General features: G+C 61.3%; 214 protein-coding genes and 3 tRNA genes (2 of these 217 running past the window's edge). 123 read left to right on the forward strand and 94 right to left on the reverse strand.

The window, feature by feature from the left end; all coding sequences use genetic code 11:
• From AC13F2_RS12025 to AC13F2_RS12040, 4 genes are all read left to right on the forward strand, one after another.
• A protein-coding gene (locus tag AC13F2_RS12025) for a hypothetical protein (RefSeq protein ID WP_482965331.1) crosses the window boundary here: on the forward strand, positions 1–324 show its 3' portion. The gene continues 798 nt to the left of window position 1, outside the view; only the last 324 of its 1122 coding nucleotides appear in the window; the start codon falls outside the window, past its left edge; its stop codon occupies positions 322–324.
• A 46-nt stretch (positions 325–370) separates the two neighbouring features.
• Entirely contained in the window at positions 371–1276 is a 906-nt protein-coding gene (locus AC13F2_RS12030; RefSeq protein WP_196846745.1) for a sulfite exporter TauE/SafE family protein, read from the forward strand.
• A complete protein-coding gene (locus tag AC13F2_RS12035; protein ID WP_375245302.1) occupies positions 1273–2025 on the forward strand; it encodes a TIGR02186 family protein in 753 nt (250 codons plus the stop codon). Before AC13F2_RS12030 ends, AC13F2_RS12035 begins: the two co-directional genes overlap by 4 nt.
• A 98-nt stretch (positions 2026–2123) precedes the next feature.
• Positions 2124–4055: an ATP-binding protein gene (locus AC13F2_RS12040; protein ID WP_482965332.1), complete on the forward strand. Its 1932-nt coding sequence runs from the start codon at positions 2124–2126 to the stop codon at positions 4053–4055.
• Positions 4056–4070: 15 nt separating this feature from the next.
• On the opposite strand, the gene AC13F2_RS12045 is transcribed toward AC13F2_RS12040, so the two are convergent.
• The 3 genes from AC13F2_RS12045 to AC13F2_RS12055 form a co-directional block, all read right to left on the reverse strand.
• Positions 4071–5519 carry an MATE family efflux transporter gene (locus AC13F2_RS12045; RefSeq protein WP_248284290.1) on the reverse strand — a complete coding sequence of 483 codons (1449 nt, stop codon included), beginning with the start codon at positions 5517–5519 and terminating at the stop codon, positions 4071–4073.
• Entirely contained in the window at positions 5516–6250 is a 735-nt protein-coding gene (locus AC13F2_RS12050) for a 7-carboxy-7-deazaguanine synthase QueE (RefSeq protein ID WP_482965333.1), read from the reverse strand. The genes AC13F2_RS12045 and AC13F2_RS12050 overlap by 4 nt, the downstream gene beginning before the upstream one ends.
• A gap of 238 nt (positions 6251–6488) precedes the next feature.
• The gene (locus AC13F2_RS12055) at positions 6489–9206 is read right to left on the reverse strand and encodes a valine--tRNA ligase (protein WP_482965334.1); all 2718 of its coding nucleotides are present in this window, start codon (positions 9204–9206) and stop codon (positions 6489–6491) included.
• 102 nt (positions 9207–9308) lie between these two features.
• On the opposite strand from AC13F2_RS12055, the gene AC13F2_RS12060 reads away from it, so the two are divergent.
• Genes AC13F2_RS12060 through AC13F2_RS12075 form a run of 4 tightly spaced genes read left to right on the forward strand, consistent with a single transcriptional unit; the run spans position 9309 to position 12889 of the window.
• Positions 9309–10421 (forward strand): MlaE family ABC transporter permease, encoded by a 1113-nt coding sequence (locus AC13F2_RS12060; protein WP_103022519.1) that lies wholly within the window; start codon positions 9309–9311, stop codon positions 10419–10421.
• Entirely contained in the window at positions 10421–11323 is a 903-nt protein-coding gene (locus AC13F2_RS12065; RefSeq protein WP_103022725.1) for an ABC transporter ATP-binding protein, read from the forward strand. Before AC13F2_RS12060 ends, AC13F2_RS12065 begins: the two co-directional genes overlap by 1 nt.
• Positions 11324–11333: 10 nt before the next feature.
• Entirely contained in the window at positions 11334–12284 is a 951-nt protein-coding gene (locus tag AC13F2_RS12070; RefSeq protein ID WP_103022520.1) for an MlaD family protein, read from the forward strand.
• An 11-nt stretch (positions 12285–12295) separates the two neighbouring features.
• A complete protein-coding gene (locus AC13F2_RS12075; protein ID WP_482965335.1) occupies positions 12296–12889 on the forward strand; it encodes an ABC-type transport auxiliary lipoprotein family protein in 594 nt (197 codons plus the stop codon).
• Here the strand turns inward: AC13F2_RS12075 and AC13F2_RS12080 are convergent.
• The 6 genes from AC13F2_RS12080 to crcB are packed head-to-tail and all read right to left on the reverse strand — an operon-like array spanning position 12886 to position 16566.
• The gene (locus AC13F2_RS12080) at positions 12886–13590 is read right to left on the reverse strand and encodes an ATP12 family chaperone protein (RefSeq protein ID WP_482965336.1); all 705 of its coding nucleotides are present in this window, start codon (positions 13588–13590) and stop codon (positions 12886–12888) included. The genes AC13F2_RS12075 and AC13F2_RS12080 overlap by 4 nt on opposite strands.
• The gene (locus AC13F2_RS12085; protein WP_103022523.1) at positions 13587–13796 is read right to left on the reverse strand and encodes a hypothetical protein; all 210 of its coding nucleotides are present in this window, start codon (positions 13794–13796) and stop codon (positions 13587–13589) included. The genes AC13F2_RS12080 and AC13F2_RS12085 overlap by 4 nt, the downstream gene beginning before the upstream one ends.
• Positions 13783–14442, reverse strand: coding sequence for an HAD-IA family hydrolase (locus tag AC13F2_RS12090; protein ID WP_103022524.1), 660 nt, complete (start codon positions 14440–14442; stop codon positions 13783–13785). Before AC13F2_RS12090 ends, AC13F2_RS12085 begins: the two co-directional genes overlap by 14 nt.
• Complete coding sequence (locus AC13F2_RS12095) at positions 14439–15038, reverse strand: FMN-binding negative transcriptional regulator (protein ID WP_482965337.1); 600 nt, start codon at positions 15036–15038, stop codon at positions 14439–14441. The genes AC13F2_RS12090 and AC13F2_RS12095 overlap by 4 nt, the downstream gene beginning before the upstream one ends.
• On the reverse strand, positions 15038–16159 hold the full coding sequence (locus AC13F2_RS12100) for an RluA family pseudouridine synthase (RefSeq protein WP_103022526.1): 1122 nt from the start codon (positions 16157–16159) through the stop codon (positions 15038–15040). The genes AC13F2_RS12095 and AC13F2_RS12100 overlap by 1 nt, the downstream gene beginning before the upstream one ends.
• Positions 16156–16566 (reverse strand): fluoride efflux transporter CrcB, encoded by a 411-nt coding sequence (gene crcB / locus AC13F2_RS12105; protein ID WP_103022527.1) that lies wholly within the window; start codon positions 16564–16566, stop codon positions 16156–16158. Before crcB ends, AC13F2_RS12100 begins: the two co-directional genes overlap by 4 nt.
• A gap of 227 nt (positions 16567–16793) precedes the next feature.
• On the opposite strand from crcB, the gene rpsU reads away from it, so the two are divergent.
• From rpsU to gatB, 7 genes are all read left to right on the forward strand, one after another.
• Complete coding sequence (gene rpsU / locus AC13F2_RS12110) at positions 16794–17000, forward strand: 30S ribosomal protein S21 (RefSeq protein ID WP_011413239.1); 207 nt, start codon at positions 16794–16796, stop codon at positions 16998–17000.
• Positions 17001–17080: 80 nt separating this feature from the next.
• Positions 17081–17656, forward strand: coding sequence for an FKBP-type peptidyl-prolyl cis-trans isomerase (locus tag AC13F2_RS12115; protein WP_103022528.1), 576 nt, complete (start codon positions 17081–17083; stop codon positions 17654–17656).
• 19 nt (positions 17657–17675) lie between these two features.
• On the forward strand, positions 17676–19346 hold the full coding sequence (locus AC13F2_RS12120; protein ID WP_482965338.1) for a DUF4153 domain-containing protein: 1671 nt from the start codon (positions 17676–17678) through the stop codon (positions 19344–19346).
• Between the two features lie 49 nt (positions 19347–19395).
• Positions 19396–19698 (forward strand): Asp-tRNA(Asn)/Glu-tRNA(Gln) amidotransferase subunit GatC, encoded by a 303-nt coding sequence (gatC, locus tag AC13F2_RS12125; protein WP_196846737.1) that lies wholly within the window; start codon positions 19396–19398, stop codon positions 19696–19698.
• Complete coding sequence (gatA, locus tag AC13F2_RS12130) at positions 19698–21179, forward strand: Asp-tRNA(Asn)/Glu-tRNA(Gln) amidotransferase subunit GatA (RefSeq protein WP_397490075.1); 1482 nt, start codon at positions 19698–19700, stop codon at positions 21177–21179. Before gatC ends, gatA begins: the two co-directional genes overlap by 1 nt.
• On the forward strand, positions 21176–21316 hold the full coding sequence (locus AC13F2_RS12135; RefSeq protein ID WP_158246564.1) for a hypothetical protein: 141 nt from the start codon (positions 21176–21178) through the stop codon (positions 21314–21316). The genes gatA and AC13F2_RS12135 overlap by 4 nt, the downstream gene beginning before the upstream one ends.
• Positions 21309–22805 carry an Asp-tRNA(Asn)/Glu-tRNA(Gln) amidotransferase subunit GatB gene (gatB, locus tag AC13F2_RS12140; RefSeq protein WP_482965339.1) on the forward strand — a complete coding sequence of 499 codons (1497 nt, stop codon included), beginning with the start codon at positions 21309–21311 and terminating at the stop codon, positions 22803–22805. Before AC13F2_RS12135 ends, gatB begins: the two co-directional genes overlap by 8 nt.
• Before the next feature lie 32 nt (positions 22806–22837).
• Here gatB and AC13F2_RS12145 read toward each other — a convergent pair whose 3' ends face one another.
• Complete coding sequence (locus AC13F2_RS12145; RefSeq protein ID WP_222827555.1) at positions 22838–23110, reverse strand: hypothetical protein; 273 nt, start codon at positions 23108–23110, stop codon at positions 22838–22840.
• A 209-nt stretch (positions 23111–23319) separates the two neighbouring features.
• Here AC13F2_RS12145 and AC13F2_RS12150 point away from each other — a divergent pair, with 209 nt between their 5' ends.
• Together AC13F2_RS12150 and AC13F2_RS12155 are read left to right on the forward strand one after the other, a co-directional pair.
• A complete protein-coding gene (locus AC13F2_RS12150) occupies positions 23320–25500 on the forward strand; it encodes a S46 family peptidase (RefSeq protein ID WP_482965340.1) in 2181 nt (726 codons plus the stop codon).
• Positions 25501–25596: 96 nt separating this feature from the next.
• On the forward strand, positions 25597–26445 hold the full coding sequence (locus AC13F2_RS12155; protein WP_482965341.1) for a hypothetical protein: 849 nt from the start codon (positions 25597–25599) through the stop codon (positions 26443–26445).
• 87 nt (positions 26446–26532) lie between these two features.
• On the opposite strand, the gene AC13F2_RS12160 is transcribed toward AC13F2_RS12155, so the two are convergent.
• The 3 genes from AC13F2_RS12160 to AC13F2_RS12170 form a co-directional block, all read right to left on the reverse strand.
• Positions 26533–26838: a hypothetical protein gene (locus tag AC13F2_RS12160; RefSeq protein WP_103022534.1), complete on the reverse strand. Its 306-nt coding sequence runs from the start codon at positions 26836–26838 to the stop codon at positions 26533–26535.
• Between the two features lie 89 nt (positions 26839–26927).
• Positions 26928–29792: a M16 family metallopeptidase gene (locus AC13F2_RS12165; protein ID WP_482965513.1), complete on the reverse strand. Its 2865-nt coding sequence runs from the start codon at positions 29790–29792 to the stop codon at positions 26928–26930.
• A 73-nt stretch (positions 29793–29865) separates the two neighbouring features.
• Complete coding sequence (locus tag AC13F2_RS12170) at positions 29866–32094, reverse strand: acylase (protein WP_482965342.1); 2229 nt, start codon at positions 32092–32094, stop codon at positions 29866–29868.
• 119 nt (positions 32095–32213) lie between these two features.
• Between AC13F2_RS12170 and AC13F2_RS12175 the strand changes: the two genes are divergently transcribed.
• From AC13F2_RS12175 to clpB, 4 genes are all read left to right on the forward strand, one after another.
• On the forward strand, positions 32214–33659 hold the full coding sequence (locus tag AC13F2_RS12175) for an ATP-binding protein (protein WP_482965343.1): 1446 nt from the start codon (positions 32214–32216) through the stop codon (positions 33657–33659).
• Between the two features lie 31 nt (positions 33660–33690).
• The gene (locus AC13F2_RS12180; RefSeq protein ID WP_482965344.1) at positions 33691–34029 is read left to right on the forward strand and encodes a tRNA-binding protein; all 339 of its coding nucleotides are present in this window, start codon (positions 33691–33693) and stop codon (positions 34027–34029) included.
• Between the two features lie 174 nt (positions 34030–34203).
• Positions 34204–35700: a hypothetical protein gene (locus AC13F2_RS12185; RefSeq protein ID WP_482965345.1), complete on the forward strand. Its 1497-nt coding sequence runs from the start codon at positions 34204–34206 to the stop codon at positions 35698–35700.
• Positions 35701–35780: 80 nt separating this feature from the next.
• The gene (clpB, locus tag AC13F2_RS12190; protein WP_482965346.1) at positions 35781–38357 is read left to right on the forward strand and encodes an ATP-dependent chaperone ClpB; all 2577 of its coding nucleotides are present in this window, start codon (positions 35781–35783) and stop codon (positions 38355–38357) included.
• A gap of 79 nt (positions 38358–38436) precedes the next feature.
• Here the strand turns inward: clpB and AC13F2_RS12195 are convergent, their stop codons facing one another.
• From AC13F2_RS12195 to AC13F2_RS12215, 5 genes are all read right to left on the reverse strand, one after another.
• Entirely contained in the window at positions 38437–41622 is a 3186-nt protein-coding gene (locus AC13F2_RS12195; protein ID WP_482965347.1) for a TonB-dependent receptor domain-containing protein, read from the reverse strand.
• Between the two features lie 155 nt (positions 41623–41777).
• A complete protein-coding gene (locus tag AC13F2_RS12200; protein ID WP_482965348.1) occupies positions 41778–42644 on the reverse strand; it encodes a hypothetical protein in 867 nt (288 codons plus the stop codon).
• A gap of 114 nt (positions 42645–42758) precedes the next feature.
• Positions 42759–44489 (reverse strand): tetratricopeptide repeat-containing sulfotransferase family protein, encoded by a 1731-nt coding sequence (locus AC13F2_RS12205; protein WP_482965349.1) that lies wholly within the window; start codon positions 44487–44489, stop codon positions 42759–42761.
• A 143-nt stretch (positions 44490–44632) separates the two neighbouring features.
• Positions 44633–46153 carry a putative 2OG-Fe(II) oxygenase gene (locus tag AC13F2_RS12210; protein ID WP_482965350.1) on the reverse strand — a complete coding sequence of 507 codons (1521 nt, stop codon included), beginning with the start codon at positions 46151–46153 and terminating at the stop codon, positions 44633–44635.
• A 75-nt stretch (positions 46154–46228) separates the two neighbouring features.
• Positions 46229–49282 carry a TonB-dependent receptor domain-containing protein gene (locus AC13F2_RS12215; RefSeq protein WP_482965351.1) on the reverse strand — a complete coding sequence of 1018 codons (3054 nt, stop codon included), beginning with the start codon at positions 49280–49282 and terminating at the stop codon, positions 46229–46231.
• 376 nt (positions 49283–49658) lie between these two features.
• Between AC13F2_RS12215 and AC13F2_RS12220 the strand changes: the two genes are divergently transcribed.
• The 4 genes from AC13F2_RS12220 (at position 49659) to AC13F2_RS12235 (ending at position 53320) form a co-directional block, all read left to right on the forward strand.
• Positions 49659–50831 (forward strand): acetyl-CoA C-acetyltransferase, encoded by a 1173-nt coding sequence (locus AC13F2_RS12220; RefSeq protein ID WP_196848147.1) that lies wholly within the window; start codon positions 49659–49661, stop codon positions 50829–50831.
• A 109-nt stretch (positions 50832–50940) separates the two neighbouring features.
• Positions 50941–51726, forward strand: a complete 786-nt coding sequence (locus AC13F2_RS12225; RefSeq protein WP_482965352.1) for an SDR family NAD(P)-dependent oxidoreductase — start codon at positions 50941–50943, stop codon at positions 51724–51726.
• A gap of 179 nt (positions 51727–51905) precedes the next feature.
• On the forward strand, positions 51906–52781 hold the full coding sequence (locus AC13F2_RS12230; RefSeq protein WP_482965353.1) for a crotonase/enoyl-CoA hydratase family protein: 876 nt from the start codon (positions 51906–51908) through the stop codon (positions 52779–52781).
• Between the two features lie 68 nt (positions 52782–52849).
• Positions 52850–53320: a MarR family winged helix-turn-helix transcriptional regulator gene (locus AC13F2_RS12235; protein ID WP_103022542.1), complete on the forward strand. Its 471-nt coding sequence runs from the start codon at positions 52850–52852 to the stop codon at positions 53318–53320.
• A gap of 41 nt (positions 53321–53361) precedes the next feature.
• On the opposite strand, the gene AC13F2_RS12240 is transcribed toward AC13F2_RS12235, so the two are convergent.
• From AC13F2_RS12240 to AC13F2_RS12270, 7 genes are all read right to left on the reverse strand, one after another.
• Entirely contained in the window at positions 53362–54360 is a 999-nt protein-coding gene (locus AC13F2_RS12240) for a type II secretion system F family protein (RefSeq protein WP_103022543.1), read from the reverse strand.
• A 20-nt stretch (positions 54361–54380) separates the two neighbouring features.
• A complete protein-coding gene (locus tag AC13F2_RS12245) occupies positions 54381–55352 on the reverse strand; it encodes a type II secretion system F family protein (protein WP_221597865.1) in 972 nt (323 codons plus the stop codon).
• Positions 55353–55401: 49 nt separating this feature from the next.
• On the reverse strand, positions 55402–56694 hold the full coding sequence (locus tag AC13F2_RS12250; protein WP_221597864.1) for a pilus assembly protein CpaE: 1293 nt from the start codon (positions 56692–56694) through the stop codon (positions 55402–55404).
• Positions 56695–56700: 6 nt separating this feature from the next.
• Entirely contained in the window at positions 56701–57354 is a 654-nt protein-coding gene (locus tag AC13F2_RS12255) for a CpaD family pilus assembly protein (RefSeq protein WP_397490095.1), read from the reverse strand.
• 14 nt (positions 57355–57368) lie between these two features.
• The gene (locus AC13F2_RS12260) at positions 57369–58952 is read right to left on the reverse strand and encodes a type II and III secretion system protein family protein (RefSeq protein WP_482965354.1); all 1584 of its coding nucleotides are present in this window, start codon (positions 58950–58952) and stop codon (positions 57369–57371) included.
• A 41-nt stretch (positions 58953–58993) separates the two neighbouring features.
• Positions 58994–60061: a Flp pilus assembly protein CpaB gene (cpaB, locus tag AC13F2_RS12265; protein WP_103022548.1), complete on the reverse strand. Its 1068-nt coding sequence runs from the start codon at positions 60059–60061 to the stop codon at positions 58994–58996.
• A gap of 91 nt (positions 60062–60152) precedes the next feature.
• On the reverse strand, positions 60153–60869 hold the full coding sequence (locus tag AC13F2_RS12270; RefSeq protein WP_103022549.1) for an A24 family peptidase: 717 nt from the start codon (positions 60867–60869) through the stop codon (positions 60153–60155).
• An 85-nt stretch (positions 60870–60954) separates the two neighbouring features.
• On the opposite strand from AC13F2_RS12270, the gene AC13F2_RS12275 reads away from it, so the two are divergent.
• Both AC13F2_RS12275 and AC13F2_RS12280 read left to right on the forward strand, forming a co-directional pair.
• Entirely contained in the window at positions 60955–61920 is a 966-nt protein-coding gene (locus AC13F2_RS12275) for an alpha/beta fold hydrolase (RefSeq protein WP_482965355.1), read from the forward strand.
• Entirely contained in the window at positions 61917–63017 is a 1101-nt protein-coding gene (locus AC13F2_RS12280; protein ID WP_482965356.1) for an NAD(P)/FAD-dependent oxidoreductase, read from the forward strand. Before AC13F2_RS12275 ends, AC13F2_RS12280 begins: the two co-directional genes overlap by 4 nt.
• 13 nt (positions 63018–63030) lie before the next feature.
• Here AC13F2_RS12280 and rnhA read toward each other — a convergent pair whose 3' ends face one another.
• The 3 genes from rnhA to ispH are packed head-to-tail and all read right to left on the reverse strand — an operon-like array spanning position 63031 to position 65411.
• Entirely contained in the window at positions 63031–63474 is a 444-nt protein-coding gene (gene rnhA, locus AC13F2_RS12285; RefSeq protein WP_103022552.1) for a ribonuclease HI, read from the reverse strand.
• Positions 63471–64427 (reverse strand): homoserine kinase, encoded by a 957-nt coding sequence (gene thrB, locus AC13F2_RS12290; protein ID WP_482965357.1) that lies wholly within the window; start codon positions 64425–64427, stop codon positions 63471–63473. The genes rnhA and thrB overlap by 4 nt, the downstream gene beginning before the upstream one ends.
• Positions 64428–65411 carry a 4-hydroxy-3-methylbut-2-enyl diphosphate reductase gene (gene ispH / locus AC13F2_RS12295; RefSeq protein ID WP_222827563.1) on the reverse strand — a complete coding sequence of 328 codons (984 nt, stop codon included), beginning with the start codon at positions 65409–65411 and terminating at the stop codon, positions 64428–64430.
• Between the two features lie 96 nt (positions 65412–65507).
• Between ispH and AC13F2_RS12300 the strand changes: the two genes are divergently transcribed.
• The 9 genes from AC13F2_RS12300 (at position 65508) to tatC (ending at position 72712) form a co-directional block, all read left to right on the forward strand.
• On the forward strand, positions 65508–66161 hold the full coding sequence (locus tag AC13F2_RS12300; protein WP_301642374.1) for a hypothetical protein: 654 nt from the start codon (positions 65508–65510) through the stop codon (positions 66159–66161).
• 45 nt (positions 66162–66206) lie between these two features.
• Positions 66207–67946, forward strand: a complete 1740-nt coding sequence (gene argS / locus AC13F2_RS12305) for an arginine--tRNA ligase (protein WP_482965358.1) — start codon at positions 66207–66209, stop codon at positions 67944–67946.
• Positions 67947–67948: 2 nt separating this feature from the next.
• Positions 67949–68644 carry an SPOR domain-containing protein gene (locus AC13F2_RS12310; RefSeq protein ID WP_482965359.1) on the forward strand — a complete coding sequence of 232 codons (696 nt, stop codon included), beginning with the start codon at positions 67949–67951 and terminating at the stop codon, positions 68642–68644.
• A gap of 80 nt (positions 68645–68724) precedes the next feature.
• Entirely contained in the window at positions 68725–69747 is a 1023-nt protein-coding gene (nagZ, locus tag AC13F2_RS12315; RefSeq protein ID WP_482965360.1) for a beta-N-acetylhexosaminidase, read from the forward strand.
• Positions 69744–70553, forward strand: coding sequence for a segregation and condensation protein A (locus AC13F2_RS12320; protein ID WP_482965361.1), 810 nt, complete (start codon positions 69744–69746; stop codon positions 70551–70553). Before nagZ ends, AC13F2_RS12320 begins: the two co-directional genes overlap by 4 nt.
• The gene (gene scpB / locus AC13F2_RS12325) at positions 70553–71170 is read left to right on the forward strand and encodes an SMC-Scp complex subunit ScpB (RefSeq protein ID WP_482965362.1); all 618 of its coding nucleotides are present in this window, start codon (positions 70553–70555) and stop codon (positions 71168–71170) included. The genes AC13F2_RS12320 and scpB overlap by 1 nt, the downstream gene beginning before the upstream one ends.
• A 60-nt stretch (positions 71171–71230) precedes the next feature.
• A complete protein-coding gene (gene tatA / locus AC13F2_RS12330) occupies positions 71231–71458 on the forward strand; it encodes a twin-arginine translocase TatA/TatE family subunit (RefSeq protein WP_103022561.1) in 228 nt (75 codons plus the stop codon).
• A 23-nt stretch (positions 71459–71481) separates the two neighbouring features.
• Entirely contained in the window at positions 71482–71916 is a 435-nt protein-coding gene (tatB, locus tag AC13F2_RS12335) for a Sec-independent protein translocase protein TatB (RefSeq protein WP_482965363.1), read from the forward strand.
• A gap of 1 nt (position 71917) precedes the next feature.
• The gene (gene tatC, locus AC13F2_RS12340) at positions 71918–72712 is read left to right on the forward strand and encodes a twin-arginine translocase subunit TatC (RefSeq protein ID WP_173829939.1); all 795 of its coding nucleotides are present in this window, start codon (positions 71918–71920) and stop codon (positions 72710–72712) included.
• On the opposite strand, the gene AC13F2_RS12345 is transcribed toward tatC, so the two are convergent.
• Positions 72697–74346 carry an amidohydrolase gene (locus tag AC13F2_RS12345; RefSeq protein WP_482965364.1) on the reverse strand — a complete coding sequence of 550 codons (1650 nt, stop codon included), beginning with the start codon at positions 74344–74346 and terminating at the stop codon, positions 72697–72699. The genes tatC and AC13F2_RS12345 overlap by 16 nt on opposite strands.
• A 110-nt stretch (positions 74347–74456) precedes the next feature.
• On the opposite strand from AC13F2_RS12345, the gene AC13F2_RS12350 reads away from it, so the two are divergent.
• The 4 genes from AC13F2_RS12350 to AC13F2_RS12365 all read left to right on the forward strand — a co-directional run bounded on the left by AC13F2_RS12350 (position 74457) and on the right by AC13F2_RS12365 (position 83077).
• Positions 74457–75710, forward strand: a complete 1254-nt coding sequence (locus AC13F2_RS12350) for a threonine ammonia-lyase (RefSeq protein WP_482965365.1) — start codon at positions 74457–74459, stop codon at positions 75708–75710.
• 173 nt (positions 75711–75883) lie between these two features.
• Positions 75884–76726, forward strand: coding sequence for an arginyltransferase (locus tag AC13F2_RS12355; RefSeq protein ID WP_103022735.1), 843 nt, complete (start codon positions 75884–75886; stop codon positions 76724–76726).
• On the forward strand, positions 76641–78866 hold the full coding sequence (locus AC13F2_RS12360; protein WP_482965366.1) for an autotransporter assembly complex protein TamA: 2226 nt from the start codon (positions 76641–76643) through the stop codon (positions 78864–78866). Before AC13F2_RS12355 ends, AC13F2_RS12360 begins: the two co-directional genes overlap by 86 nt.
• Positions 78866–83077, forward strand: coding sequence for a translocation/assembly module TamB domain-containing protein (locus tag AC13F2_RS12365; protein WP_482965367.1), 4212 nt, complete (start codon positions 78866–78868; stop codon positions 83075–83077). Before AC13F2_RS12360 ends, AC13F2_RS12365 begins: the two co-directional genes overlap by 1 nt.
• Positions 83078–83086: 9 nt before the next feature.
• Here the strand turns inward: AC13F2_RS12365 and AC13F2_RS12370 are convergent, their stop codons facing one another.
• The 8 genes from AC13F2_RS12370 to AC13F2_RS12405 all read right to left on the reverse strand — a co-directional run bounded on the left by AC13F2_RS12370 (position 83087) and on the right by AC13F2_RS12405 (position 90309).
• A complete protein-coding gene (locus tag AC13F2_RS12370) occupies positions 83087–83653 on the reverse strand; it encodes a fasciclin domain-containing protein (RefSeq protein WP_482965368.1) in 567 nt (188 codons plus the stop codon).
• 11 nt (positions 83654–83664) lie between these two features.
• On the reverse strand, positions 83665–84750 hold the full coding sequence (locus tag AC13F2_RS12375; RefSeq protein WP_482965369.1) for a hypothetical protein: 1086 nt from the start codon (positions 84748–84750) through the stop codon (positions 83665–83667).
• An 89-nt stretch (positions 84751–84839) separates the two neighbouring features.
• The gene (locus tag AC13F2_RS12380; RefSeq protein WP_482965370.1) at positions 84840–85418 is read right to left on the reverse strand and encodes a lysozyme; all 579 of its coding nucleotides are present in this window, start codon (positions 85416–85418) and stop codon (positions 84840–84842) included.
• Between the two features lie 134 nt (positions 85419–85552).
• A complete protein-coding gene (gene glnA, locus AC13F2_RS12385; protein ID WP_103022569.1) occupies positions 85553–86962 on the reverse strand; it encodes a type I glutamate--ammonia ligase in 1410 nt (469 codons plus the stop codon).
• 52 nt (positions 86963–87014) lie between these two features.
• Positions 87015–87353, reverse strand: a complete 339-nt coding sequence (locus AC13F2_RS12390; RefSeq protein ID WP_103022570.1) for a P-II family nitrogen regulator — start codon at positions 87351–87353, stop codon at positions 87015–87017.
• A gap of 210 nt (positions 87354–87563) precedes the next feature.
• Positions 87564–88502, reverse strand: coding sequence for an N-acetyl-gamma-glutamyl-phosphate reductase (argC, locus tag AC13F2_RS12395; RefSeq protein ID WP_482965371.1), 939 nt, complete (start codon positions 88500–88502; stop codon positions 87564–87566).
• On the reverse strand, positions 88499–88846 hold the full coding sequence (locus AC13F2_RS12400) for an SH3 domain-containing protein (protein WP_103022572.1): 348 nt from the start codon (positions 88844–88846) through the stop codon (positions 88499–88501). The genes argC and AC13F2_RS12400 overlap by 4 nt, the downstream gene beginning before the upstream one ends.
• 74 nt (positions 88847–88920) lie before the next feature.
• Positions 88921–90309, reverse strand: a complete 1389-nt coding sequence (locus tag AC13F2_RS12405) for a leucyl aminopeptidase family protein (RefSeq protein WP_482965372.1) — start codon at positions 90307–90309, stop codon at positions 88921–88923.
• A gap of 45 nt (positions 90310–90354) precedes the next feature.
• On the opposite strand from AC13F2_RS12405, the gene AC13F2_RS12410 reads away from it, so the two are divergent.
• Together AC13F2_RS12410 and map are read left to right on the forward strand one after the other, a co-directional pair.
• Positions 90355–91182 carry a PdaC/SigV domain-containing protein gene (locus AC13F2_RS12410; protein WP_482965373.1) on the forward strand — a complete coding sequence of 276 codons (828 nt, stop codon included), beginning with the start codon at positions 90355–90357 and terminating at the stop codon, positions 91180–91182.
• Between the two features lie 40 nt (positions 91183–91222).
• A complete protein-coding gene (gene map, locus AC13F2_RS12415; RefSeq protein ID WP_221597838.1) occupies positions 91223–92050 on the forward strand; it encodes a type I methionyl aminopeptidase in 828 nt (275 codons plus the stop codon).
• On the opposite strand, the gene AC13F2_RS12420 is transcribed toward map, so the two are convergent.
• The gene (locus tag AC13F2_RS12420; protein WP_482965374.1) at positions 92047–92700 is read right to left on the reverse strand and encodes a heme exporter protein CcmB; all 654 of its coding nucleotides are present in this window, start codon (positions 92698–92700) and stop codon (positions 92047–92049) included. The two genes, map and AC13F2_RS12420, sit on opposite strands and share 4 nt — an antisense overlap.
• Positions 92697–93278, reverse strand: coding sequence for a heme ABC exporter ATP-binding protein CcmA (ccmA, locus tag AC13F2_RS12425; protein ID WP_482965375.1), 582 nt, complete (start codon positions 93276–93278; stop codon positions 92697–92699). The genes AC13F2_RS12420 and ccmA overlap by 4 nt, the downstream gene beginning before the upstream one ends.
• 58 nt (positions 93279–93336) lie before the next feature.
• Here ccmA and AC13F2_RS12430 point away from each other — a divergent pair, with 58 nt between their 5' ends.
• Positions 93337–93630, forward strand: a complete 294-nt coding sequence (locus AC13F2_RS12430; protein ID WP_103022578.1) for a 4a-hydroxytetrahydrobiopterin dehydratase — start codon at positions 93337–93339, stop codon at positions 93628–93630.
• A 6-nt stretch (positions 93631–93636) separates the two neighbouring features.
• On the opposite strand, the gene AC13F2_RS12435 is transcribed toward AC13F2_RS12430, so the two are convergent.
• Positions 93637–94443: an SDR family oxidoreductase gene (locus tag AC13F2_RS12435; RefSeq protein ID WP_482965376.1), complete on the reverse strand. Its 807-nt coding sequence runs from the start codon at positions 94441–94443 to the stop codon at positions 93637–93639.
• Positions 94444–94465: 22 nt separating this feature from the next.
• Positions 94466–95083: a DNA-3-methyladenine glycosylase family protein gene (locus tag AC13F2_RS12440; protein ID WP_482965377.1), complete on the reverse strand. Its 618-nt coding sequence runs from the start codon at positions 95081–95083 to the stop codon at positions 94466–94468.
• A gap of 92 nt (positions 95084–95175) precedes the next feature.
• On the opposite strand from AC13F2_RS12440, the gene AC13F2_RS12445 reads away from it, so the two are divergent.
• The 25 genes from AC13F2_RS12445 to AC13F2_RS12565 all read left to right on the forward strand — a co-directional run bounded on the left by AC13F2_RS12445 (position 95176) and on the right by AC13F2_RS12565 (position 121350).
• On the forward strand, positions 95176–95493 hold the full coding sequence (locus AC13F2_RS12445; protein ID WP_196846691.1) for a 2Fe-2S iron-sulfur cluster-binding protein: 318 nt from the start codon (positions 95176–95178) through the stop codon (positions 95491–95493).
• A gap of 42 nt (positions 95494–95535) precedes the next feature.
• Positions 95536–96552 (forward strand): cysteine synthase A, encoded by a 1017-nt coding sequence (locus tag AC13F2_RS12450; RefSeq protein ID WP_482965514.1) that lies wholly within the window; start codon positions 95536–95538, stop codon positions 96550–96552.
• Between the two features lie 31 nt (positions 96553–96583).
• Positions 96584–96949, forward strand: a complete 366-nt coding sequence (locus AC13F2_RS12455; protein ID WP_196846689.1) for a hypothetical protein — start codon at positions 96584–96586, stop codon at positions 96947–96949.
• A 22-nt stretch (positions 96950–96971) separates the two neighbouring features.
• Complete coding sequence (locus AC13F2_RS12460; RefSeq protein WP_482965515.1) at positions 96972–97661, forward strand: DUF4350 domain-containing protein; 690 nt, start codon at positions 96972–96974, stop codon at positions 97659–97661.
• Positions 97662–98008: 347 nt separating this feature from the next.
• Entirely contained in the window at positions 98009–98512 is a 504-nt protein-coding gene (locus AC13F2_RS12465; RefSeq protein ID WP_482965378.1) for a division/cell wall cluster transcriptional repressor MraZ, read from the forward strand.
• Positions 98509–99447, forward strand: coding sequence for a 16S rRNA (cytosine(1402)-N(4))-methyltransferase RsmH (gene rsmH / locus AC13F2_RS12470; RefSeq protein WP_482965379.1), 939 nt, complete (start codon positions 98509–98511; stop codon positions 99445–99447). Before AC13F2_RS12465 ends, rsmH begins: the two co-directional genes overlap by 4 nt.
• Complete coding sequence (locus tag AC13F2_RS12475) at positions 99447–99956, forward strand: hypothetical protein (RefSeq protein ID WP_103022587.1); 510 nt, start codon at positions 99447–99449, stop codon at positions 99954–99956. The genes rsmH and AC13F2_RS12475 overlap by 1 nt, the downstream gene beginning before the upstream one ends.
• Positions 99957–100018: 62 nt before the next feature.
• Complete coding sequence (locus AC13F2_RS12480) at positions 100019–101722, forward strand: peptidoglycan D,D-transpeptidase FtsI family protein (protein ID WP_103022588.1); 1704 nt, start codon at positions 100019–100021, stop codon at positions 101720–101722.
• Positions 101719–103191, forward strand: coding sequence for a UDP-N-acetylmuramoyl-L-alanyl-D-glutamate--2,6-diaminopimelate ligase (locus tag AC13F2_RS12485; RefSeq protein ID WP_482965380.1), 1473 nt, complete (start codon positions 101719–101721; stop codon positions 103189–103191). Before AC13F2_RS12480 ends, AC13F2_RS12485 begins: the two co-directional genes overlap by 4 nt.
• Positions 103188–104654 carry a UDP-N-acetylmuramoyl-tripeptide--D-alanyl-D-alanine ligase gene (locus AC13F2_RS12490; protein WP_397490129.1) on the forward strand — a complete coding sequence of 489 codons (1467 nt, stop codon included), beginning with the start codon at positions 103188–103190 and terminating at the stop codon, positions 104652–104654. Before AC13F2_RS12485 ends, AC13F2_RS12490 begins: the two co-directional genes overlap by 4 nt.
• Positions 104655–104672: 18 nt before the next feature.
• Positions 104673–105743 carry a phospho-N-acetylmuramoyl-pentapeptide-transferase gene (gene mraY / locus AC13F2_RS12495; RefSeq protein ID WP_103022591.1) on the forward strand — a complete coding sequence of 357 codons (1071 nt, stop codon included), beginning with the start codon at positions 104673–104675 and terminating at the stop codon, positions 105741–105743.
• Positions 105740–107032, forward strand: coding sequence for a UDP-N-acetylmuramoyl-L-alanine--D-glutamate ligase (murD, locus tag AC13F2_RS12500; RefSeq protein WP_482965381.1), 1293 nt, complete (start codon positions 105740–105742; stop codon positions 107030–107032). Before mraY ends, murD begins: the two co-directional genes overlap by 4 nt.
• 5 nt (positions 107033–107037) lie before the next feature.
• Positions 107038–108315 (forward strand): FtsW/RodA/SpoVE family cell cycle protein, encoded by a 1278-nt coding sequence (locus AC13F2_RS12505; protein WP_234003058.1) that lies wholly within the window; start codon positions 107038–107040, stop codon positions 108313–108315.
• A complete protein-coding gene (gene murG / locus AC13F2_RS12510; RefSeq protein WP_103022594.1) occupies positions 108312–109532 on the forward strand; it encodes an undecaprenyldiphospho-muramoylpentapeptide beta-N-acetylglucosaminyltransferase in 1221 nt (406 codons plus the stop codon). Before AC13F2_RS12505 ends, murG begins: the two co-directional genes overlap by 4 nt.
• Positions 109529–110953, forward strand: a complete 1425-nt coding sequence (gene murC, locus AC13F2_RS12515; RefSeq protein ID WP_221597821.1) for a UDP-N-acetylmuramate--L-alanine ligase — start codon at positions 109529–109531, stop codon at positions 110951–110953. Before murG ends, murC begins: the two co-directional genes overlap by 4 nt.
• Before the next feature lie 44 nt (positions 110954–110997).
• Positions 110998–111924 (forward strand): UDP-N-acetylmuramate dehydrogenase, encoded by a 927-nt coding sequence (gene murB, locus AC13F2_RS12520; protein ID WP_482599721.1) that lies wholly within the window; start codon positions 110998–111000, stop codon positions 111922–111924.
• Positions 111925–111933: 9 nt separating this feature from the next.
• Positions 111934–112908, forward strand: a complete 975-nt coding sequence (locus AC13F2_RS12525; protein WP_482965382.1) for a D-alanine--D-alanine ligase — start codon at positions 111934–111936, stop codon at positions 112906–112908.
• Positions 112901–113809 carry a cell division protein FtsQ/DivIB gene (locus AC13F2_RS12530; protein WP_221597819.1) on the forward strand — a complete coding sequence of 303 codons (909 nt, stop codon included), beginning with the start codon at positions 112901–112903 and terminating at the stop codon, positions 113807–113809. The genes AC13F2_RS12525 and AC13F2_RS12530 overlap by 8 nt, the downstream gene beginning before the upstream one ends.
• Entirely contained in the window at positions 113809–115095 is a 1287-nt protein-coding gene (gene ftsA, locus AC13F2_RS12535; protein WP_103022598.1) for a cell division protein FtsA, read from the forward strand. Before AC13F2_RS12530 ends, ftsA begins: the two co-directional genes overlap by 1 nt.
• A 134-nt stretch (positions 115096–115229) precedes the next feature.
• Positions 115230–116945 (forward strand): cell division protein FtsZ, encoded by a 1716-nt coding sequence (ftsZ, locus tag AC13F2_RS12540; RefSeq protein ID WP_103022599.1) that lies wholly within the window; start codon positions 115230–115232, stop codon positions 116943–116945.
• A 49-nt stretch (positions 116946–116994) separates the two neighbouring features.
• Positions 116995–118590 (forward strand): tetratricopeptide repeat protein, encoded by a 1596-nt coding sequence (locus AC13F2_RS12545; protein ID WP_482965383.1) that lies wholly within the window; start codon positions 116995–116997, stop codon positions 118588–118590.
• A 147-nt stretch (positions 118591–118737) separates the two neighbouring features.
• Positions 118738–119241, forward strand: coding sequence for a type III secretion system chaperone family protein (locus tag AC13F2_RS12550; RefSeq protein ID WP_103022601.1), 504 nt, complete (start codon positions 118738–118740; stop codon positions 119239–119241).
• Positions 119242–119375: 134 nt separating this feature from the next.
• On the forward strand, positions 119376–120116 hold the full coding sequence (locus tag AC13F2_RS12555) for a Bax inhibitor-1/YccA family protein (RefSeq protein ID WP_103022602.1): 741 nt from the start codon (positions 119376–119378) through the stop codon (positions 120114–120116).
• A 172-nt stretch (positions 120117–120288) separates the two neighbouring features.
• Positions 120289–121188 (forward strand): hypothetical protein, encoded by a 900-nt coding sequence (locus AC13F2_RS12560; protein WP_482965384.1) that lies wholly within the window; start codon positions 120289–120291, stop codon positions 121186–121188.
• Positions 121189–121274: 86 nt separating this feature from the next.
• Positions 121275–121350: transfer RNA gene (locus AC13F2_RS12565), tRNA-Ala, on the forward strand.
• Between the two features lie 17 nt (positions 121351–121367).
• On the opposite strand, the gene AC13F2_RS12570 is transcribed toward AC13F2_RS12565, so the two are convergent.
• Positions 121368–122246, reverse strand: coding sequence for a hypothetical protein (locus AC13F2_RS12570; protein WP_482965385.1), 879 nt, complete (start codon positions 122244–122246; stop codon positions 121368–121370).
• Positions 122233–123555 (reverse strand): replication-associated recombination protein A, encoded by a 1323-nt coding sequence (locus AC13F2_RS12575; RefSeq protein WP_482965386.1) that lies wholly within the window; start codon positions 123553–123555, stop codon positions 122233–122235. Before AC13F2_RS12575 ends, AC13F2_RS12570 begins: the two co-directional genes overlap by 14 nt.
• A 97-nt stretch (positions 123556–123652) precedes the next feature.
• Between AC13F2_RS12575 and AC13F2_RS12580 the strand changes: the two genes are divergently transcribed.
• Both AC13F2_RS12580 and AC13F2_RS12585 read left to right on the forward strand, forming a co-directional pair.
• Positions 123653–124411 (forward strand): PadR family transcriptional regulator, encoded by a 759-nt coding sequence (locus AC13F2_RS12580; protein ID WP_482965387.1) that lies wholly within the window; start codon positions 123653–123655, stop codon positions 124409–124411.
• Between the two features lie 73 nt (positions 124412–124484).
• Complete coding sequence (locus AC13F2_RS12585; RefSeq protein ID WP_301642409.1) at positions 124485–124907, forward strand: hypothetical protein; 423 nt, start codon at positions 124485–124487, stop codon at positions 124905–124907.
• 1 nt (position 124908) lies between these two features.
• On the opposite strand, the gene AC13F2_RS12590 is transcribed toward AC13F2_RS12585, so the two are convergent.
• On the reverse strand, positions 124909–126075 hold the full coding sequence (locus tag AC13F2_RS12590) for a glycosyltransferase family 4 protein (RefSeq protein ID WP_301642410.1): 1167 nt from the start codon (positions 126073–126075) through the stop codon (positions 124909–124911).
• Positions 126076–126249: 174 nt separating this feature from the next.
• Between AC13F2_RS12590 and AC13F2_RS12595 the strand changes: the two genes are divergently transcribed.
• The 3 genes from AC13F2_RS12595 (at position 126250) to AC13F2_RS12605 (ending at position 130226) form a co-directional block, all read left to right on the forward strand.
• Positions 126250–127407 (forward strand): phosphoserine transaminase, encoded by a 1158-nt coding sequence (locus AC13F2_RS12595; RefSeq protein ID WP_301642411.1) that lies wholly within the window; start codon positions 126250–126252, stop codon positions 127405–127407.
• Positions 127408–127501: 94 nt separating this feature from the next.
• Complete coding sequence (gene serA, locus AC13F2_RS12600; RefSeq protein WP_103022610.1) at positions 127502–129085, forward strand: phosphoglycerate dehydrogenase; 1584 nt, start codon at positions 127502–127504, stop codon at positions 129083–129085.
• 28 nt (positions 129086–129113) lie between these two features.
• Positions 129114–130226 (forward strand): ATP phosphoribosyltransferase regulatory subunit, encoded by a 1113-nt coding sequence (locus AC13F2_RS12605; protein ID WP_301642413.1) that lies wholly within the window; start codon positions 129114–129116, stop codon positions 130224–130226.
• On the opposite strand, the gene AC13F2_RS12610 is transcribed toward AC13F2_RS12605, so the two are convergent.
• The 3 genes from AC13F2_RS12610 to AC13F2_RS12620 are packed head-to-tail and all read right to left on the reverse strand — an operon-like array spanning position 130223 to position 132659.
• Positions 130223–130831, reverse strand: a complete 609-nt coding sequence (locus AC13F2_RS12610; protein ID WP_482965388.1) for a glutathione S-transferase — start codon at positions 130829–130831, stop codon at positions 130223–130225. The genes AC13F2_RS12605 and AC13F2_RS12610 overlap by 4 nt on opposite strands.
• Positions 130824–131786 (reverse strand): oxygen-dependent tRNA uridine(34) hydroxylase TrhO, encoded by a 963-nt coding sequence (gene trhO / locus AC13F2_RS12615; RefSeq protein WP_482965389.1) that lies wholly within the window; start codon positions 131784–131786, stop codon positions 130824–130826. The genes AC13F2_RS12610 and trhO overlap by 8 nt, the downstream gene beginning before the upstream one ends.
• 54 nt (positions 131787–131840) lie before the next feature.
• Positions 131841–132659: an aldo/keto reductase gene (locus tag AC13F2_RS12620; protein ID WP_482965390.1), complete on the reverse strand. Its 819-nt coding sequence runs from the start codon at positions 132657–132659 to the stop codon at positions 131841–131843.
• A gap of 182 nt (positions 132660–132841) precedes the next feature.
• On the opposite strand from AC13F2_RS12620, the gene AC13F2_RS12625 reads away from it, so the two are divergent.
• From AC13F2_RS12625 to AC13F2_RS12635, 3 genes are all read left to right on the forward strand, one after another.
• Positions 132842–134131: an adenylosuccinate synthase gene (locus tag AC13F2_RS12625; protein ID WP_103022615.1), complete on the forward strand. Its 1290-nt coding sequence runs from the start codon at positions 132842–132844 to the stop codon at positions 134129–134131.
• A gap of 8 nt (positions 134132–134139) precedes the next feature.
• Positions 134140–134673 carry a L,D-transpeptidase family protein gene (locus AC13F2_RS12630; protein WP_301642417.1) on the forward strand — a complete coding sequence of 178 codons (534 nt, stop codon included), beginning with the start codon at positions 134140–134142 and terminating at the stop codon, positions 134671–134673.
• Positions 134674–134803: 130 nt separating this feature from the next.
• Complete coding sequence (locus AC13F2_RS12635) at positions 134804–135775, forward strand: MarR family transcriptional regulator (protein WP_482965391.1); 972 nt, start codon at positions 134804–134806, stop codon at positions 135773–135775.
• Here AC13F2_RS12635 and AC13F2_RS12640 read toward each other — a convergent pair.
• The 4 genes from AC13F2_RS12640 to argH form a co-directional block, all read right to left on the reverse strand.
• Positions 135772–136476: a precorrin-2 dehydrogenase/sirohydrochlorin ferrochelatase family protein gene (locus AC13F2_RS12640; protein ID WP_482965392.1), complete on the reverse strand. Its 705-nt coding sequence runs from the start codon at positions 136474–136476 to the stop codon at positions 135772–135774. The two genes, AC13F2_RS12635 and AC13F2_RS12640, sit on opposite strands and share 4 nt — an antisense overlap.
• 65 nt (positions 136477–136541) lie before the next feature.
• Positions 136542–137804, reverse strand: a complete 1263-nt coding sequence (gene lysA, locus AC13F2_RS12645) for a diaminopimelate decarboxylase (protein WP_482965393.1) — start codon at positions 137802–137804, stop codon at positions 136542–136544.
• Positions 137805–137866: 62 nt separating this feature from the next.
• Positions 137867–138103, reverse strand: coding sequence for a lipoprotein (locus AC13F2_RS12650; protein ID WP_301642421.1), 237 nt, complete (start codon positions 138101–138103; stop codon positions 137867–137869).
• Complete coding sequence (gene argH / locus AC13F2_RS12655) at positions 138103–139479, reverse strand: argininosuccinate lyase (RefSeq protein WP_482965516.1); 1377 nt, start codon at positions 139477–139479, stop codon at positions 138103–138105. Before argH ends, AC13F2_RS12650 begins: the two co-directional genes overlap by 1 nt.
• Before the next feature lie 16 nt (positions 139480–139495).
• On the opposite strand from argH, the gene AC13F2_RS12660 reads away from it, so the two are divergent.
• Entirely contained in the window at positions 139496–140053 is a 558-nt protein-coding gene (locus AC13F2_RS12660) for a TlpA family protein disulfide reductase (RefSeq protein ID WP_482965394.1), read from the forward strand.
• Here AC13F2_RS12660 and AC13F2_RS12665 read toward each other — a convergent pair.
• Both AC13F2_RS12665 and AC13F2_RS12670 read right to left on the reverse strand, forming a co-directional pair.
• Positions 139996–141261 (reverse strand): FAD-dependent oxidoreductase, encoded by a 1266-nt coding sequence (locus AC13F2_RS12665; protein ID WP_482965517.1) that lies wholly within the window; start codon positions 141259–141261, stop codon positions 139996–139998. The genes AC13F2_RS12660 and AC13F2_RS12665 overlap by 58 nt on opposite strands.
• A gap of 42 nt (positions 141262–141303) precedes the next feature.
• A tRNA-Val gene (locus AC13F2_RS12670) sits at positions 141304–141379 on the reverse strand.
• 86 nt (positions 141380–141465) lie between these two features.
• Between AC13F2_RS12670 and AC13F2_RS12675 the strand changes: the two genes are divergently transcribed.
• Complete coding sequence (locus tag AC13F2_RS12675) at positions 141466–142443, forward strand: asparaginase (RefSeq protein WP_482965395.1); 978 nt, start codon at positions 141466–141468, stop codon at positions 142441–142443.
• 1 nt (position 142444) lies between these two features.
• On the opposite strand, the gene AC13F2_RS12680 is transcribed toward AC13F2_RS12675, so the two are convergent.
• The 3 genes from AC13F2_RS12680 to fmt form a co-directional block, all read right to left on the reverse strand.
• Positions 142445–143557, reverse strand: a complete 1113-nt coding sequence (locus tag AC13F2_RS12680) for a zinc-binding dehydrogenase (RefSeq protein WP_482965396.1) — start codon at positions 143555–143557, stop codon at positions 142445–142447.
• Between the two features lie 83 nt (positions 143558–143640).
• Entirely contained in the window at positions 143641–144390 is a 750-nt protein-coding gene (truA, locus tag AC13F2_RS12685) for a tRNA pseudouridine(38-40) synthase TruA (RefSeq protein ID WP_482965397.1), read from the reverse strand.
• Entirely contained in the window at positions 144387–145295 is a 909-nt protein-coding gene (fmt, locus tag AC13F2_RS12690) for a methionyl-tRNA formyltransferase (RefSeq protein ID WP_482965398.1), read from the reverse strand. Before fmt ends, truA begins: the two co-directional genes overlap by 4 nt.
• A gap of 53 nt (positions 145296–145348) precedes the next feature.
• On the opposite strand from fmt, the gene recR reads away from it, so the two are divergent.
• The 5 genes from recR to AC13F2_RS12715 all read left to right on the forward strand — a co-directional run bounded on the left by recR (position 145349) and on the right by AC13F2_RS12715 (position 149787).
• On the forward strand, positions 145349–145945 hold the full coding sequence (gene recR, locus AC13F2_RS12695) for a recombination mediator RecR (protein WP_221597798.1): 597 nt from the start codon (positions 145349–145351) through the stop codon (positions 145943–145945).
• A 62-nt stretch (positions 145946–146007) separates the two neighbouring features.
• A complete protein-coding gene (locus AC13F2_RS12700; protein WP_196846607.1) occupies positions 146008–146574 on the forward strand; it encodes a peptide deformylase in 567 nt (188 codons plus the stop codon).
• A 220-nt stretch (positions 146575–146794) separates the two neighbouring features.
• Positions 146795–148246 (forward strand): DNA recombination protein RmuC, encoded by a 1452-nt coding sequence (locus AC13F2_RS12705; RefSeq protein WP_482965399.1) that lies wholly within the window; start codon positions 146795–146797, stop codon positions 148244–148246.
• Positions 148247–148354: 108 nt separating this feature from the next.
• Positions 148355–149428 carry a PAS domain-containing protein gene (locus AC13F2_RS12710; protein ID WP_301642427.1) on the forward strand — a complete coding sequence of 358 codons (1074 nt, stop codon included), beginning with the start codon at positions 148355–148357 and terminating at the stop codon, positions 149426–149428.
• Complete coding sequence (locus AC13F2_RS12715) at positions 149425–149787, forward strand: response regulator (protein ID WP_103022629.1); 363 nt, start codon at positions 149425–149427, stop codon at positions 149785–149787. The genes AC13F2_RS12710 and AC13F2_RS12715 overlap by 4 nt, the downstream gene beginning before the upstream one ends.
• Before the next feature lie 13 nt (positions 149788–149800).
• On the opposite strand, the gene AC13F2_RS12720 is transcribed toward AC13F2_RS12715, so the two are convergent.
• The 7 genes from AC13F2_RS12720 to AC13F2_RS12750 all read right to left on the reverse strand — a co-directional run bounded on the left by AC13F2_RS12720 (position 149801) and on the right by AC13F2_RS12750 (position 155052).
• Positions 149801–150604 (reverse strand): TrmH family RNA methyltransferase, encoded by an 804-nt coding sequence (locus tag AC13F2_RS12720; protein ID WP_482965518.1) that lies wholly within the window; start codon positions 150602–150604, stop codon positions 149801–149803.
• Positions 150605–150623: 19 nt separating this feature from the next.
• A complete protein-coding gene (locus tag AC13F2_RS12725) occupies positions 150624–150902 on the reverse strand; it encodes an HPr family phosphocarrier protein (RefSeq protein WP_103022630.1) in 279 nt (92 codons plus the stop codon).
• Positions 150899–151324, reverse strand: coding sequence for a PTS sugar transporter subunit IIA (locus AC13F2_RS12730; RefSeq protein WP_103022631.1), 426 nt, complete (start codon positions 151322–151324; stop codon positions 150899–150901). The genes AC13F2_RS12725 and AC13F2_RS12730 overlap by 4 nt, the downstream gene beginning before the upstream one ends.
• A 71-nt stretch (positions 151325–151395) precedes the next feature.
• Positions 151396–152292 carry an RNase adapter RapZ gene (rapZ, locus tag AC13F2_RS12735; RefSeq protein WP_103022742.1) on the reverse strand — a complete coding sequence of 299 codons (897 nt, stop codon included), beginning with the start codon at positions 152290–152292 and terminating at the stop codon, positions 151396–151398.
• Between the two features lie 11 nt (positions 152293–152303).
• Entirely contained in the window at positions 152304–152744 is a 441-nt protein-coding gene (locus AC13F2_RS12740) for an HPr kinase/phosphorylase (RefSeq protein ID WP_482965400.1), read from the reverse strand.
• Entirely contained in the window at positions 152741–154306 is a 1566-nt protein-coding gene (locus AC13F2_RS12745; RefSeq protein WP_482965401.1) for a sensor histidine kinase, read from the reverse strand. Before AC13F2_RS12745 ends, AC13F2_RS12740 begins: the two co-directional genes overlap by 4 nt.
• Positions 154306–155052, reverse strand: a complete 747-nt coding sequence (locus tag AC13F2_RS12750) for a response regulator transcription factor (protein WP_103022743.1) — start codon at positions 155050–155052, stop codon at positions 154306–154308. Before AC13F2_RS12750 ends, AC13F2_RS12745 begins: the two co-directional genes overlap by 1 nt.
• A gap of 189 nt (positions 155053–155241) precedes the next feature.
• Between AC13F2_RS12750 and AC13F2_RS12755 the strand changes: the two genes are divergently transcribed.
• Positions 155242–156840: a phosphoenolpyruvate carboxykinase gene (locus AC13F2_RS12755; protein WP_482965402.1), complete on the forward strand. Its 1599-nt coding sequence runs from the start codon at positions 155242–155244 to the stop codon at positions 156838–156840.
• Positions 156841–156980: 140 nt separating this feature from the next.
• Positions 156981–157826 (forward strand): glutaminyl-peptide cyclotransferase, encoded by an 846-nt coding sequence (locus tag AC13F2_RS12760; protein ID WP_482965403.1) that lies wholly within the window; start codon positions 156981–156983, stop codon positions 157824–157826.
• A gap of 31 nt (positions 157827–157857) precedes the next feature.
• Here the strand turns inward: AC13F2_RS12760 and AC13F2_RS12765 are convergent, their stop codons facing one another.
• The 3 genes from AC13F2_RS12765 to AC13F2_RS12775 all read right to left on the reverse strand — a co-directional run bounded on the left by AC13F2_RS12765 (position 157858) and on the right by AC13F2_RS12775 (position 161782).
• Positions 157858–159417: a DUF1570 domain-containing protein gene (locus AC13F2_RS12765; protein WP_482965404.1), complete on the reverse strand. Its 1560-nt coding sequence runs from the start codon at positions 159415–159417 to the stop codon at positions 157858–157860.
• A gap of 72 nt (positions 159418–159489) precedes the next feature.
• Positions 159490–161343 carry a DUF885 domain-containing protein gene (locus tag AC13F2_RS12770; protein ID WP_482965405.1) on the reverse strand — a complete coding sequence of 618 codons (1854 nt, stop codon included), beginning with the start codon at positions 161341–161343 and terminating at the stop codon, positions 159490–159492.
• A gap of 37 nt (positions 161344–161380) precedes the next feature.
• Positions 161381–161782, reverse strand: coding sequence for a DUF3597 domain-containing protein (locus tag AC13F2_RS12775; RefSeq protein WP_482965406.1), 402 nt, complete (start codon positions 161780–161782; stop codon positions 161381–161383).
• A gap of 52 nt (positions 161783–161834) precedes the next feature.
• Between AC13F2_RS12775 and AC13F2_RS12780 the strand changes: the two genes are divergently transcribed.
• Positions 161835–162083, forward strand: coding sequence for a hypothetical protein (locus AC13F2_RS12780; protein ID WP_272019903.1), 249 nt, complete (start codon positions 161835–161837; stop codon positions 162081–162083).
• 2 nt (positions 162084–162085) lie between these two features.
• On the opposite strand, the gene AC13F2_RS12785 is transcribed toward AC13F2_RS12780, so the two are convergent.
• Positions 162086–162745, reverse strand: coding sequence for an energy transducer TonB (locus AC13F2_RS12785; protein WP_482965407.1), 660 nt, complete (start codon positions 162743–162745; stop codon positions 162086–162088).
• 150 nt (positions 162746–162895) lie between these two features.
• Entirely contained in the window at positions 162896–163552 is a 657-nt protein-coding gene (locus tag AC13F2_RS12790; protein WP_103022639.1) for an alpha/beta hydrolase, read from the reverse strand.
• 179 nt (positions 163553–163731) lie between these two features.
• Between AC13F2_RS12790 and AC13F2_RS12795 the strand changes: the two genes are divergently transcribed.
• From AC13F2_RS12795 to AC13F2_RS12815, 5 genes are all read left to right on the forward strand, one after another.
• Complete coding sequence (locus tag AC13F2_RS12795) at positions 163732–164724, forward strand: cysteine desulfurase family protein (protein WP_482965519.1); 993 nt, start codon at positions 163732–163734, stop codon at positions 164722–164724.
• An 86-nt stretch (positions 164725–164810) separates the two neighbouring features.
• The gene (locus AC13F2_RS12800) at positions 164811–165887 is read left to right on the forward strand and encodes a cysteine desulfurase family protein (RefSeq protein ID WP_482965408.1); all 1077 of its coding nucleotides are present in this window, start codon (positions 164811–164813) and stop codon (positions 165885–165887) included.
• Positions 165884–166210: a 2Fe-2S iron-sulfur cluster-binding protein gene (locus tag AC13F2_RS12805; protein WP_482965409.1), complete on the forward strand. Its 327-nt coding sequence runs from the start codon at positions 165884–165886 to the stop codon at positions 166208–166210. Before AC13F2_RS12800 ends, AC13F2_RS12805 begins: the two co-directional genes overlap by 4 nt.
• Positions 166211–166314: 104 nt before the next feature.
• Positions 166315–168171: a DUF885 domain-containing protein gene (locus AC13F2_RS12810; RefSeq protein ID WP_482965410.1), complete on the forward strand. Its 1857-nt coding sequence runs from the start codon at positions 166315–166317 to the stop codon at positions 168169–168171.
• Positions 168172–168268: 97 nt separating this feature from the next.
• Positions 168269–169135 (forward strand): hypothetical protein, encoded by an 867-nt coding sequence (locus tag AC13F2_RS12815; RefSeq protein WP_482965411.1) that lies wholly within the window; start codon positions 168269–168271, stop codon positions 169133–169135.
• A gap of 97 nt (positions 169136–169232) precedes the next feature.
• On the opposite strand, the gene AC13F2_RS12820 is transcribed toward AC13F2_RS12815, so the two are convergent.
• Positions 169233–169790 (reverse strand): type 1 glutamine amidotransferase domain-containing protein, encoded by a 558-nt coding sequence (locus AC13F2_RS12820; protein ID WP_482965412.1) that lies wholly within the window; start codon positions 169788–169790, stop codon positions 169233–169235.
• Positions 169791–169887: 97 nt separating this feature from the next.
• Between AC13F2_RS12820 and parC the strand changes: the two genes are divergently transcribed.
• Positions 169888–172188, forward strand: a complete 2301-nt coding sequence (gene parC, locus AC13F2_RS12825) for a DNA topoisomerase IV subunit A (RefSeq protein ID WP_103022645.1) — start codon at positions 169888–169890, stop codon at positions 172186–172188.
• 125 nt (positions 172189–172313) lie between these two features.
• Here parC and AC13F2_RS12830 read toward each other — a convergent pair whose 3' ends face one another.
• The 6 genes from AC13F2_RS12830 to AC13F2_RS12855 all read right to left on the reverse strand — a co-directional run bounded on the left by AC13F2_RS12830 (position 172314) and on the right by AC13F2_RS12855 (position 177220).
• On the reverse strand, positions 172314–172874 hold the full coding sequence (locus AC13F2_RS12830) for a hypothetical protein (protein ID WP_196846591.1): 561 nt from the start codon (positions 172872–172874) through the stop codon (positions 172314–172316).
• A gap of 230 nt (positions 172875–173104) precedes the next feature.
• Positions 173105–174283 (reverse strand): CCA tRNA nucleotidyltransferase, encoded by a 1179-nt coding sequence (locus AC13F2_RS12835; protein ID WP_482965413.1) that lies wholly within the window; start codon positions 174281–174283, stop codon positions 173105–173107.
• Positions 174283–174882: a CoA pyrophosphatase gene (locus tag AC13F2_RS12840; RefSeq protein ID WP_482965414.1), complete on the reverse strand. Its 600-nt coding sequence runs from the start codon at positions 174880–174882 to the stop codon at positions 174283–174285. Before AC13F2_RS12840 ends, AC13F2_RS12835 begins: the two co-directional genes overlap by 1 nt.
• Positions 174879–175427, reverse strand: coding sequence for a DUF1285 domain-containing protein (locus AC13F2_RS12845; protein WP_482965415.1), 549 nt, complete (start codon positions 175425–175427; stop codon positions 174879–174881). The genes AC13F2_RS12840 and AC13F2_RS12845 overlap by 4 nt, the downstream gene beginning before the upstream one ends.
• A gap of 27 nt (positions 175428–175454) precedes the next feature.
• Positions 175455–175982 carry a GNAT family N-acetyltransferase gene (locus AC13F2_RS12850; RefSeq protein WP_103022650.1) on the reverse strand — a complete coding sequence of 176 codons (528 nt, stop codon included), beginning with the start codon at positions 175980–175982 and terminating at the stop codon, positions 175455–175457.
• 50 nt (positions 175983–176032) lie between these two features.
• Positions 176033–177220 carry a PQQ-dependent sugar dehydrogenase gene (locus AC13F2_RS12855; protein ID WP_482965416.1) on the reverse strand — a complete coding sequence of 396 codons (1188 nt, stop codon included), beginning with the start codon at positions 177218–177220 and terminating at the stop codon, positions 176033–176035.
• On the opposite strand from AC13F2_RS12855, the gene AC13F2_RS12860 reads away from it, so the two are divergent.
• The 4 genes from AC13F2_RS12860 (at position 177219) to AC13F2_RS12875 (ending at position 181740) form a co-directional block, all read left to right on the forward strand.
• Entirely contained in the window at positions 177219–177845 is a 627-nt protein-coding gene (locus AC13F2_RS12860; protein WP_103022652.1) for a ribonuclease HII, read from the forward strand. The two genes, AC13F2_RS12855 and AC13F2_RS12860, sit on opposite strands and share 2 nt — an antisense overlap.
• A 210-nt stretch (positions 177846–178055) precedes the next feature.
• Entirely contained in the window at positions 178056–179195 is a 1140-nt protein-coding gene (locus AC13F2_RS12865; protein WP_103022653.1) for a site-specific DNA-methyltransferase, read from the forward strand.
• A 99-nt stretch (positions 179196–179294) separates the two neighbouring features.
• The gene (locus tag AC13F2_RS12870) at positions 179295–180284 is read left to right on the forward strand and encodes a GGDEF domain-containing protein (protein WP_103022654.1); all 990 of its coding nucleotides are present in this window, start codon (positions 179295–179297) and stop codon (positions 180282–180284) included.
• Between the two features lie 133 nt (positions 180285–180417).
• A complete protein-coding gene (locus AC13F2_RS12875; protein ID WP_482965417.1) occupies positions 180418–181740 on the forward strand; it encodes a chloride channel protein in 1323 nt (440 codons plus the stop codon).
• Between the two features lie 138 nt (positions 181741–181878).
• On the opposite strand, the gene AC13F2_RS12880 is transcribed toward AC13F2_RS12875, so the two are convergent.
• Positions 181879–182214: a hypothetical protein gene (locus AC13F2_RS12880; protein WP_482965418.1), complete on the reverse strand. Its 336-nt coding sequence runs from the start codon at positions 182212–182214 to the stop codon at positions 181879–181881.
• A 135-nt stretch (positions 182215–182349) separates the two neighbouring features.
• Here AC13F2_RS12880 and AC13F2_RS12885 point away from each other — a divergent pair, with 135 nt between their 5' ends.
• From AC13F2_RS12885 to folP, 3 genes are all read left to right on the forward strand, one after another.
• Positions 182350–183534 (forward strand): PPC domain-containing protein, encoded by a 1185-nt coding sequence (locus AC13F2_RS12885; protein WP_482965419.1) that lies wholly within the window; start codon positions 182350–182352, stop codon positions 183532–183534.
• 38 nt (positions 183535–183572) lie between these two features.
• Positions 183573–184766 (forward strand): calcium-binding protein, encoded by a 1194-nt coding sequence (locus AC13F2_RS12890; RefSeq protein WP_482965420.1) that lies wholly within the window; start codon positions 183573–183575, stop codon positions 184764–184766.
• 386 nt (positions 184767–185152) lie between these two features.
• A complete protein-coding gene (gene folP / locus AC13F2_RS12895) occupies positions 185153–186268 on the forward strand; it encodes a dihydropteroate synthase (protein ID WP_482965421.1) in 1116 nt (371 codons plus the stop codon).
• Between the two features lie 20 nt (positions 186269–186288).
• On the opposite strand, the gene AC13F2_RS12900 is transcribed toward folP, so the two are convergent.
• A complete protein-coding gene (locus AC13F2_RS12900; protein ID WP_103022658.1) occupies positions 186289–187707 on the reverse strand; it encodes a sigma-54-dependent transcriptional regulator in 1419 nt (472 codons plus the stop codon).
• Positions 187708–187893: 186 nt separating this feature from the next.
• Here AC13F2_RS12900 and AC13F2_RS12905 point away from each other — a divergent pair, with 186 nt between their 5' ends.
• The 14 genes from AC13F2_RS12905 (at position 187894) to AC13F2_RS12970 (ending at position 199946) form a co-directional block, all read left to right on the forward strand.
• Positions 187894–188019 carry an aa3-type cytochrome c oxidase subunit IV gene (locus tag AC13F2_RS12905; protein WP_196846581.1) on the forward strand — a complete coding sequence of 42 codons (126 nt, stop codon included), beginning with the start codon at positions 187894–187896 and terminating at the stop codon, positions 188017–188019.
• Between the two features lie 4 nt (positions 188020–188023).
• The gene (locus AC13F2_RS12910; protein ID WP_482965422.1) at positions 188024–189151 is read left to right on the forward strand and encodes an NAD(P) transhydrogenase subunit alpha; all 1128 of its coding nucleotides are present in this window, start codon (positions 188024–188026) and stop codon (positions 189149–189151) included.
• Between the two features lie 86 nt (positions 189152–189237).
• Positions 189238–189822 carry a fasciclin domain-containing protein gene (locus AC13F2_RS12915; protein ID WP_482965423.1) on the forward strand — a complete coding sequence of 195 codons (585 nt, stop codon included), beginning with the start codon at positions 189238–189240 and terminating at the stop codon, positions 189820–189822.
• Positions 189823–189947: 125 nt separating this feature from the next.
• Positions 189948–190232, forward strand: coding sequence for an NAD(P) transhydrogenase subunit alpha part 2 (locus AC13F2_RS12920; protein WP_006833497.1), 285 nt, complete (start codon positions 189948–189950; stop codon positions 190230–190232).
• A complete protein-coding gene (locus AC13F2_RS12925; protein ID WP_482965424.1) occupies positions 190232–191806 on the forward strand; it encodes an NAD(P)(+) transhydrogenase (Re/Si-specific) subunit beta in 1575 nt (524 codons plus the stop codon). Before AC13F2_RS12920 ends, AC13F2_RS12925 begins: the two co-directional genes overlap by 1 nt.
• Position 191807: 1 nt before the next feature.
• Positions 191808–192152: a hypothetical protein gene (locus AC13F2_RS12930; protein ID WP_221597771.1), complete on the forward strand. Its 345-nt coding sequence runs from the start codon at positions 191808–191810 to the stop codon at positions 192150–192152.
• A gap of 53 nt (positions 192153–192205) precedes the next feature.
• On the forward strand, positions 192206–193399 hold the full coding sequence (locus AC13F2_RS12935) for a parallel beta-helix domain-containing protein (RefSeq protein WP_103022662.1): 1194 nt from the start codon (positions 192206–192208) through the stop codon (positions 193397–193399).
• Complete coding sequence (locus AC13F2_RS12940) at positions 193396–194424, forward strand: SO2930 family diheme c-type cytochrome (RefSeq protein WP_482965425.1); 1029 nt, start codon at positions 193396–193398, stop codon at positions 194422–194424. Before AC13F2_RS12935 ends, AC13F2_RS12940 begins: the two co-directional genes overlap by 4 nt.
• Positions 194425–194595: 171 nt before the next feature.
• Entirely contained in the window at positions 194596–195285 is a 690-nt protein-coding gene (locus tag AC13F2_RS12945) for an aspartate/glutamate racemase family protein (RefSeq protein WP_103022664.1), read from the forward strand.
• A 114-nt stretch (positions 195286–195399) separates the two neighbouring features.
• Positions 195400–196560 (forward strand): deoxyguanosinetriphosphate triphosphohydrolase, encoded by a 1161-nt coding sequence (locus AC13F2_RS12950; protein ID WP_301642456.1) that lies wholly within the window; start codon positions 195400–195402, stop codon positions 196558–196560.
• Positions 196553–197254 (forward strand): NAD(P)H-binding protein, encoded by a 702-nt coding sequence (locus AC13F2_RS12955; protein WP_482965426.1) that lies wholly within the window; start codon positions 196553–196555, stop codon positions 197252–197254. The genes AC13F2_RS12950 and AC13F2_RS12955 overlap by 8 nt, the downstream gene beginning before the upstream one ends.
• 18 nt (positions 197255–197272) lie before the next feature.
• Positions 197273–197722, forward strand: a complete 450-nt coding sequence (locus AC13F2_RS12960) for an ABA4-like family protein (RefSeq protein ID WP_482965427.1) — start codon at positions 197273–197275, stop codon at positions 197720–197722.
• Between the two features lie 71 nt (positions 197723–197793).
• Positions 197794–199344, forward strand: coding sequence for a fatty acid--CoA ligase (locus AC13F2_RS12965; protein ID WP_482965428.1), 1551 nt, complete (start codon positions 197794–197796; stop codon positions 199342–199344).
• Complete coding sequence (locus AC13F2_RS12970) at positions 199341–199946, forward strand: DUF938 domain-containing protein (protein ID WP_482965429.1); 606 nt, start codon at positions 199341–199343, stop codon at positions 199944–199946. The genes AC13F2_RS12965 and AC13F2_RS12970 overlap by 4 nt, the downstream gene beginning before the upstream one ends.
• Before the next feature lie 47 nt (positions 199947–199993).
• Here the strand turns inward: AC13F2_RS12970 and AC13F2_RS12975 are convergent, their stop codons facing one another.
• Positions 199994–200122, reverse strand: coding sequence for a hypothetical protein (locus tag AC13F2_RS12975; RefSeq protein ID WP_255407954.1), 129 nt, complete (start codon positions 200120–200122; stop codon positions 199994–199996).
• Between the two features lie 116 nt (positions 200123–200238).
• Between AC13F2_RS12975 and AC13F2_RS12980 the strand changes: the two genes are divergently transcribed.
• Positions 200239–200469: a hypothetical protein gene (locus tag AC13F2_RS12980; RefSeq protein WP_482965430.1), complete on the forward strand. Its 231-nt coding sequence runs from the start codon at positions 200239–200241 to the stop codon at positions 200467–200469.
• Between the two features lie 13 nt (positions 200470–200482).
• On the opposite strand, the gene AC13F2_RS12985 is transcribed toward AC13F2_RS12980, so the two are convergent.
• Positions 200483–202009 (reverse strand): TadA family conjugal transfer-associated ATPase, encoded by a 1527-nt coding sequence (locus AC13F2_RS12985; RefSeq protein ID WP_196846568.1) that lies wholly within the window; start codon positions 202007–202009, stop codon positions 200483–200485.
• Between the two features lie 246 nt (positions 202010–202255).
• Here AC13F2_RS12985 and glmS point away from each other — a divergent pair, with 246 nt between their 5' ends.
• Both glmS and AC13F2_RS12995 read left to right on the forward strand, forming a co-directional pair.
• Positions 202256–204079: a glutamine--fructose-6-phosphate transaminase (isomerizing) gene (glmS, locus tag AC13F2_RS12990; protein ID WP_482965431.1), complete on the forward strand. Its 1824-nt coding sequence runs from the start codon at positions 202256–202258 to the stop codon at positions 204077–204079.
• 70 nt (positions 204080–204149) lie between these two features.
• Entirely contained in the window at positions 204150–206513 is a 2364-nt protein-coding gene (locus tag AC13F2_RS12995; RefSeq protein ID WP_482965432.1) for a putative bifunctional diguanylate cyclase/phosphodiesterase, read from the forward strand.
• Positions 206514–206545: 32 nt separating this feature from the next.
• On the opposite strand, the gene purQ is transcribed toward AC13F2_RS12995, so the two are convergent.
• Complete coding sequence (purQ, locus tag AC13F2_RS13000; protein WP_301642464.1) at positions 206546–207223, reverse strand: phosphoribosylformylglycinamidine synthase subunit PurQ; 678 nt, start codon at positions 207221–207223, stop codon at positions 206546–206548.
• Positions 207223–207456 (reverse strand): phosphoribosylformylglycinamidine synthase subunit PurS, encoded by a 234-nt coding sequence (gene purS / locus AC13F2_RS13005; RefSeq protein ID WP_103024892.1) that lies wholly within the window; start codon positions 207454–207456, stop codon positions 207223–207225. The genes purQ and purS overlap by 1 nt, the downstream gene beginning before the upstream one ends.
• A 271-nt stretch (positions 207457–207727) precedes the next feature.
• Between purS and AC13F2_RS13010 the strand changes: the two genes are divergently transcribed.
• On the forward strand, positions 207728–209938 hold the full coding sequence (locus tag AC13F2_RS13010; RefSeq protein WP_482965433.1) for a TonB-dependent receptor: 2211 nt from the start codon (positions 207728–207730) through the stop codon (positions 209936–209938).
• Between the two features lie 56 nt (positions 209939–209994).
• Here the strand turns inward: AC13F2_RS13010 and AC13F2_RS13015 are convergent, their stop codons facing one another.
• Entirely contained in the window at positions 209995–212871 is a 2877-nt protein-coding gene (locus tag AC13F2_RS13015; RefSeq protein WP_482965434.1) for a M16 family metallopeptidase, read from the reverse strand.
• Between the two features lie 124 nt (positions 212872–212995).
• On the opposite strand from AC13F2_RS13015, the gene AC13F2_RS13020 reads away from it, so the two are divergent.
• Positions 212996–213877, forward strand: coding sequence for a diacylglycerol/lipid kinase family protein (locus AC13F2_RS13020; RefSeq protein ID WP_482965435.1), 882 nt, complete (start codon positions 212996–212998; stop codon positions 213875–213877).
• On the opposite strand, the gene purC is transcribed toward AC13F2_RS13020, so the two are convergent.
• The 8 genes from purC to infA all read right to left on the reverse strand — a co-directional run bounded on the left by purC (position 213878) and on the right by infA (position 219833).
• Positions 213878–214681: a phosphoribosylaminoimidazolesuccinocarboxamide synthase gene (gene purC / locus AC13F2_RS13025; RefSeq protein ID WP_103024888.1), complete on the reverse strand. Its 804-nt coding sequence runs from the start codon at positions 214679–214681 to the stop codon at positions 213878–213880.
• 114 nt (positions 214682–214795) lie between these two features.
• Positions 214796–216103, reverse strand: coding sequence for a cation:proton antiporter (locus tag AC13F2_RS13030; RefSeq protein ID WP_196846562.1), 1308 nt, complete (start codon positions 216101–216103; stop codon positions 214796–214798).
• A 130-nt stretch (positions 216104–216233) separates the two neighbouring features.
• Complete coding sequence (locus tag AC13F2_RS13035) at positions 216234–217352, reverse strand: DUF2279 domain-containing protein (protein ID WP_482965436.1); 1119 nt, start codon at positions 217350–217352, stop codon at positions 216234–216236.
• Positions 217353–217714: 362 nt separating this feature from the next.
• Positions 217715–217789, reverse strand: a tRNA-Phe gene (locus tag AC13F2_RS13040).
• A 92-nt stretch (positions 217790–217881) separates the two neighbouring features.
• Positions 217882–218070, reverse strand: a complete 189-nt coding sequence (locus AC13F2_RS13045) for a DNA gyrase inhibitor YacG (RefSeq protein ID WP_482965437.1) — start codon at positions 218068–218070, stop codon at positions 217882–217884.
• Positions 218060–219052, reverse strand: coding sequence for a ribonuclease E/G (locus AC13F2_RS13050; RefSeq protein ID WP_482965438.1), 993 nt, complete (start codon positions 219050–219052; stop codon positions 218060–218062). The genes AC13F2_RS13045 and AC13F2_RS13050 overlap by 11 nt, the downstream gene beginning before the upstream one ends.
• On the reverse strand, positions 219006–219581 hold the full coding sequence (locus tag AC13F2_RS13055; RefSeq protein WP_482965439.1) for a Maf family protein: 576 nt from the start codon (positions 219579–219581) through the stop codon (positions 219006–219008). The genes AC13F2_RS13050 and AC13F2_RS13055 overlap by 47 nt, the downstream gene beginning before the upstream one ends.
• Positions 219582–219587: 6 nt before the next feature.
• Positions 219588–219833: a translation initiation factor IF-1 gene (infA, locus tag AC13F2_RS13060; protein WP_007163491.1), complete on the reverse strand. Its 246-nt coding sequence runs from the start codon at positions 219831–219833 to the stop codon at positions 219588–219590.
• Positions 219834–220037: 204 nt separating this feature from the next.
• On the opposite strand from infA, the gene AC13F2_RS13065 reads away from it, so the two are divergent.
• On the forward strand, positions 220038–222986 hold the full coding sequence (locus tag AC13F2_RS13065; protein ID WP_482965440.1) for a TonB-dependent receptor domain-containing protein: 2949 nt from the start codon (positions 220038–220040) through the stop codon (positions 222984–222986).
• 28 nt (positions 222987–223014) lie between these two features.
• Here AC13F2_RS13065 and AC13F2_RS13070 read toward each other — a convergent pair whose 3' ends face one another.
• Entirely contained in the window at positions 223015–224199 is a 1185-nt protein-coding gene (locus tag AC13F2_RS13070) for a BaiN/RdsA family NAD(P)/FAD-dependent oxidoreductase (protein ID WP_482965441.1), read from the reverse strand.
• A gap of 1 nt (position 224200) precedes the next feature.
• Positions 224201–225523, reverse strand: coding sequence for an APC family permease (locus AC13F2_RS13075; protein WP_482600602.1), 1323 nt, complete (start codon positions 225521–225523; stop codon positions 224201–224203).
• Between the two features lie 28 nt (positions 225524–225551).
• Between AC13F2_RS13075 and uvrC the strand changes: the two genes are divergently transcribed.
• Entirely contained in the window at positions 225552–227510 is a 1959-nt protein-coding gene (gene uvrC, locus AC13F2_RS13080; RefSeq protein WP_482965442.1) for an excinuclease ABC subunit UvrC, read from the forward strand.
• 78 nt (positions 227511–227588) lie between these two features.
• Positions 227589–228104, forward strand: a complete 516-nt coding sequence (locus AC13F2_RS13085) for a hypothetical protein (RefSeq protein WP_482965443.1) — start codon at positions 227589–227591, stop codon at positions 228102–228104.
• A 118-nt stretch (positions 228105–228222) separates the two neighbouring features.
• Here the strand turns inward: AC13F2_RS13085 and AC13F2_RS13090 are convergent, their stop codons facing one another.
• Positions 228223–228840, reverse strand: coding sequence for a hypothetical protein (locus AC13F2_RS13090; RefSeq protein WP_482965444.1), 618 nt, complete (start codon positions 228838–228840; stop codon positions 228223–228225).
• Between the two features lie 136 nt (positions 228841–228976).
• Here AC13F2_RS13090 and AC13F2_RS13095 point away from each other — a divergent pair, with 136 nt between their 5' ends.
• The gene (locus AC13F2_RS13095; RefSeq protein ID WP_103024879.1) at positions 228977–229291 is read left to right on the forward strand and encodes a hypothetical protein; all 315 of its coding nucleotides are present in this window, start codon (positions 228977–228979) and stop codon (positions 229289–229291) included.
• Positions 229292–229440: 149 nt separating this feature from the next.
• On the forward strand, positions 229441–229938 hold the full coding sequence (locus AC13F2_RS13100) for a hypothetical protein (RefSeq protein ID WP_482965445.1): 498 nt from the start codon (positions 229441–229443) through the stop codon (positions 229936–229938).
• A 72-nt stretch (positions 229939–230010) separates the two neighbouring features.
• Here the strand turns inward: AC13F2_RS13100 and AC13F2_RS13105 are convergent, their stop codons facing one another.
• On the reverse strand, positions 230011–230060 hold the final stretch of the coding sequence (locus AC13F2_RS13105) for a M28 family metallopeptidase (RefSeq protein WP_482965446.1). 1627 nt of this gene lie beyond the right edge of the window; only the last 50 of its 1677 coding nucleotides appear in the window; the start codon falls outside the window, past its right edge — the gene reads right to left on this strand; it ends in the stop codon at positions 230011–230013.

A 230060-nucleotide genomic window follows, 5' to 3' on the forward strand; every position in this document is an offset into this window, starting at 1 on the left:
GGCAGGCTGCCGATGGAAGCGACGGCGCGAGCTTATGGGCAGGCTGGCTATGTCGGCGGCGATTTCGCAACCCCATTCGCAGATGGCGCTCTGGTCGCGGAACGCCGGGCGGTGACTTTCGATTCGGGTGGTCTGTCGCTTGGAGCGGGGGCCTGGGGCGGCGCCCAGAAAGGGGCGTCCCGGGTCGATGTGGGACCCGCAGTGACCCTCAATCTCTCCGCCGGGGGGGCGCCCGTGCGTCTGGAAGCAGGCTACCGCGTGCGTGTTGCTGGCAATGCAGCGCCGGGAAATGGTGGCGTGCTGACGCTTTCGACCGGGTTCTGACATAGTCCGGCTTCCAACCGTCCGCCCGCTGCGATAGGGCGAAGCCATGGATGTCTATCTCCCAATCGCGAACCTGTCCGTAAATGGACTTTGGATCGTCGCGTTGGGAGCTTTGACGGGCATTCTTTCCGGATTGTTCGGTGTGGGCGGCGGGTTCCTGACCACTCCCTTGCTGATCTTCTATGGCATCCCACCGACCGTGGCGGCTGCATCGGCATCGACGCAGGTCACCGGCGCGAGTGTCACCGGCGTGCTGGCGCATGGCGGGCGCGGCGGTGTCGATTATCGCATGGGGATGGTAATGGTGGCCGGAGGTATCGTCGGATCCGGTTTCGGCGCGCTCCTGTTCCGTTTTCTGCGCTCGATCGGCCAGATCGACGTGGTCATCAGTGCGCTATACGTCATCCTGCTCGGCACGATTGGCATGCTGATGGCACGCGAAGCGGTGCAGACGCTGCGTGGCACCGGCAGTTCGCAGGCGGCTCGAAGGCGGCACCACCCCATTATCGCGAGCCTGCCAATGCGCTGGCGTTTTTACCGTTCGGGCCTCTACATTTCCCCGATCGCGCCACTGGTTGTGGGCGTGGCGGTCGGTGTTCTGACCATGCTGATGGGCGTGGGTGGCGGGTTCATCCTTGTTCCTGCCATGCTCTATATTCTGGGCATGAGCGCAAATGTCGTCGTCGGCACCTCGCTCTACAATATTCTGTTCGTGACCATGGCCACCACCCTGATGCACTCGCTGACCACCAAGGCAGTCGATATCGTGCTGGTGTTCCTGCTGCTGGTGGGCTCGGTCACGGGCGCGCAGATCGGCTCGCAGATCGCGGTCAAGGCGAAGCCCGAGATATTGCGCCTCATCCTCGCTGCGATCGTCCTGCTTGTGGCGTTCCGCATGTTCCTCGGCCTGTTCTATCAGCCGGACGAAATCTACACGCTGTATCCGTTGTGAGGGCGCTTCTTCTCATTCTCTTCGCTTTTGCGCTGATGGGACAGCGGGATCCCATCCTCGTGCCCGAAGTGAGTCAGCATGAAGTGCGCGTACGGCAAGGCTTTACCGGAACCGAGCTGCTGCTTTTCGGCGCGGTGCTCGATCCGCTGGGCAGGGCGGCCGGCAGCGACTACGATATCGTAGTCGTTCTCAAGGGCCCGTCCGAACCGGTTCGACTGCGCGAGAAGGAGCGTTTCGTCGGCGTGTGGGTCAACGCGGCGAGCAGCGATTTCCGCTCTGTCCCGTCCTTCTTCGCCGTCGCTTCTTCGCGCCCTGTATCGGAGATCGTCGACGAGAAGACCGCAGCGATCTACGAGTTCGGAACAGACTACATCCAGTTGTCACCGAGCGGCGTGATCGATCCGGAAGAACAGGCGCGCTTCAAGGCCGGGCTAGTCGATCTCAAGACGCGCCAGCAGCTCTACAAGCAGGATTTCGAGGGCGTTCAGATCAGCGAACAGGTGCTCTACCAGTCGCGCATTTCGCTGCCATCCAGCGTGTCTACCGGGACGTATACGGCGGAAACATTCGCTGTTCGCGATGGGCGGGTCATTGCATCGGCTCAGGCGGAAGTCGAAGTGAAGAAGGTCGGCTTCGAACGGCTCGTAGCGGAATATTCTCAGGAATGGTCGCTGGCCTACGGCCTGATGGCGGTCGCTCTTGCCGTGGGGATGGGCTGGGCAGCAGGCCGGTTGTTCGCGTTGATGTGATCCTTTCTTGCGCGGCGGCGTTGACCACATCTTAAGCAGTTTCGGGCAGGCGATACGCTGGCGCAAATGGGGCGTCATACGTGGGGCACAGCTGACCGATGACCGAAATGGGCAATTCCAACTACCGTACCTTCGATCCGGCGATGGAAGATGGCGCAGAGCCGCCGCAGCCGCGCAGCAATTCGCTACGGGACCGAATCAGGCGCAGCGCCGAACAATCCGCTCCATATGTGTCCCCTTCGGGATATGTTCACCAGCCGCAGCCTTGCGCGGATGTGACATCTGACCAACCGGTATCTGTCGAACCGATTGCGCCTGCCGAACGCTTTACACCAACGCTGGGAGACGCACCGCCGCGCCCGTCGGACCTTGCGCCGCAGCGCGAGCCTGCGAATGCGGTCGAAGGCCCCGCAGAAGAAGAACCGGTCAGCGAGAATGCCACCCAACCCATTGGCGTGGTGCTGGAGATCGCCGGCTCGGGTTCGATGATTGCCATCGACCTGCAACGCCTCAACGAGTGCACCGAAGATGACGATCCATCGATCGCGATGGCCGGACAGGTCGGTTCGCAGGTCAAGATCCGCGTCGGCAACAGCTGGCTTCTCGCCAGCGTGCGCAATCAGCGCCAGGATCGCAAGGCAGGTTCCATCCTCGCCAATATCGATTTTCTCGGCGAAGGGATCGAAGAGAAGCTGACCGGAAAGCTCCATGGCTTCCGCCGCGGTGTGACGCGCTATCCCGTTCCGGGCGGAATGGTCTATCCCGCGTCGACGCAGGACCTCAAGCAGGTCTATGCGAGCGACGGACGCAGCGCGGTAACGATCGGCAAGGTCTATCCCACGAAGGACATCCGTGCGGGCATCTACATCGATGCCATGCTCGGGAAGCACTTTGCGCTGCTGGGGTCGACCGGCACCGGCAAATCGACCAGCGCGGCCCTGTTGCTGCACCGTATCTGCGAGGCGGCGCCCGAGGGGCATATCGTCATGATCGATCCGCACGGCGAATATTCGGCGGCGTTCCGCCATACCGGTGTGATCCTCGACGTCTCGAACCTCCAGATGCCGTACTGGATCATGAATTTCGAGGAGCATTGCGAAGTGCTGCTCACCAGCAACGGGAATGAGCGCCAGGTCGATGCCGACATTCTGGCGCGCTGTCTGCTCAAGGCCCGGCAGAAAAGCCGCCTTGCCGAAAGCATGGGCAAGATCACGGTCGATTCCCCCATTCCCTATCTCCTGTCCGACCTCTCGAACGAGATTCAGGACGGGATGGGCAAGCTCGACAAATCGACCAACTCCGCCCCTTACATGCGGATCAAGAACAAGCTCGACGAGATCAAGGGCGACCCGCGGTACCAGTTCATGTTCTCCGGCATGCTGGTGGCCGACACGATGGCCGATTTCATCGCCAAGATCTTCCGCATGCCATCCAACGGCAAGCCGATTTCGATCATCGATGTGTCGGGCGTCCCCTCGGACATTACCGCGACGGTGGTTGCCGTGCTCAGCCGCCTGGTCTTCGACTTCGCCATCTGGGGCCGCGAGGAGCGTACATCGCCGATCCTGCTCGTGTGCGAGGAAGCCCATCGCTACGTTCCGAACGAGAAGAATGCCGATGGCAATTCGGTCGGCACCATCCTTAGCCGCATCGCCAAGGAGGGCCGCAAATACGGCATCTCGCTCGGCCTGATCACGCAGCGGCCGTCCGACCTTGCCGAAGGCGTGCTGTCGCAGTGCGGTACCATCATTTCGATGCGCCTCAACAACGACCGCGATCAGGAATTCGTGCGGGCCGCCATGCCGGAAGGTGCGCGCGGGTTCCTCGATGCGATCCCGGCCCTGCGCAATCGCGAATGCATCATCTGCGGCGAGGGCGTGGCCATCCCCATGCGCGTCAGCTTCGACAATCTCGAGGAATCGCGGCGCCCGGCATCGGAAGACCCGAGCTTCGTCGAGCTGTGGAACAAGACCGGCGGCGAAGAGGAAACCGTCCAGCGCACCGTGTTGCGCTGGCGTTCGCAGGGCTGATCCGACCTCGCGGCGTTACATGTCGGGCTTGAACCGCCCGACCGCTTCGCCATTCGTATTGACCTCCTCCGCCGCGCGTTCGGGCGAGATGGCGCGTGCCTTGAGGCGCCAGCCCTTGCGGCGATAGGCAACGATCGCCAGCGCGACGCCGACGAAGGAGCCGAAGGGGAAGCTCAGCCACAGGGCATCCTGTCCCAGCGTGCCGACCAGAGCGTAGTAGAAGCCGAGCCGCGCCGGGAACAGGGCGATCCCCAGCACGATCAGCGGCGCATAGACGACGCCGCCAGCGCGCATGGTGCCGAACAGTACGATCGTCACCCCGAAGATGATGAAGCTCCAGCTCGCCAGGAACTGGATGTGGCGGGCCAGGGCCACGGCAGGACTTTCGGGACCAAGGAACAGGACCAGCGCCGCGCGGTCGAACAGCAGCAGCAGCGCGGTCATGACGCCGGTCAGTACAAGGTTCGTGCTCACCCCGGCGCGGCTGATCTGGTCCAGCCGGTCCAGCTTACCCGCCCCGATGGCCTGCGCCGCCATGGCACTGGCACCGGCACCGATCGCCATCGCGGGCATCTGGAGATAGGTCCATAATTGCAGCGACGCGCTGTAGGCGGCGGCCGCAAGCAGCCCTTCGCGGTTGACGAGGCCGATGAAGACGATCCCCGCCGAAGACACCAGCAGCATCTGCGCCCCCATCGGCAGACCCTTGCCGAGGATATAGCCCATTTCGGCCCGCCGCGGGATGAGATAGCCGATTTCCCTGCCACGCAGACGCAGCGGCAGATCGCGCCAGTAGACATAGGCGACCAGCCCGGCGAGCGAGACATAGCCCGCGATCGCGGTGGACAGCGCCGACCCGGCAATCCCAAGCTGCGGGAAGGGGCCAATCCCGGCAATCAGAAGCGGGTTGAGCACGATATCGAGCACGACCGTCAGCGCCATGAAGATGAAGGGCGTTCGCGCATCCCCCGAACCGCGCAGGCCCATGGCGATCATCACCGTGGCCATGGAACCGGGGATGGCGATGAAGATGACGCGCAGATATGACAAAGCGAGCGTGTAGGCCTGTTCCGGTGTGCCCAACGCCTGCAGCAGGGCGGGCGATGCCAGCCAGCCTGCAATCGCCACGATCAGCGCGAGCGTAAGGCAGAACCCCATGGCGGTGCCGAATGTCCGCCGCGCCTGATCGGTATCGGATGCACCGAACGCCTGCCCCATCTTGACCGTCGCCGCCATGCCGAAACCGAAGACGGCGGCGAAGGTGAGGAACATGATGATATTGGCATTGGCGGTTGCAGCCAGTGCCGCTTCACCCAGCAGCCGCCCGACCCAGATCGAATTGACCGAGCCGTTGAGTGACTGGAGCAGATTGGATGCGAGCGTGGGCAGGCTGAACAGGACCAGTGTCTTGAGAACCGGTCCGCTGGTCAGATCGCGCGGCTTGGCTGGCGTCGGCGGTCTCATGTGGCCCGCGTGTCTCCGAACAGGTGGATGTGCAGGCGGTCGCTCAACCGGAAACCATGGCGCACGCAAAGCGGTGCGAGCCATTTCTCGCGCTCGCGCAAGGTCTCGCTATCGGTGCCTTCGGCCATCAGGAACACATGGCCGGGCCTGAAACGGTACCGGTCGCGCAGCGCCAGGACCTCGTCGACGTCTGCGGGTTCAGCGATCACGAATTTGAACCATGCGCGCGGATCGGTGGCATAGGCATCGAGCCGTTCGGGCAGCAGCGCCAGTTCGGCGGGATTGCCGCTATGCGCGAGCTTGGGGCTGACGTTGAACTGGTCGATGCGGATATCGAGCGGGGCGGGGGCCTTGGTCGTCCCGTTGGTTTCGATCTCGACCGACACATCGGGCAGCAGCTCGAGCAGGCGAGCAAGGGCAGGGGCCTGCAGCAAGGGTTCGCCCCCGGTGATGACGAGGCGGCTTTGCCCCAGCGCCATGATGCGCGCGGCGACTTCATCTTCCGGCAGCGAGAGCTGGTTGGCCTTGCGGTCGTATTCCACGCCGCCGCGATGCGGGCGTTCGTCGCCCTGGAAATGCCAGGTATAGGCGGTGTCGCACCACACGCAGGCAAGGTTGCAGCGCGACAGGCGCATGAAGGCGACCGGCATGCCCATGCTCGGCCCTTCGCCCTGAACCGACGCGAAAATTTCCGGCCCGCCTTCATCGTCGGTCGCGAGTATCAGCGCCATGCCAGTCCTGACGGGTTTACACCGACCCCATGCAAAATAGAAACTCCGGCAGGCCGCGACGCTGCGGTCAAACTATTGTGAGAAAACAGGAAAGTTGGCTTTCCCCAATTCGAAGGTGTCACCTTTCGCGCAGGCCCCGTCACGATGATTTCCCACATGCGTTTCGCGCAGATACGGATGGGCCGGGGATTCATATCCCCGGCATAGGCAAAATGTCCCCGTGTAGGAAAGAGCTACCTTACCCCAGCCGCGCCAGCGCAGCAGTCAGGCGTTCGACCTCTGCGGTGTGATGGGCGTGATCGGCACGGGCCTTTTCGACCGCTTCGGGCTTGGCGCGATCGACGAAGTTCGCGTTGGACAGACGCCCTTCGAGCGACTTGGCTTCCTTGGTGGACGCTTCGAGCGCCTTGGAAAGGCGGGCTTTCTCGGACGCAATGTCGATCACACCTTCAAGCGGGATCACGAAGGCATCCTCGCCGGCTGCGATCTGCATGGCGGCACCGGCGGGGGCATCGACCATGTGGATCGGGGTCAGGCGGGCAAGCCGCTCGATCGCTGCGCCATTGGCCTCGACCACCGATTTCGCCAGCGCGCTGGGCGTCGGGCAGAAAGCTTCGAGCTTGGCGCCCGGCGGAATGCCCAATTCGTTCTTGGCGGTCCGCACCGCGCTGGTCAGCGCGATCAGCCAGTCGATTTCCGCCTTGGCCGCCGCATCGATCTCGGCCTGCGGATCGGGCCATTGCGCGGTGATCAGCGGGTAATCGGGACGCGCGGCCTGCTTGGACCAGAGCTCTTCGGTGATGAAGGGCATGAAGGGGTGCAGCATGACCAGGATCTGGTCGAGCGCCCAGCCGGCTACCGCCTTCGTCTCGTCATCGAAATTGCCCTTGATCAGTTCGATATACCAGTCGCAGAACCGGTCCCATACGAAGTGGTAGATGGTATTCGCAGCCGCATCGAAACGCAGTTCGGCCAGCGCCCTGTCGAGCGCGTCCCTGGTTTCGATGACTTCGCCGATGATCCAGCGATTGACCGCCAGCTTGGGGGCAAGGCCGGGGCCGGTATGATCGCCGATGCCGCCGACGATCCCGTTGGACTGGCAGAAGCGCGTGGCATTCCACAGCTTGGTCGCGAAATTGCGGTATCCCTCGATCCGCTTGTCATCCATCTTGATGTCGCGGCCCTGGCTTTCCATCGCCGCCATGAAGAAGCGCAGCGCATCGGCACCGTACTGGTCGATCAGGCCCAGCGGATCGACGACATTGCCCTTGGACTTGGACATCTTCTGCCCGTCGGCAGCGCGGACAAGACCGTGGAGATAGAGCCTAGGCCAGGGGTTCTGGCCGGTGTTGTACTGCCCCATCATCATCATCCGGGCATCCCAGAAGAACAGGATGTCGAACCCGGAAATCAGCAGGCTGTTGGGGTAATGTTTATCGACGAGATCGGTCTTGTCCGGCCAGCCGAGGGTGGCGGACGGCCACAGCGCGGAAGAGAACCAGGTGTCGAGGACGTCTTCGTCGCGGGTCAGCGCGACGCCGTCGCCAGCCTGTGCCTGCGCCTCTTCTTGCGTCATCGCGACATAGGCTTTGCCGTCGGCGTCATACCACGCCGGGATGCGGTGACCCCACCAGAGCTGGCGGCTGACGCACCAGGGCTGGATGTTTTCCATCCAGTTGAAGAAGGTCTTCTCCCAGCTCTTCGGCACGATTTCGACTGCGCCGCTCTTCACGGCCTCGATCGGCTTCTTCGCCAGCGTTTCGGCATCGACATACCACTGGTCGGTCAGCCAGGGTTCGATCACCACGCCGCCGCGGTCGCCGAACGGTGTCGCGATGGTGCGCGGTTCGGCATCGTGCTCGACAGCGTTGCCTTCCTTGTCCTTCGTGACATGCGGAATGAGGCAATCCAGTTCCTTCAGTCGCCGCACGACCAGTTCGCGGGCGCCGTCCACGCCGTCGCGCTTGAAGCGGTGAAGGCCGAGGAATTCCTCCGGCACCAGCCCGTCCGCTGTCTGGCAGACATTGGCTTCGCCATCGAGCATGTTGAGCATGTCGGCCGGCTTGAACCAGGCGCGCTTGCCGACTTCGAAATCGTTGAAGTCGTGGCCCGGCGTGATCTTGACCGCGCCAGACCCGAGTTCGGGATCGGCATGTTCGTCCGCGACGATGGGCACGCGGCGGCCGGTGATGGGCAGCACGACATGCTTGCCCACGACCGATGCGTAACGCGCATCATCGGGATGCACGGCAACCGCCATGTCGGCCAGCATGGTTTCCGGCCGCGTGGTGGCGACTTCGATGTAATCGCGACCGTCGGCCAGCGTCACACCGTCTTCGAGCGGATATCTGAAGTGCCAGAAACTGCCCTTCACATCCTGCGTCTCGACCTCGAGATCGGAAATCGCGGTCTTCAGCTTGGGATCCCAGTTCACCAGCCGCTTGTCGCGATAGATGAGCCCGTCATTATGCAGGTCGACGAAGGTCTTGAGCACGGCCTGCGAAAAATGATCGTCCATCGTGAACTGTTCGCGGCTCCAGTCCATCGAACAACCCAGACGGCGCAGCTGGCGGGTGATCGTGCCGCCGCTTTCTTCCTTCCATTCCCACACCTTCGCGATGAAATCCTCGCGCGAATAATTGGTGCGTTTGTCCTGACTGGCCTCGAGCTGGCGTTCCACCACCATCTGCGTGGCGATGCCTGCGTGATCGGTGCCGACCACCCACAATGCATCCTTGCCGCGCAGCCGTTCGTAACGGATCATCACGTCCTGCAGGGTGTTGTCGAGCGCGTGGCCGATATGCAGGCTGCCGGTCACATTGGGCGGCGGATTGACGATAGTATAGGGTTCGGCCTGCGGACGGTCGGGGCGGAACAGGCCCTCTCCCTCCCAATGCGCGTACCAGCGCGCCTCGATTTCGGCGGGATCGAATGTTTTCGGTAGCTCGGTGCTCATGGGCTCGCCTTTGCCAGCGCCCTTGTTGCGATGCAACGCTGCAGGTGATGTGCGGCGATAGTCGCTTGGCAAGCGACTCATTTCCCCTCATACCCGCCCGCAATGGGTGGTATTGCCGAATATGAGCTGGTCGAAGGGGATGACGGGGGCAATGTGCTCGTCCTGTCGGGACCCTTCCTGGTGTCCACGATCGGCCAGGTCGATCACGATCTGCGCGCGCTGGACGGCCAGATAACCAAGGTCGACCTGTCCGCAATCAGCGAAATCGACACGGTCGGCGCCTGGGTCGCCTGCAGCATTTCCAGAGAGTTCAACGCCGACCTGACCGGGGCGAGCCCGCGGGCGGAACGCCTGATCGAAGCGCTGAAAGACACTGGCTCGAAGGAAGAAATCGGCGCTCCGCGCCTGCCGGTGTTCGAACGCGTACCCGAAGCGATCGGCCAGAAGATGCTCAATGCCCGCAAGGGCGTTTACGGCGTGGTCGGCTTTCTGGGCGCGCTGCTGCTGTCCATCGGCAGCCTGATCCGCCATCCCAAGCGGTTCCGCTGGCTGGCGCTGGTCCGCCAGCTGGAACTGGTGGGTATTTCGGCCCTGCCGATCGTGGGGCTGATGAGCTTCCTGATCGGGATCGTCATCGCGCAGCAGGGGGCAGTGCAGCTGGCGCAGTTCGGGGCGGAAACGCTAACCGTGAACCTCGTCGGCAGGATTACCCTGCGCGAACTGGGCGTGCTGATGACCGCGATCATGGTCGCGGGCCGTTCGGGCAGCGCCTTTGCCGCGCAGATCGGCACCATGCGCCTGACCGAGGAAGTCGACGCCATGCAGACCATCGGCATATCCCCGATGGAAGCGCTGGTCGTGCCGCGAATCATGGCAGCGGTGCTGATGATGCCGCTGCTGGGCTTCTACGCCGCAGCCGTCGCCATCATCGGCGGCGCCGTGGTCGGCCAGTTCATGCTGGGCATACCGTTCTGGACCTTCCTGAGCCGCATTCAGGATGTCGTCCCGATCTACGATTTGTGGGTCGGCCTGCTCAAGGCGCCGGTCTTCGGCCTGATCGTGGCGCTGGCCGGTTGCTATCACGGCATGCAGGTGAAGGGGAATTCCGAAGACGTCGGCCTGCGCACCACCATGGCGGTGGTTACCGGCATCTTTGCCGTGATCGTGATCGACGCCTTCTTCGCGGTGTTCTTCACCAAGGTCGGGTGGGCTTGATGGCACAGGACGAAACCGGCCGGCAGCTCGAGCGCCACGAGCGTTTTCGCGGCGAATATCCGATCGAAGTGGAAGGGCTGACCAACCGCTTCGGCGATCAGGTCATTCACCAGGATCTCGATCTCAAGGTCAGGCGGGGGGAAATCCTCGGCGTGGTCGGCGGCTCGGGTACGGGCAAGTCGGTGCTGATGCGCTCTATCATCGGGTTGCAGCACCCTGCGGAAGGGGACATTCGCGTGTTCGGTCGTTCCGTGGTCGGCACCGATCCCGAACAGGATATCGGCATCCGCAACCGCTGGGGCGTGCTGTTCCAGGGCGGGGCGCTGTTCAGCACGCTGACCGTGGGCGAAAACGTCGAAGTGCCGCTGAAGCAGTTCTATCCCGAAATCGATGCCGAGCTGCGCCATGAAATCGCGCGCTACAAGACGATCCTGTCGGGCCTGCCGGAAGAAGCGGTGAGCAAATATCCCAGCGAACTGTCGGGCGGGATGAAGAAGCGCGCCGGTCTGGCCCGCGCGCTGGCGCTCGATCCCGAACTGCTGTTCCTGGATGAACCCACTGCGGGGCTCGACCCCATCGGCGCGGCGGCGTTCGACAACCTTACGCGCGAGCTGAAGGAAACGCTGGGTCTCACCGTTTTCCTCATCACCCACGATCTCGATACGCTGCACGAAATCTGCGACCGCGTGGCGGTGCTGGCGGACAAGAAGGTGATCGCGGTCGATACTGTTCCCAATCTGATGGAACTGGACCACCCCTGGATACAGGAATATTTCAACGGGCCACGCGGCCGCGCGGCGCTGACGGCGCAGGCGCTCGACGAACTGCGCAGTCACATGGACAAGCCGCTCGCGGCGAACGTGGTCAAAGCGTTGGACAAACCGCCTGCGGGCAAGGCATAGGGCGAAACCAATGGAAACGCGGGCAAATCACGTTTGGGTGGGGGCGGTGTCGCTGCTGATCCTCGGCGCGCTCGCGCTGTTCATCGTCTGGCTCGCCAGGCTGGGCGGCGGCGCGCAGGACGAATACGACATCTTCTTCAAGCAGTCGGTATCGGGGCTGGCCAATGGCAGCGGCGTCGATTTTTCGGGCGTGCCGGTCGGCCAGGTCACCCAGATCGAACTGTGGGACAAGGACCCCGAATTCGTCCGCGTCCGCATCAAGGTGAAGGACACCGTGCCCATTCTCGTCGGCACCACCGCCACGATCCAGGGCAGCTTCACCGGCGTATCGACCATCACGCTCGACGGCGCGCGCACCGGTGCGCCGCCGATTTCGTGCGAGACGACCGCCTGCACCGAAGGCGTGCCGATCATCCCGCCCACGGCCGGCGGTGGCTTCGGCGCCGTGCTTGCCAGCGCGCCGCTGCTGCTGGAACGGCTGGCCACTCTGACCGAGCGGCTGACCGTCCTGCTGAGCGATCGCAACCAGGAACAGATTTCGCAGATTCTCGCCAATGCCAATGCCGCCAGCGCCGGTTTCGCCGATGCGGCCCCGCAGATGGAACGCACGATGGCGGAACTCCAGGTGACGCTGCGCGAGGCGGCGGAAGCGCTCGACCAGTTCGAAACGGTCACCCGTTCGACCGATCGCATCATCAACCAGGAAGGCGAAGCCATCGCCCGCGATCTTCGCTCGACGCTGGAATCCGCCAGCGGTGCGGCCAAGGCGCTGGAAGACACGCTGAACGATGCCCGCCCAGCGACCAAGCAGCTGACCGAAAGCACGCTGCCCGCGGCAGAGGCGACGCTGCGCGACCTGCGCGCCACCAGCAAGGCGCTGCGCGACGTGACCGAGAAGATCGACGAAAAGGGTGCAGGTTCGCTGCTGTCGAGCCAGCCATTGCCTGATTACAAGCCGTGAGGGGCCTGAGCATGAAAAGCACCATTAAACTTGCCGCGCTGGCTCCGGCGCTGCTGCTGGGCGGCTGCCTCAGCTTCGGCGGCGAAGCGCCCGACAGCCTGCTGACGCTGACGCCCACCGCTATGGTTCCGGCCGGGGCAGGCGCGCCCATGTCGCAAAGCAACGCCATCGCGCTGGTCGAATTCGGATCGACCAAGGCGATCGACGTTACCCGCGTTCCGGTCCAGGTGACCGACACCGAACTGGCCTATCTGCAGGATGCCGTGTGGGTCGATCGGCCCGCGCGCCTGTTCGGTCAGCTGGTTGCCGAAACCATCCGTTCGCGTACCGGCCGCATGGTCGTCGATGGTGACGATCCGGGCGTCGGCGCGATCGACCGGCTGCACGGCACGCTGCGCAGCTTCGGCTATGACGCGCGCAGCAGGGATGTGGTGGTCGTGTTCGATGCGGTCCGCAACGGCGCTTCGTCCAGCGTGACGACGCGGCGGTTCGAATCGCGCGTTCCCGTTGCAGCGCCGGAAACGGCCTTCGTCGGTCCGGCGCTCAATCAGGCGGCCAATGATGTCGCGGGCCAGATCGCCGACTGGGTCGGCCAGGGCGCTTAACGGGTTGCGGCCAGCGTCGTGAAAACCTGCGCGGCCGAGAAATCGTCGGCCCGGCGTTTGCGGACGGCTTCCGCTTCCTCGTCCCGGCCCCACCTGTCGGCCTGCCATTCTTCCTCGAGGTTGGCGTCCCGCCACAAACTCATGGGATCGTTGACGGCTTCGTCGCTCGCCAGCAGCGCAATGCACAGCGACGCGGCAAGCGAGGCCATGGCCGTCACGCCGGCCAGCGCGAAATCGTCCAGCGTTTCCAGATGATGGCGCAGCGCCGCCAGCGTTTCTTCCGCTTGCGGACGATGGACGATCCCGCTTACGCGCTGGAACCGCATGCCGAACCGGTTTTCCAGATGTTCGACCAGCGGCTCCCACCGGTCCTGCTGATGGCGATACAGCGCATCTTCGGGATCGGCGCGGTAACACAGCGTGTCGGTCTCGGCATAACCGATCAGCTTGTCGATCGCCGCGTCCCGGTCCGCCCGGACGATGTCGATCGCAAAATCCGCGTGATCGCGAAACAGGAACAGCCCGGGGTCGATCTTGTCGCCCTGATCCTGCCATTCGCTCGCCAGCGCATTCGCCAGAACGCGGCTCGGCACGATCTGCGGCTGCTTGCTGCCCTGCGTTCGGATGGCCCGGCCATCCAGCGAAACCTGCCAGCCGCCATCCACTTCGTCGACGGAAACGTCCTTGTAGAACCGCTTCACTTGCGGCTGCTCCACCGCTTGGCGAGCGTGGTCGGCACGATGAACACGCCCACCAGCCCCAGCGCCATGAACAGGTAACCGAGCATTTCGGGGAACGGCAGGACTTCGCCCAGGATCAGCGCCCCGACCACGCCCAGCAACAGGCCGGACAGGCGCATGGCCTGAATCGCAAGGAACCGGGTTTTGGCGGGATCATGCTGGTCCACGGATCATCTCTCCTAATTGCGCTGCCGTATCGGCCACCGCGCTGGCCCCGGTGTCGAGCAGTTCCTGCGCTTCGTGATAGCCCCACGAAACGCCGATCGCCCGCACGCCCGCGGCCACTGCCATTTCCATGTCGAAACTCGTATCGCCGATCATCACGGCCTCGCCCGGCGCCACTCCCGCTTCGACCAGGGCGGCTTCCAGCATCGCCGGGTGGGGCTTGGATGGATGGCGGTCGGCCGTCTGCAATGAAATGAAGCGATGGCGGATGCCATGCGTGTCGAGGCATGAATGCAGGCCGCGATCGCTCTTGCCCGTCGCCACTGCCAGCAGCCAGTCTTCGGCCGCCAGTTCCTCGATCAGTTCGGCAATTCCGGCAAACAGCGGTTCGCGCAGTCCGCCCGACTGGCGCAGGTCGCGAAAGCCGGTCTTGTATGCTTCCACCACCGCATGGCGCTGTTCGTCGCTGACGTCCGGCGCCAGTTCGCGCAGCGCATAAGGCAGGCTCAGTCCGACCATCCGGCGCACATGGTGCCGGTCGGGTGCGGCCAGTCCATTGCTGGTAAAGGCCAGTTCCATCGTCTCGCAGATCGCCGCCTGGCCATCCACCAGCGTCCCGTCGCAATCGAACACCACCAGCCTGCTCATACGGCAGTCCCGCCAATGGCTGCGGCCAGCGCTTCATTACCGTTCCCGGCAAGACCGGCGACGATCGTCTCGCGCTCTGCCGGGATGCGCTTCTGCGATAGCTTGAAGGTCGGGCGCCATTCGCGCACCTCCATTTCGAAACCGACGATGGCTTTGAACAGCCCGTTCCACATCGGCTCGCTCGCCTCCCCGGCGCTCCAGCGTTCGCCTTCGATGCGGTGTTCGTGCGTGTCGATCAGATCATAAAGCAGCGTGTCGAGTTCGTCGTCCGCGATGCGCTGCACCGGGCCTTCCATCTCGATCGCGACATAATCCCAGGTCGGCACCGTGTCGCGGTTGTCGTACCATCGCGGCGAAACATACCCGTCTGGCCCGTTGACCAGGGCGAGGGCGGTTGCTCCCTCCAGCGAACGCGTCAGGTCATTGCCCCGGGCAAGGTGAAACTGCAGCCGGTTCTCGTCGCGCATGATGAAGGGGGTGTGGGCAACCCGCGGCCCTTCGGGTGTGGTCAGAAACACCATGCCGAACGCCGCCCGGCCGATCCATTCGCGCATCAGCGCCTGATCCTCGCTTCTGAAAAGCGGGTTGGGATGCATCAGCGCTTGCCCTTGGGCTTCGGCTTGCCGCTGGCTGCACCACGTGCGCGCCGCGGCGAACGCTGCGATTTGCGGAAGTTTTTCGCGTGCTGGCGCGCCTGCTGCTTCTTTTCCTCGCGGCTCTTGGGCGGCGGATCGTCGCGCATGGGGGTGGCGTCGCTGGCGTTCACATCGAAACCCAGCTGTTCGAGCGATGCGGCGAAATGTTCGGGCAGTTCGGCCGTTACGTCCAGCTTGCCGCCATCGGGACTGTCGATGATCAGGCGCCGCGCATGCAGGTGCATCTTGCGGCTGATGGTCCCGGTAAGAAACGCATCCTTGCCGCCGTATTTCCCGTCGCCCACGATCGGATGGCCCATGGCCGCGCAATGGACGCGCAACTGGTGGGTTCGCCCGGTCATCGGCTGCAGTTCCAGCCAGGCGGCTTTCTTGCCCGCGCTGTCGACCACGCGATATTTGGTCTTTGCAGCCTGCCCGTCTTCGTGGTCGACATGCATCTTCTCGCCGCCCGAACCGGGTTGCTTGGCCAGCGGGGCCTCGATCACGCCTTCGCGGATATCGGGCACGCCGATCACCAGTGCCCAATAGACCTTCTTGGCGGAACGGCCCGAAAACCGCTTGGAAAAGAACGATGCGCTGCCCGGTGTGCGCGCCACCAGCAGGACGCCGCTGGTATCCTTGTCCAGCCGGTGGACCAGCCGCGGGCGCACCTCGTCCTCACCCGGCGCATAGGCATCGAGCAGGCCATCGACGTGGTTGAACGTGTTGGTTCCGCCCTGCGTTGCAAGGCCCGGCGGCTTGTTTAGTACCAGCGCGCCCTTGGTCTTGGTGATGACCATGCCTTCGGCCTGCTCGATTTCGGCAGGCTTCAGCTCGCGCTTGGTCTTTTCCTTCTTGTGCGGCGCATCGCCGCCCGGGGGCACGCGGATCTGCTGGCCCTGTTCCAGCCGGTCGTCGGGCTTCACCCGCTTGCCGTCGACGCGCACCTGACCGGTGCGGGCCCATTTGCTGACCGTCCCGAAGCCGACCTGCGGCAGGTGGCGCTTGAACCAGCGGTCCACCCGGATGCCATCGTCATCGGCCTCGACCGTGAAACTGCGCACTTCGTCGGAAGTCTTCATCCTGCCATCCTCATTACACCAAGGCCTACCATCAGTCCGGTGATGCCAAGCGCGATCGACAGGAAGGCGTAAAGCAGGGCGAACAGGTACTGACCGCGTTCGATCAGCAGCACCATTTCAAGGCTGAAGGCGCTGAAAGTCGTGAAGCCGCCCAGCAGGCCCACGCCCAACAGCAGGCGCAGCTGTTCGCTCCCGCCCGATCCGTGACGCGCCAGCCATCCGGCCAGCAGGCCCATGAACAGGCTGCCCGCGGCATTGGCGGCAAGCGTTGCGAACGGGAAAACGCTGATGATCGGGGCGCCCAGCCAACTAGTCATGGCACGGCCAAGCTGCCAGCGGAGCACCGCACCGACCCCGCCGCCCAGAAAGACGTGCAGCGCTGCGACGAAGGGAGAAAAGGAGGACATCGCCGGTGCCCTTAGCCGCCATTTGCGCGTTCGTCATCCCGATGCACGCGCCCGCATCTGCGATTGCTACAAAGACTTGCCATTTACGGAGCGAATCCGTATGTGCGCACCCGTTCGAGCCGATCCGGAACGGATTCGGCGCGTATTTCGTTCTATTGGCGAAACCGTTTCAAGGAGGCAAAACCCGCTGCGCGGGCTCTGGCCCGCAAGTTGAGGTATTGAAGTTTATGCAGATCATGGTTCGCGATAACAATGTCGACCAAGCTCTCCGTGCGCTCAAGAAGAAGCTGCAGCGTGAAGGCGTATATCGCGAAATGAAGCTGCGCCGCCACTACGAAAAGCCCAGCGAAAAGCGCGCCCGTGAAAAGGCTGCTGCCGTTCGCCGCGCCCGCAAGATGGAACGTAAGCGCATGGAACGCGACGGCATCAAGTAAGTCGCTATTGCGGCTGCCACGAAGCTAAGCCATGAGGGCGCGGAGAAATCCGCGCCCTTTGCGTATCAGGACACTTTTTCATGACCGAGATTACCCGCGTTCCTCTCCAGCCCATCAAGAAAGGCTCGCTGACCAAGCTCTGGCTCGGCGTCGCGGTGGCCGTTTTGCTGGGTGCCGGCCTTGCCTGGGCCGCCATTCCCAAGGGGCTGGATGTCGAAACGGTAACCGCTGGCACGGGCGATTCGCCGAAAATGGGCGACGTGGTGTTCGTGAAATATGTCGGCAAGCTCGCCGACGGGACCGAATTCGATCGCTCGCAGCCGCTCCCAATCCCGCCCGGCCTGTTTCCGGAAGGTAATCCGCTTCTGCTCGAAGAAGGGGCGATCATCGATGGCTTCATCGAAGGGCTGACGCAGATGCAGAAGGGCGGCAGCTACGTCCTCACCATTCCGGCGGAACAGGCCTATGGCGCCGAACCGCCTCCCGGTTCGCCGATCCCGCCCAATGCCGATCTGACCTTCGATGTCGAAGTCGTCGATTTCATGAGCCGGGACGATTTCCAGGCCCGTGCCAATGCGCTCCAGCAGATGATGGGCCAGCAGCAGCAGGGCCAGCCGGGCGAACCCGGCCAGCCGGTGCCGCCGCCCGCCGAATAACCGATACGGGGGAGGTCGCATGAGCCAGCCCCGCGATCCGCATACGTCCTCCCTCCATTCCGACTGGCCGCTTCGCCCGTGGGGCCTTGCCGCCCTCCTGGGGCTGGCGGGCGTCGGCGTGTATTTCCTCGCCGAATGGAATGCGGATGTGTGGGCGCCGTGGCGTGCCGCGCTGACCGCTGCTTTGGCTTCCGGGTCGCTCGCTCTCGCTTTCACCGTCGATCGCGGCCGCTGGAAACAGCCGCTCGCCTTTGCCGCCGTCGTGGCGCTGATCATGGGCGGGATCGCCTGGCGCGTCGCACTAGCCAGCGAAACCCATGTCGATGCGCCGTTCTGGTTCGCTGCCGGGATCGTCGCCATCGCGCTTGCGCTGCCGCTGTTCCAGGCCGGTTTCCATCGCCGGCGCTGGCGCACCTCCTACGATGAAGCGCATTTCCACGTCTGGACCGATGCCATTTGCGTGGCAGGGGCTCTCGCCTTCGTTGGCCTATCTTGGCTGCTGCTGTTTCTCCTCGCGCAGCTCTTTGCCGCCATCAAGATCGATGTTCTGAAGACGCTCGTCGATCAGGGGTGGTTCGGCTGGATGTTTTCGGGCGCTGCATTCGGCGCCGCGCTCGGCGTTCTGCGCAATCAGCTCAGGATCATCGGCACGCTGCAATCGGTCGTGATGCTGGTCTTCTCGATCATCGCCGTGCCGCTGGCGGTCGCACTCGTCATATTCCTGCTGGCCGTCGTGGCCAGCGGCATTTCGGTGCTGTGGAATGCGACCGAAAGCCCCACGCCGCTTCTGCTCTCATTCGCCGCGGCCTGCTTCGTGCTGGTCAATGCCGTGGTCCGCAACGGCGATGCCGAAGCGAGCGGCAACCGCGTGCTGCGCTGGGCGGCGCTGGTCCTCGCGCTGGCGATCCTTCCGCTGGCGCTGCTCGCCGCGATCTCCACCGGCACGCGTATCTCCGAATACGGCCTCAGCCCGGAACGGCTGTGGGGCGTCGTCGCGGTGGCGGTGGCGGTGGCTTACGGTGTCGCCTATTTCATCGCTCCGATCCGCGGCCGGATGGCGGGGTCCTTGGCGGGATGGATGGACGGCGTGCGAACCGCCAATATGCACCTTGCGGTCGGTACTTGCGTGCTCGCCTTCCTCCTTGCCCTGCCGCTGTTCGATTTCGGCGCGATCTCCACGCGCAACCAGCTCGCCCGGCTCGAATCGGGGGCGGTCGCCGTAGAAGACTTCGATTTCGCTGCCTTGCGCTGGGATTTCGGCGATGCCGGGCGGCAGGCGCTGGCTCGCCTTGCCAAACGCAGCGGGCAGGTGGGGGAACTGGCGCAGGCTGCTGCCGCTCGCCAGACCCGTTATTACGGGCGGGCCGATCCCGATCCGGAACTTCGCATGACTTTCGACGATCCAGCGCTTGAGTCGCGCCTCGAAGCGTATGTTCGGGACCATTCATACAGTTGTTTTGACATGTGTATCGGTGTCGATTTGGGCGAAATCGGCGGTGCGCGGCAGGTCGCCCTGCTGCAGGGCTCCACCTATACCCGCCTCAATGTGCCCGCATCCGGCCCTCTCGCCGAGGCGCCGTCTCCCGCGCCAACGCCCCCGATTTCCGCCGATTCCGCCGTGGAAGTGCGCCCGGTCGAGCGCCGCTACATCGTCGTCGACGGCCAGCCTTTCGGCCCGCCGCTGGACTGATGCGCGATGCCGCTTGAAGCAGGCCCCCCGCACCGCTAACGCGCGCGGTATGTCAGTTACACGCGAAGAAGTGGCCAAGATCGCCTCACTCGCCCGCATCAAGATGGGCGAGGATGAACTCGAACGCATGGTGCCCGAACTCAACGGGATCCTTGCCTGGGTCGAACAGCTGGGCGAGGTCGATTGCTCCGGCGTCGAACCGATGACCGCGGTCATCCCCAATACGTTGCGCCTGCGCGACGATGTGGTCGATGCCGACCCGAAGACCGCCGGCGGGCGTCGCGACGATGTGCTCGCCAACGCCCCTGCTGCGGAACACGGCTTCTTCGGCGTGCCCAAGGTGATCGAATAATGAGCGATATTCTCGACTTAGGCGTCAAGGACATCCGCGACGGGGTGGCCAAGGGCGACTTCACCGCGCGCGAAGTGGCAGATGCTTTCAATACCGCCGTCGCCGCCGCGAGCGAACTCAACGCATTCATCGTGACGACGCCCGACCACGCCACGGCGGCCGCCGACGCGGTCGATGCGCGGCGCGAAAAGGGTGAAGATCTCGGCAAGATGGGCGGCGTGCCGATCGGCATGAAGGACCTGTTCGCCACCAAGGGCGTACAGACCACCGCGGCAAGCCACATCCTCGAAGGCTTCACTCCGCAATATGAAAGCACCGTGTCGCAGAATCTCTGGGATGCGGGCGCGGGCATGCTGGGCAAGCTCAATCTCGACCAGTTCGCCATGGGCAGCTCGAACGAGACCTCCTATTTCGGCAATGTCTCGTCTCCTTGGAAGAAAGACGGCACCAATGCCGCGATGAGCCCGGGCGGGTCGTCCGGCGGTTCGTCTAGCGCCGTGTCCGCACGCATCGCACCGGCGGCGACCGGCACTGATACCGGCGGATCCATCCGACAGCCTGCTGCCTTTACCGGCATCTGCGGCATCAAGCCGACCTATGGCCGATGCAGCCGCTGGGGCGTCGTGGCCTTCGCCAGCAGCCTCGACCAGGCCGGCCCCATGGCGCGCAGCGTCGAAGATTGCGCAATCATGCTCGAGGCAATGGCCGGTTTCGATCCGAAGGATTCGACCAGCCTGGAAATGGACGTGCCAGCCTGGGAATCCGGGCTCGACGCGAACCTCAAAGGCAAGAAGATCGGTATCCCCAGAGAATACCGCATGGATGGCACCGACGAGGAAATCCTCAAGAGCTGGGAGCAGGGCAAGGAATGGCTGCGCGATGCGGGCGCTGAGATCGTCGATATCTCTTTGCCGCATACCAAATATGCGCTGCCTGCCTATTACATCGTCGCACCTGCCGAAGCGTCCAGCAATCTGGCGCGCTATGACGGCGTTCGTTATGGCCTGCGCGATCTGCCCGACGGGGCGGGGTTGCAGGATATGTACGCCGCCACCCGCGCCGCCGGTTTCGGAGATGAGGTCAAGCGCCGCATCCTGATCGGCACCTATGTGCTGAGCGCCGGCTTCTACGATGCCTACTACACGCAGGCGCAGAAAATCCGCACGCTCATCAGCCAGGATTTCTCCACGGCGTTCGGCGAATGCGATGCGATCCTTGCACCGACCACGCCGACGGCCAGTTTTCCGCTGGGCGAAAATCAGGACGATCCGCTGGCGATGTACCTGAACGATGTGTTCGCGGTCCCGGCCAGTCTCGCCGGTCTGCCCGCGATGAGCGTTCCGGCCATGCTGAACGCCGACGGTCTTCCGCTTGGCCTGCAGATCGTTGGCAAGCCCTTCGACGAACAGGGTGTGCTGAATGCCGGGCTGGCGATTCAGCAGCGCGCCGGGTTCGAGGCGAAACCGGAGAAGTGGTGGTGAACGAGGCCATCTTCACACTCGTAGCCGCCGTGGCGGTTCTCGGCGTGATGGCGGTGCCCGCAATCCTTTCGAGGCGCATCAGCCACGGCGAGGCACGTTTTAAGAGCGACAATGGAAAGTCGAAAGACGATGACTGATTATCGTATTCAGGGCGCAACGGGCGAATGGGAAGTCGTGATCGGCCTGGAAGTCCACGCGCAGGTCACGTCCAACGCCAAGCTGTTCAGCGGCGCCAGCACGGCTTTCGGTGCCGAGCCCAACTCGCAGGTCAGCCTCGTCGATGCGGCCATGCCCGGCATGCTGCCTGTGCCCAATCGCGAATGTATCCGCCAGGCGGTGCGCACCGGCATGGCGATCGAGGCGCAGATCAACAAATACAGCCGGTTCGATCGCAAGAACTACTTTTACGCCGATCTTCCGCAAGGCTATCAGATCAGCCAGCTGTACCATCCGATCGTGGGTGAAGGGCAGCTGCTGATCGATGCAGATGAAAAGGCCGGCATCCCGGAAGACAAGGTCATCGGGATCGAGCGCATCCATGTCGAGCAGGACGCCGGCAAGCTGATGCACGATCAGCACCCCACCATGTCCTACGTCGATCTCAACCGCAGCGGCGTGGCCTTGATGGAGATCGTGTCCAAGCCCGACATGCGCAGCCCGGCCGAAGCTGGCGCCTACGTGCGCAAGCTGCGTTCGATCTTGCGCTATGTCGGCTCGTGCGATGGCAATATGGAAGAAGGTTCGATGCGCGCCGACGTGAATGTCAGCGTGCGCAAACCGGGCGAGGAATTCGGCACGCGGACCGAAACGAAGAACGTCAATTCAGTGCGCTTCGTCATGCAGGTCATCGAATACGAGGCGAACCGACAGGTCGATGTGCTGGAGAACGGCGGCACGGTCGATCAGGAAACGCGCCTGTTCGACGTGGCGAGCGGCACGACGCGGACCATGCGCAGCAAGGAAGATGCGCACGACTACCGCTACTTCCCCGATCCGGACCTGCTGCCGCTGGAGCTGGAAGACGGCTTCCTCGACGAATGCCGTGCGAGCCTGCCCGAACTGCCCGATGCCAAGCGAAAGCGGTATGAAAGCGAACTCGGCCTGACGCCGTACAACGCGCGCGAACTGACGGCGGAGGTCGAGACTTTCGCCCGGTTCGAGACCTTACTGGCCGCAACCGCAACGAAGATCGGCAAAAGCGAGGCGCAGGTCGCAACGCAGGTGGCGAACTGGGCTCTGTCGGTTGCGCCGGGCGTCCTTAAATCGCTCGGTGACGAAGCCGATCCAGCCAATGCGACCGCACAGGCGCAGGCCGGCATCCTCGCCATGCAGGACAAGGGCGAGATATCGGGTGGCCAGGCCAAGGAAATTTACGAAATCGTCCTTAAGACTGGCCGCGATCCGGAAGAGATCGCCGATGCCGAAGGCCTCAAGCAGGTCAGCGATACCGGTGCGATCGAAGCCGCGATCGACAGGATCATCGCAGACAACGAGGACAAGGTCGCCGAATATCGCGGCGGCAAGGACAAGCTCTTCGGTTTCTTCGTCGGCCAGACGATGAAGGCGATGCAGGGCAAGGCCAATCCTGCGGTGGTCAACCAAATCCTGAAAGACAAGCTGGGCTGACGCGAACGTCGAAGCGCGTCATGGGCGCTGTTTCAGGACGTCTGCGGACAGTCCGGATTGTCCGCGACTTCCCAGATGCGGTCCGATCGTCCGTCGCGTTCCCGCGCATAGCGAGCGAGTTGAACCAGTTGTTCCTGGGTATCCGGACGGTCGTTATCGCAGACTACGGCAAGGACCCGGCTTTCCAGCGCTAGGTCCGGACTGGGCTCGACGGCTGAAGGGCTGTCGCTGCCGTCGTCCGCGAGCGAGCAACCGGCCAGTCCGGTGGCGAGCAAAAAGCATATGGCTGTGTGTTTACCCAGCATGTTGCGGAACGTGCGCGCCTGTTTTGTTCATTTCAAGGCAGCGACATTCGTCTGATCCCTTCCCAGAAGCTGCTCGTCCTGCTTGCACCGTTCTGCGCCTGAACTTTGTGTGTGGTCAAAGCCATAGCCTCGCTTGAACGGTGCAGTTAAGCGCACTAGCGATATCGGCGGGACGCGCGTTCGGCGCGCTGGAAGGGATCGTACCTATCATGTCAAAATCTGTTTTTGCTGCGGCGCTGCTCGCCGGCGCGGCCACATCCACTCTGTCGCTGGCAGCGCCGCTCGCTGCCAAGGAAGGGATGTTCACACCCGGACAACTGCCCGAGATCGCAGACGATCTGCGCAAGACCGGCCTGGAAGTATCGCCCGAAGCCTTGTCGGACCTGACGGGCTTTCCGATGGGCGCCATTGTCCAGTTGCAGGGTTGTTCGGCCAGCTTCGTTTCAGACGAGGGGCTGGTGGTTACCAATCACCACTGCGCCCGTGGATCGGTGCAGTACAATTCAACGGCTGAAAACAATTATCTCGAAAACGGCTTCCTCGCCAAGGCGAAGAGCGAAGAATTGCCCGCCGCGCCCGGATCGCGTGTGTATGTCACCACCGATATCAGCGATGTGACGGCGCGCGTCCGCGAAGGCATCGACGCCCTTTCGCCAAATGAGCGTTACGATACCGTCGATCAGCGGGTGAAGGATATCACCGCGGAATGCGAACAGGACGCTGGATATCGTTGCCTGGTCGCGAGTTTCTATGGCGGCGAGGAATACACGCTAATCAAGCGGCTCGAGGTGAAGGACGTACGGCTGGTTTACGCGCCGGCCGATTCTATCGGCAAATATGGCGGCGATATCGATAACTGGATGTGGCCGCGTCACACTGGCGATTTTTCATTCTATCGCGCGTATGTCGCGCCCGATGGGACCTCTGCCGAATTTTCGGAAGACAATGTCCCGTACCGTCCCAAGCATCATCTCAAGGTGAGTGCTGCCGGTCTCGATGACGGCGATTTCGTTATGGCTGCAGGCTATCCGGGATCGACCAATCGCTACACGCGGCTCGGCGAAGTGAAGAACACGTTCGAGTGGACCTATCCGACATTCGTCACACTGCTGAACAACTGGATCGACACGATCGAGGAAGCCGCGCCCGAAGGTTCGGACGCGCGCGTGAAGTATGAATCGCGCCTCGCCGGTCTCAACAACTACGAGAAGAACCTGCGCGGCCAGATCGACGGCGCGCGCCGGGTCAACCTCGTCGGCCTGCGCGCAGAACGCGAAGCTAAGCTCGACGCCTGGATTGCTGCCGATCCTTCGCGCAGCGGCTATGGCGAAGCGATCTCGGCCCTCGATGAACTGTCGGAAGAAAGCGCAACGGCGGCCCGTACCAATTTCTGGTACGGCAATGTGACCAACCCGCAGTTGCTAGGCACCGCGCAACGTCTCTATCGCCTTGCGAAGGAAAAGGAGAAGCCCGACGCCCAACGCGAGAGCGGGTATCAGGAACGCGACATGGCGTTCTTCCGGCAGGGATTGCAGGCGCTTGACCGGCGGTACGATGCTTCGGTCGACAAGGCAGAATGGCTCCTGTTCCTGAACGGTTACCTGGCTCAGCCTGCGGCCGAACGTGTTGCCGTCTTCGATCAGGCGACAGGTCTGGCAGGCGTAACCGATGCCGCGCAGGCCGAGCCGATCGTGGATCGGTATTATGCCAACACGACGCTGGGCGATACTGAAACGCGCCTCGCGCTGATGGATGCGAGTGTAGCCGAACTGGAAGCGAGCAAAGACCCGTTCATGCAGCTCGCGGTCGCTCTTTACGACTACGGGATCGATCTGGAACAGCAGAGCGAGGAACGGGCAGGGCGCGCGCTGGTGCTGCGTCCGGCCTATATGCAGGCAATCACGCAATGGCAGCGCTCTCAAGGCATCGCCACCTACCCTGATGCCAACAGCACGCTCCGCGTCACATATGGCAAGGTTCTTGGCGGTAGTCCGCGTGATGGCATGGCCTACCTGCCGTTCACTACGCTGGAAGGCATACTCGAAAAGGACACGGGCGAAGACCCGTTCAATGCGCCGGCCAAGCAACTGACCGAAATCCGTGCGGGCGATTATGGCGACTATGCGCTCGACAGTATCGGATCGGTGCCGGTCAACTTCCTGTCGGACCTCGACAGCACCGGCGGCAACAGCGGCTCGGCAACACTCAATTCCCGCGCCGAACTCGTGGGCCTGTTGTTCGATGGCACCTTCGAAAGCGTCAATTCGGACTGGTATTTCGATCCTCGCACCACGCGCACGATCCATGTCGATACCCGTTACATGCTGTGGGTGATTGACAAGGTCGATGGTGCACAGGCACTGATCGAAGAAATGGACGTAGTGCGTTAACGCATTGAGAAGTATGAGTGAACGAACGGATGAGACTTCGCGGTCTCGTTCGTTCGTCTCGCGATTACACACATGATTTGCACCGGGGGGAGCAATATGAAGTTCTGGACAGTCTTGATACCGTGCGCGCTGGCAATGTCGGCGCCGCTTTGCGCTGAAACGCTTACGAATGCCGATGTCCTCACTCTGCTTGATGCGGGGCTGGGAGACGAAGCCGTCATCGCCAAGATCGAAACCGATCAAGGCAGTTACGCTACCGATACGGCGACCTTGCTGGAATTGAGGACCAGAGGCGTGTCCAGCGCCGTGATCGCGGCGATGGTCAAGAAGACATCTGTCGCACCGGCCATGTCGGACAGCGCAGCCGATCCGCTCGCTCCACATTTTCCCGGCGTCTATCTGTACGATGACTGGTCGGCTGAGCCGCGGATGTGGAAGATCGATCCGACATCTTCCACACAGACAAAAACGGGCGGCATTTTCGGATATGCGCTGACGGGTGGAATCGCCAGCGCGAGCGTGAAGGCGGTCATTCCGGGGGAGGAAGCACGATTTGTTTCTCCCAAATCCAACCCGGTATTTTATGTCTATCTCGGCAATGCCAATGGCGAGTCGAGCGGAACGTTTTCGACAGGGTTCGGCGCATCGGTCCAGTCGCCGAACGAGTTTTCGCTCGTGGAACTGGAGCAGAAGAAGGGGCGCCGCGAAGCGCGTATCGGCAGTATGAATATTGCCGGTGCCAAGGCGGGCGTGATGGACAAGGACCAGATCCCCTTCACCTACGAGCAGGTGGCGCAGGGAGTGTACAAACTGACGCCGGAGACTGCGCTGGAGAAGGGCCAGTATGGCTTCATCTTCGCTGTTGGCGGAGGGGCCGGCCCCGGCCTCGTCGGTAGTGCGGGTACAGCCGGCGCGCGCGTTTTCGCCTTCGGCGTGGGCGAGTAGGTAAGGCCGAAAGATCCGGTTCGCTGCAGGCACAATAAAAGGCGCCGGGAAATCTTCCCGGCGCCTTTGTCATTTATCGGTTTGCGCTCAGCCCTGACGCTGGCCGGTCAGCGGCATGTCGCCAAAGGCGCCTGCGTTCACCGTACCAGTCAGCTGGTCGCCGTTCACGTTGGCGGTGCAGTTGAGGGTCATCGGCATGGGGACGGTCATGTCCATCGCCCAGGTAAGCGTGTCGCCATCGATCTTGCCGTCCTTGACGTCCATGGAGCCCATGCCGCCAGCCATCGATCCGGTAAAGGTGTTCCCGTCGTCGCCGGGGACTACGGTGAAGGTGCCCTTCTGTTCGCCCATCGGGCTCTTGACGACGGTGTCATAAGTACCTGCTACGGACATGAAAATTCCTCTCTTCGGTTAGCAATCTGGAGTGGCCGCTAGATCGCCCTTGCTGACATCAATGTCAACAAGGGCGATCTCGATAGCAGTCACTGACCCATCTGTACGACTTCGACATCGAGGCCGAGCTTTTCGAGCTGCGGCTCCACGACAGTTGCATCGCCGACGACGACCCAGACAAACCGGTCGGCATCGATTGCGGCGCGCACCGCTTCGTCCAGACTGCTGCGGGTCTGCGAGCGATACCGGTCTGCGAGCAATTCGTAGTAATTGTCCGGGCGGCCATACATGGCGTTGTTCTGCATGGCTCCGAGCACGGCGCCGGAGGTTTCGAACTGGCCAGGCAATTCGCCGATTTCTGCAGTGACGATCCGGTCCAGCTCCGCTTCGCTGACGCCGCGGGTGTCGAGGAATTCCCCGGTTTCGCGGATCAGCTCGGCCAGCGCATCGCCGGTACGATCGGCCTGGACTGGAGCCGCAATGTTGTAAGCGACGGCCTTCTCGCGTGTCTGCGGAAAGCCGCTTACGCCATAGCTCCACCCCTTTGTCTCGCGCAGGTTCATATTGAGGCGTGCGAGGAAATTGCCACCCAGCGCGTTATTCCCATTGAGGAAATCGACGTAGGTTTCATCACGCGCATCCACCGGCGTCCGCTGTCCACCGAGAATAAAGCTCTGCGGCGAGTTCGGTCGATTGACCAGAACGATGCGAGCTTTTTCCGGCACGGCGGCCATGTCGCCGAAACTCTTCGTTCCCTTTGCTACTGAGGGCGCCTGCCAGTCGCCGAACACCTTGTTCAGCGCGGCAGTGATTTCACCGATCGGGCGATCCGAAACTACGAAGATCTGACCATTGTCCGGCCGGATCCAGCGATCCTTGAAGCCGGTAATGTCGTCACGGGTCAAGGCAGTGACCGAAGCCACTGTGCCACTGTCGGCACCGCCGTAGGGGCTGTCTTCCCCGTAAATGATCGGAGCGAGCGTCCGCGCCGCGATCGACTGCGGCGTGCGCAATTCCTGCTCGATACCGGTGATCTGCTGTGCACGCACGCGCTCGATTTCAGCAGGTGAGAATGCAGGGTTGCGTACGATGTCAGACATCAACTCAAGCGACGGCGTGAGATTGGCCGACAGTGTCGACAGGGTGAAGCTGGACCGGTCGAAACCGCCGCCAACGGAGATCGACGCGCCGAGCCGTTCGCTGGCTTCGGCGATTTCCTGCGAGTCCATCGTTGTGGTGCCTTCGTCGAACAGGCCGAGAGCCAGCGCTTCAAGACCGCGTTTGTCCACCGGGTCGGAAGCGGTGCCGGCGTCGAACGACATCGTTATATATGTCGCGGGGACCGCGTCCCGCATAGCGTAATGAAGCTCCATCCCATTCGCGAGCCTGGTATGCTGGACGTCGGGAAAATCGAGCGTAGCGGTCGTCGCGATGGGCGGCTTTGGCCGTTCTTTCGTTACCGTGATCTCGCTCGCCCCTGCGGCTTCGTCAGTGGTCGCGGTGGCAGAGGCAACCGATGCCGCTTCTTCATACTCGCCTTCGCGCTCGCCCGGTTCGAGAACCAGCGTCAGGGCCGGCCGGGTCATCCAGCGCTGCATTGCGGACTGAACTTCGCCAGGCGTCAGCGTGGCAAGGATTTCGAGCTGGCGGGCGTAGAAATCCGGATCGGCGGCCAGCACTTCACCCGAAGCCAGTGTGACGGCCTTTCCACCGAACCCGCCTACCTGCTCAAGGCCACGGATCGTCTGGGAGACGGTCGACGTGGCTGCGCGGCGCACCTCGTCCTCTGTCGGGCCCTCGGCAATGAACTGCGCAACGAGTTCATTGAGCCGGGCTTCGACCACGGCGGGGTCGACACCTGGCCGCGCGGTTGCGCCCACGTTCAACACGCCGACGCGCTGCCACGAATAATTGCCCGCTGAAACGCCCACAGCCAGTTGCTCATCGCGGACGAGAGTCTTGTCGAGGCGGCTGGAAGACAAGCCCCCGAGGATCTGCGTTCCTACCGTCAGTGCGGTAAGTTCGCGGTCGGTAATCCCGGGAGCGCTCCAGTATTTCGAAATATTGGTGGCTGCGACCTGATCCTTCATCACCGTGCGCACATCCTGCGCCAGTTCGGGGACGTTCGCCTGAGCAGGATCGTTGACCGGGCCGCGGGAAATCGGGCCAAAATACTTTTCCACCAGCGTACGGGCTTCGGCGGCCGTTACGTCGCCGGCAAGCACCACGGTCGCGTTGTTCGGACCGTAATTGTCGCGGAACCAGTTCTGGACGTCTGCCATACTGGCCTGATCGAGGTCTGCCATAGAACCGATCGGCGTATGATCATAAGGGTGCGGAGCAGGGAACAGCGTCTTCACGATTTCATAGAAGACCAGACCGCCTGGCTGATTGTCGCCCTGCCGTTTTTCGTTCTGGACAACGCCGCGCTGGTTATCGAGCTTTTCCTGCGTGATCGCGCCCAGCAGATAACCCATGCGGTCGCTTTCCAGCCAGAGGGCGCGTTCAAGCGCCGGCTTGGGAACGGTCTGGAAATAATTCGTACGGTCGAAATTGGTCGTGCCGTTGTAATCCGTCGCACCCATTTCCTGCAGGTACTGGAAGTAGTCTTCCGGCGCGTTTTCGGAGCCGTTGAACATGAGGTGTTCGAACAAATGGGCGAAACCGGTCTGGCCCTTCGGTTCGTCCTTGGAGCCGACATTGTACCACACGGCCAGCGCGACGATGGGCGCCTTTTTATCGGTATGCACAATGACATCGAGGCCATTGTCCAAGGTGAATTTTTCATAGGGAATCTGGACTTCGTCGATCAGCGTAGCAAGCGCTGCGGGCTCGTCCAGAGTGCCAGCTTCGGCAACGGGCGCTGATGCATTGGCCATGGACTGGCCATTCGGCGTTGTCGTGCATGCTGCCAGAACGAGCGAGGCGACGCCCGCAGCAAGTACCGATTTCATTTTCATGTAGAACCCCCTTCGATCAAGTCGTTTGATTCGACTCGATATAACAGACAGATGGCAGGCTAACCCGTCATCGAGAATGCGTCACGACCTTTCGGGACGCGGAATTGGCAAGCACGTCTTCACGCCAGAAATGGACCGGCTTCAGGCGGTGCTGGACGAATAACGTCGCTTGGTCGGTGTAATGCGGCGACGCAGGCCGCGTCGTGGCCGCGCCGAATGGCTGGATAGAGCGTGAGGAAACCCGCTGGCCGGGAAGCCATTCCACCCACTGGATGAAACTGTCGCCATGTCGAACCGACAGACGGCCATCGTCGTCCACATCCCATAGGGTCGAGGCACGCAGCGTATCCGACCCGCCATCCAGCGGCAGATCCACATCGCCCTGGCGCAGACGCAGCAATTCGCTCATCGGCGGATCGATGCGGCCGAAATGGTCCTTGAGATGAGCGACCTGTTTCGCCAGCTCTTCGCGGACATCGGGCCAGGGCTTGTTCTGATAGCTGGAAGCCATGAACTCACGGATCATCAGCAGTGCCAGCGCATCGGCTTCGCCCACATTGTTGGCGGTAAAATCCCAGTTCATCAGCACATCGCGCGCGCGCGCAAGCTCGGCGTCATCCGAAAGATCAAGTCCAGCCAGATCATCCCACAGACGCGCGACGTAGCCTTCTCGCTCGTAGGCGGTATCGTATTTGATCTTCTCCAGCGTCGCCCGGTCGAGCAACTCTGCCTCGCTCATGAGCTTCCACGCCCTGCGGGAACGGTTGGTCTGCTTGAGTTCGACGCCGAGTTCGGGGGCAAAATCGTCAGGCGACAGATCGCTGCCTTCCCCTGCGGCCGTGTAGGGCGCATTGTTCGCATTATAGAGCCAGCCGCTCGCCGGGTTCACATACTTGGGCAGTGACTGATAGGGGACCGGGCCAGACCAGATCGCGCGCGGATCGTCGCCCGGCAGGATCTTGCGCCAGTCGTAACCCTTTGCACGGTCGGGCAGGGCAGCATTGTAAATGAAGGCGATGTTGCCTTCTTTATCGCCATAGATGAAATTGGTGGACGGAATATCCATCCGCGCAAGAATGGACTGGAACTCGTCCAGATCGGTTGCCTTGTTGAGGCGGTAATAAGCGTCGAGTCGCCCCAGATTCCCCATCCCGCCATAGCGAACGGCGAAATAGCCTTTGTCGTTCTTGATCACCGGGCCGTGAACACTTCGATAGATCGTACGACGGATCGGCAGTGTGATGGGGCCAAGTTTTACCGGCAAGGTTACAGTCTGCTTTTCCAGATCGCGCCACTGGTCACCGATGCGGTACTGTGTCCCGTCATCGTTCATGACCAGCTTGTAGATGTCCACCATGTCAGGCGTGTTGACCGTATTGGTCCAGCCCAGATGTTCATTGTGACCCAGGAAAGGGAAGGGGCTGCCCGGGAAGTTGGCGCCGGCATAATGCCAGCCCTCATCACTTTCGACCACCAGTTCGTACCAGGCGACGCCGCCGCGCCATGGCTGGTGGCTATTCGATACCAGAATGGTCGGCCCGCCTGATTTTTCGGGCATCACGGCAAAGGCATTCGATCCGGCCAGCGCCCCGTCCTCGCCCCATGGCAGGGGTCGTGCTTTCGTCTGTCTTGGCGGCGCAACTTCGTCGTCGCGGATGACTTCGACGGCATCCGGCGCCGGCGTGGCTTCACGGCTGCTGGGCGGGATCGCAGGGCCATGCTCGGGGCGCAGTTCCTTGCCGTCTACCAAAGGCCCGATGACGTCCCCAAGGCCGAAGAAGAACGGTTGGCGGAGCGCGAAACCCGCGGCCACGTCGACACCGTCGACGGGAAACAGATTGCCGAGCTTGACCTCGTCCGGATGTTGAAGGGCATAATCGTTCAGGCCCGTCGCATAGGCATCGAACAGCGCGCGCGTGTCTTCGGGCAGCCGCGGGTAATTTTTCTCCGCCGTGCCGCGCGCATCGAGCAGGTGATACGCATAATCGAATGCCGCACCGTCCTGCCCGGCGATCGCGCCGTATCGCCCACGGCTCATCGCAACCACATCCTGAAGGGTGAAGAAATCGTCCTCCGAATGGGCGATGGCGACGCCATAGGCGACATCGGCATCGGTCTTGCCGTAGATGTGCGGTACGCCGAATTCGTCACGGCTTATTTCGGCAGTGTAGGCCCGATCGGGTAGGGCGATGTCGTCGTGTTTGGCCCAGAAGGGCTCCCACGTGGCCAGCGCGATGAATGTTGCCAGCACAAGCACCAGCAGCGCAAAGCCGATGCGCCCCAACCATTTCTTCATGAAATCCCGTCCTCTCTTGCAACGGGGTTAGCGGCACCGGGCCGAACTCGCAATGCGATTGGGCAAAACCCTGCGGAAGCTGTTTCCCGATCCGGATTCGGCTGTCTAACCCGCCAGCAGTGACAACTCAGATCACCATCGGCCACGAATCTTCCGGCAAACCGGTCGAGTTCGACATCGAGGAACTCCTCGCAACCCGTTTGCTCGTGCAAGGCAATTCGGGAAGCGGCAAATCACACCTGCTGCGTCGCCTGCTTGAAGAGAGCGCCGGCATGGTGCAGCAGGTTGTCATCGATCCCGAAGGCGACTTTCCCTCGCTCGCGGACAAGTTCGGCCATGTAGTCATCGACGGCGCGGCCTACTCGCCGCCCGAAATCGAAGCGCTTGCCCGCCGTATCCGTGAACATCGTGCCAGCGTGGTGCTCGATCTCGATGGCTTGGAAGTGGAACAGCAGATCCGCTGCGCCGCACAGTTTCTCACTGCTCTGTTCGATGCCCCGCGCGAACATTGGTATCCCGCCCTGGTCGTGGTGGACGAGGCGCAGATGTTCGCCCCTGCGGCGGCGGGCGAGATGGCTGAGGATACGCGCCGCATGACGCTGTCGGCGATGACCAATCTCATGTGCCGCGGCCGCAAGCGCGGACTGGCTGGAGTGGTCGCGACCCAGCGACTGGCGAAGCTCGCCAAAAATGTTGCTGCCGAAGCTTCGAACTTTCTGATGGGGCGAACCTTTCTCGACATCGACATGATCCGTGCAGCCGACCTGCTCGGGATGGAGCGTCGGCAGGCGGAGCGTATTCGTGAACTGCAACGCGGCCATTTCCTCGCGCTCGGCCCTGCCATCACCAGGGTGCCGCAGGCGGTGAAGATTGGCCCGGTAAAAACCGGTCATACAGTTCGCAGCGAAGGCCTGATGGCGCTACCTGACACGGCGCCCGAGGATATGGCGGCGCTGCTCACCACCGATCTCGCGAGCGAGGTGGCCAAGGCGCCCCCGCCACCCGCGCCGCCACCCGCGCCGCGGATCGACGAAATGGAAGACAGCATCGCTCATGCAGAAGAACGGCAGGTCGCCGCGCCGGAGCCGATCGATACGTCTGCCGTTGCTGCACGGATCGCAGAGATTATCGCCGAGCTTGCCGGCGAAGAGGGCATCGCATTCCAGTCTGCCAGCGCACAGTACCAGACGTTTCTCACCCGATGCCGCCGTGAACGCCTGATTGGGCCCATGCCCGACATGCGCGGTTTCCGCCGCCGGTTCGCAGTTGCGGGGGCCGGCCTGAGTGAGCTGGAAGAATCCGTGCAGGCGAGGATCATGCAACTCGCCGGGACCGTCGAAGAGGATTTGCTCGGGCCCTTCCTCGTCATCGCCAAGGCTGCGCATGCCGGTGAAACGCAGGTTGACGAACACGCGCTTGCACGGGCCTATGGCACCAGTTCGCCCGGTCGCATCCGGCGCCTGCTCGATCACCTCGAACGGCAGGGCCTGGTCGTAGTGCGCGAAGACTTTGGCGGCGACCGGACGATCATGGTGCCGGGACTGGAACCGCTCACCCAGGGTTGATGACCCTCACCGTGCTGCATAAGTCCGCGCGATGGACTATGCAAACTTTACGCATTTCGCAGCGCTCGACATTCGCGCCGGCACGGTAACCCGTGCCGAGCCCTTCCCGGAAGCCCGCCGCCCCGCCATCAAGCTGTGGGTCGATCTGGGGCCAGAAATCGGCGAGCGTAAAAGCTCGGCACAGATCACCGAACACTACACCCCTGAAAGTCTCGTCGGGCAACGGGTCATGGCAGTAGTCAATTTCGCCCCGCGCCAGATCGGCCCCTTCATGTCGGAGATACTCGTACTCGGCTTCCCGGACGAAAACGGCGCGATCCTCCTCGCACGGCCCGAAGCGAGCGTCGCTGACGGTGCTCGTCTGGCTTGATTGCGCCACGGTGTTTCATGAGCAGGCCTTGTCTTTCGGCAGCATCAAAGAGCTTTAATCGGAGTGCTCCGACAGTAATTATCGATGACTCACTGCGATGGAAGGCGAAGCAGCGGCAACTTGTCGGCAGGCCACCAGACTGCCAATCGTTTGTCCGAGACAAGGGAGAATGCCGTGAGCGAGGGAAAAACGCAAAATGCGGATATCGGGGTCGACAGGCTCCTCCTCGATGGTCTCGTCTTACTGCTGCCCGCTTTGGTGTTGTTTGGCTATGTACTGGTTCGGCCGCAATTATTGGCTGACGGGGACACCGGTTGGCATGTTGCCACCGGGCAATGGATGCTCAGTCATCGCCAAGTGCCCAAGATGGATATCTTTTCCTACACGGTGCCGGATCACCCTTGGACTGCGCACGAATGGCTCGCCGATGTTCTTATGGGGGTTGGCTATTGGGCGGCGGGATGGTGGGGCATCTTGATATTATACGCGTTGGCGATGGCAGGGCTCGGCGCCATTCTGGCGTTTCACACCCGTCGGTGGCTCGAGCCAAGGGCTGCCACATTGCTGATTGCGTGGACGATTGCTGGTACCATGCCGTTTATTCTTGCCCGGCCGCACGTGCTTGCGTGGGTTCCGCTGGCATTGTGGACCGTATTGTTACTTCGCGCTCGCGACGCAGATCGCACACCACCGCTAATTGCGGTGGCGGTCATGGCAATCTGGGCAAATTTGCATGGAAGCTTCATCTTCGGGATTTTGCTGATCACGCCATTCGCTGCCGAAGCTTTTTTCTCTGCGCCGTCCAGTCGGCGTATGGAGGTTGTGCGGAACTGGACAATCTTTGTTGGCGCGGCGCTTCTTGCCTGTCTTGTCACCCCGTTTGGAATATCTGGCCTGCTATTCCCATTTCAGCTCATGGCAATGCCTGCATTGGGATCGGTCGCGGAATGGTTGCCAAGCGATTTCTCATCGTTAGGGATTTTTCAAATCCTATTGCTGGCTGGTTTGGCTGCCAGCCTATTGCTCGGTCTGCGGTTGCCGGCATGGCGAATGGCGATCGTAATCGGCATGTTGCATATGTCGCTATCGCACGTTCGGCATCAGGCAATCTTTGCAATTGTGACTGGCTTAATCGTGGCAGCACCCCTGGCAAAAGGCCTCGGGCTTCAGGGCCCCCGCTTCTCGCTTCGGAATGCAGTTATGGCTCACAGCCGTGATGCAGCCAAACTTGCGACTGTCGTGCTCTTCATTGCCATTGGGTTGGCAATTTACAGAATAAGCCAGTGCGATACTCGCTTCGACAGCGAGAACGTGCCTCTGACCGCGCTCTCTCATGTCACCCCTGGAATGCGTCAGACGCGCGCTTTCAATGAATATAGCTTCGGCGGATCGCTTGCGCTTGCCGGCATACCAGTATTCATTGATGGCAGGATCGACATGTATGGCGAAGATACTCTCCAGGAGTACTTGGATATCATCGGGTCGAAGGATGTAGGTAGTTGGCGCGCGGCGCAACGCCGATGGCAAATTGGGTGGACTATCTTGCCTCCCGACGCCCCGTTGACAGCAGTGCTGGACAGCGATCCAAAATGGCATCGGATATATGAGGATCGGTGGGCAGTGATGCACGCTGCTGACGGCATCGCCAGGTCAATGCATAATGATCAGTGATTACCTAATTTTTGCGCACTCCTCTTGTGTGGCAGATCGGCAACGCTATCTCTCGACTGTAACAGAAGGGTGATACACCGATGAATCTCGAAAAGTTCACCGACCGGGCCAAAGGCTTTCTGCAGGCTGCGCAGACGGTTGCTATCCGCATGAATCACCAGCGGATCTCGCCTTCGCATCTGCTGAAGGCGTTGCTGGACGATAGCGAGGGCATGGCTGCCCAGTTGATTCAGCGTGCCGGGGGCAATCCCGGTGTGGCGATTACCGAGGTCGATAACGCTCTGGCCAAGGTGCCGGCCGTCTCGGGCGGCGGGGCTCAGCAGACGCCTGGGCTCGATAACGATGCGGTTCGCGCACTCGACCAGGCCGAACAACTGGCTGAAAAGGCGGGCGACAGTTTCGTCCCGGTCCAGCGGGTTCTGCAGGCGCTTACGATGGCCGATAACGATGCGGGCAGAGCGCTGAAATCTGCTGGGGTCGATGTCAAATCACTGGAAGCGGCGATCCAGGACGTGACCAAGGGACGCGCTGCGCACAGTGCGGGCGCGGAGGAAAGTTACGACGCCATGAAGAAGTATGCGCGCGACCTCACGCAGGCGGCGCGCGACGGCAAGCTCGACCCGGTGATCGGCCGAGACGAGGAAATTCGTCGGACGGTCCAGATCCTCGCCCGCCGTACCAAGAACAACCCCGCTCTTATCGGCGAACCCGGAACGGGCAAGACTGCGATTGCCGAAGGCCTCGCCCTGCGTATCGCCAATGGCGACGTGCCCGACAGCCTTAAAGGCCGAACATTGATGGCGCTCGACCTGGGTGCATTGATTGCGGGCGCAAAATATCGCGGCGAATTCGAAGAGCGGCTGAAATCGGTGCTCGACGAGGTCAAAGGCGCCGAAGGGCAGATCATCCTGTTCATCGATGAAATGCACACGTTGATCGGCGCCGGCGCATCGGAAGGCAGCATGGATGCCGGCAACCTGCTCAAACCTGCGCTCTCGCGGGGCGAGTTGCACTGCATCGGTGCGACCACGCTCGACGAATACCAAAAGTATGTCGAGAAGGATCCCGCGCTCCAGCGGCGGTTCCAGCCGGTTTACATCGATGAGCCGAGCGTTGAAGACACGATCAGCATATTGCGCGGTATAAAGGACAAATACGAACTTCACCACGGCGTGCGGATTACCGACGGCGCAATCGTGGCAGCGGCGCAATTGTCAAACCGCTATATCCAGAACCGTTTCCTGCCAGACAAGGCGATCGACCTGATGGACGAGGCTGCCAGCCGCATTCGCATGGAGGTCGAAAGCAAGCCCGAAGAAATCGAGGGGCTCGACCGCCGGATCATCCAGCTGCGGATCGAAGAGCAGGCGTTGCAGAAGGAAACCGACGACGCTTCGAAGGACCGTCTCGAAAACCTGCGCAAGGAGCTGTCCGAACTCGAACAGCAGTCGAGCGAACTGACGACACGTTGGCAGAACGAACGCGACAAGATCCATGCAGAGGCGCGGATCAAGGAAGACCTCGACCAGGCGCGTATCGAACTCGAACAGGCACAACGCGGCGGCGATCTACAGAAGGCCGGCGAACTGCAGTATGGCAGGATTCCGGAACTGGAGAAGAAGCTCGCCGAAGCGTCCGGGCAGACCGACAACGCTCTGCTTAAGGAAGAGGTCACCGAAGACGATATCGCTGGGGTCGTCTCGCGCTGGACGGGCATCCCTGTCGATCGGATGATGGAAGGCGAGCGCGAGAAGCTGCTCGACATGGAAAACATCCTGTCGAAGCGGGTCATCGGGCAGTCCCAGGCGATCGATGCCGTATCGAAGGCCGTACGCCGCGCTCGCGCGGGCTTGCAGGACCCCGGGCGCCCGCTGGGCAGCTTCCTGTTTCTCGGCCCGACCGGCGTCGGCAAGACGGAGCTCACAAAGGCATTGGCGGGCTTCCTGTTCGACGACGACAGCGCCATGGTGCGCATCGACATGAGCGAATTCATGGAGAAGCATGCGGTCGCCCGTCTGATTGGCGCGCCTCCAGGCTACGTCGGCTATGAGGAAGGCGGCGTCCTGACCGAAGCCGTCCGTCGGCGACCGTACCAGGTGGTCCTGTTCGACGAAGTCGAAAAGGCGCACTCAGACGTGTTCAATGTGCTGCTGCAGGTTCTCGACGATGGACGCCTGACCGACGGGCAGGGCAGGGTGGTCGACTTTTCCAACACGCTCATCATCCTGACCAGCAATCTGGGCAGCCAGTACCTGGCGAATATGGATGACAATCAGAAAGTTGCGGATGTCGAACCGCAGGTGATGGATGTTGTACGTGGTCATTTCCGGCCCGAGTTTCTCAACCGGCTGGACGAGATCATCCTGTTCCATCGTTTGGCGCAAGAACACATGGCGCCAATCGTGGATATCCAGGTCGAGCGCGTGCAGAAGCTGCTCAGGGATCGCAAGGTCACGCTCGAGCTGAGCGAGGCGGCAAAGAAATGGCTCGGCCGTGTCGGCTACGACCCTGTTTACGGCGCCCGCCCGCTAAAGCGCGCCGTGCAGCGCTACGTTCAGGACCCGCTGGCCGACATGATCCTTTCGGGCAAGGTGCCGGACGGGTCGACCGTGCAGATTGACGAAGGGGATGGGGAACTGGAGATGGTGGTCGTCTAACGCTTCATCGTTTTCGAACGACACACAAAAGGGCCCCGGTTTCCCGGGGCCCTTTATTTTTACGCTAGGTATGTTCGGATTAGAAGTCGATCCGAGCGCCGGCGTAGAAGTAACGCCCGAACGTATCGTACGGATCACCTGCCCCAACGCCCAACTGACCAAACGGCGGCTTAGTATCGAACAGGTTGTCGACACCGACATACATGTTGAACGCGCGTTCTTCATCGACCGTGAAGTTCACGCGTACGTTATGATAGAACCTGTTCGGGAAGTACGGGTCATCGAACTGATCCACGTTCGCCGGATCGAGAGTGGTGAGCTCTCCCGGAGTACAGGCCCGTTCGGTAAACCCGGTTACACCCGATGTGGGGCAACGGCCCGTATACGGGAAAGCGTTCTCATATGCGCTCTTGGTCATCTTATCCAAGAAGCGCACCGACCAGGTCAAATCGACAGGACCGAAATCGTAGTTGGCGTTGAACGAGGCTGCCCAAGCAGGATCGCCCAGTTCGCTCTTTACGCGGTTCGGGACTTCACCATCGGTCGGATCTTCGTAGAAATTGAGATCCAGCAGATGGGTAGCAATCGCCCGAAGCGTCAAGCGGTGGTTGTTGTCGAACGTATGCGCATACTGAAGATCGAAATCGATACCGCGGGTTTCACGGCTAGCGAAGTTGATCCCGCTGGAAAGCACGGCAGGTTCGATGAACAGGCCGGTTGCCGGATCGCGCTGTACCGTAGCGCAAAAGACATTGTTCACACCGTTCGGGTTGTCATAGCAGTTGTTCAGGATCGTCTGGGCGCCCAGTACGGCAATCTGGTTCTCGATCTCGATATCGTAATAATCGACCGTGAACGTCAGGCCAGGGACAAACCGCGGCTGGAAGATTACCCCCAGCGTGAGCGACTTACCTTTTTCTTCCGTCAGTTCAGGGTTGCCGCCAGAAAGATAGCCGGTCGACGCCGAGCGAGCGAGGCAGTTCTGGAACGGTGTGCCCACCGCGCCATTGAATGCGGTTCCGTTACAAGCTTCAAACACAGCCTGATTTACAGTCGTCGGAACACCGGCCGCGGCGCAGTTGGCAGCGCGGTTCGGATTGTTCGTGATGTTCTGCGAATCGCACGGATCGGCCAACTGCGCGAAGTTTTCCGACGGAGTCGAGAAAAGGTCGCTCTGGGTCGGAGCACGAACCGAGGTCGCATAGCTGGCGCGGAAACGAATATCCGGTATTGGTGCGTAATAACCGTTCAGATTGTACGAAAACGTCGTGCCGACATTGGTGTTGTAATCGGACACGCGACCGGCTGCGCTGAAGGTCAACTCATCCGCAAACGGCATATTGGCTAGAACAGGAATGTTCAACTCACCGAATGCTTCCTTAACCGTGAACTTGGGCGGTGCGAACGGCTGGATGGCATTCAGGAACGTGCCGCCTGACTGAACGAGTTCATCATACGCACTGTAAGCAGTTTCTTCGCGATACTCGGCACCGATCGCAAAGCCTACCGGACCACCTGGAAGTTCGAAAAGCTGCGACAGGTCACCGGCAACCGATGCCAACGCTACGAACTGTTCAGCCCGTTCCTCGCGGGTCGTGGTGGTGTTGACAAAGTCGAGCGCCTCTCGGCTCGGCGCACCATTACCGAAAACGTTGATCGGTACGCAGTCCGGGCGATCATTGGTGGGATCGGCATCAGCGTTCACACCGCAGACGATCTGGCCGGCTGCGTTACGACGCGCATCGATGGCGAGAAGGAACCCGTCAAGGTTGCCCTGAGTGTCGAAAAGAACGAGGTTGTTCAGCGAATTCAGATTGGACTCGAAGCGACCGTAGTTCAACGACAGTTCGTAATTCCAGTCACCGTTGAAGGTACCCTCGACACCACCGACGATGCGGTAGGTTTCACGAGTTTGTAGTTCGCCGCGTCCGCCGAAGTCGACATTGAAACGTGAAATATTGAACGTTCTGCCATCCGGAGTTGCTCCACAGAAGCCTACCGCCGTTAACTGGCCGAATGCCTGTGGATTCAAGAACGGATTGTCGCAACGCAGATTTTGAATGGCATCGAACTGTTCTTGCGTGTTGGCTAGGTTCTTGAGCGAACCCTGGAAGAAGCTGGGCTGACCTTCCTGGAGTGCTTCAATGTGAACGTATTTCGCTTCGACAAACGGGCGAAACGCATCGCTGACGTCGTAGTGCGCGAGAAGGTTAATGTTGTACCGCTCGAGGCCTGCCGCCAACATACCTGTGTTGCGTAACGTTGAACCGGTGCCGCCGATAACGTTGCCGGTATAGCTGCCAAGCGGATCGTCCGGAACGTCGCGGAAGATGTTGCCGTTACGATCAAAACGCAATGCGCTTCGGTCAGCGAACACGCCCAGCGTGCCGCCATCTGAAATCGAATTGTTGCGAACCCCACAGAGTTCGCCGTTGTCGGTGATACCGTCCGTGCCGAAAGGTTCGCCAGCAGTGGGTTCGACCAGATTATACTGACAACGACCACTGTACGCGCCGGTCAGTTCGTCACGCTGATTGAAATACAGCGGATCGGTCTTCGCATATTCGGCAGCAACCGAGATATTGCCGCGACCGTCTCCGAAGTTCTTGCCGTAAACGCCGGCAATGAAGCGGCCAGCGCGGTCTCCGCGCTCGGAAATCCCGGCTTGGCCACGAAGAGAAAGACCTTCGAAATCGCGCTTCAGGACGAAGTTCACGACACCCGCCACAGCGTCAGAGCCGTAAACGGCCGAATTACCACCGGTAACGATATCGACGCGCTCGAGCAGATCGACGGGAATAGTGTTGGTGTCGACGAGATAATCGCCCGGTGAGGTCGTAACGTGCCGTTTGCCGTTGACCAGCACGAGAGTGCGACTGACGCCCAAGCCCCGGAGGTCGAGCAGGTTGAGCCCAGCCGTGCCGATAAAGCGAGTGGAGTTGCCTTGGCTGTAGGTCGTGCGCAGCGAGGGCAGATCGTTGAGCGCGTCACCGAGGGAAAGTTCACCCTGATTGGTAAGCTCACCTACGTTCACGGAAGTCACGGGGACCGGCGAATCAAGGTTTGGACGCGAAATGCGGCTGCCGGTTACCAGGATCATATCCCCGGCAGGCGCAGCGTCTTCAGCCTGCTCTTCCAAAACGTCGTCGCTCGGATCGGTATCGGTATCTTGCGCCAGCACTGGCGAGGCAAAAGCGAGAGCGGCGAGCCCTGCGCTGCTGAACAGTGCGGCCCGTCCACCAAAGGCGGAAAAGGTCTTTTTCATCTGATTTAGTCCCCTACTAGAACCGGAGGAACCGGCTCATAGGGGGGTTGAAGCAAGGACAGCCCTTTTGAGCAAGACATGGAGCGGCAGAATTAACGCAATTGTCGCAGTTGCATGGTCGCCGTATCAAAAATGTCACATTAGGCCGTGGCCAATTATCGTACCCTGCTTCCTTTCACGCCACTCTGGTCGCCAATCCGTAGATAATAAGCAGACAGGGCCCCGCTTTTGATTGTCAGCTTGTCACCCGCCTTCGGCTCGAGGAGGCGGCGTGGTACATCGGAGATTCGCCAAACTGCGCCTTCAGCCGTGCGGATCGTATAACCGGTGCCGTAAGTGCCGCTCACCGCTGCGATCGTCGTTTCGATCTCATTGATCTCTTCCTCTCTTTCGCCATCCCCTTTCCTAAATATCCCCAGATCGGGCAGGGAGAAGCCGAAGAGACCGCGGCGCGTTTTGCGGACAGCCTCGCGATCGACGACCCGAAGGTCTCCTGCCGCCTCTGCACTCAATATCTCATTTGCAGCGCGGTCGAAACACACCAACCGGGCAGACGAGTCGGTTTCGGCCTGACACGCTCTCAATGATTGCAGAAAGGGATTGTCAGCCTCGCTATCCTGAGCATTGGCCGGCACAGAGACAAGCGTAAGGGCAAGTGCCATTGCAGCAACGCCGCCTCTGGCTGCCGAAAGTTTCCATGCGGTGCGGTCATTGGTAGTCATTTGTTTTCTCCCTACCGTTTCGCCAGGCTCTAGCCCAAGACGGCGTTGCTCGGGAAGGCCGATTAGGGTTTTCTGAAAAGTCGTGATATCAAGGTATTGCAATTTGGAGGATCGCAAGATGAAGTTTGCCGCAGCATTTTCAGCCATCGCAATATCAATTGCAGCGCCTAATGCGCTTTTCGCACAGGATACCAATAAGGTTAGTAGCTCGACTGAGGAACTGACTGTTGGGTCGAACAAAGAGAAGGTAATTTGCAGACGTGATAAGGTTGTTGGCTCGCGTCTGAAGTCTGAACGCATTTGCAAGACGGCCCAAGAGTGGCAACGCGAGAGGCAACTGCAGCGTGAGCATGTCGAACGCGGACAGAACCAACGTACTGCTTCCGCCGGCGGTTAACCCTTCGGATATATGGGTTATGTGTTGGCATAGCCCATTTTATCTACCCAAGGTTTCAGGATTGGCATTACCGGCCGTAACTGCTCATTATATCGTTTCCACCGTCCTGTAGCACGGGTATAGAGCTCTTCGGCTATTTGCGAATAGCTGGCCGTACGAACTCTACCACGCTGACGCGCTGTTTCGGTATGGGCCAGAAGCCGGTCATCCCATTCGAGACCGAGCCAATCGATCAGAGGCTCGAGTTCTTTGCGAGGATTTTCAACAAGCCTCTCGTATCGTACCGACATCCAGTCGATCGGAAAAAGTTCGATGGCTCGCGTCCATGACGAGAAAGCTGCATCATAGGTTTGCGCCGCTTCCTCGAGGTTCGTGAAGCTGCGCATTGCGTGGTTGAGATTGAAATTTGCCATGAAGGTGCTGAGCACGACGTCATATGGGTGGCGTTCAGCCAGAATGATGCGAGCATTTGGGAATAAACGATGGATAGCGGGCAAACGAACCATGTTCAGCGGATGCTTGTCGACGATCCATTTATCTGTGTCCGCGCCAAACCGGCGGGCGTCCGCAAAATAGTTCTGACGCAGTTCGGCTATGGTCGAAGCTTCCAAATGACCCGGATGACGATCGCCCATGTTGCGGACTACACTGGCCATCATGGGGCGTTCCTCCAAAACTGAAAGCTCTTCAATTCCCATTAGCATGGTGTCGAGAAGCGTGGTGCCCGAACGCGGGAAACCAACTATAAAGATGGGATCTCGCAATCCGTCTTCTACGCCGGCAATCTCTGTGAAGTTCTCAGCCCAGTCCGATGTCCAATTCTCAAGTTCGGCTTGAACCTTCTGCCGGAAGCTGGGGCCCGTAGGAGGAGGGTAAGCTTTGAGTGATTCCGCATTCATGCGAGCGAATGCATCGAAAGCCGCAGACGAATTGCCCAAACGATCTTCGATCCCGGCAATGAGGTGAAAGCGAGCGATGGGATGAACGGTCTCCGGAATCGCGGCGGCATGCCGTGCTGCTTCGTCAAATCGACCATCGCGACGAGCTTTCCAGGCCCTGAGAAACTCTGCTTCAGCCGGAGCGTCCGCCGTAATGTCGGCCTCTACCAACTCCGCCAGATCTTCGAGAAGATTAAGCGATTCGTAAATCAAACCGAGTTCGATCTGCGCGGGGCCAAAGTCTGACGACAGTTCGATGGCTCTCTTTAGTGTGGTGATCGCAGAATCGAAATCTTCGACGCGGGCATAGGCAATCCCGAGTTCCGTTAGGACAAACGGGTCGTCCGGGGCGATTTCGCGTGCATCCGTCAGGACCTTTAAATGGGGCTCGCGGCGGTCGGCGTGGCGCAAGACCTCTGCTAGATTGAGATAAATCGGGATGTCGGCAGGAGCCAGGGTGATCGCGCGTTCAAATGCCGAAATCGCTTCCTCGACTTCGCCCAGGTTTGCCAGCACATTACCGAGATTGTTATGCGCTGCGAGATCGTTCTCATCTGCCTCGACGCATCGACGGTATGCAGCAGCTGCTTCTGCCAAGTGACCTTTTTTCTGAAGCACGAACGCTTCCACGCGCGTTAACCGCGGATCGCTCTGATCCTTTGAGAGGGCAAGCGCAGCGTCGAGATCCCCCGTGGATACCAGCGCGTTAGCCAAGTTGACTCTTGTGGCGATATCGCCTGGGTCGATCTTCAGCAATTGCTCGAGGTGCGGAATCGCTCTGTCGTGATCTTCCAGCCTTTGTGCAGCCATCGCAGCGACCGCGTGCCACGGACCTTCTTCGCCAACTGGCCTGGGGCCGCGATCGATAAGGGACAGGACACCGTCATTGTCACCTTGGCGAAGCTTCATCATCACTGCCATCATTTGCGAAGACGGCTGTCGCCTGGTTTGGGTCATCCTGCTTTACTCTGTCTTGGGCGAGCAACGTCGAACGCCACACTCATGCGTTCGCCGCTCGGGAAGGGCCGCGTACCATGCCACATGGTGGAGGGGAACAGTATCAATTGCCCAACTTTCGGCTCGACGAGCTTGTATGGCGCAAGCGAAGGCGCAAGTTCGCGGCATTCTCCGAGGGCAAGCCAACCGTCATGCTGATCAGCGGTGGTCGATTTCGGGGGTAACGCGACATAAAAAGCGGAGCTTAGCCAACCTTGGCTGTGAACATGATCCACATGATGCCCAGCCTGACTCAATCGGACTGACCAAGAACCCGAAATTCGCCGTGGCTCACGATTTTTCAGTAAGGTTGGGTGATTGGCTTGGAAGGCCGGGAGCTGCCGAACATGTTCGTCGACGGCTGCCATCAAAGCGCGGCGCAAGCGGCGAAACACTGGCTCTGTCCGGAGGAGAAGATTGCCATCCGTTTGCGTGCCGCCCCGAACTGACTGGTCGAGCGGTTCGGCCTTGCTTACGTGTAGTTCGCGCAGTCGCTTTGCGAGACCGTTCATGTCGCCAAACTTTTTCGCGATGTTGTAGGTCCCTATCAGCCTCGGATCTCCTTCCAGCCACTGCCAGCGCTCGTCATTCAACAGACGCCAGGCAAGCGACAGATAAGGCCAGAGCATGTGATCGCGGTCCATGCCGACTAGAGGTTCAAGCAGTGATGCGGCTTCTCGAGGGCGCGAGGCCCTTATCAAATGTCGCGCATAGAGCGACGCATCTTCGATATTCGTTGCTAGATTGCGTTTGCTAAAATTCGCATCCGCCTCGGCGATCCAACCCAGTTCAGATTGAATATGGCCGGAAAGGATCACTAGCCAATCTTCCTCTCCGAAGTTCGCAGCTGCTTCGGCAACTGTTGCCGAAGCGAGCTCAAGGTCACGCGCTTCCAGGGAGAGAGTGATGAATAAACGTGTGAGTTCGCGGGACTGCCGCAGTTCAGTACTTTTTTGAGCAAGCCGATGAAGCGGCGGGAGGCCCATCTGACCGCGCAAATGGGCCAAGTCGCGTTGCCCCTCTGACCAAAGCGGGTTTGCGTCAGTTATTCGCTCCAGAAGGGCAATCGCTTCTGAGGAGCGGCCTTCGTGAAAAAGGGCTGATGCCAACCCTTGAAGAACGGTTCCGTCTTGCGGTGCAAGTTGGCTGGCTCGCTCAAATAGGGATATCGCAGGATTACCGGCCTCCAAGGCAGCTCGAGCATATGAATGCGCCATCAGCGCATTGCTGGGCGATATCCGACAGGCGTCGCTGAACGCAGATAACGCAATATCGCTATCCCCGCAGGCGCGAGCGGCCAGGCCTAACAGCTGATGCATGCGTGGGTCGTTCGCAAAATTCTTCGAGAGTTTTTGAGCAATCGGCAGCAACAGTTCGGGGAAGTCTGCCTTCAATAAACGAACGCCGGTGGAGAAGGCCGCGTCTGGGTCGGACTTTGGAAATCGGCTGACGATATCCATTGCTTCCTGCCTGGTCATCGCACGTGCTTCCTAAGCCCAAAAGAAAATGGCGGACCCGAAGGCCCGCCATTCCTTTTCTAGATGTCGGTACGCTTAGAAATCAAGCGTAACGCCTGCGTAGATGTAACGTCCCAGGGCATCATACACCTGCGAGAAAGTGTTGCCGTTACAGAAACCAGCTGGGCAGGCCTGCTGACCGGTAAGCGGCGGCGACTTGTCGAGGATGTTGTTCGCACCAAGACGGAAGTTGTAGTTGTCGCCAACTTCGAAGGTGAACGCCAAGTCGAAGTAGTTCTGAGCATCGAACCCAGCGATGCCCGGAGGCGTCGTTGCGCTCAGGTTGTCCAGATCGACAGCTCCGAAGTGCCTCCAGCGAACCGAAGCGCCTACACCGTTGGTGAAATCGAACCCAACGCGGGCCTGATGGCGCCATTCCGGGGTCGGCGTACCGCAGATGTTGCCGTACAGACCAACGCATTCGGTGTCTTCGAGACCGGGCACGCCCGGATTGAACCGGTTCGAATCCAGCCAGGTGCCAACGAACGAGAACGACAGACGACCAGCGCTACCGATCTGACGGTTATAACCGGCCTGAACGTCGATGCCCGAAGTGGCGAGCTTACCAATGTTCTGCGAAAGGTCTTCCACATAACCGTTCGACGAGCGCCATAGTGATCCCGAACCGTCACGAACTACCAGTCCGCAGAAGAACGGGTCAGCAGTGTCGCGGTCGCACTGTTCAAGGATCGTGTCGGCACCGATGCCCTGGATCGCGCCTTCAACCTTGATGTTGAAGTAGTCGACCGAGGCACTGAAACCTGGCAGGAAGGTCGGCTCGACGACCACACCAACGGTGTAGGTATCAGCGATTTCCGGAACGAGGTCAGGGTTACCGCCGATCAAGCCATTGTACTGGCTCGCCGGGTTCGGAGCAACAACATCACCAACCTCAAGACCGCTTGCGAGACAGCCGATGTCGCCTGCCGCGATCGGAGCGCCCGAGCACGGGTCAGTCGAACCGTCGAGGGCGACGCGCTGCGGAGCGAAGAGATCCTGCACAGTCGGTGCACGCACCGCACGGTTGTAACCGCCTCGGAAACGGATGTCCGGGATCGGCGCCAGTTCACCTTCGATCTTGTACGTATCGGTCGATGCACCGGTGCTGTAGTCGGAATAACGATAGCCACCGGTTACCGAGAATTCCGACAGCCAGCTGTCCTGAACGATCGGCAGACGAACTTCGGTGAAGAATTCCTTTACGTCGAACGATCCGGAAACGGGAAGCGTCGGTGCACCTTGGCCAGCGAGATCGCCAGTCTGGAAGGAAATGTCGGACTGGAAGTCGAGCTTTTCCTTGCGATACTCCGCACCCAAAACAATGCCAACGCCTTCCGATGCCCACGGCGACTGAATGCCGTAGTTTCCAAGAGCACCCGACACATAGGCCGACGCAACCTGCTCGCTGACGATACCGCGCGAGAAGCCCGGGACTGCCAGATAGTTGATTGCAGCTGCCGACGGACCCGACGTGCCAGGCGAGAAGATGTCGTACGGTACGCAGTTCGGATCCGTTCCATCAACGACCGAACGACAAACTGCATTGCCAGCCCCATCATCCACGACATCGAGAGCGCGCTGGAGGCGCGACACCGAGAAATCGTTCAGATAGGTCTGAGCGAAATTGGTCCGCCCGTAGAGGTAATAGGCGTCATACGACCATACCGGATCGAGATCACCACGCAGACCAAGGACGGCGCGGTAGCTCGTGTGCTGGAGATCGTCCTGACGCGGGCCACCTTCGACGTTACGACGCAGGATCTGTGCCGCACCGCGCTGGTAGGCAGTGCCAGTCGCGTCCACGAACGTGAACGGCGCTTCACCCGTATTGCCAACGACGTCGAACGCACGGTCCGGATCGGGGCTGACGAGCAGGTTTTCGGTGTCGCAGAATACACCTAGTTGCTCGGCCGAAAGAAGCGGATTGTCGCAGTTGATCGATGTCGTGTTGCCGAAGTTACCGGATTCAGCGATCTGCGCTACCGTACGGTCATCCATGAACATGAATTCCATGTACGGATGCAGGGCGGGCGAGATTTCGTAATCTGCAAACACGCCTGCCGTGTAACGTTCGTCCGGACGCTGATAATAGTTGCGCGGAGCGAAGTTATAGGCGGTCGTGCCGGGAAGCAGCGTGCGGTTCGGACCGAACTGACCGGCTGTGGACGTGAAGTCCGGATCGCCAGGAAGACCCGTAGGGCTGTCGAAATAGAACACGCTGCCGTTCGGCGATGTTGCCGAGCCACCACAGGTGTAGCCACCGGCTGCCGCACCGGACAAGGCGCAAGCGGAATAGTCGCGCTTGTTCTGCGTGATCGGGTTGATCTTACGGTAGCCGACATAACCCATCGCATGGCCCCGACCATCGTCGAAGCTCGAGCCAAAAGCCAGAGTTGCGTCGAAGGTGCCGCCGTCAGCGCCCATGCCGCGCGGATAGGGGAAGCCGCGTGCGTCAAGCGCATTCGTGACGTCCGTACCGGCCCGGTTGTTGTGGTTATAGAACGAATATTGCGTATCGAATTTGAAGCCTTCGAATTCGGTATCGAGAACGAAGTTCACAACGCCGGCAACAGCATCCGCACCGTAAACCGATGATGCACCACCGGTAAGCACGTCTACGCGCTGGATCATTGCAGCCGGGATGACGTTGATGTCGGCAGCCGACGTAGACGGGTCACCCGGGACGAGGCGACGGCCGTTGACGAGAACGAGCGTACGCTCCGAGCCAAGGCCGCGAAGGTTCAGCGTTGCGGTACCGGTCGAGCCGTTCGAAACCGTTGAACCCTGGCCGGCGAAAACCTGCGGCAACGAGTTAACGAGGTCTTCCACGCGGGTGGTACCCGTCTGGGCGACTTCAGCAGCGCCAACTACGGTAACCGGGCTAGCCGACTCGAGGTTGGGCTGCTTGATGCGGGTGCCGGTGACGAGAATCTGGTTTCCAGCTGCACCGTCTCCGGTAACTTCGGCGCCTTCGACCGGACCGACGACCGTCTGATCGTCGCTGTCCTGAGCCATCGCCGGCTGCGCAAGAAGCGCAAGACCGAGAACGGCGGGTGCCGCACTGGCTTTGAAATAGGTTTGGAGTTTCACTCTGATAATCCCTCTATTGATCGACCGACCCCTGAGTGTCGGATCTCCAAGGAACCCCTGCGAGGAAATTAGAACACGTCAGAGCAGCGCTCCTACGTATATCCACTCCCTCCAGCGGATTGCGCCATGTGCCTTTATGGTCGCGCCGAATGCAAAGGTTTTGTTACATTCAGGGCGGTTTGGCGCCAAGGGTGTGACGCCGATGTCACACACGGTCCAATGGGCGTTTTGGTCGAAAATTTCGCCGAAATAAGCCGTTGCGCAAGACTCGATAAGTCGACCGGTGCGCCGGTTGACGTTCACGTAAGGCGGCCCTAGGAAACCGGTTCCTAATCGAAACCTAACGCTGTTACAGTTGTATGACGAGAGGATGACAATGCCCCAAGCCTATATAGTCGAAGCCGTCCGTACCGCCGGGGGGCGCCGCGGGGGTCGTCTTGCCGGGGTGCACCCGGTTGATCTCGCTGCGAAATCGCTGGACGCGATCATGGAGCGCAGCGGTCTCGAGGCCACGGCCATCGACGATGTGGTGATGGGCTGCGTCAGCCAGGGCGGCGAGCAGGCGATGCAGGTTGGGCGCAACGCGGTGCTCGCGTCAAAGCATCTGGGCGAGGGTGTTCCTGCGGTCACGATCGATCGCCAGTGCGGCTCCAGCCAGCAGGCGATCCAGTTCGCCGCGCAGGCGGTGATGAGCGGTACGCAGGATGTCGTGATCGCAGCAGGCGTCGAAAGCATGAGCCGGGTGCCAATGGGTTCGACCGCCATGTTCCACATGAAAGAGGGTCTGGGTAACTACAAGTCGCCGGGTCTGGAGGAGAAATATCCCGGCATCCAGTGGAGCCAGTTCATGGGTGCCGAGATGATTGCGCAGAAGCACGGGTTTTCGAAGGACGATCTTGATCGCTTCGCCTTCGCCAGTCACCAGAAAGCGATTGAGGCCACCAAGTCGGGCGCGTTCGACCGGGAAATCGTGGGTGTCGAGATCGATACGGCCGAGGGCGAGGAATGCCACACGGTCGATGAGGGCATCCGCTTCGATGCGACGCTCGATGGCATCGCGGGCGTCAAACTGCTCAGCCCCGAGGGTAGGATTACCGCTGCCACCAGCAGCCAGATATGCGATGGCTCCAGTGCGGTTCTCGTCGTGTCGGAACAGGCACTGAAGGACTACGGCCTGACGCCCATGGCGCGGATTCACAACCTTACAGTCACTGCCGGCGACCCTGTCATCATGCTCGAAGAACCGCTGTTTGCCACCGACCGCGCCCTTCAGCGCGCCGGTATGAAGATCGGCGACATCGATCTCTACGAGGTGAACGAAGCATTCGCCCCTGTCCCGCTCGCCTGGCTTAAGCATACCGGAGCCGATCCGGACAAGCTCAACGTCAATGGCGGTGCGATTGCGCTGGGCCATCCGCTAGGGGCGTCTGGCACGAAATTGATGGCCACGCTCGTTCATGCGCTGAAAGCGCGGGGAAAGAAGTATGGCCTGCAGACGATGTGTGAAGGTGGCGGCGTTGCCAATGTCACTATCGTCGAGGCGCTTTGACGAAGCGCGCCAATCCGGCCAAAGCCGGAAAGCGAAATTCAGTTTCGAACCCGTGCGAGAATGATACCGGCCATGGCCGGATCCTATAGAGTGATTGAGAGGAATATTCATGGAAGTCAGTAGCAATACCCCCGCAGTCGTCACCGGTGGGGCCTCCGGCCTCGGCGAAGCTACCGCCCGCGCAATTGCCGCGAAGGGGGCGAAGGTCGCCATCTTCGACATGAACGAGGAAAAGGGCGAGGCGGTTGCCAAGGACATCGGTGGCATCTTCTGCAAGGTCAATGTCACCAGCGATGAAGATGTCGATGCGGGTTTTGCCAGGGCGCGCGAGGCGCACGGCCAGGAACGCATCCTCGTCAATTGCGCCGGTATCGGTAACGCGATCAAGACCGCCAAGCGCGACAAGCAGAGTGGCGAGATAAGCCATTTCCCTCTGTCTGCCTTCGATTTCGTGATTCAGGTGAACCTCGTCGGCACGTTCCGCTGCATCGCCAAGTCGGCAGCGGGCATGATGACGCTCGATCCGCTGTCGGAAGACGGTGATCGCGGGGCCATCGTGAACACCGCATCGGTCGCAGGTGAAGACGGCCAGATGGGTCAGGCCGCCTATTCCGCGTCGAAGGGCGGTGTCATCGGCATGACCCTGCCGATCGCACGCGACCTGATGAGCGAGGGTATTCGTGTGAACACGATCCTGCCTGGCATCTTCAATACCCCGCTGATGAACGCGGCTCCGCCGCAGGTGAAGGAAGCGCTGGCGGCCAGCGTCCCGTTCCCCAAGCGGCTCGGCAATCCCGACGAATATGCCCGGCTGGCCATGACCATGATCGAATGCGGCTATTTCAACGGCGAAGACGTCCGCCTCGATGGTGCGATCCGGATGGCGCCGCGGTGATCCGCGCCATCGGACTTTCCTACTCGCCCGATCTCTGATTGGGTTCAACTGATGATGGTCCGCCGTTCCTCTTTCGCGTGCTTCGGCAGCGATTTCGGGAACGGCGGATTTTTTGCGCCTGGACTGTGTAACATGCGGTCCATGTGTTCTGTGACGACGACGAACGGAGCGCCGAATCGATGACCGAATTCACCCAGATCAAGCTCGATACTGCCGACGGTATCGCCACCCTCACGCTCTCCCGCCCGGAAAAGATGAACGCCTTCACCGGCGTCATGATGCAGGAGATGATCGATGCCATCGACATCACCGATGCTGACGACAGCGTGCGCGCCGTTATCGTGACGGGCGAGGGTGAACGTGCATTTTGCGCCGGTGCCGACCTGACGCCTGACGAAGGTGCGGGCAATGTATTCGCGCGTCATGATCCGGTCGACGATCTGTCGGATACCCGCGTGCGCGACGGCGGCGGCCGCCTGGTCCTGCGCCTTTTCAATTCGCAAAAGCCCCTGATCGGTGCCTGCAATGGCGTCGCGGTGGGCGTCGGCGCGACCATGCAACTGCCGTTCGACATGCGACTTTGCAGCGACAATGCACGCTTCGGCTTTGTCTTTGCACGGCGCGGGATTACGCCGGAAGCCTGTTCGAGCTGGTTCCTGCCGCGGCTCGTGGGCATGCAGACGGCGCTGGAATGGTGCATGACCGGGCGTATCTTCGATGCCGGGGAAGCGCGTGAGCGCGGCCTTGTCCGGTCGGTACATCCCCAGGGCGAACTGATGGATGCGGCGGTGGGCCTGGCGCGCGAGATCGCCGACAACACGTCCGCCGTGTCTGTCGCCATGACGCGGGCGATGCTGTGGCGACTTTCCGCGACGGACCATCCCATGATGGCCCACCGGATCGACAGCCGCTCGATCTACCGGCTCGGCAAGAGCGAGGATAGCAAGGAAGGTGTCCGCAGCTTCCTCGAAAAGCGCCCGCCTGCCTATCCTGACACGGTCAGCGAAAACATGCCCGACTTCTACCCGTGGTGGGACGAACCCGGCTACGAATAGTTTCGCTTGAGACGGTCACAGTCGTAACGGCCTTGCCAAGGCGAACGCGGGAACCCAAGGTCGCCGGCATGTCGAAACACCAGCCTGCCCAGCGCCTTGCAGAGTTCCTGCCTTATCAATTGTCCATCGCTTCGAATGCCGTATCGACGCGCATCGCGGAACAATATCGCAAACGGTTTGCGCTGAAGACGACCGAGTGGCGCATCATGGCGGTGCTGGGTGATCATGGCGCGCTGACCCAGCGCGAGCTTTCGCAGCAGACGCTCATGGACAAGGTGCCGGTCAATCGAGCGTGCAAGCGGCTGGAACAGCGCGGTCTCGCCCAGCGCTCGCCAAACGCCAGCGATGGCCGCTCGCATCTGCTCGAACTGACCAGTGAAGGGCGGGCCGTGCACGCCGGCATCATGCCGTTGGCTTTGAAAATCGAGGAGGAGCTGTTTTCCGTGCTGAGCGAGCAAGAGCGAGTGGATTTGCTCGATATGCTCGGGCGCGTGCGCGACCAGGCCGGAGACTTCGACGCGGAAAGCCTGGCCGACTAAGGCAGTCGACCGGGCTTTCAGATCAGTTACGCGTTGACCGGCTAGCCAATGCCGCCGCTGAAAGCGTCGGCAATCGAACAAGCCGCCGGGCCGAGAATGACGATAAACAGCACCGGCAGAATGAACATGATCAGCGGTACGGTCATGATGGCAGGAAGGCGCGCGGCCTTCTCTTCTGCGCGCATCATACGTTCGTTGCGGAACTCGGCCGACAAGACACGCAGCGCGGAGGCCAGCGGTGTACCATAGCGCTCTGTCTGGATCATGGTCGTGACCACGCCCTTCACAGCGTCGAGGTTCACGCGATAGGCGAGGTTGTCGAAGGCCTTCTTTCGTTCGTTGAGGAAGGATAATTCGATCGCGGTCAGCGTAAACTCTTCGCCGAGTTCGGGATAGGCGCGGCCAAGTTCGCGAGCGACGCGGTTGAATGCCGCATCGACGGTAAGCCCGGCTTCGGCACAGATAACCAGTAGGTCGAGCGCGTCGGGCAGGCCTTTGCGAATGGCGTCTTCGCGTTTCTTCGCGATGTTGCTGAGATAGATTTCGGGGCCCTTGTAACCCAGGAAAAGGGCCAGGCCGAGCGCTGCGACGCGCTTCATCTGCCAGTCGGGATAGACCTCAACCAGGTAGAGCATGACAAAGGCAAAACCGCCCAGCAGGATCGGAAGAACGGCACGCAGGCCGATGACGACGATCGCCAGTTCCTTGTTGCGGATCCCGGCATGGGCGAGTTTCTGCTGTACGCTTTCGATCTGGCTTTGCTGCAGCACCTTCATGCTGCCAAGCGTGTCCTTAATTCTCTCGGTCGTGTCCGTCTTGCGAACCAGGCTTTGCCGTTTCTTGGCGCTCGACGTGACGAGGCCCATCTTGAGTTCTTCGCGACGACCCTCGAGGGCTCTGACCCGCTTGGCCATCGGATCCTTGATGGTCACCGCGGTGTAGATCGCAAAGACGACTGCTGCGGCAGCTATGCCGACAAGGATCGAGCCGACGACATAGACGTCGAAGCCGAGGAGGGTGGGGCCGGTCACGGGGTCCATTGCTCTAGTCTTTCCTCAACTCAGATTTCGAAACTGACCATCTTGGCCATGATGAAGCCACCGATACTCATCCATACGAGGCCGCCCAGTCCGGTGACGATCAGGCGATCGTCTTCGAAGAAGCCGCCGATATATGTTGGATTCACCCAGTAGATCAGCACGAAGACGATGAAGGGCAGCGATCCGACAATGTAGGCAGACGCCTTGGATTCAGAGCTCATCGCCTTGATCTTCAGCTTCATCTGCGCGCGCTTGCGCAGCACGTCCGAGAGGTTGGAAAGCGTTTCTGCAAGGTTACCGCCGGTTTCGCGCTGAATGGCGAGGGTAATGCAGAAGAAATTGAACTCCGCAATGCCCAGGCGATCGGCGGTCGCCTGCAGCGATTCCTCCATCGTCCGGCCGATTTTGGTCCGTTCGACGATGCCCTTAAACTCTTCACCCACCGGACCTGGCACTTCCTGTGCGACAACCGAAAGCGTTTCGGTGACGGGCAGGCCCGAGCGCAGGCCGCGAACCAGCAGTTCGATGGCATCGGGGAACTTCTTGTTGAAGTTGTTGGTCCGCTTCTTGATTGCGCGATTGACGATGAAATGGGGAAGCCCTGCACCGACCAGTATCCCCACACCGAGTGAAAGCGGCAAGGACCCGCTCCGCAAGAAAAGTAGCAGGGCGACCACAAATCCCAGGCCAAGCGAGGCGTAGGCATATTGGCTAAGCGTCCAGCCCTTGCCGGTGCGGTCAAGGCGGTTGGCCAGCGCTTCGATGCGCGACCCTGACCCGGCTACTTTATAGGCCGTTGGGCGGCGGGCAGCGATGGCCTTCTTCAGCTGCGATTCGACCTTGGTATCCGTGCTGTCCGAATGGCGGTATCGCACCTGCTGCAAACGCCGTTGGCTGGCCTTTCCTGCGTCAGGGCCGGAGAACAGAACATAGCCGATCGCCAGTAGGGCGAGGATACCCCCTGCCATCAATGTCAGCTGGATTATGTTCATGCCAAACTCCGTCCAAACCTAATGCGCGCGAGCCAAAAACTGCGCGTCGTTACTGCACGGGTTCCTTGACCCGCGTGTCTTTCTTCTTCGCCAGAAGGCTCTTGAGATCGAGATTGCCGAGAAGTGATTTCTTGGCGCCGCCGCCGTTGCCGGCCCCTGCGATATTCTCGTCGCCGGCACCAATGACCTGGGCGGAAAGCTGCTTGATCGCGGCCGTCGCTTTCGATCCATTGTTCGCATCGACGAACGTCTTGCCCAGTTTCGCGGCATTGGCAGCGGCTTTCTGGTCGAAGGGCACCATCACGTCGATTTTGCGTTCGATCGACGCTTCGAAGTCGGCCTTGCTGATTTCGGCGACACCCGGCTGAACTTTGTTGGCGACGATCACGACCTGCGAATGCGGTGCGTTGTTCTTGAGCCACGAAAGGATGCGGATCGTATCGCGTGCCGACGCGAGTGACATTTCCGTTGCCAGAACGACGACGTTCACGTCGTTGAGCAGGTGCGGGAAATTGATCATCATGTTGCGCGGCATGTCGAGCACCGTCATTTCGAACGTGTGCTTGAATTCTTCCTGCAGTTGCATGAAGGCCGAGCCATCCGTCATGAGCGGCTGGTTGATCGGAGCTTCTGCGGAGAGAATGGCCAGATTGTCATTCGCCCGGATCATGGCGCGTTCAATGAACAGCCCATCGATACGACTGGGATTGTCGATCGCATCGGTCAGGCCGCGTCCCGGCTCGAGATCAAGCGTAAGCGCACCGGTGCCGAAGTGGACGTCCAGATCGAGCAACGCTGTCGGCATGCGCTTTTCGGACGAGAAGATCCAGGCAAGCGATGTTACGATTGTCGATGCGCCGACGCCGCCGCGTGTGCCGATGACGGCAGTGGAAACGTGGTGCTTCACACCTTCTTCTTCGCCACCGCGCGGAGCCATGAAGACGGCCTGCGCCTGGTTGAGGGAATCCCGCAGCATGCCGGCGGATAGCGGCTTGAGCAGGTAGTCATGAATGCCGCTGGCGAGCAGATCCCGATACAGACGGACATCGTTGACCTGTCCGATTGCGATAACGACGGTTCCCGGCTCGCAGACTTCTGCAAGCGCATTGATGTCGTTCAGCGGGTCGCCACTTTCGGAAAGATCGACCATCAGGATGTTCGGGCTGGCCGATACCGACAGGGACTGGATTGCGTTGCGCAGTCCACCCTTGTTGCATTTTTCAGGTTGCCAGCCGAGTTCGATCACCACCGGACGAAGGACGTCGAGGGCGTTTTCATCACAGATATAGGCCGCAAAAGGATCGCGGTTTCCGGCCAGACCGGGTTTCAGTGAAGCGCTCATGGCTGGTTAGCCTCCTTCTTGGGTGTTGACTTCGGCCAGTCCGCCGGTTGCTCCGGTCGGCGCAAGGTCGCGATACGCCTTGATGGCTTTGGTAGAGGTGCTGACGACCGTTTCGCCGGTGCCTTTCTGGCCCGTGATGAGGTCTTCCGGATTGGCGACCATTGCCGCCAGATTACCGTTCACAGCGCAGCCATAACCCGGTGATGTCGCATTCGTCGGGTTGTGTTCGCCATTGGCCGACCAGTCAGGGCATCCCGGAACACTGGCGGTCGAGCGGGTCACGACAATTCTGGCCTGACCAGGGTTCACATACCCTGCCGTCACGGGTGCTTCTTCGCTGATCAGCACGCCGTGCCGACCCGCAAGCGCCGCCAAGTCACGCTTCACAGCCGGGTTGACGCTCGGATCGTCGATCGAGACGCGGTCGCCGTAACCCAAATTCATCGCATCGAACCAGTCGGCGATGCGCTGCTGCTCGCTAACCGCCAGGCCATCGCCACCGGTGCTGGCATCGAGAGTGAAATTGGTGCGTTCGACTACCGGTTGGTGCACGCTGTACAGTGTGCGATTTTCAGTCCCCATGCCCCCGCATGCGCCGAGCACGAGGCTGAGCGAGACGGCCAGAGATCCGGCGAGCTTGCGATTGATTGCCTTTGCCATTGTACTCGTCTCCCTTAGTCGAAGCTGAAGCCGGGCTTGGCCGACGCCGTGCGTTCATTGCGGCGCGCATCGGGCTGGAGGGCCGCCTGCGGTTCGCCATTGTTCAAAGGCTGGCCGCCAGAAATGCTGGGCTCGCCCGGCGCGGTTTCGACCGCCCGCGGCTCCGGCCGTTCACCGCCCGAAACGCCATCGCTCTGCTGGAAGCCGAGCAAACGCTGAAATTCGTCCGGTTTGCGGAAGCCATCGGTCGGCAAATGGATGTCGTTCGCATCGACGGGCTTCACGAGATACGGTGTCACCACGATCACCAGTTCGGTTTCGCCTTTGCGATAGGTGGTCGAACGGAACAGGTTGCCAAGGATCGGGATGTTACCGAGGCCCGGGGCCTTGTCGATCGTGTTCGTGGCATTGTTGGACAACAGGCCCGCAATCATGAAGCTCTGGCCCGAGCCAAGTTCCACCGTCGTTTCTGCACGCCGCGTTACGAGTGCCGGGATCTGGAAGCCTTCGAAGACAACAGCGCCTTGGCTGGAAAGCTCCGATACTTCCGGACGTACCCGCATCGAGATGCGCCCATTGGCGAGCACGGTGGGCGTATAGGCGAGGCTTACGCCGTAGTTCTTGTACTCGATGGTGGTAGTGCCGAGACCCTGACTAAGGGGGATCGGAAACTCGCCACCCGCGAGGAATTCTGCCGTTTCGCCGGAAAGAGCGGTCAGGTTTGGCTGCGAGAGCGTGGTCACGAGCCCTTCGTTTTCAGCGAGGTCCAGCGCGGCTCCAATGTCGAGCCCAAGAAATCTTCCCATCGCACCGAGCGTGGTGCCCGGGGAAACTCCCCCAATCCGAGTGCCTTCTGCTTGTACAAGCTTGGTCGGATCTGCCGGATCAGGGAGCAGTCCAATCGGTGTGTTCCCCACACCGAGAGCGGGAAGCCGTCCACCATTGATGAAACCACTGCGCCCCTGACCGACGCCGAACTGAAAGCCTCCCGTGCTGTCGATGCTGGTCAAGTTGACCCCAATCGCACGTACGAAGCTGCGACTGACTTCGGCAATACGCACTTGCAGATTGACCTGCAGCGGCGTCGCCATCCGCAAGCGGCTGATGACATTCGATTCCGTGCCGACGAAGGCTTCGACAAGACGCTGCGCTTCTTCGGCATCTTCCGGGGCGGCGACCGTCCCGGTTAGAAGAATGACATTCGACCCCATGGTAGCGACCGAAATGTTGGCTTCCGGCATGGCGAGGGCGAGTAGCTGGTCGATACTGCCGATATTCGACCCGACGCGGACATTGGCGGACCACACGATATCGCCGGCATTATTGCTAGCGTAGATCGTCGTTTCGCCACCGGCCTTGCCGAAGACGTAGAGCTGGCGTTGCGATTTGACCTGGACGTCGGCGACATTGTCGTCGGCGACAAAGACATCGGCCATATTGCCCGGTACATTGACCAGTTCACCGCGACCGATGGACAGAACGATCTCGGAGTTAGGACGAACCACAGACTGGGCAGTGGCGGTGGTAACCGGGGCTGCCGCCAGCGGCGTCAACGCCAGGCTGGAGAGCAGGAGTTTCGTTGTAACGCGACGTGTCATGGAATTGCCCCCTGAATGGCGTTCCTGTTGCTTTTTCCTGCTCATCTCACACCTACAGCTTGGGCGGCAGGCAATGTCTGTGCGGCACTTGCGGCACCGCGCGCCGTGCTCGATCCGACTGCACCAATCGATACATCCTCGGTCTGCTTGCCACGGGTGACCCGCACGCTGGGACCACTGCGAACCGGTTGTCCGTCGCCGTAAGCGGCTTGCGGTGCGCTGGTGCCCTGCGCAGGAGCCGTACGGCGCTGGAAGCGCGATACGTCGCCGCCGGTCACGTAGGTGCTCTTGCCGTCATCGGGACGCGCCATGGCTTCGCGCAGGAGCCGTTCTTCCTGCTCGGGGGTGGCGTTATCCGGAATGGAGACGTCACCCGAAGCGATGGCCCGTTCGAGTTCGCTCTGATTGTCGGCGAGTGAGCGCAGCGACAAGCTGAGCGTGCCGATTGTCTGCGCCACGGCGACCTTCTCGGCAATGACCGGGGTTACTTCGAGCGTGACAGTGCTGAACGCCTTGACCACGGTCGATCCGTCTTCCGCCTTTTCCGAAACGGTCGACTGGTCGGTTGCCAGAACACGAAGGTTACGAAGAATGGTTTCCGATGCCTTCAGGCTGGACTCTTCGCTACCTTCGACCTGCTGGGTCAGAACCATGTCCACCCGGTCGCCTGGGAAGACGAACCCGGCTACACCCGACTGGGCGGTAACCGGAACCGTTATGGCGCGCATGCCCGGTGTCAGAGCGGCAGCGAGAAAGCCCCGATCTCCGGGGGCAACCAGAGAGCCCTGCGTCACAGGTTCGCCAGCCGTGATCGGATGGCGGACGACAGTGCCGAGAAGCTTCGTGATATCCGCCTCGCCGTCGAGGAAATACGCATCCTGGACCAGTTCGGCAGGCCACGCTTGAAAGCCGATGGCATCGGCGGTGATGATCGTCCCGACCGGGAGCGCACGTTGTGCAACAAGGACCTTGGGTCCCTGTGGTTCGACCTGCGCGGCAGCTTCGGCCTGCGGTGCGCCTGCACCAGCAAACATGCTCCGTGCGACAAGTGCCGTACCGACCGCGATGATCAGTGCAGCAACCAGCAGAACCAGCTTCTTCCTATCCATGGCTTTGTAGCCCCCTAGTTCAGCCCGCGAAATCCCAGTGCGGGCAAGTATGGTTTCAAGCTTTACGGGCGAATTGGTTAAAATCGCGTTGTCAGCCCGCGGCTATCGCGCCGACCGGCCGGAACATCTGGCCGCTTGCCATCACCCACAGAGCGGCGAGCGAAATCGCGGGACCGTAAGGGACCCATAAATCGCGATCGTGCCGCCGGATGATGCGGATCGAACCAAGCGTTACGACAAGCAGGATGATGAAGGGTGCCAGCATCAGGCCGATAACCGCGATAGGGCTGGTCGTTACGGAGCCGAGCAGATCGGCCGGAACTGAAAGTCGTGGTCCACCCAGAACGGCGCTGGCGAACAACGCAGCAATGGCCGTGCCCAGACCCAACAGTATGGCATCGCGCAAAGGGCGGGTCCGGACGGTAGTGGAATGGGCTACGCGCCAGGCGCCAATCGCCATGGTCAGCACCCAGCCGAGCATCGCCATGGCAACCAGCAGCAGAGTGAACTGCGAGGGCGGTACCCACAATGCTAGCGCCGAGAGCAGCTTCACATCGCCGCCGCCCATCTGACGGATAGCGAACAATATGCAGCACACGGCGAACACAATGGCGGCCAAACCGATCTGAAGGGCGACGCCCGGCCAGAGCGGCAAACCAGTCGATAGCCAGAATACCGGCGCGCCCAAGGCGACCGCCATCGTCAGCCGGTTGCTGATCGTACGGCTCTTCAGATCCGTTACGATTACCCAGAGCAGTGCGATTGCCAATCCGGCGAGCAATACGTAGGTGGAAATTTCGCTTTGCATGTCGCCCCCGAGGCTTTCTTCGGGCCCGGTGCTACAGGAACGTGCTTACCAAACAGTAACCATACGAGGATGTCCGGTCACCGTTATGCAGGCAGAAAGGCAATCCATCGATCGGCGCGCGATACCGGCCGGTGCCGTAGAGAGCAGGTTTGCGTTAGCGGACGGCCATGAAATCCGCCGGATCGATTTACCGGCTGAGGATGGGGGCAAGCGCGGGTCGATCCTTTTCATGCCCGGCCGCGGCGACTCCTACGAAAAGTATCTCGAAACCCTGGTCGAGTGGAGTCGCGCTGGCTGGCACGTGACCGCGGCGGACTGGCGCGGGCAGGCTGGATCAGGGCGTTTGGGCGATGATGCAATCACAGGACATGTCGGGGACTTTTCCGACTGGGTCGATGACCTGGCCTTTCTCTGGAAGACTTGGAAAACAGAGACGCGCGGGCCGCATATAGTCGTCGGCCACTCGATGGGGGGGCACCTCGTCACGCGTGCGCTGGTGGATGGGCAGATCGATCCCGACGCAGCGATACTCAGCGCGCCGATGCTCGGCATGTCGGGTCCTCCGCTGCCTCTGGGGGTATCGCACTTCGTCGCTTGGTTCATGACCAAGATCGGCAAGCCCACGCGGCCCGCATGGAAGTGGAGCGAGAAACCCGGCGAAATGCCGGCCAATCGCTCCGACCTGCTGACACACGATGCCGGTCGGTATGCGGACGAATTATGGTGGCGGGAGAGGCGACCCGAACTGGTCATGGGGCCAGGAAGCTGGGGCTGGGTCGAGCGGGCCTATGCCTCGACGCGCCAGTTGGTAAAGCGCGGCGCGATGGAGAACGTGGAGGTGCCTGTCCTCATCATCAGCACATCTGCAGACAAGCTCGTTCGTCATCCGTCCGCGGTGCGCGCCGCACAGCGATTTCCCAATGGAGAGTTGCTGGCGTTCGGCAATGAAGCGCGCCATGAAATCCTGCGGGAAGTTCAGCCCGTACGAGGGCGTGCGATGGCCGGCATCGCCGAATTCCTCGACCGGGTGGCTCCGCCAGAGGTTTCGTGAGCACATACGATTTCGCATTGATCGGCGCCGGAATTGCAGGTGCCAGCCTGGCCGCCGAACTCTCGCTAGGCGGTGCACGGGTTCTGCTGCTGGAAGCAGAGGACCGACCGGGATATCATGCCACGGGGCGTTCTGCTGCATTCTGGGAGGAGTGCTATGGCGGCCCGGACATAGTTCCGCTTACGCTGGCATCCGGGGAATATCTGCGCAGCGGCGGCTTTCTGCAGCAACGGGGGGCCTTATACGTTGCGCGCGATGAGGATGCGGCACTTGTCAGTGATTTTCTCGAGCGGTTCCAGGCAACGGGGGCGGTGCTGGAGCGGCTGGGGGCCGCCGAGGTGCAGCGCCGCGTTCCGGGGATTCGCCCGACATGGTCGGCTGCGGTTTGGGAACCGGCCTGCGCCGATATCGATGTGGCAGCGCTCCACGCCCATTACCTCCGTCAAGCGCTCGATACCGGCGTGAACCTGCAATGCCGGGCGCGGGTCACCGGTCTCCAGCGGATATCGGGGTGCTGGCGTATCACCGATGCCCGCGGGGAAGAATATCGCGCCGATTGCGTGGTAAACGCTGCCGGGGCCTGGGCAGACGAGCTGGCCGCGATGGCCGGAGCGCGGCCAGCGGGAATCACGCCCTATCGTCGCACGGTGGCTCAGCTTCGGCTGGCGACAAACGTGCCGGAAGATTTGCCTCTCGTGCTCGATATTGAGGGCAAGTTCTATTTCAAGCCCGAAGCGGGAGGGCGGCTCTGGGTGAGTCCCCAAGATGAAGAACCGAGCGTGCCTTGCGATGCGGCACCGGAGGAATTGGCAGTTGCTCAAGCGATTGCGCGGCTTGAACAAGTCGTCGACTGGCAGATCGAGGCGGTCGAACACAAATGGGCTGGCTTGCGCAGCTTTGCCGCCGACCGGAGGCCTGTTTACGGATTCGACCCGAAGATCGAGGGATTCGCGTGGTTTGCGGGGCAAGGTGGCTTCGGGATACAAACATCCCCCGCTGCGGCACGGTTGACGCGGCAATTGTTGCTGGGCGAAGGCAGGGACGAGATGACAGCCGATCTCGATGCCGATCTGTACTCGCCGGATCGTTTCGGCTGAACTTCTTACGAGCTTAGTTCCGCCCGGCTATCCGGTCGGCCTCGTCACTTGCCAAGCGATCGACCCGGTCGTTTTCCACGTGACCGGAATGGCCCTTGACCCAGTGCCAATCCACCTTGTGCCGCGCGGTCAGGTCGATCAGTTCATGCCATAGTTCGGCATTGCGTACCGGCTTCTTGCTGGCGTTGACCCAACCGCGTTTCTTCCAGCCGTGCACCCACTTCGTAATACCATCGATCAGATACTTGCTGTCGGTATAAAGATCGACCTCGCACGGTTCGATGAGAGCACTCAGGCCCTTGATCGCAGCCGTCATCTCCATGCGGTTGTTGGTCGTATCGGCTTCGCTTCCCGACAGTTCCTTTTCATGCGCCCCCATGCGCAGGAGCGCGCCCCAACCGCCGGGCCCGGGGTTTCCCTTGCAGGCTCCGTCGGTAAAAAGTTCGACTTTCTTCATGAGAAGGCGCTGTGCCCCTTGTCGCGATAGAATTCCAGTCGGTGCACGAAATCCATCGGGTCCTTGCGGCGGACGAGGGCGTCGGCGGGCGTGTCCAGCCAATCCTGAGCGCGGCTGGCAATAAAGCGCAGGCAAGCTCCCTGCGCGAGCAACGGCAGGTGATCGCGCTCGCTCTTATTCAAGGGCCGGACCGAATCGTACCCTTCTACCAGCGCAGCGCCGAGCGCCTGGTTCAGGTGCTTGCCCGACTGATCGAAACACCAGGCCGCATGCGTAACTGCAAGGTCGTAGGCCATGGCGCCGGTGCAAGCGAAATAGAAATCGATCATGCCCGTGACCCGGTCACCCAGCATCAGAACATTGTCGGGAAACAGGTCCGAATGGATAATGGAAAGCGGCAAATCGTTGGGCCAGCTTCGGGCGATGCCAGTGGCAACATCGAGGATGCGGGGAAGACTAGCATCGATCGAAGCGAGCGCATCGGCGCTGCACTCATGCAGGATGGCTGAGGTCTGTTGGGGGCCGAGATCATTCGGCCGGCTCATGGCGAAATTCCCGGCGGCGAGATGTATCTGCGCGAGCGCAGAACCGACCGCGCGCGCTTGGTCGGGATCGGGAATGGTCGGCGACACGCCGGGGAGAAATTCAATCAGCGCCGCGGCTTTTTCACCCACCATGCGGAAAGGCGCTCCGCTACGATCATGTATGGTGCGCGGCACGGGGCACCCCGCTTCGGACAGGTGGTCCAGCAGGGCAAGGAAAAACGGCAGATCGGCAAGTTCGATCCGGCGTTCGTACATCGTCAGAATATAACGTGCCTGGGTCGTTTCGATCAGCCAATTCGAATTCGAAACGCCTTCGGCAATACCTTTGGCCGAAACCAGTCGACCGGCATCGTATTCCGCGATCAGGCGCGCCAGGTCCTCGGCGCCCAGATGGGTGTAGACCGCCACCTATTCGGTTAGCTGACGCGGCAGCTTGAAGATCATGTTCTCTTCCGCTGCCGTGACAATATCCTCTTCCACGGCGCGCCAGTCGGACAGCCGGTCTACGACTTCGCGAACCAGTTTTTCAGGTGCGGATGCGCCGGCCGTCAGCCCGACCGTGCCGACACCTTCCAGCCAGCTCGGGTCGATTTCATCGGCGCGCTGGATCAAGCGGGCGTCAGTCCCCATCCTTTCCGATACTTCGACCAAACGAAGGGAATTGGAGGAATTCGGTGCGCCGATAACCAGTACCAGGTCGCAGCTTGCTGCAATCTGTTTAACGGCCGCCTGCCTGTTGCTTGTCGCGTAGCAGATGTCTTCTGCCTTCGGGGCGACGATCTGCGGGAAGCGTTCTTGCAGCGCGGCGATGATATCGTGGGTATCGTCGACCGAAAGGGTGGTCTGCGACAGATAGGACAAATTGTCTTCTGGTGTGAAATCGAGATCGGCAACGTCCTCGACCGTCTCGACCAGAGTGATCTGACCCGGCGGTACCTGGCCCATCGTCCCAATGACTTCGGGGTGTCCGGCATGCCCGATAAACAGGATGTGCTGGCCCTTTTCGACCTGCCGCTCCGCCTGCCGGTGAACCTTGCTGACGAGGGGACAAGTCGCATCGACATACAACATGTTGCGGCGTTCGGCTTCGGCAGGCACCGTCTTGGGGACGCCGTGAGCACTGAAGACCACCGGCGCATCGTCGGGTACCTCGTCCAGCTCCTCGACAAATATGGCCCCCTTGGCTTTGAGACTGTCGACCACGTACTGATTGTGCACGATTTCGTGACGCACATAGACGGGCGCGCCGAACTTGAGCAGCGCCCTCTCGACTATCTCGATCGCACGATCGACGCCGGCACAGAATCCGCGAGGCGCTGCGACAATGAGCTTCAAAGGCAGACGCGGATCGCGTCCGGGTATGGCAGGCGTGGATGGAAAGGGGGCGTTCATGTCCCGCCCTCTAGCGCTTTCGTGCAGGCCAAGCTAGGGCAAGCGCAGTCCCGAGGGGCGACGAATTCGAATGACCGTAAAAGGGAAACTAGCCGCATGACCATCCGTACCCGCCTTCTTCCCGCGCTCGCCTTGGGCCTAGCGTTGGCCGGATGCGCCAAGGAAGGGGACCTGGTGATCGATCAGGGTGTCGGCATTACCGCGGTGAGGAGTACCTGTCCTGCCGTTGGGATTCCCGATTATACGGGCGATATCACGACGTTCCGTACTCCCGGTTCGACCACCAGCGCCGATCTGGACGTGACGGCAGCGATCACGAACCTGCGTTCTACCTGCAATGAAAGCGCAGATGATCGGGTTTACACCGAAGCGACCTTCGATGTCGTGGCACGTCGTACGGACACCAGTGGCAGCCGGACCGTTACTCTGCCCTATTTCTCCACCGTCCTGCGCGGCGGTTCTTCGGTTGTGACCAAGCGCATCGGCAGCGTGACCCTTCAGTTTGCCGATGGGCAGGAACGCGCTCAGGCACGCGGCACGGCTGGCGCTTACGTAAATCGCGCCGAAGCCACGCTTCCTGCTGAAATTCGCGACCAGATCACGCGCAAGCGCGAAGCCGGCGATCCCGACGCTGCGCTTGATCCACTGGCCGATCCGACGGTGCGCGCTGCACTCCAGCGGGCTACCTTCGAACTGTTGGTGGGCTTCCAATTGACCGAAGATCAGCTGCGTTACAACGCGACGCGATAGTCGCTGCTATCTTGCCATTTCGCGTCGATAGGCTAGGCGCGCGCCATGGCTGAAATGCAGACACTTCACGCGGCCTTCGCGGCCCGGATCGACGCGGTATTGGATGCTCTCGAAATGGAGGGCTCGCTGCCTGCCGACGCGGCACGCGGCAATGTTACCGTGGAACCGCCGCGAGACCCGTCCCATGGCGACCTCGCGACAAACGCGGCGATGGTTCTTGCCAAGCAGGCGAAAAGCAATCCGCGCGCACTGGCGGAAAAGATCGTCGAACATCTTCAGCGTGATCCGGCGATTGCCAAGGCCGAGATCGCAGGTCCCGGCTTCATCAACCTGCGGTTGGAAAGCGACGTATGGCGGCGTGAAATCCAGGCGATTGCTTCGCTGGGTGCCGATTACGGCAGGTCGGATATGGGCAAAGGCCTCACGGTCAACGTCGAATATGTTTCTGCAAACCCTACCGGCCCCATGCATATGGGTCACTGCCGCGGTGCGGTGGTAGGTGACGCGCTTTGCGGCCTGCTCGAATGGGCAGGTTATCGGGTCACCCGCGAATATTACGTCAACGATGCCGGCGGGCAGGTGGACGTGCTCGCCCGGTCCGCGCACCTGCGTTATCAGGAAGCATTGGGTGAAGACATCGGGGAAATTCCCGAAGGGCTATATCCCGGCGACTATCTGAAGCCGGTCGGGGAACGACTCGCACAGGAATTCGGCCCGGCGTATAGGGATGGTGATGAAAGCGAATGGCTTGCGCTGTTCCGCCAGCGTTCGGTCGCCGCGATGATGGAAATGATTCGCGAAGACCTGTCGCTTCTGGGCATTCATCACGACCTCTTTTCATCGGAAGCGGAGTTGCAGGCGGCGAAGAAGCCCGAAGCAGCGGAAGCATGGCTGCGCGAACATGGTTTCGTCTACGATGGCGTGCTCGAGGCACCCAAGGGCAAGGCTCCGCCGGAGGATTGGGAACCTGTTGAACTACCTCTGTTCCGTTCGACAGAATTCGGCGATGATCAGGATCGCCCGATCAAGAAATCGAATGGGGCATGGACCTATTTCGGCGCCGATCTCGCCTATCACTTCCAGAAGGCGGAGAAGGCGGATGCGCTTATCGATATCTGGGGTGCGGACCATGCAGGCACCGTCAAGCGTATCAAGGCCGCAGTCGCAGCGCTCACCAAAGGCGCCGGGCGCAATGTACCTTTCGACGTCAAGCTGGTGCAGATGGTCAAGCTCTTGCGCGACGGCGAGCCGGTCAAGATGTCGAAGCGTTCGGGCACCTTCGTCACGCTGGCGGATGTCGTCAACGAAGTGGGCAAGGACGTGGTGCGTTTTACCATGCTTACCCGCAAACCCGATGCGCAGATGGAATTCGATTTCGCCAAGGTCGTTGAGGCGTCCAAGGACAATCCGGTTTTTTATCTCCAATATGCCCATGCACGAATGCGCTCGACGCTTCGCAAGGCCGGGGTGGAGCCGGACGATGCGCATCTGGACCGGTTGGACGACAGCGAGTTGGCGCTGGTGCGCGAAGCGGCACAATTCCCGCGCGTGGTAGAAGCCGCCGCGAAGGCGCGCGAACCGCATCGCATCGCATTCTTCCTGGGCGATCTGGCTGCGGCCTTTCACAGCTTTTGGAATGCGGGTAATGACGATCCCTCGAAGCGGATCATTCAGGATAGCGATCCCGAATTGACCGCCGCGCGCCTGTTTCTGGTGGCGCAGGTCGGGCAGGTGATCCGCAACGGCCTCGCCATTCTGGGGGTCGAGGCGGTCGAGGAGATGTGAGCATGATGGGGTCCACGCCGTACGATACGGACGAAGATTGGGAGAGCGAGGGCGAACTCGATCTCGCCGACGATGAGAGCCTGCCGTGGCTCGAGGCGGCGAACGATGAAGGCGATGCCGCGGGGTTCGATACGTCCCGGCTTATCATGCTCGGAACACTGGCGATTACATTGCTGGCCGCGGTGGTCGGGGGAATATGGTTCGTGACCAGTCAGGTTTCCAACGAGCCCGAGGCGGATGGCAGCCTGATCGAAGCGCCTGACGGACCGTACAAGACAAGACCCGAAAATCCCGGTGGCAAGACCTTCGCCGGGACCGGTGATACCAGTTTCGCCGTGGGCGAAGGGCAAACGCGTGAAGGCAAGCTGGCCGATCGACCCGCTTCGGCACCCATGGACAGCGTGGCCGCGAGCCCATCCATTGCATCCACGGTCAGTGAGCCGCCGGTCGAAACGACGCAGTCTTCCGCAGGGGCTGTCCAGGTCGGTGCTTTCCCGCGGCGCGAGGACGCGGAAGCTGCATGGTCTAACCTTATCCGCCAGACGGAGGCGTTGAATGGAGTGCGGCATCGCGTCGTCGAAGCGCAGGTCGATATCGGGCGAGTTTTCCGGTTGCAGGCTATGACCGGCGACCGCGCCGCCGCCAACAGGCTATGCAACGCACTGAAGGCTGATGGGCTGGCATGCTTCGTCAAATAGGCGCGCAGTAAGGCTCAATTTCCACACCCGCCGACGGCACCGATCTTGCGGGAAATCTGCAAAGGCCTCACTTTCCAGCCATGACACCCGCCATCTTCGGCATTTCCGGCCTCGAATTGACGGCCGACGAACGCGCCTTCTTCAAGGATGCCGATCCCGCTGGATACATCCTTTTCGGGCGCAATTGCGACAGCAAGGATCAGTTGCGCAAACTGACGGACGACCTTCGCGAAATTCATGGTCGCGAACGATTGATCGTCTCGATCGATCAGGAAGGCGGGCGGGTCGCCCGGATGAAGCCGCCGGTATGGCAACGCTATCCTGCAGGAGAGGCCTTCGCTGCGCTATGGAATGTCGCGCCGGCTTCCGCGATCGAGGCAGCGCGCGCGAATGCAGAAGCCATGGGCCGCGAACTCGCAGAAATGGGAATTTCGGTCGATTACCATGCGCCCTTCGACGTGCGCCGGCCCGAGACCGACGATGTAATTGGCGACCGTGCTCTCGGGACCGAACCGATACAGGTGGCCGCACTCGGCCGGGCGGTGCTGGATGGATTGGGCCGGGCAGGTATCGTCGGGTGCCTGAAACATATGCCGGGCCACGGCCGTGCGACCAGCGATTCGCACAAGGAACTTCCGCGCGTCGACGCCAGCGATGAGGAACTCGGGGTCGATATCGAGCCTTTTCGCACCTTGTCGTCGCACCCGCTCGGCATGAGCGCGCACATGGTGTTCGAAGCCTGGGACGCGGACCACCCGGCAACATTGTCGGCAAACGTTATTCGCGAGATCATCCGTGGCCGGATCGGTTTCGATGGCCTGTTGCTAACCGACGATATCGACATGGAGGCGCTGGATGGGACCATCGTCGAGCGATCCATCCGCGCGCTCGATGCAGGATGCGATATCGTACTCAACTGCTGGGCCAAAATGGACGACCAGGTCGCGATAGCTGAAAGCGGCAAGGCCATGGGGCAGAAGACGATCGAACGGCTCGACCGGGTGCTCGCGGCAATGCACGAACCAGATGATGGGCCGGAAACGGCGGAATTGCTGGCGAATCGGGATACCTTGCTGGCTATCGCCCAAGAACAGCCGGCATGAGCGCAAACGGCCTGCTTTTCCGCGAAAATGCGGCCGCCGACCATGATGGGTGGGAAGGCATCGCCAGTGAAAATGCTGCCGATGAAAATGCCCTGTATCTGGAGCTCGATGGTTGGGAAGGGCCGCTCGATCTGCTGCTCGATCTCGCGCGGCGCCAGAAGGTCGACTTGCGTTCGATTTCGATACTTTCGCTGGTCGACCAGTATCTCGATTACATCGATACAGCCGAAGCACTGAAACTGGAACTTGCCGCCGACTACCTCGTGATGGCGGCATGGCTGGCATACCTTAAATCGGCGATGCTCCTGCCCAAGGAAGAGCAGGAGGATCCGAGTCCCGAGGAACTGGCTCTGAAGCTTCAGTTGCGGCTCCAGCGCCTGGGCGCAATGCGCGATGCGGCCGCACGCCTGATGGGTGGCGATCGCATCGGGCGCGATGTCTTCCTGCGCGGCAGTCCGGAGGGGTTGGAAATAGCGCGGAAGAACCTTTGGCAGTGCGATCAATTCTCGTTGATAGAAGCGTACGGGAGAGTGAAGGCACGTACTGCACCGGCCATTCACATGGTCCGCGAACGTCCCGTCATGACGCTGGAATCGGCACTCGACCGGGTTTCGAACATGCTGGGTGTTACGCTCGACTGGATGGAGCTGCGCGAATTCCTTCCTCCCCATGCAGAGCCACGCCTCAAACGATCCGCGCTCGCATCCAGTTTCGTTGCCGCGCTCGAACTGGCCAGGTTGGGCAAAGCCGAACTGCAGCAGGAAGATACGTTCGGTCCGCTTCACCTTCGCCGGGTTTCCACCTGATGGAGGAACTGGACCGCGCTGTAGAAGCTGCCTTGTTTGCAGCAGAGGAACCGATGACTGCAGAAGCGCTTGCAGGCTTTCTCGGCGGCGCTGCGGTAGGCGATGTCCGCGACGCATTGCGGAGCGTCGCCGATCATTACGAGAAGAGAGGCGTGCATCTGGTCGAGCGGGGCAAACGCTGGCACTTCGAAACCGCGCCCGATTTGGCGCATCTCTTGCGGCGTGAGAAAGAACAGGTTCGCAGGCTCAGCCGCGCGGCCACGGAGGTCTTGGCGATAATTGCCTACCACGAGCCGGTAAGCCGCGCCGAAATCGAATCAATTCGCGGAGTACAGACCAGCGGCGGTACGCTGGATGTGCTGATGGAAGCCGGTTGGGTAAAAATCGCGGGACGGCGTGAGGTGCCCGGGCGGCCGACGATATACGCCACCACAACGGAATTCCTCGAACATTTCGGCCTGTCGAGCCGTCGGGATTTACCGGGAATTGCCGAATTGCGGGCTACGGGTCTGCTCGATCCTGTCGAAGATGCCTATGATGAACTCGTTGGCGAGAGCGATGCCGACCAACAAGGCGATAACAAAGACGGGAATCGCGACCCTGCCGGTGAGGACTGACTGGTACAAACGTCCCACAACGCCTATAATCGAAACTGCATAACCGAGAAAGAAGGTCCCATGGGTCTTAGTGTCTGGCAACTTGCCATCATCGCCGTCGTCATCCTCGTCCTGTTCGGCCGTGGCCGCATCTCCGAGATGATGGGCGATTTCGGAAAAGGTATCAAAAGCTTCAAGCAGGGCATGAATGAAGAAGAAAAGCCCGCCAAGCAGATATCTCATGACGCAAAACCTGCTGACGAAGGCCTGACCGCAGATCAGGTCAAGCAGACCACCGACCCGAAATAATCCGCTAGCGGGCGGAGGCAGCCATGTTCGATATCGGTGCCAGCGAATTGCTGGTGATCGTCATTGTGGCGATCGTGGTGATTGGGCCAAAAGACATGCCCAAGGCGCTTCGTACGGCTGGTCGCTGGATCGGCAAGCTGCGCCGCATGTCCAACCATTTCCGTGCCGGGATCGACGAAGTCGTTCGTCAGGCCGAGATCGAGGAAATGGAAGAGAAATGGGCGGCACGGAACAAGGAAATCATGGCAAAGTATCCCGACGGCGCGCAACCGGAAGGCGGTGGGCCCGAAAATCTGTTGCCGAATGAGATGGAGCCTCTGTCGGCGGCAGGTGAAGTCCCCGATGCCGATGCCGCGGCGGAAGCTGCGATCAGGCGCGCTGCACCGGTGAAGGCGCCGGAGCATTCGGACGAGCCGCCACTGCCTCTCGATCCTCCCGCTTCGGGGAAGGACAGCTGACATGGCGGTGATAAGGGACATCGACGAAAGCCAGGCACCGCTTCTCGATCATCTGATCGAACTACGCTCGCGGCTCGTAAAATGCGTCCTCGCGTTGGTGGTGGCCTTCGGGGTGTGCCTGTACTTCGCCGATCCCATTCTCGGGTTTCTGATCCAGCCGCTCAAGAATGCCTTTCCCGAAGGGGAAGGCCAGCTCATCTTCACGAAGCTCTACGAAGTGTTCTTTGTCGAGCTGAAGGTGGCGCTGTTCGCCGGGTTCTGCCTGAGCTTCCCGGTTATCGCCAATCAGCTTTGGGCGTTCGTGGCCCCAGGGCTTTATGCGCGCGAAAAGAAAGCTTTCCTGCCATTTATTCTGGCCACGCCCATCCTTTTCCTAATGGGGGCGTCGCTCGCCTATTTCGTCGTCATGCCCACCGCGTTTCGCTGGTTTCTGGGCTTTCAGGGGACGGCGGGCGGTCTCGAAATTCAGGCGCTTCCGACCGCAAACGAATATCTCGGTCTGGTGATGCAGTTCATTCTCGCTTTCGGAATGAGCTTCCTCCTGCCCGTCTTGCTTTTGCTCCTCCATCGGGCAGGGATCGTTACCCGCGACCAGCTTGTGGCGGCAAGACGGTATGTGGTCGTGCTCGTTGTTGCGGTTGCGGCCATCATCACGCCACCCGATCCCGGCTCGCAATTGCTGCTCGCAATTCCGCTTCTGCTCTTGTTCGAAGGTTCGCTTGTGCTGATGCGTCTGACCGAGAAACGCCGGAAAGCAGTCGTCGAAAAGCCCGAAGAGCCTCAGTCCGCGTCGTAGACCTTCCGTCCGCCGACCCAGGTTTCGATCACCTTGGTGGCCCGCAACTCTCCCGGACTGGAGATCAGGGGATCGCGATCGATGAGAACGAAATCGGCGCGTTCGCCGGGTAGCAGCTTGCCGAAGCGGCCCTCTGCAAACCCTGCATAGGCGGCTTCACTGGTGAAGGCCGCCAGCGCCTGTTCACGGTTCACGCGTTCTTCGGGGTGCCAGCCGCCAAATGGCTCGCCATTCGCATCCATGCGCGTCGTCGCAGCGGCCAGTGCCGCAAACGGGTCAGGCGATTCGACCGGAGCATCGGACCCGAAAGCCAGCCGTCCGCCCGCTTTCAGGATCGAGTTCCATGCATAGGCGCCGGCGAGGCGGTCGGGGCCGAGCCGGGCTTCTGCCATAACGCGATCGCTCGTCTGATGGACAGGTTGCATGGACGCGATAATGCCGTCCTCACCGAACTTGGGCAGGTCGACCGGATCGACGATCTGCGCATGCTCGATGCGCCAGCGCCGATCACCGGGGAAGCTTTCGGCAATCTCTATGATCGCGTCCAGTGCATCCTCATTCGCCGCGGTGCCGATGGCGTGGATCGCGGGCTGGAAATTCCCCTGGGCGGCGCGCACCAGCACGTTGCGCAGTTTGGCGGGACCAGTGAGCGGAAGTCCGGTATTACCCGGATCGTCGGCATAGGGCTGCTTCAGCCACGCGCCCCGGCTGCCGAGTGCGCCGTCGAGATAGATCTTGATCCCGTTCATCCGCAGCTTGTCGTCATAAAGCCAGGGCGAAGGCCGGGCGCCGGCAATAAGTTCCATCTGCTCGGGGCCGGCGGCGTAGGACATGATCCTCACCGTAAGGGCGCCTTTGTCGCCTGCCCTGCGATATGCCTGCCAGTCCTCGATGGTCGTTCCCATGTCCGCGACTGCAGTGATCCCGTAACTGTTCAGGACCTTTTGTGCTTCTGCGAAGGCAAGGTCACGCTCGTTCGGGCGCGGCGCCGGAATGGCGCGCGTCATCAGTTCTTCTGCGGCATCGACGAATACGCCCGAGGGCTGCTGTGATCCCGCCATCCGCTCGACGCGGCCACCTTCCGGACTCTTCGTTTCTGCAGTGATGCCAGCAGCCTGCATGGCTATGCTGTTCGCCCAGCCGGCATGGCCGTCCACGCGCTGCAGATAAACTGGCCGGTCGGAGACCGCACTGTCGAGTTCGGCAGCCGTTGGAAATCTGCCAAGGCCCCATTTTTCCTGGTTCCAGCCACGCCCGAGAATCCATGGCCGCGACTCGTTCTCGGCAGCAAAGCGGCGGATCTTGTCCAGCGCTTCCTCAAGCGAATTGGTTTCCGACAGATCCAGCGTCAGCGCACCGATGCCAATGCCCATCACATGCGCGTGAGCATCGATCAGCCCGGGGATCATGACCGCGCCCCTGCCGTTTTCGCGGTAATCGGTCTGGGGCTTCTTGTCTTTCGATGACAGGATCTGCGCGACCTTGCCGTCATCATCGATGACCAGCGCATTGAACCGCTTGATCTTGCCATCTTCGTCGAAGGTAATCCCTTCCACATTATCGACCAGCACGTCGGCCGCGGCTGGCATGGCGAGTGCAAAGGCAAAGGTGGTGGCAAGGAGTTTGAACTTCATTTCAGGCGATCCAGTGCTCGTTTCCAGCGGCATCCGATAAGGCATAGCTTGCTGCAGGCAAACCCTTTCGGACGTTGCGTCGCATGGCGCCTAGCCGTAGGGCCGCTAACATGAACGAAGCATCTTCCGTCCGTGCTGCCGCCAAGGCGACCGAGCTCCTTACCCTCGACGATGTGCGCGCTGCCGCTGCGCGTATCGAAGGTGCCGTGGTCCGGACGCCGATGTTGCGCTCGCAGACCCTGTCGGAAATTTCCGGGGCCGACATCTGGCTCAAGTTCGAAAATCACCAGTTCACAGCCGCATACAAGGAACGCGGCGCGCTCAATGCGCTGCTCCATCTCAACGAGGAACAGCGCGCGCGGGGCGTGATCGCGGCATCCGCCGGGAATCACTCCCAGGGGTTGAGCTATCATGGCCGGCGTCTGGGCGTTCCGGTCACCATCGTAATGCCGCAGACCACACCCAGCGTTAAGGTCATGCAGACCGAAAGCGTGGGCGGGAATGTCACGCTCTTCGGCGAGACCTTCGACGAAGCCTATGCCCATGCGCGCGAATTGGAAAAGGAACGCGGCCTAACCTTTGTCCACCCGTTCGATGATCCTCTGGTTGCGGCCGGGCAGGGCACGGTCGCGCTGGAGATGATCGAGGACAAGGACGATTTCGATTGTCTTGTCGTACCGATTGGCGGCGGCGGATTGATGAGCGGGATGGCCACCGTGGCCAGAGCGCTCAAGCCCGATATCGAAATGGTCGGTGTTCAGGCCGAACTCTACCCATCGATGTATTCTGCAGTCACGGGTGACGAGCGTCCCTGTGGCGGCGATACGCTGGCGGAAGGCATTGCTGTGAAGGCGCCTGGGCAGTTCACCCGCCAGATTATCGCCGAGCTGGTCGATGATGTGCTTCTGGTACCCGAAGCAGCCCTCGAACATGCGGTCGCGCTCCTGCTGCAGATCGAAAAGACCGTTGTCGAAGGTGCGGGGGCGGCGGGCCTTGCAGCTATCCTGTCGAACCCGGACAAGTTCATGGGGAAGACCGTCGGTCTCGTCCTGTGCGGCGGCAATATCGACACGCGCCTGCTCGCCAATGTGCTCCTGCGCGACCTTGCGCGATCCGGGCGTCTTGCTCGCTTGCAGATAGTGTTGCAGGACCGACCGGGCGCATTGTTCAAGGTCATGCGCGAGTTCAACGAACACAACGTCAACATCATCGAAATCTATCACCAGCGCATTTTCACAACACTGCCGGCCAAAGGCCTGACGGCGGAAATCGAATGCGAAGCGCGCGACGGTGAACAGATCGATCGGCTCGTGAACTCGCTGCGCGACAAGGGATATGTAGTCGAAATGGCCGAACTGGCCTGACTGGCGGGCGGTATGCCGCCCATCCGAGCATGCGATTTTGGCGCCCGTTTCGAGTAATTCGACGGATGGCCTGTGCTTTTCATGGTTAAGAGGGTTTTAACGCTGGATCGCGTCTGGCATTGATGCGTCTAACAGGTAAGGATTTCTTAACCTCTGAAAGGATGCAGCCGAAAGTGACCGCACCGATTCGCTTCCCGCGCTTTTTCGTGACCAGCCCTGCGCCGTGTCCGTATCTGCCGGGCAAGAGCGAACGCAAGGTGTTCACCGAACTGCGCGGCGACAATGCCGACGAACTGAACGAAGCGCTCGGCCGCATCGGTTTTCGCCGCAGTCAGACGGTCGCCTATCGCCCATCCTGTCTCGACTGCCAGGCTTGCGTGTCGGTGCGTGTCGTGGCGGATGAATTCCAGCCATCGTCGACACAGAAGCGCACGCTGAAAGCCCATGACGATCTGATCGCCACGGAATGCCGCCCATGGGCCACCGCGGAACAGTTTGAATTGCTGCAGAAATATCTCGCTGCCCGCCACCCCGGTGGCGGGATGACGCAGATGGAAGAAACCGATTTCGCAGATATGGTGGAACACACCAGCGTATCTAGCTATGTGATCGAATATCGTGAGCCGGGGATCGGTGCCGAGCAGGGGCGCTTGGTCGGAGCTTGCCTCACGGATTATCAGGGTGACGGGCTGTCGATGATCTACAGCTTCTACGATCCTGACCACGAGGGACGCGCCGGGCTTGGGAACTACATCATTCTCGACCACATCCGCAGAGCGGCGGAACGAGACCTGCCCTATGTCTATCTCGGCTATTGGGTCGAAGGGGCAGAGCGGATGCAGTACAAAGTCCGTTATCGGCCGCTCGAACGCCTTACCCGCGGTGGATGGGAACGCATGCCAGAAAGGGAGCAGAAGCGACTTATCGCCAATGCAACCGCTCCACGGGGCCGGCGCCGCGAAGAAGCTCTCCCCGCAAAGGACGGGCTCGCAGCGGAATATCGCATTACCGACTGATATTGCGCGGTCCGTTATCGGAACCTGTCTGGCAGCGATCGCGCTGGCGGGCGCCACCCCCTTGACCGCGCAGGATAGTCCTGCCTCCTCTTCGCTCGACGAACTCATACCGGACAGCGCCGTCGAAAGCCCCGATGACTGGGCGCAGCAGGGCACGGACGAGCAGGTCATCTCGCAAGCCGAGGCAGGGTCGCAGCTCGATGCGGAAACTCCGATTTCCGAGGCTCCCGACATGTCGATCGCCTGGCCGGAAGATGTCGATCTCGATCCGCTGGTTCCGCTCGAGCCGGAAGAGGATATCGAATTCGTTCAGTTGCTCGACGATGCACCGCGGCTGGCATTCGACGAAACCGATGTCGAGGAACTGTCGGGCTCGCTGGTGCTCGGATTCCCGCAGAAGGAGCCACCCTTCAGCGAGCGCGAGGATTTCGTCGACAGGTTCGAAGCTCTTTCAACCATCGAGGAACTGGGCGATGGCGACGAAAATGTCGCGCAGCTTGCTGCCCGGGCCCGAAAGGACGAAGAACTCCTCGAAACGCTGCTGCGGGTCTATGGCTATTACGAAGGCGAGGTCATCCGCACGATCGGTACCCGCCGGGCCGGAGAGGATTCGGCGGATCGGCGCCCTCGCGTGCGGTTCGATGTCATTCCGGGTGCACGATATACATATGGTTCGATCGATCTCGGCGATCTCGACACGGCAGTAGATGCCGGAACTCTGCGTCAGTCTTTCGATATCAAGGTTGGCGACTATCTCCAGTCGGACACGATCGTCACGCAGCGTTTCAACCTCGATCGGGCATTGGGCGAAACCGGATACGCCTTTGCCGAGATCGACGAACCCGAACTGCTGATCGATCACGAACGGGTGCAGGGCGACCTGACCATGCATGTGCGGCCCAAGGGCAAGTATGTGTTCGGGGATGTGGTCAGCAACGACGAGGAATTCCTTTCCGGCCGCCACCTTGCCACGATCGCCCGTTTCGACCCGGGGGATGTGTACAAGCGCAGTATCGAACTCGACCTGCGCCGTGCAATTACGGCTACCAGCCTTGTCTCCACCGTCGATGTGCAGGCGCGCGAAGTCGTGCCTCCCCGTGGGGACGAGCCCGGTGTGGTCGCCATGGATGTCACGATGGAGCGGGCCAAACTGCGCACCATATCGGGCGCTGTCGGCTACGGTTCGGAAGAAGGTATCCGGCTTCAGGCAAGCTGGGAACATCGCAACCTGTTCCCGCCTGAAGGTTCTCTGCGACTGCGCGGGATTATCGGAACGCGCGAACAGCTCGCCGGTGTAACCTTCCGCAGGAACAATCTGGGTGGCAGGGACAAGGTTCTTACCGCGGACGTCTATGCATCGAGTATCGACACCATTGCTTACGATGCCGACACGGTGGCGCTGACCGGCACATACGAACGCACATCCACCCTGTTGTTCCAGAAGCCGCTGGCTTGGGGCATCGGCATGGAAATCCTCGCGACCGATGAACGCAACCGGGTGATTGGCGGCATTCCGCGCCCCCGTCAGACCTATTTCATCGCCTCGCTTTTTGGCAGGGCCACCATCGACACCAGCGATTCACTCCTCGATCCAACGCGTGGCTTTCGCCTGACCGGGTTCCTCGGTCCGGAAACCTCCCGCACGGGCGGCCAGCAATATTATTATCTGAGGAACCAGGCGGACGCGTCCTTCTATCAGTCCGTAGGCCAGAGGACGGTGATCGCCGCTCGCGCACGATTTGCCAGCATTCAGGGTGCCGAACTGGCTGGCATTGCACCGTCACGCAGGCTTTACGCAGGTGGCGGCGGTTCTGTCCGTGGCTATGGTTTCCAGGCGATCGGACCGAAGAACGATCTGCTCGAACCGACGGGCGGGCGCAGCCTCGTCGAAGCATCCCTGGAAGCGCGTGTCGGCACCGGTCTGTTCGACGGCGCGCTCTCTGTCGTGCCCTTTATCGATGCCGGTAGCGTCTCAATCGACACAGTGCCCGACTTCCGCTTCATCAAGTTCGGCGCCGGCGTAGGTGTGCGATACACCACCGGTTTCGGCCCGATCCGGCTCGATGTGGGCATTCCGCTAAACCCCGAACCAGAAGATTCGCCCGTCGGAGTCTACATTTCGCTGGGTCAGGCTTTCTGATGGCCACCGAACAACCGGCCGCAGACATCGAGGAGCGTCCTGCCCGGCGCCGCCTTCGCGTTGGGCGCGTTGGCAAGTGGCTCCTCGGCATTGCGGCCGCTTTCGTACTTCTGGTCGTTGGGGCGCTTGTCGTTCTCAACACGCCTCTTGGTGAACGCTTCATCGCCAGCCGCATTGCGGAACGCACTTTCCCCAATGGCCTCAACATCCGGATCGGACGAATAGAGGGTAATCTCTATGGGGCAGCAGTCCTTCACGATGTGCGCCTGTCCGATCCCAAGGGCGTCTTTCTCACCATACCTCGCGCCGAAATCGACTGGAATCCGGGGGGCTGGCTTTCCAACCGGCTGGAAATCGACAGCTTCGCCGCTCGCCGGGCTACTCTCGCGCGCACTCCGGAATTCTTGCCAAGCGAAGAAGACAATCCCGTACTCCCCGGGTTCGATATCTCGATCGACCGGCTCGAAATAGACAATCTGACCCTTGCTCCCGGTATCGCCGGCAACCGCCCGCAGCGGGTCGATATCACCGGCAGTGCCGATGTTACCGACAGTCGCCTCATGGTCGATATCGATGGCCGTCTGGGCGAACGGGACCGGCTCGCGCTGCTGCTGGATGCCGAACCGGACGGCGATACCTTCGACCTGTCCCTGGATGTCGATGCATCGGCAGATGGTCCGATCACAGCCATGGCCGGTCTCGAAGCCCCCTATACCGCACGCATTCGCGGGGATGGCACATGGTCGCAATGGTCCGGCAGCCTGCTGGTCCGTAGCGAGGACGCTCGCATCGCGGCGATGCGCATTACCAATGCATCGGGACGTTCGGGCCTCCTTGGAAAGTTCGATCCGTCGGATTTCCTCAGCGGCATCCCCGCGCGTGCGCTGGGCGATGATGTCGCGCTTAAAGCGGACATCGCGATAGACCAGCGCCGCTTCGATGGCCGTGTGATGATGGCCGGGCGTGGATTGATCCTGGATGCCAATGGCCTGCTCGACCTCGCGGACAACAGGGCGGAAAATATCGAACTCGCCGCTTCCGTGCGCGACCCGGCCCTGCTCGGCGAAGGTATCGCCCTGCGCAACGGGCGGATCGATGCGACGGTCGACGGGGCCTTTTCGGATCTCGCGATCCGCCACGATCTGACGGTGGGCGAAGTCGACATCGGCGGTACGAAGTTGGCTGGCCTCCGGCAGCAGGGCACTGCCCGGTACGATGGCACACGGTGGACGCTGCCCCTGGGGCTTGCGGTTTCACGGGTGACGAGCGGCAATGCCATGCTCGATCCGCGCCTGGTGAACGGCACCGGGCGCGGCACGCTTGTGCTGAGCGGGCCGACCCTTCTGTCGGATGATCTGCGTCTTGTGTTCCCCGGCACCTCGGCCAATCTGGCTCTTCGCGGTGACCTGTCCGCGGGACGATATCAGATTCGCGGGCCGATCCGCGCAGAACGGCTGCCCCTCGACAATGTCGGCACGTTGAACGGGACCGCGGTCATCCGGCTTGCCCTCGCACCGCAAGCGCCGTGGCGTCTCTCGGCCGATCTCGATGCGCGCATTGCCCCTGTTACCAACGCGACGCTGGCCAACCTCGCCGGCACACCCATCCGCGTGCGCGGCGGGGTGGCGGTGGGCGGCAATGCCCCGCTTGATTTCAACCGTCTGCGTATTGATGCAAGCAAGGTGCAGATGGCGCTCGATGGCAGCGTTCGGGACGGGACTACCCAGCTTGCAGGGGAGGGCACGCATACCGATTTCGGCCCCTTCACCGTAGAAGCCAGCCTCAGCGACGCCGGGCCGAGCGCCGCGCTGGTTTTCGCACGGCCTGCGACCGGGCTCGACAATGTCCGCGTGGCGATAGCCCCGTCAGACGAGGGTTTTGCCATCGATACCGAAGGCAATTCGGTGCTCGGACCCTTTGCCGGCCAGCTTGGCCTTATCGCACCGTCCGGCGGTCCGACCCGCATCGCGATCGAGACCATGCGCGTGTCCGATACCAGTGTCACCGGCGCCATCGCGCTGGTAGACGGCGGCGCGGACGGCACGCTCGCTTTCACCGGTGGCGGTCTCGACGGAACCGTGGCGCTGACGCCGCGCGGCGGCGGACAGGGCCTCCAGGTCGACCTGCAAGCCCGCAATGCGCGCTTCGGCGGCGATACGCCCTTGCGCATCACCCGCGCGGATATCGATGCGACGGGTCTTATTCGCGATGGCAATACGAGCTTTTCCGGCTCGGGTACGGCAGCCGGATTGTCTTACGGCACGCTGTTCATTTCCCAGCTTGCAGCCCGCGGCGAGGTCGAGAACGGCGTCGGCCGAGTGGATGCCTCGCTCTCGGGCAGGCGCAGCGGGCGCTTCGTGCTGGATGCGAATGCGACCATCCGGCCCGATCGCATCGCGCTCGCCGCACAGGGTCGGTTTGCCGGTCGCCGCATTTCCATGCCGCGCCGCGCCGTGCTCACAAGTCTGGACGGCGGGGGCTGGCGCCTCGCACCGACGCAATTCTCCTATGGCGATGGCGGGATGATCGTGTCCGGCGATTTCGGCGGCAGGGATCTCGATTTCGATTTCAAGCTCGCCCGCATGCCGCTCTCCCTCATCGATGTCGCGAAAGCCGATACCGGCCTTGGCGGGACGATTTCGGGCACGGTCCATTATCGCACCGGTGCCGACATGGTGCCGGTAGGCGAAGCCAAGGTGAAGATCGAAGGGCTGACGCGCTCCGGCCTCGTCCTGACCTCCCGCCCGGTGAACGTCTCGCTGGTGGCGGAACTGACCGAGAGCGATCTTCAGGCGCGTGCCCTGTTGCAGAACGAGGATATCCAGCGCGGGCGCGTGCAGGCGCGGATCACCGGCCTGCCGCAGCAGGGTATCCTTATCGAACGGCTGCGCGCAGGCCGCCTGTCGGGCCAGTTACGCTATCGCGGCGCGGCGGAAAGCCTGTGGCGGCTCGCCGCTCTCGACACGTTCGACATAACCGGCCCCATCGCCATCGCCGCAAATGCAACCGGCACGTTGCGCGATCCCACGGTGCGCGGCTCCATCTCGGGCGACAGCCTGCAATTGCGCAGTTCGCTGTCGGGCACCGACATTCGCGATATCGCCATGCGCGGCCGGTTCCAGGGGTCGCGCCTGCAGCTCACGCGCTTTGCCGGTACGGCGGTCAACGGCGGCAGCGTCAGCGGCAGCGGCATTGTCGATCTGCGGACCCTGGGCGAGACGGTTCAGGGCAGGGTACTGGAAATCCGCGGGCCGATCATCGATCTGCGCGCCTCGGCCAAGAATGCGCGCCTGCTCGATACGGGCGGCCTCAGCGCCACGGTCACCGGACCGCTGCGGATCGTCTCGGACGGGCTCGGCGGTACGATTGCGGGCAAGGTCCGCGTCAACCGGGCCAGCTGGACGCTGGGCACGGCGGCCGACGATCTGCGTGTCCCGCAAATCGCAACGCGCGAAATCAATACGCCCGCCAACCGCGATCCGCAGGTGGCGGCCGGCCGACCCTGGCAATATCTCATCAATGCCAAGGCAAGCAGCCGCATCGATGTCGATGGCATGGGGCTGGACAGCGAATGGGCTGCGGACATCGTCCTGCGCGGCAATACGTCCGATCCGCGCATCGGCGGGCGTGCGGAAGTGGTTCGCGGCAACTACACCTTTGCCGGAACCCGCTTCGAACTGACCCGCGGCGAGATCGAATTCGATGTGGACGCGCCGATCGATCCCCTGCTCGACATTCGTGCGGAAACGGACCGGGACGGCCTGAACGTCGAAGCGAACGTCAGGGGCAGCGCGACGCAGCCCGAAATCACCTTCACGTCCAACCCTTCCCTGCCGGAAGAGGAACTGCTGGCCCGCCTGCTCTTCGGCGGTTCGGTCACCAGCCTCTCGGCCACCGACGCTCTGCAGCTTGGCGCGGCCGTGGCCAGTCTGCGCGGCGGGGGCGGCATGGACCCGATCAACCAGTTACGCTCCGCGATCGGGCTCGATCGCCTGCGTATCGTCAGCGCCGATCCCGCACTGGGCCGCGGCACGGGCGTCGCATTGGGCAAGAATTTCGGGCGCCGCTTCTACGCGGAGATCATCACGGATGGACGCGGCTACAGCGCTACGGAAGTGGAATTCCGTGTGACCAGCTGGCTGTCGCTACTCGCTGCCGTGTCGACGGTCGGGCGCGAAAGCGTCGTCGCCGAAATCAGTCGCGATTACTGATCCGCGCGGTCAGTCCTTCGGCGGCATCAGCACCTGGCTGATCGGTATGACGACACCGTTGTTGGTGGCGGTCGCCGTCCCGGCAAAATTGGCGCTGCCGCCATCTTCCAGCTCCGCCTTGATGCCGTCGCCTTCCCGGGAAAAGATGACATCCGTCTCGCCGAGCGTGGCCATCGTTACCGGGCCGCCCTTGCGGTCGATGGCTTCCCCAATCGATTCCGGCGTCAGATGGCCGGGCAACAGATGGTCGCGTAATAGCGCCACCAGAACCGGGCGTTGCTCGTCTTCGAGCAGCGTTTCGCCTTCCTTGCCCAGGGCTTCGAATGCCGCGTCGTCGGGCGCCAGAATCGTGTAGCTGGCCGGGCCGTCGAGAACGCCGGACAGTTCGGATTCGTCCATCGCCTCGCGCACGATATCGAGATCCTTCTCGGCCCCCAGAGCGGCCGCCAGCGTAAGGGTTCCATCGTCCCGCGTGGCGCCTTGGGAAGTGTGTTCTTCCGTTTCGCTGCATGCTGCAACCAGGGGAAGGGAGACGAGAGCGATTGCGGCAAGGCCGCTTTTCCATGCGTCGGTCATGTTCTGTCCCTTCAGACCAGCAGGTCGATGGCGGCGGAAATCAACTGGGTCTGCGGGTCGATCTGATAGACATAGCCATCCGAATATCGATACCACGCGTCGTCACTGTCGGCGTACCGATCCCGATACGGGTAGGGCACGTTATAGACGTCATAACCCGCTGGCATCGGCTCACCGATGGAGAAATCGTCACCGGTCAGCAGGGCAACCACCGACTGGATCGCTGAATCGCTCGGGTTCACCCGGTAAATGACATTGTCGGCATAGCGGTAGGTATCTCTCGGCCCCAGATCGTAATAATCGACGTAATAGTCGGGCACCGAATGACTCGAATAGCTCGACGGCCACTGATTACCGATTGCCAGCGCTCCTCCCAGCAGGGGGATGTATCCAGCTATTCCGCCATCGCTCGCTGGACGCAGAAGATAGCCGTCGTCGTAATAATAGCGGCCCGAACTGTAATTCTTCAGGCCGAACAAGCGGGGTCGATAATCGTACCCATTCCAGGTGCGGTAATTTTCGTACCGCTTCTTGGCCTGTCCCGGCGGCATGCAGCCATTGTACTTCTTCGCCAGACCCGGCGGACAGCCGGCGATCGCTCGCCGGTCCCTGTCGCGCACGAGGAAGGTCCGGTCCTGGTCGTACCGCACGCGATCGACATAACTGATAAGGTTGCGATCGCCCCGCCGGACATCGCGGCGTCCGTCCCTTCGGTCCACGCGTCGTTCGACGGATCGCTCGATGCGACGCTCGGCCCGCTGTGACAGATCCCTGCGGTCATCGCGCCGGTCCACCCGACGTTCGACAGCGCGCTCTTGAGGTCGCTGACTGATCCGGCGTTCGATTTCACGGGGGACATTCTGGCGGGCATCTCGTCTGTCGGGCTGCTGGGCCATGCGTTTATCAGGCCTGGCATCCCTGTTGCCGTTGCCGGTACGCTTGGGGCCACGATCCGGCGGACCACGCTCGACCTTGGCGGCACTATTGCCCTTGCCGTTACCCGGGCCGTTGCCATTGTCTCCGTTCTTGCCCGGTTGGGCATAGGCGCCACTTGCCACCAAGGCGATCGCGGCTGCTCCTGCTAACAGGATACGCATCATTAGAACTCCTTTGCGGGGCTAACGGGGGATGGAGGCTTCCGGTTCCGGTTAACCTACGCGCAAGAATTGGCAGAACTCTGCGGTTTTCAAGCTGCCCCATAAAGCGCAGCCTCGGCGCGCCGGCGGCGGATCAGGCCTTTCAGCACTCGCCCGGCCGCGTAAACCCAACGGTGGAATTCTTTAGCCGCGTCTGCATGATCGCCCGCCAGGTGCCGTTTGAGCAGTGTCGAACGGGCAATCGCGCCGGTGTTGTAATGGAAGCTCACCAGCGCATCGAATTGCGCCTGGCTGGTCGGCGCATCGCCAATGGCCTGCACCACATCGCGGGCATGGCGCTCGATATCGGCAGCAAGGCGCCGGTCGCATTCCTCCCGGGTCCACACCGTGCCGGGGCCGATACCGGGTCCCGTTGCCCCCCATCCGATCGTCCACGGATCGCCGCCGCTGCCGGGATCGGGATAGGCCTCGACCATGCCGTCGCCCCGCACGCGCGCGCAGCCTTCGAACTCCTGAATCAGGCGTATGCCTGCCGGGCTGACCTCACGCGATGCCCCGGCCACGTCGGTCATCGTGTCGATCGCCTTGTCCAGCGTGTCGACCTCCGATTGGCGCAGGCCCCGGCCAAGCAGGTTTCTCACGATGTCGAACAGGGGTTTGCGGTTCATCAGGGCCTCCATGAAAACGAGGCAACCTGATTAGGCATCGAATGGGCGTGTAGGAAAATGGTTTTTCACCGGGCGCGCGAAAAAGGCCGCCCGGTCGCCCGGACGGCCTTTCCTCGGTGAAATAACAGGGCCGATCAGGCGCTGTAATACATGTCGAATTCGGCGGGGCAGGGCGTCGTGTCGACGCGCAGGACTTCTTCCCACTTCAGTTCGGTATAGGCCTCGATCTGGTCCTTGGTGAAGACGTCGCCCTTCAGCAGGAACTCGTGATCGGCTTCCAGTGCTTCCAGTGCTTCGCGCAGCGATCCGCAAACCGTCGGGACCTCGGCCAGCTCTGCAGGCGGCAGGTCGTACAGGTTCTTGTCCATGGCTTCGCCTGGGTGGATCTTGTTCTGGATCCCGTCGAGACCGGCCATCAGCAAGGCAGCATAGGCAAGGTAGGGGTTGGCCATGGCGTCGGGGAAACGGAATTCCACGCGCTTCGCCTTGTCGCCCGCACCGTAGGGGATGCGGCACGAAGCGGAACGGTTGCGCGCCGAATAGGCCAGCAGAACCGGTGCTTCGAAGCCGGGGACCAGCCGCTTGTAGCTGTTGGTCGTCGGGTTGGTGAAGGCGTTCAGGGCCTTGGCATGCTTGATGACGCCGCCGATGTAATAAAGGCAGTTTTCGCTCAGGCCGCCGTACTGGTTGCCGGCGAAGGTCGGCTTGCCGTCGTCCCAGATCGACATGTGCGTGTGCATGCCGCTGCCGTTATCCGCTTTGATCGGCTTGGGCATGAAGGTCGCGGTCTTGCCGTAGATGTGGGCTACCTGATGCACGACATACTTGTAGATCTGCATGTTGTCGGCGGTTTCGACCAGCGTGCCGAAGGTCAGGCCCAGTTCGTGCTGCGCCGCGGCCACTTCGTGGTGGTGCTTGTCGCAGTTCAATCCCATTTCGATCATGGTCGAAACCATTTCGCCGCGGATGTCGACGGCGCTGTCGACCGGGGCAACGGGGAAATATCCGCCCTTGGCGCGGGGGCGGTGCGCCATGTTGCCGCTTTCGTATTCCTTGCCGCTGTTGGTTGGCAGTTCGATGTCGTCGATCGCATATCCCGAACCGGCATAACCGTCTTCGAAACGCACATCGTCGAACATGAAGAACTCGGCTTCGGGACCGACATAGATCGTGTCGCCGATGCCCGTCGACTTCAGGAAGGCTTCGGCGCGCTTGGCGGTCGTGCGCGGGTCGCGCGCATACCATTCGCCCGTCGAAGGTTCGACGATGTCGCAGAACAGGATCATCATCGGCTCGGCGCTGAACGGATCGATATAAACCCGTTCCAGGTCGGGCTTCAGGATCATGTCGCTTTCGTTAATGACCTTCCAACCGGCGATCGACGATCCGTCGAACATCAGGCCGTCATCGAGTTCGTCTTCGGTCAGGATCCCGGCCACCATCGTCAGGTGCTGCCACTTGCCCTTGGGATCGGTGAAGCGCAGATCGACCCACTCGATGCTTTCGTCCTTGATCTGTTTCAGGACGTCGCTTGCACTTGCCATTGGTATTGCCTCCGTTTGAACTGAAAATTCCTGCGGGTTTTCCCGCGCTAACTCAGATTGCGTCGTCGTCGCGCTCGCCTGTGCGGATGCGCAGGGCGCCTTCGATCGACGAAATGAAAATCTTGCCGTCGCCGATGCGGCCCGTCTGGGCGGCGGCGGCGATGGCTTCCACCGTGCGGTCCGCGATGCCGTCTGCCACCACGACCTCCAGCTTCACCTTGGGTAGGAAATCGACGACGTATTCGGCGCCGCGATACAGCTCGGTATGGCCTTTCTGCCGCCCGAAGCCTTTAGCCTCGGTCACGGTGATTCCCGACACACCGATTTCGTGCAGGGCTTCCTTCACCTCGTCGAGCTTGAATGGCTTGATGATCGCTTCGATCTTTTTCACGTCGTCTCCGAACCCCTGAGGAATGGTGTCGCTCCACCCTTCGCGCGTTTCTTTCCAAGAATCGTGCCAAGGCCTTGGCGGAGGGGCCTAACCGAAGAATCGATGCGCGCCAAACTGAGTTGGCGCAATTTTTGCGATGATTGGTGCGCAATCGGCGCAACTGCCTCGATAGGAACGCAGAGTGCTGCTTACACGGCAGTCACGACTTGCCTAATTTTTGGGCAGGATGAGGCCGGCGGTCTCTGGCAGGCCGCACATCAGATTGAGGTTCTGCACGGCTGCACCGCTCGCGCCTTTGCCCAGATTGTCGAGCCGGGCGATCAGTCGTGCATTCCATCCGCCTTCGTTTCCGAACACGAACAGTTCCAGCCCGTCGGACGGTGCGGCATCGGTGTCGAGCAGGAGCTCGCTCACCGGGGTGGCATCATGAACCGTGACGACGTCCGATCCCGCGTAGAATTCGGCCAGGGCCGTTCGCAGGTCGTCCGCATGACGCTCGCCGTCCATGGCACCGAGGTGCAGCGGCACCTCGACGATCATGCCGCGATAGGCCGGGACGACCGACGGTGCGAACAGCACGGGGTGTTCCAGTTCGGCATGCGCCTGCATTTCCGGCAGGTGTTTGTGCGCCAGATCGAGCGCATATGTCCGAAACGCTATGTTCGGCTCCTCGATCATACGTTTGATTAGCATGCTTCCGCCGCCGGAATATCCGCTCACGGCGTTGACCGTGTACGGCCAGTCGGCTGGCAACAGCCCCGCACGCACCAGCGGCGCGACCAGCGCGAGGAAGCCTGTGGGGTAGCATCCGGGGTTGCTCACCCGCCGCGCATCGGCCACCCGCTCGCTGCCGATCAGCTCGGGAAAACCATAGCACCAGCCCTCGCTCGTGCGGTGCGTGCTGGATGCATCGATCACTCTCGTGCCGCCGGAAGTGTCAATCATTTCAACCGCTTCGCGCGCCGCATCGTCGGGCAGGCACAGGATGGCGATATCCGCTTCGTTCAGCGCTTCGCGCCGCGCGGCAGGGTCCTTGCGCTTCGCATCGTCCAGCCTCAGCAGTTCGAACTCGCTGCGCTCGGACAGCCGGTCGGCAATCTCGAGGCCGGTCGTGCCTGCAGCCCCGTCGATGAAGATTTTATGTGTCACTCGCTCGCAGCCAGCATGCCCAGCCGGATATATCCGCTCGGCCCTTCCGGCCCGCACGCCACCCACGCCCAGTCGCCCGCGCAGTCCAGCACCTCGACTTCCTGTCCGGCATCCAGCGTAGCGCCCACTTCGGCATCGTCGCGCATGGCGAGCATCAGCGGTGCGGGCGCATCTCCGATATTGCGGAGCTGGGGGATGACATAATGGGCGGCCAGATAATGTTTCGCCAAGGCAATATGCGCGAGATCGCCGCGCAACGGCAGAGTGCCGGGCGCGGGCTTTTCCACCGGACCGGTAAGTCCGACGATACCTTCGGGAAGAGAGTAGCTGGCTTGAGCAGTCACGCTGAGGGCAGAATCCGGAAATGAACGTTGCGCGCGCTTAACGCCGCGGCTCACTTCAGGCAAGGCGGCGAGCCTCAGCCTCCACCGAAACGCGCCTGCAACATGTGCCATGCGGCCCTCAGCCCATAGGCATCGCCGCCCTTGGGACGTCCCGGTTTTGCCTGAGGGCGCCAGGCAAAGGTATCGAAATGCGCCCAGTCGATCCCTTCGCCAACGAACTTGTCGAGGAACAGGCCCGCGACACTTGCCCCCGCAAATGCATTGCCGTGGGCATTGTTGGTGTCGGCAATTTCCGAGACCAGCCATTCACGATAGGCATCGGGAAGGGGCAGGCGCCAGGGTTCGTCGTCATGAGCCTTGCCTGCAGCGATCAGCGCCTCCGCGGTTGCATCCCTGCGCGTCATGAGCGCTGGATATTCAGGCCCGAGCGCCACCCGCGCAGCGCCGGTGAGCGTAGCGAAATCGATAATAAGGTCGGGCTTCTCTTCGCTTGCCCGTTGCAGCGCGTCGCCCAGGATGAGCCGGCCTTCGGCATCTGTATTGCCGATTTCGACAGACAGTCCCTTGCGGCTCTTGAGGACATCGCCAGGCCGGAAGCTGTTGGAACTTATGGCATTTTCGACTGCCGGGACAAACAGCTGCAAGCGGACAGGAAGACCTGCATTCATAACAAGGCCTGCCAACGCGATGGCGTGCGCGGCGCCGCCCATATCCTTTTTCATGAGCAGCATGCCGGTGGAGCTTTTTACGTCCAAACCGCCGCTGTCGAAACACACGCCCTTACCGACGATGGCCAGGACCGGATCGCTCTCCTTGCCCCATGTAAGATGCATGATACGCGGTGCATGATGGCGCGTGGCGGCGCGTCCCACGGCATGTACCATGGGATACTCCTGTTCGAGTGCATCGCCCTTTGTGACGCTCAATTTGGCGGAATGCTGCTTCGCCAGCTTTTCGCATTGCTCTTCAAGCGCTGCCGGCCCCATGTCTTCTGCCGGCGTGTTGACCAGATCGCGCACCAGGCACACCGCCTGCGCTTCTGCGACGGCGCTATCGATCGCTTTCACGTCCTTGGTCAGGATCACTCGGGGGCCCGTCGGCCGTTCGGGTTTCTTGTAACGATCGAATATATGCTGCGCTGTCTGCCATCCATGCAGGGCGGGGCCCGGTTCGCCCTCAGCCCTGCGATACGTACCTTCGGGAAGGTTTTCCGCGAGCTTGGCCATGCACCAGCTGGAGAGTTCCTTCGGGTCAGCGACCCCGCCGACGGCGAACCAACCGTCACCATCCGGTACGATGCCGACCTGATAGCCGCTCCCGTCGAATTTCTGGCCTTCCAGAGCCGCGCGTTGGCTGGTCGAAAGTTTTTTGCGCCAGTCCGAGTACCCGTCGCGGTTGACGAGATGAATGGAAATCGCTTCCTGTCCCTGGTCGGGCTGGATAAGCGTTTGCTTGTCGGCCATGTTCAAGACGTACCCCTGACTATCGTTGTCGCAAAGGAAACCGTGATGCGCGCGCCCCTGTTCCTGATTTCGCTCGCCCTGTCGAGTGCAGCCTGCTCCGACGGAGCCGAGTACGCCGACAAGACGGGGACGTCCAATCCGTCCGCGCAGGCGAGTGCTTCGGCCAGTTCAAGCACCAAGGCGGAAGCGGTCAACATCGCGAAAACCGCCGAGAAAGATGGCGGAACCTGGGAGTTTTCCTACAAATGGCCCGCTGCAGTAAGCGCCATTCCAGAACTCGCAAAGCAGTTGGGGGCAGAGCGTGATCAGCGCGAGAAGGAAGACCGCGCCGAATGGGATGCAACGCTGACCGAACTCGCCGGTGACGGCGATTGCGGTGGTTGTCGTAGCCGCAGCTTCGCCAAGGAATGGAAGGTCGTCGCCAGCCTGCCCGATTTCCTCAGTCTGTCGGCCGACTATTCCGATTATACCGGCGGCGCGCACGGAATGTATGGCAAGCAGTCGCTGGTATGGGACAAGCAGGCCAAGGCGTCTCTTGCCGGGGTCGAAATGTTCAATTCACCGGTCGCCCTGGAACAGGGGCTTGGCGCGCGGCTTTGCGATGCGCTCAACAAGGAGCGGGAAAAGCGGCGAGGCATGGCGGTCCAACCCGATAGCGACAGCATGTTCGATAATTGCCCCGGGCTCGACGAAGCCACGGTGCTGGTCGGATCGTCAAATGGCAACACCTTCGATCGGATCGGGATTTATTTCGGCCCGTATGTTGCCGGACCCTATGCAGAAGGCGCCTATGAGCTGGATTTCGATGTGACAACCAGCGTGATCGATGCGGTGAAGCCTGCATATGCGGGTGCGTTCAGCGTTCGCCGATAGGCATCTCGCAATTGCGGCCTAAAGTCACTATGTGCACGGCATGACGGAATATCAGGTAATCGAGGCGGACGAGACCGTCTATCGCGATGGGACAATCAAGCTGCATGGCCCGGACGGGTATGAAGGCATGCGCAAGGCAGGGCGTCTTGCGGCGGAAATCCTCGACGAGCTGACCACTTTCGTCCAGCCAGGTGTGACGACCGGCGAGATAGACGACAAGGCGCGCACCATGATGCTGGATGCAGGTGCTGTGCCTGCCACCATGGGGTATCGCGGTTATGCGCATAGCTGCTGCACGTCGATCAATCATGTGATCTGTCATGGCATACCGTCCGACAAGGCTCTCAAGGACGGCGACATCGTCAATATCGACGTCACGCCGCTACTGGATGGCTGGCATGGCGATACCAGCCGGATGTATTTTGCCGGCGAACCTTCGCTCAAGGCGCGCAAGCTGGTCGATGTGACCTATGAATGCCTGATGCTGGGGATCGATGCTGCGTCGAAACCGGGCGCACGCCTTGGGGATATCGGTGCGGCGATCGAAGAACATGCGCGCCAGTTCCGTTATGGCGTCGTGCAGGAGTTCTGCGGTCACGGCCTTGGCCGGTTGTTCCATGATGCGCCGGAGGTGATCCATGCGGCGCGCGCCGGAACGGGACCGGAACTGAAACCCGGCATGTTCTTCACCATCGAACCGATGATCAATGCGGGCCGACCACACGCCAAGATCCTGCGCGACGGCTGGACTGCAGTGACGCGCGACAAGTCGCTATCGGCGCAGTTCGAACATTCCATCGCAGTCACCGACGATGGTGTGGAAATCTTCACCGAAAGTCCCAAGGGACTGCACAAGCCGCCGTATTAGGTTTCGCGGGCTGCCTTCAGCGCAGCTCCGGCGCCGAAGGGTGCGACAGCGCACAACCCCAGACTGATCGCTCCGGCGAGCATTAGACCACCGGGATCGGGGCGCGCGAGGGCGCCAGCGCCGAAAATGAGGATCGGCACCGCCAGGGGGATGACCATCAATCCTGCCAGTGCCGCGCCGCCGCGCATGCTTGCGGTAAGCGCGGCGACGATAAGGCCAACCGCCGCCAGTCCCGGAGTGCCAGCCACTAGTCCGAGGAGCACTGTCTGCGTGGTCTTGCCATCAAGGCCAAGCAAAGCGGCTGCCGGTAAGGTTGCGAGCAGAAGGAACGGCGCAAAGGCCAGCCAGTGTGCGAGCAATCTGACGGCCATGGCCGTTTCTTCGCTGATACCGCGCAGACGCAGCTGATCGAATATCCCGGCGTCGAGATCGCCCGTCACCAGCTTTTCCAGCGGCAGGATCGCGGCGAGGAGCGCTGCGATCCAGATTACGCCTCCGCCGGTCCGTGCGAGCAATCGCGCGTCGGGGCCGACGGCAAAGGGATACAGCATGGCGACGGCAAGAAAGAACAGCAGCGGCAACAGCCCGCTGCCGCTGTGTCCGCCCGGCAACAAGGTGGCCAGATCCCGTCTGAGCAGCGCAGCGATCATGCGGCAAAGTCCGCCAGAGCGACGGTTAGCGGCGCGGGTAGCGCTATAGGCTGGTGCGATGCGACAAAGGCGATCCCACCGGCGCGGCAATGCTGATCTATCAGGGCTTCGAAAACGGTTTGCGCATGATGGTCCAACCCGTTCAGCGGTTCGTCCAGCAGCCAGATCGGGCAATTGGAGTTGATCAGGCGGGCAAGGGCGGCGCGCTTTTTCTGCCCGGTCGAGAGATATCGAACCGGAATGTCCAGCAACGGCGCGAGCTGGAGAAGGTCGCCCGCGCGTCCCATATCGGCATTGCCATCCAGTCGTTCCCAAAAGGCCAGGGCCTTGCCCAGCGGCAGATTGGCGTCGAGTGCCAACCGTTCATCGACCAGGCCCCTTCCGCCGTAATGCTGCACATCCCCTGCATAGGGACGGAGCAAGCCGGCAAGAATACGGATCAAGCTGGATTTGCCGATGCCGTTAGGCCCCGTAACATGCACGGCATCGCCAGCGACGCAGTCTATCGACAGCTTGCGAAAAAGCAGTCTTTCGCCTCGACGGCAGGCAATGTCCTTTGCGGCGAGGCGAGCTTGCATGGGCGGGAGCGATAGGCAAAAGGCGCCCACGCGACAAGCGAGAGGAGATTCGTGCGTTATGGCAGTAGAACAGTTGAGCGAGGAAGAACGCGATAGCTGGCTGAGGGCGCTGCCGAAGTGGTCGTCGTGCCGCGATGGCGCTGCTATCGAGCGCAAGTTCGAATTCTCCGATTTCTCCGAAGCGTTTTCGTTCATGACGCGGGTGGCCATGATTGCCGAAACGCGCGATCACCACCCCGAATGGTTCAATGTCTATAATCGGGTCGAAATCACACTGACGACGCATGATGCAGGCGGGTTGAGCCTGCGCGATGTGAAAATGGCGCGCAAGATCGACGCGCTGCTGGCCTGACCTTCGTTATTCGCCCATCGGCCTGGTCAGCGCGCGCGTCTGCTTGCGAACCCGGCCAGGCAGCCAGCGTGCGCCGAACGCCAGCGTTTTCGCGGTCTTGCCGACGACGGTATGCAATTTGTCGCCGTGGATGGCGGCCCATGCCGCAGCAGCGACATCCGCGACCGGCGTGATTTCGAGCCCTGCACCCGTCACCCGCTGGCGAATATCCTCGTTCGATCGCGCATTGGGGTTGTGATTGAGCAGGGGGGTGTCGATGAAACTGGGCATGAGGGAGCGGACATTGATCCCATCCACAGCCCATTCCCCATCCAGGCTTTCCGTCACGGCACGAACCCCGAACTTGGTCGCCGAATAGACGCTTGCCCCGGGTGTTCCGTACAAGCCCGCTGCACTCGCGGTATTAAGCAGGCACGAGCCGGGGGCAGTCTGCTTGAGGTAGGGGTAGGCCGCCTGTGCGCCGAACAGAACGCCCTTGAGATTGATGTCGAGCGTGCGTTCGATTTCCTCGGCGCTGTTTTCGGTCAGCGATCCGCCCAGCGGTACGCCTGCGTTGTTGAACAGCACATCGATGCGCCCGCCGGCAGCCACGCAAAACGCATCCAGCGCTTCGTCCCAAGCGGAGCGGTCACGCACATCGAGGGGGTGCGAATAGACAAAGCCGTTTCCGATCATTTCTTCGGTTTCGCGCATGCCCGCCTTGTCGATATCACCGAGGCCGACAAACCAGCCGCGCTGGCCGAAATAAAGGGCAACTGCGCGTCCGATTCCGGATCCACCGCCAGTGATGAAAATGCCCCTGCGATCACCCATGCTGTCTCTCCCTCTCGCGCGTCTAAAGCGCGGCGTTATTATATGTGTGCCAGGTGAAGATGGCCATTGCGCCGCGATGGGGCCGCCATCTTTCCCCCAACTCACGCGTTTCCTTCTCGCCCGGTCTTGCCGGCAGTTCGAGCATGCGACCGACGGCCTCCTGCACCGCCAGGTCGCCCGCAGGCCAGATGTCCTTACGCCCTTCTGCAAACAGCAAATATATCTCCGCCGACCAGCGGCCAATGCCCTTGATCCTGGTGAGTTCGGCAATGGCCGCTTCATCGTCTTCGGGCAGGTTGTCGAAGGCCAGTTCTCCACTCGCCACCAATTCGCACAGGCTGCGGGCGTAGCCCTGTTTCTGACGGGACAGTCCGCAGGCGCGCAATGTATCGAAGTCGCGGGCCAGCAGATCCTGTGGAAGCATGTCCTCGCCAAGTTCCGCCTCAAGCTTGTTCCAGACTGCTGCAGCGGACGCGACGCTCACCTGCTGGCCTACTATCGTGCGCAGGAGCGTGCGGTAACCCGTCGAGCGAATGCGCTCTTCGGGATAGCCGCAACGCTCGATTGCGGCGGCGACGATGGCGTCATCTGCGGCTACAGCGTCGAGATGTTCGCGCAATTGTGCGTTGGTCAGGCCCATGGCGAGTGTGCTTGCCTTCCCTTTCCCGATTGAATAGCAGCGCGACGCATAGGTTGGGCCAGTGGCCCTTTGCAACCGAGGAAAGACGTAAAATGCCGAAACTGATCGTCACCACACGCGAAGGCGAGACCAGCGAAATCGACGTATCCGACGGCCTGACCGTTATGGAAGCGATCCGCGATAACGGTTTCGACGAACTCCTGGCCTTGTGTGGTGGCTGTTGTTCCTGCGCAACCTGCCATGTTCACGTCGACGAATCCTTCGCCGGCAAATTGCCGGAAATGAGCGAGGACGAAGACGATCTGCTCGAATCGACCGATCACCGCAGCCCGACATCGCGCCTTTCCTGCCAGATACCCTTCACGCCGGAACTCGACGGATTGAAGGTTACTATCGCGCCTGAAGATTGATGTTGTTTGCGGGTTAAGGTGGCTGCGCCTACCTCGCCAGACATGACTTCAATTCCAGTACGCGAGCACACGCTCGATCTCATCGGCAACACGCCGCTCGTGCGCCTCGAAGGGCCGAGCGCGGAAGCCGGCTGCGACATCTTCGGGAAATGCGAATTCGCCAATCCAGGCGCAAGCGTTAAGGACCGGGCTGCCCTTTATATCATTCGCGATGCGGAAGCGCGCGGAGACCTGAAGCCTGGCGGCACTGTGGTCGAAGGAACCGCGGGCAATACCGGCATCGGTATCGCGCTGGTGGCCAATGCGCTGGGCTATCGGACCATCATCGTGATGCCCGACAACCAGAGCCACGAGAAGATGGACACGATCCGCGCGCTCGGGGCGGAACTGGTCACCGTGCCGCCGACCAAATATGCCGACTGCAACCATTTCCAGCACGTGTCGCGCCGGATGGCGGAGGAAATCGACGGTGCGATCTGGGCAGGCCAGTTCGACAACACCGCCAATCGCAAGGCGCACATCGAAACAACGGCCAAGGAACTGTGGGAGCAGCTCGAAGGCCGGATCGACGGCTTTACCTGTGCCGCAGGAACCGGCGGGACCATCGCCGGTGTCGGTATGGGCCTGAAAGAGTTCGACGAAAACATCGTCATTGCGCTGACCGACCCGCACGGCGCAGCTCTGTACAACTATTTCGCCAATGGCGAGCTTAAGGCTGAAGGGTTCTCTGTCGCCGAAGGGATCGGGCAGGGGCGTATAACCGGAAATCTGGAAGGCGCGCCGATCGATACGCAGTTCCGCGTTTCGGATGAAGAAGGTCTAGAATGGGTGGCCCGCCTGCTGCGCGAAGAAGGGCTGTGCCTCGGTCTGTCGAGCGGCATCAACGTTGCCGGTGCCATCGCCCTGGGCAAGCAACTGGTCGCAGAGGGGCGCGACAATCCGCGGGTGGCCACGATATTGTGCGATACCGGCTTCCGCTACCTCTCCACGCTCTACAATGCCGAATGGCTGGCGTCCAAAAAGTTGCCGGTTTTCGATTGGTTGCAATCCGGCGATTGACTGGCAGGCAGGGGTGCCTAGGCTAATGCGCGTGCCGCAATTTTTCGACATGAGCCGCAAGCCATCGGTGCGCGAGCTGCCCGACGTCAACGGTGGCGTAGACGCGCGCCGCGAGCGGACGGTGCAACGTCTGCAGATCGGCGCGACCGGGATCGTCATGATGATCCTGCTCGTCGGTCTGGCTAGCATCATCCAAGACCGTGCTGCCGAAACAGATGCGACGACGGTGCCCGAGGCTGCCCCTACTACCGAGCCGACGCAGACAGCTCCGCGGAACGATCCGTTGGTAGAGGCCGGTGTGGTTCCCGATCTCGCAGTCGAGCCGACGGCCGTTCCAGATACCGTATTGACGCCGCCGCCACGGGTTGAGAGCAATGCTTCGCCTGCCGAGAACTAAAGGCGTTCTTACATTGCTGACGGTGCTGCTTGCAGCTTGTTCCACGGGCAAGGTCAGCGAAGAGGTCGCTCACAAACACCCTGTCGGTCTGTTCTCGACCCTGCCGATTTACTGGGGCGAGGGCGACATGGCGGCAATACTCGATGGCTCAAATCGAAGCGACTGGGTCCGCGACCTTATCGAACAGCGATTTGACATCGAGCCGCTCGACACTGTGGAGCCCGATGCGATCGACGGGCTCGATCGCATGATTATGGCGCAACCGCGACCGCTTGCTCCGTCCGAAAATGTGGCACTGGACAATTGGGTGCGCGCGGGAGGTCGGCTGCTGATTTTCGCCGATCCACTTCTGACACGTCACAGCGATTTTGCGCTCGGCGATCGTCGCCGTCCGCAAGATGTTGTGCTCCTTTCTCCCATCCTCACTCGCTGGGGACTCGAGCTGCGCTTCGACGATGCGCAGCCAAGCGAGGAGCGCCTGATATCTGTTTCCGGCAATCAGTATCCTGTCAATCTTGCGGGCCAGTTCGTCGCGACGGGAGATGGCAAATGCACAATCTCGGGAGCGGGGCTTTTCGCCTGGTGCAGTGTCGGGGACGGGCGGGTCACATTGATGGCGGATGCAGCGATATTGGATAGTGAAGAGACGGCGGCGACCTCAGCGCAAAGGCAAGTCTTGCTGGCGACCCTGATCGGCGATGCACTAAACTGATCCCACGGGATTTTACGGGAAAGATGCGGGATCATGACGCGAGTCCATCGATGGACTCGCGCAAATCCGTGTTTTCACTGACATCCAATGGGACGCTCGGTAATGGGATCAATTCTGGCCGAACGAATTATATCTAATTAATTCAGAGTTTTACGAGCTTATCCCGTAAAATCCCGCAATTTTCCCTTCCATCCCGGCTCTGCCCGCGATAAACCAAACACACATCGGACAAGCACTGTCTATTCGCGCTCGGTGACGGGGCGGGCGCCTCGCCCACCTGTGTGGGCGAGCGGGGAAGTGTTGCCTGATGGGGAGGTAATCGAAACCGTATTTGGGGTTTGGGGACAGTGTCTTTCGGAGGGTATAGCGGACAGGCCTATTCGCCGGCGGGCGACAAGGGCCGCTTCGTGCTTCCCCCCCTTTTCCGTAAGGCTGTTAAGGAATCGAGCGACGGGCGCGTCTTGTGCCTCATGAAGCATCCGTCATGGAACTGCCTCGTCGGCTTCGGCCTGTCGCGCAAGCCCGAGCTCGAGGCCCAGCTCGATCGCGAAGAAGAACTCGCGGTTCGGCTTGGCAAGGAATTCGATCGCGATACCCGGTCCAGCCAGCTCTTCGGCTTCATCGAAATGCCGTTCGATGACAGCGGTCGCTTCGTTATGCCCGATCATCTGCGCACGCTTGGCAACATCGACGACGGCCTCTATTTTCAGGGCGGCGGTCGCTTCTTCACATTGTGGAACCCGGAAGAGCTCGCACAGATGGGCGACGACTGGGCCGGCGCCAAGGCGGCATGCGAAAGCTTTCTGGCCGATGCGAAGGGTAAGGGCGCTACCAAAGGTGCTGGCAAGTGACCGGGGCGCCGCACATCCCCGTCCTTCTCGACGAAGTAATCGAAGCGCTGGACCCGCAGCCGGGCGACGTCGTGATCGACGCAACCTTCGGGGCGGGCGGTTATACGCGCGCGCTGCTGGAACGCGGTGCCATCGTCCATGCATTCGACCGGGATCCCGACGCAATCGCCGCAGGCCGCAGCTGGAGCGAAGCGGAAGAAAATCCACCCCGTCTGGTTCTGCATCCCCATCGCTTTTCCGAAATGGTCGACGTCATGGCGGCGGCGGGTATCGCGCGGGTCGACGGTGTGGTGATGGATATTGGCGTATCATCGATGCAGCTCGACCAGGCGCATCGCGGATTTGCCTTCTCGTCGGATGGTCCGCTGGACATGCGCATGAGCCAGGAAGGGGCGAGCGCGGCGGATTTTCTCAACGGTGCCGACGAGAAGGCGATCGCCGATATTCTCTATACCTATGGAGAAGAACGCCAGTCCCGCCGGGTTGCCCGCGCCATCGTAGCAGCACGTCCGCTCGAAACGACCGGCGAACTGGCGCGTGTCGTACGCAAGGCGCTGGGCCACAAACCGCACGATAAGAAAGACCCGGCCACCCGCACTTTTCAAGCCATCAGAATTCACGTGAACGGCGAGCTGGACGAACTGTCCCAAGCACTGTCCGCCGCCGAGCACGTGCTGCGTGAAGGGGGCCGCCTCGTGGTGGTCAGCTTCCACAGCCTCGAAGACCGGATCGTCAAGCGCTTCCTGCGCGAGGCGTCCTCAACCCCGAGCGCCTCGCGTCATGTCCCTTTGGCAGCGCAGGACGATCCGGTTTTTTCGAAAGTCAGCAAGGCCATCAAGCCGGGTGAGGCCGAGATCGAACGCAATCCGCGCGCCCGTTCCTCTGTCCTGCGCGCTGCGACGCGGACCGCGACGCCCGCACGGGAGGCCGCGTAATGGTCGGTGGATCGCGTATTCGTCAGATCGGCTGGGCGCTTGTTCTGGCCGTTTGTTTCGCCCTGCTTCTGGCGTTGACGTTCAAGGTGAACGCCGTGAAGAGCGACGTGCGCCTCGCCGAACGCCAGATCATCGCCGCACAGCAGGCCAAGCTCATGCTCGAAACCGAATTCGAAACCCGCGCCAGCCAGCAGCAGTTGTCGGATTGGAACGCGGTCGAGTTCGGTTATTCCGCTCCACGTGCCGACCAATATCTCGAGAGTGAACGCCAGCTTGCGGCTTTGGGCACTCCGCGCGGTATCAACGCGCCATCTCCGGTGCGCGTGGCCTTGAACCGACCGGAACCTGAATCGGAAAGCCTCTTCGCCGACTGGATCGACGATGACGAGGAAAGCGCCGCTCATCGTCCGGACCGGCGCGAACTGGCAGCGGTAACGGCTGGGGGGCTCGCCGAGCGCCTGTCCAGCCCGGCGGTCGGCATCGCCGCCGTGGCGGAGGTCAGCCAGTGAACGCTTTTTCCGGCTTTGGCCCCGCCATTGCCGCGGGAAAAAGCGGGCATGGTGCAGTCAGCATGGCGGTGGCCTCCGGCCGGGTCCAGCTTGTCACCATTCGCCAGCAATCGCTCACACTCGCGCGCTGGCGGGTCTTGTGGGTCGTTCTGGGGTTTGCCTTCATCGCGATGCTTGCGCTGGTCCGCATCGCTTATCTCGGCATGTCGGATGAAGGCCTTAGGGGGACATCGCTCGAAGAAGCGCTCCTTCCGCCACGGGGCGAGATTACGGATCGCAACGGTATTCCGCTGGCGCGCGCATTTCCAGCTTACGCTTTGTGGTTCAATCCCGAAGCGCTGGGCGAGGGCGGTACACCGCTGGTGCGCGAACCGGCAGTCGTTGCTGCGAAACTCAAAGCGATTTTCCCGGATCTGAACGAAAAGGCCGTCGCTGCGCAATTTGCTGCTGGCAAGCAGGGCTACATTCGCCGTCGCGTGTTGCCCGAAGAGGCGAACAGGGTTCAGGAAATCGGTGAGCTGGCGCTCGAAATGCCGACGGAAACCGATCGCCATTACCCGCAAGGATCGATGGCGGCTCACGTCCTCGGCTATGTTGCCGCCGACGGCGACGGGCGCGTGGGGATGGAACAGGTCTTCAACAAACATCTGTCCGATCCAGCTACGCGCGGCACGCCCATCGCCCTGTCGATCGATTCCCGTGTTCAGGGCGCACTCGAAGATGAACTGCGCCGCGGGATGAAGCTCGTACAGGCGCAAGGCGGGGCCGGCATCGTTCTGGATGTGAACACCGGCGAGGTGCTGGCACTCGCATCTTTGCCCGAATTCGATCCTAACAAGATCGACGCGCGGGGGGAAAAGCTAATGTTCAACCGCGTTACGAACCAGGTCTACGAACTGGGATCGACATTCAAGCCGCTGTCGGTCGCCGCGGCGATCGACGCTGGCGTGGTCCGTGACCTTGGCCGACGGTGGGATGCAACCCCGGTCAAAGCGGGACGCTTCCGCATCAAGGACAGCCACGACATGGGCGCGACCCTGAATGTCGTGGAAACGCTGATCCATTCGTCCAATACTGTAACGGCCCGCGTCGTCGACGAGCTCGGACCTGAGCGGATGCGTCGTTACATGATGGATCTGGGCATGAACGAACGGCCCTATATCGAACTGCCGGCAAAAGGCTTCCCGATCTGGCCCGGCGAGAAATGGCCACGTCTGCGGTCGATGACCGTGGGATATGGGCATGGCATCGCTGTGACCCCCCTTCATCTGGCAAGTGCTTATGCGGCAATGGTCAACGGCGGCATCTGGCGCCCGGCCACGCTGAAGAAACTGGGCCCGGGCGAGGCGCCGAAGGGCCGCCGCGTGTTCAAGGCGTCCACGTCTAGCCGCATGCGCCAGTTGCTGCGTGCGATCTCGATCTATGGCACGGGACGCAATGCGGACGCACCCGGCTACCGCGTCGGCGGCAAAACGGGTTCGGCCGAAAAGCCGGGCGGTTCGGCTGGTTATCGTCGCACTGCACTGGTTTCGACCTTTGCGGCCGCGTTCCCGATGGATCGTCCGCGCTACGTGGTCATCGCCATGCTCGACGAACCGCGTGGGACGGTCGCTAGCTCCTATCAGCGCACCGCCGCATGGAACGCCGCGCCGATCGTGGGCCGACTGGTGCCGCGCATCGGACCTCTCATTGGCGTGCGCCCCGACGATACGCGCGATGTCGACATCTCCGACATCAAGCCGCTTATCCCGGAGGCCAACCGGTGAAGCTGTCCAAGCTCTGTGCTGCTGCGGGGATCGCGTGCGATGCCGACGTCAATGTGACGGGTTTCGCGATCGACAATCGCAAGGTTGCCCCGGGAACGGTTTTCGGTGCGTTTCAAGGCGCGCAGGTCAATGGCGAGGATTTCATTCCCGCAGCGATAGAAAGCGGCGCGGTCGCCATTGTGGCCCGGCCCGAAGCTGTCGTGAATGGTGCCATCCACATTGCCGACGACACCCCCCGCCGTGCCTTTGCGGCGCTGGCGGCCCGGTACTTCACCCCGGTGCCGCAGCATATCGTCGCGGTAACAGGTACGAACGGCAAAACCTCGACTGTCGAAATGACTCGCCAGATCTGGCGTATGGCAGGTGAACGGGCCGCGAGCATCGGTACGTTGGGCGTCACCACCCCCGATGGTAGCGTCTCCACTGGCCTGACCACCCCGGATATCGTGACCTTCCTGTCGAACTTGAGCGGCCTGGCGCGTGAAGGTGTGACACACGTGGCTTTCGAAGCGTCGAGCCATGGTCTCTCGCAATTCCGCAACGAGGGCGTGTCCGTCGAAGCAGCGGGCTTCACCAATTTCAGCCGCGATCATCTCGATTACCACGCGGATATGGAAGACTATTTCGCCGCCAAGATGCGGCTCTTCGACGAGGTTGTGGGAGACGATGCGACCGCAGTCGTGTGGATGGGATCTGGCGATAGCGGCTGGAATGCCCGCGTGGTGAACCATGCCGAGGCGCGCGGTTTGAAGATCATGACTGTCGGCGAACAGGGCGAAACGATCCGCCTTACGAAAAGAGAGCCGACCCAGCTTGGGCAGTCGCTGAGCGTTGAGCATGAGGGCAAGAGCCGGACGATCAATCTGCCGCTGATCGGCGCCTATCAGGTTTCCAACGCGCTCACTGCAGCAGGGCTTGCACTCGCGTCCGGTCTCGATGCGGGGTTGGTTTGGGATGCCGTTGCCCGTCTGCAACCCGTTCGTGGCAGGCTTGAACGCGCGGTCATCGCGCCTTCGGGCGCGCCGGTGTATGTCGATTACGCTCATACCGCCGATGCGCTCGAAGCGGCGATCCAGGCGCTCGAGCCGCATGTTACGGGCCGCCTTATCACCGTGTTCGGCGCCGGCGGGGATCGGGATCACGGAAAGCGGGCACCCATGGGCGAGGCGGCGGCCAAGGCAAGCCATGTCGTAATCGTGACCGACGATAACCCCCGCGGTGAGGATCCTGCGGATATCCGCCGCCAGGTGCTTGAGGGAGCGCCGCAGGCACGCGAAATAGGCGACCGTCGCGAAGCCATCCTTGCAGCCATCGCCGAAGCAGGTGCGGACGATATCGTCCTCATCGCCGGCAAGGGACATGAAACGGGTCAGATCATCGGATCGGGAGAAAATATGCGGGTCCTGCCTTTCGACGATGTCGAGGTTGCGCGCAAGTGCGCTGCGCAGATCGCCAGAGGTGATGCATGAGCGCGGCAATCCTGCGACATCCGGCCTATATTGAGTGGCCTGCCGATCCGCGCGACCGCCTACCGCTGACGCTGTGGACGGCAAAGGATATTGCCGACGCTGTAGGTGGTACGGCCAGCCATGACTTTCAGGTTGCCGGGGTCGAAATGGACAGCCGGGACGTGGTCAATGGCGATCTGTTCGTCGCGCTCAGGGGCGAAGCGATGGATGGCCATCGCTTCCTTGAGAAAGCCTTCGCCAACGGCGCTGCGGGCGCGATCGTCGATCGCCCGATCGACTGGCCCCACATCCTGGTCGATGACACGACTGAAGCGCTGAAGGCGCTTGCCCGTGCAGCGCGCAGCCGTGTGGAAGCGAAGATTATCGGCGTGACCGGATCGGTCGGCAAGACCGGCGTAAAGGAAGCCATCTTCGCCAGTCTCGAACGCGCGAGCCGCGGTGCAGCCCATCGTTCCACCCGCAGCTACAACAACCACGTCGGTGTGCCGCTGAGCCTGACGCGTATGCCTGCGCGCAGCCGCTTCGGCATTTTCGAAATGGGCATGAACCATGCTGGCGAGATCGAAGGGCTGACTACCCAGGTTCGCCCGCATGTAGCGGTTATCACCACGATAGCCCCGGCACATATCGAAAATCTCGGCAGCATGGAGGCGATCGCTGCAGCCAAGGCCGAGATCTTTGCCGGTCTGGAGCCAGGCGGCACCGCCGTCATCCCGGCCGACACCGAGCATTACGAACAACTCAAGCTGGCCGCCCTGCGCGCGGGCGCAAAGGTCGTCAGCTTCGGAAGGGCACGTTTTGCCGACGTTCGCTTGCTGGATGCCATTCCGAGCGCCAACGGCGGCAGCCTCGTGACGTGCGAATTCCCTGAAGGACGGCTGTGTTACACCGTTGCCGAACCTGGCGATCACTGGGTCGTGAACTCGCTGGCCGTAATGGCTGCTGTACGCGCTGCGGGCGGCGATATGGCGGCAGCCGGGCTGGCGCTTGCCGAGATGGGTGGGCTCAAGGGGCGGGGCGCGCGTCACGGCATCGATGTGCCCGGCGGCAAAGCGCTGCTGATTGACGAAAGCTACAACGCCAACCCGGCCAGTATGCGCGCAACTTTGGCGCAGCTTGGCCAGACGCCGTCGGGGCGCCGCATTGCCGTACTCGGGGCGATGAAGGAACTGGGCGATTTCGGCCCCCAGTTTCACGCCGCTCTGTCCGAGCCGGTGCTGGCTGCCGATGTCGATTATGCCATTCTGGTTGGCGAAGAGATGTCCGCCCTCGCACGCGAACTGGGGAAACCGGAGAGTTCCGTCCTTGGCAAGCCCATTGCGTGGGCGCATTGCCGAACTGCCGACGAGGCGATCGAGCTGCTCGAAGACTTCGGTGTCGTCGCAGGCGATGCCGTGCTGGTCAAGGGCTCCAACTCGGTCGGTCTTGGCCGGCTCGTGGATCATTTCATCCGCGCCCGCTAGGCGCGACGAGAGGCCGATTTGCTATACCTCCTCGCCGAATGGTTGAATTTCGAAGGCATCTTCAACCTCGTGCGCTATCAGACGTTCCGCGCCGGGGCGACGCTGATGACCGCGCTCGTCATCGGGCTCGTCATTGGCCCGCGCTTCATCGACATGCTTCGGGTGCGGCAGGGCAAAGGGCAGCCGATCCGCGAAGATGGCCCACAGAGCCATCTGGCCAAGCGCGGTACGCCGACAATGGGCGGCTTGATGATCCTGATCAGCCTGTCGCTGGCCGTTCTGATCTGGATGGATTTGCGCAATCCGTTCATCTGGGCCGTGCTCGCGGTGACGCTCGGCTTCGGCCTGATCGGATTCCTGGACGATTATGACAAGGTTACGAAGTCGAGCCACAAGGGGGTTTCGGCCCGGGTCCGGCTATTGATGGAATTCGCGGTTGCGGGCGTGGCGAGTTATCTCGCCGTCAGCCAGATCAACACGTTCCTATACGTCCCGTTCTTCAATAATCTCGGCCTGGAAATGGGCCCGTTCTACTATGTCTTCGCGGCCATCGTGATCGTAGGGGCGGGCAATGCGGTCAATCTGACTGACGGGCTGGACGGGTTGGCGACGATGCCGGTTATCATTGCGGCCGGGACATTCGCGCTCATTTCCTATCTCGTAGGCCGCGTGGATTTTTCTAGCTATCTCGGCATCCCGCATGTTCCCGGTGCGGGTGAGTTGGCGATCTTCTGTGCCGCTATCATGGGCGCTGGCCTCGCTTTCCTCTGGTTCAATGCGCCGCCCGCTGCCGTATTCATGGGCGATACGGGGTCGCTGGCGCTCGGCGGCGCACTCGGCGCAGTTGCGGTCTCCACACACCACGAGATCGTTCTCGCGGTGGTCGGCGGGCTGTTCGTGTTCGAGGCGCTGAGCGTCATCATCCAGGTCTTCTGGTTCAAGCGGACCGGCAAGCGGGTCTTCCGCATGGCGCCGATCCATCACCATTTCGAACAGCTTGGCTGGTCGGAGAGCAAGGTCGTGATCCGGTTCTGGATCGTGGCGATCGTGCTTGCACTCATGGGGCTGGCGACGCTCAAGCTGCGATGATCACTTCATCCGCCTGGAAGGACAAGAAGTACGCCGTTCTCGGACTGGCGCGTTCCGGCCGGGCCACGGTCGAGGCGCTGCTGGCGGCAGGAGCCGAGGTGCTGGTATGGGACGACCGCATAGAGGCGCGCGAGCCTTTTGCCGGGCGCTGCGCCATCGGGGATCCGCTGGAGGCGGACCTAACCGGTTTTGCGGGCGTCGTCGTCAGTCCCGGCGTTCCGCTCAACACGCACCCGATCAAGCCGCATGCGGATGGTTATGGCGTGCCGGTCATCGGCGACATCGAACTCTTCGCGCAGGCGCGGTCGGAATTGCCGTCGCACAAGGTTGTCGGCATAACCGGTACGAACGGGAAATCGACCACCACCGCGCTGGTTCATCACATCCTGAAGGCGGCGGGCGTGCCCACGGCGATGGGTGGGAATATCGGTCTGCCGATCCTCGAGCAGGAGCCGTTGCCGGAAGGCGGGGTCTATGTCCTGGAACTGTCGAGCTATCAGATCGACCTGACTTTTTCGCTCGCTTGCGATGTGGCGATCCTGCTGAATATCACGCCGGACCATCTGGACCGGTATGACGGTTTCGACGCCTATGCGGCGAGCAAGTCACGGCTGTTTGCGATGCAGAGGCGGGGCCAGCATTCCATCGCGCGCTTTACCGATGCGCGCTCGCTCGGACAGTTCGCGGAAGGGTCGATCGCCAGCATTCTGGAGGACGTCTTCCAGCACAGAGGGATTGCGCCGGACGAGCAGAATGGTTGGAAATCCCTGGCAGGATCCCACAACCGCGAGAATGCAGCAGCTGCGATCGAGGCGTGCGACATCCTTGGCATTCCGATCGATCAGATCCGCGGAGGCTTGCGCACGTATCCGGGCCTTCCGCACCGTATGGAGCGGGTCGCGGAGATCGGCGGGGTGGCGTATGTCAACGACAGCAAGGGCACGAATACAGCCGCTTCGGCCCCGGCGCTGGCGGCTTTCGAGAACATTCACTGGATCGTTGGCGGGCTGGCGAAAGAGCCGGGCCTAGGCGAGTGCGAGGCCGAACTGGGCCATGTGAAGGCCGCCTATACCATCGGCAAATCGGGCGACGAGTTCGCCGGACTGTTGGAAAAAAGGGTGTCGATCAAACGTTCAGTTACGCTCGAACAAGCGTTGTTCGACGCGTCGAACGCAGCCGTGTCGGGCGACACCGTCCTGCTGTCGCCCGCCTGCGCCAGTTTCGACCAGTATCGCGACTTCGAAGCGCGCGGCGACCATTTCCGCGAACTGGTGGAGGCGCTCAGATGAGCACCATGCAGCCCTATGTTCCCGGCAAGCGTCAACCGGCGCATATGCCGAAAGGCAAATTGTCGCGCTGGTCCGAACTGAAGATCTGGTGGCGCGAGATCGATCGCGTGCTGCTGCTGCTGGTGCTGCTGCTGATGGGGTTGGGCACCGTGGCCGTTGCCGCGGCGAGCCCGGCGAGCGCCAACCGGCTGTCGACCAGCAGCGAGACGCTGAACCCGCTGTATTTCTTCTATCGCCATCTGGCCTGGCAGGTGCTGGCCATCGGAACCATGCTCGGCATATCGATGCTCACGCGGGAGAATGCGCGGCGCTTCGGCCTGCTGCTGGCCGCGGGGATGACAGCGCTGCTGTTCATCGTCCCCTTCGTCGGGGTCGAGATAAATGGCGCGCGGCGCTGGATAAGCCTGGGCATGCAGTTCCAGCCGTCCGAGTTCCTCAAGCCCGGCTTCGCCATTGCGACCGCGTGGATCCTGTCATGGCGGATGCGCGATCCGAACATGCCGGTGGCCGGCATCGCGACCGGATATGTGGCGCTGATCGCAGCGCTGATGATGATGCAACCCGATTTCGGCGGCACGATCCTGTTCGGCGGCGTCTGGTTCGTCGCCATGATCCTCGCCGGGATCGACGTGAAGCGGCTGGGCGCGGTCATCGGCGGCGTGCTGGCCGTGCTGACGGCGACCTATTTCCTCTATGACAATGCGCGCCACCGTATCGACAGCTTCATCGGCGGCGGAACCGCATACGATCAGGTGGATTTGGGTGCACGCACTATCGTGGCGGGCGGCTGGCTGGGCGCGGGTTACGGTCTGGGCATTCGCAAGATGAGCCTGCCCGAGGCGCATACCGACTATATCTTCAGCGTCATCGGCGAAGAATTCGGCCTGATCGCCTGCGGACTGATCGTCCTGCTGTATCTGGCAATCGTGGCGCGGGTGCTGCTGCGCTTGATCGACGAGGAAGACCTCTTCGCGCTTCTGGCCGGAGCGGGCCTGACGGCCCTGCTGGGTGGGCAGGCGTTCATCAACATACTGGTCAACCTGCAGCTGTTCCCGTCGAAGGGGATGACGCTGCCGCTGGTGAGCTATGGCGGGTCTTCCACGATCGCCATCTGCCTGAACATCGGATTGCTTCTGGCAATCACGCGGCGAAATCCGTTCCTGAAAAGCCGGACCAAGGGGCTTGGCGATTTGTTCGGCATGGGGCAGACGGCCCCGATGAAAGACCAGACGAACCCGATCAGAAGCCAGACGGGCAGTGTTCGCCGGGAGATCCACCCATGACCGGCGCCAATCGCCATTACGTCCTTGCCGCGGGCGGGACCGGCGGGCATCTGCTGCCCGCCTTCGCACTTGCCACCGAACTGGAACGGCGCGGCCACCACGTCGCGCTGATCACCGATACGCGCGGAGCGGAGATTCCCGGCAAGCCCGATTTCCTGCCCGCCCATGTCATCCCGGCCGGCCGGTTCGGCAAGAACCCGCTGACCTGGATCAAAGGGATCAAGGCGGTACTGGAAGGGCGGCGCATGGCGCTGCGCCTGTTCGAAAGCTTCGAGCCGAGCGCCGTCGTTGGCTTCGGCGGTTATCCTTCGCTGCCGACCATCCTTGCCGCGAGCAGTGCAGACGTGCCTATCGTGGTGCATGAACAGAATGCCGTTCTGGGCAGGGTGAACCGCCTGTTTGCCCGGCGGGTCAATGCGATCGCCACGGCCTATCCCGAAGTGCAGCGGCTGGACGCCAAGCACGCCGAGAAAGTGCATCTTGTCGGCAATCCGGTGCGCGCGGGCGTACTGTCGCTGCGTGAAGAACCTTTCCCGGCGTTCGGTGAAGACGGCCTGCTGCGCGTACTGGTGACCGGGGGAAGCCAAGGCGCGCGTGTGCTGTCCGAAGTGGTGCCCGATGGGCTGTCCATGCTTCCGCCCGCGCTGCGCCAGCGGTTGCAGGTGACGCAGCAGTGCCGCCCGGAAGATCTCGATGCCGTACGCGAACGCTATCGCAATCATGGCATACCGGCCGAACTGGCGACCTATTTCGAGGACATGGCCGCGCGGCTTGCCGATACGCATCTGTTTATCGGCCGGGCCGGGGCATCGACCATAGCGGAACTGACCGCTGTGGGACGGCCTGCCATACTGGTGCCACTGCCAATCGCGACCGACGATCATCAGGCGGCCAATGCGCGCGAACTGTCCAAATCGGGCGGGGCACGGATGATCCGCCAGGAACGCTTTACGGGCAAGGAACTGGCCAAGCAGATCAAGGCGCTGGCCGAAAATCCGCAAGGACTGGCCAATGCCGCGCATGCGGCCTGGAATTGCGGGCGACCAAAGGCCGTCGAAGACCTGGCCGATCTGGTCGAAAGCTTCGGCGGGGCAGAGATGATGGATGTCATCCGCGTGGGCGGAAACAATGCGCGCGGCGCATCGCAAGGCATCGCTGCCGGTCAGGCGATGAGGCAGGCCCATGGCAAGCGTGCGGCACGGGAGATGTCGGAATGAGAGGCGTCCCGACAGATATCGGCACGATCCACTTCGTCGGCATCGGCGGCATCGGCATGTCCGGCATCGCCGAGGTGATGGCGAACCTGGGCTATACGGTGCAGGGTTCCGACATGAAGGAGAGCGCGACCGTCGAACGGCTGCGCCAGCGCGGCGTAAAGATCGCCATCGGCCATGCCCCCGAAAACGTCGAAGGCGCTGCGGTCGTCGTAACATCTACCGCGGTGAAGCGTACCAACCCCGAAGTCGCCTTTGCGCTGGAAAACCGTATTCCCGTGGTGCGCCGTGCGGAAATGCTGGCCGAACTGATGCGGTTGAAATCGACCGTGGCCGTGGCCGGTACGCATGGCAAGACGACCACGACCAGCATGATCGCTGCCCTGCTGGATGCAGGCAATATCGATCCGACCGTCATCAATGGCGGGATCATCGAACAATATGGTTCGAATGCGCGGCTGGGCGACAGCGAATGGATGGTGGTCGAGGCCGACGAAAGCGACGGCAGCTTCTTGCGGCTGGACGGCACCATCGCGGTAGTCACCAATATCGATCCCGAGCATCTGGACCATTATGGCGATTTCGACGGGGTAAAGGACGCGTTCGTGGAGTTCATCCACAATGTCCCCTTCTATGGCGCGGCGATCCTGTGCATCGATCACGAGGAAGTGCAGGCCGTGATCGGCAAGGTCCGCGACCGTAACGTCGTGACCTATGGCTTCAATCTGCAGGCCGATATCTGCGGTGTGAACGTGCGCCCGGATGCCGGAGGCAATGTGTTCGACGTCATCGTGCGCCGGCGCGGCAAGGAAGACCGCCGGATCGAAGGCGTGCGACTGCCGATGCCCGGGCGCCACAATGTCCAGAATGCACTGGCCGCGATTGCCGTGTCGATCGAAATGGGCTGCCCCGACGAGATCATCTGCAATGGCTTTTCCGCATTCGGCGGTGTCCGTCGGCGGTTCACCAAGGTGGGCGAAGTTCCCAGCGGCGGCGGCGTTGCCACGATCATCGACGATTACGGCCACCACCCGGTGGAGATCAAGGCCGTGCTGGCTGCCGCACGCGAGAGCGCAGGCGAAGGCCGCGTCATCGCGGTGGTCCAGCCGCACCGTTACACCCGCCTGCGCGATCTGATGGATGACTTCCAGAGCTGCTTCAATGCGGCGGACGAAGTCTATGTCACCCCGGTCTATGCCGCGGGCGAGGATCCGATCGACGGCGTCGATGCCGACGCACTTGTCGCAGGGTTGAAAGCGCGCGGCCACCGGGCGGCACGCACGGTGACAGACGAGACCGATCTGGCGGAAAAGCTGGTCGAGGATCTGCGTGCCGGCGATTTCGTGGTCTGCCTTGGCGCAGGCGATATCACCCAGTGGGCCGCGGGACTTGCCAACGGCATCGCGAAGGTGACGACATCGTGAGCGAGATGGAGCAGCCCGACGATGTGTGGAACTGGGATAGCGGCATGGCGCCCGACTGCGAAGTCGAAGGCAGCGTCATCGCGCCCATCGACACCTACGGTCTGCGCGGCAAGCTGACGCCCGATGCGCCGCTGGCCAAGCTGGTCTGGTTCAAGGCGGGTGGCCACGCCGACTGGCTGTTCGAGCCGGCCGATACCGACGATCTGAAGCTGTTCCTGGAACGGCTGGACGGCGATCTTCCGGTGATGGCGCTGGGGCTGGGGTCGAACCTGATCGTGCGCGACGGCGGCGTGCCGGGTGTGGTGGTAAAGCTGGGCAAGCCCTTTGCCAGTATCGAAGTGGGCGAGGACCATAGGCTGACCTGCGGGGCTGGCGCGCACGGCATACTCGTCGCTTCCACCGCCCGCGATGCAGGGATTGCAGGCGTCGAGTTCATGCGCGGTATTCCCGGCACCGTTGGCGGCTTCGTGCGCATGAACGGCGGCGCTTATGGCCGCGAAGTCAGCGACGTGCTGATCGATTGCGACGTGATCCTGCCGGGCGGCCGGCTGGTGACGCTTCCCGCAGCCGATCTGCGCTATACCTATCGTCATTCCGCCTTGCCCGACGCGGCTGTGGTCGTCCGCGCGCGGTTTCAGGGCGAGCCAGGCGATCCTGCGACAATCGGCGCGAAGATGGACGAAATCGGCGAAGCGCGCGAAAATTCGCAGCCGCTGCGCACCAAGACCGGTGGATCCACTTTCAAGAACCCGCCGGGAAAGAAGGCGTGGGAGCTGGTCGATGCAGCCGGGTGCCGCGGGCTGAGGTTGGGCGGTGCACAGGTGAGCGAGAAGCACACCAACTTCCTGCTCAATGTCGACAATGCCACCAGCGCTGACATCGAAGGGCTGGGCGAACTGGTGAAGCGCCGCGTCTACGAACATTCGGGCGTGCTGCTGGAATGGGAAATTCAACGAGTGGGGCGACCGTAAGGAATAGACATGAGCGATCTCCCCAAACTTCATATTGCGGTTCTGATGGGTGGCTGGGCCAATGAACGGCCGGTCAGCCTGATGTCGGGCGAAGGCGTGGCCAAGGCACTGGAAGAGCGCGGCCACACGGTCACGCGCATCGATATGGATCGCAAGGTTGCCGCGCGCATCGCCGAGGTGGCACCGGACGTCGTCTTCAACGCGCTGCACGGCGTGCCGGGCGAAGACGGGACGGTGCAGGGCATGCTCGACCTGATGGGCGTGCCCTATACGCATTCGGGCCTGGCGACATCGGTCATCGCGATCGACAAGCAGCTGACCAAGCAGGCGCTGGTACCGCACGGCATCCCCATGCCCGGCGGGCGGATCGTGAAAAGTGCGGAACTGCACGAGCGCGACCCGATGCCGCGCCCCTATGTGCTGAAACCCGTCAACGAGGGCAGTTCGGTGGGCGTCGCCATCATCACCGATGAAGGCAATTACGGCAATCCGATCATGCCCGATGCCAAGGGCCCGTGGCAGGAATTCGCCGAACTGCTGGCCGAACCCTATATCAAGGGGCGCGAGCTGACGTCGGCCGTGGTCGATTTCGAAGGCGGCCCGCGCGCGCTGGGCGTGACCGAGCTGAAACCCAAGAGCGGGTTCTACGATTTCGAAGCCAAATATACCGATGGGATGACCGATCACATCTGCCCCGCGGAAATCCCCCAGCACATTACCGATCTTTGCCTCGAATATGCGCTGAAGGCGCACAAGGCGCTGGGGTGCCGGGGGACCAGCCGGACCGATTTCCGCTGGGACGAGGAGCAGGGCGAAGATGGCCTGTTCGTCCTGGAAACCAATACGCAGCCCGGCATGACGCCGCTGAGCCTGGTGCCCGAGCAGGCGCGCTTTGCCGGCATCGAATATGGCGAATTGTGCGAACTGGTGGTTGCCGCTGCATTGCGCGATCACGCGGTGAAGCCCGGGGGCGGCGATGGCTAAGGTCACGCGCAAACCCACCGGGGTGCGCCGTTCCGCAGCGGCGCGCAATCGCAGCCAGAAAGCCCGCGCGGCGCGCAGCCACACCAGCGGGCTGTTCGATCGCGCCATGGCCGCGCTGCCGTTTACCGAAGAGCAGTGGCACAGGTTCTTTCTGGGCGCGATCATCGTCGCCGGGCTGGCGATTGCCTGGACCATCGCGAGCTATGCCGGCGTGCCGGAACTGGCCAAGGCGGAACTGTCCAAATCGGCCGCGCGATCCGGTTTCGAGGTCAGCCGGGTGCGGGTTTCGGGCGTTGAGCGCATGAACGAGCAGCTGGTCTACGAGCGGGTACTGGCGGAGCAGGACCGCCCGATGCCGCTGGTCGATCTGGAAGATGTGCGCGCGCGCCTGTTGGAGCTTCCCTGGGTCGAAGACGCGCGCGTTTCGCGCCAGCTGCCCGATACGCTGAAGGTGGATATCGTCGAGCGGGTTCCGCATGCGGTGCTGCGCAAGCCCGACCGGCTGGTGCTAATCGATGCCGAGGGCCACGAGCTCGAGCCGATCAGCGCGAAGGCAGCCGAAGGCAAGCTGCTGATCGAAGGGCCGGGCGCGGCGCGGCAGGTGCAGGAACTGGGCCGGCTGCTCGATGCAGCGCCCGCGCTGAAGCCGCAGATCGCGTCTGCCCAGTGGGTTGGTAACCGGCGCTGGAACCTGACGTTCAAGACCGGGCAGTTGCTCGCGCTTCCCGAAGGCGATCTCGGCGCGCCGGCGCTGGTGAAATTTGCCCAGCTCGACGGGATGCACCGCCTGATCGGAGGCAAGCCGATCGCGATCGACATGCGCGTTCCCGACCGGGCCTATCTGCGCTGTGCGGACGGGCCGTGCCCGAAGCAGATGGCGTTGAACGGAAGGGCTCAATAGTGGCAACCCAGCAGCCGCGCATTACCCGGGTCTTCGGGGCGGTGAATATCGGTTCGTTCAGGGTTTCGGCCATGATCATGGGGCAGGCGGAGGGCGGCGAGATGGTCGTGCTCGGCTCCAGCCACCGGGCCAGCGAAGGCATCAAGCGCGGCTATGTCGCCGACATGCGCGCGGCAAGCCATGCGATCCGCACCGCGGTCGAGAAGGCGGAAGCCAATGCCAACACATCGGTCCAGAGCGTGTGGATCGGCTGTGCGGGCGCGGGCCTGTCGAGCAAGATATCGAGCGTCGAGATCGCCATCGGTGGGCGGCGCATCGAAGAGGACGATATCGAACACCTGCTGTATGCCGCGCGCGACCATCTGCATCCCGACGGGCGCATGGTGCTGCACGCGCAGCCGGCGCATTACACGCTGGACGGGGCGCATGGCGTGGCGAACCCCAAGGGCCTGCACGCCGAAGCGCTGGGCGTCGATGTCCATGTGACGCTGGCCGAAGGTGCGCCGGTGCGCAATCTGATCGAGGCGGTGCAGACCGCGCATCTCGATGTCGAGGGCGTGGTGGCGAGCCCGCTTGCCGCGGCCTATGCCTGCCTCACCCGCGAAGAGCGCGATCTGGGTGTGGCGCTGGTCGAGATCGGGGCGCAGGTCACCAATGTGTCGGTGCATGCGGCAGGCATGCTGCTGGGACTGAAATCCATTCCGATCGGTTCGAACGACATCACCGATGCGATCGCATCATCGCTGGGCATCCGGCGCAGCCAGGCGGAACGGCTGAAATGCGTTTCGGGTTCGGCCATCGCGACGCCGACCGATCACCGCGAGATGATCCCTGTGAACGGCCCCGGCGAGGACCCCGGCGGGCGGCTGGCGCGCGGTGCGGACGAACACAACCGGATCGCCCGGGCGGAACTGGTGTCGATCGTCACCGACAGGCTGGGCATCATCACGACGGAAATCGGCAAGGCGCTCAAGTCGATGGGCTTTACCGGCGCGCAAGGCGGACAGGTGGTGCTGACCGGCGGCGGTGCGGAATTGCACGGCGTCGCCGAATTCATGCAGGGCGCGCTGGGGCGCCCGGTCCGGATCGGCAAGCCGCCGGCATTGCAGGGCCTGCCCGAAGCGCATGCAACGCCCGGATTCGCGACGCTGGCGGGCTTGTGTCTTTATGCCGCGGACGACCCGGTCGACATCCGATCGGTCGGCCCGCGCTATCAGCCGACCAACCGTTATCGCGGCATCGGTCTGGTCAACCGTGTGTTTCAAGCGGTGCGTGAGTATTTTTAAGGTTGTATCACAGCGTTACTGCGCCATTAGCCCTTGTGGATAAGGCAAGTATCGCTTCGACCTGCGATTAGCTTTATGCCAGAGTTGTGACATAACGCCCACGGGCGACTTTTGAATTCTACGGGGACTCTTGAATGAGCATCAATATCGGACCGGCATCGGACGACGACCTTCGTCCCAAGATCATGGTCGTGGGCGTCGGTGGTGCCGGCGGCAACGCGATCGCCAACATGATGCAGGCACAGATCGAAGGCGTCGAGTTCATCGTCGCCAATACCGACGCGCAGGCTCTGAGTACCTCGCCTTCCGACAAGCGGATCCAGCTCGGCCCCGACATCACGGGCGGCCTCGGTGCGGGCGCGCGCCCCGAAGTGGGCAAGGCCGCGGCTGAAGAAACGGTCGAAGAGATCGAAGACGCGATGGACGGCGTCAACATGGTCTTCATTGCAGCCGGCATGGGCGGCGGCACCGGGACCGGTGCCGCACCCGTCATCGCAGAGGCGGCGCGCAAGAAGGGCGTGCTTACCGTCGGCGTCGTGACCAAGCCGTTCCTGTTCGAAGGCACGCGCCGCATGCGCGCGGCCGAAGCGGGCATCGACGAGCTGCAGAAGCACGTCGATACGCTGATCGTCATCCCCAACCAGAACCTGTTCCTGGTGGCCAAGGCCGAGACGACCTTCAAGGAAGCGTTCATGCTTGCCGACGAGGTGCTGCAGCAGGGCGTGCGGTCGATTACCGACCTCATGGTCATGCCGGGCCTGATCAACCTCGACTTTGCCGACGTGCGTTCGGTGATGAGCGAAATGGGCAAGGCGATGATGGGCACCGGCGAAGGCGAAGGCGACAACCGCGCTCTCGAAGCTGCAGAGCGCGCCATCGCCAATCCGCTGCTCGACGGCGTGTCGATGACCGGCGCCAAGGGTGTGATCATCTCGATCATCGGCGGTGAGGACATGAAGCTGCTCGAAGTCGACGAGGCGGCCAATCACATCCGCGAACTGGTCGACGAAGATGCGAACATCATCTGGGGTTCGGCGTTCAATCCCGATCTCGATGGCAAGATCCGCGTATCGGTCGTTGCGACAGGTATCGAACATGACGGTTCGATCGCGGCAGCCCCGTCGCGTTCGTTCTCGATGCGCGAAAGCAGTGCGCCGAAGCGCCCCGTGCTCGACCTGCCGAACCGTAGCGAACCGGAAGACGAGCCGTTCGAACTGAACGAAGGCCTGTCTGCCGACCCGGAGCCGGCCGAAGCCGATGCTTTCGACCTCACTGACGAGGCCGATGACGATAGTGCACAGCCATTCGGCCTGTCGCCCGCCACGTCGCGCTCGCTGAACGACGACGCCGAAGACGAATATGACGATGTCGACGATATCGTCGATCCTCTCGCCGGGCTGCGTAACGAACGGACCGAGCGTTTCGACGACGAAGATTCCGTCCCTGCACCGGCAGACGACAGCGGCTTCGGCGGTGCGCCGACCGACGATGGCTGGGGCGACGAGCGCGAACCGCTCAACCTTTCCGACCCGGCGGGCAATTCGCAGGACGAATTCGAACTCGGTGACGAACATGTCGCGGGCGAAAGCCCGTTGGCAACCAAGCCGGGACGCCGTCGTCCGCTGGTGCCCGGCGAATCCGGCGGGAACGAAGAAGGCGGTTCGGGCGGCGGTTCCGGCTCCGGCGAACGTGGCGGCGGCTCGCTGCCGGGCAATACGCTGTTCGAACGCATGGCCAATCTGTCGCGCGGAGCAACGCGTCCCGAAGACGATAGCGACGACGATGACGACGATGGCAATGGTTCGGGGCTCAACATCCCGCGTTTTCTCGGTCGCCAGAACAATCAGTAATTGCGACCGCGTCAGCGCTGGTTAACGCCCGGGCTGCCAAGGACAGGACATGATTTCGAAAGGGCAATTCGGTGCTGCTGTGGCGCTGCTGGCATTGGCAGCGCAGTCAGAGCGCGTGTCCGCTCAGCGCGAGATCGTCCAGCCGCTTCCGGCGCCTGCCGAAGGTCGGCTGGGTGATGCGCTGTCCCGCCTTGCGCGGGACGCCACGGACGTGTCCGCCCTGCTCGATGCGGGCGAGGCGTCGCTGGAGTTGGGGGACATAGAAGCTGCAATCGGCTTCTTCGGCCGTGCCAACGATCTGTCGCCCAACAATGCGCGAATGAAGCTGGGACTGGCGAAAGCCTATACTCGCTCGCGCAGACCGGTCGAAGCCTTGCGGCTCTTCGCAGAAGCCGAACAAGCGGGCGTGACGACGGCGCAGATGGCCGAAGACCGTGGACTCGCTTTCGATCTTGTGGGCGATGCAGCCAGTGCGCAGCAGCTTTATCGCGTCGCGCTGGCCAATGGTGCGGGCGACGAGATCACTCGGCGCCTTGCCTTGAGCCAGGCAATTTCCGGCGATCGCGAGGGATTCGAGGCGACCTTGCTGCCGCTGCTCCAAAAACGCGACGTATCCGCATATCGCACACGTGCTTTCGGCCTGGCGATCATGGGCAAGGCGCGCGAAGCGAAGGAAATCGCGAACACCATGCTGTCATCCGGCATGGGGGCGCGAATGGCGGCCTATTTTGAGTATATGCCGCGCCTTACCAAGGCCCAGCAGGCTGCGGCAGGCAATCTCGGCATATTCCCGCGCGCTGCTGCCATCGGCACGGACGACAGGCGTATCGCGAACTATTCCGGTACATCGGCACAAACGGCGCAGCCTGCGCCGCAACCGGCCAGAGTGGCGCAGGCCGATATGCGTCCGGCGACGGCCTCACTTACGGCGCCTGCGTCCACGCCCACGCCGACACCGACACCGACGCCAAGGTTCGTGCCTTCACCGGCACCCACACCGACGCCAGGTCCTGCGCCCACCGCAACGCCGACGGGTGAATTGCCTGCTGCACTTTCGCCGCAACCGGCAACAGCAGCGCTGAGCGGACAGCGGCCTTCGCTTGCGACGACGGTAACCGAACGTGATCCGCCCCGCGCAACGGGAGAGGCGGCTGGTTTGGCGCGTACAGGCGAGGCCGGGGCGTTCCCCAATTCGCAATCCGCTTCGCCCTTGCCATCCGCGCAGGAGGAGCCCGATCTCGCTTCGGTCGAAGAGGCTTTCAGCAGCTTCTCGCTGGCGCCCGAAAGCAGGGTGCCTGCGGCAAACGGTGCGGTCGACATCACCAAGATCAAGATCCCGCGTGAGCGGGACGAACCCAAGCCACCACCGCCGCCCGCGCATCCTTCGCGACATTGGGTTCAGGTTGCCACTGGCAAGGATACCGATGCCCTGGGGTTCGACTGGCGGCGCATTTCACGCAAGGCGGAAGGCAAGCTCGAGGGCAAAGGGCCGTTCGTGACCCCGTGGGGCGAAGCGAACCGCCTCTTATCCGGTCCCTATGACAGTGCTGCCAAGGCCCGTGAAATGGTGAAGGAACTCAAGGAGTTGGGGGTCGATTCCTTTACGTTTACCAGCGCGGCCGGCGAAGCGATCGAAAAGCTGTGACACGGGCGCGGCAGGGGCCGCGCGAAGATTTGTTCACAGGCTTTGCACAGGCCTTAACGGTTCTCCCCAGCGTCGACGCCCGGTTCCATTGCCAAGGTGCCCATCGCTTCTGCATCCACCCGTCATGACTTGGATGGAACAGTTTCGATGAGACCGTCGGAAGAACGCTACGAGGTAGACCAGGGCGCGGCTCCTCTCGAAATGCTCATCGCCTTGTTCGAGGCCCGGGGCTGGCCCTGCGAATCGACGCAAACCGAAATGAGCGGCGAAATCCAGGGAAGCTGGACCAAATATCAGCTGCGCGGAATCTGGCGACCCGACGACATGGTCCTGCAGATCCTGTGCCTGCCGGACATTCGCATTTCCAAGGACAAGATGGCGTCGGCGCATGAACTGGTGTCGCTGGTCAACGAACAGATGTGGCTGGGACATTTCGACATCTGGTCCAACGGCGGGGTGCTGCTGTATCGGAACGGCACCATGCTGGGAGATGACGGACTGCTGAGCCTGGGCCAGGCGCAGGCGCTGGTGGAAATTGCGGTCGACGAATGTGACCGGTTCTACCCCGCGTTTCAGTTCATTCTATGGGGCGGGCGGACGCCGGAAGAGGCGCTGGAAGATGCCATGGTGGATGCGGCAGGCGAAGCCTGAGAATATTCCTCGTGACCGTTAACCGGTATTAAGACTGGAATGTCCGGTTTCGCTTGAAATCGGGGAGCTAAATGTCGATATTCCCGTTGAGGAGTAGGGCGTATTTCCGCTCTGCCAGAAGGAGTTTTAAACAGATGGCCAATTGGAACGACACCGACCAGAGGCAGGGCTTCGGCTCGGTGCCGCGCGCTGGCGACGCCGTTGCCAGGCAGGAGACCTTCGACGCTGGGCTGCGCAAGCACATGCTGTCGATCTACAACTACATGACTTCGGGCGTTTTGCTGACCGGCGTCGTGGCCTTGCTGGCCGCGCAAAGCGGGCTGGCAGTGTCCTTCGCCAGCGGGCCGCTGATGTGGATCGTCGCACTCGCACCGCTCGGCTTCGTTCTGGCCATGAGCTTCGGCCTAAACAAGATGAGCAAGGGAACGCTGCAGATTCTGTTCTGGTCGTTCGCGATCGTCATGGGTCTGTCCATGTCCACGATTTTCCTGCGCTTTACGGGTGAATCGATCGCCGCCACCTTCTTTGCGACCGCGGGTGCCTTCGCCGGTCTCAGCCTGTACGGCTATACCACGAAGAAGAACCTTCAGGGCTTTGGCACCTTTCTCGTGATGGGTGTGATCGGCCTGCTGATTGCGATGGTGATCAATATCTTCCTGCAGTCGAACACGATGGCGATGGCAATCAGCTTCATCGGCGTGCTGATCTTCGCGGGTCTTACGGCTTACGATACGCAGCGCCTGAAGATGGAATATCAGTATCTGCGCGGTACCGAATTCGCCGGCAAGGCGATCATCATGGGCGCGCTGAGCCTGTACCTCGATTTCATCAACATGTTCATGTTCCTGCTGCAGTTCATGGGCAACCGCGAATAGAGTTAACCTACTCGTCGCACACAGGAATCGCTTGAACGTGCCCGGGGTGTAATCGACACTCCGGGCATTTTCTTTGGTCGAACAACCGTCTACGGAAAGAACCGCTTCATCCCCCGTCAAGGCGTGACGGCGCAGGGTGAATGTCAGCTTTATCGAGGAGGGTCAGCGCGCCATGAGCCGCGGTTCAAATATCACCATTCGTATGACAGCCGTGGCTGTCGGAATATCCGCTCTGGCTGCCTGCGCCACGCCTCCTCCTCCACCGCCCCCACCGCCGCCTCCGCCGCCGGTCGAAGCAGTGCCCATCAGGCCGCTGCCGCCGAGCCAGGCGTCCTATGTCATGGATATTCCGCAGGTGAACGCGCTGGGCATGCGCGAGACGGTTAATCTCGGCATTTCGGACGACGAGAAGGTCTGGCATTTCCGGTCGGCTTGGAACGTTGCGGCGCTGAACTGCCTCGATCCGCAGTATCAAACCGTACTCGATAGCTACAGCAGCTATATAAAGGATCACGCGCGGACGCTGAAGCAGGTCAACGACCGCATCGATGCCCAGTACCGCAAGGAATATGGCAAGGGCCGTCCCGCCATTCAGGCTCGCGAAGGCCAGATGACGATGGTCTACAACTATTTCGCCCTGCCACCCGCACGCGCGGATCTCTGTCGCACGGCGCTGGGCATTTCCCAGCAATATGCGGCAGCCGAAGATCTGGATGCGCAGGCCTTTGCCCTGGCGAATTTCGCAGCGCTCGAAGGGCCGTTCGAACGCTTCTTCGTGGCGTACGAGCAGTATGAGAAAGAAGCCGCTGCCTGGGATGCGAAATATGGCGAGCGTTACGGTGCCTCGCAGCCTGGTTATGTTGCCGTCAAGAACGCACGGGCGTTCGACCGGCCGCAGCCCGGGGCCGATCCCTCTACGCTAAGCGCGGCCCCTGTGGCCGAAACCAAGGTTATCGATCCGGATACCGGAGCGCAGATACCGGTGGCACCGGTCGACGAAACGCGGTCTTCCGTGCCGATCGTGCAGCCCATTCCCAATGATGCGGGTGACGACGACACGCCGCAGAACTGATCTCAACGATGCTTTTCAGGCGCGCCGTCATCCGCTAGACGGCGCGTCTAGCATCGCTTTATGTCGCGGTGCCGCAAACCTGGAACGGGGCCGTAGCTCAGTTGGGAGAGCGCGTCGTTCGCAATGACGAGGTCAGCGGTTCGATCCCGCTCGGCTCCACCAGGAAATCCGCCAGAGTGTCAGATCGCGCCGAAGGTCCAGCCTTCGGTTCGGGCTAGGTCCGGGGTAAGACTGGCGGGCTTCCATCGCGCGCTGTCATTGCCTGCCTTGCGCAGCCATGCGGCCGTCAACAGAGCGTCTGACGAGTGATCGTCGATCGGCCCGGTGCCTGCGACCTGGGCGCTGCCCAGCGATGCCAATGCTTCATTCAGAGCCTCGAAACTGCGCATCTTGGCCTTTGACGCGCTGCGCCCGGCCTCCAGCGCGGCAAGGCTGGTGTAGATTTCCACAACAACCGAACCGTTCGAAGGCAGGCTATCTATCGGCCACACCGGAAGATGGCCGCGAAGTCTGTGCAGCATGCGCATACCGGTGAGGCTCGACTTGCCGACCTGTGCGGCGCCGACGAGGTTCAAGTTTGAATAGGGTTTGCATCCCATATCCGCCTGCGCATGTTCGGTGACGCGGAAGCGCCCGCGGCCATGCGCCGCCCCATCGCACCCGAAATGCATTCCGGTATGAACGCCGTCGCGAAAGTACGGTTTGAATTCGGGGTGGTCGACGAAAGACTGGGCTCCCAGATTGGAATCGCCTGCACAGATGTCGTCGATCAGCGCCCATAGCGACGGTGCATCGGGCAGGGCCGAACCGCGGCCGGGAAAATAGGCACCGCAATCGGCAAAGGGCAGCGCGATGCCCAGATCCAGGCCGACCAGCGTATCGTCCGGCAAATCGTTGCGAAGAAGGGCGAGGACGTCTTCGCGCGACCACCCGCGGCCGGGTTCAACCAGAACCGGCGGCCCGCCGTCGGCGTGCGACAGCGCGAGCGCTATGCCTTTCTGAACAGGCCCCCTCGCACCGGACCAGTCGATGGCGAGAAAATGACTAAACCTCGCCACGATCGCGCCGTAGCTTCTCCCAATAGTCGAGCCGCTTCTTTACCTCGCGCTCGAACCCGCGTTCGACGGGTTGATAATAGTGCTGGGGTTCCATTTCATCGGGCCAGTAATTGTCGCCCGAGAAGCCTTCCTGCGCGTCGTGATCGTAGGTGTAGCCTGAACCATAGCCGATGTCCTTCATCAGCTTGGTAGGGGCATTCAGGATGTTCTGCGGCGGCATCAGGCTGCCCGTCTCTCGCGCGGATTTGAAGGAGGCCTTCTGAGCCTTATAGACCGCGTTCGATTTGGGCGCCGTGGCAAGATAGATGCAAGCCTGAACCAGCGCGAGCTCGCCTTCCGGACTGCCGAGAAATTCAAACGCGTCTTTGGCTGCCATGCACTGGACCAGCGCCTGCGGATCGGCCATGCCGATATCCTCGACCGCCATCCGGATGAAGCGGCGCGCGAGAAAGCGCGGCTCTTCCCCGGCAGTCAGCATCCGGGCGAGGTAGTAGAGGCTTGCCTGGACGTCGCTGCCGCGCACCGCCTTGTGAAGCGCGGAAATGAGGTTGTAGTGACCTTCGCGATCCTTGTCGTAAACTGCGACGCGCCGCTGCAGAAACTGGCCGAGCGCCGCGGGGTCTAGCGGTTCTTCGATCTTCGCATTGTATAGCGTTTCCGCTTGGTTGAGCAGAAAGCGGCCGTCACCGTCGGCGCTGGCGACGAGAGCATCGCGCGCCTCAGCCGAGAGAGGAAGAGCGCCTTCCAACTCTTCAGCCTTGTCGAGCAACGTGCCGAGCGCTTCGTGGTCGAGCCGTTGCAGTATCAGCACCTGCGCGCGGCTGAGCAACGCTGCGTTGAGTGCGAAGCTGGGATTTTCGGTGGTCGCGCCGACCAGTGTAACGGTGCCGCGTTCGACGAATGGCAGGAAGCCGTCCTGCTGCGCGCGGTTGAAACGGTGAATCTCGTCCACAAACAGCAGCGTGCGTTGGCCCGCCTCGGCGGCCTTGTCTGCGGCGGCGAAAGCCTTCTTCAGATCGGCGACACCGCTAAAGACCGCGCTGACGCTTTCGAAGCGCATACCGACGCTGTCCGCGAGTAGCCGGGCAATAGTCGTCTTGCCCGTCCCGGGCGGGCCCCACAGGATCATACTGGAAAGACGCCCTGCCGCGACCATCCGCCCGATCGCGCCTTCGGGACCAGTCAGATGGTGTTGACCGACTACCTCGTCGAGCGAGCGCGGGCGCAGGCGATCGGCCAGCGGCGCATCTTCGCGCGGAGCATCGTCCGGTGTGGGGGCGGGAAGGCTATCGGGAAACAGGTCGGCCATTGGTCGACTGACATAGTGTCTTCATCCGAGTTTTGCATGACTCTCTTACGGGAGCTTCATAAGATATATCGTAGGCATATCTTATAGGAGACTCGATATGACTAATGACAAGCGCAGAGATGAACCCGATGAAGGACATATTCCCGAATATCCCGAGGGCCGTGACTTCGATGTGGATGTCGAAATAGACATTGATGCCGACGATGATCGGGATGGAAGGTTCAGGAAGTCGTTCAGTACGAATAGCTTTTTCGGGCCCGACGGCATCTTCGGTCCGAAAGGTCCCTTCGGGCCCGACGGACCGTTCGGACCCAGTGGGCCGTTCGGCGCGGGTGGCCCATTCTCAACCGGCCACCGCCGGGACAAGAAGCAGCGTACACGCGGGCGGCGCATGTTTGCTCCCGGAGAGTTGCGGTTGCTGCTTCTACACCTGATCGCACAGGAGCCGCGTCATGGTTACGAGCTGATCAAGGCGGTCGAAGATATGACAGGCGGCAGCTATTCGCCGAGTCCCGGCACGGTCTATCCCACCCTGTCGCTGCTCGAAGACGAGGGACTTATCCGCGAGGTCGAAGGCGACGAACCGCGCAAGGCCTACCGCGCCACAGAAAAGGGCCGCGGCGAGTTGACCGACAGGAAAGACGAGACCGATGGACTGATCGAGCGCATCGACGGGCAGCGGGAGCGGCGCGCCAAATCGGGGAAGGCCTTTGCGACGCCGGAAATGTTCCGCGCGATCGGGAATCTGGCGACCGTGCTGAAAAATCGTGCACGGTCGGGCAAGTTAGATGAAGAGACGATGCGCGAAATCGTCGATCTGGTCGACGACCTCGCCAAGAAGATCGAACGCCTCTGACCGGCGTCTCTCTTTGCTCCCGGTGCCGCACGTGATATTCTGCTGCACCGGGTCGCGAGGGGAGGGTTCAGTCATGAATACATCCATCACGACGCCGTGGCACTTGTGGGCAGTCGGCATAGTCACGCTACTTTGGAACGGGCTTGGGATCACAAGTTACCTGATGACCGAACTGGGGCAGCTTGACGCATTGGGAATGTCGTCCAGCCAGATCGCCTATTTCGATACTTTTCCGGCTTGGGCGACCGGCTTCTGGGCACTGGGCGTCTGGGGGGCGTTTCTAGGTTCGATCCTGCTTCTGGCCCGGTCGAGATTTGCGATTCATTCGCTGGTAATTTCGATTGTCGGCCTGGTTGGGACGACATATTTTCAGCGCGTCGTAATCGATCTGCCGGAAGACATGAACAATCCGGCGCTCGACGCGGCAATCTGGATCATCACGTTTTTCACCTTGTGGTACGCGATCAGGATGCGCGCGCAGGGCGTCCTCACCTAGATCAGCGTCCGCGCTGCTTTTGCAAGCGAAGGTATGTGTCGACGACAGATTGATTGATGGCGTCCCAGGAATAGGCGCGAGAGGCTTTTTCGCCATTCGCGCCATGTTCGAGGCGCAAGGCGTCATCCATGCAGTAGGGGGCAAGTGCTTCCGCACAGGCTTGCGCGAAGGCATCGGGCTTGTCAGGCTCAACGAGTCGTCCGGTCTCGCCATCGTTCACGAGACTGGCCGCGCCTGTCGCCCCAGCCGCAACGACCGGCAGACCGCTGGCCATGGCTTCCAGAGTGACATTGCCGAAGGTCTCGGTAATCGAGGGATTGAAGAAAATGTCTCCGCTGGCGAGCGCCCGGCTGAGATCGGCCCCGGTTCTGAAACCGACGAAGGTTCCCCCGGGCAAAGCCTTTTCGAACCAGCTGCGAGCGGGACCATCGCCAATGACCAATACCTTGTGAGGTATCTGGCGCCTGCGTAACTGGACAATGGTCTCGGCGAAAACGTCGAGACCTTTTTCCATCACAAGTCGGCCAAGGAACACGATGGCCACATCATCGTCGGCGAGGCCATTTGCTCTTCTCCATTCCAGATCGCGCTTCGACGGATCGAATACGGTCCGATCCACGCCGCGCGACCAAAGGGAAATGTCGTCGTGCATGTCCTGCGCCTTGAGCTCTTCGATCTGGCTCTGCGAAGGCGCAACCAGAGCATCGCAACGGTGGTAGAAGCGACGGAGGAAGGATTCGACCACTGGCTCCAGGAACCCGACGTTGTAATAACGCGGATAGGTTTCGAACCGGGTATGCACCGATGCGAGAACGGGAATGTCCCGCTTGCGCGCCCACTTCAACGCCGAATGGCCGGTAAAATCGGGAGCGGAAAGATGCACCATATTGGGAGCGAAGGCCGCCAAGTCCGCTCGCGCTTTTGAATCGAGAGGCAGGCCGAGGCGGTATTCCCCCCGACGGGGCACCGGCATCCGCATATTCGGCACGTCCACCAGATCGCCCGTCGGAGGGAAATCCGGCTTTTCCACTACCGGCGAATACACTCGCAAGGCCGCTCCCTGCCGCAGCAGGTAGTCGGCGAGGCGATTGAGCGCCTGATTGCAGCCGTCGCGGGTATAATTGTAGTTTCCGCTAAACAGCGCGATGCGAAGATCGGTCACGTCCATTGCGGGCGGCCATAGTCCGGCACGAGGGTTTTGGCGAGTGGTCGCTTGTCGATACACAGACCCGGTTTGCCGCTTGTCCAGCATTTCGCATTGACTTGCTCACGCGCAACTATATTGCCGCCGACGGGCCACGCGGTCCCAACGCCGCGCGAGCTCTCTGCAAGGAGAGAATACATGACTGCCGAACCGACGCTCAAACCCGAGCGCCCTTTCTTTTCGTCCGGACCGACCGCCAAGCACAAGGGCTGGTCTGCCGCCAATCTCAAAACCGAATCGCTCGGCCGCTCGCATCGCAGCGCGCTTGGCAAGTCACGGCTGAAACATGCCATCGACCTGTCCAAGGAAATGCTGGGCGTTCCCGAAGACTATCTGGTCGGCATCATGCCTGCCTCGGACACCGGGGCGCTGGAATGCGCAATGTGGACGATGCTGAAGCCCGATCGCCGGGCGACTGTCGCGGCATGGGAAAGCTTCGGCAACGTCTGGATCCAAGACGCGGTCAAGCAGCTCAAGCTGCCCAAGCTGACCACGCTGGATGCCGATTACGGCGAGATCCCGGACCTAGCATCCATCCCGCAGGATAACGACGTCGTCTTTACCTGGAACGGGACCACTTCGGGTGCGAAGATACCGGACACGGACTGGCTCGCGAAGGATCGCGAAGGCGTGACGATCAACGATGCCACCAGCGCCATCTTCGCAATGGAGATGGACTGGGCGAAGCTCGATGCCACCACCTACAGCTGGCAGAAGGTGATGGGCTCGGAAGCCCAGCACGGCATGCTGATCCTCAGCCCCAAGGCCGTGGCCCGGATCGAGGAATACGATCCCGAATGGCCGCTGCCCAAGCTCTTCCGTCTCAAGAAGGGCGGAAAGATCAACACCGGCATCTTCGAAGGCGCGACGATCAATACGCCATCGATGCTCGCGACCGAGGATTACATCGACGCACTCGAATGGGCGCAGTCGATCGGCGGCCGCAAGGCAATGTTCGAGCGGGCCGATGCCAATGCGAAGCTGGTCAAGGACTGGATCGAGGCGACGCCGTGGCTGCGCAATATGGTCGCCGATCCGGCCAAGCAGACCAATACCGGCGTTTGCTTCGTCTTCCAGGGCGACTGGTACGACAGTCTCTCCGAAGAGGATAAGGCTGGCGTTCCGAAAAAGATCGTCAAACTGCTGGAAGACCGCGACGTCGGGTACGACTTCAACGGCTATCGCGATGCCCCGCCGTCCCTGCGCATCTGGTGCGGCGGCACGGTCGAGCAGGAAGACCTCAAGCGCCTGCTGCCGTGGATCGAGTGGGCCTACGAGCAGGTCAAAAACGGTTGATCCGGTTGGTGGCAGGGACCCCCTGCCGCCACCAGCCCTATTTCCAATTCATGACCCGGCCTCATGGCCGGGGGCAACGACAGGAGTATCTGTCATGAGCAAGCCCAAAGTCCTCATTTCGGACAAGATGGACCCGAACGCCGCCCGCATTTTCGAAGAACGTGGCTGCGACGTCGATGTGAAGCCGGGCATGACGCCCGATGAACTGAAGGCGGTCATCGGCCAGTATGATGGCCTCGCCATCCGTTCGGCCACCAAGGTTACCAAGGATATCATCGATGCCGCGGACAATCTGAAGGTTGTCGGGCGTGCAGGCATCGGGGTCGACAATGTCGATATTCCCGCCGCCAGCGCCAAGGGCGTGGTGGTGATGAACACGCCTTTCGGCAATTCGATCACCACGGCCGAGCATGCCATCGCCATGATGTTCGCACTTGCGCGCCAGATCCCGGCCGCAAACGCGCGGACGCAGGCCGGTGAATGGCCCAAGAACGACTTCATGGGCGTCGAGGTTACTGGCAAGACGCTGGGCCTTATCGGTGCGGGCAATATCGGATCGATCGTCGCTGCGCGCGCTTTGGGACTGCGGATGAAGGTCGTGGCTTACGATCCCTTCCTCACCGAAGAGCGCGCAGTAGAAATCGGCGTGGAGAAAGCAGACCTCGATACGCTGCTCGGCAAGGCGGATTTCATTACGCTCCACACGCCGCTGACCGACGAAACGCGCAATATCCTGTCGAAGGAGAATCTTGCGAAAACGAAGCCCGGTGTCCGGATCGTCAATTGCGCACGAGGTGGGTTGATCGACGAAGCAGCGCTGGCAGAAGCCCTCGACAGTGGGCAGGTCGCCGGGGCGGCCCTGGACGTGTTCCAGACGGAGCCGGCCAAGGATAGCCCACTGTTCGGCAAATCCAATTTTATCTGCACCCCGCATCTTGGTGCGAGCACGACCGAAGCGCAGGTCAACGTCGCGCTGCAGGTGGCGGAACAGATGGCTGATTATCTGGTCAGCGGCGGCGTTACCAATGCCCTCAACATGCCATCGCTGAGCGCCGAAGAAGCGCCCAAGCTAAAACCCTATATGAAGCTGGCGGAAAACCTCGGCAGTCTCGTGGGTCAGCTTGCACATGGAAATCTGACCAAGATCAGCATCGAGCGCGAGGGTGCCGCTGCAGAACTTTCCGGCAAGCCGATCGAGGGCGCGGTTCTGGCCGGCCTGATGCGGCAGTATTCGGACACGGTGAACATGGTCAATGCGCCTTTCCTGGCCAAGGAACGTGGCCTCGACATACGGTCCATTCGCCACGAGAAGGAAGGCGCCTATAACACCCTGCTGCGTGTCACGGTGGGCACCGAGGCTGGCGACCGTTCGGTCGCCGGTACGCTGTTCGGTGCCGATGCGCCGCGTCTGACGGAAATCTTCGGCGTCCGGATCGAAGCCGAACTCGATGGCCATATGCTCTATATCGTGAATGAGGACGCGCCCGGTTTCATCGGCCGCATCGGTTCTCTTCTGGGCGAGAACGGCATCAACATCGGCACGTTCAACCTTGGCCGCCGCGCGGCAGGAGGGGAAGCGGTGCTTCTGCTGAGTGTCGACCAGCCGATCCCAGACGACGTCGTAAAGGCGGCCTGCGCGCTGGAAGGCGTGAAGACCGTGATGCCGCTGGCGTTCTGACAAACGATAGGGCAGGGGGCGCGTCATTATGACAACAGCTGACGACCTCCTGCCTGTCGGTCTCGAAGACGCTCTGCCGGATCGCGCCCGCAAGATCACTTCTGCGATGCGCGCAGTACTCGATGCGATGGATGGCCACGGCTATGACCGCGTCCGCCCTCCACTGGTCGAGTTCGAACAATCGCTGGCCGGCCGCATGGATGGCGTGGCTACGCGCCGGATGGTGCGTTTTACCGATCCCGACAGTTTGCGAACGCTCGCGCTTCGCAGCGACATCACGGTGCAGATCGGGCGTATCGCGGCGACGGGTATGGCACATGCGCCGCGCCCCTTGCGCCTTTGTTATGCAGGTGACGTCGCCTTCCTCAGCGCGAGCCAGCTGGATCCGGCACGCCAGCGGTTGCAATTGGGCGCGGAGTTGATCGGAACGGACAGCGTGGCAGCGGCCAGCGAAATCGTCTCGGTCGCGATCGACGCGCTCACGGCTGCGGGCGTTACCAATATCTCGGTCGATTTTACCTTGCCAGATCTGGTCGACGCTCTGGCGCAGGATGCCATGCCACTGGCACCGGACCAGCGCGAAGCGGTGCGGCGCGAACTCGACACGAAGGATGCGGGCGGTCTGCGCGAAGCGGGCGGCGATGCCTACATTCCGCTACTCTATGCCACCGGTGACTTCGCTACGGCCATCGACAAGCTCGCCGCGCTTGATGCGGGCGGCGCGCTGGCCAGCAGGATCGAGGGTTTGAGGACGATTGCGGCGACGATCGGTGAGCGAGCAAGGGTAACGCTCGATCCCACGGAACGGCATGGTTTCGAATACCAGAGCTGGTTCGGCTTCACGCTTTATGGCGACGGAGCGCGCGGCGCGCTTGGGCGAGGTGGGACTTATACTATTCGCGGGAGCGAAGAAGCTGCGACAGGCTTTTCACTCTACATGGACCCCTTGCTCGATGCGCTGGGTGCCACGAATGGCGATGACGGGAAGAAGCTTTTTCTCCCGCTCGGCCATGATCGTGGGACGGCAGCCCGGCTGCGAGCGATCGGCTGGCGTACGGTGGCGGCGGTTGAACCGACCGACGACCCGCAGCAGCTGGGATGTTCGCATGTTCTGAATGGGGACGCCCCCCGGACGCTCTAATCCGCTGACTTCCATTGCGGATGTTTCTGCATCACCCCGGCGAAAAGGTCCGAGACAAGGAGCCCTTCCAGCCACTTTTGGAGAGCGGGCAGGTCCAACGCGTCGAACCAAGCACGGTCGGCATTTGCAAACTGACGGATGAAGGGAAAGATCGCGATGTCTGCCAAGCCCCGCCGAGCTCCGCATAAATAGGCGGTACCGGCCAGCCGCTCGTCGAGTTGCTCGAGGATATCGAACGCTGCCGCCCGGTGCTCTTCAGGGTCCACGTCATCATAGCGGGTCGCGTATTTGTAGCGATCCAGATGGTGCTTGAAGGGGCCATCATTGGTCTCGATCAAGTGCAGATCACTTCGATCGAGCCAGCCTTCCGGATCATTTTGTCCCAAGGCCCAGCGCATGATGTCCAAGCTTTCTTCCAAAGGCGGGGCACCCGGCACGGCCAGAACAGGGACCGTTCCCTTGGGTGACACCTCCAGCATCTCGGGCGGCTTGTCGCGCAACACCACTTCGCGGTGTTCGTAACTGGCACCGCTCACGCTCAACGCCATGCGTGCGCGCATCGCATAGGGACAACGACGGAAACTGTAGAGGATCACCTCAGTCATCCGTTTCGATCTCATCCTTGCGACCGATATGATCCTGTCCGCGCGCGTCGGCCAACGTCGCCTGTCGGTGCCGCTCGCTATAACGAGCTCGCTGTTCTTCGCTGCGTTCGCCATGGCAGCGGTGGCACGATACGCCTTCGACGAAATGCTCGTGCGCCATATCTTCCCTGCTCAAGGGCCGCCTGCACGCACGACATAGTGAATGATCGCCAAGCTTGAGACCATGGCCCACGCTGACCCGTTCATCGAAGACGAAGCATTCGCCGCGCCACAGGCTTTCCTGTTCCGGAACATGTTCGAGGTAGTTCAGAATGCCGCCTTTAAGGTGGTAGACTTCCTCTACCCCTTCGGAACGAGCGAAGGCGGTCGACTTTTCGCAGCGGATGCCGCCGGTGCAGAACATTGCGATCTTTCGTGAGCGACCCGTGTCTTCGATCTCCGCCCGCTTGGCTCGGAACCAATCGGGGAACTCTCCGAAGCTTTTCGTTTCAGGGTCGATCGCCCCTTCGAAGGTGCCAATCTGCACTTCGTAATCGTTGCGAGTATCGATCACAATCACGTCGGGATCGGCGATCAGCGCGTTCCAGTCTTGGGGATCGACATAAGTACCCACTCCGGACAACGGATCGAGATCGGGCTGGCCCATTGTCACGATCTCCTTCTTCAGCCGCACTTTGGTGCGATGGAAAGGCATCGTGTCGGAACGCGATTCCTTGACCTCGATGTTGGAGCAACCGGGCAAGGCGCGGACATGAGCGAGAACGGCGTCGATACTCTCGTCCGAGCCTGCGATGGTGCCATTGATCCCTTCACGGGCCAGAAGCAGAGTGCCGCGCACGCCAGCCTTTTCCATACACGCCGACAAATCGGACTTGATGGACGCGGGATCGTCAAATCTCGCGAACTGGTAGAGCGCGGCAATGCGGATCGGTAGAGGGGGGGGGCTGGTTTTCACGGCGCCGCCTTTAGCAGTCTCTTTAGCAGGCTGCATCCCCGGCTTTCTCCAATCTTACTCGTTCAGTTTGCTCGGCTCTGGACCTATCCGGCCATCAGCATCGTCCAATGCGTCGATCCGTTTCATCTGTTCATCCGACAGAGTGAAAGAGATCGCTGAGAAGTTTGCTTCGATATGGTCACGGCTGGAAGCCTTGGGAATTGGGCAAAGCCCGTGCTGCAGATGCCACCGCAAGATCACGGCACTGGCTGAGTGTCCACTTTCTTCGGCAATGCTCGCAATTGTCGAATTTTCCATTCCCGCACCTTGTCCAAGCGGGGACCAGCTTTGCGTGACGATACCCATATCGCTATGCTGCTTGCGTAGTTCGCGTTGCTGAAAGGACGGATGCAGTTCAATCTGATTGAGAGCGGGCGTTACTCCAGTATCGTCCGCGATCCGCTTCAGATCGTCCGTCCTGAAGTTCGACACGCCAATGGATTTGGCTTTTCCCTGATCGCGAAGCTCGATGAATGCTTTCCACGTTTCGACGAACAGCCCTTTCTCCGGACACGGCCAGTGAATGAGCAGCATGTCGACGTGATCACGCCCCAAGCGAGCAAGGCACTTCTCTGCCGCTTTCAGAGTCCTGTCGTACCCTTGGCTCGCGTTCCAGATTTTCGTCTGCAGGAAGATGTCCGGAGTTTCGGTCAGGCCGTCACCGACGCCGTCTTCATTCTGATAAACGGCTGCCGTATCGACCATTTTATAGCCGACATCGACGGCCGTCCGCACAGCTTCTGCGGCTTTGTCATTATCTATCTGATACGTGCCGAAGCCGATCTGCGGAAGCTGGCGGCCATCGTTCAGGGCGAGCATGGGATAGTCTGTCATGAAATCTCCTTGTGTTCAGTCAATGGTAGAGCGCAGCAAAGTTTCCGCGGCTTGACGGGAAACCCATGGCCCCCTAGGTCGCGCACCGCATTTGAAGCGGGTTTTCGCTTCTCCATTCCATCCCTTGGTCGAGTCCTGTCGAAGGACCTCGTGGATCCCCTGGCAGGGGAAAAGGCGTAATCATGGCAAATGTGACCGTAATCGGTGCCCAGTGGGGCGATGAGGGCAAAGGCAAAATCGTCGATTGGCTTGCCAGTCGGGCCGATGCCGTCGTGCGTTTTCAGGGTGGCCACAACGCGGGCCACACGCTCGTGGTTGGCGATACGACGTACAAGCTCTCGTTATTGCCGAGCGGTATCGTCACCGGTACGTTGAGCATTGTCGGCAATGGCGTGGTGCTGGATCCCTGGCATCTCAAGGCCGAGGTTGAAAAGCTCGAGGGGCAGGGCGTCGAGATCAATCCCGACAACTTCGCTGTCGCAGACAACTGCCCGCTGATCCTGCCGTTTCACCGCGACCTTGACGGATTGCGGGAGACGGCTGCCGGATCGGGCAAGATCGGGACAACCGGTCGCGGGATCGGGCCGGCTTACGAGGACAAGGTTGGCCGCCGAGCCATTCGGGTATGCGACCTTGCGCATCTCGACGATCTCGACCCCCAACTGGACCGTCTCTGCGCCCATCACGATGCGCTTCGTGCGGGTTTCGACCAACCACCCATCGATCGGGAGGAACTGCTTTCGCAATTGCGCGAAATCGCTCCGTTTGTGCTCCAGTTCGCCCAACCGGTGTGGAAGCGGCTCAAGAAGGTTCGCAAGGCAGGAGCCAAAATTCTGTTCGAGGGGGCGCAGGGCGTACTGCTCGATATCGATCACGGAACCTATCCGTTCGTTACCAGCTCAAATACTGTCAGCGGCACTGCGGCAGCGGGTAGCGGCCTCGGGCCCAATGCGACCGGTTATGTGCTCGGTATCGTCAAGGCTTATACCACTCGCGTAGGTAGTGGGCCGTTTCCGACCGAGCTGGAAGACGAAATTGGCCAGGGCATCGGGGAGCGTGGTCACGAGTTCGGCACCGTTACCGGGCGCCAGCGCCGTGTGGGTTGGTTCGATGCGGTGCTTGTGCGTCAGAGCTGCGCGATCAGCGGTGTCACTGGAATCGCCTTGACTAAAATCGACGTGCTGGATGGGCTGGACGAGGTGAAAATCTGTACGGGTTATCGCCTGCGCGGCCAGGTATACGATTACTTCCCAAGTCATTCGGCCGACCAGGCGGCACTCGAGCCGATCTATGAAACCATGGATGGCTGGACGGAGTCCACTGCCGGCGCGCGTAGCTTTGCCGACCTTCCGGCCAACGCCGTGAAGTATATCCAACGCATACAGGAATTGATCGAAACCCCCGTCTCGCTGGTGTCGACCAGTCCGGAGCGCGACGATACCATACTGATGCGCGATCCGTTCATGGATTGAGGCCGAAAATGCGCTATGGTGGCGAAGCCATGCGCTTCGCCGCCATCTCGTTTTGCCTGCTAGCCGCGGCCCTGCTGCTTCCCGCGCCGCTTGTTCAAGCCCAGGAGGCCCGAGCGGGGGAGCGAGCCGATTTCGTTCTGATCGACAAGTCCGACCGCAAGTTATGGCTCTATCAGGACGGCAAGGTCATTCGCGCTTATTCAGGTCTGCAATATGGCGATGCGCCAGTGGGTCACAAACAGTTCGAAGGTGACGAGCGAACGCCGGAAGGGCGTTATACGATCAGCTACGGTAACGAACAGTCGAGCTATTATCTCAGCCTGTATATCGATTATCCCAATGCGCAGGACAGGGCCTTCGCAAATGCCCGCGGGCGGTCTCCGGGCGGGCTGATCTTTATTCACGGACAACCCAACGGCCTGCCGTTCGATGCGCGCGTGCCAGGTGACTGGACCGATGGTTGCATCGCAATGTCCAACGCGGAAATAGCGGAGGTGTGGAGCCTCGTGCCTGATGGCACACCGATCGAAATCCGGCCGTAGTTCGACAAAGCAATCCGGCCACTCCTCCGCCCCATATCGCTGCTGGATTGCAAATAGCATCTACCACATTCTTGACTCAACCTCGCTTTGTTCTCATTCTGTTCGCGTCAAGGAAATGGAGCGCGATTCGATGCAGCAGGATTTTCTGTACGAGCCGATCTGCAATGCTGCTGGATGCCAGCTGACCGTAACGGTGCTGGCTGATCGCGATTATCTGCGGGAAGAAATGTGTGCGGATGCATCTTCTGCCGGTTTCCGCGTGCTCGATAGCTGCAGCCTCGAAGAATATGCACAAGGGCCCCTGACGGCGCTGGGGGATCTGGTGCTCGTCGATTGTTCTGAAGCCACTGCGGATGCGATGGCGCTCTTATCCCGGCTGGATATGCGCGGCGGCAAGGCCGGTGCTCATTTGGTCATTTCCACAACGATGGGGGCGCTCGACAGCGTGTTTGGATGTCTTTCGATGTCCGCAGTACAGATCCTCGTTGATCCGGCCCGTGCAGAACGCGTGATTGCCATTGGCCGCGTGCTTGCGCTTCTTCCAAATCTGCGTTTGCGGGAAATGGGGGAAGACGACCGCTTGATGCTGCTCCGTCTCACCGAACAGGTGGGTCGCATTGCCGAAAGGCTGGAATCAATGTCTCCGGGACAGCGAGCCGGGGGCGGCGCGTTTCGATTTGAATCTCCGTCTCCCGGATGGCGAGGTGGGGAAGACGATCATTCGGGCTCTCCAAAACGGACCGAGCGGGTCCAGTTGCCTGACTCTTCCATTATCCGCAGGCTGATAAAGGCCCGGCAATTGCGCGCGCAGTATTTCGATGCCGGTTTGTTTGCCGACCCGGCCTGGGATATTCTGCTCGACCTTGCGGCTGCCCGATCAGAGCGGCGACGGGTTAGCGTCACTTCGCTTTGTATCGCAGCGGGCGTGCCAGCGACCACGGCCCTGCGCTGGATTGGCCAGATGGTCGATGCCGATCTACTGATGCGTGTTTCCGATCCCCACGATCGCCGCCGCGCTTATATCGCTCTTGCAGATACAACGGCCGACGCGATGGCCAGCTATCTTGCGGAAGTAGGCGCTGCGGAACTGGCGAGCGTCTAGCCCTTACGGCGTAGAATTACAGTGTATCCCTCGGCCGGCGGGTCGGCGGGCAGTGCTTTCCTAACAGCGTCGGCGCGAGCGCGCGCCAGAATGGTATCCGGAATGTGTGCATCATGCAGAACGATGTCGGCCTTTCCCAGAGCGCGTGCCTGACGCAGCGTCAAATCTTCGGGGTCGTCGCTCGCAATAGTAAATTCAACGACCTGTGAACTCGCGTTTTCTTGTGCGCCATCCAGCCAGTTCTCAACTGAAGCGGCGCTCGCTTCTTCGAACGGATCCAGCTCGCCATGTTCCTGGAGTGCTGCATCGATCGCTCGCCTGCGCGCATTGCTTTCGGGAAAGCGGGTGCGGATCCTGTCACGGGCGGTGAACAAGGCCGTAGCCAGTGTACCGAGGGTCTGGGGCAGTACCGCTTCGAGACGGAGGCGAAGGTGCTTGGCCAAGCCAGCCGACGCCCCGCCCGTACTTACTGCCACCAGTACCGGATCGCGGTCGAGCACGCTGGGCAAGGTGAAATCGCAAAGGTCGGGACGGTCGGCGACATTCACCAGCAAACCGGCCTGCTTAAGCCGGCGGGCCGCGCTCTCGGAAGCGCGCTCGTCCTCCAGCGCAACGAAGGCAAGCTGCGCATGATGCGCTTCGGTTTCAGCGCATGGAATGCCGCCCGCCCGTTCGACAAGCCGGGCTTTGGCGTCGGCCATATCACCAACGCCTACCACGACGACGCGCTTCCCCGAAATGCGATGGAAAAGCGGGAGCGAATGCATCAGCCGAGCCAGTCCGGTACGCGTTCGGCATCCATTATGGCCGCCGCCGCAATGCGGTCCGCCACCACGGCAAAGCGATCGCCGTCTACCAGCACTTCGGCCACGAAACCGCGGGAATTATACGAAGACGCCATGGTCGCACCATATGCGCCCGCCGTGCGGAAGACGGCGAGATCGCCTGCCACCAGCGCGTCGCATTCGCGGTCCATCGCAAAGGTGTCGCCGGTCTCGCAGATCGGACCCACGATATGTGCGGTCATGCGATTACCGGTCGGCGCGACTGCATCGAAATCATGCCAGGCACCATACATAGCCGGTCGCGCAAGATCGTTCATTGCGGCATCGACCACCACAAAAGGCGGCCCGTTCCCGCTGCGCTTGGACCGGATGACCCGCGTTAGCAGGACGCCGGCATTGCCTGCGATGACGCGGCCCGGTTCGAACATCAGGCGGACATCCCATTTCGCAGTGACCCGGGCGACCATCGAGCCGTATTCTTCGGGCGAGGGCATTTTTTCACCCGCCTTGTAAGGAACACCCAGACCACCACCGAGGTCGGCATGCGTCACGGCGCAGCCCTTATCCCGCAGTTCCGCAATGAGCGCGCCGACTTTCTCGAAGGCGGTTTCCAAGGGTTCGAGAGTTGAAAGCTGGCTGCCGATATGGACGGCCACGCCGCGCATATCGAGGCCGTCTTCCTGCGCCAGCCGGGTATAGATTTCGGCAGCCCGATCCAGCGGGACACCGAACTTGTTTTCCCGCTTGCCGGTCGAGATTTTTTCATGGGTGCGGGCATCCACATCGGGATTGACGCGCAGGGCGCATGCTGCGCGGCTGCCATGCCTTACGGCAATTGCAGCCAGTTCATATCCCTCTTCCTCGCTCTCGATATTGAACTGGCCGATGCCTGCTTCCAGTCCATGCAGGAGTTCCGCATGGGTTTTGCCGACACCCGAAAAAACGATGTCCGCAGGTTTCATGCCGGCTTCCAACGCGCGCGCGAGTTCGCCGCTGGAAACTACGTCCGCGCCATAGCCTTCGTTGGCCAAGACCTTGAGAACTGCAAGGTTCGGATTCGCCTTAACCGCAAAGGCGATATGCGGATCATGGAGGCCGGAAAGCGCATCCCGGAAGACGCGAGCATGGCGTTCGAGAGTAGCGCGCGAATAGACGTAAACCGGTGTGCCCACCTCTTCCGCGATACGGGACAGGGCAACGTCTTCGGCGTGGAGGACGCCGTCTTTAAGCTGGAAATAGTCCATGGCTGCCGCCTGTGCCGAAAGCGCGCGTCACTGTCGAGCAAGCCTTGCTTCGGGCGCTGAAATTACTGGGGAGGGAGGTCGAACGGATCGTCCTCGCGTTCCTCCGAGCGAGTGCGCAGTTCGACGTTGCGATCGGGCGCCGCTTCCGGATCCAGTTCAAGGAGTTGGTCCGCAGTCGGCTGAACCTGCGCGCCATAGGGTGCGGGCGGAAGCGACGATCCTTCAACCGGTTCCAGTGCGGATTTCTGCCCGCAAGCACCGAGCATGAGCAAAGCGACAAGTACAACCCAGTTACGCATCAATCCTCCAGCCCGAGGCGCTTTTTCGCCGCGGCTACCTGTTCCCTTACGCGAACAGGGGCGGTGCCGCCATAGGACGCGCGTGCCGCGACAGAAGCATCGACCGACAGCGCATCGAACACGCGCTCGTCGATCCGGGAATCGATCGCCTTAAGATCGCCGATGGACAGACCGTCCAGCGCCACGCCTTTTTCGTCGGCCAGCTTTACCGCCGCGCCCGTGATATGATGGGCCTCGCGAAACGGGATGTCGGCCTGCCGGACCAGCCAGTCGGCAAGATCGGTGGCGGTCGCATGTCCCGCTTCGGCCGCCTGGCGCATGCGAGCCGTTTCGAAGCGGCTGTCTGCCACCATCCCCGCCATTGCCGCCAAGCTGAGATCGAGCAGACCGGCAGCTTCGAAAACCGGCGGCTTGTCGTCCTGCATGTCTTTCGAATAGGCGAGAGGGAGGCCCTTCATGGTGATCATCAGACTGGTCGCGCAGCCGATGACCCGGCCCGCGTGCCCGCGCACCAGTTCGGCCGCATCGGGATTGCGCTTCTGCGGCATGATCGAACTGCCGGTCGACAGCGTATCGGGCAGCTTGACGAAACCGAAGGGCTGGCTGGCCCAGATGATGAATTCTTCCGCAAGGCGGCTGAGGTGAAGCGAGCACTGGCTCGCAGCCATCAGGTAATCGAGCGCGAAATCACGGTCGGACACGGCATCGAGACTATTGCGGGTCGGTTGCGCGAAGCCGAGCGCGCTTGCCGTCATGTCGCGATCGATATTGAACCCCGTTCCGGCCAGTGCTGCCGAGCCGAGCGGACATTCATCCATCCGTACCAGGGCATCGGCAAAGCGCGAGCGATCACGGATCAGCATTTCGAAATAGGCGAGCAGATGATGTCCCAGGGTCACCGGCTGCGCCGTCTGCAAGTGCGTGAATCCGGGCATGATGCTATCGGCATGCTGTTCGGCTCTGACGACCAGCGCGGAAAGCAGGGCATCGATACCCGCAATGGAGCGCTGCATGGCGCTACGCACCCACATGCGGAAATCCGTCGCCACCTGATCGTTGCGGCTGCGGGCTGTGTGCAAGCGCCCGGCAGCGGGGCCGACGATCTCGGTCAGGCGAGCTTCGGCGGTCATGTGGATGTCCTCGAGGTCCCAATCCTCGGGCACGCCGTCGCGCTCATATTCGGCCGCGACTTGTTGCAAGCCTTCATCGATCGCCTTCGCGTCAGCCTCGCTCACAATGCCTTGCTGGGCCAGCATGGCCACATGCGCCCGGCTTCCAGCGATATCCTCGCGCCAGAGCGCCTTGTCGAAAGGGATTGAGGCATTGATTTCGCGCATGATCGCGCTAGGCCCTTCGGCGAACCTGCCTCCCCACATGCTGTTGGAGTTTTTCGTGTCCCGTACGTCGTTCACGCTAGCCATCGTCCTCGGTCTTGCTGTCGCGGCCTGCGATAGGGGCACGTCGGAAGACGCGCAAGAAAGCAGCGCTTCATCCGTGCCTACCGGAGAAATCGATACCAGTGAGGCGGGCGCGCTGATGCCCGCGGTCAACCTGAGCAACCCGGATGGGCGCACGCTCAATCTCGGCGCGTTGCAGGGCACGCCGGTCCTGCTCAACCTCTGGGCAACCTGGTGTGCCCCGTGTGTGAAGGAGATGCCGCTGCTGGATGATCTGGCGAGCGAGTACGACGGTCGGCTCAGGGTGGTGACGGCGAGCCAGGACATGCAAGGCGTCGAGAAAGTCGCGCCATTCTTCGCAGAAAAAGGTTACGCCCGGCTTGAACCTTGGATGGACCCGGAAAACGAACTCAGCTTTGCGATTGGGGGCGGGGTCATGCCGACGACCGTCCTGTACGATGGTGCCGGTCAGGAAATCTGGCGCGTACAGGGCGATTACGATTGGTCCAGCGAGGAGGCACGCGCGGCCATCGACGCGGCGATCGCCGAATAGTCGGGCACTTCCAGGCCGAGCATGGGGAGCGGAAATCCGAACAATCCGCTCATCAGCTGTGCCTGTATCCGCGCCACCGGGCTAAGACGGGATAGCGGCGCGACGATGCGGTCGCGGATCCATGGCCATAAGTCATCGCTCGATTGAAACAGGGGCGTGAACGCGGCCGTCACCGCCTGATACAGCGCGACATGATCGCGCCGCCAGCTGGCGGACAGCCGTAATCCTTCGGTTAGAGTGCGTCCTTCGCGCAGACCTGCTGCGAGACCCCACGCATCGAGCAAGGCCATGTTCGCTCCCTGGCCGAGTTGTGGACTTGCTGAATGCCAGGCATCCCCGATTCGTACGAGGCGTTCACGATACGGGCGATGCGAGCTGCGATGGGCGTAACGTGCGAAGGTAAGGTCGTCGTGACAGGAAATTCTGTTCAGGAGGAAATCGGCCTCGGGCCACAGAGTGCGGACCTGGCTTTTCCATACAGCGAGGGGTGAGGACCGCCACTGAGAATACTCGTCACGCTTCAACGACCAGAACAGAGCCACCTCGTCGGGCAAGCCCGGGCTGCGCGAGCCGATTGGCAGTATGCCGATCATCTGGGAGGCGCGGCGATAGCGCTGTTCGAGGAGGTTTTTCGCGTGCCGGTCACTTGGTTCGACAGGAATTGCCGCCCATAGTGCGCCGAACGGGAGCAGGCCCCGCTGCTCGCCGAACTCGATACGTGACGCCCATCCGCTTGCGTCTACGACCAGATCGAAGGGTCCCGCACGGGTGCCGTTACGCGCGATAATGTGACGTCTTCGCCCTTCCAATACGCTGTTGTGGATTTCCGACCCGGTGCGAATGGATATGCCCGCTGCGATTGCCCGCGCATACAGCACCGCGAACAGGCTTGCCCGGTGGATACCGATTCCGAACGCCTCACCTGACCCGAGCTTGGAATAGGGGGCGTCCAATGCCGTTCGGCCGTGTTCGTCGAGACCGAACAGTGCGTCGATCCGCGCGCCGCGGGCAGCGATTTCATTCGACAGGCCCATTCGGTCGAGAACGGCCATGCCCGAAGGTTGCAGCATCAGGCCGGAACCCAGAGGTTGTGGCTGATCGAATCGCTCGAACAGCGTCACTTGGTGACCATCGCCATGCAACAGGATGGCCGCGGCAAGGCCTGCCGGACCACATCCAATGATCGCGATGTCGTAAGTCTGGCGGATACCCTCTCCCGCGCTACCGCCTGTGTGGCACCTGTCGGGGAATGGTGGGCGCTGACGGGCTCGAACCGCCGACCCTCTCGGTGTAAACGAGATGCTCTACCAACTGAGCTAAGCGCCCGCTCCATGTGCGGAGGTGCTGCTAATAGCGTCCAAATCTTCAAAATCAATTGCCGAGATTGCATGGGCGCCGCTAGGCGGCTGCATATGAAGAGCAAGCTCACCGTATTGGCTACCGGTGGCACGATTGCCGGGATAGCTGGCAGTGCCATCGCGAAGGATTATCGCGCGGGAGAGATCGGAATCGAGGATTACCTCGAGCGGGTCGGGGGGCTCGGTCTTGAAGCTGAGCTTTCAGGAACGCAGATCGCGAATATCGATTCGGCCGATGTCGGACCCGCCGTCTGGCACCCGCTGCATGCGCGCGCGATGGAAGCCCTTGCTGATGAGGAATGTGACGGGCTTATCGTTACGCACGGTACCGATACGCTGGAAGAAACCGCTTTCCTGCTCGATCTGACTTTGCCGGCGAACAAACCGGTCGTGGTGGTGGGTGCGATGCGGCCTGCCGATGCTGTCGGCTACGACGGTTTGCGAAACTTCGCCAATGCCGTGCGCGTGGCCAGTGATGCGCAGGCTGCGGGGCGAGGGGTGCTGGTAGTCATGGGCGATCGCATCTTCGCAGCGCGAGATGTCTACAAGGTCCGCACACGCGGCACCGAAGCGTTTCGCGGCTTCCCTCGCGAATCGGTAGGCATGGTGACACCCGCCTCGCTTGAGTGGTTCGGAGCGCCTTGGCGCAGCGATACGCCGGCTCGGTGCGGCCTGCCGAAAGATCTGCCGGAAGTTGCGATCCTGTATGTTTACGCCGGGCTGGATGCGCAAAGCGTATCCCGCCAGCTAGGCAGCACAACGCGCGGCGTGGTGGTGGCGGGCGTGGGTGAAGGAAATTTGCCGGAATGTGTGCGCCAGGAACTGGTCAAGCTCGCAAGAGAGGGCACTCTGGTCGTGCGCGCCAGTCGCGCGGACGAGGGCATGGTCGATCGCGAACCCGACGACGATACGAACGCTTTTGTTGCTGCTCGTGCGCTGAACCCGCAGAAGGCACGCATTCTGCTGCAATTGCTGCTGGCGGGCGGCGAGACCGAGCCCGCCGCCATCCAGCGCGCTTTCGACGGACGCTAAGTCAGCCGTTGGGCATAACCAAATATTTCTCGCCGGTTTTCATCTGGCGGTAATCCAGAATCGCTTCCTTTGTCAGCATGCCTTCAAGGTCGACCTTCGACTTGTAGCTGCTGGCAAAGGTGGTGGTCAGATTGTCCAGCACGCGCTTGCGCATTCGGGCGACAGTCTCGCCCCCGGCCATCTGCAGGAACGGCGTCAGTAGCCATCCCGACAAGGTCCACCCGAAACCATAGGAAGGGGTGAGGGTGGTGGGCCCCATGTCCAGCCGGCCATAAATGAACATCCGCTTCTGCTGGTTCGAACCATAGCGCGAATACTCGCTCATCTTTTTCGAAGCGACCTGTTCCATCGCCTTGAAGCAGCTGTCGACCATCTTGCCGCCACCGATAGGGTCAAAGCCGTAGAAGGCGTTGGTTTCATCGATCGCGGATTTTAGCTGATCCATGAAATCGCCATCCGCAGAATTGACGATGTGCTTCGCGCCGAGATCCTTCAGCAAGTCGACCTGATCGCTCTTCCGCACGATATTGACCAAACCAAGGCCATCTTCATGGCATATTTTCACGAGCATCTGGCCCAGATTGGAGGCGCCGACAGTGTGAAGGATCGCTTCCTGACCGTCCATCTTCGCGTTCTCCGCAAAACCGAGGGCGGTCATGGGATTAACGAAGCTCGATGCGCCGTCCTCTGCACTGTGATCGCCCAGCGGCAGGCACATCGAAGCGTCGGCGATTGCATACTGGCTGTAGGCCGTACCCGGCACGCAGGCGACGCGCTGGCCCATCAACGCCTTAGCCATGTCGGAATCGCCCGTGGCGACCACCGTGCCCGCACCTTCGTTTCCGGCTGGCAGGCGCTGGCCGTGGCGCGCTTTCTGCCCGCTGTTGAACGGCTCGGGCATCTTTGCGACGACCTTGCCCGGCGAATATTCGGCATTTTCGAAATCCGCAGCGCCGGTCAGAATTGCGAGGTCGCTCGGATTGATCGGCGCGGCCTCCATTTTAACCAGCACCTGATTGCCGGTGGGATCGGGAAACTCGCTATTTGCGATCTCGACGGTGAGGGTGCCATCGCTCGTCAGAGTGGTGAAAAGTTGTTTGCCTGTAGTCGTCATCCTCGTGCCCTTTCGTTGCGATACGAAACGTATTGGGCGTGTCGCTACGCCGCGAAATCGGCCTTGGCTAGGGTGACGTTAGGTCAAGTATCGTCGGGATAGACGGCCCGAACGAAATAAAGGCCGTGCGGAGGAGCATTGAGCCCAAGCGCTTGCCTATCGCGCGCTTGCAGCGCTTCGGCCAATCGTGTTTCGCGCCACCGGCCCATTCCCACAAGCGCCAGACAGCCGACCATCGATCGTACCTGATGATGAAGGAAACTGCGCGCTGCTGCATGAATGCGAACTTCATCGCCATCCCGCTCAACGTCTAGCCGGTCGAGAGTTTTTATCGGGCTTTCCGCCTGACAGTGCACGGAACGGAACGTGGTGAAATCATGTAAACCGACCAGCGCTTGCGCCGCCCGGTGCATGGCTTCGTGGTCCAGATCCTGCGGGATCTGCCAGAGTCGATCTTTCTCCAAGGTCAGCGGCGCGCGGCGATTTGCAATGCGATAGACATATGCGCGGCCAGAGCAGGAAAAGCGTGAATGCCAATCGTCCGCCACCACTTCGCAATGCGTCACCGCTATGGGATCGGGGCGTAAATGAGCGTTGAGCGCCTCCATCAGACGGAAAGGCTCTATCTCCTTTTCGATGTCGAAATGACTGCGCATGGCGAGTGCATGAACACCGGTGTCCGTGCGGCCCGCGCTGTGCAGCCGGACTTCTTCACCAAGAACGCGATAGGCCGCTTCTTCTACTGCCTGCTGCACGCTCGGCCCGTCCTTCTGCCGCTGGAGGCCGAAGAACGGGGTTCCGTCGAATTCGAGGGTCAGAGCAAAACGGGTCAAGCGAGGCGGGTTCCTTTGGCAACAGATTTGCCGTGCAGAAAGGTGTCGAGATCCATTTTCGGTTTGCCAGCACGCTGTAGTTCGACCGGACGAATAGCGCCTTCGCTACAAGCGATCGTCAGGCGATCGTCGGTCACTTCGCCGGGCGAACCGGCGGCTTCGACACATTCGGCACGCAGCACTTTGACACGGGTTTCGTCGAGCTCGAACCATGTGCCGGGGAAAGGTGACAGACCATGGATGTGCCGGACCACATCCCCGGCGGGACGGTTCCAGTCGATCCGCGCCTCTGCCTTGTCGATCTTGTCGGCGTACGTCGCGTCCCTGTCGTCCTGCTCCAGCGGATGCAGCGCGGTCAGATCGATCAACGTGCCGACCATCAGTTGCGCCCCGATCTCGGCAAGTTCGTCAGTGAGTTCGCCGGTTGTCTTGTCTTCGATAGGGGTTCGCGCGAATGTAATCATCGGGCCGGTATCGAGGCCCGCTTCCATCTGCATGATCGTGACCCCCGTCACCGGATCGCCCGCCATGACCGCCCGGTGAATCGGCGCGGCACCGCGCCAGCGCGGCAGGATAGACGCATGGACGTTGAGACAGCCATGTGTGGGCGCATCGAGTATCGGCTGCGGCAGGATCAGGCCGTAGGCTGCGACGATTGCCACGTCGGCCTTCAGGGCGGCAAAGGCCTCCTGCTCCTCTGCAGACTTGAGCGATTTGGGATGGCGCACCTCGATCCCGAGATCGCTTGCGCGCTGGTGCACGGGTGTTTTGGTCAGCTCTTTTCCCCGCCGACCGCCCGGACGCGGCGGCTGGGTATAGACGCAGACCACCTCATGCGCGGCATCGACCAGCGCCTGAAGCGTCGGCACTGCGAATTCCGGCGTTCCCATAAAGATTGTGCGCATGAACGGCTCTTGTGGTCTTTCTCTGTTCTTATCGCGCCCCTATCTGTGCAGCTATGGCATCGCAAGAGATCGAGACGCTGGCCTCCGTGCTGGCGCGGCTGCCCGGCCTTGGCCCACGTAGTGCACGGCGGGCGGTGTTGTGGCTGGTCAAACGCAGGGAAAGCGCGTTGCCGGCACTGCTCGAAGCGCTCGCGACCGTTGGCGAGGCGCTCGTCGAATGCGACACCTGCGGCAATGTCGACACAACCAATCCGTGCGCGATTTGCGCTGATCCGCGGCGCGATGTGAAATCGCTCTGCGTGGTCGAGGACGTAGCCGATCTGTGGGCTCTCGACCGGGCAAAGCTGTTTACCGGCAAGTATCACGTACTCGGCGGCAAGCTGTCCGCGCTCGACGGGGTGCGACCCGAAGATCTCAATATCGCATCACTACTGGCGCGTGTGGAAGAAGGCGGGGTGGACGAGATCGTCCTTGCCATGAACGCCACTCTGGAAGGCCAGACTACCGCCCATTATCTTGCGGAAAGGCTGGACACTTTTCCCGTGCGCATCACGCAGTTGGCCCATGGATTGCCGGTCGGCGGCGAACTCGATTATCTGGATGAAGGCACGCTTGCTCAGGCGCTACGGGCGCGCAGACCGATGGGCTGACCGATCACAGTATGCGCCCTATTCAGATTGAATAAACGGCGCGACGCGCATATCTTGCGGCCATGGCGATAAGACAGATTCTCGAAGTGCCGGATCCCCGGCTCAAAACCGTGTCCGAACCGGTTACCGAATTCAACGACGAGCTGAACGAGCTCGTCGCGGACATGTTCGAAACGATGTATGCGGCACCCGGCATCGGGCTTGCGGCGATCCAGGTCGGCGTTCCAAAGCGTGTGCTGGTGATCGACCTTCAGCCGGAAGACGAGGAAGCCGAGGGCGAGGTCTGCAACCACGGCGGCCACGAACATGTCCATTACCCGACCGTCAAGGAGCCGCGGGTCTTCATCAATCCGGAAATCCTCGACCCGGCGGAAGAGCTGGCGAGCTATCAGGAAGGGTGCCTGTCGGTGCCCGACATCTTCGCGGATGTCGATCGTCCGGCCACCTGCCGTGTGCGGTACCAGGACCTTGAAGGCGAAACGCATGAAGAGGATCTTGAAGGCCTCATGGCGACCTGCATCCAGCATGAGATGGACCATCTTGAAGGTATTTTATTCATCGACCATCTTTCGCGGTTGAAGCGGAACATGGCGCTCAAGAAGCTGAAGAAGCTGCGCGAAGCGGCATAGGCTTCCTACACAATCACGGATTTCGAAGGGGCGATTCGCGGTGGCGGGTCGCCTTTTTGCTGGGCTGGTTGATGAAGTACATTCGCTGGCACCGCTTTGTTCGAGAAAAACGGTCGCGTGGACGTGCCTTTGGAATAGAGGGACCCGATGCGAACATAGCGTCGGGGATTGCTGTAGGAAAGGGCTGGTGTTCCGCATGTGTTCCGCCTAGCCTGCACCCATGGAAATGGCAGTCATTGCAATCGTGGCGCTGCTCGCAGGAGCGGGCCTGGGATGGTTTTTGGGATCGCGGCCCGTGGCCGAATGGAAGGCGCGCCATGGGGAGCGCGATGCGGAAGCGCGCGAGACCGAAGAGAAGTTTCGCAAGGCGATCGTCGATCTGGAAAATGCGACCGTGCGGGCAGGGCGGGCCGATGCGCTCGACGCCGAATTGCGCGATACGCGCAGGAACCATGAGGCGGCGCTCGACAATCTGCGGCGCAGCAATGGCGAACTGGGCGCCGAACTCGCGACGCTGAAGGAAAAGACCGCCAATTTCGACGAGCAGAAACGGCTGCTGATCGAAGCGCGCGAAGAATTGCTCAAGGAATTCCAGAACACCGGCTCGGCCGTATTGTCGAAGGCACAGGAAGCCTTCCTCGAGCGGGCGAACGAGCGGCTTGGCCATTCGGAAAAGACCAGCGAGGAAAAACTGCGCGCATTGCTCGACCCGGTGGGCAAGCGGCTGGAAGCCTATGAAAAACAGGTCGCGGCGCTGGAGGAAAAGCGCACCGATGCATTCGGCCGGCTTTACCAGCAGATCACCGAAATGCAGCGCGGACAGGAGGAAGTACGGCGCGAGGCGCAGCGGCTCGGCAATTCGCTGACCAATGCCCCCAAGGCGCGGGGTCGCTGGGGCGAGCGGGCATTGCAGAACGTGCTGGAGCAATGCGGCCTGTCGGAACATACCGATTTCAATCTGGAGCATTCGATCGAAACCGACGAAGGCCGCCTGCGGCCCGACGCGGTGGTCCACGTTCCGGGCCAGAAGAAACTGGTGATCGATGCCAAGGTGTCGCTGAACGCCTATCAGGCCGCGTTCGAGGCCGATGACGAGAACGAGCGTATCAGAAACCTCGATCTGCATGCGAAGTCCATGCGCAATCACGTCCAGACGCTGGGTTCGAAGAGCTATCAGAGCCAGTTCGACGATACGCCCGATTACGTGGTCATGTTCGTCCCGGGCGAGCATTTCGTGGCCGCCGCGCTCGAGCACGATCCCGAATTGTGGGATTTCGCGTTCCGCAACAAGGTGTTGCTGGCGACCCCGACCAACCTTGTTGCTATCGCGCGCACCGTCGCGCAGGTCTGGCGGCAGGACACCATCGCGCGTGAAGCGGTAGAGATCGGCAAGGCGGGGGCGGAACTGTACGATCGCCTGGCAGTGGCTGCCGAACATATGAAGCGCGTGGGTGGCGGGCTGGAGACAGCCGTCAACAATTACAACAAGTTCGTCGGCAGTTTCGAGCGCAATGTGCTGTCCGCCGGACGCCGGCTGCACGACAAGGGCATCGAGATCGGCAAGCGCGAGATCGACGAGGTGCCGATAGTCGAGGCGACACCGCGCTATAACGCCGAAGATGCCGCCCTGATCGGCAATGACGGACAGCCGGATCGCGAAGCTGCGGAATAGCCAAGGGGAAAAAACCGGGACCCCCCCGGCGTTTTTGGCGTTGCTACTGCAATAGTTACCGGCATATGCCGGGTTAACAGACAGGTTGAAGTAGCAGGAAACACTTACATGCATCGCGGCAACGGCGATGGGTCGCGCAAAACTTTCGAACAGGCCCAACATACCGGGCGGCCTTTCAATGCCGAGGAGGACAACTTCCCCGGCTCGTCAGGCCTGCTTTTCGAACAGGCAATGGCGCAGACCCGCATGGCGGTTTGCCTGACGGACCCACGCCTGGAAGACGACCCCATCGTCTTCTGTAACAAGGCGTTCGAAAAACTTACCGGTTACAAGCAGGCCGAGATCGTCGGCAGAAACTGCCGTTTCCTGCAGGGCCCCAAGACCGACCAGTCGCAGGTCGCGAAAATCCGCGATGCCATACGCACGGAAGAAGTGCTGGTCGTCGAGCTGCTGAATTACCGCAAGGATGGTTCGACATTCTGGAATGCTCTCCATCTCGGTCCGATTTACGACGAAGAGGGCAAGCTGCGGTATTTCTTCGGCAGCCAGTGGGACGTCACCGACATCCATCTGGCCCGTGCGGAAGAAAAGCACGCCAAGGCGATGGCCCGCGAAGTTTCGCACCGGCTGAAAAACGTCTTTGCCGTAATCGGCGGGATCGTGAACATAACCGGGCGCGCGATGAATGCGCGCAACGTATCGAGCAAGATCAACGAACGCGTCCAGGCATTGGGCCGCGCGTATGAGCCGACGCTGGACGATGCTGCACTGGGCACGATTGAGGTCGGGCAGGCGATCCGGTCGGTCTTGAATCCCTACGATCCCGAAGGCGATCGCATCCTGTTCGAAGGCAATGGCGCCCGGACCGAGCCGAATGCGGTTTCCGCCATGGGGCTGACGCTGCACGAACTTGCGACCAATGCGTCGAAATATGGCGCGCTGTCCAATGAGGACGGCAAGATCACCGTGTCCTGGCATCACACGCAGGACCGGCACGAACGCCAGGCGCTGGTGATCGACTGGAAGGAAACCGGCGGTCCACGCATTTCGGGCGAGCCGGAAATCACCGGTACGGGGTTCGACATCGCAGAAAGATTACTGGCCTACTCGCGCGGAACGCTCGACCGGACATGGGAGGAAGACGGGTTGCGGGCCAAAATCTCGCTGCCGCTGAAATCATGAAGTGCATTCTGATACTTGAAGATGAGCCATTGATCGCGATGGACCTGCAACTTGCATTCGAAGATGCAGGGGCCGAGGCAGTCGTGACGGTATCCTGCGATGAAGCCTTCGAAGCCATGGACGGAGCGGAGTTCGACGGCGCGGTGCTCGACGTCAATCTGGGCAAGGGGGAAACCTGCGAGCCGGTGGCGGTCGAACTACGCGCACGCGGCGTGCCGTTCCTGCTGCATACCGGCGACCTCGATCGGGCCGGAGAAGCATTGCGCGATCTGGATGCACCGATACTGGCCAAGCCCAGCGGTGCCGACGATGTCGTGTCGCGTCTGTTCGGTCTGAACGGCCAGCTTCAGCCAGCCTGATTGCGCGGGCGCCTCAGGCGTCGAGCGCTGCCAGAACTTCGTATCCCAGAACAGCCGCGGCTACCGCGGCATTGAGGCTGTCTGCGCGCCCTTTCATCGGCATTGTCACTCGCAGATCGCAGGCCATTTCGTATTCTTCCGGAAGGCCGCGACTTTCATTCCCGACCATGACGAAGCAGGGCGCGGCGTAAGGTGCGCTGCGATAGGGTTGGGCATCACGTAGGCTGGCCGCGACCAACTGACCCGTGCCTGCCCGCAGCCAGCTTTCGAATTCATCCCAGCGAGCCAGTGCGATGGATTGCGTAAACACCGCGCCCATGCTGGCGCGCACCGCCTCAACACTGAAAGGGTCGGCGCAATCGTCGATCAGGATGACCCCGCCTGCGCCAATGGCATCGCCGGTCCGCAACATCGTGCCCAGATTGCCGGGATCGCGAAGGGCCTGCGCGACGAGCCAGATATCGCTCCGTGACCGGTCGAGCGCGCCGAGCGAGGTATCGAATTCTGCAAATACACCGGCTACCGCCTGCGGATTGTCCTTGCCCGTAATCTTGGAAAGGATGTCCGGCGTGGTTTCGATCACCTCGCCGCCACCTGATTCAACTGCATCTTCCAGTGCGCTGAGCAAGGGATGCGGATCGCGGCGATCGGCGAGAACGAGTGTTTCGGGCACATGCCCGCATTCGCGTGCATCGGTCAGCAATCGCAGCCCTTCGGCCAGGAACCGGCGCGAAGCCTTGCGGTGTTTCTTCTCCCGCAAGGCGCGCAATGCCTTGACGGTGGGATTGGAAAAACCGGTAATGTGACGGCGGTTCATTTCGCTTGAGGCCATGATCCTACGGCTCTCCGAAGCCATCCTCGACCATGGCGGACAGTTCGGCCATCACCGCTTCGGCATTATCGCCTGCCACGATGATTTCGATCGTGTCGCCCTTGGCCGCACCCAGCATCATCAGGCCCAATATCGAGCCGCCGGCTGCTTCGTTGTCACCCTTGGCAACGCGTACGGTGCACGTGTCCGGGAGTTCGGCGACCGCGTTGACGAATTTGGCGCTGGCCCGTGCATGCAGGCCCCGCTGGTTGACGACCTCGATTGACCGGCGCAGCTCGCTCAAGAGGCTTTCCGCGCGCTCTGGATGTCCTGGCCGAGAAATTCGCTGGCCACGGTGATGTAATTGCGCCCGGCGGTCTGCGCCGCGTGCACTGCATCGACCACATCCATGCTTTTGCGAGCGCCAGCCAGGCGGATCAGCATGGGCAGGTTGATCCCGGCGATGACTTCCACCCGCCCCGTATCGAGCAGCGAGATTGCCAGATTGGACGGGGTACCGCCGAACAGATCGGTCAGAATGATGGCGCCCTTGCCGCTGTCGACCTCTTTGATCGCATTGGCGATATCGGCGCGACGCTGTTCCATGTCATCGTTCGGGCCGATGCATATGGTGGCCACATGCTCCTGCTTGCCAACGACATGCTCCATAGCGTCGATGAAATGTTCGGCCAATTTGCCGTGGGTGACGAGGATCATGCCGATCATGCAGCTTCAGTTCCGTTGCGATGCCCGAAGAGTGTGCCTGCGTGGCCCTTAACCATTCCTTGCCCTTGGGTCTAGCGGCGCTCCAGCCGGTCGGCGGGACGCGACCCAAGGTTGCGATGCAGAACCGTGGGCGAAAATCCATCTTCGCGCAAGACCTCTGCCGCCCGTTCCGCACTGTAAACCGAGCGGTGTCTCCCTCCGGTACACCCGAAAGCGATATTGAGATAGCTGCGCCCCTGGGCGGCATAGCGCGGCATGACTTCGCGCAGCAGATCGATGATGCGGTCGAATGCGGGGGTAAAGGCGGGGTCGGCGGCGATATGTTCGGCCACCGGCGCATCGAGGCCGGTCAGTTCGCGCAGACCGGGGACCCAGTGCGGATTGTCGAGAAACCGCATATCGAACAGCAGATCGGCCAGAGGCGGCATGCCGCGGGCAAAGCCGAAACTGGAAATCGTGATCGTCATGTGGCGTTCGGTGTCGTCGGCAAAGCGTTCGCGCACGACCTGCTGCAGCTGATTGGTCGCATAGGTGGTGGTATCGACGACGATATCGGCCCAGCGCCGTAGCGGTTCGAGCAGTTCGCGTTCGGCCTTTATGCCGTCCAGCACGGGGCGACCGCGAGCCATGGGGTGAAGCCGGCGCGTTTCATTGTAGCGCCGTTCGAGTTCCGTACTGCCGCAATCGATGAACAGGGTGGTCAGTTCGACATCGTCGCGCGCCTCGAGTTGTTTGCACAGCGCGATGATTTCCGCCGGGACGAAGCCGCGTGTCCGCGAATCGAAACCGATGGCCACAGGCAAGGTGTTGTCCCCGCTATCGACGAGGCTGCCGAGCATGCGGATCGGGAAATTGTCGAGCGCTTCCCAGCCGAGATCTTCGAGCACCTGAAGCGCAGTCGATTTGCCCGCACCCGAAAGGCCGGTGACGAGCAGGATACGCTGCGGAGAGGGCGATTCGTCGGGCATGTACGGCATCTCTATTGTGTTGCACCCGAATTGGGGAAGGGGAGACCGTGATGTGCCAGTGCATATTCCGCGCGCAGGGCCTGCACGGCATCGCCCGGCGCGAAGGGCAGGGACGGAATATCGACCCCCGCGATCGTTCGCATTGCCGGATCGAGCGGGAAGCGGGGCGCTTCGGGATCGAGCGTAAGGACGAGCGCCAGAGGGGCGCTCGACACGGGCAATTCGACGATACCGACGTTGCGGATTTCGATGAGGCCGCAGGTATTGGGGGGCGGGGAGGCGATCAGCGCCGCGCCGTCATGCGCCAGATGCGCCGCATCGTCGCCGATCAGTACGGCGCCGCGATCGATCAGGGCGAGGGCGAGGGAGGACTTGCCCGATCCCGGCGGACCTTCGATCAGCAAGGCACGGCCACCGATCGCGACAGCCGTGACATTGACAAGGACCGTCACCGCTTGGCCGGGAGACTAAGCTGGAGGCAGGCGCCTTCTTCGCCGTCGGCGCGCGATGTCGCGACCAGCGTGCCATCATGCGCTTCCGCAATGGTGCGGGCGATGGCGAGGCCGAGCCCGGAATGGTTGCCGAAATCCTCTCCCTCGGGACGGTCGGAGTGGAAGCGCTGGAACACCCGTTCGCGCTTTTCTTCCGGAATGCCCGGCCCTTCGTCGGAAATGGAGAGGGTGATGCGATTGTCGCTGCGAGTGATTTCGGCCACGATCCTGCCGGCCGGCGGCGAGAAGGATACGGCGTTGTCGAGCAGGTTCTGGATGACGCGTTCCAGCCGGGCGGGGACGCCCATGATCGGCACGGACCGGTCGTCACCGGTGATGACGACCATGCGGCCCTCGTTCTCGTCGCGCGTCTCGCGATTGTCGACGATGGTGCGGAGCAGCTGCGCAAGGTCCACCGGTTCGAATTCGGTCCGCGACATTTCCGCATCGATCCGGCTGGCATCGGAAATCTCGGTCACGAGACGATCGATCCGGCGCACGTCGTGGATGGCGATATCGATCAGTTGCCCGCGCAGCTTGGGGTCTTCCACCTTGGCGAGCGATTCGGTCGCACTGCGGAGGGACGCGAGGGGGTTCTTTATCTCGTGCGCGACATCCGCCGCGAAATGTTCTACCGCATCGATACGCTGGCGCAGGGCCGCGGTCATGTCGGAGATCGAGCGGGCGAGCATGCCGATCTCGTCGCGGCGCTGGGGCAGGCGCGGAACCTCCACTTGGCGGTCGCGCCCCTGCCGCACGCGCACGGCGGCCTGGACCAGCTCGCGCAAGGGACGCACGATGGTCTGCGCCAGAAACAGCGACAGCAGTGTGGAAATGACGAGCGCGAGGAAGACCACCAGCGCGACGGTGGAGCGTGCCGTCCGCACCCGGTCGGTGATGTCGACCGGATTGCGGGTGAGCAGGAGCGTGTCGCCATCGAGCCCGACAGGGGCCGCGGCGTTGATGACATGCGTGCCGTCGGGCGCATCGCGCAGGACGATCTGGGTCAGGCTTTCCCCGCGGGCCCGCAGCAGTTCGGGCCAGTCGTTGATGTCGTCCGTCTCCGGCTCGCGGTAATCGGGAACGGCCGGCGCGCCGACCACCCGGTCGAACCAGCGGTCCATCCGCAGCGCGAAGGCGTTGGGATCGACATCTTCCTTGCGCGCCAGTGCGAAGCTGGGCGGGGCGAGCTTGAAGCTGTCGGCTTCGAGCGATCCGTCGGGGCTGTAGACCCGCAGGCGCAGGCGCTGTTCCTTGCCGATCTGGATCAGCAGGGCTTCCTGGCGCTTGGGCGATGCGCCGGCCAGCGCTTCTGCCGTGATCTGCGCTTCGACGAGGGCGAGCTTGAAGCGTTCGTCGAGAAGCTGCTTGCGATAGGCGTCGACATAGATGACGCCGCCGCCCAGCAGGACCAGCGGCAGAATGTTCACGAACAGGATGCGGCTGGTGAGCGAGAGCCGCCGCGACCAGCGCAGCTTTTCCAGCCGCGGATCGCCTTTCAATACGCTACCGATTTCCGACATCAGCCTTCGTTGAAACTGTAGCCTGCGCCGTAAAGCGTTTCGATGGCGGAAAAGGTCTTGTCGACGGCGCGGAACTTGCGCCGCATGCGCTTAATGTGGCTGTCGACCGTTCGATCGTCGACGAAGACATCGTCGGGATAGGCGGCATCCATCAACTGGTTGCGGCTCTTGATCACGCCGGGGCGCGTGGCCAGCGCCTCGAGCAGGAGGAATTCGGTCACCGTCAGCGAAACGGCTTCCCCCTCCCACGTGACGTGGTGCCGGGCAGGGTCCATGTACAGGCGACCGCGTTCGAGCACTTCGCCCGGCTTTTCGTCGAACTGTTCGGACAGGATCAGCGGATGGTCGCTGCCGCTGCGCCGGAGGATGGCGCGGATGCGGGCCAGCAGCAGGCGCAGACTGAAAGGCTTGGCGATGTAATCATCCGCGCCCATTTCGAAGCCGGCTTCCTCGTCGGTTTCGTCATCCTTGCTGGTCAGGAAAATGACCGGGAGCGGCGATTTTTCGCGCAGGCGGCGCAAAAGTTCCATCCCGTCCATCTTGGGCATCTTGATGTCGAAGATGGCTAGGTCGGGCGGATTGGACAACAACGCGCCAAGAGCAGCCTCGCCGTCAGAATAGACGCGCGTGGCAAAGCCTTCGCCCTGCAGCGCGATCGAGACGGTGGTCAGAATATTGCGATCGTCATCGACCAGCGCGATGACCGTCCGGTTGCTTTCGCCCTGCGGCGCGGCATCTGCTGTCATGCTCTCCATAAGGAGAGTGACTAGCGACATTGAAAGGGCAAAACAACGTGGCCCGCGCATACGCCACAACATATTGTTCGATGGTGATTTGACGCCGCGTTACGGCAGGACTATTGGCGTCTGAGAAAGCCACGCATTCGTATGCGCCGGCGATTCCAGAACGAACCCGCACACGCGCCGGAGAATTCAGTGACCTTTTCGCTTTCCCACTCGCTTGCCGCGCAGGGCATCGAGACTTCCGCAACCATTCACCCGAACCTCACGTCGAAAGAGCTGACCGCCGCTGCACTGGAAAATGGCGAAGGCCGCAAAGCCAAGCATGGCCCGCTGGTGGTGGAAACGGGCAAGCACACAGGCCGCAGCGCGAAGGACAAGTTCATCGTTCGCGATGGCGAAACCGAAGATACCGTGTGGTGGGACAACAACGCTTCGATGTCGCCCGACCATTTCGCGGCACTCAAGGAAGATTTTCTCAAGGCCATTGCCGAGAAGGGCGACCTCTACGTTGCCGACCTGTTCGGCGGCTCGCAGCCGGAATATCGCGTCAACGTGCGCGTCATCAACGAACTTGCCTGGCACAACCAGTTCATTCGCACGCTGCTGGTGCGTCCTACCGAAGCTGAACTGGACGGGTTCGTGCCCGAATATACGATCATCGACCTGCCGAGCTTCCGCGCCGATCCGGAACGCCATGGCACGCGCAGCGAAACCGTGATCGCGGTTAATCTCAGCGAAAAGCTGATCCTCATTGGCGGCACGCGCTATGCCGGTGAAATGAAGAAGAGCGTCTTCGGCATTCTGAATTACCTGCTGCCGGTGAAGGGCGTCATGCCGATGCATTGTTCGGCGAATATCGGACAGGACGGCAAGAGCGCCGTGTTCTTCGGTCTGTCGGGCACCGGAAAGACCACGCTTTCCGCCGATGCGAGCCGCACGCTGATCGGCGATGACGAGCATGGCTGGTCGGATACTGCAGTCTTCAATTTCGAAGGCGGCTGTTATGCAAAGATGATCCGCCTGAACCCGGAGGCAGAGCCCGAAATCTACGCCACCACCAAGATGGAAGGCACCGTGCTCGAAAACGTCGTGATGAACGATGCGGGTGAAATCGACCTCGACGACAACAGCCTCGCGGAAAATACCCGCGGTGCCTATCCGCTGTCGTCAATTCCCAATACCTCCGCTGAGAACATGGGGCCTCCGCCCAGCAACGTGATCATGTTGACCGCCGATGCTTTCGGCGTTCTCCCCCCGATCGCGCGGTTGACCCCCGATCAGGCGATGTATCACTTCCTGTCGGGCTATACGGCCAAGGTTGCCGGGACCGAAATCGGCGTGACGGAACCCGAAGCGACTTTCAGCACCTGCTTCGGCGCGCCCTTCATGCCTCGCCATCCCAGCGTTTACGGCAATCTTTTGAAAGAGCGGATCGCGAAGGGCGAAGTCGCCTGTTGGCTGGTCAACACCGGCTGGACTGGCGGCAAATACGGCACGGGTAGCCGCATGCCGATCAAGGCCACGCGTGCACTGCTCAACGCCGCGCTCGACGGCAGCCTGAACAATGCGGAATTCCGCAAGGATCCCAATTTCGGTTTTGAAGTCCCGGTCAGCGTCGCGGGCGTGGATGATGGCATCCTCGACCCCCGTTCGACCTGGACCGACAAAGACGAATACGACCGTACCGCGCGCAAGCTGGTGCAGCTCTTCGTCGACAATTTCGAGCCCTTCGCGGCTCATGTCGACCAAGGCGTGCGCGATGCAGCGCCGAACACGGCTGTCGCAGCCTGATGAGATCGGTTCCGCTGTCCAGCGGAACCCAAGCGTTGGAGAGGAGACCCCCGGCCGCTGAAAAGCGGACCGGGGGCCGTTGATTCCGGGCGCCGATCAATTCATGCAAGGCTAAGCCCCGGAAACGGATGGGAGAGATCATGACGCACCGTGCCATCCTGTTCATCGCCGCCGCTTTCACGTGGCTAACCCCGGCTGTGGTTCCCGTGGCGGTAGCTCAGGAGGCTGCCCCGTCAGCAGAGACAGCGCCAGCCCTTGAGGTTTATAGCGGGCCGGCAGTCTATCGCGCAGAAATCGTCGCGACATATCCGCATGATACCGCAGCGTTCACGCAAGGCCTCGTCTGGCACGACGGGCATCTGTTCGAAAGCACCGGACAGGAAGGGCAGTCCGAAGTTCGCAAGGTCGATCTCGAAACGGGCAAGGTCCTCACCAGAAGCGCCATCCCCGCGGACCAGTTCGGAGAGGGGCTGGCCCTGTCGGGGCGGGAATTCATCAGCCTGACCTGGCGAAACGGTGTGATCCACCGCTGGAATGCAAAAAACCTCAAGCCCGCTGGCTCGAAAGATGGAGTCCCCTTCGACGGGTGGGGGCTTACGACGTCGAATGAAGGCCTCATTCATTCCGATGGCACTGCCACCTTGCGCGTTCTGGACCCAGACAGCTTCGAGGTTCTGCGAATGATCCCGGTCACGTTGAATGGCCAGCCCCTGCCAAACCTCAACGAACTCGAGATGATTGACGGTCTGGTCTACGCCAATGTGTGGCAATCCCCCTTCATCGTGGCCATCGACCCGGCCGATGGCGTGATCAAGCGCCTCATCGACTTGAGAGCTATCGTCGATAGCATCCCAATGACGGACCGCGACACGGTGCTCAACGGCATCGCCTGGGACCCGAAGAAGCGACGCCTTTTCGTGACCGGAAAACGATGGCCGAGCCTATTCGAAATCAACCTGGTCGAAACCGAAGCGCAGGTCCGCTAGAGCACATCGAATATTCAAAGTTAGTGCGGCCCTAGAAATCGTCTTCAGCATTGTCATCGCTCGTGCTGGCTACGATTGCCTCGGCCAGATCGAGCACGGGCCGCGGTGACCATTCTGTTCCTTCGGGCACACCTTCCATCTGGTCGATGAAACGCTGGGCCTCGCTAGCCATATTGCCGCCATGCGGATTGGTTGCGACAGGACCCAATGTATGACGGGCAAGTTCGATTTTTCCCTCGCGCGCCTGCATAAGCCCCGCCCTCATCGCAAGGCTGCGATCGAAGGGTGAAAGCTGTGCAGCTCGTTCCAGTGCATGGCGAGCCGTCTCGTCCGGCTCGACGCCTCGCTGCTCGAAGCTGAGGTAGTAGTATATCAGCGGGAGAGGATGATCATTCTCAAGCCGGTTTAGTGCTGAGAAAGGCTTCATGGCTGCGCTGTAGGCAGCGTCTTCGTCATCGGCCTCCGCTGCCTTGGCGAAAAGCGCAAAGCCTTTCTGAACAAGCGCATTCTTGGCGGTCGGGTCGATCGCCAGAGCTGCATCCGCAGCGGCGATTGCTCGGTCAAAGTTGCCAGCATCGTGTTCCGCTTCGGCGAGCGCCGCGAGCACGGCCGTGTTACGCGGAAATTCGGCAGCGACCTTCTGAACTTGTGGCAGCAATTCAAGCGCCTGTTCGCGCGAAACGCCCCGCTGCGATCGAATGCGCAATGGCATGACATCTGCCTCACCCTGCGACAGTTTGCTAACGCGGACAGGGTTGCTGGACAGGACGTCCGCGCCTAGATTCCAAACTTTGATACGGCGCTGATCGAGGTAGCGATCAAGGTCCTTCTGAAGGTCGCCAAGGTCGCCGAAAGCTTGCTCGGCCGCTTCGACCTGGTCGACCCCGTTGGACATGCCCTCCAGATACTTGTGAAGCTGCCCGGTTCGACTCTCGGAAAAATACAGATAGTGGTAAAGCGCCCATGCCCGACCATAAAAGGCGTCGTAGCGCTTGCCTTTCTTCTCTTCGTAAAGCTTTGGGTCGATCAACTCTTCTACGCTCACATCCCGCGCATAGGCCAGTTCTGCTGCGCGGTGACGGGCTGGGCGTCCTATGGAAAGGCCTCCATCCCTTTCAAACTTGGCAGAGGCGAAGAATTCTGCTGCGCCTTCGTCCACCCACCGCGGCATCGCGATCGTCGTATTCGAGATGAAATAGTGGTGAGCATATTCATGCAGCAGGACGGTCATCGACCAATCGGTTTCGCGTCCGCGCATGCGAATGTCCGGCACGAACGCGACGGATGAACCTGCGCGCGGAATATAAAATCCTGCGATTGTCTTTGACTTGTCGTCCGCAAGCTTCCCGATTTCGTTCTGACTGCCGACGACGAATACGGTTAGTCGGTTCGATGGGCTAGGCTTGGTCGCTTCGCGCTTGCTCAGTAGATTGAGGGCGGCATTGTAGCTCTCGAGCGCTTCGCCGAATGCTTGCAAATCCCTGGCCTGATCATCGGCATAGATCACGAAATTGTCGGATTCAGCAACATGCCAGTCGGCATGGGCAGGTACGGAAAAAGCAATGACGAACAAGCTAAGAATGAAACGCATGAAACGTCCCCCGTGTATTCAGCAGTTCATAGTATTACATGGGAAAGCAAGGAGATGGAAAAGGAAAAGCCGTTACCTGGATCCAGATGCAATGTACCGGCCCACGTTCTTTTCCAGCACATCCATCGGTACATTGCCGCCGAGCACGACCGCGTCGTTGAAGGCCTTGAAATCGTAAGCGGCGCCCATGGTTGTTTCCGCTCTGGCACGTTGGTCGACGATGCGGCTGTGGCCGAGCTTGTAGCCGGTGGCCTGTCCGGGCCAGCTGCAGTATCGATCCACTTCGCTTTCGACTTCTGCCGGCTTGCTGCCATTGCGTTCGACAAAGAAGTTGACCGCCTGAGCGCGGCTCCAGCCCTTGGCGTGGAGACCGGTGTCGACCACCATGCGGCAGGCCCGGAACGCGAGGCTCTGAAGATAGCCGAGGCGGCCAACGACAAAATCGTCATAGGCGCCCAGTTCGTCGGCCAGCTGTTCGCCGTAAAGAGCCCAGCCTTCGCTGAAAGGATTGAAGGCCAGCACCGAGCGGATCAGCGGCAGGCGGTTGGAGTATTCGCCTTCCCACACATGGCCAGGGATGGCTTCGTGATAGGTCAGGTCGGCGAGATCGTATTTGCGATGGAGGTCGGTAGTCCTCAGGTTGATCCAGAAACGGCCCGGGATCGTGCCATCCTTGCTGCCCGCGCCGCCATAGGCGCCGGGTGCCCCGACCTCTTCCGCCGGCGGGATGCGGCGTACTTCCATGTTGGGATCGACAAGCGTGTGGAAAGCGCGCGGCATCTGGCCGCGGATCCAGTCCAGCCGCTCTGCGATGAAGTCCATGATCTGCTTGCGGCCAGGATCACCTTCGGCAAATTTGTACCGCGGATCTTGCGACAATGCCTGCATCCGATCGCCAACCGAGCCGGAGGTATAGCCGATCTCGCGAAGGATCGGATCCATGCGGGCATGCAATTCTTCGAGTTCTTCGAGGCCCTGCTGGTGGACCTCTTCGGGTGTAAGCCGGGTCGTGGTGCTGGATCGTAACGCCCAATTGTAGAATGCATCGCCCTGCGGCCGGGCGGAAATGCCGGGCTCCGCCGTCGCCACGGCCCGTTCCGCGCGCAGTTCCCGAAGCTGGCGATCGAGTGCATCTGCGATCGGCCCGGTTTCGAGAATCTTTGCCCGGTTCGCGTGACTTTCAGGCATGCCCATGGCGGTGAGTTTGGCGCGCAGATCGTCGGCGAACAGTTCGCCCTTGCCTGCACTGGCGATGGTCTGTTCCATCTGACCGATTGCCTTGTCGAGCAGGAAATCGGGCGGAACCACGCCCATTGCTCGGGCAGCCTTGATCCGTTCCAGCTCGCCATCGAAGGCGGCGGGCATCTGTTCCATACGTTCGATATAGGCGTCGGCATCATTGCCATTTTCGACCTTGTGATCCGATTGCATGAAGCGCGGCAGGGCGAGGTACTGGCCGACATTCTGGATCACGACGTAGGGCGCCGTGCGCCAGTTGCCGACCGGCGTATCGCCATAGGGCAGGGCAAATCCATCGAGCGCCACTTCGTAAGCGCTTTCGACGACTTCCAGATTGGTCAGATTTTCGCTGTCGAGCCCGTCCCGCGGAACGGCTCGCACCAGTTCGAGGTCTCTGCGAAGGGTTGCGGCATAGGCTTCCTGCCCAGCAATCGACTGATCTTCGAGCTTGCTGCGCAAGTCGTAATGCCGGCCCGTATCGACACCCAGCGATGTCGCCCGCTCCGGCTCGTGTTCGAGAAGATTATACCCGACAATCTCGAGCAGCCGTTCCACGCCCATGGCCTGGGCCTGGGTAACCGCTCCGGTGCGTCCGGTGGTGGCACATCCGGTCAAAGCGAGGGCAGAGGTTGCGCCGAGGCCTGAAAGAGCCTGTCGGCGGGTGATGTCGAAGCGTGTCTGGTTCATGCACGCGGGTGTGCGGCCCGCGTGCAAGTCTGTCAAATCAGTCGAGGAATTCGGCTGGAACCCTGCCGCCGCTTGCGGCCAATTCCTTCATGACGCGCCGGTGCAGCCACATATTGTCTTCCGCACTGCCCGAATAATCCTCGCGCCCCAACTCTACCGCGAGCGCCTTGCGGCTGTCGTAATCGCTGTCGACGCCGATCAGCTTCATCAGGTCGACGATCGATGTGCGCCAGTTCAGCCGGTCGGCGCCGGGCATGTTGTCGAGATTGTTCTCGATATCCATGACGGGTCTGGCCTGCTGTTCCACGACCGGAGCATCGGCCCAGGCGTTACCGGTGGGTTGCGGCGCTGCCTTGGTGGCCGGTGCGGTCGCAGGTGTTTCCTGCGGCTTCGGCTTCTTGCCGAAAATCGAATCCTTGATCTTTCCGAATATGCTCATGGTCGTCTCCTTGCATCTTCGAACGGGCAAGGGGTGGGCGCGTTCCGCATTGATGGCTTGCGATGAAAATGGGGGAAGCTATGGCAAGACCATGCTCGACGCCGTGCTCTCCATCACCGTTCTCGCTGCAATCCTGCTGGTCGCGGGCGCCTATTTCATGTGGCGCCGGACCGGGAACGTAAAAAACGCGCTGCTGATGGTCGTGCTGGCCGCCATCGCGCTGATGAACGTGGCGATATGGACCGTTCCCGACGCAGGGGGCAGTGCCCCGCTCGACAAGCTCGAGCAGGGCACCCGATAAGCCTAGTTAGGCAATTCCCACTTCACCGCGCTGGAGAAGGTACCGGCAACCGGCTCGCCGTTCGATCCGCGTGCAGGTTCGAACCGCGCTCTTTTCGTAACAAGCGCACAGGTCGCAGCGTCGAGCTCCGAATGGCCTGTCGACCCAGTTACAGTGCAACTGGTGACCTTACCGGTAGCCGCAATTTCCAGCCTGAACCGGGCCGTGCCGGTCAATTCGCGCCGGGCCCAGCTTGGGCGGTAATCGTTATCGGTCAGCCAGCGCGCCGGATCGTTGCGCGGCTTTGCGCTTACGGGGTCGAAACTTGGCTGCGGCGTCGGGGTCGGTAATTCAAAGGTTGTTCCGGACGGGACGGTTGGCAGGTTCGGAACAGGGATCGGCGTGGTATCGAATGGCGTGTCGATGGGATTGATGTCGATCTGGGTCGGCGGCGCCTGAACAATGGTTGGCGTGGATTCGCTGGTGCTTGGTTCGACCGGATCGGCCGGCGGGGGTGGCGGCGGGATCGGTATGTTGGTCGCCCCGATCTTGTTCACGATTTCCGGCATTGCGCCGCTAACGGTCAGGCCGGCGACAAGCGCGGCACCGATAGCTGCATGAACCCCGATCACCGCTGCCATACTGGCGGGGGAGGGGCGGCGGGACTGGTCAACGAAGGACATGAGTGTTGCTCCTCTTCCAAATCGAAGTCGCTTTTGCGAGTCTTCGACTGGCAATGTTACAACGTAACAAAAAAGAGGCAAGCGGTATCGTGCAGCATGTGGCTGCCGACTGGATGCGCAATTCGGGAGCGGGCTGTCGGCCCGATCAGATCACTTGATCGGGCAGCTCGGATCAAGGCGGAAGTCGAGGTAATTGTCGACCGACTTCATCAGTTCTTCCTGCTCATTCTCGAAGAAGTGATTGGCGCGCGGGATTTCTTCGTGATGCACGGTGATATGCTTCTGCGTGCGAAGCTTTTCGACCAGCTTGGTAACCGCCTGCGGCTGCACCACAGTATCCTGTGCACCGTGGATGAAAATACCGCTAGCGGGGCACGGAGCGAGGAAGGAGAAGTCGTACATGCTCGCCGGCGCGCCTATGCTGATCCAGCCGCGAATTTCTGGGCGACGCATTAGAAGCTGCATGCCGATCAGGGCGCCGAAGCTGACACCTGCGACCCAGGTCACCTGCGCTTCCGGATGGATCTGCTGCACCCAGTCGAGCGCGCTTGCAGCGTCCGACAATTCGCCGACGCCATTGTCGAAGCTGCCCTGGCTGCGACCGACGCCGCGGAAATTGAAGCGAAGCGTCGCGAAACCGCGGTTGACGAAGGTCTTGTAAAGACGCTGCGTCATCTGCTCGTTCATGGTGCCGCCGCCCTGCGGATGCGGGTGCAGGATCATGGCCACGGGCGCCCGGGGACGCGGGGCGGGAGAGAAACGGCCTTCGAGGCGGCCTTCGGGGCCGGGAAAGATCACGGTCGGCATGGGAGGGGTACCCTAAGCAAAAGTCGAAGCGCTTGCACCGGACAGGGCTTTGCGCGAAGTGGCGCGCTATATAGGGTTTGTCGTCCAAATCGCAATCATTTCGAGCATGTATCATCCCGAAACGCATCTATCTCGACCATGCCGCCACCACGCCGCTGCGACCCGAAGCGCGGGCGGCGATGGATGAAGGCTTCGCGCTGTGGGCCAATCCGTCCAGTCCCCATGCCGAGGGGCGCAAGGCGCGCAGCCTCCTCGAGGACGCTCGTGAGCGGGTGAAGGCTCGGCTGGAGTGGAGTGGCGAAGTAATCTTCACCAGCGGCGCGAGCGAGGCTGCGATCATGGCCCTTCGCCATGCAAATGCAGGTGCGCGCCTGGTTTCGACAGTGGAGCACGATTGCCTGCTGCAAGCCGCGCCGCAGGCGGAAAGGCTGCCGGTTCGCAGAGATGGTGCACTCGATCTCGACGTGTTGATCGAAGCGGTGGAGCGCGGACGCCCACTGGTCGCTGTGCAGCACGTCAATTCGGAGACGGGCAACCGCCAGGACCTGTCCGCCGTTGCCGATATCGTCCGAAACGCCGGCGGACTGCTGTTGGCCGACTGCGCGCAAAGCGCCGGCAAGATGATGCTGCCGCCCTGCGATATGGCGATCGTGTCGGCGCACAAATTCGGCGGCCCGATCGGAGTCGGCGCGCTGCTGGTAACCGATTACGCCCTTCTCGAACCATTGGGTGGGCAGGAGCGTGGTTATCGGCGCGGGACTGAAAACCTGCCTGGCGTGCTCGGCATGGCAGCAGCCCTCGAAGCCTGTGGTGATCCGTACCTCACCCCGGACGTTCTCGAACCGCTCGATGCGCTGGCACATGATTGTCGCGGGATCGGCGGCACATGGCTGTCCGATAGTCTCGCGGAACCAACGCCGTTTATCCGGGCCATCGCGATGCCCAGAATGAGCGCGACAGCACAGGTCATGCGCTTCGACATGGCGCGTATCGCAGTATCGCAGGGATCGGCCTGTTCCAGCGGGACGATGAAGACCAGCCGCGTGCTCGAGGCCATGCAGGTCCAGCCCGAGATTGCGGCAAACACCATCCGGGTCTCGATCGGCTGGAATACCTCCCGCGAGGAAGTTGAACGCTTCTGCGAAGTCTGGCTCGATCTGGCAGGCGCCTAGTTCTCCTTTTGCGGCCAAAGGTGGGTGTGGGGTGGAACTTCGCCATGCACCCTTCGCTTCGCTGGTAATGACTGTATGAGAGTGAAGTGATCTATCTCGACTATCAGGCGACTACCCCGCTCGCGCCCGAGGCGCGGGACGCGATGCTGCGGTGGCTCGACGGGCCCGGCGGTACCGGCTTCGGTAATCCGCACAGCGCGCACCGCATGGGACGCCAGGCGAAAGCGGCGGTGGAACTGGCTCGAGATCAGGTGGCTGCGCTGTTTCCGGCCGGCGGGAAGATCGTGTTCACGAGTGGCGCGACCGAAGCGCTCAATCTAGCGATCCGTGGGTCGGGGCGGGGTGGCACCGTGTCGTATTCGGCGATCGAGCATTCTGCTGTGGGCGATACTGCACAGGCAGCGGGGTCGAGCCATGTCTTGAACGTGGCAAAGGATGGCCAGTGCAACACGCGGCAGGACGTGCCAGACGATACGCGGCTGATCTGCGTAATGCAGGTCAATAACGAGATTGGCACGATCCAGCCGACCATCGAATGGTATCGCAAGGCCAAGGAAAACAATGCGTTATTCCTGTGCGATGCGGTTCAGGCCTATGGGCGGATCGAGCTGACCGGCGCAGACATGATCGCCATTTCGGCCCACAAGTTCCACGGACCCAAAGGCGTTGGCGCACTGTGGGTGCGCGACGGGCTGGACCTTGAACAGGTGCAGACCGGCGGCGGGCAGGAGTTCGGTCTGCGATCGGGAACGCTGTCGCCAGCATTGATCGCCGGCATGGGGGCGGCGGCACAACGTGCGAATGAGACGTTTGATCAGGACGCCGAACACGTCCGAACACTGTGGAACAGTGCCCGCGAACTGTTTGATGACTGGACGCTCAACGGCAGCGCCGAAGCGCGCTGGCACGGCAATCTCAACATCCGCCGAGAAGGACTGGATGTGGGGAGGTTGATGAGCGATGTGCGCGATGTGATGTTTTCCGCTGGCAGCGCCTGTGCCAGCGGATCAGGTCGCCCGAGCCATGTGCTGAAGGCCATCGGCCTATCGGACAAGCAGGCGAAATCCTCGATCCGGCTAGGCTTCGGGCGCTACACCACGCTCGACGAGATCGAGGAGGCCGCTGCCAAGATCAATGCTGCTGCGGAGGCGCAAGGATTGTGAAAATCGAATTCGTCACGTCGAACGGGAACACCGTCAGCGCACAAGCCGAAGCGGGCGACAACCTCCTGCGTGTGGCGCAGGCGGCTGGCCTGCCGCTGGAAGGGACCTGCGAAGGGCAGATGGCCTGTTCCACATGTCATGTCATCGTTGCAGGCGAATGGTTCGACCGCCTCGAAGAAGCGAGCGAAGAGGAAGAGGACATGCTGGACCTTGCAGCAGGTGTTGCGCGCACCAGCCGCCTGTCGTGCCAGATCGACCTGACCGAAGAGATGGACGGCCTTACTGTTACCATTCCGGCTGAAAGTTATGACATGCGGCGTTGACCGCCGGTCCCTTTTCGATTGCCCTTGGTCGATTGGCCTTTGCCCCGGTCCCGCTGCCATGTAGCGATGTCGCCACCAAACACCGGGACATTTGAGGGATTGTCATGCGTTTCCAGAATACTCTGCTGCTCGCCGCAGCACCTGTCGCACTGTTCGCGGTCACCGCGCCTGCCTTTGCGCAAACCGCCCCTGCCGAGACGAGCGAAGCGTCCAGCGAAAATCACAATGCCGAATTGCGCGCCTGGTTCGATGCGAAATACGAAGAGCAGGTGATGGACAGCCCCCTGTGGCTCACTTCGCTGGGTCGCAAGGAACGTTATGGCGAAATCGATGATTTTTCGCTCGCCGCGCAGGACAAGGATCTGGCGTGGAAGAAGGCTACCGTCGAGGAGATGGAGCGTACCTTCGATTACGATAGCCTGAGCAGTGCCGACAAGCTGTCCTACGACCTCTGGAAATACGAGTACGAGCAGGCGGCGGAATCGGCCAAATGGCGCGACGATGGCTATGTTTTCACCCAGATGCACGGGGCGCATACCTATCTCCCGACGCTACTGATTTCGCAGCACCGCGTGGATACGGCGCAGGACATGCGCGATTATATTTCGCGCGTTTCGGAAATCGGGCGTGCTCTGGGGCAGCTGGTCGACATCGCGGAACCCCGTGCAGCCGCTGGCGTACGTCCGCCCTATTTCGCGTATGACTTCGTGATCGACGAATCGAAGAAGCTGATTTCCGGTGCGCCGTTCGATGATACTGCCGACAACGCATTGTGGGAGGACGGCAAGAAGAAGATCGCCGCTCTGGTCGAAGCTGGCACGATCACCGCTGCCGATGGCGAAACGATGCAGGGCGAGCTCGAAGCTGCGCTGAAGGGCGGGTACAAGGCAGGCTACGACAGGCTGATCACCTTCATGACCGCCGATCGCCCCAATGCCCCCGAAATCGGTGTCGGTGTCGGGGTGCTGCCCAATGGGGACGGGTATTACGCCCATCGTCTGGCGAACAGCACGACCACCGATCTGACCGCGGAGCAGGTGCACCAGATCGGTCTGGACGATGTGAAGCGCATCCATGCCGAGATGGAAGCGATCAAGAACCAGGTGGGCTTCGACGGCGATCTCCAGTCGTTCTTCGCCTACATCAAGGAGGACAAGGACAATTACTTCCCGCAGGGCGACGAAGGCGCACAGATGTACATCGACGCTGCGACGGCGGCGCTGGACAACATCGAATCCAAGCTGCCCCAGTATTTCGGTCTGCTGCCCAAGGCCGGGCTCGAAGTGCGGAGGGTGGAGCCGTTCCGCGAGCAGGACGGCGGGGCGCAGCATTACAATTCGGGCACGCCCGACGGATCGCGGCCGGGGATCTATTACGCCCACCTGTCCGACATGAGCGCGATGCCGAAGAACATGCTGGAGGTGATCGCCTATCACGAAGGCCTGCCAGGCCATCACATGCAAATCTCCATCGCGCAGGAACTGACCGGCGTACCGAAATTCCAGACCCAGCAATTCTACGGTGCCTACACGGAAGGGTGGGGCCTGTATTCGGAGCGTTTTGCCAAGGAAATTCCGGGCACGTATCAGGACCCATATTCGGACTTCGGGCGGCTGAGTTCGGAACTGTGGCGCGCGATCAGGCTGGTCGTGGACACAGGGCTGCATTCCAAGGGCTGGACCGAAGATCAGGCCATTGCCTATTTCACCGAGAATTCGCCCCAGAATGCGGAAACGATCCGCAACGAGGTGCGACGCTATCTGGTCATGCCCGGGCAGGCGACGAGCTATAAGATCGGGATGAACAAGATCCTCGATCTGCGTGCGAAGGCGGAAACGGAACTCGGCGATAAATTCGACATTCGCGGGTTCCACGATGTGGTGCTGGGCGACGGCGCTCTGCCGCTTTCGCTGCTGGAACGCCGCGTCGATGCCTGGATCGCTGGACGCAAAGCCGCATGACCCATCGGCTCCCTCACGAAAAGACGTGAGGGAGCCCGGCCAAACGCCGGATGAATGTGCCGCGTGACATTTATCCCGTTTTGCTTACACTTAGCTTATGAAATACTGTTCGGTCCTCTTCGCTGGCGCCGTTTTGCTCTGCGCTGCACAAGCACAGGCGCAAGCTCAGGATGATGAGCAATCGATCATAGTTGAAGGGAGCCGCGAAAAACCGCCAAGCGTGACGCAGTCGGTACGGGCGATCACCGAAGCGGAAAGTGGTAATCTCGCCAGGTTCGAGGTGGACGTTTGTCCGGCTGTGGCTGGCCTCCCAGCCAATTTTGCTCTGACTGTGGTCGAACTGATGCGAGATGCAGTTCGTGACGCAGATGTCGATCTGGCCCCGGAAAACTGTGCGCCCAACCTGACATTGATTGTCACCGATGACGGGCGCGCGCTAATCGCGGGAATGGCCAAAGCGAATGCGAGACTGTTCGAAAGACTGACCGCACAGGAGATGAGCAAACTCCGCGAAAACCCCGGACCTGTGTGGTCCTGGCACGACACGCAGACGAAACGTGCCGATGGTGGCCCGGTCTCCGAGGGCGAGGTAGGGAGGGCTGTTATCGTCAGGGGGGCAGTGATGTCTCGCTTGAGCTCACCAGTCAGAAAAGAGATCAAGGGAGGCTTCGTAGTCCTAGATCTAGATTCGATCGACGGTTTCACACTCAAGCAAATTGCGGAATTCGCCGTGATGCGTGGCCTTGCGCAAACCCGCGATGGACAAAGCGGTAAGTTCGGCTTCGAAAGTATTCTCAATCTTTTCGGTGACGGAAAGCCGACAGAAGGTCTCACCTCGTTCGACCGCGAGTATCTCAGCTCGATCTACCGCGGGGGCAATGGCTTTACCTATGCGCAAAAGACCCGTCAGGTCGCTCAAGATGTAGCCCGCAAAGAGAACTCTACTGCGGACGACGCGGAATAGCACAAGCGCATTCTTGTATATTCAACGATTGGGTAAAATAGCAAAAGCCCCGCCGCAGTGATGCGGCGGGGCTCTCGTTGTTACAGGGTATTTAGGTTCAGGCGGCTTCGAGCTCTGTCTTGTCGGCCGTTTCGCCGAGCATTTCGATCAGTGCCTTGCTGAAGGCCGGAATATCGTCCGGGTTGCGGCTGGTGATCAGGTTGCCGTCCTGGGCAACTTCCTGATCGACCACGTTGGCGCCGGCATTCTTCAGATCGGTGCGGATCGATTTGTAGCAGGTTGCCGTCTTGCCTTCGACGATGCCGGCTTCGATCAGCATCCAGGGGGCATGGCAGATAGCTGCAATCGGCTTACCCGCATCGTTGAATTCACGCACGATCGCGACTGCGCGATCGTTCACGCGGAGAAGGTCGGGATTGATCTGGCCCCCGGGGATCAGCAGTCCATCGAAATCGGAACAATCGGATACATCATCGATGACTTTGTCGACCTTGACGCTGTTGCCCCAGTCATCCTGGTCCCAGCCCTTGATTTCACCGCTTTCGAGGCTGACGACGACGGTTTCGATGCCCGCCTTTTCGAGGTTCGCTTTCGGCTTTTCCAGTTCGGACTGTTCGAAGCCATCGGTGGCGAGGATCATTACGCGCTTGCTCATGGGAAACTCCTTGATTTGCTGTTACTCATGCAATGCGTGGGGAAAGCGGGTTGTTCCGTTCTTCTAGGCGGGGCGTGGCGGTGGTAGGGCGAGTGTCATGGCCGCCAATGAAACCACGCTCGACAGTGACAAAGACCCGTTCGACGCGATCGTCGACGCCCCGTTCGACAGCGCTCTGTCCGAAAGGTATCTGGTTTATGCGCTGAGCACGATCACCGCTCGTTCGCTGCCGGACCTGCGCGACGGGTTGAAGCCCGTGCATCGCCGTCTGCTGTGGGCGATGCGCCAGCTGAAGCTCGACCCTTCCAGCGCGTTCAAGAAATCCGCACGCGTGGTGGGCGACGTGATCGGCAAGTATCACCCCCACGGCGATGCCAGCGTCTACGATGCGATGGTCCGCCTCGCGCAGGATTTCGCGCTGCGATATCCGCTGGTCGAAGGGCAGGGCAACTTCGGCAATATCGATGGCGATAACGCCGCCGCCTATCGGTACACCGAAGCACGCCTGACGAAGACCGCGCTGCGGCTGATGGAGGGGCTCGATGAAGGCACGGTCGAGTTCATTCCTACCTACAATGGGGAAGAGCAGGAGCCGGAGATATTCCCCGGCCTGTTCCCCAATCTGCTTGCCAACGGCGCGAGCGGCATCGCGGTGGGCATGGCAACCAACATACCCAGCCACAATGTCGCAGAGATCGTCGACGCGACGCTTGAAGTAATCGACAACCCGCATGTCGAACATGCGCGGCTGATGGAGCTGTTCAAGGGCCCGGACTTCGCCACCGGAGGCATCGTGGCCGAAAGCGCGGAGCTTGTTGCTGCGGCGTATGAAACCGGCCGCGGGTCATTCCGTGTGCGCGGGCGTTTTCACGCGGCAGAAGCAGCCAGCGCGGAAGATCGCGAAGCGGGGATCGAGCGGATGGGTGGCGGGCAATGGCAGCTCGTTATCAGCGAGATCCCGTATCAGGTGGCCAAGGGCAAGCTGATCGAACAGATCGCGCAGGCAATCGCCGACCGGAAGCTGCCGATCCTGGAAGACGTGCGCGACGAGAGCGATGAAAAGATCCGCATCGTTCTGGTCCCGCGCAGCCGCAATGTCGACCCCGAGCTGCTCAAGGAAAGCCTGTACAAGCTGACCGATATGGAAACGCGGTTCGGGCTCAACCTGAACGTGCTCGACGCCAGCCGCACGCCGATGGTGATGGGGCTGAAGGAACTGCTGAACAACTGGATCGCCAGCCAGATCGACATTCTGCAGCGCCGTAGCCAGCACCGGCTGGACCAGATCGCGCGGCGGCTGGAGCTGGTCGAAGGCTATATCATCGCCTTCCTCAACCTCGACCGGGTGATCGAAATCATCCGTTACGAGGATGAGCCCAAGGCGGTGATGATGGAGGAGTTCAGCCTGACCGACCGGCAGGCCGAAGCGATCCTGAACATGCGGCTGCGCAGTTTGCGCAAGCTTGAGGAAATGCAGCTTCGTCAGGAAAAGGACGACCTGCTCAAGGAACAGGACGAACTGGAAAAGCTGCTCGGCTCGCCAGCACGCCAGCGCACGCGCCTGAAGCGCGATCTCAATGCGCTGCGCAAGGAATATGGCGAAGACACTGCGTTGGGGGCCCGCCGCACCAGCATTCGGGAAGCGGCGCCCGCGGTCGAATTCAGCATGGACGCGATGATCGAGAAGGAGCCGGTCACGGTGATCCTGTCGCAGAAGGGCTGGATCCGCGGAGCCAAGGGACATCTGCCGCTGGATCAGGATTTCAAATACAAGGAAGGCGATGGTCCGGCGTTCGTGATCCATGCGCAGACTACCGACAAGCTGCTGCTGGCGACCGACAAGGGGCGGTTCTTCACGATCGGCGCGGACAAGCTGCCCGGCGCGCGCGGCTTTGGCGAACCGGTGCGCAATACGCTGGATATCGATGCCAGCGCGCATATCGTGGCGCTGATCGTCCACAAGCCGAAACAGCGCCTGCTGCTGGTGGCAGACACGGGCAAGGGCTTCGGTACGACCACCGACGAACTTCTCGCCGAAACACGCAAGGGGCGGCAGGTCGTCAACCTCAAGGGCGATGCGAAGATGGTGGTGGCGCGGACGATAGAAGAAGGTCACGACCACGTCGCCTGCGTGGGGGACAATCGCAAGCTGGTGGTCTTCAATCTCGAGGAACTGCCCGAACTTGCCCGCGGCCAAGGCGTAACCTTGCAGCGTTATCGCGACGGGGGCCTGTCCGATGCGACCACCTTCACTCTGGCAGAGGGGTTGAGCTGGACGATGGGCGGCAAGGAAGGACGCACACGCACGGAAGGCGAGATGTGGCAATGGAAGGTGGCCCGCGGCGGTGCAGGGCGGATGCCGCCGCAAGGTTTCCCGCGCGACAACAAGTTCACCTGACGCAACGGTTCCGATGACTGCCGCGGCAGAGGTGAATTGACCGCATGAGAAAAAGGCCGGGAGCGCTTGCGCACTCCCGGCCTTTCGCGACCCTGAAACAGGCTCAGGGATTATTCGCTAGACGATTACTCGCCGGCGCTTTCGGCTGCGGGTGCCGAGGCGCCCATGGCCGCATCGATCTGCGCGTTGGTGAGCAGCGCCATCAGGGTGCCGGTCGGGCTGGCGGCGAAATGTTCTCGCAGCAGGGTGACCTTCTTGGTCTCGTCGCCGCCACGGGCGATGATCACATTGTCACCATCGATTTCGAGAACGGTGCCGAGCGGCGCGTTCTTGGCAGTGACGGCATTGGCACCGACGACCAGGGCAGCATCACGCTTGGCAACGGCTTCCTGATGGGCCGCCTGCAGCATGCTGACGATCTGCGCCTTGGTGGCGTTGAGCGAGGTTCCGTTGTCGTTCGTGCCGAACGCATTGGCCGGAACCGGAGCGCGCATGTCGTCGACCACGAGGATCACGGTGTCGCCCTGAACGGCTTCGATGGTTCCGATTTCGGCGCCGTCATTGCCATAGACGGTTGCGCCAGCTGCGACGGAAGCGGTGGCTTCCTGCGCGACGGCAACGCCGGGGGCAACGGCTGCGGTGGTGGTGAGGGCGACGGCGGCAAGCGCCAGTTTCGCGATTTTCATATAAAACTCCAAGGCTTGTTATTCGAAATACGCGGCTCCCCCACACGCGAAACGCGCGATCGAGCCGATCAAGAATGGAAAGAGCGGGCGAGAGTGTGGTTCCCGACACCCGCAAGTCCCCCCACGGGAGAACGGGTACTGTATGTCACGGACTGCGTTTTTTTGCAACCGCGAGGCCTTTATGCTGCAGTGCACCTTAAGCGACGCTGAAGCGCGCAAAGGGTGGATGTTCAGCGAGCGGCGAGTTCCTCGTCGAGCAATTCTTCAACCCTGGTGCGCGGCGGGAATTGTTCATCCACCCATCGCTTTTCGATCCGCTGCAATATGCGCGCGACTTCGGGCCCCTTGCCCACGCCGCGTGCCACGATCTCGCCGCCTTTCAGCGGAAAGCGGGGCGCTTCCCAGCCGAGGATCGACGACGGGTCTTTTCCTGCGATCAACAGGCGATCAAGCGCGCAATCCTTGCCGACCTCATAAGCCAGTCCGCGAGGTCGATCACCGTCGCGGGGATCGCGGCGGGCCACGCACATCAGGCGATCGCGCTGGCTGCGGGACAGACGCAGGCGGGCCGATACAGCCTCTGCAACCGGCGGCACGGCCGGCAAAAGCGCAGCCATCCGCCGCATGGCATCGGGTTCTATGTCGGCGGCCCTTTCCGCCTCGATCAGGCGACCCAGCTGATCCACCTCGCGCCTGCCGCATTCGGGCAGCACTTCCTGCAACACCCCAAGGGCGCGCATCTTCGCAATTGTCGCGGACGGATCGGATAGGGCGAGCAGGTTCTGCATTTCCCAGCCCACGCGTTCGCGGCTCAGGCCCTTCAGGGTCGGGGCGAGGGCGCTGCATGCGGCCGTGGCCTCTTCATCCCAGCCATCACCGAAGCGCGTGGCGAAGCGGAAATAGCGCAATATGCGCAGGTGATCTTCCTGTATGCGCGTTTCGGCATCGCCGATGAAGCGCACACGCCTGGCGGAAAGATCGGCAAGGCCGCCGAAATAATCCGAGATTTCTAGGGTTTCCGGATGGGCATACAGCGCATTGATGGTGAAATCGCGCCGCGCCGCATCGTCTTTCCATTCGTGGGAGAAGGCGATCGTGGCGCGCCTGCCATCGGTCGCAACATCGCGCCGCAGCGTGGTGATCTCCACATTTCCGTCGTCGAAGATCGCGGTCACGGTGCCGTGGTCGATACCGGTGGGAATAGTGCGGATACCGGCATCCTTGCAGCGATCGATGACGGTGGTTGGCAGATGCCGCGTCGCCGCGTCGATATCATGCGCGCGATAGTCCAGCATCGTGTCGCGTACGCAGCCGCCGACCCAGCGAATATCGTCAGCGCCCAGCGTTTCGACGAGCTTGGCCAGGCTCGCGCGCTGCGTCCATTCGGCCTTTGGCAGATGTGCCGTCATCAATGCGCCTCCAGCCACGCTATCCGGCGGGACAGGTTCCAGCAGATGGCTGCCGTCACACCCCAGATCCGGTAACCATCATGATTCATTTCCAGATATTCGCGCGTAGCCCCTTTCCAGAAGACCGAATCGCGGTTCCATTGCGAAGCGTCCATGAGCTTTTCGAGGGGACATTCGAACCAGCTTTCGACTTCACGCGGGTCCGGGTGGATGGAAAGATCGCGCGGCACCGTGGCAAGGACTGGTGTGATGTCGAACCCTGTACCGGTTTGATAACGGTCGGTCGTGCCGATCAGCCGGACGTTCTCTGGCTCGATCGCCAGTTCTTCCCATGCTTCGCGTAACGCCGCGTCCACCGCGCTTTCGCCGTCTTCGACTTTGCCCCCGGGGAACGCGACCTGTCCGGGATGATCGCGCATGGTCCGCGGCCTTTGCGTCAGGATGACTGTGGGATCGGGTCGCTCGGTCACCGCGATCAGGACGGCTGCGTCGGCGGTGCGATCAAGGTCGGCGAAGCGGCTGTCCGACATGAGCTCGCCGACATCACGCGCATGACCCTGTTCGAACAACTGGGTAAGACGGTCGAAGATCGCGCTCATGCAGGCAGAAGCGAAAAAGTCTCGCCGCCGCTCTTCACGGTCCAGTCGTCACCGCGATCGAGTGCGATGCGGGCGAGCTGTTCATAGGTCGAACGGTTTAGCCGCGCCTCGCAACCGCGACGGACATGAATGTAGAGCGATGGACTGTCGGCATCGCCAGCCGCGCGTATCGGATGATCAAGCCCAGCCACCACCAGTTCGTCGGTGTTCACCCGGAAGGCGAGGTCGCCTTCGGTCTCGCTGACATCGGTTGCGATGAAGCAGGCATCTTCCACATCTATCGACAGTTTCTGATAAGGCACGACGAGCCAGTAGCTGCCGTCTTCTTCACGGTTCAGGAGGCCCGCAAAGGCGCGCACCATGCCGGGGCGCTTGATCGCCGAACCCTCGTGATACCAGGTTCCGTCGGCACCAATGCGCATGTGACTGTCATCGATATTGTCGGGCGACCATTGTTCGACCGGCGGAAGCTTTCGCTCCGCAACTGCCTCGGCAATCTGTGCCAGCGACATGCCGGCGAGTTCTGGGGGCGGGGTATAGGGCATCGTGGAACTGCCGATGCCAGATAGCGACTAGTTCGCCAAGCTCCACGGGCCCAGCATTCCTTCTGCGGGCAGGATTGCCGGATTGCCGCTGCGCGCCAGCAAGCGGTGTTTTTCGAACGGACCCGGGCAGTGCCAGCCCTGCGTGTGCGCAGCGGTGAACTGCCAGCGATCGTAATAGTCGGGATCACCGATCATCACCTGAGGCAGGGGCGAGGCGCCGTCTTCGAAACCCGCGTCGATCGCGCCAAGGCTGGCGGCCATCAGCGCCTTTCCGAAACCTTCGCCCTGCCGTCCCGGCATGACTGCAACCGGCCCCACCATGATCATCGGGTGCGCGCGTCCGCGCGGGTCCGTCAACGCGACCGGCCAGAGCTGGATCGTGCCGGCCAGATAATCGTCATCGTCGAGCGCGGCAAAGCTCAGTGCGTCAAGCCAGTCGGTCCCTTCGCGGATGCGATAGGCCGTGCGGGCATGCCGCCCCTCGCCGAAGGAGGCATCGAGCAATTCTTCGACCATTTGCGGGTCGATAGCGGAAAGGGGAACGAGCGTCGCCATAAGGGCGCGCCGATTAGGGCGCGCCGCAGGCCAAGTCGATCAAATTCGCCTTAGCCCGGTGTTAGTTTGAGCAGCCGCCCGCCTTCCTTGTCTTCCAGCACCCAAATCGCGCCGTCTGGGCCCTGTACGATTTCACGCAGACGTTTTTCAAACGGTATGCGCTGCGTTTCACGCGCGCTTTCCCCGTCGATCGTCACGACGACGAGAGCGGAAGGCTTCATGGCCGCGATCACCGCCGCGCCCTTCCAACCTGCGAACTGATCACCGGAATAGAAGATGAAATCGCCCGGCGCGATTACCGGAGTCCAGTTGACTGCCGGCTTGATGAAATCGTCTCTCGTGGAATTGCGGGGTATCGGTTTGCCATCGTAGTGATCGCCGCCAGAGACCTCGGGCCAGCCGTAATTCCCGCCCGATTGCACGAGGTTCAATTCGTCACCGCCAGCGGGGCCGTGCTCCAGATCCCACAGGCGACCCTGGCCATCGAACTGCAGGCCGAGGATGTTGCGGTGTCCCCACGACCATAGCTGCGCGCTGATACCGCCTTCGCCGGCAAGCGGATTACCGGCTGCGGTCGATCCGTCGAGGTTGAGGCGAACGATAGAGCCGAGATTATTCGACGTATCCTGTGCAGGCTGCATTTTCTGGCGGTCGCCGCTGGCGACGAAGAGGTAGCGTTCGTCCGGGCTGAAGGCGAGGCGGTGCGAATAGTGCCCGCGGCCCGTTACCTTCGGCGCCTGCCGCCAGATTACCTCCAGCCCCTCGATTGCACAGGCATTCGTCTGCGCGCATTCCAGAGTTCCACGGCCGACCACGGCCCCGCGCGTATCGCCTTCGCCTGCTTCGGCCCAGCTCAGATAGATCGTGCGGCGATCCAGGCTGCTCGAGGATTCGGATGGGAGGAATGCTATGTCGCCAAGCCCGCCCTGGCCGCCATAATCGACCTCGGGCGCGCCTGTTACGGTCCCCTGCGTACCGTTTGCCGTATCTACGAATTTGATCGTGCCCGCCCGTTCCGTAATGAACAGCGTGTCGGTGCCTGGCGCAAATTCAGCCGCCCACGGCTCGTCGAAGGTGCCGTAGTCCTGCGCGTTCAGATCCTGGCCGCTGGATACGGAGATGGTTTCCGATGGCATGGGCGTTGATTGGGTCTGCGCGCTATCCCCGGAAGCAGCGTTGCCGCAACTTGCGAGCAGAGCCATAGGCGATAGGGTGGCAGCAAGGACGAACTGGCGCATGTATCATTCAACTCCCGATTGTGGCCTTGGTGCTGCGCCGCTGATCGTCGGTGTGGACGAGGCGGGCCGCGGGCCGCTGGCAGGGCCGGTGGTGGCGGCCGCGGTGGTATTGTGCAACCCGGCACCTCCGGGTCTCGACGATTCTAAAAAGCTTTCGGCCAAGCGCCGTTCCCTGCTCGAGCCGCAAATTCGTACACGATGCGTCTGGGGGCTCGCCGTGGTCGAGCCCGAAGAGATCGACCGGATCAACATTTTTCAGGCCACCATGCTGGCGATGACGCTGGCGGTAAGCCGGCTGGTCGACGCCATGGGCTGCGAGCCGGAAGAGGTTCTGATCGATGGCAACATGACGCCGCACGGTCGCCATCCCGAATGGCGCTGGGCAGGAGCGCGGCCCATCGTGGGCGGGGATGGCAAAGAGAAATGCATCGGTGCCGCCAGCATCCTCGCCAAGGAACATCGCGACCGTCTGATGCGCGAAGCCGCCGAAACCCACCCGCATTACGGCTGGGACCGCAATGCCGGATATGGCACCGCCGAACATATGGAAGCGCTGCGCATGCACGGGCCCACGCCGCTGCATCGGCGCAGCTTCGCCCCGGTGTCGCAGATGGCGCTGCTCTGACATCTGCCGTATCGGGCCAGATTGAGTCCTGAGTGCCACACCCCACAATATTGAGTCCGCATATTTCGCATGGACTCAATATGTTGTGACGGACACCTTCTGTTCTCTGTAAGAAACCCGACGTTAACCATCGTGGCTTAGGTTTTTCGTGCTTGACGCGGAGTCCGCTTGGACTCACCCTGTGGATAACTAAGGACAGGGACGAATATCATGGGGGTCATCGAGACCACGAAGAGTCGCGTAAAAGCGGCGGTTAAAATTGCGGATGTACCGAAGGAATTGCTGCCCTTGGGGCGCATCTTGGACGGTGACTGCGTGGAAGCGATGCGTTCGCTACCCGATGCGTCCGTTGACCTCGTCTTTGCCGATCCGCCTTACAATCTCCAGCTGGGCGGCGATCTGAACCGGCCCGATGGCAGCCATGTCGATGCGGTGACCGATCACTGGGACCAGTTCGACAGCTTCAAGATCTACGACGATTTCACGCGCGAATGGCTGACGGAAGCGAAGCGCGTGCTCAAGCCCGATGGGGCGCTGTGGGTCATCGGTAGCTATCACAACATTTACCGCGTCGGTGCGATCCTGCAGGATCTGGGCTTCTGGATCCTCAACGACATCGTCTGGCGCAAGTCGAACCCCATGCCCAATTTCAAGGGCACGCGGTTCACGAATGCGCATGAAACGCTGCTGTGGTGCAGCCAGGGCGAAAAGGCCAAATACCACTTCAACTATCGCGCCATGAAGACGCTGAACGATGAATTGCAGATGCGCAGCGACTGGGTCCTGCCGATCTGCAATGGCGGGGAGCGATTGAAGGAAGGCGGCCATAAGGTCCACCCGACGCAGAAACCCGAGGCATTGCTCTATCGTGTGCTGCTGTCGACGACCGAACGCGGCGACGTGGTGCTCGACCCGTTCTTCGGCACAGGCACTACCGGCGCCGTGGCCAAGCGGTTGGGGCGCGAATGGATCGGCTGCGAACGCGAGGGCAATTATCGCGATGCGGCCCTCAAGCGGATCGAGAAGGAACTCCCACTCGACGAAAGCGCGCTGACCACGATGCAGAGCGCGAAAGCCGCGCCAAAGGTCGCTTTCGGGGCACTGGTCGAAAACGGCTTCATCAAGCCGGGGACGCAGGTGTTCGACAAGAAACGCCGCTGGGTCGCAAAGGTCCGCGCCGACGGCTCGCTGGCTTATGAAAAGCAGACCGGCAGCATCCACGGGCTGGGCAAAGACCTGCAAGGCGCACCCAGCTGCAACGGGTGGACCTTCTGGCATTATGAAAATGGCGGCGAGGTAAAACCCATCGATGCGGCCCGTCAGCTGTATCTGCTGGCTGTGGAAGACTGACGCACCATCCGCGCGGTTTTTTGCAAGAATTTACCAATCGACGGTATTGCCGCACCCGGCCTCATGCAGGCCGGGCAGGTAAATTGTAGTGGCAGGCAGATGAAACAGGACACTATCGGCAGCAAAGTCCTGGCGTTTCTCGCCGGCAATCTGCTCGATCCCACTCCGTTCAACTATCGCTTCGGCTATCTTTATCTCAACCGGACCAGCAAGGTGATCGTCGAGGAAACCGACACCTATATCGATAGCGGCATGCGCATGACGCAGGAAGCTGTCGCCGAAATCATGCAGAAATTCGCCCAGGCCTCGGAAGATCCGGCAGAACGGATCGCCGCACGTGACGAGGCGCTCGACTTATTTCTCGACGCCGCAGGTGAACTGGCGCGTGAAACGCAGCGTCAGGCGGGCGACGTGGGCCGCGACATTGCCGAGGAAAGCCAGGTGATCCGCGAAGGGGCAGAAGGCGAAGATCTGACCAGCGCAATCGGTCGCATCGTCGATCGGGCGGCCCAGGCGGAACGCGAATTGGCCAATTCATCCAACCGGATCGACAGGCTGCAGCGCGACCTCGAAGAAGCGCGCAACAAGGCGCTGGTCGATGAACTGACCGGCATCGCCAACCGCCGCGCCGCCCGCACGACCATTCAGGATCTCGAAACGCGCAAGGTTCGCTATTGCATCGCGATCATCGATGTCGATCATTTCAAGTCGATCAACGATACCTATGGCCATACGGTCGGCGACCGGGCCCTGAAACTGGTCGCGACCGCGCTGGAGGAATCGCTCGCGCCCTGGCCGGTGGCACGCTGGGGCGGGGAGGAATTCCTGGTGATCGCCGAAATCCCCGACCCTGCGAGGATGGTCGAAAAGGTGCAGGCTGCCAAGGATGACCTGGCCTTTCGCAAACTGAGGCTGCGCGAAACCGACGAGCCGATGAACCCGATCACCTTCTCTGCCGGCGTGGCAGGCTGCTCGAGCACCAGTGAACAAACCCTACGGCGCGCCGACAATGCGCTGTACAAAGCCAAGCATAGCGGCCGCAACACAGTACTGATCGCGCCGGAGATAGGACGCGTAGGAGACGCTTGACGGTGGCTCGGGAACAAGACTTTCGGCATCCTTCGATAATTGGCTAGACCGCCCAACTGCACATCGACGGCGTTGAAGGCACAGCGCGGGGCCCGCTGGACTAATTGCGCCGCCGCCCATAGAGAGCGCTTCGATGGCGCTCATTCCCCGCAGACCCCGGTTTCTGACAGGCAAGATGCCGCAGGAACTGGTCGGTGCGGACGACTGGCACCGGCGCATCGCCATGCTGGTTTCGGCGATACTGATCGGCCTGGCCGCGCTGCTCTTTGCCAAACTGGGCGATGGCGCGCAGGCGATGTTCGCCTCTCTGCGCCGTGATTACGTCTATCTTCCGCTGGTCTTGACCCCGCTGACGTTCCTGCTCGTGTCCGTGCTGACCCGTCGTTTCGCCCGTGAGGCGCGCGGGTCCGGCATACCGCAGGTCATGGCCGCCAGCCGCCAACCTATGGGGCGCATCGCCCGCGCATTGCTTTCCTTGCGCGCTGCACTGGCAAAGATCGTCCTGACAGTCATTGCATTGCTGGGCGGCGCATCGGTCGGGCGCGAAGGGCCGACGGTGCAACTGGCCGGCGCGATAATGGTACAGGTCCATCGGCTGTTTCGCCTGCGCGTGACGCCTGGCGTGGTGATTGCGGGCGGTGCTGCCGGCGTTGCGGCCGCGTTCAATACGCCGCTGGCCGGAATTGCCTTCGCGATCGAGGAACTGGCCGTCGCCTACGAACAACGCGTAGCGATCCTCGTCATGGGCGCGGTCATGATCGCCGGGCTCACGGCACAGGGGCTGGCGGGCGACTACATCTACTTCGGCGAACTGGAGGGCAGCCTTCCCATCACCACGGTGCTGGTCGCTGCGCCGCTGGCGGGCCTGCTGGGCGGGCTCCTGGGAGGATTGTTCTCTCGTCTTTTCCTGATGCTGCGCGGCCCGGATGGGCGTTGGGCTGCCTTGCTCGACCGCAAGCCGATGATCACGGCGCTGGTCTGTGGCATCGTAGTAGGACTGCTAATCTTCGTCACCGATGGTGATGCAGCGGGAACCGGCTATGAGCCGACGACCGCTCTGCTCGAGGGGCGGGATGGCGACTTCTGGTTCGGCCCGGCCAAGTTCTTCGCTGCGCTGGCGACCAGTGCGAGCGGAATTCCAGGCGGGATTTTCGCGCCCTCGCTGGCGGCGGGTGCCGGGTTCGGACAGTGGCTGACTCCGCTTTTCCCAAGCGAACAGGCGGGGCTGATCGTGCTGCTCGGCATGGCGGGATATTTCACCGGCGTGGTCCGCGCACCTCTGACGGCGGTGATCATTCTTGGCGAAGCGACCGGCAGCAGCCACGTCATCCTGCCGCTTTTCGCCACTGCACTGATCGGAGACTGGGCCGGTAGCATGGTGTGCCGCGAAAAACTCTACATCGTCCTCGCACGCGGCTTCCTGCCGCAGCAACCGCGCGAAGATCGACCAGACTGACCCGCTGTGTTCAAGCGCTTCCGCGCGCTACGACGTGCAGCATTAGCCGGCGCAAGTCATCGCTACTTGTCAGCCGTACGCCGATCACTTTTGTATGGTGTCGCAGGGCAATGTTCGCCAAGCGATCAGCCGGTCATGTCATTCCTTAAAACCGAAACGTCGCATCAATTCCGCACGCGTAGCGCGAGTTGGTTGGGCTTCGGGCCTGCTGCTGACGCTTTCATACAAGCCAGGCTTCACTTTGCGCCAGTAAGGCAAGTCGATGGGCCCGTTATACTCTTCGAGATATTCGAGATATTCGTCGAGTGAGCTGAAAGAATGGCCGCGAGAATACGGAAGTTCGCCAGATTCTCCATTTTGTAAGATGGTGTTCTCCCCCCGCGCTTCTGCGTTTTTGACATATGCAAACGCAGCAGTTGAATGCTCAGAACAACCAACCAGCGCTAAAGCCAAACAGCATTGTGCAACTTTCATATCGCCATTGAAACGCAATGCTAACCATATTGCAAGTGTGAAAGAATTGTGCTTGCATTGTTTCACTGTCCGAAGAGGATTCGCTTCCCTCGACGGCTAATCCCAGCCGGTTGGCAGTTACCATAGGGGGATATAATGCGCGATTTCTCGACTAGCCTTCATGATCACCTAGACATGGGCGGCGGCGGATCAGCGGCCCATAGTGGTAGCCACGAAGCTGATTTTGGTTTTGATCCTGCCACGCATGAGAAGAGTTTGCCTCACGGCATGGAGATGCATGGCGAGTTTTGGTATTCGGTATATTCCGGGCAAACCAAGTTCGGGCCAGCCCCTTCAACCATTTATGACAGCTATCAGGCAACCAACTCACTCACCGCGTTATTTGGAACCTCTGCTAATATCGGCAATGCGAGTGATATTCTCGTTGACGGTTCCATTGGGCCTGGCGACTTTGATGTCTACGAGTTGTCGCTTACGGGCGGTGAGAGCTACCTGTTCTCGCTTTATGGGTCGGGCAGCGCGCCGCTCGCAGACACTTTCCTGTCTGTGTACGATAGCGAATTCAACCTTGTCGATTTCGATGACGATGGTGGGGCTGGTGCCTTCTCTCTTCTCACGCTTACTGCCGGTTCGACCGGCACGTATTATATCGTAGCGGAGGCTTATCCGGACTCCGGTCTTTCTGGGGGGTACACGCTGGATGTCGTCGTCGATCCCGGAGTGGATGTCGTTGGCGATACGTTTGGAACGTCAGCTGCTCTTAATTTGGGCGGGGTGACTTACGGTTTCATCGATGAAGGCCCCGGCGTAGTCTATGGGCCCGGTTATTCTGAGGTCGATACCTTTTCCTTTTATGCGGAAGCAGGGACGATTTACACATTTGAACTGGCAGGAGGCGCGGATTACGCGTCCGATTACTCCGCTTTGTTCCCGGGAGAACTCGATCCGGTAATGGTGATCTATGATTCCCAGGGGAATCAGATCAGCTTAAATGACGACATCAGTTTTCCAACCGACATAAATTCTAAGGTGAGCTTTCTGGCGCAAGAATCGGGCGTCTATTATTTAGATGCTTTCTCTTATGCGCCATGGACGGGTGGATACTCCATCACCTCGACAACACAGGATCTGGCCAATCTCGATCCGCTGGAATCGCTTCTTTGGGATTCGGCGGCCAATGTAACCTTCGATTGGACCAATACAGCGTATGTCTACTTCGGCGAGGCCGGGAACAACTTTGGCGCCGGTGGCGATTCCTATGGCTGGAATGAGTATGAAATACAGCAGGTGATGCTGACTATGGCTGGACCGGTACCCTAAGCGCGTTCGATATCGCCGCATTGCAGGCGCGTTATGGCGTGACCGAGAGAGCCACGGGTGACGATGTCTACACCCTGAGCGATATAAATGCGCCGGGAACATTCTATCAAACCATCTGGGATTCCGCTGGTACCGACGAAATTCGTTATGAAGGTGAACGCGATGCGCAGATCGACCTTCTCGCCGCAACTATCGATTATACGCCAACAGGTGGCGGTGTGGTGTCTTTCGTCCACGATATATTTGGCGGTTACACCATTGCAAATGGTGTGGTGATCGAGAACGCCACTGGTGGTGCGGGAAATGATGTTCTGCTGGGCAATGCCGCTGACAATGTCCTGACTGGCAACGGCGGCAGCGACTATATGATGGGTCGTGAAGGTGACGATACCTTCGTCATTGATGGTCAATTTACCGGAGACGGGATCGATACGATTGCTGACTTCTCTTCTGGCGATACGCTTCGGCTCACCAGTGTGGCGGGCATAAAAGTGGTCTTCGAAGAGATTGACGGCGATACGTTTGTTACCTTCGATGGAACTACGGTTGTGGTGCTCGAAGGTACCGATGCGGTGACGGCACTCTCAGGCACCGATTTCCGGAATTCTCCGAAATCGACAACGCTCATCATAGATGGCGAGGAACTGCCGCTGCAGATTTCCGGCACGCCAGGCAATGACAAGATCATCGGTATCGCTGGAGTAGAAAACGTGATTGCCGGCAACGCCGGTGACGACGTGATTACCGGTCGTGGTAAAGATGACGTCCTTCTCGGAAATGCGGGGAATGACATCATAAAAGGTGCGAACGGTAACGATGTGCTCTTCGGCGGACGCGGGGACGATGAACTCTTCGGCGGGAACGGGAGCGATCAACTCCATGGCGACCGCGGAAACGATATCCTGGTGGGGGGCAATGGTGACGATATGCTGACCGGCGGCGCCGGATCGGACATCTTCGTCTTCGATCCCTCAAGCGACAAAGCCGGCATCGATACGGTGACCGATTTCAACTACCTTGAAGATAGCATCCAGTTTGAAAGCAACCCTAACGAGGTGTTGTTCGTAGATGGCACTGCCGGGGCGGAGATGTTCGTAGACGGCACGCTTATGGCCATCTTTGAGGGGGTAAGCGCTGCTGATATGGCTGGACCCCCGGAGATGTCTGCTATGAATATGGCTGGTATGACGTACGGCGTGAACGATATTATGCATGAAGTCGTGTATTACTGATTGTAACGTACTAAGCACGCGAGACTAATCTCGATGTAAATCAAAGCGAAATGCGACCCTTGGTTTGTTGCCAAGGGTCGTTTTTTTCATGTCAATTATTTCAAAGCAGTCTTCCGCGCGCATTTTAATCGAAGAAAAGTCCCTATCCGCGCTTTACGCAGAACCCTCGCGGATTTTGGAATTATGCGGGAGTTTGGCTCATCTCGCGACCTTTCGCCTGTCCTACGTTGTGACTTAGCGCTAACAGGTAGACTTACGCGCTTCGTACGGCGCCCCGGTTAAACACCTGCTGAAGGTCTTATGAAATCATCCGTCACTGCCGCGGTTTATGTGCTTAGAAAGTGTAACACCCGGTCCATGTCTCAGGTCTTGAGGGACAAAGCTGAATGAGTGACACTGTCTATATCCGGCCCGTCGGTCTCGTCTCGGGTCCGCAGAGCGAGCATGGCAATGCGATTCGGCTTGCGGGCAGCATGGTGTATGCCAGTCGCTTTGCCGTCGTTCTGCGCCGCGATGGCGTTGTGGCGGAGCGCTGGCTGGCAGCTCCCGATAGCATGGCCGAAATCCTGGGTCGGTTGCCGGACGAGTGCGCGGCGGAGGCCGAAATGCAGTGGTCCAATCTCGCGCTTGCGCAGCCGCCCCTGGAGCTTGGCGCACGAACGATCCGGCTCGACCAGCCGCAAATTATGGGCATCCTCAACGCGACACCCGACAGCTTCAGCGACGGGGGCCGGTTCCTCGATGACCGCGAGGCGGGGCGCGATCACGCGGCCACTATGGTCGAGGCGGGCGCTGCGATCATCGATATCGGCGGCGAAAGTACCCGCCCGGGTGCAAAGGCCCTTTGGGAAGGGGACGAGATTGACCGCATCGTGCCGGCCATCGAAGCCTGTGTCGGCATGGGCGCCGCGGTCAGCATCGATACGCGCAAGGCTGCCGTGATGGAGGCGGCGCTGGAGGCGGGCGCGCATCTGGTCAATGATGTATCCGGCCTCGCGTATGATCCGCGCAGCGCGGAGGTCGTGGCTCAGGCCGGTTGTCCGGTCGTCCTTATGCACGCGCCGGGTGCGGACGGGGACGATCTCCACCACGGCGGGGAATATTCCAACGTCGTCTTCGACGTGTTCGACGCCTTGCGCGAGCGACGCGATGCGGCGCTGTCGGCGGGGATCGAGGCTCGCAATATCCTGCTCGATCCGGGCATTGGCTTCGGCAAGAGCCTGGCGGACAATCTCGCCTTGATGAACGCGTTGCCCCTGTTCCACGCGCTCGGGCACCCGCTCCTGCTCGGCGCCAGCCGCAAGCGAATGATCGGTGCACTTTCGAACGAGGCAGAGGCTGGCGAACGACTTGGCGGCAGCGTCGCGCTGGCGGTGAAAGGCATGGATGCAGGCGTTCAGATCATGCGCGTGCACGACGTCGCCGAAACGGTCCAGGCGCGCAATGTATGGCGGGGCCTGCGCGATGCGGCGCTGACCGATTTCGCCGACCTGCCCGGCTGATCGCTTCTCTTACGAGTCGATCAGGCGGCGTCGTCGATCCCGAGTTCGGCGAGTTTGCGATACAATGTCGAGCGGCCGATGCCGAGCCTGCGAGCCACCTCGGTCATGCGCCCGCGATAATGGCCGATGGCGAGACGGATGATATCGGCCTCGATCTCTTCCAGTGGCCTGACATGTCCGTCTTCGGTGTACAGCAGGACACCCAGGCCCCGGGCCCGGCTCTCGCCGCGGTCGGCCTTGTCGCCGATCAGGGCGGCCAGCTTCTGGAAACTGTGCGCGGTCAAGGCTTCGCGCTGTTCGAACACGCAGGCCCGGAACAGCACAGCCTGAAACTGGCGGATGTTTCCCGGCCAGTCATAGGCTTCGAGCAGGCTGAGCGCGCTGTCTGCGATAGAATGATGTTTGAGGCCGGGCCGCTCACCGATGAGGCTGAGGAAATACCTGGTCAGCGCCGGTATGTCGCCCAGCCGTTCGCGCAGCGCCGGCAGGCGGATGCGCGTGGCGGAAAGCTGTTCGAACAACTCCTTCGAAAACTCGCCATTCGCCGTCAGCTTGTCGAGCGGAAGCGTTGAGGTGGCAAAGATACGCAGATCGATCTTGAAGCCATGGGAGGCGCCCGTTGGGCGAACGATGCCGCTGGCAAGCACGCCGGCAAGCCGTTGTTGCTGGTCTGCGGGGAGGCGATCGACATCGACCAGGATCAGTGTTCCGCCATCGCAATATTCGATGAGCCCGGTCTGGCGGTCGAACGCTCCCGCAAAGGCTCCCTTTTCGTGTCCGAACAGCAGCGATTCGAGCGATGCGGGAGGCATTCCTCCGCAATGGACGACGCGCATGATCGCCTTGGCCCGGGTACTGGCGGCATGCATTGCCCGCGTCAGCATGTCCTTGCCGGTGCCGCGCTCGCCCTCGACCAGCACATGGGCGTGGCCGCGCGAAGCAGTGGCTGCCTTGGCCAGCGCGGTACGGAACGGTGCCGCCGAACCGACCATGGCATCGAAATCGACCGGGTGCGGCAGTTTCTCTGCCAGGGGTTGAAGCTCGGCGTCGGGTAGTTCGGAATGATCCGCCCTGTCGAGCGCCTGCAGCAGGCGATTGGGGCCGAGCGGTTTGACCAGAAAATCGGTCGCGCCCGCCCGCATGGCCTCGACCGCGAACAGCGGTGAATTGTCGGCAGTCAGCGCCAGAAGAGGCGTATCTGGCCGCGCATCGCGCAATTCGCGGATCAGGTCGCGCGGCGCATTTCCGTCGGTCCATTTGTCGAACAGTATTGCGTGGACCTGATCAGATTCCGGAGACGCCAGCATTTCGAGCGCTTCTTCGCCACTCGTGAAACTGACGACGCGCCAGCCTGCGCGTGCGGCGAGGGTTGCGACGAGCCGGTTCTGCGCCGGTTCGTCGTTGATCAGCATCAGCAGGCGTGGTTCCTGTGTTGCCATCTTGGTTCGCAATGCTCCCTCGGTCCCCGGACATGGTACATATCCGTTCGCATATGTCTTACGCGCGGCGGGTTAATTGCCAATTAAGGCTGTTCCAAGCGGTATTTGGCAACAGCGGGGTTGAGCAGCGCGCACCACCGCGATAGATCGACTTCAATATCAAACTCCATGATGGGAATACGAAAGATGGACTCCGCCAACGACATGAAGGCGCACAGCAGGACTTACGGCTCCTTTATTGGTACGCTCAAATGGTCCGTGCCGCTGATTGCCCTGATTGCCCTGTTCGTCGTCATTCTGATTTCAGACTAGGCGCATGGCGCTACGCATCGCGGTGATGAATGAACGCGCTCCCGGTGAAAGCCGGGTGGCGCTGACACCCGAAACGGCGAAGAAGTTCGCTGCGCTCGGGGCCACGGTCGCAATCGAACAAGGTGCCGGGCTCGGCGCCTCGATCACCGACGATGCGTATCGCGAGGCGGGGGCCGAAGTCGGCACCTCGGCCGATGTTATCAGCGGGGCCGATATCGTCCTCGGCGTTCAGGCCCCCGATCCGACGCAGCTAACGGGTGCGAAACCCGGCGCGTGGGTTGCAGCGACGTTCGATCCGTTCCGTAATGGCGAACTGGTTGCGGCCTATGCGGCGGCGGGGCTGGAAGCCTTGAGCATGGAATTCATGCCGCGCATCACGCGTGCGCAGAGCATGGACGTTTTGTCGAGCCAGTCGAACCTCGCCGGATACAAGGCAGTACTTACTGCCGCGAATACCTATGGCCGTGCCTTTCCTATGATGATGACCGCTGCCGGTACCGTTCAGGCGGCCAAGGTTTTCGTAATGGGTGTGGGGGTGGCCGGTTTGCAGGCAATCGCTACTGCAAAGCGGCTCGGCGCACAGGTAAGTGCAACCGACGTACGCTCCGCGACCAGGGAGCAGATTCAATCGCTGGGTGCGAAACCGATATTCGTCGAAAATGTCGCCGGGATCGAGGGCGAAGGTTCGGGCGGTTATGCCACCGAGATGAGCGAAGAATACCAGAAAGCTCAGGCCGAACTGGTTTCCGCACACATCGCGAAGCAGGACATCGTCATTACGACTGCCCTTATCCCGGGCAGGCCTGCGCCGCGATTGATCTCGGACGGACAGATCGCCAGCATGAAACCGGGCAGCGTGATCTTCGATCTCGCCGTGGCGCAGGGCGGCAATGTGGAAGGTTCGGTGCCTGACCAGACGGTAGAGAAGCACGGTGTGAAAATCGTTGGCTACGCGAACACCGCCAATCATCTCGCTGCTGATGCCTCGGCGTTATTCGCGCGCAACCTCTACAATTTCCTCTCCGCTTTCTGGGACAAGGAGATGGGACGTCCCGTGCTGGACGAAGAAATCGGCGATGCCGTTCGGCTGACAAAAGACAACAAGGTCGTGAACTCCAGACTGGCAGGCTGAGCTTCCCGCGACTCCTTCAAAATAAAAGTGCATCCGATCTGCACATGGCCGCGTAACTGTTCCTGTAGAAACAGGAGCATCCCACTATGAACTATCCTAAGAAATTCGCCTTCGCCGCTCTCGCAGCGATGAGCGTCGCCACGGCCGGCTGCATGAGCATGGGCGATAACATGGCGATGGACGAACAGGTGGCTTACGTGGACGGTGCGGCAATGTACCCCACGATGAACATCATCGAAAACGCGGTAAATTCGCCAATTCACACGACATTGGTAGCTGCAGTGAAGCAGGCGCAGTTGGTCGATACGCTTTCCGGGCCCGGACCGTTCACCGTATTCGCACCCACCGACGAAGCCTTCTCGCGCGTTCCTCAATCCATGCTCAATTCGCTCATGATGGACAGCAATCGTGCTGCCTTGCAGAAGGTGCTGACCTATCATGTCGTACCCGGACGCATCACGGCTGCCGATCTCATGCAGCGGATCCGCGCTGGTAACGGCACGGCAACGCTGACCACGGTCGAAGGGGATCCGCTCACCTTCACCATGCAGGGCGGAAATGTGATGATCAAAGGTATGAACAACAGTTCGGCTACGGTGACGCAAGCCGACGTCATGCAGTCGAACGGCGTGATCCACGTGGTCAACGGTGTGCTGACCCCCTCGATGTAATTTGACCTGTATCGAATAGCGGGGCCGCGGATGCATCGAGCATTCGCGGCCCAGTTCGTTTGGCGCTCGACTTGCCATGCCCTGCTTGCAATAAGGCAGGGACAAAGAGGGAAGGGGACGTCGCCTTGGATTTCATAAGCATCCTGTCGATCTTCGTGCTGGCATGCTTCGTCGGCTATTACGTCGTCTGGTCGGTCACGCCCGCGCTGCACACGCCGCTTATGGCGGTGACCAACGCGATCTCTTCGGTCATTATCGTCGGTGCGTTGATCGCGGCGGCGGCGGCCGACGTGCCGGGCGCGAAATGGCTGGGGCTGCTCGGCATCGTACTCGCCAGCGTCAATATCTTCGGCGGCTTCGCGGTGACGGCGCGGATGCTGGCGATGTACAAGAAGAAGGAGAAGAAGTGATGCGCCATCTTCTCCTAGCCGCACCCTTCGCGCTGCTCGCGACCCCGGCGGCGGCCTCGACCGGCGAGCCGGTAAACCCCTGGGTGGCGCTCGCTTACCTCATCTCGGGTGTGTTCTTCATCCTCGCCCTGCGCGGCTTGTCGTCGCCCGCAACGAGCCGGACAGGCAATCGCTTTGGCATGGTCGGGATGCTGATCGCGGTGGTGACGACGCTGGTGACGCATTTTCCTGTTGATTGGAATTCCGGATGCCCCGACGAACTTCAGATTGTTCAGGGTGGCGATAGCACCTTAGCTGTGCTGTGTGACGGTCCGATCGCGCTTGACTGGGCTTCCTTCGGTGAGATCCTGATCGCCATCGCTATCGGCGCAATCATCGGCATCGCCATCGCCCGCCGCATCGCCATGACCGCGATGCCCGAGCTAGTTGCAGCGTTCCACTCGCTCGTCGGTCTTGCCGCGGTGCTGGTCGGCTGGGCGGCCTACCTCAATCCGGGTGCATTCGGCTTGCTGATCGACACCGGCATCGGAGCGGTGAGCAAAGTCGAGATGGGCCTCGGCATTGCCATCGGGGCGATCACATTTTCCGGCTCGGTGATCGCCTTCCTCAAGCTCAGCGGCAAGATGAGTGGATCGCCGATCCTGTTGCCAGCACGCCATGTCATCAATCTCGGCGTACTCGCGGCGATCATCGTGCTCACCGCGCTCTTCGCCGTGGCCAGCCCTGCCGAAACCCTACCGTTGATCGTCGGGCTGACGGTCCTCGCCTTCGTCATCGGATTCCTGCTGATCATCCCCATCGGCGGGGCGGACATGCCGGTCGTGGTCTCGATGCTGAACAGCTATTCGGGCTGGGCGGCAGCGGCGATGGGCTTTACGCTCGGCAATACGGCGATGATCATCACCGGCGCGCTGGTCGGCTCTTCGGGCGCGATCCTCAGCTACATCATGTGCCGCGCGATGAACCGCAGCTTCATTTCGGTGATCGCGGGCGGCTTCGGAGCGGACGACAGCGGCGCCGGCGGCGGCGAGGCTAAGGAGCAGCGCCCCTACAAGCAGGGCAGCGCGGCGGATGCTGCCTTCATGCTCGAACAGGCGGAAAAGGTCATCATCATCCCCGGTTATGGCATGGCGGTGGCGCAGGCGCAGCATGCCTTGCGCGAAATGGCCGACGTCCTCGAGGAAAAGGGCGTGGAGGTGAAATACGCCATCCACCCCGTCGCCGGACGCATGCCGGGGCATATGAACGTGCTGCTCGCCGAAGCGCAGGTGCCCTACGAGAACGTGTTCGAGCTGGAGGACATCAACTCCGAATTCGCACAGGCCGACGTCGCCTTCATCATCGGGGCCAACGACGTGGTCAATCCGGCGGCCAAGACCGACAAGTCTTCGCCCATCTATGGCATGCCTGTGTTCGACGTGGACAAGGCCAAGCAGGTCTTCTTCATCAAGCGGTCGATGGGTGGCGTGGGCTATGCCGGGGTCGATAACGATGTGTTCTACATGGACCAGACGATGATGCTGCTGTCCGATGCCAAGAAGATGGTCGAAGAAATCGTGAAGGCGCTCGACTGACATGAAACGGGTCGCGATTATTCTTGCCGTTCTGGTCATCGCCGGGCTGATCCTGTGGGCCACCGTTGGCGGCGGCTTCCAGGGCTCGGTGGAAGACAGGCTCGAGGATGAAATGGTGGCTGCCGGACTGCCCCAGCCCATGGCAGAGTGCATGGCAGGCCGCATGGCGGACCGGCTTTCGATCGGCCAGCTGCGCAAGCTCGAAAGCCTCCGGCCCGAGGAAGGCGAAGCGGATATTCCGCTGAACATCGCCGAGTTTCTCGAGCGGGTACGCCGCGTGGACGACCCCGAAGTGCTGGAAGTTTCCGCCACGTCCGCTGCCATATGCGCTTTCGGGGCCGGCTGAGACGCTTGCAATCGTTCGACCTTGCGCCACAATGCGTTGCAAGGGAGAGACTCATGACCATCAGACTGCCGCTTGCCGCTGCATTGCTCGCTTGTGCAATGCCCGCATTCGCCGCGACACATAATGTCGCCCCGGGCGAAGACGCTCAGAAGGCCTTGCAGGAGGCGCTCATCCTTGCAGAGCCCGGTGACGAGATCGTCCTTGCGGCGGGCCGCTATACCGTCACCGATGGCCTCAGCCTCGATGTCGACAATGTCACCGTCCGCGGTGCGGGAATGGACGGCACGGTCCTCGATTTCACCGGCCAGCAGGGTTCGGGCGAAGGGCTGCTGGTCACCAGCGACAACGTAACCCTGCGCGATTTCGCGCTGGAAAACCCCAAGGGCGACGGTATCAAGTCCAAGGGCGCCGACAATATCGTCTATCACCGCATCCGCGTCACATGGACGCGCGGCCCGCACGCGGAAAACGGGGCCTACGGGATTTATCCCGTCGAAAGCACCGGGGTGTTGATCGACGGCGTGAAGGTCACCGGGGCATCCGATGCCGGCATCTATGTGGGCCAATCGAACGGCATCACGGTGCGCAATTCGATCGCCGAGGCGAATGTGGCCGGGATCGAGATCGAGAACAGCCGCAATGCCCTGGTCGAACATAACGTCGCGACGCGCAACACCGGCGGCATTCTGGTGTTCGATCTGCCGGCGCTACCGGTCATGGGCGGCGGCAATGTGATCGTGGCGAACAATCTCGTGGTCGCGAACGACACGCCCAATTTTGCCCCTCCCGGCAACATCGTCGCGAGCGTGCGCCGGGGCACCGGCATCCTGATCATGGCCAATGACAAGGTCCTTATCGAGAACAACATCCTTTCGAGAAATCCGACGGCTCCGATCATGGTCATCGCTTACACCCAGAGCTTCGACGACGAGCGGTACAACCCGCTTCCGCGCGACGTCGTGATCGGCGAAAACCTCTATGACGGCGGCGGTTACGATCCTCAGCTCGACGGGGCGGAGATGTTGCTCGGCGCGTTCGGGGGCGAGTTGCCGCCGGTGCTATGGGATGGGCTTGGCTCCGTGACCGCGGTCGAGGATACCTCCGGCTGGAGCCTCAATCTCACCGAAGTGGGCAAGGGGCTCGATGCGGCGAAGCCCGGGCCGTTGACCGTTGCGGCGCCGACTGGCGAATTCGACAGAAACGGCATTGGCGCGCCCGCCGAACTGGACGACCGGCTGGGGGCATGAAACCGGCTGTCGCCCTGCTCGCCAGCGCATGCCTCACGCTGGCCGGGTCCGTTGCGGTGCGGGCGGAACTTCTCCATCCGGCAAACTCGCGCGCACAGGTGAACGATGCGGCGGTGCTGCAGGGTTTGCCGCAGAACTTGTCCGACTTCGGCTTCTTCGAAAACCAGACTGAACAGGAACCGGGGCAGGGGGTCACGCCTTACCGGCTCAATACACCCCTCTATTCGGACGGCGCCGAAAAACTGCGTTTCGTCTATCTGCCCGATGGCGCAGCGATGAAGGCGCAAGGCGAAGGACTGGTCGACATTCCCGTAGGAGGGGCGCTGATCAAGACTTTCGCATTCGATCAGGATGGCGGGCGCCGCCTGATCGAAACGCGTGTGCTGCTGCATCGCGCGGATGGCTGGCTGGCACTGCCTTACGTCTGGAATGACGAACAGACCGAGGCGCGGCTGGCCATTGCAGGCGCGCGTGTCGATGTCACGACACTGGGCGGGGAGGCTATCAGCTACCGCGTTCCGAACAAGAACCAGTGCAAGGAATGCCATGGCCTCGGCGGTGCGGTTACTCCGATTGGACCTAAGGCGCGAAACCTGTCGCGCGAATGGCTCGGCAAAATGGTCGCCTCGGCCTATCTCGATGCGGTCCCGGATGGATCGGACCAGTTGCCGATCTGGGAATTGCGCCAGAGTGCGGATCTGGCCGATGCCGCGCGTGGCTATCTGGACGTCAATTGCGCGCATTGCCATCAGCCCGATGCGACAGCTTCCAACAGCGGGCTGGACCTGCGTTGGGAACAGAAGTCACCGGATGCGATCGGGATCGGCAAACGCCCGGTTGCCGCCGGTCGCGGGGCTGGCGGCCACATGTTCGATATCGTGCCGGGTTCGCCCGACACATCCATCCTGACCTATCGCATGGCCAGCGCCGAGCCCGGTGTTGCGATGCCCGAGCTTGGCAAATCCACAGTCGATGACGACGGGCTGGATATAGTACGACGCTGGATCGCACGGATGACACCGTGACGTTCGCACGCTCGTCTGCTGGCGGGAATACCTCGTTTTGGGCCTTCTTGGACACACTGGCGCAGAAGCATCGAAAAGCGATGGAACCGCCTCTGGCGCAACCCGTTCTAACCCCCTGATACGTGGGCAAACTGCGATCAGGTTGATTTCAGGGCGGAAAAGGACGGACGGTTGCGGAAACTCGGCATTATCGGGGGCATGAGTTGGATTTCCACTCGGGCATATTACGAACGGATCAATAAAATCGTGCAGAAGAAGGCGCCGCCGATGGCGAGCCCTCCGATGCTGATCGAAAGTCTGGACTATGCGCCAATCGCGGCGGCCAAGAACGCCGACGATTGGGACAGCATCGCTTCGACGCTGGTAGAATCTGCCCGGCGGCTGGAAGCTGGCGGAGCCGAAGGGCTCGTCATGGCAGCCAATACGATGCACAAGGTCTATGATCGCCTGACCGAAGCCGTCTCCATTCCGGTGCTCCACATCGCCGATTGCGTTGGCAAGGCGATGGAGGAAGACGACTGCAAGAACGCCGCGCTTCTGGGTACCCGTTTCGTGATGACGGAAAGCTTCTATCGCCAGCGTCTCGTTTCGCATGGCGTGGACCTGCTCGCGCCCGATCAGGGTGATGTCGAACTCGTCGACGGGATCATTTACAAGGAACTCATGCTCGGCCGGGTCACACGCGATGCCGAACGCGCGCTCAAGACCATCATTACGATGAAGGAAAAAGAAGGGGCGGAAGCCATCGTGCTCGCCTGCACCGAACTCGAACTCGTCGTCGATACCGACGCCAACGTGCTCCCGGTCTACAATTCCACCGATATTCACTGCCGGGCTGCGGCGGATTGGATTCTGTCCTGACCTGATCCGGACGACGAACCCGGCCTCTGCGCCGCACAACCTGCCGAAAATCCGCCGGGTTCGCTTTTCGTTCACGTTGTCGCCCCCCTGCCGCTGACCTAAGCGTCGCCGCGCATGCACACAGCACCCTACGCATCCGATCCCGCCGCAAGTCGCGGGCGCGAGTTTCCCGAGGAACGAGCAGGTTCGCGCGGCCCCCGCAGCGAATTCCAGCGTGACCGCGACCGGATTGTCCATTCCATCGCATTCCGGCGCCTGCGATCGAAGACGCAGGTCTTCATCGCACCGGATGGTGACCACTACCGCACGCGCCTGACACACAGTCTGGAAGTGGCCCAGGTCGGTCGGGTAATCGCACGCGAACTGGGCCTTAACGAAGATCTGACGGAGGCGCTTTGTCTCGGGCATGATATCGGACATCCGCCTTTCGGACATGCAGGCGAAAAAGCGCTCGAACAGGCAATGGTCCATGCGGGCGGCTATGATCACAATGCTCAGGGCCTGCGCACCCTGGCCCGGCTCGAAGGTCCCTATTGCGACCACGATGGCTTGAACCTGACGTGGGAAACGCTTGAAGGTCTGGCCAAGCACAACGGCCCCGTGGCGGCTCCCAGCTGGGCGCTTGCTGAAATCGATCAGGCGTTTTCCCTCGAACTGTCGACCTGGCCCTCGCTCGAAGCGCAGGTCGCCGCTGTTGCGGACGATATCGCCTATGACAATCACGACATAGACGATGGTCTGCGCGCAGGTTTCCTCTCGCTCGACGATCTGCTCTCGCTCGACTGGCTTGCCGATCAATGGCGCGAAGTCGAACGGCGGTTTCCTCACGCCCCGCGCGATCGCCAGCAGCGCGAGCTCGTCAGGACGCAGATCGGGTTGATGGTAAACGACGTGATCACGCAAACCCGCGCGCAGACCAGCGGGATCATGAGCGTCGACGAAGTGCGCACAGCAGGGCGCCAACTGGCCACTTTCACTCCGGCGATGCGCGAGCACGAGCGTAGGCTCAAGCGGTTCATGTACGATCGGCTGTATTATCACGATGAACAGATCGCGACGGCTGAACATGCCCGGGACGTCATTGCCCGCCTGTTCGCAGCCTACCATCAGGATGAAACCAATCTGCCTTCACCGTGGCTTGCATCGCTGCCGAAACAGGAACCGGAGCGCAGCCGCCATATCGCCGATTTCATCGCGGGTATGACCGATCGTTATGCCATCGATCAGTGTCGGCGCATTTACGGTCGTGCCCCTGAGGGACTGAGCAATGTCTGATACGATCCGCATCGCGTTGATCGGCGCAACGGGGCTGATCGGCACGACGGTTATCGGTCAGTGCATCGGGCGCGAGGACGTTCGCCTGACGGGCATTGCGCGGCGCGAAATGAAGTTGCCTCGCGGTATTCGGATGGAACTTTTCGTCGCTGAACCTGCCAAGTGGGGCGAAGTAATCGAGGCGATACGGCCCACGGCTCTGATTTGTGCGCTGGGTACGACGTGGAAGAAAGCTGGCGAGGAAGAAGCGGCGTTCCGCGCCGTCGATCATGATCTGGTTCTGGAAACCGCGCAGGCTGCCAGGAAACTGGATGTAGAACGTTTCGTCCATGTCAGCTCTGCAGGCGCGGATCCAATGTCGAGCAAGTTCTATCTGAAAGTGAAGGGTGAGGTCGAGCGGGAACTGACCAAGATGCGCTTCGGCCGGTTGGACATACTGCGGCCCGGCCTTCTGATCGGAAAGCGCGAGGGCGATCGCCGTCCAGCGGAACGGTTTGGTATCGCGGCGGCGCCTTTGGGCAACCTCCTGCTGCACGGCAGCTACCGCCGGTTCCGCGCAATAAGGGCCGACAGTGTCGCCCAGGCTGCGCTTGCGCTTGCCAAACGGGCGGCGAGGGGCCGGTTCGTCCATGACAATGACGGCATACTGCGCGCAGCGAAGACGTTACCGCAGATCGAACACGACGCGACTTAGAGCCTAAGGAGATCCGGCATGTGGGATACGGTTTTCAGCACTGCGAACCTGCTCGCCATGGCCATGTGGGCCGGATTGATACTGCTTCCGCGCTGGCCGGCATTGCTGGCTGCTGTCCTTTACGCAGGGGTCGGCCTGTTGAGCTTTGCGTATCTCGTCGGGCTCGTGGGCATCCTTACTGAAACGTTCGATCCGGGTGGCTCAAGCGGCTCGGCCAGCTTTTCGACGATCGAAGGCGTACGCGCGATTTTTGCCAGCGATGGAGGTGTGACCATCGGGTGGATACATTACCTCGCCTTCGACCTCTTCGCCGGCTTGTGGATCGCGCGCGATGCCGACGCGAAGAACTTCTCCCGGCTTGTCCAGGCACCGATCCTGGTGGCCACCTTCATGGCCGGGCCGGTTGGACTGTTTCTATGGCTCGTAATTCGGGAAAAACGCGCCCGGTCAGCCGGTCGCTGGAAGTGACGCGAAACAGGTTGCACGAAGCAACCGAGATGGCATGATGCTGCAAAAGCTGTCAAAAGCGGAGAGGCTTCATGACTGAAACGCAAAAGCTCACATTCGATGAGCTCATCCACCACTGGGCGCTTGAAAAACCGGATCAGGTTGCGCTCGAACAGGATGGCGATGCGCTGACCTTTTCTCAGCTCGAGGAGCGCTCGCGCAGAATTGTTTCCATGCTGCGAACGCACGGGCTGGCCAAGGGCGACAGGATTGCCTGGCTGGGCAAGAATGCGCGCCATTATTTCGAACTGTTCTATTCGGCTGCGCGCATGGGCGTGGTCATGGTCCCGATCGGCTGGCGACTGGCTGCACCGGAGATCGCCTATATCATCGAAGACACCGGGGCGCGGCTGCTGTTTACCGGGGAAGGGTTCGATGATCTTGCTGCCCTGGCTTGCAGCCAGATGGAAAGCCCACCCCAAGTAATCGATACGCGCGGTGCGCAGGCCGAAATTGCTTCTGCACCCGCCGACGATTTTATAGGGGCCGGGCCTCAGGACGCAGTCCTCCAGCTCTACACGTCTGGCACCACAGGGAATCCCAAGGGCGCGGTCCTGACGAATGCCAATCTCTTTTCGCTACGCCAGCCGGCGGAAGAGGCGGCCCAACCATGGTCGAGCTGGGATGATGATGAAGCAATCCTCATCTGCATGCCATGCGCGCACATCGGCGGAACCGGTTTGGGGATCATGGCGCTGGCTGCCGGCATACGCGGAATTGTGCAGGCCGAATTCACACCCGATGGCGTGCTGGACGGATTCGAACAGGGGATCACCCGGCTCTTCATCGTCCCGGCCGCGTTGCAGATGGTCGTTCACCATCCGCGCGCGAGGAATACCGATATGTCGGGGGTCAAATACGTCATGTATGGCGCTGCACCGATCCCCCTCGATCTTCTACGCGAAGCCGTCCAGACCATTCCGGATGCGGGCTTTCTGCAATGCTATGGCATGACGGAAACAACCGGCACGATCGCGATGCTGCCACCGGAGGACCATTGTCTCGAAGGCAACGAGCGCATGAAATCGGCGGGCAGGGCGGTTCCGGGCGCAGAGCTCAAGGTGGTGGGTGACGACGGCGAGGAACTACCCATCGGCGAGGTGGGCGAGCTGATCTGCAAAAGCCCCTCGAACATGGCTGGCTACTGGAACCTTCCAGACGCGACGACGGCGGCGCTCAAGGACGGCTGGATGCATACAGGGGATGCCGCCTATATGGACCGGGATGGCTATGTGTACATTCAGGACCGCATGAAGGACATGATCATATCGGGCGGCGAGAACGTCTATCCGGCGCAGGTGGAAAGCGCGATCTACGGTCATCCGGCGGTGGGAGAGGTTGCGGTGATCGGCGTACCCGACGAAACCTGGGGCGAAGCGGTCAAGGCCTGTGTGGTGCCAAAGCCGGGCCAGGTGCTGGATCCCGACGACGTCATTGCCTTCACGCGCGAGCGGCTGGCCGGTTTCAAGGTGCCCAAGACGGTGGATCTCATTCCGGAAATGCCGCGCAACGCCAGCGGCAAGATCCTGCGGCGCGAGCTGCGGGCCCCTTACTGGCAAGGGCGGGACAGGCAGGTCAATTGAAACGTCATGCACCCGCTACGGCCCGCAATTCGGGACCGATTGCCAACGTGCTGGCGCAGGAACTACCCGCCAGCGGACTGGTCCTCGAAATCGCCAGCGGCACGGGCGAACACGCCCTGTTCATGGCCAGCCGCTTTCCCGAACTGACCTGGCAGCCGAGCGATTTCGATCAGGAAGCGGTGGAGTCGATCGACGCGTGGGCCAGCGAAGCAAAGCTCGCCAACCTGCGGCCCGCAATCCAACTCGACGCATCCCAGCCCCCCTGGCCTGTTGGAAATGCAGACGCCATCCTATGCGTGAATATGGTTCACATCAGCCCATGGAGGGCGACCGAAGGCCTCTTTGCCGGAGCAAGGCGTATCCTGACCGGCAACGCCCCCCTGATCCTCTATGGCCCCTATATCGAGAACGACACCGACACGGCGCCCTCGAACCTCGAATTCGACGCCAGCCTCAAAGCACATAACCCCGAATGGGGCCTCCGGCAGATTTCCGATTTGGATGATCTGGCACGCTCCGAACGCCTTCACCGTACCGCGCGGCACCCAATGCCCGCGAACAACCTTATGCTGGTCTACAGGCCCGCTCCCCACCCCAAATGAAAACGCCCGCCAGTGGCGGGCGCTCTCGATGTGAGGTGGTCAGGCCTTTAGATTTCGTCGTCCACCGTGTTTGCGGCGGATTCGAGATCGTCACCGGCACCGCGAACGGTGTTGCAGGCTGCGGCGGTCAGCGTCATCGAAGTGATGCCGAGTGCAAGCAGGATTTTCTTGATCATGGTTCTTCCTTCCCGAAAAGGCGCCCTGATTGGGTTCCGGGTACAGAACGGGAGATGATGCAACCGGTTCCCGAGGCAATTGAACCTGAGCCGCAGCATATCCATATGCTCGCGCCATGGCCGAGCCCGACTTTCTTCTTTTTGCCAGCGATGCCGAACTCGCCGCGTTCTGGGGCGGTACTTTCCTGCTGATCGCATTGATCTGCATGTTGATGGAGCGGCGCAGGTCCAGGCGCCGCGAAATCAACCGCGTAGGCTGGATGCCATGGACAGGGCTTTTCCTGGTTTTGGCTGTGTTCGGAGGTGGTCTGCTGGCACTATCCGTCCCGGTAATCTTGCGGGGATAGTGATCAGTACCCGTTACAGACAGGCTTCGAGATAAGCCTGGTCGAAGCCGAATTGCCGCGCTTTTTCGAGCGTATAGGGGCGCAGGCCCGACGAGCGAAATTCGCCCAAGATCTTGCCATCTTCGCTCTCGTCCAAATATTCGAATTTGAACAGTTCCTGGGTAACGATCACATCGCCTTCCATCCCGATCACCTCGGTGATGTTAGTGGTGCGGCGCGAACCATCGCGAAGGCGCTTCACCTGCACGATGAGGTCGACAGATTCCGCAATCTGGCGCGAGATGGCTTCTTTCGGAATCTTGATGTCACCCATCAGGATCATGTTTTCCATACGGCCGAGACATTCGCGTGGACTGTTCGCGTGGAGCGTACACATCGAGCCATCGTGGCCGGTGTTCATGGCGGCGAGGAGGTCGAAACATTCCGCGCCACGGATTTCGCCGAGAATGATACGGTCCGGACGCATACGCAGGGCGTTCTTCACGAGATCGCCGATGGTGATGGCGCCTTGGCCCTCAAGGTTCGGGGGGCGGGTTTCGAGTGGCAGCCAGTGCGGCTGCTGCAGGCGCAACTCGGCCGCGTCCTCGATAGTGAGAACGCGCTCGCCTGGGTCGATCATCTTCGACAGGGCGTTGAGCATGGTCGTCTTACCCGAACCGGTGCCGCCCGAAATGACGATGTTCATCCGGCATGCGCCCGCGATCTTCAATGCGGTACACATCTTTTCGCTCATCGAACCGAAGTCCTTGAGCATGTCGAGCGTGATCGGCTTTTCGGAGAATTTACGAATGGAAATGGCCGTGCCGCGCAGACTGAGCGGCGGCACGATGACGTTGACGCGCGATCCATCCTTGAGGCGCGCGTCGGCCAGAGGCGTGGTCTGATCGACGCGGCGACCGACCTGGTTCACAATACGCTGGGCAATCTGGAAGAGGTGGGTTTCATCGCGGAACTTGATCGGCGCGATGATTAGTTTGCCCTTCTTCTCAATATATGTCTGGTCGGGTCCGTTCACCATGATGTCCGACACGTCGGGATCATTCAGCAACTCTTCGAGCGGGCCAAATCCCAGCAGCTCGTCGACCAGCACTTTTTCGAGCGCAAATTGTTCGCGGCGGTTGAGCGTAACCTTCAGCTCGGCCAGCACTTCCATGATGATCGGACGAAATTCTTCCGACAGTTCATCCTTGGACAAGGTGGCGGCGGCTTCCGGGTCCACGCGTTCGAGCAGGCGCGGGAGGACCTGCTCTTTAATCTTGTGAACGCTTGCTTCGAAACCCCCGACCTGACTCTCGCCAGAGTGGGTGGTGTTCATGCGCTCGTCCAGGCGGGACATCGCGTCGCTACTGCCGGCTGACATGCCAGTTGCCGTTGGCGCGTTTGCAGGAAGGGGCGGGAATTGTTCGCCGCCCGAAGATCCGGAATCCTTCGACTGCTCAGGCGTGGCTGTACCTCCACGCATGGGTTTCGCTACGCCAAATTGCGGACGCGCACCGGCACCCATTCCTGCCGGTCCGTTTTTCCGTCCGAATGCGCTCATTGTCGGTAACCCCCGAGGTATCTCTTGATTCGCCTGGCGCAACCCTGCCCATTCGCGGCAAAGCCCGTGTCTCGAAGCTTGGTGAATAAAATGGAAACCTTGATTTTTCCCTAATGGCTGGCCGTTGCAACGCGGTGTCTGACCTGCAGCAGAGTGCCCTGCGGGCGAAACATCGACTGCGCCGATTGATTGCACAGTGAGAACCGCTAAGTCTGCCCCGGCAGCGCTTATCGGAGAATGCGATCCATGTGCGGAATTATCGGTATTGTCGGCAACAAACCCGTGGCGGAGCGCCTCGTCGATGGTTTGCGCAGGATGGAATACCGCGGATACGATAGCGCCGGGATATGCACGATACACGAGGGCGCGCTCGTTCGCCGTAGAGCCGAAGGCAAGCTCAACAACCTCATTGCGGAATTGGCGGACAATCCGGCCCCGGGCGAGATCGGAATTGCTCATACTCGCTGGGCAACGCACGGGGCGCCGACCGCGAAGAACGCCCATCCACATGCTACCGAGCACGTAGCGCTCGTTCACAACGGGATCATCGAAAACTTCAAGGAACTGCGCGCCGAACTGCGCGATGCAGGTCGTACTCTGGAGAGCGACACCGATAGTGAGGTGGTGGCGCATCTTGTTTCAAGGCTCGTTGAAACCGGCCACAGCCCTCAGGAAGCTGTTGCAGATGTTCTGCCCCGTCTGCGTGGAGCCTTTGCGCTCGCGATAGCATTCCGCGATCATCCAGACATTCTGATTGGTGCCCGTAGAGGATCCCCGCTTGTCGTTGGGTATGGCGTAAACGAGACCTACATCGGTTCCGACGCGCTGGCGCTTGCGCCGCTCACGCAGGAAATCAGCTATCTCGAAGAAGGCGACTGGGTTGTGGTCACGCGTGATGGCGCGTCGATTTACGATGCGGAAAATACTGCGGTGACACGTGAAATTCGCAACTCGGGTGCGTCGGCCGCAGCCGTGGAAAAAGGCAATTATCGCCATTTCATGCAGAAAGAGATCTTCGAACAGCCGACGGTGGTGGCCCAGACGCTGGGTTCCTATCTACGCCAATCGGATAATTCGGTCGCCCTGCCACAATTCGATTTCGATATTTCGCGCATCAAGCGCATCACCATCGTTGCCTGCGGAACATCCTATTACGCAGGGATGGTTGCGAAATACTGGTTCGAGCAGTTCGCGCGGGTTCCGGTCGACATCGATGTGGCTTCCGAGTTCCGCTATCGCGAACCGGTGCTTGAGGAAGGCGGCCTCGCGCTGTTCATTTCCCAGAGCGGAGAAACGGCCGATACGCTTGCGGCTCTGCGTCATTGCAAGGAAAACGGTCAGACAATCGGCGTGATCGTGAATGTGCCGACAAGTTCGATGGCGCGCGAGGCCGATCTCCTTTTGCCGACCCATGCCGGACCGGAAATCGGTGTCGCATCGACGAAGGCCTTCAGTTGTCAATTGGCTGTCCTTGCAGCTCTGGCTGCACATATGGCGGTCAAGAAAGGCTTGATGAGCCGCGAGGAGGAACAGGCAGTCGTCGGTCATCTGCTAGAAGCCCCTGCTGCGCTTAATGCCGCACTCGATCACGATGATGATATCGCCAGCATGGCTCATCTGATCGCGCCGGCACGCGATGTACTTTATCTCGGGCGTGGTCAGGACTTTCCACTCGCGATGGAAGGCGCCTTAAAACTTAAAGAAATCAGTTACATTCACGCCGAAGGCTATGCCAGTGGCGAGATGAAACATGGGCCGATCGCGCTGATCGACAGCGAGGTGCCCGTGATCGTTCTCGCGCCGTCGGGACCCCTGTTTGAAAAGACAGTCTCGAATATGGAAGAGGTTCGCGCGCGGGGAGGGCAAATCGTTCTGATTTCAGATGCCAAGGGTTTAGAAGAAGCCGGGGAGGGATGCCTTGCGACGATCGAAATGCCGCAAGTTCACCCCCTGATCGCACCGCTGGTATACGCCATCCCGGTCCAGTTGCTCGCTTACCATGTCGCTTGCGTCAAAGGCACGGATGTCGATCAGCCACGCAACCTTGCAAAATCCGTGACGGTGGAGTGACTTATCGACATTCGATCCTACTGCTTGGGTTTTTACCGCGTAATAAGGTTTTGCGGCTAACCGTGCTCGTGTGAGCGAGCTGCCCAACAGACAGGACACGAGTGCTACTGCACTCTCTATCCGCCAAGCCATCGGGCTCGAATCGCCCGAAGGCAGCGATTGGGCGCTCATTCATGGGCGGCAATACGCCCTGCTCAGGGAACGTGTAAGAGCGCGGGCTATACTTCACATCACAGGCTTTATCCTGATCGCAGCCGGGCTTTTCAGCTCGGTCAATGCTCTTGTGATCGTTGCCTGGGCTGGTGCCTTGCTAGCAGCCGTCGTTTTCTCCGCTCGCGCAGACATGCGTCTGGCTGATGCCGAGAGTCGGTACGTGGCCGTCGCTGAAATGAAGTCTCATGCTTTTGCGGCGGCGGCGAAAGGGGCGGTGTGGTCGTTGGGTATGATCATATGTGCTTTCATTGCGGATCCGGTTCAAACGGAAATCGTGTGGGCCGTTGTCGCGATGCTGATCCTTGGCACCACGGTAAGCCGCTTCAGCGTTCCGCTCAGTGCAATCGCCTTTGCCCTAGCAGCGGGCGTTGGCGGTTTCATCGCGAGTATCGTGACGTTTCAGTTCAGTCTCGCTGCCATCGTCCTCATTTCGACGTTACTGGCGACTTTCGGGGTGATCGAGAGCGCCCGTGTCGCGGTAGCTGCCCGAATTGCGGAAACGGCGATGCAGGAAAAAAGCGAAGTGGTGTCCATGCTGCTGCGCGAATTCGAGGAAGGCCAGGCAGACTGGCTTTGGCAGATCGACACGCGCCGGCGGCTCAAGGCTGTATCGCCACGCTTTGCCTTTGCGCTCGGCAAGGAACCTCGCGACGTGGAGGGGCAATCCTTTCTGCAACTCATTTCCGGCAGTGGCTGGAAGACGGGATCATTTCCGGAGAGTCTTCACGAGCTTGCCGAGAAGCTGAAGCGGCGGGAAAACTTCTCGAACTTCACCATCCGTGTGTCGATCGAAGGGCAGGACCGCTGGTGGGAATTGTCAGGTACGCCCATTGTGGATGATGTCGGCAATTACCAGGGGTTCCGCGGTGTCGGGTCCGACGTGACCGAACAGCGGGAATCGTCAGAGAAGATCGCCTATCTCGCCCGCTACGACACGCTTACGCAGTTGCCCAATCGACGCATGCTCAACGAAGCCTTGGGCGATGCCTTGAAGTATTCGGCGGACTGGCGGTCCCGCTGTGCCTGTTTGATGATCGACCTGGACCGCTTCAAGGCCATCAACGATTCGCTCGGACATCTGGTCGGCGATCAGATGCTGGCTGAGGTTGCGGCACGCTTGAAGCCTCTGACTAGAGAAGGCGAGGTTTGCGGCCGATTGGGCGGAGATGAATTTGCAGTCGTGATCCGGGATGCGTCCGACAGGAGCCGTATCGAATGGCTGGCTCGTGCGATTATCGAACGGCTGTCCGAGCCATACAAGATCGAGAACCAGGTTCTTTATGTCGGCGCAAGCGTCGGCTCGGCCTGTGGCCCCCGCGATGGGCGCACCGTGGAAGAACTGCTGCGCAATGCCGATCTGGCGCTATACCGCGCCAAGGATGAAGGTGGCGGGATCCACTGCGAGTACGAACCTTCGTTGCATGCGAATGCGGAGGAGAAGCGGCAGCTGGAACATTCGCTGCGCCACGCGCTCGAACGCAACGAAATGCAGCTCCATTACCAGCCCGTGGTCGATGCCAATTCGGAGGCGATAGTCAGCTTCGAGGCCTTGATCCGCTGGAACAGCGCGGAGCACGGCTTTGTCAGCCCGGTCAAATTCATTCCGCTCGCCGAAGACACGCGCCTGATCGTGCCGATCGGTACGTGGGTCCTGCAGGAGGCGTGCAGGGAAGCGGCGGCGGAATGGCCCAAGGACGTGAAGGTCAACGTCAACGTGTCGCCCGAGCAACTGCTCGAACCGGACTTTGCCGCCACGGTCGTGCGTGCGCTGTCGCATAGCGGGCTCGAGCCGCACCGGCTGGAAATCGAGGTTACGGAAAGCATTTTCATGCGCGACGGGGGCGTGGCGCGCAAGGCGCTGGAGCAGTGCATGGCGCTTGGATGCTCGATTGCACTGGACGATTTCGGGACCGGATATTCGTCGCTGGGGTATTTGCGGAAGCTCAAGTTCTCGACGATCAAGGTCGACCGGAGCTTCGTGCAGGGGGCCGCGCAGAAGAGCCCGGAATCGCTGGCGATCATCCGCGCGGTGGTAGCCATGGCGGATAGCCTGGGCATGACGACGACCGCAGAAGGCGTTGAAAACGCTGAGGAAGCGGCGCTGATCCAGCACCTGGGTTGCAGCAAGATACAGGGCTATTACTTCGGCCGGCCGATGCCCGCCGAGGATGTCCATCGCCTGTTCGACCGGCAAGGCGGCGAGCGCCTCATCAGCGCGTAATCAGACGATACGCATGTCAATCATACGTATGATCAGGCCGAAACAAGTGTCTTGATGGCATTTTCGAACAGGGCGAGACCGTCGGTTCCGCCATGCGCTTGTTCGACGGCGCGTTCGGGGTGCGGCATCATGCCGAGCACATTGCCTTCGGCGTTCAGAACACCGGCGATGTCGCGCTGCGAGCCGTTGCAGTTTTCGACGTAGCGGAAGGCGACACGCCCTTCGCCTTCGAGCATGTCGAGCGTTTCGTCATCGGCGAAATAATTGCCGTCATGGTGCGCGACGGGAATATCGATGGTCTGCCCCGCTGCGTAACCGCTGGTGAACAGTGAGCGGTCGTTTTCCACCTTGAGCGCAACGGTGCGGCAGATGAAATTCTGGCTGGCGTTGCGCATCAGTGCGCCCGGCAGGAGACCGGCTTCTGTGAGGACCTGAAAGCCGTTGCAGACACCGAGGACCGGCACGCCGCGTTCGGCCCGGCGCTTCACGCTTTGCATGATCGGGCTGTTCGCCGCCATCGCGCCCGAGCGCAGATAGTCGCCGTAGGAGAAACCGCCGGGCAGAGCGATGAAATCGAGATCTTCGGGCAAATGGGCATCGCCATGCCATACGCGGATCGGCGCAGTGCCCGAAACCCGTTCGATGGCGACAGCCATGTCGCGATCGCAATTCGACCCGGGGAAGGTGATGACGGCGGCGCGGAAAGCCATCAGTCGACCTTCTCGATGCGGTAGTTTTCGATCACCGTGTTGGCGAGCAGCTTTTCGCACATGTCGGCGAGCGCCGCATCATCGGTGCCGTCGGCCACATCGAGTTCGATCAGCCTGCCGATACGCACATCTTCGACCCCGGCAAAGCCGAGCCCTTCGAGCGCATGGTGGACGGCGCGACCCTGCGGATCGAGAACGCCGGGCTTTAGCGAGACATGGACGCGGATTTTCATCGAGCAAGCCTTTCGTGTTGGCGCGCCTATGGCGCACCGTCGCCGAGCGTTCAAGCACCTCGCAACGATCGCATGGTGATGGCGCGGGGCGTGACATATCCGCGACGGCTGTAGCGCCACTGCAACAATTGTCACGATTCTGCCTTATGGGATGGAGAGGAACTCCATTTCATCTCGCAACCTGCTATTGTGCATGTGCGGCGAAGATTGCCGTACCCCTCCAAATGCCCGCCTATCCCAGTTGCGCGCTCAAGCAGGACACCTCTTCAAAATGACGATCCGGACCACCGCCGCCCATCTTTTCGGGGCGAGCACTATCGCTTTTGCAGCCTTCGCTGCGCAGCCCGCCATGGCGCAGACCGCCGATCAGGCGGGCACGGAAGCAGCCGCCGACGGGCAGCTCAACACGATTATCGTGACCGCGAACCGCCGTGAGGAGAATCTCCAGGACGTGCCGGTATCGGCCGCGACCCTGGATGCGAGCACGGTCCGCACGATCTTCGATGCAGGCGCCGAAATCACCGCACTTTCGGCCCGCGTCCCGGGCCTGTTCATTGAAAGCTCGAACGGACGCGCGGCGCCCCGGTTCTATATCCGCGGTCTGGGCAATACCGATTTCGATCTGGCAGCATCGCAGCCCGTATCCGTCGTCATGGACGACGTGGTGATGGAAAACGTGACGCTGAAGTCCTTCCCGATTTTCGACGTCGAGCGGATCGAAGTTCTGCGCGGGCCGCAGGGCACCCTGTTCGGCCGCAACACGCCGGCCGGTATCGTAAAGATCGACACCGTGAAGCCGGGCGACGAGTTCGCCGTCAACGGTTCGCTGAGCTACGGCACCTTCAACACGGTATCCATCGATGGCGGCGTGACGGTACCGCTGGTACCGGGTCTGGCTTCGCTGCGAGTATCCGGCCTGTGGCAGCAGCGCGACAACTGGGTCGACAACGGCTTTACCGGCGAAAAGGACGTGTACGGCGGCTACAGCGAGATCGCCGGTCGAGCGCAGCTGCTGGTCACCCCGAGTGACCGCCTGTCGATCCTCGGCAGCTATGCCGTGCGCGACCTCGACGGTCAGTCCACCCTGTTCCGGGCGAACATCCTTGGTCCGGGTAACAACGACCTGAACGACAATTACGACCGCGACACCGTTTTCTACGATGCGGGCGGGCGTAACGAAGCGGCCTACAAGGCGCAGATCGCCACGGCGAAGGTCGATTACGACGCCGACTTCGCCACGCTGACCAGCATCACCAGCTGGGCCGATACCGAGGGCCGCAGCCGCGGCGACATCGATGGCGGCAATCTGGTCACCGGGCCGGGTTTCATTCCGTTTCCCAGCGATACGCAGGATTCGATAGATCTGAACCAGTTCACCCAGGAAGTCAGGCTTGCGTCCAATTCGAACGGCCCGTTCGAATGGCAGGTCGGCGGGTTCTATTTCGACAGCGATTTCGACGTCACGACCGTCGGTTTCGACTTCCCGCCTCCCGTTACCGTAAACCACACGAACGAAAGCTGGGCGGTATTCGGCCAGGTCAGTTCGCAAGTGACCGATGCGCTGAAGCTGACGGGCGGCCTGCGCTATACCGAAGATGACAAGGATTTCGTGGTCGTGGCGGGTGCGGCACCGCAGTTCACGACTGTTTCCGACGAGCGGCTGAGCTGGGACCTGGCAGCATTCTACGATCTGAGCGGCGACGCCAGCATCTATGCGCGTGTAGCCAGCGGTTTCCGTGCGCCGACCATCCAGGGGCGCGACGTCGCTTTCGGTTCGGCACCCTCGGTCGCCACGTCGGAAAAGATCATGAGCTATGAAGCCGGCCTGAAATCGGAGCTGGCGGATCGCCGCATTCGTCTGAACGGCGCGGTCTATTACTACACGATCAAGGACCCGCAATTCACTGCCGTCGGCGGGGCGGACAATCTGGTCCAGCTGGTCAATGCCGACAAGGGACGCGGATACGGGTTCGAACTGGACAGCGCGTTTCAGGCTACGCCCAACTTCCTGATCACGGCCGGGGTGAGCTGGAACCACACCGAGATCGAGGACAATACGCTGGCGGTCGGCATCTGCGCCCAGTGCACGATCGTGGATCCCACTGTCGTGCTATCGGGCAGCACCCGGGCCCTGGTGGACGGCAACCCGTTCCCCAATGCCCCGGAATGGATTGCGGATCTGACGGCGCGCTATGCCTTCCCGATCGGCAATGCCGGAGAGATCTTCTTCTTCACCGACTGGGCATATCAGGGGAAGACCAACTTCTTCCTGTATGAAAGCGAAGAATTCAATTCGAACAACCAGATCGAAGGCGGTCTGCGGGCTGGCTATGCCAAGGCCGATGGAACGTTCGAACTGGCAGCCTTCGTGCGCAACATCACCGATGCCGACAATGTAAAAGGCGGGATCGACTTCAACAACAATACCGCTTTCGTCAACGATCCGCGCGTGTTCGGCGTATCTGCCCGTATTAATTACTGAGGCACATCGAACCGATCGAAAAAGGGCCGGGAGGAGCGATCCTTCCGGCCCTTTTTTCATTCGGCATCCACCAGACTTTCGTGGACGATGCGGATGCGCAGTTCCTGTGCCGGATCGAGATAGCGCAGGGCCGCCTGCTGAAGCATTTCAGGGGTAATCGCGCGTATTCGATCTTCGTAGCTGCGCACGCGATCGAGGCGTTCGGCGCGCAGTTGCGCTTCGTCGATGATACCGAGCCACCAGCCATTTTCGCGCTGGCTCAGGGCGATCTTTTCCAGCAGCGGCTTGCGGGCACGTTCCAGTAGATCGGCGTCGACGGGCGCGCTGCGGAAGTCCTGCGCGATTTCATCGACGACTTCGAAGACTTCGTCCGCCTGTCCCGGTTCGACCACGACCGAGGTCGAGAAAGTGCCGAAGTCGCGGTAGATGTGCGACATGCTCGATCCCGCTGAGGGCGAATAGGAAGCGCCCAGTTCTTCGCGGATGCGGTCGAGCATTTCGAGGCGCATGACGGTGGCGAGCATCTGCATGGTCGCTTCTTCCTGCGCATCATCATCGTCGGTCGTGGGCCAGTAGGTCATGGCCAGGGCCTGATCCGGGGCGCCGGCGTGGGTCAGCACCCGTTCCCTGCGGTCGCCGGCAAAATGCGCGACCCGTTCGCTTTCATGACTGTCGAGCGTTGCAGCGCGCGGAGGAAGCGCCCCGAAGCTGGACGCGACCGCACCGATCACGGCATCGCTGTCGAAATCGCCGACAACCGATATTTCCACAGGCGCGGTGCCGATCCGATCGCTGACGATACGGCGCGCGTCTTCCAGCGTCACCGCTTCCAGCCTGTCTTCCGATGGAACGCCGAAGCGCGGATTGCCATCGGACAGGATCTGGGGGACCTGCGACCGCGCAACGGCCTGCGAGGTCGCATCGAGCTGGGCGATATAGGGCGGGATGAGAGCCTGCCAGCGGGTCAGCATTTCAGGGCGCAGGCCGGGATCGCTGAGATAGGCGGCACTGAGCTGCATCTGCAGCGGCAGGTCGGCCATGGTGCCGATGCCGCGCACGGTAAACATGTCCGCGCCCGCATCGAAACCGTAGGTGACCCTGCGACCGGCAAGGATCTGGCGTAGTTCGTCATAGCCATGCTGGCCGAGCCCGCCCAGCGCACTGACGGCAGACAGGAAGACAGCCTGCGCGATTTCGTCTTCCGGGATGGACAGCTGGCCCGAACCGACGCGGATGGCGAAGCGCAGGCGTCCCTTTTCGAAATCGGTTGGCTTGAGGTTCAATCGGACATTGTTGGCAAAGCGGATGGTGCGGACACCCAGATCGTCGATCACCGTATCGTCCGCGATTGCGGAGGGCGGCCCGAAATCGGTGTAGGCGAATTCCAGCCCGCTGGTGTCGAGCGGGGCGGCGACCGGCTGCGTCTGCGAGGCCCGCCAGACATCGAGGATCGTTTCCTGTGCGTCGGGAATCGCCTGTTTGGTCGAGACGTGGATCAGCGGATCGGTGAGAGCATAATGCCGGGCGAAAGCCTGTGAGACAGCAGCCGCGGTGATGGACGGCTTTTGCGCGAGGAACAGGTCGTAGGTCGTCTGGGGGCTGACGAAAATCCGTTCGCGCCGTGCGGTCGAGAGAATACCGTCTGCCAGCTGGCTGTTGCGGCGCGTATCCTGCTGGCTTGCCGCATCGCGGTAGCGCTGTTCGAAATTGGCCAGCTGTTCGGCCAGTTCCGCATCGGTAAAACCGTATTCCACGGCGCGCCGCCATTCCTGTTCGCCCACTTCGAGCGCGCGCTGCCATTCGCCTTCGCGGGCCTGCACCACGAGCTGTGCCTGACGCTGGATGTCGAAGAAATCGGAAGAGGATGCGCTGGCGCCGATGATCGGGGCATCGGCGGCGTTGGCGATCGTCTGCAAACGGCGGTTGAGGATCGCCGTACCGAGGCTGATCAGGCGCGACTGGTCCGTTTCCGCCACGGTGGGCTTGCGGTCCTGATAGGGGGCGAAGCGATCGATGGTGACCAGATACTGCACGTCGGGATCGACGAAATTCGCCGCAGCGGGTCCGCGCGAAAGATCGAGAGTGCCCTTGTCCACCTCGACCCGGGGCGTTTCCGGGGCCTGCCAGTCGCCGAAGCGGTCCTTGATGCTGGCTTCGACCGCGTCGGGATCGAGATCGCCGACGATGACGAGGGCCGCGTTGTCGGGACGATAGAAGCGGGAGTAGAGGTCGCGTACGGTCGCGCCCGGGGCCGTGTCGATGATAGCATCCGTGCCATCGGCGCGAAAGCGCGTGGCATAGCGGGTGCCGGGCGCGATGAACTGGAAATAGTCCTTGATCCGCCGGATCGAGAAATTGTTGCGGGTGCGGGTTTCCGACTGGATGATGCCGCGTTCCCGGTCGACCGCCTCGTCGGCAATGGTCAGTTCGCTGGCCGTTTCGCGCATCAGCATCAGCGCGGTGTCGACCAGGTCGGGGTCGGTCCGGGGCAGGTCCAGCTTGTAGATCGTATCTTCGAATCCGGTCGAGGCATTGGTGTCCGCGCCAAAGGCAAGACCGAGCCGTTCGAGCAGCTTGATCATCTCGCCTTCGGGCACATTGGTCGACCCGTTGAAGGCCATGTGCTCGAGCATGTGGGCAAGACCGAGTTCCTGCTCGCCTTCATCGATCCAGCCCACGTCGAAGCCGAACCGGATGACGGCGGTACCCTGCGGCGTACCGTTCCTGAGGATCGCATAGCGCATGCCGTTTTCGAGCACGCCGAAGCGGACCGCTGGATCGGGCGCGATATCGTAAACCGGATGGCCCCAGCCGGTCGTCGACTGCACCGTATCGGCCGGAAGGGCGGGGGGATCGTCCTGTGCTGCGATGGGCTGGGTCAGGGCGAGGAGCGGCAGCGCGGCGATCGCGCGGCGAAAAACGGTCGACTTCATGCAGATCACGCTATGGGGGCGAGGGGGCAAAGCCAAGCGGCTTGCGACCAAATTCTGCTGGCGGCATCGCCGGTTCCACCAACTGCGTGTTTGCACCGGCATGGCCCTGCGATAGGGGAGGGGGATGCCTGCGCTCGACCTCGTCTACAATCCCGTTTCGGGCAGTTTCAGCGACGACCATCTGGAGGCCCTGCGCGATGCACTGATCGAGGCGGGCTTTCGCGTTACGCCGATGCCGACGACGGCAGCAGGCGCGCGCCTTTCCGGCCAGGCCGATCTGGTCTGCGTCCATGGCGGCGACGGTACATTGCGCGATACGGTGCAGGCGCTGGGCGAGCGGGCAGGGAGCATGCCGATCTGCGTGGCACCTTCGGGCACGATCAATCTGGTCGCGCGCGAACTGGGCTATCCGCGGTCGCCCCGGCGCTTTGCCGGGGCCGTGCGCGCGGCGTGGGAGCGCGGGCCGGAGAGCTGGGTGCAATCCCCGCTCTACCGGCTGGGGGACATGCCGATCGTGTCCTGCGTTTCCATAGGGCCGGACAGCCACGCCGTTGCGCGGGTGGACGGCAGGCTGAAGCAGCGCATCGGGCGCTATGCCTATGTCGTCGCGCTGGCGCAGCAGATGCGCGAGTGGCCCCGCAACACGATGACCATTCGCGGCGAACTCGCCGATGGGGAGCGGTTCGAATATGAAGCGGAAGCGGCCATCGTGAGCCACGCCGCGCTTTATGCCGGGCCGTTCCAGGTCAGCCCGGGGGCCCGGCTGGGCGCGGATTCGGTCGAATTGATCACGGTGAAACGCGCGACGCGGCTGGGCACGATCGCGCTAAGCCTGGGGGTGCTGCTGCGCCTGCCGCTGGCGCGGATGGGGATCGCCGACATCCGCACCTGCCGCAGGATCGAGTTCGATCGCTGCGTGACGCCGGTGCAGGTCGACGGCGATCACATGCCCGAATGCGCTTTCGCCATCGCGCCGAGCGGGCTGACGCTCAGCTACGTCGTCTGATTATTTCTTGGGCTTGGTCGGGGTCCGCAGCCGGCCACGGTGGGCGTTCATGTCGAGCACTTCGCCGGGGCCGCTATCGTCGTTCTGAAGCAGGCCGAGACGGCGCGCGACTTCCTGATAGGCTTCGCTTTCGCCGCCCAGGTCGCGGCGGAACCGGTCCTTGTCCAGCTTTTCGCCGGTGTTGATGTCCCACAGACGGCAGCCGTCGGGGCTGATTTCGTCGGCGAGGATCACGCGGCTGTAATCGCCATCCCAGATACGGCCGAATTCGAGTTTGAAATCGACGAGCCGGATATCGATCGCGGCGAACATGCCGCACATGAAGTCGTTGATGCGGATCGCCATGCTGGACATGTCCTGCAGCTCTTCATGGCTGCACCAGTTGAAGCAGGCGATTTCTTCTTCCGAGACCTTGGGGTCGCCCAGAGAATCGTCCTTGAGGCAATATTCGATCAGCGTGTGCGGGAGCATCTCGCCTTCTTCGATGCCGAGACGCTTGGACAGCGTGCCGGCAGCGACATTGCGCACCACGACTTCGAGCGGAATGATTTCCACCTGGCGGACGAGCTGTTCGCGCATGTTGAGGCGACGGATGAAATGCGTGGGGATGCCGATGTGCGACAGACGGGTGAACACATATTCGCTGATGCGATTGTTGATCACGCCCTTGCCGTTGATGGTGCCCTTCTTCTGTGCATTGAAGGCGGTCGCGTCATCCTTGAAATACTGGATGATCGTACCCGGTTCGGGGCCTTCGTAGAGGATCTTGGCCTTGCCTTCGTAGATCTGGCGGCGACGTGCCATGGGCATGCATTCCTTCGCGCAAAAAAGCGTGCGCCCCGGCAGGTGGAATCGACGCGATCCGCACGCCCCGGGGCGATTGATCCCGCGCTTACCGGAAGGGGGCGGGGAAAGCAATCATGCGGGCGGACTGCCGCGGGCTTCCCGTTCCACGGCGGGCGCGCGATCTTCCTTCAGCTTTTCGATCAGCCGGCCCAGAGTGGCGCGCTGGACCAGAACGCTGAACAGGACGGCGGCGAATGTCGCGGCAAGGATGAGGTCGCGCGTTTCCCCGGGCGGGAGGGAAAGCGCGAGCGCGATCGAAATGCCGCCGCGCAGACCGCCCCACCACAGCACCGGTCCCGCACCCTTGTCCTGCAGGCGAGCGGCGGGGATCGTCCTGGTGGACACGATGATGCTGATGGCGCGGGCTGCCAGCGTAAGCGGTATCGCCGCCAGAGCGAGGATGGCTTCCTCGAAGCCGACGACCAGGACAATCATTTCGAGCCCGATGAGAAGGAACAGCACCGAATTGAGCAATTCGTCCACGAGCTCCCAGAACTTGATGACATAGTCGCGGGTCACATCGCTCATCGCATAGGTAACCCCTTGGTTGCCGACTAGCAGGCCCGCGACAGCCATGGCCAGCGGGCCCGATACATGCAGATAGCTGCACAGGGCATACCCGCCCATGACGATAGCCAGCGTCACCAGCACTTCCAGCGCGTATTCGTCCATTCCCGCCAGAGCGCGGTAGCCGACATAACCTGCCGCTAGCCCGACGAGGATGCCGCCGCCTGCCTCAATCGCGAACAGCCGCGCACCTTCGGCCAGTGAGAATTCGGTGCCGCTGATGGCAGCGCCCAGCAGAATGATGAAGACGACGATGCCCACACCGTCGTTGAACAGGCTTTCGCCCGCCACCGCGCTTTGCAGGGACTGAGGTACGTTCTCTTCCCTGAGCACACCGAGCACGGACACCGGATCTGTCGGGGCGATCAGCGCGCCGAAGACGAAGTACCAGATGGGTGCGACGGGCAGGGCAAGCAGCAGGCCGACGCCCCACATCGCCAGGCCGACGAGCACGGTCGAGACGATCACGCCCACGGTCGAAAGCAGGAGAACCGGAAGCCAGGCGACCTTCAGCCGGTCGAGATCGACATGCAATGCACCGGCGAAGAGCAGGAAGCTCAGCATCCCCTGCAGCAGCGTTTCGGTGAAATTCAGCTGCCGCAGGATGTCGGCCACCCAGTCGCCCAGCGTAATCGCGGGAATGAAGGCATTCGCAATCATCAGGCCGATGGCCGTCAATGCGCCCATCACGGTCAAGCCGATGACATGGGGCAGCTTGATGAAATGGTGGTTGAACCAGCCCAGCAAGGCGGAAGCCACGACGAGGATCGCGGCAATGTCGAAAGCGGAAAGCGCGCTGCTGGTGTCATGCATAGGGCGTGCCTAGCTTGCGCGGGGGTGGAGGGGAAGCGTCGCGGGTAAGGGGCAGGATGCATACCAGCGGTGAAGCCGAGTTATGCGGTCATCTTCACGGAACCGTGCGAGGTTCCTCAGCGTCAATACGTTAATCGGTCAGGTGAGTATGGACTGCAGTATAGGGGAGTTGGAAATAATCCAGCACTTCGCCTGCCGCTTTCCCGACCGTACTTTTTGAATCCTTGAAGAGCAATTCTCGTAGATTGATACCCAACCCCACAAAAATATGCCGCTTCGGGACGATACCGGCCGCCCTATCTTCCAGGAGGAAATCATCTCCGTGATAGCCCAGATGCAGTTCGAGGTACCGCAGCGGGCTATTATCGAAGGCTTCGAAGCCGGCCGGCTTGAGCGCCAGGAAATAGCGTTGCTGCTGAAAATGTTCCTTACCGCTAATAGTGTAGATGTCGTCGTTGGGTTCGATCATCAGACGAAAATCCAACTTCTCATCCAATCCGGGAACGGAATTGCGCAATAGAGAAAATCCGGCGCCCATCGTGTTAAACGTCACATCTTCCCAGGACCAGCCGCTGGTCGGCTCTATGCTGTCGAAAGCTTCTGTCCAAAGCATGACACCCGAAGCAAGAGCCGCAGCCGTGATTTCGATGCCGGGAGCGTCATTCGTATTTCGCTTGAGCCGGCCGTAAAGCAACTCGCTGATCACGTAGGCCGAGTACGCGTGAGCCAATTTATCGACGCCGACATTGTTGGTTGATCTGCCAAACCAGCCCTCGCTTTGAAAGCTTGGCCATTGCGGGTCTTTCAATAGCTTGGGCGCATTGATTGCAGTGTAGTAACCGGCGACCGCGGCAAATTCCCATTTGATAGCTTTCACATCCTCGCCGAACGACGCGTAATTCCGGCGCGCAGGATTTTCGAAGTCGTCTCGCGTCGTAACCGTCACTGGAACATGGTTCTCAACCTCCTGATAGTCGACCGTCTCGCGATCAAAGTCGGCAATAGTGGCTTCCTCAAGATAAGCGCCTGGCGCGACGAGCACTCGAGCTGTGTCACTCGACGCAGTGAGCTCGGTCGAAAACGCCTGATCCAGCTCAGCGAAAGTAGATAAAGGCACAATCATCAGTTCATCCCCTGCCGCACTAGCAGATGCACTCGCCGTAATGACCCAAAAGCCGGTCAGTAATGAAACGACACGATGCAATCGCTGATGAAATGTTCCGCCTCTCTCCCTATTAAAAATCGCCATCTATCTGATTCCAAACCCAAAGAACGACTGCATTGTCGCCGCTTCATTTGGATCGCAATAACTTATTGGATTATGTGGGAAGATATTTGCGTTTGAACCTGCCGAGAGACGGTGGCATTTCGCCAGCTCCCACCGAACTCTGCTTATTGTCGAGATCGGCGAAGGGGGTATTGAATTGATGATCCGCAAATTGCGATACATTCTCCATTTGCCGCCACCATCCACACGTTGGCAAAAATGAAGTGACCGCCGCAGCGTAGACGAAGTTGTGGGCGCCACCGGTCAAGGATCAACCCGAACGCGCGCCCGTTTGGCGACTAGACCGAAGTCAGGCCATCGAATTCGATTTGCTGGAGAAGAAGTGGTGCCCAGGGGCGGAGTCGAACCACCGACACGACGATTTTCAATCGTCTGCTCTACCACTGAGCTACCCGGGCACACTGCGTCTGCTATGGAGCCTGAAAGGGCCCCGTGAGCAGTGAGAGCGCGCCTATGGCGAAGCTCGTCTGCCTTGGCAAGGGGGGAATTTCTACTCTTCCTTGCCGCCGCTGAATTTCGCCGCGATTTCTTCGGGCATGGCGGGCCGCCCGGCCACGGAATAGCCGTCGCCAAACCATTTCGATAAATCGCGGTCGCGGCAGCGGCTGGAACAGAACGGCGCATATTCTTCGCTGCGGGCCCGTTTGCAGATCGGGCAAGGGCGGGATCTAGTCGTCATGCGGAACGATCTGGGCAGTGGCCGCTTCGATCGCAAGCCCCGGGTCGATCGCAATGCGCACCGGGCGCGCGGTGCGCCGCTCGAGTTCGGCGATCCATTCGGGCCCGAGCCGGGGCCTCAACGCGGGATGAACGGTCAACAATGTCGCGCCGGGCCCTTCGACCATTTCGGCGCGGCGTAGCGCCATTCGGACTGCCATACCTATGCGCGAGGTCGCGAAACGATGCAGCAGCGAAGGGCCGTGGAGCCGGGCAACAATCTGAACGAGGCCGAAGCCGTTCATTGCCGTGCGTTCATGGGAAAAACCCGACAACGCCTCTTCGAGCGCCGAATCCACCGCCTTGCGGTCGGATTTCGTCTGGAGGGTTGGAAAATCGATCCCGATCGAGCCGCCAAGATCGAAGAGCGTGAGCCAGCGCGCGATTTGCGGAACTGCGGCGAGGGACAGTTCGCGCGGAGGCAGGTCGCCATCGATATCGATCAGCGTCATGGCCGGCGTCACCGCAAAGAGTAGCGAGCCGCCGGCGAACTCGACCTCGCCAGAAGATGCAGCATGCCAGATATCTTCCCAGACCGCCGCGGGGAAGCGACGGACCGACCTGGCGTTGGCCATCGGGTCAGATATTGTGCCAGCAATCGCCGAAACCGGCCGGGCGGCAGGGAGCTTGAAGCGTCCGCGTTCCGTCATCGCGCCGCGCGTTATGGCGAAAAGATAGTTTGCGCCCTCGCTTGCATCGCGCGGAAGTTTATCCACCAGAACCTCGCGGCCGGAGGGGTGTTGCGCGGTTCCTCGTGCGCCTGTCTTGCGCAGCAGCTTGCCTTCGAATTCATCGCCCGCCTGGATTTCACCCGGCCAGTGGAGGCCGGCGGCGAGAGGTGTTTCGCCATCAAGCAGCAGGGCCCGGCGTTCGCCGATACCCTCTTCGACCTGCCATTCAGGCAATGTCGAACCCAGCGGCGCGCAGCAATGTGCGCGTATCATAGAGAGGCAGGCCAACCACACCCGAGTGGCTGCCCTGAATCCGGCTGATCAACCCTTCCGCGATGCCCTGAATGGCATAGCCACCTGCCTTGCCTTCCCATTCGCCGCTGGCGAGATAGGCGTCGATTTCGGCGGACGAGAGGCGCTTGAACATTACCACCGTTTCGCTCAGCCGTTCACGGATGGCGCCGTCCGGTGCGCGAAGGGCGATGGCGGAAAGGACGCGGTGGCGACGACCCGACAGCAGTTCGAGACATTTGCGGGCCGTGGCTTCGTCTTCGGCCTTGGGCAGGATGCGGCGGCCCGCGGCGACGACCGTATCGCCGGCGAGTACGTGGCCGTCACCGGGGGCGGCAGCCTGCGCCTTTTCGCGCGCCATGCGCTTTGCATAGTCGCGCGGCAATTCGCCCTTATGGGGCGTTTCATCGATGTCCGCGGGATTGATGGCAGCAGGCGTCAACCCGAGACGGGCGAGAAGCTCGCGCCTGCGGGGACTGGCCGATGCTAGAACGAGGGTGGGCTGGCCCACGTGCGCTTATTGGGGGCCGGGGCCGCCGCGACCGGGCATGAAGCGGTAAGTAATGCGTGCCTTGGTGAGATCGTAGGGCGTCAGTTCACAGAGCACTTCGTCGCCGACGAGCACGCGGATACGGTTCTTGCGCATCTTGCCGGCGGTGTGGCCGAGCACTTCATGGCCGTTCTCGAGCTCGACGCGGAACATCGCATTGGGCAGCAGTTCCACCACCCTGCCGCGCATTTCGAGAAGTTCTTCTTTCGCCATGTAGTTCCTTGGACTGTGCCGTTGGTCGATTTGTGTCGCGCGCCCATAGCGGCAGTAGGGACAAAAGGGAAGACTCGGTCGTTAAGCGCGGCGCAAGGCTGGCGCGACATTTTGTTACCCGACATTTCTTGCCTGCCGGCTCCGCCTCGTCCAGCCATGCTGCCGGGGACGGAAGAGAATTGAGACAGGATCACAACGCTTTCCATGCACTATCTCCCCCGTATTTCCGCACTTGCGCTGACCATTGCGCTCGCCACGCCGGCCTTCGCACAGGATGTCGATCCCGCACCTGCGACAAGCCAGGACGGATCGCAGGACGAACCGCTTCCCGAAGATGCCATCATCGTAACGGGCGAACGTGTGCGCGGGCAGGTGCAGACCGATGTCCCGCCGGTGGTCGAACTCGATGAGGCGGACATTGCCGCCTACGGTGCGGATTCGCTGGCTGACCTGATCGAGCAACTGGGACCCCAGACGGGATCGGCCAGCGGCCGCGGCAGCGGGCGTCCGGTCTTCCTGGTCAACGGACGGCGCGTTTCGAGCTTCCGCGAGTTCCGCCGCTATCCGCCCGAAGCGATCGTCAAGGTAGAGGTATTTCCGGAAGAGGTCGCCCTGCAATATGGCTATCCCGCCGATCAGCGCGTGGTCAATTTCATCCTGAAGGACAATTTCGCCAGCCGCGAGGTAGAACTGGAATACGGGCAGCCAACGGCCGGGGGCCGGTCGAGCGGCGAAGCGGAATATTCGCAGCTGACTATCAATGGCGGCGACCGTCTGTTGCTGGGTGCGGAATTCAACACGTCATCCATGCTGACGGAAGCCGAACGCGGGATTATCCAGACCGAAAACAGCGTGCCGACCGTGGCGTCCGATCCGGATCCTGCCGCCTTTCGCAGCCTTGCCTCCGACAGCGAAGGGTTCGAGCTCGAGACAACCTGGAACACCAGTTTCGGGGAAGGCGCGCGGGCGCCGACTTTCTCGATCAACGGCAATCTGGAGCGCAGCGTCACCCGATCGCTGTCCGGGCTGGATACGGTGCTGCTGACCGATCCCGACGGTAACACCGAACTGCGCGCGATCGATGCCGATCCGATCACGCGCCGGACATCTTCGACCACCGCTTCATTGGGCAGTTCGTTGAACGCGCCTGTGGGCGACTGGAACCTTGCCCTGACGCTGGATGCGGCGCGCGGCTGGAGCACGTCGGAAATCGATCGCCGACGCGATACGAGCGGCTTGGTGGCAGCGGCCGCTGCGGGCGAGATCGACATCACGGGCGATCTGGGAGCCGTTCCCAGCGCTGGTTTCGATGAGGCGCGCAGCAAGACCTATACGATCGATACACTCGCCACGCTCACGGGGCAGCCGATCCTGCTGCCGAGCGGCGAGGTCAATGTGACCGCCAAGGTCGGGTACAAGCTCAATGGAATCGACAGCACAGACACGCGTACGAACGGGCTGGAAACATCGCTCAACCGCCGCCGCGCGCTTGCCGGGGTCAATCTGGGTATACCGCTTGCCAGCGCGCGCGAGGATTTCCTCGGCGCATTGGGCGAACTCAGTCTCGATCTGGGCGGCGGCATCGACGACCTTTCCGATTTCGGGACGCTGACCAACTGGAATGCCGGATTGAACTGGCGGCCGTCGGAAAGCCTGTCGTTGCAGGCGAGCTACACCGTGCGCGAGGCCGCACCGAGCCTGACCCAGCTTGGATCGCCGCAGATCGTCGACGTCAACGTCCCGGTGTTCGACTTTGTCACGGGAGACACGGTGCTGGCCAACGTCGTCACGGGCGGCAATCCGGATCTGCTTGCGGAGACACAGCGCGACATCAAACTGTCCGCTTCCTACGATTTCGATCTGTTCGACAGGTCCAATTTCCGCGTCGAATATTTTCGCAACCGTTCGGACGACGTGACCGAAAGCTTCCCCGTCCTGACACCAGCCATCGAGGCGGCATTCCCTGATCGCGTGACGCGCGTGGATGGGCAGTTGGTGGAACTGGATCGGCGGCCGGTGACGTTTGCCGAACGTAATTCTTCGCGCATCCGCTACGGTTTCAACTTCTTCGGCAAAGTCGGCAAGCCCGCCCCCGAGAGCGAAGGCGGCGGCGGAAGGCGTGGAGGCTTCATGGCGCGCATGGGCGCTGCCGGAGGACAAGGATCGGCACCGGGACAGGGCGGAGCAGGACAGGGCCGTGGCGGCTTCAACAGCGAGCGGTTCGCCGAAATTCGCGCGCAATTCTGCAAGGAAGGCGCAGAGCCCGATATTTCTCAATTGCCAGAACAGATGCAGCAGCGACTGCGCGGCGAAGACGGACAGATCGATCCGGCCCGTGTCGCACAGATGCGCGAACGCTTCTGCAGCGCGGATGGTGCGCCCGATCCGCAGCGAATGGCCGCGATGCGCCAAGCGCTTTGCACAGGTTGGAACGCGGCCGATCCGTCCGCCTCCACCCCGGTCGATCTTGCCGCACTGCCCGAACGCATCCGTGAGCGGCTGACGGGCCCCGATGGGCAGATCGACGAAGCCCGGCTGAACGAGTTGCGCAGCCGGGTCTGCGCTTCGCCGCAAGCCGGCGAAGACGGAGCCGAAACACGTACTGCCGGTTCGTCCGGAGCTGGTGAGGCGCGAGGAGGCGGCCGTCGTGGTGGCGGCGGAGGACGCGGCGGTCGGGGCGGTGGCGACGGTCAAGGACGCTGGAACTTGTCGCTCTATCACACGATCGAGCTCGAAAATTCGGCGCTGATCGCGCCTGGCATTCCGGAACTCGATCTACTGAACGGGGACGCCCTGAGCGGATCGGGCATCAGCCGCCATAACTTTACCATGGAAGGCGGGCTGTTCCACAAGGGCATGGGTCTGCGCCTGTCGGGCAATTATGCCAGCGGCACCGATGTGGACACACTGACGTTCCATGACCTTGCCACTTTCGACCTGCGCCTGTTCATGAATCTCGAGGAGCAGAAGTGGCTCACCGGTGAGACACCGGGCTTTTTCAAGGGAGCGCGCCTCTCGCTTCGGGTCGACAACATCTTCGACGCCCGGCAGCGTGTGACGGATGAGAACGGAATAGTCCCACTGGGCTATCAGCCTGACCTCGTCGACCCCTTAGGACGTGTGGTCTCGCTCGAGCTGCGGAAAGTCTTCTGATTGCTGGCGGGTTAGCGCGGGCGAGCGTTTACAGCGCGTCGCCCGCTGCGACGCCGCTAGCCCAAGCCCATTGGAAATTATAACCGCCAAGCCAGCCGGTCACATCCACTGCCTCACCAATGGCGAACAGACCTAGTAGGCGCTTCGCTTCCATTGTGCGGGACGACAGTTCGGCAGTGGAGATACCGCCGACGGTGACCTCGGCCTTGGCGAAGCCTTCGGTGCCGTTCGGATGGAACGCCCAGCGTTTCAACCGCTCACCTGCGCTGCGCAAAGCCTTGTCGGGCGCGTTGCCGAGGTCGCCTTCGATCCCGATCTTGTCGGCTAGGATATCGGCCAGCCGTGCCGGGAGAGCTTCACGCAACTGCGTCTTCAAGCCGACACGCGGGCTGGTGCGCTTTGCGTCCATCAGCCACTCAGCTGTCTGGTCGGGCAGGAAATCCACCAGCAGCGGATCGCCCGGTCGCCAGTACGAACTGGCCTGAAGGATCGCCGGACCAGACAAGCCGCGATGGGTGAATAACGCTGCTTCTGCAAAGGAGGCCTTGTTGGCGGTGGCCACTACGGGCGCGGACACGCCGGAAATGTCGCGAAACAGGACCTCTTCGCCGCCGAGTGTCAACGGAACGAGCGCAGGGCGGGGCTCCACCAGCTTCAGGCCCAACTGGCGCGCCAATTCGTAGGCATAACTGGTGGCGCCCATTTTCGGGATGGATGGTCCGCCGGTCGCAATGACAAGAGCGGGCGCGGTTGATGTTTCAGCCGAAGTGGTGACCTTAAATAGGCCGTCGTGTTCGACCGACGCAATTTCCTCGCCGCAGCGGACCTCTACGTCGCCGCCACTCTCACGCGCATGTGCGCATTCCTCCAGTAGCATGGCAACGATCTGCTTTGCCGATCCATCGCAGAACAATTGGCCGAGCGTCTTTTCATGCCACGCGATGCCGTAGCTTTCTACAAGCGAGAGAAAGTCGCGCGAGGTATAACGCGCCAGCGCCGATTTCGCGAAATGAGGATTGGCGCTGAGGTAATTGGTTGGTCCGGCGCCAATATTGGTGAAGTTGCATCGACCGCCGCCCGATATCAGGATTTTCTTACCCGGTTTTTCAGCCCGTTCGAGCACCAAGACGCGCTTGCCCCGTTGACCGGCACGCGCCGCGCACATCAATCCGGCGGCCCCCGCGCCGAGAATTATCGCGTCGAAACTGGCCATGTCAGCGCGGGGCGAGCGGTTCAGCCGGTCGTTCCTGCCGCGCGACAAAATAGAGCAGCGTTCCCGCCACGACCAAACCGCCGAAAACCTGCCAGCTCTGTGCATCGGCATGGGTGCCGACCCATAGTGTGCTCAACACCGTGAGGATCGACACAAAGCCATGTACCGGATCGATCCTTCCTTCGCGATGTTCGATCACCGGCAGAGCGAAGGCTGCGATGAGGTAGGTGAGGAGGCGGGTCAGCGTGCCCGCCAAAGCCAGCACCATGAAACCTTCCCACAGACCGAACGCGATGCTCGCGGCGCCATAGAACAGGATCGAGTTGACCGGAGTATCAAGCCTTGGCGACACGGCCATGAACCACCGTGGCAGCATGCCCCGCTCGGCCATGCCGAATGTCATCCGGGGAAGACTGATGCCGCCTGCGAAATTATTCGCTCCGATGCTGAAGGCCGCGGCAATCACTATGGCGATCGCGCCTGCCGGACCCATTGCCGCATCGGCTGCCAGTGCCAACGGGTTTTCGGAATCCGCAGCCACGCCGGGATCGATGGCGATATAGGCCCAGATCACCAGCATGTAGAGCAGCGTGACCGCCCCCAGCATCGCGACCAGCGCCAGCGGCACGTCGCGCTTGGGGTTCTTCATTTCGCCTGCGGGCAGCACGACATATTCGAAGCCGATGAAAGCGTAATATGTAAGCAGAACCACGCTTTCGGCATCGGTGAATTCAGGCAGAACCAGCCCCGCACGCGGATCGCCGGCGAATAGCCCGGCAACGATCAAGGCCAACAGGGGCAGAAGCTTCACGGCTGTGAGGGCGCTCAGCGTGGCAACCGAACTTCTCAGGCTGAAGAGGTTCACGATGGTAATGAAGCCAATGAAGCCTGCAACCAGCAGCGGGCGCAGTACCGGTCCATCAAGCACGGGAAAGAGCGTGGCGAGATAGGAGACCATGACATGCGTGTTTGCCGCCACGGTAACGATGGCGCTGGCATAACGCGCCCAGCCCGCCTGAAAACCGACGAACCGTCCGAACGCCGCTTCGCCATAGAGTATGGGACCACCCGAATGTTCGAACCGCGCCGACAGCCAGGCAAAGGTAAGCGTGAGAGGAAGGAACAGCAGGCCCCCCAGCAGTATCATCCAGGGCGCGAAGTCGCCCACAGCCAGGAACAGTGTGGCGGGCAGGGCGAAGATCCCCGCGCCGATCATGCCGTTCACCGGCAATAGTGAAGCGCCGAACAGCCCCATGGTCCGCGGCGGTGCGAGTGGTTTCCCGTCCATCGCGCGGTGGATGGCCGCAAACGCTGCTTTGCACAAGCACTCGCCTCGCACTATCTGCACCGCCATGTCGCGTACGAAAGCCGGTTCTCCACACGATCCGAGAGGCAAGGAGCGTTTTCACGAGGAAAGCGCGACCAAGGTCGTGGCCAGCGCGCAGCCCGATCTCGAAGCAGGTATCACGGCGATCCGCGATACGGTGAAAACCCTGAAGCCCCGGCCCGGCGTCTACCGTATGCTCGATACGCGAGGGGATGTGCTCTATGTCGGGAAAGCGCGCAGCCTGAAGGCGCGCGTGGCGAATTACACGCAAGTAAAGGGGCTGTCCAATCGCATCCAGCGCATGATCAGCCAGTGCCGCGCGATGGAAATCGTCACCACCAATTCCGAAGCAGAAGCGCTGCTGCTCGAAGCCCAGTTGATCAAACGCTATCGTCCGCCGTTCAATGTGCTGCTCCGCGACGACAAGAGCTTCCCCTTCATCCTGCTGCGCGCCGATCATGTCTATCCGCGGATCATGAAGCACCGCGGTGCGCGCAAGGCCAAGGGCAATTATTACGGCCCCTTCGCAAGCGCCGGTTCCGTCAACAAGACGCTGAACGCGCTGCAGAAGCTGTTCCTGCTCCGCAGCTGCACCGACAGCTTTTTCAACAATCGCGACCGGCCCTGCCTGCTCTACCAGATCAAGCGCTGTTCGGCCCCCTGCGTCGGCCGCATCGACGAAGCGGGCTACGCCAGCCTCGTGCGCGAAGCGAAGGATTTCCTTGGCGGCAAATCGGGCGCCGTTCAGACGCAGATCGAAAAGCAGATGGCGAGGGCGGCCGAAGATCTGGATTTCGAAACCGCCGCCATTCTGCGCGACCGTTTGCGTGCAGCAACCTTCATCCAGGGTAGCCAGGCCATCAATGCGCAGGGGGTCGGCGACGCGGATGTCTTCGCACTCGCAGCCAAGGGTGGGCAAGTAGGCGTGCAGGCTTTCTTCATTCGCGGCGGGCAGAACTGGGGGCACCGCACGTTCTATCCGCGCAATATCGGCGATCTCGACATGGACGAGGTGTTGTCCGACGTGCTGCTGCAATTTTACGAGGAAGTGCCTCCTCCGCGTACGATACTGGTCGATCGCGAACTTGCTGAACAGGAACTCGTTGCAGAGGCGCTGGCTGAAAAGGCGGGACATTCGGTGGTGATCTCGATCCCGCAGCGTGGCACGCGCCGGAAGCTGATGAGCCAGGCACAGCGCAATGCCGTTGAGGCATTGGACCGGAGGCTGGCCGAAAGCGGTACGAAGGCGAAGGTTCTGCGCGAACTGGCCGAATTCCTTGAACTGGATGACGTCCCGCAGCGTATCGAGGTTTACGACAACAGCCATATCCAGGGCACGAAGGCGGTTGGCGCGATGGTCGTGGCAAGTGCGGAAGGGTTCGAGAAGGGGCAGTACCGCAAGTTCAATATCAAGAGCGCGCAGACCAATGACGACTTCGGCATGATGCGCGAAGTGATGAGCCGCCGCTTCCGCAACCTCGCTGAAAATCCGGATGGCGAGGAGGGGAAGGCGAATAGCCACGAAACCGTATGGCCCGATCTCGTCCTGATCGACGGAGGCAAGGGCCAGATGTCATCGGTGCGCGACACTCTGGCGGAAATGGGGATCGAGAATGTGCCCCTGATCGCCATTGCCAAGGGCCCGCATCACGGGCGGGAGGGGCGCGAGGTGTTCCACTTCCCGGATGGGCGGGAAAAGACGCTGCCGGTGAATTCACCGCTGCTGTTTTATCTGCAGACCCTGCGGGATGAGGTTCACCGCTACGCCATCGGTGCCCACCGCGCAAAGCGCAGCCGTGCCATCACCGCATCACCGCTGGACGAGATCCCCGGCATCGGCCCCTCGCGCAAGCGCGCGCTCCTGCTGCACTTCGGGACGGCGGGAAAAGTAAGAGCGGCAGCGCTAGACGATCTCAAACGCGCGCCCGGTATCAGCGAAGGCGTGGCGCAGCAGATCTACGATTTCTACCACGCTGGCGGGTGAGGTGTGGAGGGGCTGCTAACGACCCCATTGCGGACTATCGGCGTCTATCGCTAGCCTACCGCTCTCTAGGGGGATTTTATGGAAGCGATTTGGAAGCTTTGTATTGCGTTGGTTGGGGTCGTCCTGACGACCAGTTGCGAACATAGCTATAATCGTTCGCTAGGTGATGAAGCCTGTGATGTTACCGGTAAAGCTTTTCATTATGTTGATGCGGCTGGCACTGTCATCACAATACTCGATGAAGATGATGGATATACCGTATCTGGGCCAGGCGTTCACTCGGCGGATGTTGATCACCTCTTCTTCCACGCAACTAGGAGTGGAGTAGATGTCTTCGTTCGGAATTACGGCGCCATCAACGCTCGCCTGCTTCAAGGGAAAGAATGGACAGGCAATGGGCTGGATTGCAGGGCGTCGCGCGACCAAACTACGTCGTCATCCGAAGTGTCCTGCGTCAATATCTTTGGCGACATAAACGGTTATCACTACCGACCGGGAGTGGGAGTGGATGAGATTTTCACGATAATAAATGGCCATAAATTTGCCGCCAAGCTAAGCGGCCCCGAAGGTTTATTCTTAAATTGCGCATTTTAGCCCCCGATTGGGCTCGTCTTCATGTCCGCATTCCACCCCGATTGTGACGTTCCAGTCGCCTGTGGAGTGAGCGAGAAGCGGACCTCCCGCTTACGACCCTAATGCGGACGTTGAACCTCTATGGCGCTTCTATTAATCGCGCCTCAATTGCAGCGGCACGAATGGCTTCATGTTTCACACTGATGACCGACGATCGAGCGAACACGTTGTAGTGATCGCCACCGAAGACTTGTAGGCACAAATCGTTCTCATCGATGATGATGTCATACTCGCTTTGGGCATTTGGACCCGATTGCGGGGTCCCGTAATCGTCATGGGTCTTGCCGGGTGGCGGATAGGCGCGCACTACATAAATCGTGTAACGATACGCCCCATCTTCGGATTTTTCGATAGGCTGGCTGCTCGAACGATCCCAGAAGCCTCCACCCCCGTTATCAAACTCCCCGAATGAGATAAGCTTGTGATCATCGACTAGCGGGCAATAGTCTGATGCGACTCCAATCCAATAGGTCGGATACCCAACCGGAAGTTGGTGTGCGGAAGCAAGTTCAAGCTTTAGGTAACCGCCACCGTCAAATCCATCTCCCGGCCCGGGCATCTCTCGAACAAAACCGATCCGTTCAACTTCGAATTCGCCAAGGTCATGAGTGTAACCTGCTTCCGCGAGCATAGGCTGCATTTGTTCGCACCCACTTGCGAGCAGGCCGGCAGTGAGACAGGCGATGAGTAGTTTCACTACCGGTCGATACAACAACTGATGTCCGCTTCCCACCCTAGTTCTTGACGCTTAGGTGAAGCATCGCAGGTGCCAGAAGCCGACAGGTAGTTAGCGACCCGTTGCGGACATTGATGCAAGCGGATAAGAATTCGTCATGAAAACGAGCGAAGAACCAAGTTGGGTCATTGCTAAGCGGACGAGTGATATTGCATTTCGGAATGCGGCTGTGGGCGTTTGGCTTGCTTGCTTTCCCGTTGCTTTAATTATGATGATTGTTTCCCCACTTGAGTACGGCGCTCGAATGTGGGCGGCAGCAGCCATGTTTTTCTTTACGGTTTTCGCCTGCTTGCTCTTGCGTCGTAAGACAGCCAAGAGGTCGTTTATTCGCACATTCAGCACGACCTGCTCGGGGCTTAGTTTTATTGCGGGAATTTCAGCATTCTCCGCAGGTGTGATGAGTGTTGGTTAAACCGAAAGGCAGCTTTCCACCCCACATTCGGACATAACTTTACGCCCGAACCTGATCCCGGTTTGGGTTTTCCCTCGTCCATCCCACGCACGCAATCAGACACGAAAAACCCTTTCCTACACACCGCCAACTGTGCCTTACCCTCCCGGATGAAGCACTATCTTCCACCCGATCGCCACTCCCGCGCGCGCAGCATTCCCATCCCGCCCTTTCATGCCGTGCCTCTGCGCCTTCGCGCGGCTGGGTGGACACCGCTGCGCCAGGCGGAGTTTATCGGGCATCTGGCGGCCACGCGTTCGGTAGCCCGGGCAGCGCGGGAAGTGTCGATGGCGCGCGAGACAGCCTATCGTTTGCGAGACAAGCCCGGCGCGCAAGGCTTCGCGGCCGCGTGGGACGTTGCGCTAACGCGGCTTGGCAGCGAGGCCAGCAGGGCGCGGTTGCTGGTGGCCTTGGCAGCCGCGCATGAGGCGCTTAAACCTTCACGGAAGGTCACAACCGCGCAACTCACCTGGCGGGTTGAAACCGGTATATGGCAAGTCCGCCTGTGTGCCGGGCGCTATGACAGCGTCCGCCGTAAAGCCGACAATCCTGCACTTTTTGCACTGCTCGCTCGCACCGGGCGGGGCGGAATGGGGGAGATGGTATGATGGAAAGTCACGGCTTTGCGCGCGGCGGTTCGTGTCAACCGCGCAAGTCCGTGTTTTCGGCCCACCAGGTTATCAGCGCACGTCCCTCACGGCAGCGCTTTCCTCCCTTACCGATTTGAATT

It is taken from the genome of Qipengyuania sp. L-5Y (genome assembly GCF_056859455.1).

Bases quoted from the DNA above. Each gene is read 5' to 3' on its own strand.
- AC13F2_RS12030 (WP_196846745.1), top strand. From the start codon at position 371: ATGGATGTCTATCTCCCAATCGCGAACCTGTCCGTAAATGGACTTTGG.
- AC13F2_RS12040 (WP_482965332.1), top strand. From the start codon at position 2,124: ATGACCGAAATGGGCAATTCCAACTACCGTACCTTCGATCCGGCGATG.
- AC13F2_RS12045 (WP_248284290.1), bottom strand. From the start codon at position 5,519: ATGAGACCGCCGACGCCAGCCAAGCCGCGCGATCTGACCAGCGGACCG.
- AC13F2_RS12050 (WP_482965333.1), bottom strand. From the start codon at position 6,250: ATGGCGCTGATACTCGCGACCGACGATGAAGGCGGGCCGGAAATTTTC.
- AC13F2_RS12055 (WP_482965334.1), bottom strand. From the start codon at position 9,206: ATGAGCACCGAGCTACCGAAAACATTCGATCCCGCCGAAATCGAGGCG.
- AC13F2_RS12060 (WP_103022519.1), top strand. From the start codon at position 9,309: ATGGGTGGTATTGCCGAATATGAGCTGGTCGAAGGGGATGACGGGGGC.
- AC13F2_RS12065 (WP_103022725.1), top strand. From the start codon at position 10,421: ATGGCACAGGACGAAACCGGCCGGCAGCTCGAGCGCCACGAGCGTTTT.
- AC13F2_RS12070 (WP_103022520.1), top strand. From the start codon at position 11,334: ATGGAAACGCGGGCAAATCACGTTTGGGTGGGGGCGGTGTCGCTGCTG.
- AC13F2_RS12075 (WP_482965335.1), top strand. From the start codon at position 12,296: ATGAAAAGCACCATTAAACTTGCCGCGCTGGCTCCGGCGCTGCTGCTG.
- AC13F2_RS12090 (WP_103022524.1), bottom strand. From the start codon at position 14,442: ATGAGCAGGCTGGTGGTGTTCGATTGCGACGGGACGCTGGTGGATGGC.
- AC13F2_RS12095 (WP_482965337.1), bottom strand. From the start codon at position 15,038: ATGCATCCCAACCCGCTTTTCAGAAGCGAGGATCAGGCGCTGATGCGC.
- AC13F2_RS12100 (WP_103022526.1), bottom strand. From the start codon at position 16,159: ATGAAGACTTCCGACGAAGTGCGCAGTTTCACGGTCGAGGCCGATGAC.
- crcB (WP_103022527.1), bottom strand. From the start codon at position 16,566: ATGTCCTCCTTTTCTCCCTTCGTCGCAGCGCTGCACGTCTTTCTGGGC.
- rpsU (WP_011413239.1), top strand. From the start codon at position 16,794: ATGCAGATCATGGTTCGCGATAACAATGTCGACCAAGCTCTCCGTGCG.
- AC13F2_RS12115 (WP_103022528.1), top strand. From the start codon at position 17,081: ATGACCGAGATTACCCGCGTTCCTCTCCAGCCCATCAAGAAAGGCTCG.
- AC13F2_RS12120 (WP_482965338.1), top strand. From the start codon at position 17,676: ATGAGCCAGCCCCGCGATCCGCATACGTCCTCCCTCCATTCCGACTGG.
- gatC (WP_196846737.1), top strand. From the start codon at position 19,396: ATGTCAGTTACACGCGAAGAAGTGGCCAAGATCGCCTCACTCGCCCGC.
- gatA (WP_397490075.1), top strand. From the start codon at position 19,698: ATGAGCGATATTCTCGACTTAGGCGTCAAGGACATCCGCGACGGGGTG.
- gatB (WP_482965339.1), top strand. From the start codon at position 21,309: ATGACTGATTATCGTATTCAGGGCGCAACGGGCGAATGGGAAGTCGTG.
- AC13F2_RS12145 (WP_222827555.1), bottom strand. From the start codon at position 23,110: ATGCTGGGTAAACACACAGCCATATGCTTTTTGCTCGCCACCGGACTG.
- AC13F2_RS12150 (WP_482965340.1), top strand. From the start codon at position 23,320: ATGTCAAAATCTGTTTTTGCTGCGGCGCTGCTCGCCGGCGCGGCCACA.
- AC13F2_RS12155 (WP_482965341.1), top strand. From the start codon at position 25,597: ATGAAGTTCTGGACAGTCTTGATACCGTGCGCGCTGGCAATGTCGGCG.
- AC13F2_RS12160 (WP_103022534.1), bottom strand. From the start codon at position 26,838: ATGTCCGTAGCAGGTACTTATGACACCGTCGTCAAGAGCCCGATGGGC.
- AC13F2_RS12165 (WP_482965513.1), bottom strand. From the start codon at position 29,792: ATGAAATCGGTACTTGCTGCGGGCGTCGCCTCGCTCGTTCTGGCAGCA.
- AC13F2_RS12170 (WP_482965342.1), bottom strand. From the start codon at position 32,094: ATGAAGAAATGGTTGGGGCGCATCGGCTTTGCGCTGCTGGTGCTTGTG.
- AC13F2_RS12180 (WP_482965344.1), top strand. From the start codon at position 33,691: ATGGACTATGCAAACTTTACGCATTTCGCAGCGCTCGACATTCGCGCC.
- clpB (WP_482965346.1), top strand. From the start codon at position 35,781: ATGAATCTCGAAAAGTTCACCGACCGGGCCAAAGGCTTTCTGCAGGCT.
- AC13F2_RS12195 (WP_482965347.1), bottom strand. From the start codon at position 41,622: ATGAAAAAGACCTTTTCCGCCTTTGGTGGACGGGCCGCACTGTTCAGC.
- AC13F2_RS12200 (WP_482965348.1), bottom strand. From the start codon at position 42,644: ATGCGTTCAGACTTCAGACGCGAGCCAACAACCTTATCACGTCTGCAA.
- AC13F2_RS12205 (WP_482965349.1), bottom strand. From the start codon at position 44,489: ATGGCTGCACAAAGGCTGGAAGATCACGACAGAGCGATTCCGCACCTC.
- AC13F2_RS12210 (WP_482965350.1), bottom strand. From the start codon at position 46,153: ATGACCAGGCAGGAAGCAATGGATATCGTCAGCCGATTTCCAAAGTCC.
- AC13F2_RS12220 (WP_196848147.1), top strand. From the start codon at position 49,659: ATGCCCCAAGCCTATATAGTCGAAGCCGTCCGTACCGCCGGGGGGCGC.
- AC13F2_RS12225 (WP_482965352.1), top strand. From the start codon at position 50,941: ATGGAAGTCAGTAGCAATACCCCCGCAGTCGTCACCGGTGGGGCCTCC.
- AC13F2_RS12230 (WP_482965353.1), top strand. From the start codon at position 51,906: ATGACCGAATTCACCCAGATCAAGCTCGATACTGCCGACGGTATCGCC.
- AC13F2_RS12235 (WP_103022542.1), top strand. From the start codon at position 52,850: ATGTCGAAACACCAGCCTGCCCAGCGCCTTGCAGAGTTCCTGCCTTAT.
- AC13F2_RS12240 (WP_103022543.1), bottom strand. From the start codon at position 54,360: ATGGACCCCGTGACCGGCCCCACCCTCCTCGGCTTCGACGTCTATGTC.
- AC13F2_RS12245 (WP_221597865.1), bottom strand. From the start codon at position 55,352: ATGAACATAATCCAGCTGACATTGATGGCAGGGGGTATCCTCGCCCTA.
- AC13F2_RS12250 (WP_221597864.1), bottom strand. From the start codon at position 56,694: ATGAGCGCTTCACTGAAACCCGGTCTGGCCGGAAACCGCGATCCTTTT.
- AC13F2_RS12255 (WP_397490095.1), bottom strand. From the start codon at position 57,354: ATGGCAAAGGCAATCAATCGCAAGCTCGCCGGATCTCTGGCCGTCTCG.
- AC13F2_RS12260 (WP_482965354.1), bottom strand. From the start codon at position 58,952: ATGACACGTCGCGTTACAACGAAACTCCTGCTCTCCAGCCTGGCGTTG.
- cpaB (WP_103022548.1), bottom strand. From the start codon at position 60,061: ATGGATAGGAAGAAGCTGGTTCTGCTGGTTGCTGCACTGATCATCGCG.
- AC13F2_RS12270 (WP_103022549.1), bottom strand. From the start codon at position 60,869: ATGCAAAGCGAAATTTCCACCTACGTATTGCTCGCCGGATTGGCAATC.
- AC13F2_RS12275 (WP_482965355.1), top strand. From the start codon at position 60,955: ATGCAGGCAGAAAGGCAATCCATCGATCGGCGCGCGATACCGGCCGGT.
- rnhA (WP_103022552.1), bottom strand. From the start codon at position 63,474: ATGAAGAAAGTCGAACTTTTTACCGACGGAGCCTGCAAGGGAAACCCC.
- ispH (WP_222827563.1), bottom strand. From the start codon at position 65,411: ATGAACGCCCCCTTTCCATCCACGCCTGCCATACCCGGACGCGATCCG.
- AC13F2_RS12300 (WP_301642374.1), top strand. From the start codon at position 65,508: ATGACCATCCGTACCCGCCTTCTTCCCGCGCTCGCCTTGGGCCTAGCG.
- argS (WP_482965358.1), top strand. From the start codon at position 66,207: ATGGCTGAAATGCAGACACTTCACGCGGCCTTCGCGGCCCGGATCGAC.
- AC13F2_RS12310 (WP_482965359.1), top strand. From the start codon at position 67,949: ATGATGGGGTCCACGCCGTACGATACGGACGAAGATTGGGAGAGCGAG.
- nagZ (WP_482965360.1), top strand. From the start codon at position 68,725: ATGACACCCGCCATCTTCGGCATTTCCGGCCTCGAATTGACGGCCGAC.
- AC13F2_RS12320 (WP_482965361.1), top strand. From the start codon at position 69,744: ATGAGCGCAAACGGCCTGCTTTTCCGCGAAAATGCGGCCGCCGACCAT.
- scpB (WP_482965362.1), top strand. From the start codon at position 70,553: ATGGAGGAACTGGACCGCGCTGTAGAAGCTGCCTTGTTTGCAGCAGAG.
- tatA (WP_103022561.1), top strand. From the start codon at position 71,231: ATGGGTCTTAGTGTCTGGCAACTTGCCATCATCGCCGTCGTCATCCTC.
- tatB (WP_482965363.1), top strand. From the start codon at position 71,482: ATGTTCGATATCGGTGCCAGCGAATTGCTGGTGATCGTCATTGTGGCG.
- tatC (WP_173829939.1), top strand. From the start codon at position 71,918: ATGGCGGTGATAAGGGACATCGACGAAAGCCAGGCACCGCTTCTCGAT.
- AC13F2_RS12345 (WP_482965364.1), bottom strand. From the start codon at position 74,346: ATGAAGTTCAAACTCCTTGCCACCACCTTTGCCTTTGCACTCGCCATG.
- AC13F2_RS12350 (WP_482965365.1), top strand. From the start codon at position 74,457: ATGAACGAAGCATCTTCCGTCCGTGCTGCCGCCAAGGCGACCGAGCTC.
- AC13F2_RS12360 (WP_482965366.1), top strand. From the start codon at position 76,641: ATGCAACCGCTCCACGGGGCCGGCGCCGCGAAGAAGCTCTCCCCGCAA.
- AC13F2_RS12365 (WP_482965367.1), top strand. From the start codon at position 78,866: ATGGCCACCGAACAACCGGCCGCAGACATCGAGGAGCGTCCTGCCCGG.
- AC13F2_RS12370 (WP_482965368.1), bottom strand. From the start codon at position 83,653: ATGACCGACGCATGGAAAAGCGGCCTTGCCGCAATCGCTCTCGTCTCC.
- AC13F2_RS12375 (WP_482965369.1), bottom strand. From the start codon at position 84,750: ATGCGTATCCTGTTAGCAGGAGCAGCCGCGATCGCCTTGGTGGCAAGT.
- AC13F2_RS12380 (WP_482965370.1), bottom strand. From the start codon at position 85,418: ATGAACCGCAAACCCCTGTTCGACATCGTGAGAAACCTGCTTGGCCGG.
- glnA (WP_103022569.1), bottom strand. From the start codon at position 86,962: ATGGCAAGTGCAAGCGACGTCCTGAAACAGATCAAGGACGAAAGCATC.
- AC13F2_RS12405 (WP_482965372.1), bottom strand. From the start codon at position 90,309: ATGGCCGACAAGCAAACGCTTATCCAGCCCGACCAGGGACAGGAAGCG.
- AC13F2_RS12410 (WP_482965373.1), top strand. From the start codon at position 90,355: ATGCGCGCGCCCCTGTTCCTGATTTCGCTCGCCCTGTCGAGTGCAGCC.
- map (WP_221597838.1), top strand. From the start codon at position 91,223: ATGACGGAATATCAGGTAATCGAGGCGGACGAGACCGTCTATCGCGAT.
- AC13F2_RS12420 (WP_482965374.1), bottom strand. From the start codon at position 92,700: ATGATCGCTGCGCTGCTCAGACGGGATCTGGCCACCTTGTTGCCGGGC.
- ccmA (WP_482965375.1), bottom strand. From the start codon at position 93,278: ATGCAAGCTCGCCTCGCCGCAAAGGACATTGCCTGCCGTCGAGGCGAA.
- AC13F2_RS12430 (WP_103022578.1), top strand. From the start codon at position 93,337: ATGGCAGTAGAACAGTTGAGCGAGGAAGAACGCGATAGCTGGCTGAGG.
- AC13F2_RS12435 (WP_482965376.1), bottom strand. From the start codon at position 94,443: ATGGGTGATCGCAGGGGCATTTTCATCACTGGCGGTGGATCCGGAATC.
- AC13F2_RS12440 (WP_482965377.1), bottom strand. From the start codon at position 95,083: ATGGGCCTGACCAACGCACAATTGCGCGAACATCTCGACGCTGTAGCC.
- AC13F2_RS12445 (WP_196846691.1), top strand. From the start codon at position 95,176: ATGCCGAAACTGATCGTCACCACACGCGAAGGCGAGACCAGCGAAATC.
- AC13F2_RS12450 (WP_482965514.1), top strand. From the start codon at position 95,536: ATGACTTCAATTCCAGTACGCGAGCACACGCTCGATCTCATCGGCAAC.
- AC13F2_RS12475 (WP_103022587.1), top strand. From the start codon at position 99,447: ATGGTCGGTGGATCGCGTATTCGTCAGATCGGCTGGGCGCTTGTTCTG.
- AC13F2_RS12480 (WP_103022588.1), top strand. From the start codon at position 100,019: ATGGCGGTGGCCTCCGGCCGGGTCCAGCTTGTCACCATTCGCCAGCAA.
- AC13F2_RS12490 (WP_397490129.1), top strand. From the start codon at position 103,188: ATGAGCGCGGCAATCCTGCGACATCCGGCCTATATTGAGTGGCCTGCC.
- murD (WP_482965381.1), top strand. From the start codon at position 105,740: ATGATCACTTCATCCGCCTGGAAGGACAAGAAGTACGCCGTTCTCGGA.
- AC13F2_RS12505 (WP_234003058.1), top strand. From the start codon at position 107,038: ATGCAGCCCTATGTTCCCGGCAAGCGTCAACCGGCGCATATGCCGAAA.
- murG (WP_103022594.1), top strand. From the start codon at position 108,312: ATGACCGGCGCCAATCGCCATTACGTCCTTGCCGCGGGCGGGACCGGC.
- murC (WP_221597821.1), top strand. From the start codon at position 109,529: ATGAGAGGCGTCCCGACAGATATCGGCACGATCCACTTCGTCGGCATC.
- murB (WP_482599721.1), top strand. From the start codon at position 110,998: ATGGCGCCCGACTGCGAAGTCGAAGGCAGCGTCATCGCGCCCATCGAC.
- AC13F2_RS12525 (WP_482965382.1), top strand. From the start codon at position 111,934: ATGAGCGATCTCCCCAAACTTCATATTGCGGTTCTGATGGGTGGCTGG.
- AC13F2_RS12530 (WP_221597819.1), top strand. From the start codon at position 112,901: ATGGCTAAGGTCACGCGCAAACCCACCGGGGTGCGCCGTTCCGCAGCG.
- ftsZ (WP_103022599.1), top strand. From the start codon at position 115,230: ATGAGCATCAATATCGGACCGGCATCGGACGACGACCTTCGTCCCAAG.
- AC13F2_RS12545 (WP_482965383.1), top strand. From the start codon at position 116,995: ATGATTTCGAAAGGGCAATTCGGTGCTGCTGTGGCGCTGCTGGCATTG.
- AC13F2_RS12550 (WP_103022601.1), top strand. From the start codon at position 118,738: ATGAGACCGTCGGAAGAACGCTACGAGGTAGACCAGGGCGCGGCTCCT.
- AC13F2_RS12555 (WP_103022602.1), top strand. From the start codon at position 119,376: ATGGCCAATTGGAACGACACCGACCAGAGGCAGGGCTTCGGCTCGGTG.
- AC13F2_RS12560 (WP_482965384.1), top strand. From the start codon at position 120,289: ATGAGCCGCGGTTCAAATATCACCATTCGTATGACAGCCGTGGCTGTC.
- AC13F2_RS12575 (WP_482965386.1), bottom strand. From the start codon at position 123,555: ATGGCCGACCTGTTTCCCGATAGCCTTCCCGCCCCCACACCGGACGAT.
- AC13F2_RS12580 (WP_482965387.1), top strand. From the start codon at position 123,653: ATGACTAATGACAAGCGCAGAGATGAACCCGATGAAGGACATATTCCC.
- AC13F2_RS12585 (WP_301642409.1), top strand. From the start codon at position 124,485: ATGAATACATCCATCACGACGCCGTGGCACTTGTGGGCAGTCGGCATA.
- AC13F2_RS12590 (WP_301642410.1), bottom strand. From the start codon at position 126,075: ATGGACGTGACCGATCTTCGCATCGCGCTGTTTAGCGGAAACTACAAT.
- AC13F2_RS12595 (WP_301642411.1), top strand. From the start codon at position 126,250: ATGACTGCCGAACCGACGCTCAAACCCGAGCGCCCTTTCTTTTCGTCC.
- serA (WP_103022610.1), top strand. From the start codon at position 127,502: ATGAGCAAGCCCAAAGTCCTCATTTCGGACAAGATGGACCCGAACGCC.
- AC13F2_RS12605 (WP_301642413.1), top strand. From the start codon at position 129,114: ATGACAACAGCTGACGACCTCCTGCCTGTCGGTCTCGAAGACGCTCTG.
- AC13F2_RS12610 (WP_482965388.1), bottom strand. From the start codon at position 130,831: ATGACTGAGGTGATCCTCTACAGTTTCCGTCGTTGTCCCTATGCGATG.
- AC13F2_RS12620 (WP_482965390.1), bottom strand. From the start codon at position 132,659: ATGACAGACTATCCCATGCTCGCCCTGAACGATGGCCGCCAGCTTCCG.
- AC13F2_RS12625 (WP_103022615.1), top strand. From the start codon at position 132,842: ATGGCAAATGTGACCGTAATCGGTGCCCAGTGGGGCGATGAGGGCAAA.
- AC13F2_RS12630 (WP_301642417.1), top strand. From the start codon at position 134,140: ATGCGCTATGGTGGCGAAGCCATGCGCTTCGCCGCCATCTCGTTTTGC.
- AC13F2_RS12635 (WP_482965391.1), top strand. From the start codon at position 134,804: ATGCAGCAGGATTTTCTGTACGAGCCGATCTGCAATGCTGCTGGATGC.
- AC13F2_RS12640 (WP_482965392.1), bottom strand. From the start codon at position 136,476: ATGGCCGACGCCAAAGCCCGGCTTGTCGAACGGGCGGGCGGCATTCCA.
- lysA (WP_482965393.1), bottom strand. From the start codon at position 137,804: ATGGACTATTTCCAGCTTAAAGACGGCGTCCTCCACGCCGAAGACGTT.
- AC13F2_RS12650 (WP_301642421.1), bottom strand. From the start codon at position 138,103: ATGCGTAACTGGGTTGTACTTGTCGCTTTGCTCATGCTCGGTGCTTGC.
- argH (WP_482965516.1), bottom strand. From the start codon at position 139,479: ATGTGGGGAGGCAGGTTCGCCGAAGGGCCTAGCGCGATCATGCGCGAA.
- AC13F2_RS12675 (WP_482965395.1), top strand. From the start codon at position 141,466: ATGAAGAGCAAGCTCACCGTATTGGCTACCGGTGGCACGATTGCCGGG.
- AC13F2_RS12680 (WP_482965396.1), bottom strand. From the start codon at position 143,557: ATGACGACTACAGGCAAACAACTTTTCACCACTCTGACGAGCGATGGC.
- fmt (WP_482965398.1), bottom strand. From the start codon at position 145,295: ATGCGCACAATCTTTATGGGAACGCCGGAATTCGCAGTGCCGACGCTT.
- recR (WP_221597798.1), top strand. From the start codon at position 145,349: ATGGCATCGCAAGAGATCGAGACGCTGGCCTCCGTGCTGGCGCGGCTG.
- AC13F2_RS12700 (WP_196846607.1), top strand. From the start codon at position 146,008: ATGGCGATAAGACAGATTCTCGAAGTGCCGGATCCCCGGCTCAAAACC.
- AC13F2_RS12705 (WP_482965399.1), top strand. From the start codon at position 146,795: ATGGAAATGGCAGTCATTGCAATCGTGGCGCTGCTCGCAGGAGCGGGC.
- AC13F2_RS12710 (WP_301642427.1), top strand. From the start codon at position 148,355: ATGCATCGCGGCAACGGCGATGGGTCGCGCAAAACTTTCGAACAGGCC.
- AC13F2_RS12715 (WP_103022629.1), top strand. From the start codon at position 149,425: ATGAAGTGCATTCTGATACTTGAAGATGAGCCATTGATCGCGATGGAC.
- AC13F2_RS12720 (WP_482965518.1), bottom strand. From the start codon at position 150,604: ATGAACCGCCGTCACATTACCGGTTTTTCCAATCCCACCGTCAAGGCA.
- AC13F2_RS12730 (WP_103022631.1), bottom strand. From the start codon at position 151,324: ATGATCGGCATGATCCTCGTCACCCACGGCAAATTGGCCGAACATTTC.
- rapZ (WP_103022742.1), bottom strand. From the start codon at position 152,292: ATGCCCGACGAATCGCCCTCTCCGCAGCGTATCCTGCTCGTCACCGGC.
- AC13F2_RS12745 (WP_482965401.1), bottom strand. From the start codon at position 154,306: ATGTCGGAAATCGGTAGCGTATTGAAAGGCGATCCGCGGCTGGAAAAG.
- AC13F2_RS12750 (WP_103022743.1), bottom strand. From the start codon at position 155,052: ATGACAGCAGATGCCGCGCCGCAGGGCGAAAGCAACCGGACGGTCATC.
- AC13F2_RS12760 (WP_482965403.1), top strand. From the start codon at position 156,981: ATGACGCACCGTGCCATCCTGTTCATCGCCGCCGCTTTCACGTGGCTA.
- AC13F2_RS12765 (WP_482965404.1), bottom strand. From the start codon at position 159,417: ATGCGTTTCATTCTTAGCTTGTTCGTCATTGCTTTTTCCGTACCTGCC.
- AC13F2_RS12770 (WP_482965405.1), bottom strand. From the start codon at position 161,343: ATGAACCAGACACGCTTCGACATCACCCGCCGACAGGCTCTTTCAGGC.
- AC13F2_RS12775 (WP_482965406.1), bottom strand. From the start codon at position 161,782: ATGAGCATATTCGGAAAGATCAAGGATTCGATTTTCGGCAAGAAGCCG.
- AC13F2_RS12780 (WP_272019903.1), top strand. From the start codon at position 161,835: ATGGCTTGCGATGAAAATGGGGGAAGCTATGGCAAGACCATGCTCGAC.
- AC13F2_RS12785 (WP_482965407.1), bottom strand. From the start codon at position 162,745: ATGTCCTTCGTTGACCAGTCCCGCCGCCCCTCCCCCGCCAGTATGGCA.
- AC13F2_RS12790 (WP_103022639.1), bottom strand. From the start codon at position 163,552: ATGCCGACCGTGATCTTTCCCGGCCCCGAAGGCCGCCTCGAAGGCCGT.
- AC13F2_RS12795 (WP_482965519.1), top strand. From the start codon at position 163,732: ATGGATGAAGGCTTCGCGCTGTGGGCCAATCCGTCCAGTCCCCATGCC.
- AC13F2_RS12810 (WP_482965410.1), top strand. From the start codon at position 166,315: ATGCGTTTCCAGAATACTCTGCTGCTCGCCGCAGCACCTGTCGCACTG.
- AC13F2_RS12815 (WP_482965411.1), top strand. From the start codon at position 168,269: ATGAAATACTGTTCGGTCCTCTTCGCTGGCGCCGTTTTGCTCTGCGCT.
- AC13F2_RS12820 (WP_482965412.1), bottom strand. From the start codon at position 169,790: ATGAGCAAGCGCGTAATGATCCTCGCCACCGATGGCTTCGAACAGTCC.
- parC (WP_103022645.1), top strand. From the start codon at position 169,888: ATGGCCGCCAATGAAACCACGCTCGACAGTGACAAAGACCCGTTCGAC.
- AC13F2_RS12830 (WP_196846591.1), bottom strand. From the start codon at position 172,874: ATGAAAATCGCGAAACTGGCGCTTGCCGCCGTCGCCCTCACCACCACC.
- AC13F2_RS12835 (WP_482965413.1), bottom strand. From the start codon at position 174,283: ATGACGGCACATCTGCCAAAGGCCGAATGGACGCAGCGCGCGAGCCTG.
- AC13F2_RS12840 (WP_482965414.1), bottom strand. From the start codon at position 174,882: ATGAGCGCGATCTTCGACCGTCTTACCCAGTTGTTCGAACAGGGTCAT.
- AC13F2_RS12845 (WP_482965415.1), bottom strand. From the start codon at position 175,427: ATGCCCTATACCCCGCCCCCAGAACTCGCCGGCATGTCGCTGGCACAG.
- AC13F2_RS12850 (WP_103022650.1), bottom strand. From the start codon at position 175,982: ATGGCGACGCTCGTTCCCCTTTCCGCTATCGACCCGCAAATGGTCGAA.
- AC13F2_RS12860 (WP_103022652.1), top strand. From the start codon at position 177,219: ATGTATCATTCAACTCCCGATTGTGGCCTTGGTGCTGCGCCGCTGATC.
- AC13F2_RS12855 (WP_482965416.1), bottom strand. From the start codon at position 177,220: ATGCGCCAGTTCGTCCTTGCTGCCACCCTATCGCCTATGGCTCTGCTC.
- AC13F2_RS12865 (WP_103022653.1), top strand. From the start codon at position 178,056: ATGGGGGTCATCGAGACCACGAAGAGTCGCGTAAAAGCGGCGGTTAAA.
- AC13F2_RS12870 (WP_103022654.1), top strand. From the start codon at position 179,295: ATGAAACAGGACACTATCGGCAGCAAAGTCCTGGCGTTTCTCGCCGGC.
- AC13F2_RS12875 (WP_482965417.1), top strand. From the start codon at position 180,418: ATGGCGCTCATTCCCCGCAGACCCCGGTTTCTGACAGGCAAGATGCCG.
- AC13F2_RS12880 (WP_482965418.1), bottom strand. From the start codon at position 182,214: ATGAAAGTTGCACAATGCTGTTTGGCTTTAGCGCTGGTTGGTTGTTCT.
- AC13F2_RS12885 (WP_482965419.1), top strand. From the start codon at position 182,350: ATGCGCGATTTCTCGACTAGCCTTCATGATCACCTAGACATGGGCGGC.
- folP (WP_482965421.1), top strand. From the start codon at position 185,153: ATGAGTGACACTGTCTATATCCGGCCCGTCGGTCTCGTCTCGGGTCCG.
- AC13F2_RS12900 (WP_103022658.1), bottom strand. From the start codon at position 187,707: ATGGCAACACAGGAACCACGCCTGCTGATGCTGATCAACGACGAACCG.
- AC13F2_RS12905 (WP_196846581.1), top strand. From the start codon at position 187,894: ATGGACTCCGCCAACGACATGAAGGCGCACAGCAGGACTTACGGCTCC.
- AC13F2_RS12910 (WP_482965422.1), top strand. From the start codon at position 188,024: ATGGCGCTACGCATCGCGGTGATGAATGAACGCGCTCCCGGTGAAAGC.
- AC13F2_RS12915 (WP_482965423.1), top strand. From the start codon at position 189,238: ATGAACTATCCTAAGAAATTCGCCTTCGCCGCTCTCGCAGCGATGAGC.
- AC13F2_RS12925 (WP_482965424.1), top strand. From the start codon at position 190,232: ATGCGCCATCTTCTCCTAGCCGCACCCTTCGCGCTGCTCGCGACCCCG.
- AC13F2_RS12930 (WP_221597771.1), top strand. From the start codon at position 191,808: ATGAAACGGGTCGCGATTATTCTTGCCGTTCTGGTCATCGCCGGGCTG.
- AC13F2_RS12935 (WP_103022662.1), top strand. From the start codon at position 192,206: ATGACCATCAGACTGCCGCTTGCCGCTGCATTGCTCGCTTGTGCAATG.
- AC13F2_RS12940 (WP_482965425.1), top strand. From the start codon at position 193,396: ATGAAACCGGCTGTCGCCCTGCTCGCCAGCGCATGCCTCACGCTGGCC.
- AC13F2_RS12950 (WP_301642456.1), top strand. From the start codon at position 195,400: ATGCACACAGCACCCTACGCATCCGATCCCGCCGCAAGTCGCGGGCGC.
- AC13F2_RS12955 (WP_482965426.1), top strand. From the start codon at position 196,553: ATGTCTGATACGATCCGCATCGCGTTGATCGGCGCAACGGGGCTGATC.
- AC13F2_RS12960 (WP_482965427.1), top strand. From the start codon at position 197,273: ATGTGGGATACGGTTTTCAGCACTGCGAACCTGCTCGCCATGGCCATG.
- AC13F2_RS12965 (WP_482965428.1), top strand. From the start codon at position 197,794: ATGACTGAAACGCAAAAGCTCACATTCGATGAGCTCATCCACCACTGG.
- AC13F2_RS12975 (WP_255407954.1), bottom strand. From the start codon at position 200,122: ATGATCAAGAAAATCCTGCTTGCACTCGGCATCACTTCGATGACGCTG.
- AC13F2_RS12980 (WP_482965430.1), top strand. From the start codon at position 200,239: ATGGCCGAGCCCGACTTTCTTCTTTTTGCCAGCGATGCCGAACTCGCC.
- AC13F2_RS12985 (WP_196846568.1), bottom strand. From the start codon at position 202,009: ATGAGCGCATTCGGACGGAAAAACGGACCGGCAGGAATGGGTGCCGGT.
- glmS (WP_482965431.1), top strand. From the start codon at position 202,256: ATGTGCGGAATTATCGGTATTGTCGGCAACAAACCCGTGGCGGAGCGC.
- purQ (WP_301642464.1), bottom strand. From the start codon at position 207,223: ATGGCTTTCCGCGCCGCCGTCATCACCTTCCCCGGGTCGAATTGCGAT.
- purS (WP_103024892.1), bottom strand. From the start codon at position 207,456: ATGAAAATCCGCGTCCATGTCTCGCTAAAGCCCGGCGTTCTCGATCCG.
- AC13F2_RS13010 (WP_482965433.1), top strand. From the start codon at position 207,728: ATGACGATCCGGACCACCGCCGCCCATCTTTTCGGGGCGAGCACTATC.
- AC13F2_RS13015 (WP_482965434.1), bottom strand. From the start codon at position 212,871: ATGAAGTCGACCGTTTTTCGCCGCGCGATCGCCGCGCTGCCGCTCCTC.
- AC13F2_RS13020 (WP_482965435.1), top strand. From the start codon at position 212,996: ATGCCTGCGCTCGACCTCGTCTACAATCCCGTTTCGGGCAGTTTCAGC.
- purC (WP_103024888.1), bottom strand. From the start codon at position 214,681: ATGGCACGTCGCCGCCAGATCTACGAAGGCAAGGCCAAGATCCTCTAC.
- AC13F2_RS13030 (WP_196846562.1), bottom strand. From the start codon at position 216,103: ATGCATGACACCAGCAGCGCGCTTTCCGCTTTCGACATTGCCGCGATC.
- AC13F2_RS13035 (WP_482965436.1), bottom strand. From the start codon at position 217,352: ATGGCGATTTTTAATAGGGAGAGAGGCGGAACATTTCATCAGCGATTG.
- AC13F2_RS13045 (WP_482965437.1), bottom strand. From the start codon at position 218,070: ATGACGACTAGATCCCGCCCTTGCCCGATCTGCAAACGGGCCCGCAGC.
- AC13F2_RS13050 (WP_482965438.1), bottom strand. From the start codon at position 219,052: ATGATACGCGCACATTGCTGCGCGCCGCTGGGTTCGACATTGCCTGAA.
- infA (WP_007163491.1), bottom strand. From the start codon at position 219,833: ATGGCGAAAGAAGAACTTCTCGAAATGCGCGGCAGGGTGGTGGAACTG.
- AC13F2_RS13065 (WP_482965440.1), top strand. From the start codon at position 220,038: ATGCACTATCTCCCCCGTATTTCCGCACTTGCGCTGACCATTGCGCTC.
- AC13F2_RS13070 (WP_482965441.1), bottom strand. From the start codon at position 224,199: ATGGCCAGTTTCGACGCGATAATTCTCGGCGCGGGGGCCGCCGGATTG.
- uvrC (WP_482965442.1), top strand. From the start codon at position 225,552: ATGTCGCGTACGAAAGCCGGTTCTCCACACGATCCGAGAGGCAAGGAG.
- AC13F2_RS13085 (WP_482965443.1), top strand. From the start codon at position 227,589: ATGGAAGCGATTTGGAAGCTTTGTATTGCGTTGGTTGGGGTCGTCCTG.
- AC13F2_RS13095 (WP_103024879.1), top strand. From the start codon at position 228,977: ATGAAAACGAGCGAAGAACCAAGTTGGGTCATTGCTAAGCGGACGAGT.
- AC13F2_RS13100 (WP_482965445.1), top strand. From the start codon at position 229,441: ATGAAGCACTATCTTCCACCCGATCGCCACTCCCGCGCGCGCAGCATT.